A 230,686-nucleotide genomic window follows, 5' to 3' on the forward strand; every position below is an offset into this window, starting at 1 on the left:
TAGAATTAATTTTAAATTTTCTTTTTAAGAGGGTAATCCATAATGGGTTACCCTCTTTTTTTGGCGTTAAATTTGCTGCATTCATCTTCCCTGACCTTAAATTATTCTGATATGAGTATTAAAGAATTGTTATTGAATGGAACCAGCTTTTTATTGCTGATGAAAGAGTATGCAGTCGATATTGCAGACATTAAAATTAAGGACGAAGATGTGCTTAATGTACAGTTTTTGCAACACCCCCAGGTTACAAAGGAGAGTATTTGTATCGAAGGCAAAAATAAAGATGGGATCATTAATTTTTTTGGGACACTCCATTATAATCTGAGGAGTAAACTAGCTGTTTTTGAAATGCAGGGATTTGAGCGGTCTGCAGTGCAGGAACTTACTTAGGATGGTTTTAATATCTCTTTTATTTCATAATTAAACGCACCTTTAATGGGACGTATCGGAGTTTCTTTGGCATCACTTAATACTTTTACAAAACATGCTCCGAAATAAAATATGAAAGAGGAGTAAAAAACAAAAAGCATAATTAACACGATAGAACCTGATGCGCCGTAGATGTTGCCTATGTTGCTTAATGGCAAGGCTATACGTAGAATGTATTTGCCTAGAGTAAAAAGAATACCCGTCAGAATTCCCCCTCTGACAGAAGATTTCCAGGTAGGTCTTCCGCTGGTCAGAAACCTGAATAAAACACTGAACCAGGTAGTCACAATAGCAATAAATAAAAGTTGATTTAGTATACTGAGGAATACTCTCCCAAAGGTTGGTGAGGCTGTGTTAATATAGGTTCCTATGAATGCCTGGATACTATCGGTCAGTAAACCAACGAAAAATAAGATGCCGGCAAGCAGGATAATCCCCATTGATCTGCCCCTTATCTTTAATTTGAATAAAAAACTGGTGTGATCTTTCATTCCGATTGACCAGATCTGATCCATTGAGTTCTTAATTACAGAGAAGAGTGTCGTTGCCACAAAGAGGAAAAAGACAAAACTTAAAATGGTAGCGTACCATTTATGATCCATTCCACGGATATTTCTTAATGTCTGCCTGATTTGTTGTGTACTGCTATCGTCCAGAAGTGTACCCAGTCTCTCGAAAATTCTGTTTACCAACGTTTTCCTGTCTATGAAAAACCCAAATAATCTGATCAGGATTAATAGAATAGGAGGTAAAGCGAAATTGGCGAAAAATGCTGTTGCACCTGCCAACCTTAACGGATCATTTTTTTGAAACAGTTTAAATGCTTTCCGGAAATGCAGGGTGAAAATATGAACTCTCTGGATATTAATGTTAGACATGCCTTTCAATTGCCGGTAAATCCCGAAAGTAGTTAAATTTTCTCAATGAAGAAGAAAGGAAAAAAAATAGGGGTTATAAACAGGGAAGCTATAAGGCTTCCCTGAATTTTTTAAATACTTAGCTAAACACACCACATAATTAACTAAATAATACCTGATAGAGCAAATGGAATACCACAATATCAGCGAGGTGTCCGGTTTGTATTTAAAAAGAATGGGTACCGATGCGATGGCTTGACAATATTTACCCCCTCAGACAAAAATTGCAGCCAGAGCATCAGTACCCATTATAGGAAATTAAAGATTTCCTCTGAGCTGTTGTTCTCTTTCCAATGACTCAAATAAAGCTTTAAAGTTTCCTGCACCAAAAGATTGTGCACCTTTTCTTTGAATGATTTCAAAAAATAAGGTAGGACGATCCTGTACTGGTTTGGTAAAAATCTGTAGTAAATAACCTTCTTCATCATGGTCTACCAGAATTCCCAATTCCTGTAAAGGAGCTATATCCTCATCAATTTTTCCAACTCTTTCCAGTAAGGTTTCATAATAAGCTTTTGGAGGAGGACTTAAAAATTCTACCCCGCGTAACTTCATGGCTCTTACAGTTTCAATGATATCATGAGTGGCTACTGCGATATGCTGAACACCCTCACCTTCATAAAACTCTAAATACTCTTCAATTTGTGATTTCTTTTTACCTTCTGCCGGCTCATTGATCGGAAACTTCACATAACCGTTTTTGTTACTCATCACTTTACTCATCAGTGCTGAATATTCAGTATTGATCTGTTTGTCATCGAAGGAAAGAATGTTCTTAAAGCCCATTACATCTTCATACCATTTTACAGCTTCGTTCATCCTGTTCCAGCCTACATTTCCTACACAGTGGTCGATATAGAGTAGTCCTGTACTTCCCGGACGATAATCACTTTCGACAGCGACATAACCAGGCATAAATGCACCCTTGTAATTTTTACGTTCTACAAACAGATGGACAGTTTCTCCATAGGTGTAAATACCGGCTGTACGTACCTCACCAAATTCATCAGTTAATGTTTTAGGTTCCTGGTAGGATACTGCACCACGTTTTACTGTTTCTTCGTAAGATTTATAGGCATCGTCAACCCAAAGAGCAAGGATTTTAACACCATCGCCATGTTTCTTGATATGCTCAATGATCACTCCGTCTGAATTCAGGGGAGTAGTCAATACCAATCTTATTTTTCCCTGCTGTAATACATAGGAAGCTCTGTCTCTGAGACCGGTTTCTGGTCCTGCATAAGCCACAGTTTCAAAACCGAAGGCAGTTTTATAAAAATGTGCAGACTGTTTTGCATTACCAACGTATAACTCAACGTGATCTGTGCCGTTCAGCGGAAGGAAATCCTGTAATTCTGTGTCTTTCTCAACAACTAGTGTTTGCATGTTTTGTCTTTTTATTTATTAATAATTGGTCTTCTGGTTATTCTATATTGATCTGCCAGCTTTTGTGGTAGTTCTCATCTTCAATTTTTATTGCATCCTCTGTCAGCATTAAAGGACGGAAGGGGTCAATCATCACAGCCAGCTCTTCGGTACTCTCTTTACCTATAGATTTTTCTACAGTACCAGGGTGAGGACCATGTGGAATACCTCCGGGATGGAGTGTAATTTGTCCTTTAACCACACTTTTTCTGCTCATAAAATCACCATCAACATAATACAACACTTCGTCACTGTCTACATTACTGTGGTTATATGGAGCTGGGATAGAAAGAGGATGATAATCAAATTTGCGGGGTACAAAAGAACAGATCACAAAGTTATGTCCTTCAAATGTCTGATGTACGGGTGGTGGTTGGTGAAGACGACCCGTAATTGGTTCAAAATCATGGATAGAAAAGGCCCAGGGATAGTGAAAACCATCCCAGCCAACGAAATCGAAAGGATGCGTACCATAAGTATAAGGGTACATTAGACCCTGTTTTTTGATCAGTACTTTGAAATCGCCGAACTCATCAATAGTTTCCAGGTCAGCAGGTCTCCGGATATCACGCTCACAGTAAGGAGAGTGCTCCATCAGCTGGCCATATTCGTTTCTGTAACGTTTTGGAGAACGGATAGGACTGAAACTTTCTACAATGAAAAGCCTGTTTTTTTCATCATCAAATTCCAGCTGATAAATCGTGCCACGGGGTACAACAAGGTAATCACCATAGGAAAAACGGATTTTACCAAAGCCTGTTTTTAAAGTACCTGATCCCTGGTGGATGAAAATAACTTCATCTGCCTGGCTGTTTTTGTAAAAATAATCCGTCATGGACTTTCTTGGTGCAGCAAGGGAAATGTGCAGGTCACTGTTTACCAGGACTGGTTTTCTGCTTTTCAGGTAATCATCTTCGGGTGCAATGTTAAACCCAATCAGGGAAGTGTGTTTCAGATGTTTTTCCCTGGCAATTTTGGGTTCTACCGAATAAGGCTCACCAAGCGACTTGACGATGGTTGGAGGATGACAATGATAAACAAGCGAATACAGGCTCGAAAATCCTTCAGTGGAGACCAGTTCCTCTGCATAAAGCTCACCGTCTGGCTTTCTAAAAACGGTATGTCTTTTAGGTGGAATGGTTCCTAAGGTATGATAAATAGGCATATCTATAGGTTATAATTGGTTAAAATATAGGATGGATAGAAAACGCGAGAACGTTTAATATACTTGGCTTTAGGAAAAAGCTTAAATGGAGTATTGCGCAAAAATGAGTTTAGAAAGCATAGCATACCTGAATGCGGCCAGTACTTGGCTGGCAATGCGGTCCTGATATCTTAGTTTGCTCTTTGTCATTGTTGCGAAGGCTAAATTAAGAATTATATTATTAGGTATCAAATTTATACCATACATTCTATTGCAGTTTAAATTTGCTGGTTTAAAGTTCATCAGTTCAGGGGCCTCTGCTTAGAAATGGGCAGCAAACAATTTTAATTGACAAATTTAAACAGGCTTTTATTCATTGTGGCCTAAATTATCTAGCTTTGATGAGCTTTACATTACAATGTGCTACCAAACATAAAACTATATGAAATTAGTATCCTACAAAACAGAAGACAGAGAACATCTTGGTGTTTTCATCAACGGACATATCTATAATTTGAATTCCTGCGATAAGCAGATTCCAAATGATATGAACGGATTTCTAAAAGATTCAGAAGTACTGATGGAACGGGCTTTAGCAATTGATGCCAAAATTAAATCCGGCGAAATTGAACCTAAAGAAGAAGCGTTTTATGAGGTTGTAGCTCCGGTTCCACATCCAAGCTCCTGCAGGGACGGTTACGCTTTCCGCCAGCATGTAGCTGCGGCACGCAGAAACCGGAAGGTAGATATGATTGCCGAATTTGATCAGTACCCTATATTTTATTTTACTAACCATAACGCTATTCAGGGACCTGGTGAGATTGAATGTATGCCAGATCATTTCCAGAAACTTGATTTTGAGCTGGAAGTAGCGATTGTAATAGGTAAAAAAGGAAGAAATATTAAGGCCGCTGAAGCAGATGCCTATATCGCAGGTTATATGATCATGAATGACATGAGTGCGAGGACACTGCAGATGGAAGAAATGTTATTAAACCTGGGCCCGGCAAAAGGAAAAGATTTTTCTACTGTTATAGGTCCATGGCTGGTAACTCCTGATGAACTGGAAGAATATAAAACAGCACCTAAAGCAGGTCATACAGGAAATAGTTATAAACTGGAAATGAGCTGTACTGTAAATGGAAAACAGGTCTCATCGGGTAATATGGCGGATATGGACTGGACGTTTGCTGAAATTATTGAACGTTGTGCTTACGGAGTTGATATTTTACCAGGAGATGTCATTGGTTCCGGTACTGTCGGTACCGGCTGTTTCCTTGAACTGAATGGTACAGGACTATTAAACAATCCTGATTTTAAGCCACAATGGTTACAGGATGGAGATGTTGTTGAGATGGAGATTACAGGTCTTGGCCGTTTGAGTAATACTATCCGTAAAGTGGATACTGATTTTTCTATTTTAGCCTTGAAAAAATAATGCTGACAGTTAAAACTTCAGATTTGAGTCCGGCGCAACTGCAAAATTATTTGCAATATGCAGTTGCGCCAAGACCGATATGTTTTGCAACGACAATTGACAAAGAGGGGAATATTAATTTAAGCCCCTTTAGCTTTTTCAATATGTTCAGTACCAACCCTCCATTATGTATTTTTTCTCCTGCAAGAAGGGTACGTGACAATACGACAAAGCATACCCTTGAAAATATTCTGGAAGTCAAGGAATGTGTAATTAATATCGTAAACTATCCAATGGTTCAGCAGACCAGTCTGGCTAGTACTGAATATGCCAAAGGGGTAAATGAATTTGAAAAGGCTGGTTTTACCATGCTTCCTTCACAACTGGTTAAACCGCCACGTGTAGCAGAAGCTCCTGTACAGATGGAGTGTATAGTTACAGAAGTGATCCATCTGGGAAACAATCCCGGTGCAGGGAACCTGATCCTGGCAGAGATAAAACTGATCCATATTCAGGAAGAGATTCTGGATGAAGACGGGAAAATTGATCAGGCAAAGATTGATCTGGTTGCCCGGCTGGGAGGAGACTGGTACTGTCGTGTAACTGCTGATAATCTTTTTAAAGTAGCTAAGCCATTAACTACCCTGGGTATTGGAGTTGATGCCCTTCCTAAAGGAGTAAGGAATTCTTATGTATTGAGTGGTAATGATCTGGGGATGTTGGGAAATATAGAAAATGTTCCTTCTGAAGAAGAAATCGACCTGGTGAGAAATATGCCTGCTGTAAAGGAAGTGCTGGATGCAACTATTGGTGATGCCGTAAATCGTCAGCGTGAATTGCATGAACTGGCTAAAACTATGCTGGAACAGGGCGAGGTATCGGATGCCCTGAAAGTTGTATTGCTGGAAAGCTAGAGAATACTTACCGCTCTCATCAGACGGCTTTTGTAATAAGGATTAAGTGTAGTAATAGTTACACCATGTGCTTTACCGGAGGTAGAATGGATAAATTGTATCGTATCTCCGGTAATACTTGCTATAATTCCAACATGTCCTACCACCCGTCTTCTGGGATTGGTACCTGTGAATATAAGGACATCACCAACTTTTGCATTTTCCAGCTTTACAGGAGTGCCTGTCTGATTAAATTCTGTAGAAGAACGTGGTACGTTAACACCAAAATTGTGGAATACATAACTGACAAAACCCGAACAGTCAAATCCTATCGATGGATTGCTGCTTGCATATCTGTAAGGGATACCGATTAGAGTTTTTGCGAAATCTATTAATTGGTTGGAGGTCTTGTTTTGTGAAAAATGAACAAGCATTTTATTGAGCAGGTCCTGGTATTTGACAGGGACCGTCTGCGATTGACCAGTGCTGGCAAAAAGAACTACGAAGCAGAATGATAAAAATATTTTCTTCATATATCGGTCGCTAAGTTATTAAAATATTTTACAAAGCAATATAAAATTAAGTTGGTCGCTTTGAGATAAGACCCTATGGATATATCGGCCTGATAAAAAATTGAGGGATTTATAAATATTGAATTTGTATTGATGAAAAATTGCGATCTTGGCAGAATTAATCATCTTAAAGCTCATCAATTGAAGTATTCATTTATTTTTTTAACTGCCATTGTGTTTATGACCAATGTTTCTTATGGTCAAGACAATAATATTTTTCAGGCAGGTGGTAATGTTGGTATTGGAACGACAGGCCCAACAACAAGGTTACAGGTTAGCGGGACATTAAGTGCTGTTGATCTTGCGAATGCCCTGGGCACATCTACACCTGTTATTTTTGGAAGTGTCAGTAATGCATATCCTACATTTGGAGTTTCCATGAACCATGTGGTTGAAGATCCGGGTACAAACGTTTATGGAATGGCTCTGCTGTCTACTGACAGTTATTTAACGGGACGTACTGAGAAGGTGAGAATTACCGGTAGCGGAAATGTGGGGATAGGAACGAAGACACCAAATACAAAATTACAGGTTAGCGGGACATTAAGTGCTATTGATCTTGTAAGTACCCTTGGTGCATCAACGCCTGTTATTTATGGCAGTATTGGTGGGGCATATCCTGGCTGGGGAGTTTCTATTAATCATGTGGTTGAAGATGTTGGCTCTAATCACTATGGTATGGCCCTGCTTACAACGGATAATTTTCTGACAGGGCGTACAGAGAAAATGAGAATTGCTGCTAACGGAAATGTTGGGATCGGTACTGCGGCACCAGATTCAAAACTTTCTGTTAATGGAGTAATTCATTCAAAATCGGTTAAAGTTGATATGAACAACTGGCCTGATTATGTATTTAAACCAAAGTATGATTTGCTTACTTTAAATGAAGTTAAAAGTTACATTATAAAGAATCAGCATTTGCCAGAAATGCCTTCGGCTGTGGAAATTGAAACGAATGGTTTAAATCTGGGTGATATGAATAAGCTGTTGACGAAAAAGGTGGAAGAACTGACACTTTATCTGCTGGAAAAAGATACAGAAGTCAGTACATTAAAATCAGACCTCGGTTCATTGGAGAAAAGATATAGTGACCAGCAAAGTCAGCTCAATGCTATAAAAGATATGTTAGACCAACTCAAAAAAGCTAAATAACCAGTCAGTTCCGGCTATCAAAAATGTTACCGGTATGCGGGTTATATTCAGGTCTTTATATTTAAATTCATGTTTATGAAAACATATAAAAATTATCTGTTTATTATAACAATTTTTTGCTTTTTACTGGCCTCATGTGCGCTCCCTGTAACTTATTTGGGTGACCGGCTTACGCCGACATCATCTATTGATTTTTTCTATTCGGCCCACGATGTCAAAACTAATTATAAAGTTATTGGTCACCTGGTTTGCAATAACGTCAGAGAAAGTCAGGTGAAACAATCACTAATTGAATATGGAAAAAAAATAGGAGCAGATGCTATTGTTCTTCTCGGAACCAGCGCTAACGGAGATATCCAAGCTGGCATTGTTAATGCAGATGCACTGAAGTATATTAAAGAATAATCTTGTAAAGTTCTTCTACATTTATTATTTAATATAATTAAGGATAATATTAAATAATAGATCTTAGTGAAATTAACAATCATAAAGATCAGAAAATTGAAGAACCTATTTATTTTTTTAACAGCAGTAACCTTCACAATTAATACCTCTCATGCCCAGAATAATATTTTTTCTGTAAATGGTAATGTTGGTATTGGAACTACAACACCAGATGAAAAACTTGCAGTTAATGGAGTGATCCATTCCAAAGAAGTAAGAGTTGATCTAAAGGCCTGGCCTGATTATGTTTTTAAGCCGAGGTATAATCTCCTTACTTTGAATGAGGTTAAGACCTTTGTTGAACAGAATCATCATTTACCAGAGATGCCTTCGGCACAGGAGGTCGAAACCAAAGATTTGAAATTAGGTGAAATAAATACACTCCTGACTAAAAAAGTCGAGGAATTAACACTCTATTTATTTGAAAAGGATGCTGAGGTAACTACGCTGAAATCCAACTTTGATTCGTTGGAGAAAAAATATCAGGATCAGCAAAATCAGCTCCATGCTATAAAAGATATGTTGGACCAGCTCAAAAAAGGCAAGTAATTGCCTTTTAGGGTGTAGTCACCGCAACCGGAAGAATCTTCCCATTGAAGAATTTATGTCCTGTTTTTGCAAAGTCGGCAACGTATTTTCCCATTTCAAAAGCCATTACCGGAGATTGATACCCAGGGAATGCCTGTTCAAGCATTTCAGTTTGTGCCGAACCCAGGGCCAGGCAATTTACCTTTATGCCCAAATCTGCCAGCTCAAAAGCCAGGCATTCAGTTAAAGTATGCAATGCACCTTTACTGGAAGAATATGCAGCAAGTCCCGGGAATTTAATACTTCCCTGAAAGCCACCCATACTGCCTATATTTACAATATGACTTTCTTTGTGCATTAAAGGAACCAGGTTTTTAATCATATTAAAATGACCAGTTACATTACTCTGAAACATCTCATTTAAATCCGCAGCAGAGGTCTCTAAGAATGGCTTGTTGATTAAAGCACCTGCATTATTGATCAGGACGTCCACGGTACCCAGTCTCTCTCTTAGAAAAGGTACTAATGCTGCATAATCATCATTTACAATATCAAATTCGACAGGTAATAAGGTGCAGTCCGGGTTAATCCCCCGGGCAATTTCCAATAACTTTCTTAGTTTGTCTGCCGAGCGGGCAATACATACTACTTTATTCTCTGTCTGTAGCGTAAATTCTAAGGCAGCTTCAAAACCTATTCCGCTGCTTGCACCTGTTAATACAATATTCATGTTTAATCTTCTTCTGTAATCAACTGAGTAACTGGGTTCGCAATTACATGCAGCCCGTCATTAATCAGTTTTTGATGATGAGGTTCGGCCAGGGCCTTTGTTTCCAGGTAATTCCTGATCTCTTTTTCCAATTCGGGATGCGACCCTTTATAATGAGTTATTTCCAGGATTTCAAGTAAACTAAGCCAATCCTGTGGATAAGTTGTTTTTATAGTGCCGAATAAGGAGGGTAATTGCTCTTCACCATTTCCGCTTTCCCTGATCTGCCTTATATTTTTGTAGATATCATGCAATTGCGTAGTAGCTTCATCGTAAATAACCTTTTCTGTTTGTTTTTCGCTGATATAGGTGATTTCTTCATAAGCGTCTTTATCCGCTGCCCCGTTAAACACAGATACAATTTTCTCTCCGACAGCCATATCATAAGTTCCCCATTCCGGCTGGAAGAGTATATTTCCACTACTTTCTTTAACTGTACATTCTTCAAATGCAATCAGGATGATCTGATTATTATGCTTATAGATCTTTTTCACTAAACCACTAACATTTATACCACTCTCAAAAGTCAGTTCAGTGAGATTGTTTTCTTTAATGCCAATTGCATCCAGTTCTTCATCACTAAAGTTTTCAAGTGCTGTTACTGAGTTTTTTAACTTTCCTACCGGAGATGAAAAACCATCTTTATGGTATTGTTTACCATGACCTTCCAGTTGTTTATCAGCAACTGATAAGGCCGAAGGTCCCGAGGTTTTGATAAAGGTAAGCTCCCCAGATCCGTTCAATCCCATATCGCTGAATACACCAGTTACCTGCAAGCCTGAACTATATACCGCAGTCGCTGCATTTTTTGAATCTATAGCTTTATTTATGCTCTCGGTACCACCTTTCCTAAATGACATTGTATCAGCAAATTGTTCCAGTACATCTATCAGATTCTGAAAAGTTTCTGTAACAAAAAGCTGAGGTTGTGTTTTAGTGATGTCGTAGCTGTAATTAATAGTATCTATGGTGTAAGGAATCTTTTTTACATTCTCCTTCATACAGCTTGAGCTTTCCCCTATAGAGGAAAGAAGACCAGCACCATAGATCTTTGGATCAGAAAGTGTACCGATCAAACCATATTCTACTGTCCACCAATGTAATCTGCTCAGTAAAGCCATTTCCGAAGGTTCACCCATATTGGCCGATATATGTTGTAAGCGTTCTTCTGCTCTGGCGATCTCAAACTCAGGAATTTCGACAGCTTCTTTTAAAATAGAAAGTTCACGGATAGCCTCATATAGTTCGAAGTCTTTTGCCGAAAACATAGCTTTTGCACCTATAGAACCAAAATAACTCAGGTAATTATTGTAATCCGCATCCGCGATAATAGGAGCATGACCTGCCGATTCATGGATAATATCCGGTGCCGGCGTATATTCGATATGGTTAATCTGACGAATGTCTGCTGCAATTACCAATACCCGGTAAGCCTGGTATTCCATGAAAGCTGCGGGAGGGATAAATCCATCTACAGTTACTGCACCCCAGCCTAGTTTTGCAAGGTTGTTGTTCATGGTTTGCAGATCAGGGATATATTCGATGCTTAGTCCTGCACGTTGTAAACCCTTGATATACGGATAGTAAGCAACATCTTTTAAATAACTGTAATTCTGACGCATTACATAACGCCACACCGCCTGATCAACTGGCGTGTATTTAGCATAGTTCTGATCTACGATAAATTGCCTCAGATGTTTAGGTAATTTTGTTACCTGGGGGTTGTTAAAGTCATTAAAATCGCTCATTGCCTTTTATATTTGATATTTGCTAAGATAAGGTTGAAATACGATTTATCAAGAAAACCGTAATGCTTTTACTTCTGTGTGATTTATTTTTTAACCTTGAAAGAGAAGTGTTTTTGGGTGAAATAGCTGAATATAGCCAGAATAACTGTACATATAATTTTAGCCACGGTTGCATAAACATGGAAGGTTTCTACCAATACTTTCAGCATGGCAAAGTTAAGCAGAATGTTTGTAGCGAACACAGTACCATACCTGAATAATTGTATTCTTCCTTTGAGCTGCGACTGTGTAAATACAAGATACTTATTCAGTATAAAACCGATCAGAAAGCTAATAAAGGATTCTATAATCAGTGCTGCTACAGGAGCGGTAATCATTCCTGGAGGAAAAGGAAGATTGACGTGCTGCTGATGTAAAATGTAGTTATAGACAATATAATAAACAACAATACCTGCCGCAGCATTTGTACCACCTGAAATGATATATCTGAAAGTATGAACGGAGACCCAGCGCGAAAACGGGGGGTAGAAAAAATCTATAAATTTGAGTACGGCTTTACGCATGCAGGGTTAAAATCTGTAATAGCGGGCAATTTAGGGATTGATATTCAATATCGAAAATAACAGGTCATTTTAACGTGCCGGAGGAGCAGAAATAAAATCAATAACAGCACAGTATTTGTATCCCGGATGGGTACCGATATTTACACCGACCAGGCTTAAATTATAATTTGTACCGAGTATGGTTTTCCGGTGTCCAAGATCAGGAACATTTTTATCCAGCAGTAGCATACAGACATTAGCTAGTCCTTTAGAAAAGCCAAAGGCCAGATTTTCTGCCATTGCCCTTCGGGGATAAAATTTTGAAATCCGGTCTGATACCGTACGGCCATCACTCGAATTATGCCCTGCAAGATTATGCTTCTTCAGATCTTTGGCATGTTGCTGAGCCACCCAGGTAAGCGTTTCATCCGGGCTGAAAAGCGTCAGATCTTTAATATCTTTAAGATCCTTTTCCAACCCGCGGTAGTATTTATCTTTCCGGTTAATCTTCAGCTCATTATAATTACTGTATTGCTGCATATCGATATTATAGGCATCAGCAAACTCCTGGAAATAGGTGTTGAAAAATTTCTCTCCATCGGTGCGTGCCAGGTTCATATAGAAGATGATGCTTTTTTCTTCATCATTTAGATAGCTGATGTTTTTTGCTGTATTCGCATTTTCAAGTTCCTGTGCTGACCATGTCCTGCCTGACTGTGCTTTTGAGATACCTGAATTAAAAACGAAAAAAAGAATGACCAGAGGGATGAATTTCATGTTAGGATTAACGTCAGTAAATGTGTTTTAATATGATATAAAATCTAAATTTGGAAAGATTAAATCAGGTTATGAAAAAAGCATTTATTTTATCAGCATTACTATTTGCAGGTATTTCAGGTTATACACAAACCTATAAACCGGTTACAAGTACTAATAAATACTATTTACAGACTGTCAAAGGGATTACTTATACCTATAAAGACGGGGTCATTGAGGTGAAAAATAATGGACAGTACGCTATCGGTACCTTAAGTATTATAGCTTCTTCTAAGGTTGACAGTACCTTATTTGGAATAGCTTTATTCGAAGACACTACATTGGGGAAAGGTGAAACTGCCCGTCAGAGTGTTTGTTTTTCCCGTGGTCTTGGTAAAGATGAAAAGGAAATTCCATTGAAAGAGATTGATCCAAAGAGTTTAGTGTTTTCCTTTGATAAGGCTACCAGGGCAATTAAATAATAAAATCCGCTCCTTTTTTCAATGAGGAGCGGATTTTAGCTGTTTTAGCAATTATTAAATTTGTCTCAGCAGGTTTTTCCAGCTTACTTTATTAGAGATAATTTCTTCCAGATCTTTGATGTCAATTCTCTGTTGCTCCATGCTGTCGCGATGACGGATCGTAACCGTATCATCCTCCAGTGTCTGATGATCAATAGTGATACAGAAAGGAGTACCGATAGCGTCTTGTCTGCGGTAACGTTTTCCTATGGAATCTTTCTCCTCATAAACTACGTTATAGTCCAGTTTCAGATTATCCATAATTTTCTGCGCTTTCTCCGGCAGGCCATCTTTTTTGGTTAATGGTAAAATAGCTGCTTTTATCGGTGCAAGACAAGGATGCAGGTGAAGTACAATACGGCTGTCAGTTTTTTCTCCTTCGCTCAGATCCTGCTCTTCAAAAGCTCCGATCATAGTTAACAGGAACATACGATCCAGACCTATTGAAGTTTCAATAACATAAGGAATATAGTTACCATAAGGCTTGCCATCCTCATTCAGATCATTATCAAAATATTGCATTTTCTTACCAGAAAATTCCTGGTGCTGCGTCAGATCAAAATCTGTACGGCTATGAATACCTTCAACCTCTTTAAAGCCAAAAGGGAATTCAAATTCAATATCAACTGCAGCATTTGCATAGTGTGCGAGTTTTGCATGATCATGATATTTGTATTTTGCAGGGTCTGTACCTAAAGCAGTATGCCATTTCAGACGTGCTTCTTTCCAGTAAGCATACCATTTCATCTCTTCACCCGGGCGAACAAAGAACTGCATTTCCATTTGTTCAAATTCACGCATACGCATGATGAACTGACGGGCAATCACTTCATTTCTGAAAGCTTTACCAATTTGGGCAATACCGAAAGGGATTTTCATTCTTCCGGATTTTTGAACATTCAGGAAGTTTACAAAAATACCCTGTGCTGTTTCAGGACGTAAATATACTTCTTCAGCACCTTCAGCCATTGCGCCAAACTGGGTACTGAACATCAGGTTAAACTGACGTACATCCGTCCAGTTTTTGGTGCCGCTTACCGGGCATGCGATCTCATGCTCTTCGATCAGGACTTTCAGCTGAGGCAGGTTTTCAGCTTTCAGAGCTTCATCCATATCAGCCTGTAGCTTAGCTGCTTTATCTGTTTTACCGTCTTTTTCATAACGGGCGATTTTATCTTCTAATAACTGGTCTGCACGATAACGTTTTTTCGAATCTTTATTATCGATCATCGGATCACTGAACCCATCTACGTGTCCACTGGCTTTCCATACTTTGGGATGCATAAAAATTGCTGAATCTATCCCTACGATATTTTCATGCATTTGCACCATAGATTTCCACCAGTAAGTCTTGATGTTGTTTTTTAGCTCAGCACCTAACTGACCATAATCATAAACGGCACTTAAGCCATCATAAATTTCGCTGCTTTGAAATACGAAACCATATTCCTTGGCGTGGGAGATCACATTTTTAAATTGTTCGTCGTTATTCGTTTTGGCCATAATACTGCAAATATAGAATTTGGAGGGTAATTTTACTCTATATAGCGTACGAATTATTACTTTTGAAATTGATACGCAGGATACCATCATCCACAATTAAAATTTAGCACATTGAGCATTCAGGTAGAAGGACTGTCCAAAACATACGGTCGGCAAAAAGCAGTAGATAATATCAGTTTTCAGGCGGTACCAGGTAAAATTCTGGGTTTTCTGGGGCCAAACGGAGCGGGAAAGTCTACGACAATGCGGATGCTGACGGGGTATCTGCTTCCTACATCTGGAAAATCAAGTTTAGGCGGTTACGATACCAGCTCGCAGAGTCTGGAGATGCGTCGTATCATGGGCTATCTGCCTGAAAATACACCATTATATACAGATATGTATGTAAGAGAATTTCTGACTTTTGTAGCAGATACTTATCAGTTGTCGCAGCCCGGAATCAAAGTAAAGGATGTAATTGCAAGAGTGGGGCTGGGTGATGAGCAACATAAAAAAATTGCGATGTTAAGTAAAGGATATAAACAGCGTGTAGGACTGGCCCAGGCAATTATACACGATCCTGAGGTCCTGATTATGGATGAACCAACTACTGGTCTGGACCCTAATCAGTTGTCTGATATCCGGGAATTAATTAAGACTCTTGGTAAGAATAAAACTGTAGTTCTTTCCACACACATTATGCAGGAAGTTGAAGCTCTTTGTGAACAGGTCGTGATTATCAATAAAGGAAAAATTGTCGCCGATTCGTCATTAATTGAACTTAAAAAAATACATAAAACTGACTCTTTGGAGGATATGTTCAGGATGTTAACTGGTTGAAGGGTAGTTTATTGATTGCTTAATGGTAGGTTTGGCTAGCTTTTTGTTTATGTCTTGAAGGACTTTGTCCTTTAACTTAAATAAGAAATCATGAAAAGATTATTTTTACTAACAGCTATAGCTGGAATTTTCGCCTTCTCAAACGTTTCAGCTCAAACGAAAGATCCGGCCATGTCGGGTCAGAAATTAGGTATAGGATTAGATTTTGCTTTACCTACAGGTAATACTAATAACCTTTATAAATTAGGATTTGGTGGTTCATTGCAGTATCAGACACCGATTGCGCAGAGTTTAAACTTTACAGCTGATGCAGGTTTTTTAAGCTTCAGCGGCAAAGATTTTGGAGGGTTCAAATATCCTAAATATAGCGCTATCCCAGTAAAAGCAGGTTTGAGATACTTTTTAGTTGAAAATGTTTTTGTAGGTGGTGAAATTGGTGCCGCTTTTGGAACGAGTTCTGGTGCAAAAACTTCGTTTATCTATACACCGGGAGTAGGTGTTGAATTTCCTGTCGCTAACAAATCAACCATTGAGCTAGGTGCACGTTATGAAGGATGGACAGGTGGTAACAATAATATTATTGTACCTGTTAAGAATTTTATCGGTTTTAGATTGGCTTACAACTTTGGCATATAATAAGGTTATACTTAGCTATTAGACTTAATACTCAAAAGGCGCCTTAAATTAAAGGCGCCTTTTATGTTGGATTGTCCCAAATAAGTATTGAATATTTATCTGGTTTGCATTAAAAAACCTTTTTAGGTTGAACAGTTATGCTTAAAAGATTTCCGGTTGTTATTTCTCTGGTAGTATAACTACCACCTGAACTTCCAGTAATTATAGGTTGGTCGAAGGTCAAAATTGCCTCTCCTAAGAAATCAGAATTTAAGGTTGTCTTAACAGTATAACTGTTTTTAGTACTCGTAGTCGCACTTCCGCCAAACTTTAATCCTATTTTTTTAGATACACCGAGGTCGATTCCGAAATTTCCAGCATACGTGCTTGTATTTTCGTAAGATTTAGTGATTTCCTGAGCGTTATCTGTTTCATAAAATATGAATTTCCAAGCAGTACCGTAATTTTCCAGGTCCCATGGTACTAACTCTATATTTGGATGAAATTCTTTTGGTGTGACACTTTTGATTTGATATATTTTTATTGTCCCAAATGGACCGTGCGCATCTTGAATCAGATCATATTGAAGATCAAATAACTCTCCCGGGCTTACACTCATAACTTTAGTTAATTCACTTCCCGCTCCATTTTTTGCATTAATTAATATAGTAATCTTAATTTCGAAATTACCTTCTGTCCACATTGTTTTTGGAAGTGGGGGTTTAGTATTAGCTTGACCGTATAGATCATTTTTCTTTGGATCCTCATCTTGATCTGAAATTATGCCTAGAGCATTAGGAGTAAGGAATTTAAAGGAAGTAATGAATTCACTATAGTTATGCTTAAATTCTCCATTTGGGGTACTTGCAGTAAGTCCATAATATATGTAATCACGGTGCCATTCATTTCCTGAATTATAAGCTTCAATACTGATAGGGTCAATATCATTAACGATTGCTGCATTACTTTTAACAAAGTTAACTTGCTTGCTTTTATTAGTACCATCAAAAGCCTTATCAGCAAAACTTAGTGATAAATTGCTATTCTGATAAGCAATTGATGATCCATTTTTTATTGAATTAGACATTTTCGCAGTAGACTGTAATGAGTTTCTGTTTACAATTACTCTCTCATTTTGTTTAATAACAAGAACAGGGAATGCTGGTGTTTGGTTCGGTTTTAAAACCATTGAGTTTCCAGAACCGTCATATAGTGAAACATTACTTTCTCCAACATTTGAAGTTGCAATAAAAGGGACTTCACTAGCAGCATTCCATTTTTCTGGTGAAAAACTAGGTAAACTTGGGATAAAAATTGTTAATAGAGGTAGTTGAGTCTCAATTGAATCTAGCTCTTTATCAGAGACTTGGTAGCGAATTAATTTTTCATGGAGAGTCTCTGCTCCATTGATTTTTACATCTTTAACCATATGGTATAAAATATCATGGTCATTGTCAAATTGTTTTAAGCTTTCATTTTTAAGGAAGTTTCTTAAATCTGGATCTGATTTTACTGCCTTAGCTAACAGCACTGCGAATTTGGTTTGGGCTAGATTTGTTTCTGAGTTTTTTGAATCAATAGCAGTTGACCCAGTGTTTTGTCGATTCGAATCTTTTTTACAAGATTGATGGATGATTGAAATCGCAATACATGCAATTATTAAAATTTTTTTCATAAATATAGTTTTTCAATGATTAATTCAATAAATAACGCTTAGTATTGGTAATTGTTTTGATTATGGGTAAATTATTGTAAAATAATTTTCTCTTTTAAGGAAAGTTGATAAGATTTGTTAGAGTCGGATTTTATGTTTGTATCAATGATAGATCGCACTATAGGTAAGCTATTGATGCCATTAAACTAGCGAATGCTACTAGATACTTTTTGTTTGACTATAATGTTGCAGATAGATCTTTAGCACCACTATTATTGGTTGGGACCAGGTAATAATGTGAAAAACAGATAGTTAATATGACCCTGAGGAGGCAATTTATACTGTGTAATTTTTAAGACTATTCCATGTTTTTTTTGCAATGACTTAAGGTATTAACCAGATCAATTAGATTTGTTTTTAGTGACCTCAACTAGGATGAAGTTACCTGAGTGTTTTTGGTTAGTTCCTACTTATTTTTGATACTTCCAGTTCCTCCCTTTACCCTCTGCGATCCATTCCAATGCCGTATTTATTCGTTTATTCCTGGTCGCATCAGTTTTTGCCTCACTGAACCATTCCAGGTATTCTTTTTGTTGCGAATAACTAAATTTCTCGAAATGCGCTCTAGCCTCCGGGATTTTGATTAGTTCCTGTCTGAAGTCATCAGGAATCTGTAATTCCGCTTTAGGCGCAGCAGGTTTTTTAATCTTTTTTACACCTTCTTTATTCAGGATGACAGCATTTTGTATATAAGTAATCAGGACATCGTCACCAGGTAAATCTGTAACCGATTCAATCCGGCCTAAATGTCCCATAGAATGTGGTTTGTCTTCACCGGTCAGATGATGAAGGTCCGGGAGCAATGAGGCTTTCCAGAAATTAAAGGCACAGTGAGTTTTGAAACCAGCCATGCCACATACCGTACCCCTGTAATCAAAATGAGGAAATCCCCATTTAATAGTTTCAGAGATTTCAGGACACGCTTCATGTACCAGCATCCTGAGATGTTTTAATATCGGCTGTGCAAAAACAGCTGCCTGATCAATATATGCATCAATACGACTATCAAATTTTTCCATGATTCCTGCTTTATTACACTAAAATAAAGAAAAATTATGTGTTTCACAGGTATGTTCTGTTTTGTCTGGCTAATCAAATGGCACATTTTAAGATTAGCATATTTTCTCTAACTTCGGCATCATTATAATTTTTTCATGTACGCAGTATTTAAACGCGAATTATTCAGTTTATTAGACTCATTAATGGCTTACATCACTATAGGTGTATTCCTTTTAGTATCTGGCCTGCTTTTATGGTTTTTTCCGGATACTTCCATTCTGGAGTATGGCTATGCCGAACTGAATGGGTTTTTTAGCCTTACCCCATTTCTTTTTATGTTTCTTATTCCTGCAATTACGATGCGTTCCTTTGCAGAAGAACGCCGGGAAGGTACCTATATTCTGCTTGCCAGCAGGCCACTGACCGAGTGGCAGATTATATTAGCCAAGTATTTTGCCTGTTTGGTATTGGTGTTCTTTGCACTGGTACCTACCTTATTATATTATTACTCTATTGTTCAGCTGGGTTTGCCCAAAGGGAATATTGATGGAGGGGCAGTTGCTGGTTCTTATACGGGACTTTTGCTTTTGGGAGCAGCTTTTACTGCGATCGGTATTTTTTCTTCCTCCGTTACCAAAAATCAGGTGATTGCTTTTGCAGTGGCTGTCTTATTATCTTTTATTGCCTATAGTGGTTTTGATGCTTTGGGCAAAATTTTTACTGCGACTGTACTGGAAAATATATTTGTATGGCTGAGTATCAATGTACACTTCCAGTCTATGAGCAGGGGAGTATTAGATACCCGGGACCTGGTCTATTTTATAACTTTTATTTTATTGTTTCTGGGTATAACCCGATTAGTGATAGGAGGTAGGAAATGGTAAAAAGAAACTGGGGCAGAATACTTCTTTTTGCAATTCTGCTGATCTTATTGAATGTAGTTGCTAATTATTTTTATCACCGTTTCGACTTCACGAAGGATAAGCGGTTTACACTTAATCCCAAATCCAAAACAATTCTGGACAAAGCCAGCAGGCAGATTACTGTTACTGTATTTCTCGATGGAGACCTTCCTTCGGCATTTAAACGTTTACAGCATGCAACAGCAGATCTGTTAAACGACTATAAAGCAAACTCTTCTGTAAAAATTAAGGTTGTATTTACAGATCCGATCAGCGGAGTGGCCCAGCAGGAACAGGATACAGTTTTAAGTAACCTGTATCGTATTGGTATCGAACCTACCAATCTGAATATTAAAAACGATGCAGGGTTTACACAAAAGACCATTTTTCCGATGGCTATTGTACAGGCCGGTGATAGACAGATTGCCGTTAAACTTCTTCAGAATCTTGATGCAGGAGGCAATTATGAAGAAAATATTAATAATTCCATTCAGAACCTGGAATATGTATTTACCTCTGCGATTAAAAAGGTAAGTACCGGGATCAACCCACGGATAGGCTTTACTGAAGGGAATGGGGAGCCTGCTGATCCATATCTGAGTGATGCGATGAAATCATTGTCCGATAGTTATGAAGTAGGACGTGTGGATCTTAACCAGATCAGTAAACAAGGACTGGATAAGCTTAAAATACTTTTTATCACCAAACCCCAAAAGGAATTCTCAGAAGCTGTAAAATACAAAATCAATTATTTTGTGATGAACGGTGGAAGTGTAGTCTGGAGTATCGATCAGGTTAGCGCCAGTCTGGATAGTTTACAGGGAGCGGGTGAACAACTTGCATTTAACAATAAACTGAATCTTGATGATATGCTCTTTATGTATGGGGCAAGGGTGAATTATAACATCGTAGCAGATTTAAATTGTGCAGAAATTCCTATAGCTATGAATGGTGGTCAGCAGCGTGATATCCAGATGGCACCATGGATTTATTATCCTGTACTGATCCCTGATACCTCAAATAATATGGTCAGGAATATTGACGGTATAAAAACAGAATTTCTGAGTACTGTAGATACGATCGGCGTGAAGGGAGTACGCAAAACGACGATCCTGCGTACTTCTCCTTATAATATAGTATATAATACACCCAGGGTCTTATCACTGGAAAGTATAGCTGAAAGACCGGACCAGAAGTTATATTCAAACCCTCAGCGAAATGCAGCTGTCTTGCTGGAAGGAAGCTTTCCATCTGTGTTCTTAAACAGGGCAGTCCCGGCAGGTATCACTGAAAATTACGGTAGTGCAGCGCACAGTAAAACTACTAAGATGATAGTCATTGGAGACGGAGATATGTTCCTTAATCAGGTAAGTGGACGTGATGGTTCCGTTTTTCCGCTTGGTTTTGACCGGTATACTCAAAGGAATTTTGGAAATAAGGCTTTCCTGTTAAATATTGCAGATTATTTATCCAGTGATGATAATCTGATCGAATTAAGGAATAAAGAGGTTAAGGTCAGACTGCTGGATAAGCAGCTTTTAAGGCAATCAAAAACCAAATGGCAGTTTATTAATCTTATTTTACCATTATTACTGTTAATATTGTTCGCAATTTTTCAACATTATTACCGCAAGTATAAGTATGCAAGGTAATTTTTATATTTTTGAGAACTGACAAGATCATATTATGAGATTTATTGTATCCACATCAACGCTATTAAAACATTTACAAACGGTTAATGGTGCATCAAGCAGCAGCACTGTTTTGCCGATACTGGAAAATTTCCTTTTCGAGATTAAGGACGGAAGTTTAACTATTTCTGCTACAGATTTGCAGACAAGTATGACTACTTCACTGCCTGTAGAGTCTAAAGAGGGCGGAAAAGTTGCTGTACCTTCAAGAATCTTACTGGATACTTTGAAAACACTTCCGGATCAGCCCATCTCTTTCAATATTGACGATGCTACTTTTTCTATTGAGATTAGTGCAGGTGACGGAAAATATAAACTGAGTGGTGAAAACGGAGATGATTTTCCTAAAATCCCAGTTGTAGAGAATGCTTCTTCAGTAAATCTTCCGGCCTCTGTTTTAACTGAGGCGATTACCAAAACTATTTTCGCTGTAAGTAATGACGAGCTTCGTCCGGCAATGACTGGTGTTTTCTGTCAGTTATCTGATCAGTTTATCACTTTTGTGGCTACTGATGCACATAAACTGGTAAGATACAGACGTATGGACAGCAAAGCTGATAAAACAGCTTCATTCATTCTGCCTAAAAAAGCACTGACTTTATTAAAAGCAGCTTTACCTTCAACAGAGATCAATGTATCGGTAGATTACAATGCAACCAGTGCATTCTTTAAATTTGAGAATATCAATCTGGTATGTCGTTTAATTGATGAACGTTATCCTGATTATGAAGCAGTGATTCCTGCTAACAATCCTAACAAATTAATTATTGACAGGGCATTATTCCTGAATACTTTACGTCGTGTAGTTATTTTTGCAAATAAAACTACCCATCAGGTAAGATTGAAAATCAACGGAAGTGAATTGAATATTTCTTCTGAAGATCTTGATTTCGCTAATGAAGCTCATGAGCGTTTAAGCTGTCAATATGAAGGTGAGGATCTGGAAATAGGCTTCAATGCACGTTTTCTGATTGAAATGTTAAGTAATCTTTCAGGTGAAGAAGTAACACTGGAACTTTCGACACCAAACCGTGCAGGTTTATTGATTCCTCAAACCAACGACGAAAACGAAGATGTCCTGATGCTGGTTATGCCGGTTATGCTGAACAACTATAATTAATTTTATAAATATATATACCTGAGCGTCATTACATGCGAGAATAAACGTGTTGTAATGACGTTTGCTATAATACAATATGGACATCATCAATCAGTTGATACAATTTATTCTGCATACAGATGTAGAATTGGTTAAGCTGGTAAGTAATTATCAGACCTGGACCTATCTTATTTTATTCATTATCATTTTTGCCGAAACGGGATTCGTGGTTACTCCATTTTTACCTGGGGACTCTATGTTATTTGCAGTAGGAGCATTGATTGCAAAAGGTAATACAGGTCTGGAGATCTGGATTATGTTTTTCCTTTTATCTCTTGCGGCTATTCTGGGTAATAGTTTAAATTACCGTTTGGGCAGCTTTTTTGGAGTTAAGGTGTTTAAAGAAGGTAATAAAATTCTAAAACTTGAATATTATAACAAATCGCATATGTTTTTTGAGAAACATGGCGGAAAAGCGATCATATTCAGCCGTTTTTTGCCAATTTTCAGAACCATAGCACCCTTTGTTGCCGGAGTAGCAAAAATGCCATTTGGCAGATTTACCTATTACAATATCATTGGAGGATTAGGATGGATTGCCAGTTTATTGTTCGCAGGATTCTTATTGGGACAGATCCCTGTGGTAAGGGATAACTTCTCTATCGTAATTATATTTATTGCAGTGGTGACGTTTGCACCAGTAATCTTCGCAGCTATCAAATCAAGATTCAAACCTAAAGATGTTACCGGAGGTTAATTCTCCCTCCCTATAATTTTTTCGGAGCTGAACTTTCTGTTCAGCTCCTTCATCTCCTTTTCTTCTGTGGGGTCTGCAGAGACCTTAATCATATTTTCTAAAGTTGGCTGGCCCGCATCTACCCATGCCGAATACCACCAGGAGCCAATAGATAAAACAGAGGCCCGCATTTGTAGTTCTACCATACGATTCATTTTTGTATGATAGGCATCGGCATATTCAAATGAGTACTGTTTGGTGACCTGTTTATTCCGTTTAGTGTAACTGTATTTCCGATAAGACGGAAAGTTACGGTTTAACTCAGCTTCTATCTTTAAAACACTGTCTGCGAGTGTATGAGTATGACTGACTGTTTTCCATATTGCAGTCATAGGGTCATCTATATATATGGCTCTTCCTACCAGAAAATTATATTTTTCGGAGAATAATTCGGGCAGACGGCTTTCCCAGAAGGCATGAATGCCAACTTGATTACTGAGTTGCCCGTTGTGATTTTCTGTAGTGTGAAGGGGAACATGGGCGTCTGCAATATAATGCCCCAGGTAAGCAGAATGGATCAGGATTTTTATTGAATCATGTTGTTTAAATGCTTTAACCAACTGGTAATAGGTACGCTGGATCTGCCAGGGAAGTATGCCGTTTTTGGCTAATTTTTGCGACCCGTATCTTTGGACCGCATCATTCCATTTCCTGGGTATACTGTCTGTCTCTGTTTCATATAATTCGACATCTAAATAATGCCTTGCTGCTTCAGCAGTATCGGCATAACGTCTTTTATCAGGATCAATAGCATGATCTGTGAGGTATTGTATGTTGGATTTGTAAAATCTGCTCATCCCGGAAGGGAGTGTAAATACAGCAAGACGATTGATGCGCTTATGGGCGAAAAAGCCCCAGGAAGTAATAAGGAGCCAGGTAGTACAAACAATTACGGGGATGAAAAGTCTTTTCATCCCCGTAAACTAATTATAAGCTATAATATTCTGGTAATTAATCTATCGCTTTTCCCTTCATGGCTTTAGAAACAGCCATGTCCATTAGTCTTTCTGCAAACGGACGGGTAAATTCGTTCAGTTCATCTGCTTTTTTCAGAATGATGTCTTTATCTCCTTCGGCCAAAGCATTTTTCAGCGCAGTAATATAAGTTTTTGTGTCTGCCAGCTCCTCTGCTGTCAGTACGAAACCATTTTTATCGATAAATCTTTCTGCAGTATAAACCAGTTGCTCACCTTCGCCTTTTGCTTCAATCAGCATTCTCTGTGCTACATCACTTTTGGCATGTGTGATACTGTCAATCAGCATTTTCTCTACGGTATCATCTGTCAGACCGTAACTTGGTGTAATATCTATTTCCTGTTTTACACCAGAACGCAGTTCAATAGCCTGGACGGTTAATATTCCATCGGCATTCAGGATAAAATTGATATCAACTTTAGGCATACCTGCAGGCATTGAGGGGATCCCTTTTAAATCAAATTCTGCTAACTTTCTGTTTTCTTTAACCAAGTCACGTTCTCCCTGGAAAACAGAGATTTTCATATTGATCTGGCCATCTATAGAGGTTGTGTACTGACGACCTGCTTTGGTTGGTACTTTTGCATTTCTGGCGATGATAACATCCATTAATCCACCCATAGTTTCAATTCCAAGGGAGAGAGGTGTAACATCAAGCAATAAAATATCTGAACGGTTACCCGCAAGAATATCTGCCTGTATTGCTGCACCCAGGGCTACAACTTCATCCGGATTGATCTGATCATGCGGCTGACGGCCAAAGAACTCAGCTACTTTCGCTTTGACGTAAGGTGTACGTGTTGATCCGCCTACCATGACCACTTCGTCGATATCAGTAATGGTTAACTGCGCATCTTTTAATGCCTGCTGGCAGGAATTAAGTGTCTCCGTAACTTTAGCTTCAATTAACTGTTCGAAAGTTTGTTTGTCCAGTGTACACCAGATTTCATCTAATTTTTCATTGAACAGGTTCTGGGTACTTAATGCTTTTTTAGCTTCTTCAGCTTTTAAACGAAGTTTTTGCATCAGGCCCGAATCTGCCGTCAGCATAGTTGTATCCAGTTTGTTTTTGTCTATCCAGTAGTGAACAATTGCACGGTCAAAATCATCTCCGCCGAGGAAAGTATTTCCATTGGTGGAAAGGACTTCGAATATACCATTCTGAATTGCCAGAATAGAAACATCAAATGTTCCGCCACCTAGATCGTAAACGGCTATAGTTTTCTGTTCTGCAGGGTTAAGACCTATACCGTAAGCTAAACTTGCCGCAGTAGGTTCATTCACAATTCTCAGTACATCTAATCCCGCAAGACGACCTGCATCTCTTGTTGCCTGACGCTGACTATCATTAAAGTAGGCAGGGACAGTTATTACAGCACGGTTGACTGGTGTCTTTAAGGCATGTTCAGCTCTGGCTTTCAGTTCTTTTAAAATCTCAGCTGATAATTCAATAGGCGTATAGAATTTCTCACCGGCCTGTATTTTGACTAGGGAGTCATTGCCTTCATCAATTAGTTTATAAGAAAATGTATCCTGATGGCCGGCTATATCTTTATAAGAACGGCCCAGTAAACGTTTAACCGAAAATATAGTATTGGCAGGATCAGTAATCAGAAAATCTCTGGCCTCGTTACCTACCAAAGTATCACCAGCAGCATTAAAATGAACAATAGAAGGGACTAATAAACCCTTTCCTGTATCATTTATAACTTTAGGATTTTTGTCCGGGTCGATAAAAGCTACCAGGCTATTGGTTGTGCCTAAATCAATACCTACAATGATCTCTTCTTTTTGTAAAGAACCTGTCGCCAGGTTGATGGATATCTTTGCCATAATTACGGCAAATTTAGGAATGTTTTGTCCTTTTTATTGTATTAAGGTTGTAATGTTTTGTTTTGTGCCGGAATTAGTGGAGAATGTCCTGGCTGATTGTATAGGTTGAATACCCATAAAACAATATCCTGGTAACTATCTCTGCCTTTTGGCTGATTATTGATTTTTAGAAACTGATCAAATGCGCTGCCCATATAACCAGACATTTCGGAGTTGTATTTTTTCCAGAATTCCTGCTCCAGATGGAAATCAGCTAATGTGCCCTCATTGATCTTTTTGTAAAGTATGGCAAAGTCTTCCGGTGATTTTATTCGGATTTCTAAAAGAACACTTCTCAATATATTATAATATCCGGAATATTGAAAGTTAAGGTCCGGGCTGTTAATGCTGACCAGATAACCAACGAGGTTAGCCTCATCTTCTCTTGCTACTCCCAGTTCATGAGAAATTTCATGACAGGTTACAAAGGGAAGACCTACAGGCGGGAGTCTCATATTCACATTAGCTTCACCCGAAGGAGGACTATAGTAACCTTCTATTCCTGTTTTAGTAATTATCCAGTCAAGTAATACAGGTTTTACAGCTGGAACCCTGTACCTGAAAAAAGGATTGATCCGGGCCAGTTTGTCATAAGCATATTTAGATTTGCTCTCCAGTTCTGTAATTCCAGCCTCTTTTTTAGTACCGGCAGATTGGATCTGACCTTTAATATTATTGACTTTTCCAATGAGAAAATCACCTAATTGTACGAGATCTTTAGTGGTATATTTCTGATGACTGATACCCAGCTGTCCTGAAATGGATGGACGTGAATAGTTTAATCCCCAGAGAAGTTTAAAAACAATATATAAGATCAGTATAAAATTGATCAGTTGCAGCGGGATCAATATTCTCTGACCCGGTACTTTGAAATTTCTGATAGCTTTAAATACTGACCAGAGACAATAGCCGATGAGGAACAGATATAAAAAATCGCCTACTGCAAAAGGAAACAGTGAGCTGATAAAACGTTGTGCGACCGAGGTCAATGGATAAAGACCGCCTGAATAAACAGATTCTACAACATTGCTATTTAGCCCTAAGAGAAAAATAAATAAAGCAATGCTGCATAATATGATTAAGCGGCGGGTTTTTGTCTTGATCGCTGGATTCATCTACCTGTTGAAAGCTAATCTCTTCCCTGTTTCGTTAGTCATAAACTTACCCTTCTGATAAGCCAGGTTTCCGGAAATAAAAGTGTGGGTAATATCTGCCTTGAAAGTTTGTCCTTCGAAGGGTGACCATCCACATTTATACAGGATATTTGCTTTTGTCACTTTAACCGGATCATTCAGTGCTACAAGAACTAAATCTGCCCAGTAACCTTCTCTTATAAATCCGCGTCTGTCTATCTGGAAACAGGTCGCGACATTGTGTGCGGTTTTTTCTACTATTTTTTCGAGGGATATTTTTCCCTGGTGATACATTTCGAGCAGCGCAGAAAGTGCATGCTGTACCAGCGGGCCTCCTGCAGGGGCTTTCAGATAAGGCTGTGCTTTTTCTTCAATAGTATGCGGGGCATGGTCCGTAGCAATTACATCAATATGACCGTCAAGTACAGCTTTTAGAATGGCCTCTCTGTCAGCAGCCGTTTTAACCGCCGGGTTCCATTTAATCAGATTTCCTTTCTCAGCATAATCTTGAGCGTCAAACCACAGGTGATGAACACAGGCTTCGGCTGTAATTCTTTTATCTTTCAGTGGAGTGATGTTTTCAAATAAGGAGATCTCTTTCGCAGTTGAAATATGAAGGATATGTAAACGGGTATTATGTTTTTTAGCCAGAGAGACAGCCAGTGAAGAGGAAATATAACAGGCTTCTGCATTACGTATCAGCGGATGCATCTCTATAGTAATATCTTCTCCATATTTTTCTTTGAAAGCAGCCATGTTATTCCGGATGGTCATTTCATCCTCACAATGTGTTGCTACCAGTATCGGAGCTTCCCGGAAAATGTTTTCCAGTACGGTTTCGTTGTCTACCAGCATGTTTCCGGTAGAGGATCCCATGAAGACTTTTATGCCACATACTTGTGCCGGGTCTGTTTTCAGGACTTCTTCGATATTGTCATTCGAAGCGCCCATGAAAAAGGAGTAATTGGCAAGGGATAGTTCCGATGCGATCTTATATTTGTCAGCCAGTAAACTTTGTGTTAAAGTATTCGGGACAGTATTTGGCATTTCCATAAAGGATGTAATCCCACCAGCAACAGCTGCCATGCTTTCAGTGAAAATATCTGCTTTATGAGTCAAACCAGGTTCTCTGAAATGGACCTGATCGTCTATCATACCAGGCAATAGATGCAAACCTTCTGCATTGATTTCCTGATCGGCTGGTCTGTTGATCACTGGGCTTATTTCTTCAATAAATCCGTCTTTGATAAATACATCCGAGGTGTAAATTTTCCCTTCGTTGACTAAAGTTGCAGCTTTTATAAGAATGGTGTTCATATTGCCAAATCTAAGAAATTCGAAACAATATTTTAATCCTGATTTGGATCTTTAAGTTAAATCCAAAGTTAAATATACGGTTGTTTTTCTATATGTTACACGGTTAACTGATTTAAACCCAATTAATATGACTAATTTTGGAAATGACTATTAAACACTTACTAACCAAGACACAGGAAAGCTTTATTAAAAAACATAAAATCCCTATGGATTTGCTGTTTGACGCACAAGGAGAGGGGATGACAGAGGGGCTGAAGCAGCTTATGTCTGAAGCGAACACAGTTATTGCATACAATACTGTGGGGTGCAGTAAGGATGATAATCATAATTTTAAGACTATCGATGGTCATTGTCCGCAGTGTGAAACAGGTAGAATTGCCTTTCTTTTAAGAGAACGTCAGACGGGGTTTATTTATATTGCAGGATCGAGAAAAGGAAACCTGATTAAGATTGGTTCTACACAGAATGTAATAAACAGGATTAAAAGTTTAAATATGCCGAAGACAATGTATGCTGGCTTTGATGACTGGGTACTCTTATTTGATGCAAAAACAACTACACAAGGCAGGACAGAACGCAAAATCCAGGAGAAACTGATTGAGAATAAGGTAGTAAATCAATACGAAAAAAGTGGAAAACTACAGGATGCAGGTGAATTATACAGATGTTCCTATAATAAAGCTAAAGATGCAATCACAACTTTAGAGGGCGAAGAGCAATTCGAATTTACCCAGATACATGAAAAAAGGGATCTGATTCCTGATTATCAGTTCAAGAATTTAAAAGCAAGAATTAGTGTTGCTGCCTTTGAGGCATAGCTTTAAATAGTATTTTCTTTTGATCATTTTTTATAAGCTGCTTTGTTTTTAGCAGAGCATGTGTTCATGCGCCTCATAAAAAATGTAATTACTGGTCCTATTAATTATAGTATATTTGCAAAATGCCAAAAACATTCGAAGAGTTTAACCTAAACAGACAGATTTTAAACGCTGTTGCTGATGCTGGGTTTACGGTTGCTACCCCAATACAAGAAAAAGCGATAGCGCCGGTTTTATCGGGCCAGGATATTTTTGGTATCGCTGAAACAGGAACTGGTAAAACGGCAGCTTATGTGCTGCCTATATTAATGAAACTGAAATATGCTCAGGGCGATGCAGCACGTGCATTGATTCTTGCGCCAACACGTGAATTAGCTATGCAGATTGCTGAACATGTGAAAATATTTTCGAAATATACAGATTTACGTTCAGTTGTAGTTTTTGGAGGAATTGGTCCGAAAACGCAGATAGAACAAATTAAGGCTGGTGTTGATATTATTATCGCAACACCTGGTCGTTTCCTTGATATTTATCTTGCAGGCCATATTAATACACAATACCTGAAATTTTTGGTATTGGATGAGGCTGATAAGATGATGGATATGGGATTTATTGGATCTATCCACAGGATATTGGAAATAGTACCCCGTAAGAGACAGAATCTTCTTTTCTCGGCAACAATGAGTGACCTGGTACATAAAATAGCGGGTGATTTTCTGAAAAACCCAACTATTATCGAAGCAGGGCAACAGGCTACACCTGCACAGACTGTTACTCAGGGTTTATATGAGGTACCGAATTTTAAAACAAAAATCAACCTTTTACAACACTTACTGAAGAACGAGATCGACTTTAAACGTCTGATTATCTTTTGTAAAACAAAGACTGTGGCTGATAATATATTCAGCTTTATTGAACGCAGGTACGGTGCTGAAGAGGTGAGGGTTATCCATGCAAATAAAGGCCAGAATACACGGATTAATTCAATCAATAGTTTTAAGGAAGGAAATATTCGCGTACTGGTAGCTACAGATGTAGCTTCCCGGGGTATTGATGTGGCAGAAGTAAGTCATGTGATTAATTTTGATGTGCCGATTATTATTGAAGATTATGTACATCGTATCGGACGTACCGGAAGGGCATATGCTAAAGGAGATGCGCTTACTTTCTGTACTGAAGCCGAAAAGTATTATATCAAAAAGATTGAGAAACTGATGCGTCAGAGTATTCCGGTAATGGAACTTCCTTCCGAAGTTTTTGTAGAAGAAACTCCGTACGAAGAACGTCAGTATATTGCAAGGGAGATTGACAATCAGAAAAGAAAAGACGATCCTGATTTTAAAGGAGCTTTTCATGAGAAGAAACATGCAGCTGCTATTGCTGCTGCTGCGGTTGCTGCAGCAAAGAAAAAGATGGATAAGACCCCGGCCTGGAAGAAAAGAAAATTCAAAAAAACTTAGTCTTGAGATTAACCCCGTTAAATATTGTTACTTCAGGCTGCCTGGTATTGGCAATGCTAATGATTTTCGGTCCTGAACAACACGTTCCGGTACAGAAAGGTGTCAATATATTATTGACAGGACTTTGTGTTTTAACTGCAATTATTGCATTCATTTCAGATCTGATTTTCCGAAAGTTCATACCTTTGCTCCGTAACTTATGGATCATAGAGTGTGCGCTGATCGTATTTACTGTCGTTTTAATGTTTATTCTCAAGATAGTTTTAGGATAAAGATAAGGCGGTAACTAAAAATTATTTTGTTCCGGAAAGCAACGAAAAACAATACGAAAAACAATATATATATCAATGAAAACAGCAGAAATTAAAATAACGGTTGAGTTAGATGATAATAATGTCCCTGAAAATTTAATGTGGGAATCTACTGATGCTGAGACTCAGGAAAAGGTACCGGTAAAATCTATGATGCTGGCTTTATGGGATCATAATTATAAGAATACAATGCGTATTGATCTCTGGACTAAAGATATGCCTGTCGATGAGATGAAAAGGTTTTTTTATGAGACCTTACAGACCATGGGGGACAGTTTCCTGAAAGCAACTGGCGAGACCTTGATTATCGAAGATCTGAGAGATTATTGTGCGCATTTCGCCGATAAAATGGGGATAGATCCAGGGAAATAGATTTTCAGATATAAAAAAATGCCGTTTTTCTGCAGTCAAGTATCGGACTGCGGAAAAACGGCATTTTTTTTACACAATTCTATTGATTTCGGATGCGGGTGTCAGGGATGGCTTATACAAAATTGAAATGATTTCTGAGCGGGCTGAGAATTTGGTGTTTAATAACAGTTATGAATGTGTTTATTGAGTTAAATTATTTTGTAATGATTAAGTTAATTAATTTTACAGAACAATTTAAAAATATGGAACAGGTAAATGAACGGTTAACCGCTTTAGAAAAAGTTATACATGTTTTAGTAGGGCATGTTGAAGATTTACTTATCGGAATAGGTAAAATTAATGAAAGACTGGATCGCATAGAAATCAGACTGGATCGCATAGAAACCAGAATGGATAGCCTTGAAACCAGAATGGATAGTCTTGAAACCAGAATGGATAGTCTTGAAACCAGAATGGATAGTCTTGAAACCAGAATGAATAGTCTTGAAGCCAGAATGGACAGTCTTGAAGTCCGGATGGGCAGTCTTGAAATCAGGATGGATAGTCTTGAAATCAGGATGGATAGTCTTGAATCAAAAGTTGATAAACTTGAGGTCAGATTGGATAAAGTTGAGACAGAGCTAGGCGATTTAAGGAGGTTTACGATTGCAGGCTTTAAGTCGGTTGAGGGTAGGCTGGACAAAGTTGAAATGGAACTTAGTGATTTAACAAGATACACCATTGCTGGTTTTGGAGTAGTTGATGTCAGACTTGACCAGGTTCAGGTTAATTTTGATAATCTGGGTACGAAGTTGGATTTTGTTCTGGACGAAATCACAAAAATTAATGGAGTTACCCGTTATGAGGAAATTAATAAAAACCTGAAGACGATAAAACCTTAGCCCGCATTATGTTCTAATAGAGACACAAAGGTTCTTTTGAGGGCCTTTGTGTCTGAAGAGGCTAAATAAATTTAGAAGAATCTCTTATTTATAACAGATTGAATATTGTAAATAGATCATACTTTTGTCCCTGTTTATTAAAATATATTTTTTATGAAGATTCAGGGCGTTATCGGAGCCTTATTAATGGCAGTTGGAGGGATGTGTCCTCTGGTGCATGTACCTATTATTGGAAACTGGAACTATTTTGGGATTGATCAGTCTCTGGGGGTTATTTTCTATGTAATCATTGTGCTTGCTTTTGCCGGTGCTTTTCTGAACAAGATTGGCCTGATCAGGTTTTCTGGCTGGGCGGCTATTGCTATGGTTATACTAACACTGGCTGCGGTGTGGTTTAAGTCACATGATTACTTTAGTTTCATTCATTTTAAGAAATTAATCAATCTGGCTTCAGGAATGGTAAAGTATAAATGGGGCTGGTTTGTTATTCTGGCTGGAGTATTACCTCTGATTACGGTTAGGAGAGCAATTGGTGCAACTCAAGTATCAGAAATACCTGTCTCAGAAATTCAGCAGTAACTGGCCTTGTTGCGAGATCTCCCGTTCATGATTCAGGAGCCATTGTTTTCGCCAGAGTTCGCCTGCATAACCGACTAATTTTCCACTGCTGCCGATCACACGGTGGCAGGGAACTACAATGGCAAGATTGTTCTTTCCGTTTGCTGCAGCAATAGCGCGAATGGCTAATGGGTTCTCCAGCTGAGCTGAAAGCCCGGCATAAGATAGGGTTGTACCATAAGGAATTGTTTTTAAAGCTTGCCACACACCTTGTTGAAAAACTGTTCCTGGTTGTTTTTCAGAAAAAGTAAAAGCTTGTAATGAACCATCAAAATAGGCTGATAATTCGGCTGCGGCCTGGTAAGTGTGATCGTTTTCTTTCAGATCAGCTTTGGCGGATTGCAGGAAGGAAATTGTATTAACAGCTCTTTCGTCTGCAAAGATGCTGACATCTCCAATAGGGCTATGCACTATACTGCAGTATTCTTTTATCATAGAAGTACAATATAATCATTATTTAAGCCTGAAATATGCCTCTTTTAGTAAAAAAACGATCCATAAAATTATCTTTGTCCCGAAATGCAATTAATTAAGGAAGTTAAATATTTGATTGGGAAAGAGTTGCTACTGGAGTGGCGGTCAAAATATGCGTTAAATGGAGTTTTGCTTTATGTAGTATCTACCATATTTGTGTGTTTTCTCTCTTTCGTTTCTCTCAGAGGGGTTACCTGGAATGCATTGTTCTGGATTATTATGTTATTTGCTTCCATTAATGCTGTTTCCAAGAGTTTCCTTCAGGAAAGTAAAGGGAGGCAATTATATATATATACCATAGCAAGCCCTTTGGCACTGATTATCTCAAAGACAATTTACAACGTTTTTCTGATGCTGCTGCTTACACTGATTGCACTGGCATTTTATACACTTGTGTTTGATTATGTGCCAGAGGATATGGGATTATATATCCTGGCCACTATTCTGGGCAGTTTAAGTTTCTCAACTATATTCACTATGATTTCCGCGATTGCTTCAAAAGCAGGTAACGGAGGGATGCTGATGGCTATCCTGAGTTTTCCAGTTATCATTCCGGTTATTACCGTGCTGATTAAGCTCAGTAAGAATGCGATTGATGGTCTGGATAGAAGCGTAAGTCTTGATGAAATCGGAATTTTATTGATTATTAATGTACTGGTAGCCGTATTTGCATTACTGTTGTTTCCATACTTGTGGAGGGACTAATGGATTTACAATAATTAAAAAAATATATAAAGCTTTATTACCTTTGAACTCGCAAAATTAAACTGAGCCTGTCAAATATGATTTGTTTAACCTGCGACCTTAAATCTGAAATAAATGTATAAATCCTGGTGGAAAATTTTGGGAGCAGTGCTTGTAGTTTACTCTACAGTTTTTGGCTTCTTGTCTTCAGCTCCTGCTTTGCCTATATTGCATCAAAGTATTAGAAATCTATATTTCCACGTACCAATGTGGTTCAGTATGATTGTGCTTTTTAGTGTGTCGGTATTTCATAGTATAAAATATCTGAATGGCAATAATGAAACCGATGACAGAAAAGCGGTGCAGAGTGTAAACGCAGGTGTGGTTTTTGGGATACTTGGGATTATTACCGGTGCGGTCTGGGCAAAGTTTACCTGGGGACAAGCCTGGAGTTTTGACGTCAAACAAAATTTTGCAGCTATTGCGTTGCTCTTGTATTTTGCCTACCTGATTCTCCGTAATGCGATTGATGAAGAACAGAAAAGAGCTAAGATCTCAGCCATATATAATATTTTCGCTTTCCCAATGATGGTAGTGCTTCTTTTTGTGTTGCCAAGATTATCTGATTCACTGCATCCTGGTAACGGAGGTAATCCCGGATTTAATGCTTATGATCTGGACAGCCATATGAGAATGGTTTTTTATCCTGCTTGTATGGGTTGGATATTAATAGGTTACTGGATATACACTATCCTTTTTAGAGTATCATCTTTAGAAAAGAATAAAATATAAATCATTAAAATATAGCGATGAAAAGATTAATTACCACGGTCCTGATGTTAATGGTTACGATGCAGCTTTTTGCACAAAGTCAGGATTCTGCAGTTGTTCAAACTCTGGAAGGGTCAGAAAAGATATACGTAGTAGTTGTATGTGTGGGCATTATTTTGCTTGGACTACTGTTTTTCCTCTTCTCAATTGAACGAAGATTAAAAAAACTGGAAAAAAAATCTTGAGGTAAAAAATTATTTTAAAGCCTTTAACACAGGTTTTTGGCTGATTTAAAAGGATGTGTTTCTCTTACACTAAGCAATTATTTATTTGTATTAATCGTTTTTTTTAGTGCAATTTTGCAGTTATAAGAATAAGAACATAATTCAAATTCATAAAAATCAAATAATGGCTACTACAGCAAACGAGACAAATTTTTTTACTGACGTCTGTAAAAACTTTGATAACGCAGCACAATTCACCGGTCACCCAGAGGGTTTACTTTCCCAAATTAAAGCTTGTAACAGTGTTTATCGTTTCCAGTTTCCAATCCGCAGAGGAAATGGCTTCGAGGTAATTGATGCATGGCGTGTTGAACACTCTCACCACATGAGCCCTACAAAAGGAGGGATTCGTTACAGTGAAATGGTTAATGAAGATGAGGTAATGGCATTGGCGGCATTAATGACTTATAAATGCGCAATCGTGAATGTTCCTTTTGGTGGTGCAAAAGGTGGAATTAAAATTACGCCAAAAAACTATACAACAGGTGAATTAGAGAATATCACCCGTCGTTATACTACTGAATTGATTAAAAAGAATTTTATCGGTCCTGGTATTGACGTTCCTGCTCCTGATTACGGATCTGGAGAACGTGAAATGAGCTGGATTGCTGATACATATATGACTATGAATCCAGGTCAGCTGGATGCTTTAGGTTGTGTTACTGGTAAACCTATTGCTTTACATGGTATCCGCGGACGTAAGGAAGCTACCGGCCGTGGTGTTGCTTACGCTGTAAGAGAGTGTGTAAGAGTAACTGAAGATATGCAGAAAATTGGCCTTAAAGCTGGTTTGGATGACAAAAGAGTTATCGTTCAGGGGTTAGGAAACGTAGGGTACCACTCTGCAAAATTCCTTACTGAATTTGGAGCTACTATTGTTGGTCTTTGCGAATTTGAAGGCGCTATCTACAATGCAAACGGATTAAACGTAGATGAGGTATTTGCACACCGTAAATTAACAGGTTCAATCTTAGGTTTCCCTGGAGCTACAGAATTTAAAAATTCTATGGAAGGTTTAGAGCAACCATGCGATATCCTTGTTCCTGCAGCTTTAGAGAATCAGATTACAGTTGAAAATATCAGAAACATCAAAGCGAAAATTATCGCTGAAGGTGCAAACGGACCATGTACTCCTGAGGCTGAAGAAATCTTCACTGAAATGGGCGGTATTATTATCCCTGATATGTACTGTAATGCTGGTGGTGTAACTGTATCTTACTTTGAGTGGTTGAAAAACCTTTCTCACGTAGCTTTTGGCCGTATGGAAAAACGCTATGCTGAAAACTCAAATGCTAACCTGATCAACACACTGGAAAGCTTAACTGGTCAGAGTATCCCGGCTGAGCACCGCTTAATGATTGTTAAAGGTGCGTCTGAGTTAGAATTAGTAAACTCAGGATTAGAGGATACAATGATTCACTCTTACCATGAAATCAGAGAGACTTTGGTAACTAAACCTGGTATTCAGACTTTAAGAACTGCTGCTTTTGTTGGTTCAATCGACAAAATTGCCGTTTCTTACATGAACTTAGGTATCTGGCCATAGGCTGTTTCTAAATAAATAACTCATCCGCAACGTCTACACGTTGCGGATTTTTTTTTGGACTCAACTCTGGTACTGAAGGTCTCATTATGACATTAATCTTGAAATCCCTGCTGCAGCATTTTCGTATATTGGTATGGAGGAATGATTACGATGATCAACCAGTTTAAAAGAGGCAGCCTGTTTTTATTAATCACCGGCCTGCTGTTGACTGCCTGTTCGGGCAGGACCCAGGAAATTGCCAGTAATAATGGTTTTGCAGTTTTACCTGTACCAGATCCAAATGAAGCAGTGGCGACCTTTGCCGGCGGCTGTTTCTGGGCGTTGCAGGAAAGTATGATCCAGCTGAAGGGGGTAAATATCGTGATCAGTGGTTATGCCGGAGGAAGTACAGTAAATCCTACTTATGATGACGTATTAACTAAAAATACAGGCCACGCCGAATCTGTTCAGGTATATTATGACCCCACTAAGATTTCCTATGAGCAATTGGTGCGCGCTTTTTTCTTTGCACATAATCCAACAGAATTGAACAGACAGGGCCCAGATGAAGGTACTGACTACCGTTCAATTGCATTTTATCGTAGTCCTAAAGAATTTAATACGATTCATAAAGTTATGGCCGAAATGGAAGCCGCAAAATATTATGCCGGTAGTTTTGTTACAGAACTCGAGCCCTTTTCTGTGTTTTATCCGGCCGAAAGCTCCCATCAGGACTATTATGAACGTAATCTCTGGGATCCATATATCCGCAACGTATCCAGACCAAAAGTGATACATGTGAGAAAGGAGCTTCCTCAATTAATTAAAGCAGAGTATCTTAAGTGATATTTCTTCTTTCCTGTCAGTTCCCGCACCGGCGAAATGTAGTTTATTTGTCAGCCAACTATCAATATTTTGTCATCTAAAGTATTAGCCCGCTACTAAAATACATTAGGTACTTATATTTTTTATCTTTGTCTACTCTTTTAACAGGTTAGGTAAGCAAGGGGAGATGGATGTAGTGTATTACTATAAACATCAGCATTGATAAAAAACGATATATTCTCATGAAGAAAAGTGCAATTATTGGCTTAATTACTATAGCTATCTGTGTTTGTTTTCTGGTTAGCTTAAATGCTGATACCAGTAATTACTCAACTTTTACAGAAGCGGCTAAAGACTCCAGGGAGTTTCACGTAATGGGACATTGGGCAAAAGAAAAGGGAACTTATTACGATGCATTGAAAGATGCCAATCATTTTTCATTCTATATGAAAGATGAAAAAGGCGACGTGAAGAAAGTGATCTACAGTGGTACTAAGCCACAGGATTTTGAACGTTCAGAAAAACTGGTACTGATTGGTAAAATGAGCAGTGATACTTTCTACGCTTCCAAAATATTAATGAAGTGCCCTTCCAAATACAACAATGACCTGGTAGAGATTAATCAGGACGGACAGGTTAAAAAATACAAATAATTTTAATGGACATACAATTTACAGGAGAAACCCTCCTTCCCGGCAAAGTTGGGCAGTTTTTTATTGTTTTAGCGTTTGCCGCTTCACTACTTGCAACGATTTCTTACTTCTTTGCAACACGGAATAAAGACCTTGCTGATAAATCCTGGCAACGGTTAGGAAGAACCGCATTTCTGATTAACCTGTTTAGTGTTATTGGAATAGGGGTAACCTTATTTTATCTGATCCTGAATCATTATAACGAATACTATTACGTTTATTCTCACTCTTCAAAAACCCTTCCGGTATACTATATCGTTTCTGCATTCTGGGAAGGACAGGAAGGAAGTTTCTGGCTTTGGGCATTCTGGCAATCACTTTTAGGAACTATTCTGATCTGGAAAGCTAAATCATGGGAAAATGGGGTGCTTACAGTTATATCCTTCTCGCAGGTTTTCTTAACGTCTATGTTATTGGGTGTTCAGATATTTGGTGAGCGGATTGGAAGTTCTCCTTTTATCCTGTTAAGAGATGCTGTAAACCTGAAAGAAATGGCTCCGGTAGTATTTGCCGATCCTGAAAATTTTAAAAATTACCTGAAGTTTATTACTGACGGAAGAGGTTTAAATCCGCTTCTTCAGAATTACTGGATGGTTATTCACCCGCCGACATTGTTCCTGGGTTTTGCCAGTATGGTGGTACCTTTCGCTTATGTGATCACAGGTTTATGGCAAAAAAGATATAAAGAATGGGTAAAACCAGCTATGCCATGGGCTTTGTTTGCTGTAATGGTACTAGGAACTGGGATTATCATGGGCTCTTTCTGGGCATATGAGGCACTTAACTTTGGTGGCTTCTGGGCCTGGGATCCTGTAGAAAATGCCTCATTAATTCCATGGTTAACCCTGATTGGTGCTGTCCATGTGATGATTGCCTTTAAAAACACAGGACATGCTTTCTTTACCTCCATCGCATTAGTTCTGGTAAGTTTTGTCCTGGTATTATATGCATCCTTCTTAACCAGAAGTGGTATTCTTGGAGAAACTTCTGTACACTCATTTACCGATCTGGGAATGTTTGGACACCTGATTTTATACAATGTAGTTTTCCTGGCTATCCCGGTTGTTTTAATTGTGTTGCGTTGGAAAGAACTACCAATTACCAATAAAGACGAAGAAACTTACTCAAGAGAATTCTGGATGTTCATTGGTGCACTTGTTGTTACTGTGGCCTGTATCCAGGTTATTTTCTCAACTTCAGTTCCTGTATTCAACAAAGCATTCGGAACTAATTTTGCGCCTCCTATAGATGCGATCAAATATTATAATCAGTGGCAGGCACCTTTTGCTATCCTGATTACAATGATATCCGGTTTCTCACAGTTCTTAAAATACAAACGTACTGATACGCGTAAATTCTACAGTAGCCTGGTCGCTACCTTAGTGATCTCAATTGTGGTTACAGCGGGTTTTGTTTATGTGACTAATGTTTACAACAACCTGATTTATATTTTGTTGTCATTCAGTTGTATGTTTGCCATTCTTTCCAATGCACGTATTCTTTCGCAAGGATTTAGTGGTAAAGGTAAGCTGGTAGGAGCTGCTGTAGCACATATCGGATTTGCTTTGTTACTGGTAGGTGCATTGGTTGCTGCTGCAACAAGTAAGCCCGTTTCTATCAATGCAACCAATTTCATCCCTGTAAAAGACTTTGAAAAGGTAGAGAAACCTGGGGAGAATATGGTTCTGTATAAAAATGAGCCTAAGAAAATGGGACGTTTTACAGTTACCTATACCAACGATACAACTATTGCTCCCAATACCTACTATACGCTGAATTTTAAAGTTATTGAAGAGAAAACCGGTAAGGTTAAAGAAGACTTTAACCTGAATCCACGTGTTCAGATTAACGAAAAGATGGGGCTGATTGCTTCTCCCGATACTAAACACTATCTGACTTACGATGTCTATACACATATTACCAGTGCTCCTGACAAAAAGGAAACACACGGAGATATGGACGCACAAAGTGATGAGCAGAACTATAAAAAACCAAGAATTGTAAATGTGGCTGCGGGTGATACCCTGCATACAAGCAGTGGAATTATCACTGTAAAGAATCTTAACTTCAAACCTACAGCCAAAAGCCTTGCTTTAGCTGAGGGAGATATCGCAGTAGGACTTCCGCTGGAAATTGACCTGAACGGTAAGATTTATAAAACAGAGCCTATATTCTTAGTAAAAGGAAACAATACGTTCGATTTTGCACGTAATATTCCTGATTTAGGTTTAAGACTGAGATTTACCAAAATTCTTCCCGATCAGAAAAAAGTTGAGTTGCAGGTATTTGAAAAACCTCAGCAATCTAAAGACTGGGTAGTATTCAAGTCTATCGAATTCCCTTATATCAATTTATACTGGGTTGGTCTGATCGTTATGGTTATTGGATTCCTGATCTCTATTGTCAGAAGACAAAAGGAAATTAAGACTGTCTAAATGAACATTGTTTGTATAGGCTCCGGAAATGTAGCAACACATCTTGCAATTGCTTTTAAGGCGATAGGAGCTGACATTGTTCAGGTTTGGAGTCATGATAGCCGGAATGCAGAAATTTTGGCTGCTTTAACAAAGGCAGAACCTATCAGTAACTGGGACCATCTTGACCGTACCGCTGACTGTTATCTCATTGCTGTGAAGGACGATGCTATTGCTTCTGTTGCGGCCCATTTAACAGACGTTAAAGGAATAGTTGTTCATACTTCGGGAGCAACATCAATGAGTGTACTTTCTGGATCAAAAAACGGTTATGGGGTGCTTTATCCCTTACAGACTTTCTCCAAATCAAAGGCAGTTGATATGACACAGGTACCTTTGTGCATAGAGGCAGATCAGGAAGAAACACTGGAAAGAATTAAAGCCATTGCCCAGCTGTTAAGCGCTAAGGTTGCCGTTGTGACGACTTCGCAACGTAGTATTTTACATCTGGCAGCAGTTTTTGCCTGTAATTTCAGTAATCATCTTTATGAACTCAGCAGCCAGCTGCTGGAGCGACACCACCTTTCATTTGACCTGTTAAAGCCACTTATACTGGAAACTGCAGAAAAGGTACAGTCAGCTACACCAGCCGAAGCACAAACCGGACCTGCTATCCGAAACGATCAGGAGACTATAAAAAAACATCTGAATCTGCTTGAAGGGGCTCCGGCATTGCAGAAAATCTACGAAACGCTAAGTAATAGCATTAAAAAAACACATCTATAACAGGATTGCGGTTTTTGCTGCTTATTTTTGAGAACAATTATGAATATTTATCAATTAACAGTCAATTTTGAAGAGAAGGGTAAAGAACAGATTCAGTTGCCAATTGCAGGTGGAGAATCAGTACTTGATGTTTGCCTCGATAATGGAATAGATTTACAGCATAACTGCGGCGGTGTATGCGGTTGCAGTACCTGTCATGTATACGTGACTAAAGGAATGGATAACATCCAGGAAATATCTGATAAAGAAGAAGACTTTATCGATAGGGCGGTAAACCCAAAGATTTCTTCCCGATTAGGTTGTCAGTGTGTAGTTATTAACGGAAATATTGAAGTTACTATTCCGAACCAATCTGAGTTTTTAGGCCATTAATTAATAATAAAAGAAAATAAACATGCAGGATAAGTTTGCTTTACCGATTCACTGGCAGGATCATGAAGATATCGCCCAGGAATTATACGAGAAATTTGGTGATGATTTTAATGAATCTAAAATCTACCGTATCAGGTTTACTGAACTGGTAGACTGGGTATTGTCACTACCTAATTTTAAAGGTACAAGAGAAGAAAGCAACGAAGGTCACCTGGAGCAGATCCAGTCTGCCTGGGTTTATGAGTGGAGAGATAACCAGGACTAAATGTTACTGCAAAAGCTTAAAGGGATCACTACCTTCGTCTTTGATGTCGATGGAGTACTGACTGATGGTCATATTATTGCCACTGAGTCTGGAGAGCTTTTGCGTAGTTTCAATATTAAAGACGGCTATGCCTTACAGCTGGCCGTCAAAAAAGGATACCATGTATGTATCATCTCCGGTGGACGGGGCCAGGCGATGGAGAAGCGTTTTGAGGGCCTGGGTATACCAGATGTATTTTTAGGTATTTCTGATAAAGTCCAGGTTTTTAAAGAATACCTGGAAATTTATAATATCAACCAGCAGGAAGTATTATATATGGGAGATGATATTCCCGACCTTCAGGTCATGAAGTTGGTGGGACTTCCAACCTGTCCTGCAGATGCCTGTACGGATATAAAAGCAATCTCTGAGTATATTTCCCCATTTAACGGAGGTAAAACTGCTGTCAGAGATGTTATTGAAAAAGTTCTTCGTATTCAGGGTAAATGGTTCGATACCAACCCTTCAGCTGCTGATTCTAGCAAATAAGTTACAAAACCGGTTTAAACCTTCCTGGATTTTTCAGCTCTATCCCTGAAAACCAACAGATTATAAACAGATGAAAAAATTATTATTGATTTGCGGATTGTTATTCAGTGTAATAACATTTGCACAGGCACAAGGTGGTAATCGTATGGCAGGTACCCCTGAAGAACGGGCAACCAAAGCTACAGCTACATTGACAGAGAAATTAAGTCTGACAGCTGATCAGCAAACTAAAGTCCATGACATTCTTTTAGATCAGAACACACAAATGAACAAGGCCCGTGAAGACGCAGGTGATGACAGACAGGCAATGCGAACTAAAATGATGAGTCTGATGCAGGATAATAATAAAAAGATCAATGATTTATTAAACGATGATCAGAAAAAAACTTATGCAGCTTATCTGGAAGAAAGAAGAGGAGCGATGAAAAGCAGAGGAGCCGGACAAGGTACACAACCTTAAAAAGGGTAAATATTTAAATAACAGAAGCGGCTTTGAGCCGCTTTTGTTATTTTAGCGCAAAATATATCATATGTACAAGCAAACTACTCCTTTAATACTGGCTTCTAAATCGCCCCGTCGCCAGGAACTGATGCAACTGATGGGGCTTGATTTTAAAGTTCTGTTAAAGGATGTAGATGAAAGTTATCCGGAAAATCTTTCCCCTGCAGAGATAGCCTGTTATATCTCGGAAAAGAAGGCTGTGGCCTTTGCAGAAGAACGTTTCTCCAGCCTGGTAATCACCGCAGATACCATAGTCGCTTATCAGGGAGAGATTTTAGGTAAACCTGAAAATGCAGCACATGCCAAAGAAATGTTGCAGAAATTATCAGGTACGAGCCACCTAGTATATACAGGTGTAAGTCTGGCTTACAAAGACAAGCTTAAAACCTTTTTTGATCAGACAGAAGTTTGTTTCAGAGTACTAACCATAGAAGAAATCGAACATTATATCCAAAAATACAATCCGCTCGATAAAGCCGGTTCATATGGCATACAAGACTGGCTTGGATTTATTGCCGTCGAGCAGATTACGGGTTCTTACACGAATGTGATGGGGTTGCCAACCGAAAAACTCTATCTGGAGCTGTCAAATTTCTGATCTGCCTGGATAGCGTGCAGTACCCCCATTTTTAAATCATAAGTAGATAAACTGACCGATTTTAGCCCCATTTCTTCCAGGATATAACTGGTCAGAATTGCAGCAATGACTATCATGTCTACTCTTAGCGGAATCAGATTCGGCATAATTGCCCTTTCTGCATGTGTAGAAGCAATCAGCTTTTCGGAAAGTAACTGGTATGCATTTATGTCCAGTGCCGCAGAGCTGATTGTTTTGATATCCGTGTCTTTCAGCAACATGGCAGCGAAGGTCTCAAATGCTCCGGCCGAGCCAATCAGGACCTGTGGATGGTCAATTGAACAGGCTGTTTTTAATTCAGTCAGTTCCCGGTCAAGATGTTTCCTGATACTGGTTTTTTCCTCCGTACTGATCGGATCTGTATGAAAATAAGCCTGCAATAATCTTGCAGCACCTATATTATAACTTTTCTTCCATAAATAGCCATCGGGATTACAGATAATAAATTCTGTACTGCCCCCGCCAATATCCATAATCAGAGATGGTTGTTTGATTACACCCGTAGCTTTTACTCCATTAAATATAAAGGCAGCTTCCTGTTCACCAGTGATGACTTCAATGGTTATTCCAGCTCTCGAAAGTGCTTCATCTACAAATTCAGCACCGTTTGCAGCACTCCGTATGGCAGAGGTAGCTATCGCCCTGACAATTTGAACCTGTTGTCTGTCTAGTTCAGCCTTAAAACCTTTTAAGGCCTGTATACCCCGTTCAAAAGCTTCAGGAATGATTATGTTTTCATTAATACGTCCCTGGCCCAACTGTACCGGCAGATTAGTTTTATAGCAGACCTCAACTCCTGAAGAAGAGAGTTCCGCTATAATCAGATGAAAAGTATTTGTACCCAGGTCAATAACAGCAGCCTTCATCCGGGTTAATTTTTATAAGTAAACCATTTGATCATCTCTCTGAAGCTGGTCTTTTTTCCATACATCAGAATACCCACACGATATATCCTTGAAGCTACCCAGACGGTGCCTATAAAACCAACAATCAGTAAAGCCATAGATAAAGCCAGCTGCCAGTCAGGTACACCATATGGTAATCTGACCATCATAGCAATCGGAGAAGTAAAAGGAATCATCGATAACCAGAAAGCGAGCTGTCCATAAGGATCATTCGTAATCACACTCAACGATAGTGCATAACCGACAAACAAAGGCATCATGACGGGCATAATAAATTGCTGGGTTTCTGTTTCGCTGTCTACTGCCGAACCGATCGCTGCATAAAGTGCACTATAAAACAAGTAGCCACCGATAAAGAAGAAAAGGAAAACCAGTACAATCTTGGTCAGATCCAGACTAGCCAGGCTCTTTTGCACATAAGCAATGGGACCAGCTTCGGCTACATCTGCGGCTACTTTAGTTGGTTTCACCTGGGTATTGGATACGGTGACCTGTTTTAAGTCTTTTTTATCTGAGAAGATCTTCACCGCGACCGTTGAAATAGCTGTTGTTAATACAATCCAGAGGATAAACTGCGTGAGTCCTACTAAAGCGATCCCAATAATTTTACCCATCATCAGCTGAAAAGGTTTAACCGATGAAATCATGACTTCAATTATTCTGCTTGTTTTTTCCTCGATGACCCCACGCATCACCTGTATCCCATAAAGCAGGATAAACATAAACATGAGTATGCCCGAAGCAGAGCCGATGATTGTAATTGCCCCCGCACTGGAGTCTTCCTCATTACCCGTTTCGTTGATCGTTTTGTTATCTATATTGACTGATGACTGTAACTTGTCCAGGTCTTCCTGGGCAATGCCACTTTCTTTTAATTTTTGCGTTCTGATTGCATTTTCCAGTGCATCTGTCACTTTACTGTTGAGTGAAAGACTGGCTTGTTTAGTGCCAAATAACTGGATGCCATCCGGATGCCCCAGATTGAAATCCGGGAGATATAATACATAATCATAACCCGATTTTCCCATATTTGATTTCATCTCGGCAAGAGATTGACCCACATAGGTATAAGAAGCATTTTTTGAAGAAACCAGCTTCTCCGTTAATGACTTGTTTTCATTAACTACAGCTATTTTATTAAAGGTGCCCGAGGCACCCTGTATGGAAAAATAAATAATGATCCCATAGAAACCTGCGATAATTAAAGGAGTAAGTAAGGTCATCAGAATGAATGACTTTTTCCTTACCCTCGAAAGGTACTCTCTGCGTATAATGAGTAAAATCTTATTCATAGTTTAATTTTCTTGTTTAACCTGATCAATAAAAATGTCATTCATGGTTGGAATAACCTCATCCAGGCGATGTATATTGACTATTGGCAGTAATGCTGATAAAAGCTGATTGGCGGTCTTACCGGCCATTAATCTGACCTTTAGTATAGTTTTCCCCCTCAGGGTATCTTTCTGGAGAACTTCAAAAATATCAGCGGTCAGTTCAGGATTATAATCGCCGTCAAACTCAACCCAATAAGTGTTGTTTCTGTATTTTTCTTTAATATCCAGCACTGATCCGTCCAATATTTTTTTGGAACGATGAATTAAAGCAATATTATCACATAATTCTTCTACAGATTCCATGCGGTGTGTAGAAAATATAAATGTTGCTCCTTTTTTGTTCAGTTCGAGGATTTCATTTTTTATGATGTCTGCATTTACCGGGTCAAAACCAGAAAAAGGTTCGTCCAGGATAATCAGTTCCGGTTCATGCAATATCGTAGCTACAAACTGTACTTTCTGCTGCATACCTTTACTCAGGTCTTCGACCTTTTTGTGCCACCAGCTTTCCATTTCCAGTTTTTCAAACCAGTACCTGATTCTTTTGGTGGCTTCGGCGGTAGTCAGTCCTTTTAACCTGGCCAGGTATAAAACCTGTTCCCCTATTTCCATTTTCTTATATAAACCACGTTCTTCGGGGAGATAACCTATTTGTGCGATGTGATTGGCATTCAGGCGTTGACCATTAAAAATTACTTCACCACTATCAGGTGCAGTAATCTGTGTGATAATTCTGATCAGGGAGGTTTTCCCGGCACCATTAGGTCCGAGTAAGCCGAAAATCTTGCCTTGTTCTACTTCCAGACTTACGTCGTCCAGTGCAAGATGTGAGGCATATTGCTTGACAATATTGTTTACACGAAGCATTTATTATTCGATTTAGTTTTTTAGTTACCGTTTAGACGTAAAAAAGTGGTTTTGTTACAAAAACCGGTTCTGCCATTGAGCAATTCAATCAACTGTGCTGCATTGGTTAGTGCAGCTGTGCCCCAGGTATTGTTGAAATATACGAATACTTGTTTGTTTACCGGGACTATAACCGAAGCGAATTTACTAATTTCCTCTGCTGTATACAGAGATTTGTACAATACAGGTTTGCCATGAAAACGATAATAAACCGGGTTTGTAAATTGAATAACCTGATCTGGCAGTGCCGATGGATAACTGAGACCACTAAATGTGACATTTTTATTTTTGAATTCAGTGAATACGTCATTATTCCACCAGCTAATATGCCTGAATTCAACGACATTATGAAAGGCCTGACTTAAGTTTTTAAGAATCAGTGATAACCGATCTGCAGTATAGGTAAAAGAAGGAGGGAGCTGGAAGAGTACACAGCCCAGTTTTTCTTTTAACCCGCTGGCGATGGTCTGGTAAAAATTACTGATGAGTTCTTCTGTATCACTGAATTTAGCCTCGTGTGTAATTTTTGCGGGAGCTTTAATCGTAAACAGAAAGTCATCAGAACTGGTGTGGTACCAGTTGTCCATAGTTTTTACAGTAGGTAATCCATAAAATGAAGAGTTAATCTCGATGGTATTAAAATGCCTGCAATAATAACCAAACCAATCTTTTGATGGTAGGTCAGCAGGATAAAATACACCTTTCCATTCCTTGTAATGAAATCCTGAACAACCGATTCTTATCATAAACCATATAACAAGGATCCGGGATTAAAGTTTAGCGCATAAAAAAACAGGCTGTATCGTTTCCGTTACAGCCTGTTCGTTATATTAAGTTTCGGTATTATTCGAAATATTCTTTCATTTTCTCAAAGAAACTCTTGTCATTTTTACCTGGCTGAGGTTTGAAGTTTGGAGATTCACGTAATTTCTCCAGCATATTACGTTCCTCACTGCTCAGTGCTTTAGGCGTCCAGATATTCACATGAATGATCTGGTCTCCGCGATGATAAGAATTCACCTCAGGGATACCTTTCGCTTTCAGACGTAATAATTTTCCGCTTTGCGTACCCGGCTCGATTTTGATTTTTGCTTTACCATCAATGGTCGGTACTTCAGCGCTATAACCCAAAGCAGCATCAATGATACTTAAATGCAGGTCATAAACAATATTGTTTCCTTCACGTTTCAGTGTTTCATGAGGGATTTCTTCAATCAGTATGATCAGGTCACCTGGTATACCACCATTTGGGGCAGCATTACCTTTTCCGCTCATGCTTAACTGCATACCATCACTTACACCCGCAGGGATATTGATTGTAATTGTTTCTTCACCACGCACAGTTCCATCACCATGACATGAAGTACATTTAGAAGTAATCTGTGATCCGGCACCGTTACAGGTCGGACAGGTAGAAGTAGTTTGCATCTGTCCCAGGATGGTATTGGTTACCCTGCGAACAGAACCACTGCCACCACAGGTTTTACAAGTGCTGATTGAAGATTTGTCCTTAGCCCCTGAACCATCACAGGTTTTACATACAATCTGTTTGTTGACCTTTATTTTTTTCTCTGCGCCATGCGCAATCTCTTCAAGGGTAAGTTTAACTTTGATACGAAGATTAGAGCCTTTGGCTACACGTCTGCCGCTGCTGCGTTGCTGTTGTCCGCCAAAGAAACTATCGAAAGGGCTGCCACCGCCACCGCCGCCACCAAAGATATCCCCAAACTGGCTGAATATATCTTCCATGTTCATGCCGCCGCCGCCATAACCGCCACCGCCTGAAGCCCCTCCAACTCCTGCATGACCATAATGATCATACCTTTGTTTTTTCTCAGGGTTACTTAATATTTCATAAGCTTCAGCAGCTTCCTTAAATTTATCCTCAGCAGTATGGTCATTCGGATTTTTATCCGGATGGAACTTTATAGCCAGCTTTCTGTAAGCTTTTTTAATCTCTTCAGCTGAAGAATTTTTGGCTACACCAAGAATATCATAATAATCTCTCTTACTCATAATTAACTACCTACAACAACTTTTGCAAAGCGTATAACTTTATCATTTAAAGTATATCCCTTTTCTAATTCATCTATGACTTTTCCTTTCAGCTCTTCAGTCGCTGCCGGAACTTTAGTGATTGCTTCATGAAGGTCAGTGTCAAAAACAGTATTCACACTTTCCATTTCTTTTAATCCTTTTTGATTAAGGATGCTTTTAAGCTTGGTATGTACCAATTGAATTCCTTCACGGATCGCAGTGATATCAGTCGCGTTTTCAGTTGCTTTATTTGCACGGTCAAAATCATCCAGTACAGGAAGCATGGAAATGATTACATCTTTACCAGCAGTCTGTAAAAGTTCAACACGTTCTTTTTGCGTACGTCTTTTATAGTTATCAAATTCAGCAAAAAGGCGAAGATATTTATCATTCAATGCTGCATTATCGAGTTTTAATTGCTCTTCAGCAGAGATTTCCTCAACAGGTTCAGTGATAGTATCCGCATTCGCGTCATCAGTTTGCTCTTTGTTCAACTGCTCTTCAGCAATATTTTCCGTAATAGGATTTTCTGTATCGTTTGTTTTCTTCTTGCTAAACATGGTATAGTAGAATTTTAGGATGCAAACTCAAAAGGTTTGCCAATGAAGTATATCAGCCATGCTGTCAGTTTTGTTTGAACAAGACTGTACAGAATGGCTGAAAAAGAATTATTTTGTCAGGAATGATTAGTTAATTGTAGCATCATCATGCACGATACCAGCTTCACATTTGATAATACGTGAAGGCAGGGTACGGATGATATGATAGTCATGGGTAGCCATAAGTACGGCTGTACCATTCTGACTGATTTGTTTCAGTAACAGGACTATTTCCTCCGAAGTCTCAGGATCTAAGTTTCCGGTGGGTTCATCTGCCAGGATAATATCAGGATTATTCAACAGTGAACGGGCGATAACTACACGTTGCTGTTCTCCGCCAGAAAGTTCATGCGGCATTTTTTTGATCTTGGAACGTAAGCCTACTTTTTCAAGTACATCCTTAATCCGCTCCTGGATCAGATTTTTATCTTTCCAGCCGGTAGCCCTTAAAACAAAATCAAGATTTTTTTCAATGGTGCGGTCTGTCAGCAGCTGGAAATCCTGGAAAACAATTCCCAGTTTTCTGCGCAGATAGGGAACATCTCTTTCTGCCAGCTTTTTCAGGTCAAAACCTGCAATTTCTCCCTCACCATTACCGATATGAAGATCACCATAGATGATTTTCAGTAAACTGCTTTTACCCGAGCCGGTCTGTCCGATTAAAAATACAAATTCACCCTTGTCTATGTTAAGGTTAACATTAGAAAGTACGAGGTGTTTTTGCTGGAATACATCTACGTTTTTTAAATTTATAACTGCGTTTCCTGTCATGTCTTAAATATCTAATTTTGCAATCTGGCCAAAAGGTAAATTCTTTACCATATCCATAATATAAGGCAGTTTATCGCCAAGCCCTAGTTTGTCCAGTGATTTATCCGGACGGTCTACCCTGAAATAAGCCAGTAAGGTGAATTTATCATCCCTCAGTTGGACATAATCCGGGATCTTGGCAATACCTTTAACTTTGATTACATACATTTTGTTCAAAAATAGTGTTTCAAAATGAGAAAATAAGAGCCTGTTTAAATTTAGATGCTCAAATAGGCGGCTTATAAGCTGTTCAAAAAAGTAATCGTATCCACATTATCTGCATAATCCCATAAACGCGGATGCTGGCTTTGTCCAAATGTCACAACTTCGGCATCCAGCTGCAAATCAACATTAGATACCACACACTGTATATTTTCGCCGATAGCTTTAAGTTTTGTGGTCAGCTCTTCCAGAGATTGATACCTTTCAAAATACAATACAGCAAGAGGAGAGGAGAGCCCTTCATCTTCTTTGACCAGTAAAAAGCCGTTGTCAAAATGCTGAACGGTATTTACCAGGTAAATAGACTTATTATAATCGTAATTATTATTGTATTTGAAATGATTAATAATGGGCTGAAACTGTTCCAGGGGTTCAAAAAAGTTTTTGATTTCATAATCTTCAGGCAGATAGATTTTGGATACATTTCTGCAGCCCAGTCCGAAATAATCAAAAATATCATGACCAAGCAGAGCGATATCTTCTGTACTTTCCCGGCCATCCAGTACTGCGATGCTATTTCTGTTTTTCCTGATGATATTGGGCACTTTGCCAAAGTAATACTCAAAGTAACGGGACGTATTATTACTGCCAGTGGCGATGATCGCGTCAAAATCTTTCAGTCTTTCAGCATAAATGATTCTGTCAGACAGAAGCGGTTCAAATAAGACCAGTTGCTTAAGCAATGCAGGCAAAAGCTGACTGTCTGAAGATGACAGCTTAATAACCGCTATATTACCCGTGGCCAGTACCGACAGTATATCATGGAAACCAACCATTGGAATATTTCCGGCGAGGATCAGACCTACCTTTTTTGGGTTTTGACTAACATTAATCTGCTGAAACCATTTTTCCAGATCATTTAAATTCAGCATTTCCTGCAGAGAAGATAAAGATCTATTTACCTCATCCGTAGTGAACCAGGCATTATGGTTAGGAGCTGAACTAATCGTATTACTAAATTCATCTCCAGGGTGATTTAGAAAATCACTTAGTTTATGGAATGCAATAATTAACTTTTCAGCGGTTAGGATTGACATGCTTTGATTAATTTTAAAGTATAAATGTTATATTTGCAAGGCAAAGGTAACTTTAGCAAATAGATTTATACGAAGACATGGCTATTAAAATAACAGACGAATGTATTAATTGCGGAGCATGTGAGCCTGAATGCCCGAATAATGCAATTTATGATGCAGGCACAGCCTGGAGATTTTCTGATGGTACCAATCTAAATGGTATTATCGATTTTGGGGATCAGGAGATTGATGCAGGAGCAGCTCAGGAAGCAATATCTGACGAAGTGTATTATATCGTTTCAGATAAGTGTACCGAATGTAAAGGTTTTCATGATGAACCTCAGTGTGCGGCAGTGTGCCCGGTAGATTGTTGCGTGGATGATGAAGATATCCGTGAGACTGAAGAAGAATTATTAAAGAAGAAAGCCTGGTTACACCAGGAAGGTTAATTCTTCAATAAAAATATAAATGGAAACAGGCTATGCAGATAGCCTGTTTTTTTTTGTCCGGACATTTTTTGTGGCGTTAATTTAATATAAGCATAATATTATTGCTTAATACGGGTTGATTTATTGAGTAATTTCGCAATCAGAAAAATATATGCTCATCAATCCATAAAATAGTCATTTGAGTAGGACTGTTTTTATGCCCCCAGTTTTTTAGCCATGAATAAATTTAGCTCATCTTGTTATCTCTTTTTGTTTTTAATTTTCTCTGTTATAGTGGCTTTTGCCCAAAAGACAGATGAACCACAGAATAAAGCACCCGTAAATTTGCCCCAGGTTATACAGGCCTCACCAGAAGCTGCTGCATTAGGCAGATATGGGGATCAGCAAGTAGGACTGAATACGGGGACTGCCGCTGTTCAAATACCTTTATACGCTTTAAAGACTAAAAAACTTTCGTTAGCGATTGGTCTTAGTTATAGTTCCAATGGAGTAAAGGTGAATGAATATGCCTCAAAAGTTGGGATGAGCTGGGTTTTAAATGCTGGTGGAGCGATTACAAGGACAGTATATGATAAACCTGATTTAGCAGTACCAAGAACTATTTTACCCCCTAATCGTAATTTTCATAGTTACAATTCAGGTTTAAATAATTCAGGGAGCTCATTATATCAAACTAATCAGGAGTTATTATCCTGGCTGGAGTCGAACGGGAACAATTCGACCGATATGGAGATGGATGAGTTCAACTTCAATTTTAATGGTTATACAGGGAAATTTGTATTTGATAATAATAAAATCCCGGTCTTACTGCCTCAGTCAAATCTTAAAATTGAATATCAGGACCAACCAGATTCCAAATGGAATTTTAAAATTACAACTCCCGATGGTACCCGATATTACTTTGGTGGAGTGGCTTCTGAAATGACCCAAAGTTCTACTGGGTATAGTAATCACGATCGATATGCGAGTGCATGGTATTTAAACCGGATTGAAAGCGCTGGAGATCCTACTGATTACCTTACATTTAGTTATGGAGAAACATCTTATGGATTTTATCCTGGCGTTTCTCAGAATGTAACACTGGAAAATAAGCCGCCTACATTATATGGATCTCCAAGACCATATGGATATTCAAGTGAAGTAAATGCGAATATACCTGGTCTGGGGTTAATGAATTTTACAAAACAAAATATTGGTATTTCAGGTGTTTATCTGAAAAGTATCAACTCTTCTCATTATGGAATTGTAAAATTTTCTTATCAGAGTAAACCTGATGTTATTTCTAAAGCGGACTATCTTTTAGAAAAAATAGAAGTGGACTTTGGAGATGGGAAGGCAGCGCTATTGTATAGTTTTAATTATGATATAGTTAGTCCAGGTGGGCCTAAAAACGAGATAAGTGATTATTATGCCAGTGATTATTTTTCACTCCTGGAAAATTTGTCAAGGCCTTTTTTGAAAAGTGTAGTGCAGACAACAGCCAACGATTCCTCATTGAGTAAGAAATATAGTTTTGAATATCTTGATAAGGGTAATTTACCTCCTCATCTGGCATTTAACCAGGATCATTGGGGATATTATAATGGTAAAACTGGGTTGAACTCACTCATTGTTCCTGAAAGTAATTATATTTTACTTGGTAATACATTGATTAGCAGGTTGAAAGTAAATCGTGATGTAGATTATGATTATGCACAAAAGGGGATGCTTAGCAAAGTTATCTATCCAACTGGGGGCTCAACAGAATTTTTTTATGAGGGTAATTCTTCTAATGGGCAGACCCCTGTATTAACGTCAGGGGACTTCACGGCGAATAATCCTGATGTTGAAGTTCAGCGTATAGACCTTAGTACTGCAGGAAAACCAAGTGCAACCTTCAGAGTTACGGCCCCAATAACGGTAAACCTGACGATGAATATTAGTTGTAATTGTCCTAAAGGAGGGGGGTGCCCCATATTACCAGATGGGACGCTGGCGGGTGAATTGGTTTTTAATCAATTAACCAGCATAGCTAAACTGGATTTTGCTCCATTTAATGCAAGAGGGGATTGTTCAAGATCATCTGGAGGGAGTTATAAATTAGAGGCAGGAAGTTACGGTGTCGGCGTGTTAAACCGGGGACCTTATACGATTACAATTTCAGTGACAAGTCCTGATGGTAAAATATTTGTTCCCTATCAGTCTATACCTGGAAATCCTGCTATACCAGTTCATAAATCTCTTGATGGTACATTTTACGGTGGTGTCAGGGTAAGAAAAATGATTGATACCGATCCTGTAAGTAAGCAAGTGAAAACAACTAATTTTTTGTATAGTGGGATGTCGGGATCATATTTACCCTTATATCAGCTAAATATCTGCAGATACGGTTTGGGGACAATGCCTCTTTCTTCTCCTACTCAGTATTATACCAAACCAAGTATGCCATTGGACTATGCAGAATACTACCAGTACCTTGCTGGTACTTATTCAAATCTTGTAGGTAGAAACTCATATAATGTATCTTATAAAGCAGTTACAGAAAAATATGGTGATAACTATGAAAATGGGGGAATAGATCATATTTACTCCTATAATCAGAACAATAGTAGTTCAATTGCCAGATATGGAGGGCATATTGTTGAAAATGTAAGTCCGCCAGATCTTTCCTGGAGGAATGGACTTGAATTATCAAAATCTATCTATAAATATATTAATAACATTAAAGTGCCGGTTCAGGAAATTACAAATGTTTATACAGTAGATCCCCGTATCAGTAAATCCTTTGAACAGTTTATCATTAAAAATAATGGCAATGATATCTTTGTCTGTTCGCCTGGTATAACCTATTGTTTAGATAATTACTCAGTTGTTGGATGCGGACCATATTTATTTGCAAATGACTATGGTTATAATAAAAGAGAGAGTATTTATGATGTATATGCTGTGACCAGCAAGCAGGAATGGCAGTATTTATCACAAACCAAAACACTGAATTATGATGTTAACGGGCAGAATCCTGTAACCAATATTGAAAACTATTATTATGATAATTCTGCTCATACACAACTTAGCCGCAAAGCAGTGACTAACAGTAAAGGTAAAGTTCTGACTTCATTGCATACTTATGCAGATGATTATCCTGAAGGAGTGACATTTATAAATGATATGAAAACTAATCATTTGACTGGGGTACCAATTGAGGAGGTAAATTATCAGACTGAAGGGAATACTACAGAAATTACTTCAGGGAAAATGACAAGATATACAGTTGGTGGAACAGGTTTGATTGATACTGTGTTATTAACTGAAGCAACTGATCCGATACCGTTAGCTGGTTTTAAATTTTCTAACGCGATAAAGGGGCAATTACCTGCGGCAGGAGCAGGTAGTAGCTATAGTCTGGATGGCCGCTATGTTCCCAGATTATCTTACCGTTATAATCTGACAGGAGATCCTATAACAATCAACTTATTAAATGGAAGACCAGAAGCCTATCAGTGGGGTTATAACAATCAATATCCGGTAGCAGAAGTTAAAAATTCCAGATACAATAACATTTTCTATGATGGCTTTGAGGAAGGAAATGGTAATAGCAATTTAGATGACTCGAAGACGGGGCATTATAGCTATACTAGTAGTTCTGTTGGTTATTCGAAAAAAATTGACGGACTTGATGCTGGTCTGTACACGTTAAGCTACTGGAAAAAGAACGGTGCAAACTGGTCATGGGTTGTTAATACTGCTGTGTCGGTTACTGGAACCAGTTACACCATAAGTATTCCTGCAGGTAACCAGATAGATGATATTTGTTTTTATCCATCAAATGCCCAAATGGCTACTTATACTTACGATCCGTTAGTAGGTATCACAAGTATGACCGATGTCAAGGGAAATACGACATATTATGAGTATGACAGTTTTCAAAGGTTATTAAACATTAAAGATAAAGACCGAAATATTGTGAAAAGATATAGTTATCATTTTCAGGGACAATAGATTCTTGAAATCTTAGTATGAAATTTCCATAAAATCTTTGCCAAAAATATAAATGGAAACAGGCTATGCAAATAGCCTGTTTTTTTTTGCCTTTACCATTCTCTGTGTAGTTCGATTACCTTTTCGGCTTCCGCTTCATTCAAACCTCTGCCGGAAGCAATTTCAATTAATTTATCAATGATAGCTTCGGCCTCAATCGTTGAAATAAATGATTGTTTCCCGTCGATTTTATTAATAGCCAGAACACACTTTTTTAATTCTTTAGTTGCCCCTGTCTGATCCGTGCCCTGTTCAAACGTTGAGATTGTTTTTTCCGTTTTGACAATATTTTCTGGTTCAACATACTCCAGCCAGTCTTTGAAATAGATTGGTATCGTACTGCTTCTTTTTTTTGTTTTGCCTTTTTCTTCCTGTTCAAGTCCCCAGAGGATGACCTGCCAGGCTAAATGATTATAGGTAATATCAATTCCTTCATCATTTGTTCTACATTGAACGTTATAAGAGAAATCTTCAGAAATTTCAGGATTGAAGCTACTGCTGACTTTTAAATTATCAAAAAATATCAGTTTGTATTTACTCTTCATCTCCTGGTACATCAGGTCTGTTCTGAACTTTATATTCGGTTCTGAATTCCAGATCCCGGCAAAAAGAATTGTCTTTTTCCAGATATATTTTGGTTTGTAAATTCTTTGCAGGTCTAATTCTTTGGCGGATTCTGGTAATTTCCGGAATGTCTTTTCAAAAAAGACAACAAAGTAACCAAACCTGTTTAATTGGTCCTGCGTTTCCGCTGCATGGATTACCTGCAGGAAATAAAACGTTTTGTTAACTTTTACATAGAAGACGTCCCCTGGTTTGAGGTCTTCTGCAACTATATCGTCTATGGGTGTCATTTAAGAACTATACGTCTGCTTTATTTGGAATAATCAAGACAGGGCAGGCAGATTTACGCGCTACATGTTCTGCAACACTTCCCATCAAAAAATGATACAGGCCAGTCCGGCCGTAAGTACCGATTACAATCAGGTCAGAGCCCCATTCATCAGACTGCTGGATAATTCCGTGAGCCGCAGTATCAACCACACTTAAATAAGTGGTTTTGATACCATTTGAATAAGTATTTTCCATTTCTTTCAGTAACTGATGACTGTTCTCCTCACTATTATCATAACTCTCCAGAAATACCGGGGCGAGCGTGAGATCCTGGTTCATAGTAGCTGGCATAGGTTCAATAATATTGACCAGGGCAACCTCTGCACCAAAATTTTTAGCTAGTTCGTAACCTGTTTTTGCAGCTTTTTCCGAACAGGTACTATTATCGACTGCGATTAAAATTTTCTTGAGGTTCATAATTTGAAGCATTAATGAATATAATACAGATATAACAGTTTTGTGCCCCAAATGTTTACCATAGGCCCTGTCAACTGAAAATAAATAGAAAAAAATTGATAAATTTTAAACTGTTTCTTAGTTCTCTATCAGTACTTTTGAGTACTATATTTTATTATGGAACAGACATTCGCAATTTGCAGAGTAGCGGTTGCCCCTTTGAGGGCTTCCTCATCAGACAAAGCCGAGATTTCGACGCAGCTCTTATTCGGTGACCGGGTTGAAGTAATAGAAAAAGCCGAACCCTGGTGGTTTGTTCATAGTGCTTATGATGGTTATGAAGGCTGGATAGATTTTAAGCAGCTCGCCGAAATTACATCGGAAGAATATCATCAGCCTGCTACCGCTCTGGTACCTGCTGCGGTCAGTAATCAGCTTATCTGTGCTGATGGAAGCAAATATTATCTTGCTGCATCCAGCAGTTTGCCGGCTTATGCTGACGGGTACTGCGGATTCGGAAAAGAAAAATTCCAGGTCATGTTTCAGGCACATGAGATTTTAACCACACCCTCGGCTTCGGTATTGACTGAACTGGCGCTGTTTTTTCAGAATGCCCCCTATCTGTGGGGTGGACGTACAGTTTTTGGTATTGATTGTTCAGGTTATGTACAGGCAGTTTTTAAACTGGCTGGCATCAAAATCTACAGAGATGCCTCCCAACAGGCGGAACAGGGAAAAATAGTCAATTTTCTACCTGAAGCACAGGCCGGAGACCTGGCTTTTTTTGATAATAAAGATGGGAAAATTATTCATGTCGGCATGATGCTGAATGCAAACCAGATCATTCATGCTTCCGGTAAAGTAAGGATTGACTCTATTGACGATCAGGGAATCTATAACCCTGAACTGGGACGTTATAGTCATCAGCTCAGGATTATTAAAAGATTTATGTAGCCCATTCCCAGATCATCACCAGTTTGTCGTCACCGGTGGTTAGTAAATACTTTCCATCCTGGCTCCAGACCAGCTTGTTTATAGAATGAGTATGTCCGTGCGTGTTTTTCTCTATGCTCAGGATTTTGTAGAGTTTCAGATCATCGCTTCCCCATAATTTGATACTCTTATCCTGGCTGACTGTAGCGAAATAGGGTAGGTCCGGGTGGAATGCAATGCCATATATACTAAACAAGTGTGCAGGAATAGTATGCTGAAGCTGATAATCCGGAAGAGACCAGAAATTTAACTGTGCATCCCTTCCCCCCGAAATCAGATATTTACCATCAGGGGAATACTGGACCGAAGTAACTGGTAACGTATGGTGCTCCAGGATATGTAATAAACTATAATCAGTAAGATCGTAAATCCGGATTACTCCGTCTTTACAGCCAAAGGCTACGTGTTTACTTCCCGGACCAACAGCTATAGCCCTGACTGTATCTGCAGAAACCCTGATGCGGTAAAGCAGGGATAAATCTGACATAGACCATACACCAACCGTTCCATCTTCACTGGCTGTTAAAAACTCCTGTTTCTCAGGCACGGTGATGATATCAAAAATAGGTTTATCATGAGCCTGGAAACTCGCTGTAACCTCCTGTTTACCGAGATCAAAAATACTCAGCTCCCCGCTTCTCTGTCCGACATAGAGCAGGTCATTGTAACTATGAAGACTATAGACAGATGTTCTTACCGGCATCAGCACCTTGACAAATGACATTTTACTCAATGACCATTCCACTACCCCCTTATCATTTCCACCAGTAAAGAAGATTCCTGCTTTCCCTGAATTAGCCAGGGCATAAATCGGGTTCTGATGTCCGCTAAGTGATCTTAAATGTTTCAGCATATGGAATTAACGATGTCTGCTTTCCAGGTTTGTACCAATATCAGCAAGTGTTTTACCTTTTTCTCTCAGTAAAACCAGTAAGTGGAAGATCAGATCAGAACTTTCATTCACGAAATCAACATCTGTTTCATTCAGCGCAGCAATCACTGTTTCCACACCTTCTTCGCCTACTTTCTGTGCAATCTTGTTTAAACCCTTTTGACGTAGTTTATTGACATAAGATTCTTCTGTAGGATGATCATATCTGTCGCCGATAATTTTCTCCAGCTCAAAGATGAAGTTCTGATTAAAATTGGTTTTAAAGCAGCTTCTGCTACCTGTGTGACAAGTAGGCCCAACCGGAGTAACTTTAATCAGAATGGTGTCTTTGTCGCAATCGATATGCGTTTCCTTCACGTATAAAAAGTTGCCGCTTTCTTCTCCCTTGGTCCATAGCCGGCTTTTAGAGCGCGAGTAAAAAGTAACTTTACCTTCCTGCTGCGTTTTTGTCCAGGCCTCCTGGTTCATATAACCCAGCATTAACACTTCCAATGTCTGTATATCCTGAATGATTACAGGAACTAATCCATCGGTTTTCTCAAAATCTATATTCATAACCTTACTGGTATGTTGTGCTTATTTAATTCATTTTTCAATATAGGTATGGGTATCTCACCGAAATGAAAGACCGATGCGGCAAGGGCAGCATCAACACCTGTTGTGCTAAAAACTTCTGTAAAATGTTCAATTTTTCCGGCACCGCCCGAAGCAATCACGGGGATATTAATCAGTTTGCTGATTTTATCCAGTAAATTGCAGTCGAAGCCTTGTTTGGTACCATCGTGATCCATCGAAGTCAGTAATATTTCTCCCGCTCCGTATTCCTCTGCCTGTTTGATCCAGTGCTCTGTCTCAATTTCAGTAGTTAAGCGGCCACCATTCAGATGGACCATATTCCGGCCGGCAATCAACTTCGTATCTACAGCTACAACAACGAACTGTACGCCGAATACTTTGGCCAGGTCCGCAATTAACTGTGGGTTTTTAACAGCCGCAGAATTGATACTGATTTTATCTGCACCTGCATTCAGCAAAGCTTCAGCATCAGCGATTGCTGTAATTCCTCCACCTATGGTAAAAGGGATATTGAGTTGTCTGGCTACAGATTTCACCATTTCAATCATCGTTTTCCGACGTTCATTGGTCGCTGTAATATCCAGAAATACGAGTTCGTCGGCACCTTGCTGAGCATATTGCCAGGCCAGTTCAACCGGGTCCCCCGCATCTTTCAGATCTACAAAATTAACTCCTTTTACAGTCCGTCCGTCTTTGACGTCCAGACATGGGATGATACGTTTGCTTAACATCGTTTACAGGGAAGTCATTGCCTTGAGGTTCCATTCTTTGATTTCCTCAATAGAAATCCGGTTCTCATAAATAGCTTTTCCGACCACACATGACCTGATATCCAGTTTGGCCAGCTCCTCAATGTCAGCCATTGAACTAATACCACCAGAGGCAATTAGTTTAATAAACGGAGAGTGTTCCAGCAATTTTTTATACAGATCAACGGCTGCACCACCTAATTTACCATCCTTATTGATATCGGTACAAAGGAATCTGAAAAAGCCTAATTGTAAACATTTATCCACGTAATCCATTAACTTGATTGGTGAGCTTTCCATCCAGCCCGAGTATTTGATTACTTCATCCAGTACATCAATGGCAACCACGATGCGGTTTGCGTAATCGTACTTCTTGCCAACCTCTTTACTCAGGTCGGACAGGAAATCAGGATTTGTAATGGCCTGGGTGCCTACAATGACTCTATGGATACCTGCATCCAGTAAGTTGGTCACCTGCTCAATCGTACGGATACCACCTCCGTACTGTACACGCATATCTGTTTTTTTTATAATATCAAAAAGCTCAGTCTGATTACTGAAATCTCCTTTAGCACCATTTAAGTCAATAATATGTATGAATTCAGTACCGTTAGACTTATAGGTATTGATCATTTCGGCGATAGAAACATCATATACAGTCTTTTGGTTATAATCACCTTCTCTCAGACGGACAACTTTACCATCCAGAATATCTATAGCGGGAATAATGTACATTTTATTGTTTTAAGTTTGAAAAGTTCATTAATAATCGTTCACCGGCAGCACCAGATTTTTCAGGGTGAAACTGTACCCCGTAAAAGTTATCTTTCTGTATTGCCGCCGAAAATGGCAGACCATAATCTGCCGTGGCTATCTCAAAAATAGCGTTATATTCAATAAAGTACGAATGCACAAAGTAAAATTGTGTCTGATTTTCAACACCTTCGAATAGTAAATTGTTTTTAATTTCTATATTATTCCATCCCATGTGCGGGACTTTAATACCCAGGTTTCTGTCAAAAAGTTTCGTTTCCAGCGGCACAATATCTGTTAACCTGGCATCACCCTCTTCAGAATGTGAAGTGAGCAACTGCATCCCTACACAAATCCCCAGAACAGGTTTTTTAAGTTGTCTGATCGCTTCGACCAAACCGGTATTGTTCAGTTTTTCCATCGCAGCTCCGGCATGTCCTACACCAGGGATAATAATATGGGAGTATAAGTCAAAATCCTCCACAGTATTGATCATTCCATAACTGAGTCCAATCCTGGATAAGGCTGATTCCAGTGAAAAGATGTTTCCTGCACCGTAATTAACAATTCCTATCATGGTTACAATAAACCTTTAGTGCTTGGTAAAACTAATTTTTCTGCATCTCTTTTGATCGCCATTTTGATCGCCTTTGCAAAAGCTTTAAATATACATTCAATTTTGTGATGCTCATTATCTCCTTCAGCTTTGATATTCAGATTACATTTCGCGGCATCACTGAATGATTTGAAGAAGTGATAAAACATTTCTGTCGGAACATCACCCACTTTTTCACGTTTAAACTCTGCATCCCATACGATCCAGTTGCGGCCACCAAAATCAATAGCCACCTGTGCCAGACAATCATCCATTGGCAGGCAAAAACCATAACGTTCCAATCCGAGCTTGTTGCCTATAGCTTTGGCAAAAGCTTCACCCAGGGCGATTCCGGTATCCTCAACAGTATGATGCTCATCGATATGAAGATCTCCCTTAGCCAGGATGTTCAGATCTACTGAACCATGACGAGCAATCTGATCCAGCATATGGTTGAAAAAATTCAAACCAGTTTCTATCTGTGCTTTTCCGGTTCCATCCAGATCAATATCAATAACGATATCGGTCTCATTGGTTTTACGAACGTGATGAACCTGTCTGCTCCCTGCTTTGAGGAAGGTATAGATATCTACCCAGTTCTGGGTTTGCAGTGCAATTACTGAAGTTAAGGTCTCTGCTTTGTCTAGCATTTCTGCAGAACCCAGTAAATCATTGTTTCTTATCCAGATCGCTTTTGCACCCAGGTTTTTGGCCAGTACCACATCATTAATCCGGTCGCCAATCACAAAAGAGCCTGCCAGATCATATACTTCCGGATTGAAATAATGCTGTAACAAACCTGTATTTGGTTTACGTGTCGGTGCATTTTCATGAGCGAAAGTCTTGTCAATGATCACTTCAGCAAATACGACGCCTTCTCCTTCAAAAGTGTCAAGGATGAAATTATGTACAGGCCAGAAGGCAGGTTCTGGATGTGAATCTGTCCCTAACCCATCCTGATTAGTTACCATAACCAGTTCGTAATCCAGTTCTGCAGCTATCTTAGCCAAATAATAAATTGATTTGGGATAAAATTTAAGCTTTGCAAAGGAATCGATTTGTTCGTCTTCAGGTTCAACGACCAGTGTGCCGTCACGATCTATAAAAAGTATCTTCTTCATAGTTAAGGTTTTAACGATTTTAAAGCGGATAATAGTATGCTGTTTTCGGCTGGGGTTCCAACGGTAATCCTCAGGCAGCCTTCACATAAAGTTATTTTTGCACGGTTACGGACAATAATACCCTGTTCTACCAGTGCATCATAAGTTCCATTGGCATCATCTACCTCTGCAAGAATAAAGTTTGCATCCGAAGGATACACCTTTCTGATCATAGGTAGCTCCAGCAGCTGCTTACTCAGCAATTCTCTTTCGGCTACCGTAATTTTAATCCATTCATTGACCTGTCCGATATTTTGCAGGGCAGCCAGTGCGAGGTCCTGGGTAGACTGACTGATATTGTATGGTGCTTTAACTTTATTCAGGATGTCAATCGTGATACTGGAAGCAAAGGCCATACCCAGACGTAAACCTGCCAGGCCCCAGGCTTTAGAGAAAGTCTGTAAGACAACTAACTGGGGATATTCAGTCAATTCCTGGATGAACGTACGTTGTTTAGCGAAATTGATATAAGCCTCGTCAATAATGACCAATCCATTGAAATTAGCCAGAACAGTTTCTATATCCGTACGGATGATTGAATTTCCTGTCGGGTTATTCGGAGAACAGATAAAGATCAGTTTGGTATTGGCATCAATAGCTTCAGCTATCCCTTCCAGATCTAACTGAAAGTTGGGTAATAAATTAACTTTACGGATCTCCACATCATTAATATTTGCAGAAACCTCGTACATGCCATAGGTGGGCGGGAGGATGATCACGTTGTCTTTTCCAGGGTTACAAAAGGCACGGAACAAAAGATCGATGGCCTCATCACTTCCATTTCCTAAAAATGTATTTTCAATGGGCACACCTTTAATTTTGCTGATTGCATCTTTCAGATCCAGTTGTAAAGGATCAGGGTAACGGTTAAAATTCTCCGGTAAAGGAGAACCGAAACTATTTTCATTTGCATCTAAAAATACACTTGCCTGGCCTTTGTATTCATCTCTGGCGGTAGAGTAGGGGCGAAGGTTTTTGATGTTTTCGCGTTGTAGGTTTTTAATATCCATCTGATGATTTTAAACGAATAGTGATTGCATTTTTGTGTGCCTGAAGCCCTTCGGCGGCAGCGAGAATTTCGACAGTAGTGCCAATATTGGCCAGACCCTGAGGACTGATATGCTGAAAAGTGATCTTCTTCAGAAAAGAATCCATAGATACGCCCGAATAGGCTTTGGCAAAACCACTAGTCGGTAAGGTGTGGTTAGTACCTGAAGCATAGTCACCGGCACTTTCCGGGGTCAGATTACCCAGGAAAACAGAACCAGCATTGATAATTTGTTGAATAAGTTCCTGGAAATCAGTTGTAGCCAGGATCAGGTGTTCAGGGGCATAACTATTGCTGAATTCCATAGCTTGTTGCTTATTTTCTGTCAGTACAGCATATGAATTGGCAATGGCCTGAGCGGCTATGTCTTTTCTGGGTAAAGCATTAAGCTGGATCTCAATCTGTCTCTCCACTTCTTCAATAAGCGTGGCCGAAGTGGAAACCAGTATAGCCTGGCTGTCTGTTCCGTGTTCGGCCTGAGCCAGCAGATCAGAAGCTACAAAAGCAGGGTTAGCAGTTTCGTCTGCAATAACCAGTACTTCTGAGGGACCGGCGGGCATATCAATCGCTGTCATTCCCGAAGCCAGGACCTGTTGTTTGGCCTGGGTTACATAACGGTTTCCAGGGCCAAAGATCTTATAAACTTTAGGTACACTTTCTGTACCGAATGCCATGGCTGCAACAGCTTGTGCGCCACCAACCAGATAGATCTTTTCAATGCCCAAAAGTTGAGCGCAGTAAGCAAGAAAACAGTTTGTTTTCCCATCTTTCTGAGGAGGGGAGCAGACTACGATTTCCTTACATCCGGCCAGCACTGCGGGGATACCTAGCATTAAAAAAGTACTTGGTAAAACAGCAGTTCCACCAGGGATATAAAGTCCTACCCGTTCTATTGCCCTCGACTCGCGCCAGCAGGAAACACCCGGCATAGTCTCAACCGGAAGTTCTTTATATAACTGTGCAGCATGAAATTTTTTGATGTTCTCGTAAGCAGTATCGATAGCCTTTTTCGCCTCAGCCGGAATGGCCGAAGCAATCTTGCTGATCTCTTCTTTTCCGATGAAAAGCTGGTCGAGGCTAACCTTGTCAAAAGCTAAAGCGTAATCTCTTAATGCCTGATCACCTGCTACTTTGACCTGTGCAATAATCTCTTTTACACTTTCTGCGATGCTGGTATCATCAGCCAGCTGTCTCAAACAGATCTCTTCGATATTCTGTTTAGATAAGTTATTATACCTGTAGAGTTTCAATGTCTTATGTTTTTGTGTTAACTATAAGTTAATGGTGAAATGAAGCTTTTTTGGAAAAAAACAGCGCTTAAGAAATGATTTTTTCTATCGGCATGACTACAATTCCTTCTGCACCAGCAGCTTTCAGGCTGTTGATCTTTTCCCAGAAATCCTGTTCTGCAATCACAGAGTGAACTGCTACCCAGTCTTCTTCAAAAAGAGGAACTATTGTCGGACTTTTCACTCCCGGAAGTAAACTCACTACTTTTTCAAGATTTGATTTGGCCACGTTGAGCACTACATATTTTGTCTCTTTGGCACGGAGTACTGAACGGATCCTTTGCAATAATTCAATCACATCTTCGTTTAGTTCTGTTCCTTTACTGCCGATCAGGACAGCTTCGGATTTCATCACTTCAGCGAAAGGTTTCAGGCCATTACTTTTTAAAGTTCCGCCCGTCGAAACGATATCACATATAGCGTCACTCAGCCCCAGACCGGGACCAATTTCTACAGATCCTGAAATCGTACGGACTACTGCATTTACTTTATTTTCATCCAGATATTTTTGCAGGATAACAGGGTAAGAAGTCGCGATAGCTTTACCTTCCAGACCACTGATATCAGAGATTTCACTTTCGTTGGGAATAGCGATTTTGAGGGTGCATTTTCCGAAGCCTAATTTTTGAAGGTAAGTGACATCGGCGTTAACTTCAGTGATTACATTCTCCCCTACAATACCCAGGTCGGCAATACCATCCTGCACATATTCAGGGATATCATCATCTCTCAGAAATAAGATTTCCAACGGAAAATTTGTAACTGTTGTGATCAGGGAGCTTTTATAGTTTTCGAATGATAAACCACAATTTTTAAGAATCTCTACGGATTTTTCGTTTAGCCTTCCAGATTTCTGGATAGCAATTTTAAGTGTTTTCAATTGATTGAAATTATTGAATGAAACAGGAAAATAATTCGGAAACAAGTTTTGAAGTACAAAACATTACATATCTATCGCCACAACTGGCGATGGAAGAAATGAAAATGATGTTTCAAAATATTGTTCATAATATATGTCTCTATTCAATAATGCGTTGCACACTGAGTTTGACAAATATATAGATAGAATTGACAAAACAAAAATATATGGCATTTTATTTGATTAGGGTGGTTACAATGCATAGTAACAATCCCGTATTAATTAATTTACGCTCATTTTGAAGAAAATAATAACCCTTGTTTTGCCTATTTGTTTCCTAATATCTTCTTGTAACTGGTTTAAAACCCCACCAGAAGTAGGGATCCTGTTGTCAGAACATTTTAAAAACAAACTTTATAAAGATTTTGATACTGCTGCCTATCATGTAGTTTTTAACCGTCACCTTGACTCTTTACAGTCGAAACTAAGTAATCCTAAAGTAATTAAAAGCTATTATGCTGACGATGAGCATAAAAATTCAATGGTTACCCGCTTTTATGTTAATGGTGGATTGGATACCCTGAAAAAATATCTGGAAAACAGTGCTGTACATGGCTATAACCCTGAAATATTCGGATATAAAAAGCTGGGTGAATTATTAACAGAGCTGGGAGACAACAAATTTAAGTCTGTCGCTGAGGCTTACCCTGTCCTGGCAGATCTGGAGCTTTATACTGCCTCCTCATTGTTGAAGTATGACACTTTTGTGGCTTACGGAAGCATTAATCCGAAAAAGGTACTTAACCGTTACTATATCACAACCGCAAGACCTGATAGTAATACCATGAATAAAGTACTGGGTACTAAAGATCTGTCTGGTTTATTAAAGGATATCCAGCCCGCTACAGAAAACTATAAAGTCCTGCAGCAGACACTGGCAGAACTGCAAAAAGATCCTGTGCGTAATGCAGTAGCGATCCAGACAGTTGAGGTCAATATGGAGAGATCGAGATGGAAAATCCCTGGTTTGGAATCTGAATACGTAGAGGTCAATATTCCGGATTTTTCACTGACCTGGTTTAAAGGGCAGGATACAGTAACACATATGAAAGTTTGTGTGGGTGCCAGACGGGAAAAAACATACGAGGAGAAGATGAAGGTTTATGCTAAGACTCATTCTCTTGACGATAAGCCCAAAAATCACCAGACGCCTATTTTATTGAGTAAATTCAATGCGATACAGGTAAACCCGGTCTGGAATATCCCTGTCAGCATTGCCCAGAATGAGATTTACAATCAGGCCAGGAGAGATCCTTATTATTTATCAAACAATAACATGAAGGTTTACCACAAAGGACAACTGGTAAATGATCCTGATACTATACAATGGGATAAATATTCGCGTGAACATTTACCTTTCCAGTTCAAACAAGGTTCTGGAGCGGGAAATGCTTTGGGAAAATTCAAATTTATATTTGAGAACGGAGCCAGTATTTATCTGCATGATACCAATAATAAATCGGGATTTAATCTTTCGAGCAGGGCAATCAGCCATGGTTGTGTCAGGGTAGAAAAGCCATTGGAGTTTGCAGAAAAGATGGTGAATAACAAATACGAATATGACCAGCTGAGAATGGAGGTTAATTTACCGCCTGTTGATACCACTAAAATGGACGTCTACAGAAAGAAACTGGCTAAAAAGGCTGATACGCTGAACGTCTTCCAGTTAAAACCGAAATGGTTTGGAACAAGAAAGAACATTTCTGTGTTTATTAATTATAAGACTGCATGGGCTGAACATGGCAAAGTGCAGTATCGCAATGATGTTTATGGTCTGGACGATGCTTTGTTTACCGCAATGAAGAAGTACAGGGCAAACGTCAGGAATTAAAGTTAAGATATCTCTGGGTACTGTTCGATAAAAGGCCACCATGAGGCCACCATTACCCCACGTTCAGGCCACCTTTTGCCCTAGGGAAAAGGTGGCCTCAGCCTAGTTTTATGACAGTCTGCAAGTGGGGTTTCACAAACCAGTGCCCGACGGAAACCTTACCCGTAGTTTATTTATGGTAAGTTCAAAATTTTTGCTGCGATTTATGATCTTTTTTTGCTGCTGATTTGATAAAATTCATACCTTTGATTTTTAATGAATTTCCTCTACCCAGGTTTTCTTTTTTCACTGCTGGCGGTAGCCATTCCTATCCTCATTCATCTATTCAATTTCCGGAAATTTAAGACAGTGTACTTCAGTAATGTAAAGTTTTTAAAGACTGTTACTGCAGAACATGCTTCACAGGAAAAACTGCGTAACCTGCTGATTCTTTGTTGCAGGATACTGGCAATTGTATTTCTTGTGCTAGCTTTTGCACAACCTTACTGGTCTTCGGGAATCACCGGGAGCATTGAAAATGCTCGTCTGGTAAATATTTATATCGATAACTCTTACAGTATGGAGGCTGTCAATAAAGAAGGATCTTTACTGGATGAGGCCAAACGCAGAGCGAAGGAGCTGGCTAAACAATTTGGACTGAATGACAAATTTCAGTTAACAACAAATGATTTTGAAGGAAAAGATCAGCGTCCGGTAAGCCGGGAGGAATTATTCAATCTTATTGATGAAGTTAAGGTTTCTCCGGCCCAGAAGAGTTTACAACAGGTTCTTAATCGTCAAAACCTGACAGATGCTGGTAAAAGAAACCGTTATAATTATATTCTTTCTGATTTTCAGCAGCAGTTTGTTGGAAAAGGAGCTGTCAGTATTGCTGCGGATGCTGTGTTAAACCTGGTCAGGTTAAATGCCAATACCATACCGAATATTGCTGTAGACAGCATATGGGCGCTGTCTCCTGTGCATAAGCCTGGAGGTCAGGAAAAATTCGTTGTACAGCTGCGGAATTACTCGGCCGAGAAACGGACAGGAATTCCTTTAAAACTAGTTGTTAACAACCAGCAGCGGGCATTAGCAACGCTGGATATTCCTGCGGAGAAGTCGGTCAGGGATACAGTCACTTTTAGTGGTTTATCGGCCGGGTGGCAAAAAGGTCTGGTTAGTATTAAAGATTTTCCGGTCACCTTTGATGATGAATTAAAGTTTGCTTTTAAAGTCAGCAGTGGTTTATCAGTATTGCAGATTAGTGGCGGAACTCAGGAAAAATATATCAGTGCATTATTCGGGGCAGATCCTTATTTCAGGCTCCGCACCATGCCCGAATCGAATATTCTCTATGCTGATTTTCACAATTATAACCTGATTATACTCTCTGGTTTGAAAAATCCATCCAGTGGTTTGGCCCAGGAGTTGAAAACTTATCTTAAAAACGGGGGGACAGTTGTGGTTTTTCCTGATCCTGGTGTCAGTGCAACTATATATTCCTCTTTCTTAACAGGGATCGATCTCCCAAAAATCACTGCATTGGGTAAGGATACAGTGAGCGTGAGTTATATTGATCTGAAAAATAACATCTTTAATGATGTCTTTGAGGAGATCCCCTCAAAACTGGATTTGCCTAAAGTAAATCATTATTTTGTTTATGAGAACCAGACCAGAAGTAACAGGGAGGATCTGATGAAACTTCCGGGTGGACAATCTTTTTTCAGTCGTTACAGGCTCGGGAAAGGAAAGGTTTATTTATCAGCTGCTTCTTTGAACAGCAATGAAGGTAACCTGTCCCAGCATCCTGTATTTGTACCTTTAATGTACAAGATTGCCTTAACCAGCGTACCGGACCAGCCTTTGTATTATACGATTGGCAGTAGCAATTACCTGTCTGCTGCAACTGTTACTGTTAATCCTAATCAGTCATTGCGTCTGGTCTCTGGAAAACAGGAAGTTATTCCCGAAATCAGGCAGGTACCCGGACAGACGTTATTATATGTGGCTGACCAGATTAAAACATCAGGTATTTTTGAACTTCATAAAGCAGACTCCTTAATAGGCAGTTATGCTTTTAATGAAAGCAGGGCAGAATCAGATCTGCATTATGCTGATGATAAGACCCTTCAGTCGGTTTTTGGCCGCAAAAAAGTAAATATGATGAATGCCAGCGGCGATTTATTAGCTAAGGGTGTGGAAAATAACCGCACAGAGTTATGGAAACTTTGCCTAGTTTTGTGTGCTGTTTTTTTAGCCATTGAAGCCCTATTGATTCGATTTTTTAACAAATTAAAAATATAAAAAGACATGAACCTTCTACTCACAGGCGTAACCATTACCGATCCGAACAGCCAGTATAATCAGAAAATCTGTGATGTTCGTGTGGTACAGGGGGAAATCGTTGAGATTGAGCTTACTTTAAAAGCATTGGAAAATGAAAAAACAGTTAATGGTCAGGGTGCCTTTTTGTCTCCTGGATTTTTCGACCTGAACTGTGCTATCGGAGATCCGGGTTTTGAGACCAGAGAAGACATACAAACAGCAACTGCTGCGGCTCAGGCCGGCGGATTTACAGGACTGGCAGTTTTGCCACAGACCAAACCTGTGGTTCATTCCAAAGCAGAAGTAGAATACATTATCAATAAAGCCAAAAATAACCTGGTAGATATCTATCCGGTAGGGGCTATCAGTCAGGATCTGGAAGGCAAAGAGCTGGCAGAGCTTTATGATATGCAGAAAGCCGGTGCCGTAGCGTTTTCGGACGGAACTAAACCAGTAACTGATGATGGCTTTATGAGCCGTGCCCTGCAATATTGTAAAGGAATCAATGGTTTATTGATTGTTTATCCTGAAAATAAAGCAATAGCTGGTAAATCACAGATCAATGAAAGTAAGACAAGTGTCTTACTGGGAATGAAGGGAATGCCGGCATTAGCCGAAGAGATGCATATCTCCAGGGATATTTTCCTGGCTACTTATCATCAGGCACCCGTACACATCAGTAATATTTCAACCGCCGGTTCAGTAGCGCTGATTAAAAAAGCAAAGAAAGATGGCGTGCAGATTTCTTGTGATGTGGCTGCTCATCATCTGGTTTTCACAGAGGAATTATTGAATGATTTTGACAGCAACTATAAGGTTAAGCCACCTTTGCGTGGTAAATCAGATATTAAAGCATTAATTCATGGTTTAAAAGATGGTACTATCGATGCGGTATCTTCACAACATCGTCCGTATGAACCGGAGTTTAAGGATGTAGAGTTTGAAATTGCAGCCTATGGGATCATTGCCTTACAAACGGTTTTACCTTTGCTGGTTAAAGCAGGACTGGAAGCATCGCAGATTGCAGAAAAGCTTGCCATTAATCCACGTAAATTACTAAACCTGCCAGTACCTGCAATAGCAGTAGGGGAGAAAGCTAATTTTACACTGTTTAGTTTGACAGAGAAATGGGAATATAATGCACAGAATAATTTTTCGAAGTCGAGGAATACCCCCCTGTTAAATCAGACACTTACAGGAAAAGTTCAACTCGTTTATAATAATAATCAATTTCAAGTATATGGATAGTAAAGTACAAAGCGCTCTTGTAGCCTCATTAGATAAATTCGCAGCACTTTCTGGTAATGATTCTCTTAAATTACAGCAGGATTTACTGGATGTTTTTAATAAAGACCTGGGATTCCTGGAAAAAGTAGAGGAGTTTGATGGTGTGTTTGATGAATACCCGGCTTTTGATGAGCTGAGAGAAGTTTACTTTGATTTACTGATGATCAACTTCTTTGCGAGCGACATCAAGAAACTGGAAGAAGATTATCTGGATACAGATGAATGGGCAGATATCGAAGAAGATACTATTGACCGTGGAACAGAGTTGTTAAACCTGCTGTTATACATCAATGAATGTCACGATGAGCATATCAAACCTGAACTCGGAGATTTCTTAAGAGAATTCTTACTGGTAGAAGAAGATGAGTTCCAGGATGAGTTCCATATTTATGAAGACCTGATCAGCAATCAGCAGTTAGCTGAAAGTAGCATTGAAGATATTATCAGTCATAAAAGCATGATTGACCTTGGAGAAGAAATGGAAGAGCTGTTTGTTCCGTTTATGAGTTTCTTCAATCAGCCAAAAGCAAATGAGCAGGCATTTAAAGATCTGGAAGAATTCAGTGCAAATAAAGAATTCGATAGTTCTGTTTATGCTTTAATCACGGTTTTCAACGAAAAAAACTAAACGTGTTTTTATGGAACAAGAATTAAAAGAAGCTGAGATTAAACCAAATAAAGTTGCTTTCAGGGCAGCTATTACTTTCTCTTTGTATACGCTGGCGCTGATTTTTATATTTAAACTATTGCATATCGATTCGATGCAGGAGAATATGAATACGGGCACTAAAGTCATTACAACCATATTGTCTTATGTTCCGTTTATACTGGCGATAGTTTATGCACAAACCAAACACAGAACAGATCTGGGTGGTTATATGACTTTTGCAAGGGGCTTTTCTACCGGCTTTAAAGTAGCAGCCTATACTGGTCTTTTTGTTTCAGTATTACTGGTACTGTATTATAAAGTACTTGACCGTGGTGCAATGGACCATATTCTTGATGTCGCTATTGACAAGGCTAACGGAGACGAAAAACAGATTAAGGCTATAGAGATGACCAGACCCTACATGGCTATTATCTCTGCTTTCTTTGGAGCCATTACTTATACTATTTTCGGGATGATCCTCAGCCTGATTGGGGCTGTATTGTTCAAAAAAGAGAGACCACTTCCTCAAGGATAGGATTGGTCAACGCATAACATATTTGTAAGCGTGCAGGTTTTATCATTTTAATTGATAAAATTTGCACGTTCATTTTTATCACATTTTATACCTGCATGGATATTTCTGTTGTCATTCCCCTGTTTAACGAAGACGAATCATTGCCCGAACTTACTTCCTGGATTGCCAGGGTAATGACTGACAATAACTTTTCTTATGAAATCCTGTTTGTGGATGATGGAAGTACGGATACTTCGTGGCAGGTTATCGAGGAGCTGAAATTGAGCTACCCGGCTGTTAAGGCTATTAAATTCAGAAGGAATTACGGAAAGTCAGCAGCGCTCAATGTAGCCTTTGAGGCTTCACAGGGAGATGTCATCATTACGATGGATGCAGATTTGCAGGATAGTCCTGATGAGATTCCTGAGCTTTTCCGCAGATTAAAAGAGGAAAAGCTGGATATTATCTCCGGATGGAAAAAGAAAAGGTACGATCCGATTACGAAAACTATTCCGACCAAGTTATTTAATGCGGCTACGCGTAAAATGTCCGGGATACAGTTGAATGATTTTAACTGTGGTTTAAAGGCATACCGTTGCGACGTGGTGAAAACCATAGAGGTTTACGGAGAGATGCACCGTTATATTCCTGTGATTGCGAAATGGGCAGGGTTCAAAAATATCGGTGAACAAGTTGTAGAACACCGTGCACGTAAGTATGGAGTTACTAAATTTGGGATGAGCCGTTTTATCAATGGCTTCCTCGACTTACTGTCTATCTTTTTTGTCGGTAAGTTCGGTAAAAGACCAATGCACTTCTTTGGTTCAATGGGTGTGTTGAGTTTCCTGATCGGAACTGTGATGGCATTATGGATTATCGGTGAAAAATTATACCATATTGCGATGAACCTGCCGATTAAACGGGAGGTCACTGAGCAACCCGGATTTTATATTGCACTGGTAGCCATTATCGTCGGTTCACAGCTTTTCCTTACCGGATTTGTCGCTGAACTGGTTACACGTAATGCAACAGAACGCAATCAGTATCTGATCGAAAAAGAAATACTTTAAGCATGTTTTTTTCGATTATTATCCCCTTATATAACAGGCCACAGGAGATTGATGAACTGCTGGCCACACTTTGCCTGCAAACCTATACGCAATTTGAAGTACTGGTCATTGAAGACGGTTCTTCACTGGCTGCAAAAGATATTGTAACCGGATATGCAGACAAACTGGATGTAAAGTATTTTTACAAACCGAACGAAGGGCAGGGATTTGCCAGAAATTATGGTTTTGAAAGGGCAAAAGGTGACTATTTCGTTATTTTCGATTCTGACTGCCTGATCCCGCATGACTATCTGGAAATTGTTAAGGATTATTTATATAATCATCATCTGGATGCTTATGGTGGTCCTGATGCCGCTCATGAAAGCTTTACGCCTGTTCAGAAAGCAATCAGTTATGGAATGACTTCTGTTTTTACAACAGGAGGGATCAGAGGAAACAAAAAGCATGTGGGGCAGTTTCACCCGAGAAGCTTTAATATGGGGGTTTCCAGAGCAGCATGGGAAAAAGCCGGAGGATTTAAATTAACCCGTTTAGGGGAAGATATTGAATATAGTATCCGGATTCATCAGAACGGATTTAAGATCGGACTTATTCCTGGTGCACGTGTTTTTCACAAAAGAAGGACAAGTATGCTCCAGTTTTATAAACAAATTCATTTTTTTGGGCGGGCGAGGATTAATATCTACAAACATTTCCCTTCAGAACTGAAATTGGTGCATTTTTTCCCTGCAGTATTCACTTTAGGCATCATTTTTATCCTGTTGCTGAATATTTTTTATCCGCCACTGGCTTATTTTGGAAATATCGGAATTCTGGTGTACTTTATGCTGATATTTTTTCATTCCCTGTTGATCAATAAATCATTAAAAGTTGCATTTTTGAGTATTATTTCCTCATTCATACAATTAACGGCTTACGGCTTAGGATTTATACAAGATTTTTTCAAAAGAATAGTACTTAAAAAACAATGATAAACTTTTTAAAGGAGAGCACGTTTATAGTTAATGTAGTTATCCGCAGAGCCTGGGAGGTAACTAAACGGAATTATTTTTCCCTGGCTACCTTATGTTTCCTGATGTTCATTACTTCCAATGCATCGAGCTTAATGGCATTTTTCCTGAAAGATGTGAATAAGGGTTTAAGTGTGCTGATGGCATTCTTCTTTGCTTTATTATACTTTACGCTCAATCTTTCCCTGCTGAAGTATATTCTTCATCTGCTCGATAACGAGGAGGAAGATGTGAGTATCGTCAGTACATTGCCAACCCGTCAGCAGATTATCCGGTTTATAGTCGGTATGTTGTACTTTATGCTGGTCATTATAGGGGTTTATGCAGTGGTTATTCTGGTCGCATTCCCTTTTATCTATACCGGAATAAAAATGTCTGTGATCACCAATATTGCCATATCAGTTGGAATTGTAGCCATATTCATTACCTGGATCAGGATCTCATTTTTCCCGTTCTTTATCATTGATAAAAATCAGCCTTCTTTTGGTTCGTTAAAATTCAGTTTAGCCATAACCAGAGGAAACTTCACTAAAATATTAATGCTTTTACTGGTTCTGGGTGGGTTTCATGTGCTGTATCTGTTCCTGAATTATCTGCAATGGCCTGTTATTGCATTTTTTGTTAATATATTGAGTTCATTTTTGATTGTACCTTTATCTAGTGTAGCTTTAACTATTGCCTATAGAATGATGATGGGAGCTTATAAGGGTGACGAGAATGATATTATTCACAATATAGTTTAACCAGTTTATGGGATTAAAAGCGGCATTAAGTAAACCGTTTGCAGCCTTTATTGTCAAAGGGGTAAATAAATGGAAAAAAGATGCAGTGGCTGCGCAAAAGGAGACTTTTCTCGAACTGATTGATTCGGCTAAGGATACTGCTTTTGGCAGGGACCATCTATTTTCAACTATAAAAACTTATGAGGATTTCAGGAAACGTGTTCCGGTAAGGGACTACGAACAACTGAGACCTTATATAGACCGGGTAGTTGCAGGTGAAGAAAATGTAATGTGGAAGGGGAAACCTGCCTATTTTGCCAAGACTTCAGGAACTACCTCGGGTGCAAAATATATTCCTATTTCTAAAGAGTCAATGCCTGAGCATATCAAAGCAGCACGGAATGCCTTGCTGACTTATGTTCATGAAACAGGGAATGCCAGTTTTGTGAATGGGAAAATGATCTTTTTGCAGGGAAGTCCGGTAATGACCGAAAAGAACGGGATTAAAGTCGGCCGTTTATCTGGTATTGTAGCAAACCTGGTTCCTGCTTATCTGCAGAAAAACAGGTTGCCCTCTTATCAAACGAACTGCATCGAAGACTGGGAAGAGAAAGTAGATGCCATTGTGGAGGAAACTTTCCATCAGGATATGACCCTGATTTCGGGGATTCCACCCTGGGTACAGATGTATTTTGACAGGCTGATCGAGAAATCGGGCGGAAAACGGATTAAGGATATCTTTAAAAACTTCCAGCTGTTTGTTTACGGAGGGGTGAATTATGAACCTTACCGTGCAAAAATCGAAGCCAGTATAGGCAGGAAGATTGACGCTATTGAAACTTATCCGGCTTCAGAAGGATTTATTGCCTATCAGGACAGTCAGCAGGACAAAAGTTTACTGCTACTGGCCCGGGCAGGAATGTTTTATGAGTTTATCCCTGCCGATGAGTATTACGATGAAAGTCCGGCACGTTTGAGTCTGGAAGAAGTAGAATTGGGTAAAAATTATGCTTTGATCTTAAATACGAATGCTGGTCTCTGGGGGTATAGCATTGGTGATACTATCAAATTTGTTTCTAAAAACCCGTATAAGATCCTGGTCACCGGAAGAATTAAACATTTTATTTCTGCTTTTGGTGAACACGTTATCGGCGAAGAGGTAGAACAGGCTCTGCTGTCTGTGGCGAATCAGGAAGGGGTAGGAATTACAGAATTTACTGTGGCTCCGCAGGTCAATCCGGCAGCTGGTGAACTGCCTTATCATGAGTGGTTTATTGAATTTTCGAAAGCACCCGAAAATCTGGATGCTTTCAGTAAAAAAGTAGATAAAGCACTCCAGGAAAAAAATATTTATTACTTTGACCTCATTGAAGGTAAAATTTTGCAGCCACTGATCATACGGACTTTACAAAAAGATGCTTTTGTTACCTATATGCGTGGGGAAGGTAAGCTGGGCGGACAGAATAAAGTTCCCCGTTTGTCCAATGACAGAAAGATTGCAGACAGCCTCATTAATTTGATTCATAAGATTTGAAAAATATAGCTATACTGGGCTCTACCGGTTCTATTGGTACCCAGGCCCTTGACGTTATCCGTGCAAACCCTGAATTGTATAAGGTAAGTGCATTAACGGCAAATGCGAATGCGGAATTACTGATTCAGCAGGCGCTCGAATTTAAACCCGGACTGGTTGTCATCGGTGATGAAAATCAGTTCTCAGCAGTAAAAAATGCATTATCAGGAAAAGGAATTAAAGTCCTGGCTGGTGAAGATGCTTTATGTGAAGCTGCGGCAAGCCCGGAAGTTCACCTGGTATTAACTGCGATTATGGGATCCGTTGGTCTGAGACCAACTATTGCTGCAATTAAAGCTAAGAAAACTATAGGCCTGGCTAATAAAGAAACCCTTGTTGTAGCCGGAGAACTGATTATGCAGCTGGCCGCTGAGCATGGGGTGACGATTATACCTGTAGATTCAGAGCATTCTGCAATTTTCCAATGTCTGGTAGGAGAAGAGTTGGAGACTATTGAAAAAATATACATTACTGCCTCGGGCGGACCTTTCAGGGGAAAAGATCGTAGCTTCCTGGAAAAAGTAAAAAAAGAACAGGCTTTAAAACATCCCAACTGGGTGATGGGTGCAAAAATCACGATAGATTCTGCTTCTCTGATGAACAAAGGGCTGGAAGTGATTGAAGCGAAGTGGTTATTCGATCTGGATATCAGTCAGATAGATGTTATTGTCCATCCGCAGTCTATTATCCATTCTGTTGTGCAGTTTAACGATGGTTCCATGAAGGCACAAATGGGTGTTCCGGATATGAAACTTCCGATTCACTATGCAATGGCATATCCCGGGAGAATAGTAAGCGTATTTCCGCGTTTTAACTTCATGGATTATCCGGAACTGACTTTTTCAAAACCTGATCTGCATACTTTCCGCAATCTTGGATTGGCTTACGCTGCCCTGGAAAAGGGGGGGAATATGCCTTGTATTATCAATGCCGCGAATGAAGTCGTTGTAGATGCCTTCTTAAATGACCGGATTGGATTCCTGGAAATGAGTGATGTCATTGAGCAATGTATGACTGATTTGCCGTTTATTCAGGTACCTGGCCTGAATAATTATTTAGAAACTGACCTTCATACGCGTATATTTGCCCGTCAGTTAGTAACAAAAAAACATTTAGCTATCTAATATTCAAAGTAAATAACATTAAATTAAAATATGAACGGATTGATTATGGTTGCCCAGTTGTTACTGGGATTATCAATATTAGTAATCTTGCACGAATTAGGGCACTTTCTTGCGGCTCGTGCATTTGGTATTAAAGTTGAGAAATTTTATCTGTTCTTTGATGCGTGGGGAGTAAAGTTATTCAGTATCAAACGTGGGGATGTAGAGTATGGAATTGGCTGGCTGCCTTTAGGTGGTTATGTTAAAATTGCCGGAATGATTGATGAGTCTATGGATAAGGAGCAGATGGCATTGCCACCTCAGCCATGGGAGTTCAGATCAAAACCAGCCTGGCAAAGACTGATTGTAATGATGGCAGGTATTGTGGTCAACATTATAGTTGGTATTTTTATTTTCTGGATGCTTACCTTCAAGTTTGGCGAAACCTTTATTCCTAACAGTGCAGTAAAGAATGGTATAAACCCGGGAAGTATTGGCCGTAGCATAGGTTTACAACAAGGGGACCATGTGATTGCGGTAAACGGCAAAAAGGTGATCCGTTTTGATGAACTGACCAGCTCTAAAGTATTGTTGGATAATACGAATCTGACTGTAGTGCGTGGTGGTAAAACACTTGATGTTAAAGTACCTGACAATCTTTTAAATAAAGTTGCAGACCTGGGACTGGAAGAATTTATCAGCAGGGTACCTTTACTGAGCACAGTAGTGGATAGTGTGGTCACTGGCCGTTCTGCGGCTAAAGTGGGCATGAAAAAAGGAGACAGAATTGTAAGTGTTAACAATGTGCCTGTGAAGTTTGATGCGGATGTACGCAGAGAACTGAAAAGTCTGAAAAGCAGAAAATTCATTGTAGAAGCTTATCGTGGAAACGAGAAATTTAATTTTGAAGTGAATACAGATAGTCTTGGTACTATCGGGATCGCTTTCAATCCAAATGAAATCAAACTGGAGACTATTAAATATGGTTTCTTCGAATCTTTACCTATAGGGGTAAACCAGGCCTGGGTTACTTTTACAGATAATGGTAAGGGTATATGGAAAGTACTGACAGGTAAAATTAAAGCAAATAAAGCTTTTGCAGGCCCTGTCGCTTTAGCACAGAAGGTTTACGGAGGAGTTTGGGTATGGTCACATTTCTGGGCTTCTACGGCATTAATTTCGATTGCACTGGCATTCATGAACCTGTTGCCTATTCCTGCACTGGATGGTGGGCATATGGTCTTCCTGATTGTAGAAATGATCAAAGGTAAACCGGTAAGTGATAAGTTCCTGGAAGGGGCTCAGATGGTAGGTTTTGTCATCCTGTTGAGTTTAATGGTCTTTGTAATCGGTAACGATATCTTTAAGGCCTTTATTCAATAGTACTTGTGATGGATTATTTTGAGTTTTATAATCTTCCCGTATCCTTTAATCCGGATAATCAGCTGGTCAAACAGCAGTTTTATGCACTGAGTAAAAAGTATCATCCTGATTTTTATATCAATGATACTCCGGAAAAGCAGGATGAGGTACTGGAATTATCCACATTGAATAATAAGGCTTACCAGGTATTGAGTAATCCTCAGAAGCGTCTGCATTATGTTCTTGAATTAAAGGGATTGCTTACAGAAGGGGAGAATTATTCCCTTCCACAGGTTTTTCTGATGGAAATGATGGATGTGAATGAGGCTTTGATGGAATTGCAGTTTGAACCTGATACGGCTAAACTGGAATCAATCAAAAAAGAGGTTGCCGGAATTGCTGTAAATATGCAGCAGGAGATGGACAGGCTGATTACTTTGTTTGATACGCAGGATAAAGACGAGCAGGGAGCTACACTGGCTTCGATAAAGGATTTGTACTACAGAAAGAAATATTTGAACAGGATCAACGACAGTATCCTTAAACTGGAAACCGGGCAATAGGTGTTTGTTCAATGTAAAAAAGAAAGATAACCGGGCATAGCTGTCCCGGTTTTTCTATTTTTGGACAAATCTGAAATTATGAGCACTTTATCCCTTTTTAGAAAAATAGCTGTTGCTGAAGGTATTTCCTACATCGCACTGATTTGTATTGCTATGCCATTGAAGTATTTCGCAGATATGCCTCTGGCGGTTAAGTATACCGGCTGGGCACATGGTGTGTTGTTTATGCTTTATGCGGTTATGGTAATTATGTGTGCAATGGAGTATAAATGGAAAATCGGAAAGACGATTTTAGTGTTTATAGCCTCTTTATTGCCGTTTGCTCCGTTTTATGTGGATAAACGTTTAAAGGAAGAGTCTGTAGATCAGGTGAAAGCGTAGTATTTTTAAATTCTTTGAAATAAGGCTTGGATATATAAGCCTGAATATATAGATTTGCATCCCGCTAATAAGGGAACGCCCAGCTGGCGGAATTGGTAGACGCGCTGGTCTCAAACACCTGTGGGAAACCGTGCCGGTTCGACTCCGGCGCTGGGTACTAACCGGAATCGAATACATCGATTCCGGTTTTTTTATGACTTTAAAATGCTTCAAATTGTGTTCAAAGTATTTCTGCTGAACCTCATCTTATTTGGGCATTACAGGCGGGCTATCTTTGAACCGAATTCCTCTTTATATCGGAGAGACTGTTTTATAAGTTGTATAGAATATATGAGTGTTTCTATGTCAGCAATAAAAAAATAAGGGAATTTTGGTAATTCATATGTGAATCATAGGTGTAAATTTACATTTCATAGATTCACTAATGTTAAAAAGTTAAATTTGGTTATTGATCTTTATATCTATTAAGATACCTGATCCAGAAGTTTATGTTACCTAGAGAAAAACACCTTCCCACATTACAAAATACGAAAAGGAAGTCAAATATCATCCGGTATAATTCTGACATAGCCACGATTAATTCTAGGATTAAATTAGAGCAAAATTTATTTAGTTTTTTACTAGAGGGCAATAAGAGTGTTCAATATGCCGGAACAAAGATAACAATAAGCCCAAATCAATTTTTCCTTCTTTCTGCTGGCAATTGCTTAATGAGTGAAAAAATCGCTACTCCCGGTGGCCAGTACAGAAGTATTTTGTTCTTTTTCGACAATGACTTATTGACAGACTTTTTTATACGTCATCCTCTGCCAATGAAAAGCAAACATAAAGATGAGCCTTTTCTCGTTTTTGAGAAAGATCCCTTTCTTACAAACTTTGTAGACTCCTTAGGCCTAATATTGGCCTCTGGTCAATCATTATCTCAAGAACTGCAAAGTGTGAAACTTGAAGAACTGCTTATTTATATTAGCGGTTGCTATCCCGAAGCTCTTAAAGGGCTTCATTATTATAATTACAATTCAGATAAGGATTTTTTGATCCGCCAAGCCATTACAGCCAATATCTATAGTGTTATTACTGTGGAAGAGTTAGCATTTCTATGTTACATGACTCTATCAACATTTAAACGGCACTTTGCTAAACTTTATGGCACATCACCAAAAAAATGGTTTTTGGAGAAACGAATGCAAAAAGCAGCCCAAATGCTTAGAAAAGGTAACCTCAATTCAAGCGAAATATACCTGGAACTTGGTTATGAAAATGTGTCCAGTTTCATTCAATCCTTTAAGCAGGTTTACGGAACGACACCCAAGCAATATCAACTCAACAATTTGAACGTTTAGCTAAGCTTTTTGAACGTCAAGCCCTCCAGTGAGGCCTTTCTAACTCCTACTTTTGAGTCAAATTCAAAGGAACATGACAACATTATCAATACTCACAGAAAACGGCAATGACTGCCTTAAAGGTTATTTTATCGAATTGGCCGATTTCAACAACTGGGCAGACAATCGTGCTATTGACTGGCTTACTCAAATTACTGATGAACAATGGGACCAAGTTGCCATTAGCAGTTTTGGAAGCATTAGGGAAACCGCCGTACATATTGCCAGTGCCAAAAAAATATGGATAGACTTCTGGACAGATGTTCAGAATCCTGTATACCTTTCGTCAGAATTTAAGGGGACTAGAGAAGACCTGATAGACATCTGGAAGACGACTTCTGCTGAGCTCAAATCTTTCATTGAAAATTATCCTATAGAGAATTATACAAATGAGATATACGTAAAGAAACCAAATGGAGAACTGAGCACAATGGAATTTAGAAAAACATTTCCACATATGATCAATCATTCTACTTATCATCGAGGGCAACTGGTAACTCTATTACGCCAGTCAGGCTTTTTGAATTTATCAAATACTGACCTTTTTACCTACTATAATATTTAAAAAAATATAAGCTTTTTTTGATAAGATTTTAAAGAAATCCTTGCAATGAGGTTTGCTGGAAAATAGCATTAAAAAATGATATTTTAATAAATCAAAGAATTGTAGACAACTGAATCAGTATTTATTATAAACGGCGGTTTTCTGAAATGGTTGCTAAAGCTCTATTAAAATATCGAAATAATTTTTTTTATAAACCCCTTTCCTTTCAAATCATTAATAATAGGCTCTATAAGCCCTAGAAAGCGTTCTAAGTGTTCAAAGTATTCTTGCTCATGGGTACAAAAACCTCTTTACAAAAGTAGAGAGGTTTTTTTGTTTTTGTGAACTTTCAATGTTGACTTATTGCATTGAGACCCGCTTTTCAGTTCGGTCTCCGGCAGAGGTAAGCGGGCCTTCTTTGAACTAATTCAACCATCAGATAACGGGGAAATAATGATAATGTATACTCCGAAAAACTTGAAATAATTACATCATACAAATATAACTCCTACTCTTTATTTTTTATTTCCGTATTTGAATGCTCCGTAAAATTGAGTGTATTTTTATTAAATTAGTGCTGTGGATAAATGCTGAAAGCAAAATAAAAAATTCGCAAGGCCCAATATGTTGTGATTGGCATTTTAAATGACACATGAACAATATGCAAAGAATATTACTGACCTTTTTTATTTTTTTAAGTAGCTCCTCATTTGGGCAAAATAACCCATCATTTATAGATACCTTATTTTATGGAAAAAATGGATTAAAGAATAAAATACCTGGTATTGGTATCAGCATAGGGATCTTTAAGGAAGGTAAGACAAAATTTTATTCATTCGGAAATATAAGTCATATTAGCAAACAAAAAGTTGACAAGAATACAGTCTTTGAAATTGGCTCGAACACAAAATTATTTACAGCACTTTTGCTCGCAATTGAAATTAAAAAGGGCAAAATACCTGAGTCTGCATTTATTGACTCTTACTTGCCAAATGAAGTGATTTTACAACCAGATTTAAAAAACAAAATACGCTTTACAAATCTGGCTTCTTTTTCTTCTGGTTTACCGACTTTACATGATGACATGTACGATAGCTTACTTTTAGCCAAAGATGCTTTGCAACCTTACAAATTTGTTGACAAAGAATACCTTTATAATATTTTGAACAATACGTTAAAAGTACCTAACTATGGAAGATATGAATATTCAAACCTTAGCTACGGTTTAATTGGTGCTATTCTGGAAAATTTTACAAAGAAGAATTATGCAGACTTACTTCAAAATAATATTTTTAAACAGTTAGGATTAAGAAATACCTGGACAAGTATCGTAAAAGGCCAAAACAAAGCCGGTGGTTATTATGAAAGCAAAGAAGTTGAATATTTACAGTTAAATGCGTTGAGCCCTGCTGGTATAATAAAGTCTGATGCAGTAGATATGCTTAAGTTTATTAAGTACCAATTGCATCCACCTAATAATGCATTAGGAAAGGCTATAGTTTTAACGCAGCATATCTTTGCAAACGACATTGATATTAAAACTGGTTTAGGCTGGCATATTCTTAATAATGATATGCACGAAGCATTCTATGTGATGCAAGGAGATACAATTGGCAACTCTTCGCTTTTATACTTTGATCATAAATCAAATACTGGGATCGTTATTCTTATTAATCAAAGTAACCATGACTTAACAGGTGTCTTACTCGATTATTTAATAAAAGGTATTCACGTTGATAAATAGAAAGCGCGGTATACAATATGGGGTTTGTGCCATTCAGGTGAGATATAAGTCAACAATTGTGCTTACCCTTCTTTACGAAAGTAGAGGGGGACAGGAATCGCACATGTCGTAGGTACTTTAAGCAGGTTGTCTTTGAGCCAAATTTTTAGATATTTCATATAAATCAATTAGCAACATTACCACATTCGTTTGTAAGGAAGCTATTATATATGTTTCTTATACTAATAGATTAACTTTGAAAAATGAGCTCCAATCGTGTTATATTTTTCATATTTAATAGCGTTCACCTTCTGGATCTGGCTGGTGCAGTAACCGTTTTTTATGAATCCGGATGCTGCGGAAAGAATTATGATATGCATTATGTTTCGCCATATGACAATCCGGAAACCTCATCTGGTCTTGGATTTACAAATGTTGAGCCACTTAGCTCGGTAACAGTTAGTATGGATGACATTGTCATTGTAGCCGGAATGGAAATTGAAAAATGGAACAGAGCAGATGATCACCTCTGGATACCCTGGTTACAGTCTGCTGCTGCTACTGGCGCCACGATCTCTTCAATTTGTACGGCAGCTTTTGCTCTTGCTGCTGCAGGACTCTTAAACGGGCACAATTGCACTACGCATTGGGCTTGGACTACAGCTTTACAGCAAAAATATCCCCTACTTAAGGTGATAGAGAATAAACTATTTGTGCAAAGTGGCAGGATCTTTACCAGCGCGGGAATTGCTACAGGTATTGATCTTGCACTCTACCTTGTTGAAGAACAGCACGGAGCGGCTTTTGCATGTCTTGTCGCAAAAGATATGGTCGTTTACATACGCAGAGATGGAACGGAAGTACAAAATAGCATATATCTACAGAGCAGGCAGCATATTAACAATCATATACATCATATACAGGATTATATTACAAAGCATTTACACCATAAAATAACAATAGGAGGATTGGCTGAATTAGTCTTTATCAGTCCGAGAAATCTTACAAGGTTGTTCAAATCTGCCACAGGAATCACTATCGGGCAATATATTCAATCGTTAAGACAGGAAAAAGCAAAGCATCTGCTTAAAACCAAACAGAAGGTAGCCTGGGTAGCGAAAGAATGTGGCTATAACAGCACCGCTCAGCTGAGGAAGTTAGTTAAAGAAGCAAAAGATTGACCTATTGTTAGAGATAGAATGGCCGGATTGTTACTATGGCTGTCCTGATTTATTAGATGTATTCCATTAATTTTAGATTTAAATAATACATTTATGAAACAGTTATTACTCTTAATCTTTTTTATTCCGTGCTTTGCATTTGCGCAAGTCTATGCAACCACATATGTATGTCCGCCTTGTAACCATCCATGTGATACCACTACTTATCAGCAACCTGGTGTTTGTGCACACTGCGGGATGACATTAGTCGAGAAAAATCAGCGGATGTCAAAAGATCAAAAAATAACAGTTTGCTTTTACTTATATGATGGAGTAGAGGTACTTGACTTTGCAGGGCCGATGGAAGTCTTTTCCTATGCAGGATTCAAAATTATCACTGTTGCAAAAACTAAAGCTCCTCTTTTGTCACAGGGAATTTTAAAGATCACTCCGGATTACGGTATTAAAGACGCACCACAAACAGATATTTTTGCAGTATTTGGTGGATCAGACGAAGTGGCAGCAGATGATCCTGAAGTTATTTCCTGGATAAAATCCAGGGACAGTGCTACTAAAAGCTATTTTTCTGTTTGCACCGGAGCGTTTATTCTTGGGAAAGCGGGGTTGCTTGATCAGCTTACAGTTACCACCTTTCATAAAAGCATAACAAATCTTCAAAAGGCTGTACCGAAAGCTAAAGTACTTCAAAATGTTCGCTATGTTGATAATGGCAGAGTAATCACCACAGCAGGGATATCGGCTGGTATAGATGGTGCTTTACACCTGGTTTCAAAATTGAGAGGTAAAGAAGTAGCTGAAGCAATTGCAAAACAAATGGAATATGATAAATATGTGCCTGAACAAGGTATGGATCTATCGCACCAGGAGTTTTCGAATTAAATAGATTCAATAAATCAGAAAACTTCTTTTCCAATTTTAAGCGCAAAATCACCCAAATCGGTCAGGTTAGTATTTGACAATATAATAATACTGACATTACGATTTAAGTAGTGAAACCAAACACAGTTGGCACCCTGTATTCTTCCATATCTTTCCATTCTTTTGTATTTACTATTACTTCCTTTATGATCTCTTATCCAGACGCTATACCCATAATCATCTAATCCAGGTGTTAATAGCTGATTTAAAGCCTGCTCCTTAATCAGTTGTAAATTAAAAAGAGCGTCATTAAATTTAATTAAATCAGCTGTGCAGGAGTACATGGCGCCGGCAGCAGAAAAGTCTTCTACATACATGGGTAAATTTGGGATCAGTTCAAAATTTTTTCCTTTATAATAGGGTGTGGCAAGATTCGCTATTAATTTATAATGATTGATTATACCAGAATCATTCATGCCCAATGGAATTAGAATTTGTTCTTCTAAAATCTGTTCATAAGGTTTTTTATAGATTACTTCCAGAATCCTCCCTAAAATCATGTATTCGCCATTGTTATAATCAAATTTTTTTCCAGGCTCGTTGACAAGAGGATTTGAACAGAAATTATTCACAATCTCCTCTAAAGTATATGGCTTATGATAAAATCCGATCCCATACCTCATGAAATTTGCATCTGTAGCTGTATCTGTATTTTTCATCCCTGAGGTGTGATTTAACAATTGATGAATGGACACTTTTGAGCCACCTTCACCTTTGTAAGAGGGTAGATAAGTATTTATTTTATTATCCAGATTAATCTTTCCTTGTTCCATTAGTTGAAGAATCAAGACCGCTGTAAATGTTTTTGTGATTGAGCAAATCTGATATGCTGTGTTATTTTTAACTGGTGAATTAAACGAACGTTCTGCCACTCCGAAACTTTGATGATAAGTAACTTTTGAATCTTTTTTTATCAAAATAGTTCCATTGAACTCATGCTGGCTTGCATAGCTGGCGATGAAGTTTGTAAGGTCTTTAGATTGGGCAACCAGATTATAGTTGACAATAAAAAGGCAGGGAAATAGGAGTAGATATTTCATTAATTTATAGATTAGTTTCTGCTATAAGACCTGGGATATTGTTTAAAGTTACAGCTGGGGCAAAACAACTGACCAAGCCTTTTATTTCTCTCGTTATAATCCGATGTCTTTCTCTTATCTTTGCCGGTAATTCAATATTCCCATACTGTGATTAATGTAAATAACATCTCCGTTTCATTTGGCGGAACCACTCTGTTTAGCGATGTAACCTTTTCGATAAACGAGAACGATAAGATCGCCCTGATGGGTAAGAATGGCGCTGGTAAGTCGACTATTCTAAAGATCATTGCCGATGCGGCTAAACCTACTACTGGTAACGTAACCGGCCCAAAGGACGCGGTAATAGCGTATTTGCCACAGCATTTACTTACCCAGGATAAGCTTACCGTTTTTGAAGAAACGATGAAAGCTTTCGAAGAGGTAAACCAGATGCAAAAAGAGCTTGATGAGCTGAATGAGCAGTTGACTATTCGTACCGATTACGACAGTGATGACTACATGAAGCTGATCGAACGCGTGTCGGAACTGAGTGAGAAATTTTATTCGATCGAAGAAATCAATTATGATGCGGAGGTAGAAAAGGTGCTCAAAGGTTTAGGTTTCGAACGCAAGGACTTTACCCGCCAAACCTCTGAGTTTTCGGGCGGATGGCGCATGCGTATCGAGTTAGCTAAAATTTTGTTAAAGAAGCCCGATCTCATCTTACTAGATGAGCCTACCAACCATATGGATATCGAGAGTATACAATGGTTGGAAGACTTCCTGATTAACTCGGCAAAGGCTGTCATGGTGATCTCACACGACCGTGCCTTTGTAGATAACATTACCAATCGTACCATCGAGGTTACCATGGGTAAAATATACGATTACAAAGCTAAGTACAGTCATTATCTCCAGTTGCGTGCTGACCGCCGTGTACACCAGTTGAAAGCTTATGAGGAACAACAACGTTTTATTGCAGATAACCAGGAATTTATAGACCGGTTTAGAGGAACCTACTCCAAAACTTTGCAGGTGCAATCGCGTGTAAAGATGCTTGAAAAGCTCGAAGTTATTGAGATCGATGAAGTCGATACTTCGGCATTACGATTGAAATTTCCACCATCGCCACGTTCTGGTCAATATCCGTTGATTGTAGAAGAGCTGACTAAAACTTATGGTGACCATGTTGTGTTCAAAAAAGCGTCTATGGTGATCGAGAAGGGGGAAAAAGTGGCTTTTGTCGGTAAAAATGGTGAGGGTAAGTCGACCATGATCAAAGCTATCATGAACGAGATCGATTTTGAAGGAAGTTTAAAAGTAGGTCACAATGCCAAGATTGGATACTTCGCCCAAAACCAGGCCGCATTGCTTGACGAGAACTTAACGGTATTCAAAACCATTGACCAGATTCCATTAAGCGATGGTTCCATAAAAATTAAAGATCTTTTGGGTGCTTTTATGTTCAGTGGCGATGATACCACGAAAAAAGTTAAGGTGCTTTCTGGAGGAGAGAAAACCCGTTTAGCCATGATCAAGTTGCTGTTGGAACCTGTAAATGTGTTAATACTGGATGAGCCAACCAACCATTTAGACATGAAGACCAAAGACATTATCAAGGATGCCCTTAAAGATTTTGATGGCACTTTGATTCTGGTATCCCACGATCGGGATTTCCTGGATGGGCTGGCAGAAAAAGTATTCGAGTTTGGTAATAAGCGTGTTCGGGAACACTTTGAGGATATCAAAGGATTCCTGGCCTACAAGAAAATGGATAGCCTGAAAGAAATAGAACAAAGCAAATAAAGATATCTACGACTAAAAAGCCTCCGATTTTCATCGGAGGCTTTTTAGGTTTAAACATTGCCAGTTTTTTGTTTAGCAAGTCTTTGATTCCATTTATCACTTAAATATTTCCTTAATGGGATATCGTAAATGACCATGACCAGGTACGCTACCCCAACCAGCAGAATTAGTCCGGTTATGACGATGAAAGTCAATTGGATAGTGCCCGGTTTATGACTTGTGTAATAATTCCCGAACATCCATAACACGGCATAATGTGTCATGTACAACGGATAGGAGATCTTTCCCGAAAAGATGCATATCTTTTTAAAGCCAGAGGATAATATAGCGCCAGCACCCAAAGCGATCAGCAGAGGAAAATAAAACAGGACTACCAAAGGTTCGGATAACCAGTTCCATTTTGAGATTGGCATGATAAAGGCCAGGAGCAATAGTATAGTTAAACCGGTAAATCCAAGTTTGTTTTTGATGATCCAGTTGGAGCGGTAGATAAGCAATCCAACTGAAAAAGAATACGAAATACGGGCACATCCGTCCCAAAAAGTTGGGCCGCTCCAGCCACCCAATAAATTACCTGAACGGTAAGCTACAAAGCAAATAGCTATGGCCGAAAGTATAGTCAACAGCATTAGTAAACCTTTGTTAATCCGATAAAGCACAAATGCATAAACAACATTGGCACCATATTCCCAAAATAACGACCATGCGGGTGCATTGAAGCTGAACAGATTAAAACTTCGGTCTGCTATTACGGGCAGAGGAATAAGGAATATCGAGCAAAAGAAAGTTAACATGATTTTACCGGTACTGTACAGTTCGGGATGGCCGCCAAAGGGGTCAAACAAAAATGCCAGCAGGCCTAATACTGATCCTGCTACCACCAGGGGATGTAGTCTGATGATCCTCGCTGTAAAGAACTTGAGAATGCCCATTTTTGCGATACGATCGTCATAAGCATATCCGATCACAAATCCGGAAAGACAGAAGAAGAAATCGACAGCCAAAAAACCATGTCCGATAAAGTTCTTGCTGGCATCTGTATATACCCATTCCATAAAATGAAATGTTACAACGGCCAGGGCGGCAACTCCCCTTAATCCGTCGAGAATTTCGAAATGTTGTTTTGTTTGCAGAAGTGTAGCGGTGTTTTTGTTTGTATCCATTCTAATTTTTAGTGATGCTGCCCGATTGTTGTAGCTCTAAGTTATTAAAATCAATTACTAATCAAAACCTGGGGTACTACATTAGGTTTTAAACCTTTATTAACAAATCTAAACTTTGTATCTTCATGTAAATGGAATATATCGCCTACGCCATAATCTGTGTATTTCTGAGCTTAAATATGTCTGCCCAAGCTCAATCATCTTCTGATGCAGATCTTGCCAGAGCAAGCCTTTATCATTTACAGAAAGACTTTGGTAACGCTATACAATGCTTCGAGACAGCGTTTAAAGTTAAATCGCCAGATGCATTGAATGCCTATAAGGCAGCAGCTGTATATTCGCTTGACAGCAATGCTAAAATGTCTGCTTATTATCTACAAAAAGCAATACAAGCAGGTTGGGCAGAAGCCTCCTGGTTAGTGGCCGACCCTTATTTCGAATACTTTAAACAAGCAGATCCAATTACCTGGAATCAATTGATAACACAGGCCAAAGAAAAGGAACTGGTCTATGAAAAAAAACTGACGCAACCTACCTTACGAACAAAAATAAATTTGATGGTGCTTTCGGATCAGCAATTGCGTTATAAAAAGATTCAAACGAAAGATAAGGAAGAACTGCAGGACATCGATCTGGCAATTGCTGAAGCAGACAAAAAGAACTTAGCTGAAGCGAAGAACATTTTGGCAACATATGGTTGGCCAAAACTTTCTGAAATCGGCAAAGATGGGCAAAACAATCTTTGGCTGATTGTCCAGCATGCTGATCATGATATTCTATTTCAACAACAAGTTTTAAAAAAAATGAAACGGCTTTTGAAAAGCAAGGAAGTAAATTTAGAAAACTATGCTTTTCTTACTGACCGGGTATTGTGTAATCTAAATTATTTGCAGGAATATGGTACTCAGGTTAACTGGACAATAAACGGTATGGCCAATAGTTTTCGTCCCATCCGGAATGAGTGGGATATTGATCAACGGAGAAAAAAGCTGGGAATGACAGGTTTAGATATCTATTCACTTGCCTATGGGTTTACCTATGAGAAACCAAAGAAAGTCACCTGTACACGTACTCAACAGGAGGTCATAAAAAAAGTGAAATTGCTGATTGATACTGCATCCGAAGCATTTTATAGAGGTGATTTTCAGCTTACGTATGATAGTTATAATTCTGCCTCTGTATTTAGTGAGGGAATGAGTGATCGTGAAAATTTCAAAGCAGCTGTCATTTTTGCAACGATTGCTGCCAGAGACAGAGATCCTAAATACAGAGATATTTCTTTTGATTTTTTAAACTTACTTTATCTCAGGGGCAAACTTAAAGAATCCTCTCTAAGACGAACATATCAATTTGAAACACTGCATGATGATCCAAGATGGATTAAACTTTTTTATCCTGGAACTTAATAAACGTAGTTTAATAGTTAAAGAAGGATTTTGTAGTTTTACAGTGTGAAAACCAAAGAGAATATACCTATCCTTGGGATTGATGAATTTCAGCTTAATAACTTAGGATCAGATAACGGTTTTCAGTATCATGAAATTTGTGGTGCACGGTTTATTGATAAACCACACAAACACGATTTTTTTCTTTTTCTTTTATTTGAAAAAGGAAGCGGGACACATACCATCGATTTTATTGAACACAGCGTTACAGGAAACCAGTTACATTTACTGTTTCCCGATCAGGTACACTCCTGGAATCTGGGTGAGGAGACTACTGCATTTCAGATTATGGTAAGCAGGCGAATTTTTGAAACATTTGCCAACTCGTTAAAGTTTGATTTTGTGATGTATCAAAAGCATCCTGTATTGAACCTGGATGCCGGAGTTTTTCATAGGTTGTTATATGAATTTCAGGCTATCCAGTCAGAACTCTTTTTAAAACCGGTACTTTGGGATATCATCAATTCAAGGTGTCAGATCATTGCTCAAATGGTAAGCCGGGAAGCTGAACGGATATTTGAAGACCTGAAAATTTATCATACGAAGCCCGTATTATTCAAATATCAGTCTCTGATTGACACTTATTATAAAGAAGAAAAGTCTGTTGCCTTCTATGCTGAAAAATTGAATATTTCCCCTAATTATTTAAATATACTTTGTAGAAAGCATTTAAATAGATCTGCAACCTCCCTAATACATAACAGGCTAATTCTGGAAGCCAAAAGACTTTTGTTTATATCAAAAAAATCGATAAAAGAGATTGCTTATGAACTTGGTTTTTATGATCTGGCTTATTTTTCCAAGTTCTTCAAGAACCAAACCGGGATGCCCCCACGGGATTTTAAGGAGCTGTTATAAATGATACAAGTTATGGTATAAATCTTACGAACCCTTTGTATGCTTGCTATATAACTTTGTATAAAAAGTATAAGTTATGACAGCAGATTCAATTTCACGAAAGAACTTTATCAAGAATACGTCTATTCTACTTGTTGCAGGTACAAGTACGCTTACATCCATGGCAACAGCTGCGGATGCGGCAGAAAAGCCCAGATCTACAAACGCCGGTAAATCCTTCACCCTAAAGAATGTAAGGTTGGAAACAGGTTTTGAATATGAAGATGATGAAGTTAGTCGTACAAAAACGGAACTATTTACCATTGAAATCAATGATGGAAAAATAAAAGCTATTCTGCCCAACAAGCCAGGTGCAGATGCCATTGATGCTAAAGGATTGCTGATGCTCCCAGCTTTCAGGGATATGCATATTCACCTGGATAAAACTCACTATGGCTTACCCTGGAAAGCAAATCCCAGTAAGCGTAAAACAGTAAAGGACATGATTGCCTACGAGCAGCAAATTATCCCTGAACTACTAAAAACGTCTGTGCCCCGCGCTGAAAAGCTGATTGAGTTGATGCAAAGTTATGGAACAAACTATGCAAGAAGCCACGTTAATATTGACCCTACCTCTGGACTTGAATCACTAAGGCATTTGGAAAGGGCTCTTGAAAACAAGAAAAATTCCTTCCAGGCAGAACTGGTTGTATTTCCTCAGCATGGTATTTATTATACAAAATCAGAACAGCTGATGAAAGAAGCTGCTAAAATGGATATAGATTTCATTGGTGGGCTGGATCCTTACACCATAGATGGGGCTATAGAAAAACATATGGATTTTGTGGTTCAGCTTGCCTTAGATAATGACAAAGGTATTGATATACACCTTCATGAAGCTGGCGAGTCAGGGATGAAAACCATAAATTATTTGATTGACAAAGTGAATGAAAATCCGGTGTTAAAAGGGAAGACCTTTATAAGTCATGGCTTTGCACTTGCTCAACTGGATAAAGCTAAAACAGAGGAAATAGCTGAGAAACTTGCTAATGCCAGGGTGGGGGTCGCTTCTACTGTTCCATTTGGCCGTACCATCATGCCAATCCCAACGCTTTATAAGTACGGTGTAGATGTGATGGCGGGCAATGACTGTATTATTGACTGGTGGAGTACTTTTGGTAGCGGCAGCATTCTGCAAAAGACGAACCTTGCAGCTCAACTTTATGGATACCGTACAGAATTTGATCTTTCAAGAAGTCTGAGGCTGGCTACTCATAATATTCTGCCACTAGATGACAAAGGAAAGCAAATTTGGCCAAAAGTTGATGATATTGCCGATTTGGTACTTGTTGACGCAAGTTGTTCGGCCGAGGCAGTTTCCAGGATATCACCGGTAAAATCATTGATCCATCGGGGAAATATAGTGTTTTAAGCATCGTTTATATTCCATTCGTTGCTGTCAGAATTATTGGTTTGTCGGATGTTATCAATATCGTGTGCTCATGCTGGGCTACAAACCCACCTTTATTACCTGTAAAAGCCCAGCCATCCGATGCTTTTTCAATAAATGCAGACCTGGTGGAGATAAATGTTTCAATAGCAACAACAGAATCCTTTCTGTACCGTCTGATTTTATCATAACGGTCGTAATAATTCATTATCCCATCAGGTTCTTCATGTAAACTTCGGCCAACTCCATGGCCACCTAAATCCCGGATAACAGTATATCCGGCTTTTTTGGCTTTGGTTTCTATCAGTTTTCCAGTATCAGAAATTCTTACTCCCCCGCTGATCTTGGAAATCGCCTCAAGTAATATTTCTTTTGAAGTATCTATCAAATGTTGTACACCCTGTATATCTTCTCCAATGAGAAATGAGCATCCGTTATCAGACCAAAAGCCATCTAATTCTGCGGATACATCTATGTTAATGATATCTCCATTTTTAAGAATGACTTTATCTGAAGGAATACCATGAGCAAATTCTTTGTTGACGCTGATGCAGCTATAACCAGGGAAACCATAGGTTTCGAATGGGGCAGACTTTGCGCCAAGAGACTCCAATAGTTGTCTTCCGTATTCATCTATTTCTTTTGTGGACATGCCTATCTGGGTATATGTTCTCATTTTTTGTAAGGTAAGTGCAACAGCCTCACTTACGTTCTTTATGCCCTGCAGTTCTTCTTCCGTTTTTATAATCATAGATTAATTTCATTCAGCTTTATGCAAAGCTAGAGGTATTTAAACTGTGCCCATAGTAAATATTAGACATGGTATTATGCGCTGGTCAAAGACATTTCCCGTAAATTTGTGATATGCCAATAAATTATCTGAAGAAGATTCAATTAGGTGAATTTAATGAGGACGGTTATAGAATCAACCCTTCAAAAGAGGTCGGATCTGTTATCGAGGGATTTTATGTTTTCTCCAGAGATCCGAAAGATAAGTCACATCTTATTTTCAATGATGGGTTTCCAGTGCTTGTGTTTTTACAAAGTAGCGAAGATACAGTAGCGGTAATAGGGAAAAACGGTGCATCCGAAATTAAGGGTGTATGGGCAAGCGCGGGGGCAATTAAAAATGTTTATGTAAAATACAATAGTAATACAGACCGGGTTTTTATAGTCCGTTTTTATCCAGGTGCTTTCTATCAGTTGTTTGGTTTAGATGCTCTGCATTTTAGATATCATCCAGTTACTCCATTTGAATCTATTGCTAATAACAATAACTTCAGTATAGAAGAATTTTTCGGATACAATTCTATTGAAGAAAAGACAGCATTTGTCGAAACATATGTCCAGAATTCTTTTAGGGGGGCAGACGCCTCTGAAATTTTACATAAAACGTTGGATTATATCCATAACACAAAAGGGAACAGCACTGTGCGAAATGTGACTAATGATGCTGGTGTAAACTACAAGTGGCTGGAAAGGAGTTTTGTAAAGAATATTGGGCTCTTGCCCAAAGAATACATTCAGCTTCAGCGTTTTATTCATGCGTACGTTGAATTAGTAGGCAACGAGAATGTCGATCTGATGCGGATTGCAATATCAAATGGGTATTACGATTCAAATCACTTTCTAAAAGATTTTAAAGCTTATACCGGAAAAACACCACTAGGATACCTGAAATTTCAATTACAGCCTGATCTTTATCAGATCAGTTGACACAGGTTGGTGTTAGTGATGATTCAACGATCTAGATGCTATTATCAGGCCGGCAACTTTGTAGCATACTTGCCTTGTTCCTTCAATAGTTTGTCAATAATATTTAAAGATTTATTAAACTCCGGCTCCTTAAATCTATAAGAGGGCCCTGATACGCAAAGTACTGCTATAGGTTTGTTTTTAAAAAAAATCGGCAGGGCTACGCAATTCAAATCGGGGTCATATGCTTGTATATCTAGTGCATACCCACTATTCTTTATGTCTTTTATTTCCTTTTCAAGTATTGATGGCTCCCCTGAATCGCTTGTTTTTACTATTGAATGTTGTAGATGTTCTGAATAGGCAAGGAAAGCTTTACCTATAGCGGTAGTAGCCATTTCATAATCTTTTCCCATGTTTAAGGTTATTTTGACTGCTCTGTTAGGTTCGCATTTTAATTCATGCCTATAGTAAGAACCCATCTGTACGGCAAGGTAGGAAGATTCCTGGGTCATCTCAGTAATCTTCTCCAAAATAGGACGGAGTTCATGTTTAAGTTCAAAGACTGAAAAAGAAGGGGCATACAGGCATTCCAGTTTTGGTGTAATCCGATACCTTGGACTAATCTCATCCTGTTCGAGATAACCCAGTTGTTTAAGGCTATTGATAAAGCCGTAAACAGTGGTCTTCTCTAATTCAAGCGCTTTGGCCACGTCATTTACTCTTACAAAATTGCCATTAGCTGCAATATACTCCAGAATCTGGAACGTTCTTTTAACAGATTGAATCATAAATTCATTATTGATGAACAAATTTACATTAAATTATTTATTGTTATGTTAAAGTTCGGATATGATTTACATTTGTCTCACTAGAAAAAAGAAAATGATACAAAAAAGAAAATTGGGCTCATCTGATATTATGATTGCGCCTTTGGTATTTGGAACAAATGTTTTTGGTTGGACAACTAACAATGCAATGACCTTCAAATTGCTGGATGCCTTCACCGAGCAGGGCTTTAATACAATTGATACTGCCGATGTATACTCAAAATGGGTTGATGGTCATGTCGGTGGAGAATCTGAGCTTGCAATTGGTAAGTGGCTAAAGCATTCAGGTAAAAGGGAACAAATTATATTAGCGACTAAGGTAGGGGCAGAGATAGCCGATAATAAAAAAGGGCTGAGTAAAAAATATATCATTTCAGCAGCCGAAGCTTCATTAAGGCGACTTCAGACGGATTATATAGATCTTTATCAATCTCATTATGATGATATTGAAACACCTGCTACAGAGACTTTGGAAGCTTATGATATTTTGATAAAAGCAGGAAAGGTTCGTGCCATAGGAGCATCCAACTTTACGCCAGAGCGTCTTCTGGAATCTTTAAAAACGGCTAAAGCAAATAACCTCCCAATCTATCAGACCTTTCAACCTGAATATAATCTGTATGACCGTAAAGACTTTGAGCAGCATATTCTACCTGTTGCATTAGAGAACGAGTTAAGTATTATCAGTTATTTTTCGTTGGCAAGTGGCTTTTTGACCGGTAAATACAGAAGTGAAACAGATTTGTTAAATAGTAAAAGGAGTGCTTTCGTGGGAAAATATCTTAACAGTAGAGGATTTGGTATCTTGGATGCGCTTGACAAAGTGGCTGCTAAACACAATACTGTTCCGGGAACAATTGCAATCGCATGGGTGCTGGCTCAGCCGGCAATTACTGCTCCAATTGCCAGTGCAACTAATTTAGATCAATTGGAAGGGCTAATCGCTGCGGTCAGTATTAAATTGGATCAGGAAGATCTGTCTTTGCTTGAAACGGCAAGCCTAATCTAAATCATAATCAGCAAGGCATTCTGTTTTTTCATATTGTCCGGCTCTCACATTGATAAGCAAATATACATTACTTAATCTGCCTATTCTGACCAGGGGGAGTGTAAAATACAATCGCAGAAATTTTTATGGTGGAAGTTGGGCAACATGAAGGCGCATACATCAGCTTTAATATTGCCGAAAGTAGTTTCTGTCTTATGTTCAAAGCCACCGAAAAACGTTGGAATGATTTTTTTCTTAAAACCATCCCTCGGAAAAGCTTTTATGATCTCCTCTCTGTGTCCGGGACTTAAATTCTCATAACCTTCACCCATTACATCCAATCCTACACCACTATACATGAGTGCTACTTCATTTTCTTTATGTTCTGCGATACCAATCGTTGTGTGCAGGGCAATAGTATCCCAGACTAACTGTAGTTTATCTTCTGCTATGCCATGACCTTTTAGGAAATTGCGCGCAGCATTTGCCCCATCTACTTCAAATCTAAGATCTGGGCTACTGTAATGTGGGACAAGCCCGAGATCGTGGAATACAGAAGCCACATACAGTAGTTCCGAATCATGCGGCAAACTATTACGTTGTGCATTTAATGATGAAAACAGGAAAACACGCAGAGAGTGGTTGTAAATAAATTCAGTACCATGTTCCAATAAAAGTGCTGTGGCCTGCGTTGCAATTTTACTGTCCGGAATGGTAATGCCGGCTATTTTTTTATAATGATTTATTGACATAACTTCAAATTTTTTGATTCAATTCAAAGGTATGGTGATAGTGTGTCTATGGGAATATCAATAGATACGTTTGACATGTCAAAATTTTCGGCATTTTTCTTTACATCCCAATGCTAATAAACTGGTTCCGATAATCGGCGGGAGATATTTTTGTATTCTTCTTAAAGAAATGGCTGAACTGCTCAGGGGTGCTGAAACTAAGCTGGCAGGCAATTTCCTTCACAGGGCTGGAACTAAATTGCAGGGATCTTTTGGCTTCGGCTACAATCTGTCCGTTAATAATCTCTTTTGCACTCTTGTGACTACATCGCCTGCAAAGTTCGCTTAACCGCCGGGCTGTAACGTTCAGCATCCGGGCATAATCACTTACCGCATGATAATTTTGATATTCGCTGCTAAGCAGTTCCATAAATTTACGGTATAACAGATAATCCTGACTGTCAAAGGTGCTTTCTTCTGTGATTTTTACATTAGCGAGCTTAATCATAATGATCTTCAGATAGGCTGCCATTGTATCGATATGATTAGTATATGGAGGTATGTTATATTCATTAAGCAAGGCTTTGAACAGAAAGTTGAGCTCATCCATTTCTGAACCGTTTAGCTGTAACCGTTGATTTGCAGCTGCATTATTAAATAGTACTGCCTTGCAGTTGCTTGCGCTCTTTGGGGTCTTCTCCCAAAAACAATCACCAAAAGAGACTATATAACCTGAGACCACTGAAGGAGTTTCAAATTGATAAACCTGACCTTTGGAAAGTAAAAAGACCTCATGCATCTTTATTTCAAAAGAATTATCATCTACAGTTAATATCCCTGTACCATTTTCTATAAATAGTATGCGATGATAACTAAGTCTGTTGGAAAACCCAGTATTGACAATCCGCTTCTCTAACCTCTCTATAGAAAATGAGTCGGTAACAGGTTGCTCTATCAGAATTTTTAATGCAGGTTTCACCAGATTGAATTTTGTGTAAAGATAGAAGGTCTTGCCCATTAATAGGAAGGATAATCAATATAGCCTTTGTCTCCACCCTGGTAAAAGGTTTCTTCATCCCAATCTGCCAATGGGCTGTCATTTTTTATACGTTCTACCAAATCGGGGTTTGAAATGTATAGTTTACCAAAAGCTACTAAATTTACAAACTGGGTCTGCAAAATTTCTTCGGCAGTTTTTACAGTAAAACCACCAGCGATCATAATGATGTTTTTAAAGCGTTGTCTTGCGCTTCGTAGAAAATTTAGCGGAATTGAAGGTCTTCCATTTGTAATTGCGTTAGAAAAGTGGATGTATAAAATATCTAATTTCTGTAACTCTTCAAGAATATACTGGTGTGTTGCCAACTCTTCAGGATAAGATTTTAAATCGTAGATTTCACGAAAAGGCGAAAGCCTGATTCCTACTTTATTCTTTCCAGCCACAGCAACAACTTCTTGCATTATTTCAAGCAAGAACCGGGTTCTGTTGCCAATACTTCCCCCGTATTCATCTGTTCTGATGTTACTCAATGGATTTATAAACTGGTCAATCAGAAAACCATGTGCTGCATGAATTTCAACACCATCAAATCCTGCTTCCAATGCATTTATTGCTGCCTGTCTGAAGGCTTGTACCCAAAATGGAATTTCTTCAAGATCTATGGAAATGGGCATTGTCATGGGTTGATGAGTATCATCAGGAATACGAATGGTTTCATTAACTTGTATTGCAGATGAAGATATCAAAGGTTCGTTGTTTTGTATTGCGGGATGCCCGATACGACCTGCTTGTACTAGTTGGGCAAATATTTTTCCTCCCTCAGCGTGGACAGCTTCTACAACTTTTTTCCAGGCTGTTTTTTGTTCTTCATTGTATATTCCCGGGGTATTCATATAGGCACCACCATTAGAAGAAATAGCAATATTATCCGAGATCAATAATCCGGCACCAGCTCTCTGCTGATAATAAGTAATCATAGAAGGGTGAGGTATTCCTTTTACTGCTCTGCGACGGTTCATAGGGGCCATTACAATCCTGTTGGAAAGAGAAATGTTTTCACTAATAAATGGCGTAACTAATTTTTTCTGTGACATGTTATTTTTTTTATCAAAATTAGTATCCAGCAATACTCCAAAACAGGGATAAAGAGTGGTTTTTTTTGTACTTTTCGAGTAATGAAAAGCAAACATCTACATAAACCTTTTGATATTTTTGTTTCGGATATGGAACACTGGAATGAGCGTCCGCTGATCTACCAGTTCTTCGAAATTGTACAGATAATGGATGGAGAAGGTATCAGGATTGTAAATGAAAACAAATTTCCATACAGCAAAGGGAGTATTTTTTTATTTACACCCTTAGATTGCAGAGGTTTTGAAAGTAGGACAAACACACGTTATTGTTCTATCCGGTTTTCTGAAGTTTTTCTTGAACAATACAAAACCAAACAGGAAAAAGAGAAAGTAATACAATGGCTGAAACAGTTAGAAACTATCTTTACTTACCATAATCGCTTTGAGCAGGTATTGATTAAAGAGAGCAGAGATTGTGATATGATTACGGCGTTAATTGAAAATATGCTGGTAGAATATGACAACAAGCCTTCTTATTATGATGAAAATTTACAGCATTTGGTGGTTCTTATTTTAAATATTATCTCCCGTAATGTTAACCCTCAGCAGATAACAGCTCACGCAAAAATGGATGAACCTCTGATTAATAAGATGCTGGTTTATCTGCATCAACATATTCATTGCCCGAAGAATTTAAGAATAAAGCATCTTGCAGAACAGTTTAACTTGTCTGCAAATTATATTGGTGAATATTTTAAAAATCTAACAGGAGATAGTTTGCATTGTTATCTGACTCAATATAAAATGAATATCGTCGAACAGCGGTTAATCTATAGTGAACACACAATAGGGCAAATTGCCGATGATTTAGGCTTCTCTGATGAAAGTCATTTAAGCCGGCAATTCAAAAAACATAAAGGAATAACAGCAGTTGCCTACAGAAAGCAATTTAAGCAATAAGTTGAAATCTTCATCAGGAATGGTTGACATCCTGTTCTTCTATAATAAATGAGTCACGTACAATTTTAGCTGTCTTATGTTCTCCTGTATGGCTCCAGCCTGGGGGCATAATGATGTATAGCAGCTTATTTTTGAATCCGGGAGCAGCAACAATATCTTTTCCCAAACAAATAAATTCGCCAAAATAGACATCCCATAAACTATTGGGATCCATTTCCCGACTAATACCATACTCGATTTTGATATCCGTTCTTTCATCCTGGTAAGTTCTGAAAACCCGGTCCCATATATTCAAAAGGTTGCAGAAATTGGTGTCCAGATACAATGGATTTCTGGCGTGATGCACCCGGTGATGTGAGGGGGTAAGCAAAATGTTGTTTAAGAATCCCAGACGTCCATCTTTAATAACGTTTTCACCTATATGGATAAATGAACCCCATAAACCATCGATGAACATGATGAAAAATAATAAAGCGGGATTAACCCCCAAGAGTATGCAGATAGAGGTCCGCACCACATCAGCATACGGCGCTTCTAAAAAGAAATGGGCGAAATTAACGGAGAGGTTCATCTGCTGTGGTGCATGGTGTGTGGAATGGAGACACCATAAAATCCTGACTTTATGTGCTAAACTATGATAAACAAAATGAGAGAATTCCCAGATAATATAGCCGTAAATCAGCCAGTACCAGGTAAATGTTGTCGTGAAAATGGCCCATTTTTCAAGTAATCCGATGCAGAATGCAACAGCAGCAATGGATATAAACCTTGAGATAAACCGATTTAACACAAATACCAGAAAAGGCATCTTGTATTCATCTATTTTAAATCGCTTATAGAAAAATGCCCGTATGAGTTCCAGTATGAGTAACAGGGGGATAATAGGACCCATCAGATTTTGTATGCCTTCTAATGTCGTTAGTGATCCGTAATTATTGGATTGCACCATTTTTATAATACCACCGATACCGAAGAAACCAGTGAGTTCATCGTATAATGTTTGCAATAGGTTCATTAGCTGATATAGTTGTTTTTAATTTATAAATTAATACTGATTGTTATAAGTACCTTTTCTTCCAGGCCTGCATCATATATACATTTATTGCCCACTGATCGGCAACAGGCTGATTGGTAAAAGGAATTGTCGGCATATAAGAAGGAGGTCCAAATTCAGTGAGCATAGTAAGTATTTGTCCCTGTTCTTTTTTTAAGGCAACTACCTTGTCCCACCAGGCGAAATGAGCATCTACTGCTGCTTTCCACTCGGGGGCACGTGGGTCACCAACCTGTGGACCTTCAGCATGGCCAACGCGGGAGTGGATATGATCTGTACGGGAAATGGCCAGATCAACAGTAGAAGGCTGATCTTCCAGTAAACTTTCGCTGACATTACACCAGTGGGAAATATCCAAAGTGATTCTCAGGTCTTTGTTTTCCTGTAAATAACGCAAGGATGCAGGAGCTGAATAGAGCATTCTTGATCTATGAGTTTCATGATAAATAGGGATACCTGTTTTTTTTGAATAATTAACCGTAAAATCAATAAACCGTTTGTTTTCTTCGTACGTGAAAAAATCCTTCCCGGAATGTACATTTATATACAGGGGTTGCTGGTGTTTGTTTCCGGTTGCATCTGCGAGTACCTTTTTAAAAGTTGCAAAATGAACATCTGGAGCTGGTTCGTCTCCCCGGCAAAGAAACCCTACAACTAACTGGTGTTCTTTTAACGCAATGAACAATTCTTTTTGCTGGTCAGGATCAGAAGGCCATAAAATTTCTATGCCATCGTATCCATCTTGTTTTGCCTTTCTGCAAAAATCGGTTACAGATCCATTGAAGCCCCAGTATGGTGCCATGATCTTTAACGCAAAGCCTTTTGCTGTTTTTACTGAGGTGGGATGGGGGGATCCGAATATTTCCAGTGAAGTTAAAAATAACGCCGTTGTTGCTACAAGGCTATTCTCTATGAAATTTCGTCGGTTGTACCCCATAATAAGTCTTTGGTTAGAAAATTCAAATTACATATTTTAACAATCTGTAGTATGTATTTTATTTGATATCTTAATTCGGTCGTGAAAATAAATACCCTTTTAAAACCTGAACAGAAGAATTTATTATTTTAACAGTGCGGCAGTTTACCCCTCTTTGATGTATGCGGGTATTTTCTTGTGGGGGCTATCATTTGGTGGTGTGCGAGAAAGTAGCCACTGCAATTAATGATTTATGTTATGAAAAAAGGACGCATAATACGCGTCTTTTTTTCATAACATTTATTAGAGCTTTTCTATTAATCCGATCGTGATTCCCTCAAAACAATCATCCTGACAACCATCTACTACATAACCGCAGGAAGAGATCATTCCGTTGTTCTTTGTTTCAAAGTAGGTTTTTGCATCTTTTCTTTTTAGCAGCCATACTGTTTTCGCTTTCTGATATACTTCTTCCAAAGTTACGGGATCAGAACCCTTCGGATGAGTTTTGAGATTGTTTTCATTTTCAATCCACTCTTCATATACCGTAACTTTTTTGGTTGGCTGATTCATTTTACTGGCTGTATACGAACGTTGTATCACCCGGCCATCTTTTACAGTTATTGTGGTTTCTGAACTCGTACCGGTCCAGGAAGCGGACGTACTGGTGTAGCGATAAGAGTTGTTTGATGATGCCTTGAAGTTTGTCCAGGTCTTATGGCTGGTATCATAATCATTTTCATGAACGATATCGCTTTTCTTACAGGAAGAAAGGAGGGTTCCTGTAAGCAGTACGATTAAGCAGAAGTAGTTTTTTTTCATGTTTGGGTTTTTATATAAAAACGAACGGCAGGTGCTTTTCGCTACAATTTATTTATTTTATTCAGTTTATTTTTAACTTCTGATTATTTGTTACGGGGTAATGCATAACTGGTCGGTGGGGCCTGGTCATGATGCGTATTTATCATTTTGCGAATTGTTCATGTGACAGGCAAACAAACAAAATATGACTTTTGTTGTTCTCTGTTTTAACACATTGATTTTCAGTTGTGAATGTTAGGTGAGGGTGCTTTATTCAATGTGCCGGATTTAAATTTCTAACCTAAAAACCATAAACATGAATTTAATTGAAATGTTAAAGGGCGAGTTAAGTGAACCACTAATCTCGTCCCTGAGTCAGAAAGCAGGAGTAAGTGAAGATCAGGTTAAAACTGGTTTTGCTGCTGGTATCCCTGCCGTTTTAGCCGGGATACTGAAAAACGGGGCTGCTCCTGGTGTATTGGATAAAATACTTCCTGGTGCCGGGAGTAAAACCGAAGATGTATTAAACAGTGACGGGGATTCCCTGCTGGAGAAAGGAAAATCCATGCTGGGTGGTTTATTAGGCAGCCACGCAAGTGACTTAACTGATTCTGTCTCTGCATCAAGTGGGTTGAGTACTGATAAGGCTGCTGGTTTAATGGCTATGATTGTCCCGGTAATTACCGGATTTGTTGCTAAGATCATGTCTGGCAATGGATGGAGTATCTCCGACTTATTAGGTAAGATTTTCGCAAATAAAGCTGATATCAGCGCTTCGTTGCCGCAAGGTTTGGGAGACTCTTTAGGTTTAGCTAATTTAAAACTTCCTGATGTGAATATCCCTAAAGTGGAAGTCCCAAAAGTAGAGATACCTAAAGTAGAAGTGCCAAAAGTACCTCCTGTAAGTTATGGAACTGTTCAGGAACCTAAATCAGGTGGTGGCTCTTTAAAATGGATCATTATTGTACTTGTCATTCTGGCGGCTATCTGGTGGCTTTTAGGTAGAACAGGTTGTAACAAAACAAATGGAACTCATATGACAGATAGTTTATCTTCTAAAGTTGATTCATTGGGTGGTAAGGTAGACTCTGCTACGGGGGCTGTGAAAGCTGCTGCTGGTGTTGTAGCCGGTAAATTAAATGAAGCCGGAGATTTTGTCCGGGATTTAGGTGCCAGTCAGGTTAAAAAGTTACCGGATGGTACCGAAATCAATATAGGTGAGAATTCCGTAGAGAGCAGGTTAATCTCATTTATTGAAGATAAAAATAAACCCGTTGATAAGACAACCTGGTTTACATTTGACAGGTTATATTTTGAAACCGGAAAAAGCATATTAAAAGCAGAGTCCCAGGAACAGCTAAAAAATATAGCTGCAATTTTAAAAGCTTATCCAAATGTACATCTGAAACTGGGAGGTTATACAGATAATACAGGAGATGCTGCGGTGAATAAGAAGATTTCGAATGAAAGAGCAAATTCTGCTATGCAGGAGCTATTGAAATTGAATGTGGATGCCAAACGTCTGGAAGCTGAAGGTTATGGTCAGGATCATCCTATTGCAAGTAATGATACGCCCGAAGGCAGAGCTCAGAATCGTCGTATTGATATACGCGTGACTCAAAAATAGGTATCCGTTAATATTTTCAGGAATAAACGCCCGGTCTGAACCAGATCGGGCGTTTTGATTTTAAGATTTCTCTTGTTTTTAGTACATCGCCATATTATTCTCTACGCTTATTCTGTACACCTGAGTTACTGACTAAAGCGTGTTTTGCTTTTATTTTATTAAATTTTTTTCTATAAAAAACATGTAATTTCATTGCTTTTATAGCCTGTTTTAATTGGGGTTAATCATGTGTTTTTAATCGTTTTTTAATTCTATGTTACTGTTGTATAATGAAATGTGTGTTTTTTTGAGATGGGGTGTTAACATATCCGTCTCTTCTTTTAGAAGCAATGAACCTAAAATATGGACGATTTATGATGATGTTATTTTACAAATACTCAATCGTACATCAAATGAAGAAAATATTTATATCATTTGTCTTTGCAATTGCATTGTTCACGTAGAGTATGGCTCTATTGGCGTAATAAAAAATATGTTTATTTTAAATTAATTAATTTTATGGTGTCCAATTTTTTGGAGAATTAATTAATGCTTTTAGCTAATCCGTGTTGTTCAAGCGAATTTTATGAATAAGACTTACCTGGTTTCTCTTTTTTTTGTGCTGTTGTTACCTCATTTGATTTTTGTAAAGCTAAATACAGATGAGGAGATAAAGAATATGAAATGTGATTTTCATCATAAAATAACATGTTGTCGTGTTGTAACACCCTTATATACTGGTAAAGTAGCGCCATTCCGTGTTTTAAAAGGGATGTTGTCTACTTCTGTTCGATGTTCCAAGTTCAGAAATGTGAAGTTTGTATTAACTAATTTGAATCAGTTGGTTATTTCTCTGAATAATCTGAAAACTGCCGGCCCCAGACCACAGGCCATGTCAGCCCTCATGTACCGTAGTGTCTCTGATTATAATGATGGTTAATTGTCAGATAGTCAGCTGTTAATTGCGTTTGTTTTGGTGTCTGATGGCTGTTGAGGCAGCGATGTTTTCTCTTTTCCTTCTTTAAACACCTTCTGGGAATAAATTGGTAATAATTTTAACTTCTTATGCCTTTAATGATAACTCTTTCTTAATATATAGTCTATTGAAATCGTATAATTTTATATTGTTTATTGTTGTAGGATTTATATCTATTCTTTTGATTAATCTTATGATGATTTTACACTTTTATTCTTGATTATGGTTAAAATAATAACGAAATGTTAAACAATTAAATAACTAAACTATAGAAAAAACGCCTTTGTACCTCGAATAATATGTTTTAAACTCACATTTATCTAATTTCAAATAACACTACCTATGTTAAACGAACTTGAAAAACTGGCCGCATTTATCGGCAACACCCCGCTAATAGAATTGAAGAATAATGATGCCAATCTATTTGCCAAACTAGAGTATAATAATTTCACTGGCAGCTCAAAAGACCGTGCCTCTTTCAGTATTATTTATAACGGAATCAGGGATGGGAAAATCAATGAAGATACGACCATCATTGCTTCAAGCTCAGGTAATCTGGCGATTTCGGTTGCCTCTATCTGTAAGCGGCTGAAGCTGAAATTTATTCCGGTTATTGACCCGAATATCAATTCAGCGTATGAAACGCTGTTAAACCTGATTTCTTATGAGGTGGTTAAGGTTACCGAACGGGATTATACCGGTGGTTACCTGTTAACCAGGATAGAGACAGTAGACAGACTACAGGCAGAAACCCCGAATTCTTTTATTGCTGACCAATATGGTGACCCGAATAATTATAAAGGTTATGCTGGTCTGGGTGAAGAGATCCTGAGTTCATTCAAAGATCTGGACTATATTTTCACGGCAGTGAGTTCCAGTGGAGCGATTACTGGTATCTCTTCTTATATCAAACAAAGACGCCCTGAGATCAAAATCATTGGTGTAGATGTGGAAGGGTCTGTGATTTTTAATGCAAAACCTGTAAAACGTTATATTTCTGGTATAGGTGCCAGCCGTATTCCTCCGATCATTGAAAACGCAATTATTGATGATGTGGTAATTGTATCCCAGCTGGATATTATCCGTGGCTGTTTTGAGCTGCTGAACGAGCAGGCAATTTTTGCCGGAGCTTCCTCAGGAGCTGTTTACCTGGCGGCCAAGAATCACGCAAAAGCGAATACCGTTAAAGCCACTTCTCTGATGATTTTTCCAGATAAAGGTCATACTTATCTGGATACGATCTACAACAAAGAATGGGGAGCGGAATTGGCTGTGAAACTTAAGGAAACAGAGCTCGTCTGATTAAAATCCAAACGCAACCACTCTAAAACACACCAGTTTTCTGGTACCTGACAGTCAGAATTTTCTGACTGTATGGGATTACTATATGAAAAATATATAATACCGACTGTGACAGCTATAAAATCTGGACAGCCGGCGATCAAAACAATTTAAAAATTATGCCAATTAACAAATCTCCACTTCACCCTGCGCAAAAAGATATCTATCTGGACCAACTGATCAATGTTGGCAGTCCTTACTATAATATTGGAGGGTATACAAGAATCATAGGCCCGCTTGTAAAGGCGAAATTTATTGCTGCTGTCAACTCGGTACCGGAAGTATTTGATGCTTACCAGATGAGATTTGATATTGATGAACATACACCGCATATTCATTTTGATGATACCTGCAGGCAGCTGGAAATTATAGAATTCGATTACAGTCAGCAAGATAATGGAGAAGAAGCATTGCTGAAGTGGATGAACGAAGAGTTTAGCAAACCTTTTGAAATTAAAAAAGATAATGTTCTTTTTGAGCATTATCTGATCAAATTAAATGAGGAAGATCACTTATATTTCTATAAGTTTCATCATTTGATTTCAGATGGATTCGGGTTTTCTTCACAAATACGTTATGTGGCCAAAAAGTATAATACGCTGATCGATAATAATGATGACGTAGAGTTTTTATATCTACCCTATAAGGATGAGGCGATAAAGGCCGACGCTTATTACCATTCACAGGAATATGCGGACGAAGGGCAATACTGGAAGGATAAAATTGAGCAAAAACCGCAGCAGTTATTGCAACGGAGATTTTTGGATAGCAGCCATGATCAGCAACGATGTGAAAACTTTCTGATCGATTTGTCACCTGAGGATTTTAAACTACTGGAAGATTTACAAAAAAACACAAAGTCCAGTATTCAGCAACTGACCATTGCTGCAATGATGATTTATTTCGGCAAGACCTCTGATCGTAAAGACTTCATTTTTGGAACTCCGTTACATAAAAGAAAGAATAAAAAGGTACGTGAAATTGTAGGTATGTTTACTGGTATTCTGCCTTATAAAGGTACATATCAGCCTGAACTTACGGTAGATGAGTTAATCAGGGCTGTTACTTTAACTCAGCGGGAAGATTATCGTTACAGCAATTATCAGATAGGAGATCTCAGTCGTTACTTTAAGATTAATGCGGCAGAAGAATATCTGATAGAGATCGTTATTAATTATGCTATACTCGATTTTGAACTTGATTTTGGTGAAGGAATACAGGCTAATACTTATTCACTGCCAAGTGGTTATGGCAGATATCCGATTGAAATCTATTGGAAAGATTATGGAAAGCAACAGCCATTACAGTTAAGTATAGATTATAAACTGCAGTATTTCTCTGCTGCAGAAATGGAACTGATAGCACACCGGTTACTATTTATTTTACGTCAGTTTAGCGATAATCCCAATGCAAAATCGGGTGACATTGAAATCATCCCTCCTTCAGAATTGCAGTTGTTGGAGCAGTTTAATGATGTGACTGTTCCTTACCCCGATACAAAGACGCTAACAGTGATTTTCGAGGAACGGGTATTTGCTTCTCCTGATGCTGTTGCGGTTAAATTTGAAGATAAACAATATACTTATCATGAACTGAATGTGCAGGCAAACCAGCTGGCACATTATCTCAGATCAAAAGGGGTGACTAAGGATACACTGGTTCCGGTATGTTTTGATCGTTCACTGGAAATGGTTGTGGGTATTCTAGCGATTATGAAAGCGGGGGGAGCCTATGTTCCTGTTGATCCGCAATATCCTGAAGACAGGATTAATTATATGCTGGAAGATACAGGCGCACGCGTAGTTGTTACAACTGCGGCTATAGCCGGTAAATTCATAACGGCTAAAGGGATAGAACTTCTCTTAATGGATGCAGAGGCCGATATTATAGGCATGCAACCTGTTACCGGGGTGGAGCATGTTGTTAATCCGGATGATTTATCTTATGTGATTTATACCTCTGGTTCGACCGGAAGACCTAAAGGGGTAATGGTAGAACATGCTGGGATGCTTAATCACCTTTATGCAAAGGTGAATGATCTGGAATTATCAGATAGCTCCATTGTCGCATTTACCGCTTCCTATACTTTTGATATATCTGTGTGGCAATTATTTTCTGCGCTGCTGTGTGGGGGAACGACCATTATTTATTCTTCCGCACTTATTCTGGAGCCGGCTACCCTGATCCGTACAGTGGATAAAGATAAGGTTACCATATGGGAACTGGTGCCTTCTTACCTGGCTGCTGTTTTACAGGAACAATTTGTGGCCTCGCTGGTCTCTCTCAAATATTTACTTGTTACCGGAGAAGCGGTGAGCCAACCTGTACTGGCACAATGGTTTGCGCATCCTTTTTATGGTGGTATTCCTGTGGTGAATGCTTATGGGCCTACAGAGGCTTCTGATGATATTTGTCATTATGTGATGTACAATACGCCTGAAAGTACGAACGTACCTCTGGGTTCACCGGTTCAGAATACACAGTTGTATGTGATGAATAATCAGCTGCAGTTGTGTCCTATAGGTGTTGCCGGAGAAATTGCGGTTTCAGGTGTTTGTGTGTCAAGAGGTTATCTGAACAGGGATGATCTAACAGCCGAAAAATTTATCACTAATCCTTTTGATCCTGCCTCTACTTACCGTATGTATCGTACAGGCGATTTGGGACGCTGGCTACCCGATGGGAATATAGAATACCTGGGCCGGATTGATGATCAGGTGAAAATACGTGGTTTCCGTATTGAATTGGGTGAAATAGAAGCTGCACTACAGTTATGCGAAGGTGTCAGCCAGGCGGTAGTAGCAGTAAAAACAGATGATCATGGCAATAAACGACTGGTAGGGTATGTCGTTTCTGACGGAGATTTTGACAAAGAGCTTGTCGTATTAAAACTGAAAGAGAAATTACCGGAGTATATGATTCCGGCTTTCTTTATCACGATTGATACAGTACCACTGACGGCTAATGGAAAAGTTGATAAAAAATCATTACCTGACCCCGATGCAGGTGCGCTGCAGACTACGACTTATGTGGCACCAAGAAACGAAACTGAAGAAATACTTGTTAATATCTGGCAGGAATTACTGGGGGTGCTGAAAGTAGGGATTTATGATAATTTCTTTGAACTGGGTGGAGATTCGATTACGACCATACAGGTAGCAAGCCGGGCGAAAAGGGCGGGTATAAGTCTGCAACCAAGAGATCTGTTTACAAATTACACAATCTCGTCATTGTCTACACTATTATCCCTGCGGGTTGTTACGACTACACAGGCAGCTCAGGGATTGTTGACTGGTGCGAGTGGTTTACTACCAATACAGCAGCATTTTTTTGAGGCAGAAACCCAAAATGTATCACACTATAATCAGCATCTTTTATTAAAAACAGATAAACGTAGTGATCAGAAAATTTTATTAGCTGCAATCAGAGAATTAGTTCGTTATCATGATGCACTTCGTTTTTCATATACTTTTCAGGAAGGACAGGTAAAGCAGGTTTACGGAAATTATGAAGGTTCGCTGGAAACGGCAGAGTTTTGTAAAGATGCTACCGCTTTAACAACGCTGATCGAAAGTTATCAGGATAGCCTGGATATAGAAAAAGGGATTTTAATGCGGTCAGTACTTTTACTGGACCCTGAGAGTGAATCGCATAATTATTTATTAATCGTCATTCATCACCTGGCTGTAGATGGTGTATCATGGCGTATCCTGCTGGATGATCTTACCTTGTTATTGCAATCCGGTGGAACTCAAAGTCTGCAAGAATTAATCGGAGATAAAAGTAGTGCCTATGAGCAATGGCATCAGGCATTAACTGCATATAGCCAGGAACAAAGGCTGTTAAGTCAATTGCCTTACTGGGAAAATAGTGTAAAAGGTTATGTACCTGTAAGAACCAGTCAGGACCAGCCTTCATCTGCTCGTATAGCAGATATGGGTACTATTAAGGCACATCTTAACCAGCAAAATACACAGCTGTTACTTCAGGAGGTTTCAAGGGCTTACAATACGGAGATAAACGATATATTATTGAGTGCTCTTGCACTTACACTCTCAGAGTGGAATGGCACAACTACTGTATCTATCGGACTGGAAGGACATGGACGTGAAAATATTTCGGCGCATATTGACAGTAGCCATACTATAGGCTGGTTTACCAGTTTATATCCTGTTTTACTAGAAGTAAAGAAAGGTAAGGATATAGGTTTTGTACTGAAAAATGTGAAGGAGCAGTTAAGACTGGTACCTGAAAAGGGAATTGGTTTTGGTGTATTGAAATATCTTAACAAAGTCGATTCTTTACAGACATCAGATCCATGGGATATTGTATTTAACTATTTGGGTAAACTGGATCATACTATAGTTGAAGATGCTGCGGTTATACCGTTGTGGGAAACCTTCGGGCTTTCCGTTGCAAAGGATTATCCTTTACGTGATAAAATAGCTGTTAATAGTATTATCAGACAAGGTGTACTGGAATTCCACTGGGATTACAGTACACTGCATTTTAGTCAGGAAGACATGGAGCAGCTGACTGTCAGGTATATTTCTTGTCTGGAAGAACTAATTGCACACTGTGTTTCCCGTCTGGAAGTTTCACCAACCCCATCAGATTATGAACTGGGTGGGTTGATCAGTAGTGTTGAACTGGATGAGTTCCTGACAGAAGATTATCAGGGGGCCCCACGTAAAGACCAGATAGAAGGTCTGGCGAGATTAAGTGGTTTACAGGAAGGAATGCTTTTTTATGGTCTTTACGACAGACATGCAGGAACTTATGTGCAACAGTTTTATTGTAGCCTGGAAGATCTGAATGAAGATGTATTTATCCAAAGCTGGAAACAGCTGATTCATCAGCATAGTATTTTAAGAAGCGGATTTTATCATCAGGTTTTTGGTGTGCCGGTACAATGTGCTTACCGGGAAGTAGAATTGCCTGTAACGATATTGGATTACAGGCAGTTAAATAATGAACAGCAGCAGGCCGCTATCCGCGAATATGAGGCCGCTGATCGTTTAAAAGGTTTTGATTTTACGGCAGTTCCTCTAATGAGAATATGCCTGATCCGTTTACAGGATAACTATTACCAGTTTTTATGGACTTATCATCATATCCTGCTGGATGGCTGGTCGCTTCCGGTTATACTGGAAGAGCTGATGCGCGCTTATGAGGCACAGGTAACAGGTACTTCTGTCTCTGTTTTGCCAAATACCAGGTACGATGATTATATCCGTTATATATATCGTAAGGATAAAGAGGCTGCTAATCAGTACTGGCGTAAATATCTGGAAGGGGTTGAAGAAGGCAGTCTGCTGAGTTTTATCAATACCAGTGCAGACCGTAATAAGGGGGCAGGTGTTTACAGGAAGGAGAAACTGAGTCTGAGCCATAGTTTTACAAACTCATTAGCACAATATGCACATCGTCATCATATTACCCTGAATACTTTAATGCAGGGTGTCTGGGCGTATTTGTTATATCGTTATACGGGCAAAGCCGATGTAATCTATGGGGTAATCGTTTCGGGGCGTCCGGAAGATCTTCCAGGTGTTGAAAGAGGAGTGGGGATGTATATTAATACTTTACCACTGCACACCACTGTCGATGAAAAACAAACTTTAACAAATTGGTTACAGGTATTGCAGACCAGTCAGCTGGAAAGCAGGGAATATCAATATACTACACTCAATGAGATACAACGGTTATCGGGTATTTCGGGTGACATCTTTGATAGTTTACTGGTATTTGAGAACTATCCGGTCAGTAAAGTTTTAAATGAGCATCCATGGCAGCTCAAATTGGAGAATATTGGATTGCATGAGCATACAAATTATCCATTTAATATTATTATTCAGGCTACAGATACCATCCAGATTGATTTTAATTATAACTCCAGTTTATTACCTCCTGCTTATGCGTCGGCTATAGCCGGTCATTTTGAGCAGGCATTACAGCAATTTATTACACTGGGGGAAGGAGCTTTGGAAGGCATTGAAATTCTGAAAGTTGCTGAATGTGCCCTGTTGCTGGAAACATTTAATGATACCAGGAGTCATTATCCTGAACAATATAACGTAATTGATGCCTTCTGGGAGCAGGTAATCCTTAACCCTGAGGACACGGCTATTGTATATGAATCAGTTTCTTTAAGTTATCGTGAACTGGATGAACGTTCAGAGCAATTGGCCTTTGAGTTGATTAGCAGGGGCGTGAAACCAGAATCGCTGGTACCTGTGGGTATGAAACGTAGTCTGGATATGATGATTGGTATCCTGGCGATCTTAAAAGCAGGGGCTGCTTATGTACCCATAGATCCGGATTACCCATTGGAACGTATTGCGTTTATGCTGGAAGATACTGCCGGAAAAGTGGCCTTGACCAATAGTGAATGGGTGTCCCTTTTTAAGGGTATGGCTCCTGATCTGGAATTGATTAGTCTGGATCAACTCGAATTATCTCCTGTTGATCACTTATTACCGGTTTCAGCAATTACTCCTGACAGTCCTGCTTATGTAATTTATACTTCAGGTTCTACTGGTCAGCCTAAAGGAGTGGTGGTTACCCATCGCAATGTGGTGAGTCTGGTAAAGGAAGTAAGTTACGTGGCACTAGGTAAGGAAGATGTATTGCTATCTACGGGATCTCCATCTTTTGATGCAACCACTTTTGAGTATTGGGGTATGCTATTGAACGGTGGGCGCCTGATCCTTTGTGCTGATGATAAACTACTTGACAGCAGCCAGTTGAAAGGGGAGGTCCGTTTACATGGGGTAACCAAAATGTGGTTTACCTCGAGCTGGTTCAATCAGCTGATCGATACTGATATTACGGTATTTGAAGGGTTACAGGCCATATTGGCCGGTGGAGAAAAACTATCGGATGAACATGTAGGCAGAATCAGGAAAACTTATCCGGAAATAGAAATCATCAACGGATACGGACCAACTGAAAATACGACATTCTCTCTTACTTTTTCAATTGATGATAGTGGACTTATCCCAATCGGACGTCCACTGGATAATCGTACAGCTTATGTACTGGATGCCCAGTTGAGATTGTTACCGGTTGGTGTTCCAGGTGAAATCTATCTTGGGGGAGCAGGTTTGTCGTTGGGTTATCTGAACCGTCCCGATCTAACTGCAGAGCGCTTTATTAATCATCCTTTCAAACCGGATGAGAAGATATATAAAACGGGTGATATTGGTCGCTGGCTTCCGGAAGGCAATATTGAGTACCTGGGCCGTATGGATGATCAGGTGAAAATCCGTGGTTACCGTATTGAACTGGGCGAAATAGAAAATGTATTACAACAGAGTGAACTGATCAGTCAGGCAGTTGTACTGGTAAAAATAGATGGTGCTTCCAAACGTCTGGTAGGTTATGTAGTTCCTGAAGGTGATTTCGATAAAGACGGGATTGTCGCATTCCTGAAAATCCGTTTACCTGAATATATGATTCCAATGGTATGGATACCGTTGGAAAAACTGCCACTGACCAAAAATGGAAAAGTAGATAAAAAGGCACTGCCTGAGGTTGGTGCTCTGCATACTAATAATTATATAGCTCCGCGTAATACGATGGAGCAGGATCTGGCCAATATCTGGCAGGATCTTTTGCGTGTACCTCAGGTTGGTATAAATGATAATTTCTTTGAACTGGGTGGAGATTCAATCATCACCATTCAAGTGGTCAGCAGGGCTAAACGGATGGGGTATGATTTGCATCCCCGTGATTTATTTACCTGCCAGACTATCGCGCTTTTAGCTGTTGTCCTGTTAAAAGGAAAAGAGACTGAAGCGGTAGCCGAACAAGGGTTGTTATCTGGTGAAAGTGGTTTATTGCCAATTCAGCAATGGTTTTTTGAGATGGCAGATGAAGAACGTTCTCATTTTAATCAGCATGTGCTGTTAACCATAGACAAAGGAATAGCTATCAAAAAACTGGCTGATGCAATCGGTACGCTGGTTCAATATCATGATGCACTTCGTTTTACCTATAGTGCAGATGGACTCATCCAACAATACGGAAATTATGCCGGACAGCTGGAAATAGAAGATTTGCAGTCTGTGAGTCCTGATGAGCTGGAAGAAGCCATCAACAAGGCTGCTGAACAATATCAGCGCAGTCTGGATATTGGAAACGGAATATTGATCAGAGCAGTACTAATGCTTACCCCTGAGGCGGTTCCTCAACATCGTTTATTGGTAATTGTGCATCACCTGTCAGTTGATGGGGTATCCTGGAGGATCTTGGTAGAAGATCTGCAGTTACTCCTTGAAGACAACGCGGGTAAACAGGCAGGGGAGGTTCTGGGTAAAAAAAGTAGCTCCATCCGTCAGTGGTCCGATGCACTGACCAGGTTTGCAGGAAATAATTTATTGACAACACAACTGGATTACTGGGAGCGGGTTGTACAGCAGGCAGGGCAACTCAAGACAAATAAGCAATATAATGGCATAGTTACTTTTGCGGATACCGAAAACCAAGTAGTCAGACTCAATGCTTTACAGACACGTCGACTTTTGCAGGACGCATCAAAAGCCTATCATACTGAAATCAATGATATACTTCTGGCGGCACTGGCAATTACTCTTTCCGACTGGAATGATCATGCCGTAATCACCCTTAAAATGGAAGGACATGGCCGTGAGGATATTGAAGCTGGTCTGGATACCAGCCGTTCTGTTGGCTGGTTTACTAGTCTTTATCCGATTTCACTCGAAGTATTGCCTCATCAGCTGCCAGGTGATATCTTGAAAAGTGTAAAAGAACAGCTGCGTCTGATACCCGGTAAAGGTTTAGGTTATGGCATATTAAAATATATCAGTAAAGTTTCGTCATTACAGCAAAACTGTGGTGAGGTTACTTTCAATTATCTCGGCCAGATGAATAATATGCTTGGGGATGATGGAATCCTTGGCATAGCAGGTGAAGAGGCAGGAACTTCTGTCGGAGGTAAATTAAGGGTACCTGATAAACTTTATATCAATAGCATTATCAAAGGAGATGAATTGGAAATTGACTGGAGATACAGCCATTATCATTTTTCTCCGGATAGTATAGCAGGTTTATCAGCGCAGTATCTAGCTAACCTGGAAATGTTGGTTGATCATTGCGTTTCTTGTAAAGAGACCAACTATACCCCAGCTGATTATGGTCTGGGTGGGGTAATCAGCTACCGTGAAATGGATGCTTTCCTGGATGGTGGTGATGGAAATATTTCACGCAGACATCTGGTGGAGAGTATTTATCCGCTTAGTGGCTTGCAGGCGGGTATGCTCTTCCATGGATTGTATGATGCACAGGCAGGTACTTACGTAGAGCAACTTTCGAGTAGTATCTCCAGTCTGGATGAACAATTATTTATTCAGAGTTGGGAATACTTGTTAAAACAGCACACGATTTTACGTAGTGCTTTTTATTATGATATTTTTAATGTTCCGGTGCAATGTGTCCTGAGGGAAGTGAAATTGCCAATCGAAATCCTGGATTACAGAAAGGTTACAGATCAGGAACAGGCAATACAGGATTTTGCTGCGGCAGATCGCCTGCAAGGTTTTGATTTTGCAGCTGCACCGCTGATGCGGATTTGCTTATTTCGTGTGACAGCTAATGAATATCGTTTGTTATGGAGTTTCCATCATATCCTGCTGGATGGATGGTCATTACCCGTGTTACTGGAGGAACTATTGCAGACTTATGAATCGCTCTCAAATAGCGGACAGGTTGCTGCTACCGAAGAAGATCGTTACGAAGATTATATCCGGTATATAAACCGCCGGAATCAGTTTGAAGAAGCTGATTATTGGAGGAATTACCTGGCTCCACTTACTGAGAGTACTTTGCTACCATTCATTCGTACAGGTGCAGGACATACTAAAGGTATCGGACAATTTAAAGTCGAGTCTCTTCAGTTAGATACAAATAGGACTGCGGAACTTTCTGCTTATGCACAACGCAACCGCATCACGCTGAATACCTTGATACAAGGTGCCTGGGCTTATCTTCTATCGCGTTATACCGGTCGTGCAGATATTGTCTATGGAGTGACTGTTTCTGGTCGCCCTGAAGAATTATCAGGGGTGGAACGTGCAGTGGGAATGTATATCAATACACTTCCGCTTTGTACACAGATAGATCCGGCGCAGGATATCGCTTTATGGCTACAGGATTTACAGGCTACTCAGCTGCGTAACCGCGAATTCCAATATTCTGCACTCAATGATATACAACGTCAGAGTCCTGTGTCAGGTGAATTATTTGATAGTATCCTGGTATTTGAAAATTATCCTGTGGATGAGTTATTATTAGCTCAGCCCTGGAAATTACAGCTGTCTGGTGTGGAAGTCAAAGAGCAAACAAATTATCCGCTTAGTATTACGGCTGCCGCCGGATCAGAAATTGACATCCGGTTCGAATATAATTCAGATTTATTAACCAGTGCTGACGTATGTCGCATAGCAGGACATTTTGAGAATACTTTAGCCCAGATAATTGCTAAAGAGGTAGTAACATTGGATGCGATCGATATTCTGACAGCAGATGAGAAACAAGGTTTATTGATTGATTTAAATGATAATTTATTTGCTTATCCTTCTTCTAAAACGCTGACAGATCTTTTTCAGGAGCAGGTACGTGCTTCAGCCGGATCTGCAGCTCTGGTTTTTGGAGGAGATCAGCTGAGTTATGCAGAACTGGATGAACGTTCCAATAAACTGGCCCGTCATCTGATCGCTCTTGGCGTTGGCCGGAATACATTGATTCCTTTGTTTATAGATCGTTCTTTTGAAATGATCATTGGTATATTGGGTATCCTGAAAGCAGGTGCTGCTTATGTTCCTGTTCATCCGGATTATCCAGCTGAACGCACCGCTTATATTCTGTCAGATATTAATGCATCGCTGATACTGACTAATACAAACAGTGCTGATTTATTACCGGATACGGATTTAGCTATAATCCTGCTGGACAATCTTGAATTATTTGATGTTTATCCTGAGACGGCACCACTGAATGAAGTTCTTCCAGCCGATCTGGCTTATGTGATTTATACTTCAGGTTCTACCGGTCAGCCAAAAGGAGTACTGATTGAGCATGGCAGTGTCGTGAACCTGATAGCCTATCAGGGAATGAAATTCGGAATAGATAACAGTGAAAAGATTCTGCAGTTCTCGAATTACAATTTTGATGCTTCAGTAGAGCAGATTTTCCTGGCCTTGTTAAACGGTGCAACACTGGTTTTACTGGATGAGGCGAGCCGCCTTGATCCATCTGTGTTGGAACAGCTGTTAATTACCGAGGGGATTACCCATTTACATGCTACCCCTGGATTCCTGGAAACACTGAGTGCAGGCCGCTATGGTGGATTGAAACGGGTTATTTCAGGTGGTGAATATTGCCGTGCTTCATTAGCTGAAGCCTGGAACCCTTATGTTGCTTTTTACAATGAATATGGACCAACCGAAACTACAGTTACGGCACTGGAATATCGTTATCCTGTAACGGGTATAGGAACAGATGAAGGAGTTCCAATTGGTAAAGGACTGGGTAATACGCGAACTTATCTTTTGGATAGTCAGTTAAGACCAGTTCCTGCGGGGGTAACCGGCGAGTTATATATTGCTGGTGTACAGGTAGCCCGTGGTTATCTGAACCGTGCGGATCAAACGGCTTCGAGTTTCTTTGCCGATCCATTTTTGAGTGGTGAACGGATGTATAAAACAGGCGATTTATGTCGTCTGCTGGCAGATGGTAACCTGACTTATGTCGGGCGTAATGATGAACAGGTAAAAATCCGTGGTTACCGTATCGAATTGGGGGAAATTGAACATGTGCTGGCACAGCATGATCAGGTTGATCAGTGTGTGGTGCTGGCCAGGACAGATGCTCAGGGGAATAAACGTCTGGTAGGTTATGTCGTAGCTGAAGCTGAGTTTGATAAAGATGCTGTTGTATCGTTCCTGAAAAGCCGTTTACCAGAATATATGGTTCCTGGATTCTGGGTTGTTCTCGACAAACTGCCGCTGACTGGAAATGGTAAACTGGATAAAAAAGCTTTACCTGAACCTGATACGGACGGATTGACAGCCAATGAATATATCGCTCCGCGTAATGAAATGGAACAGAACCTGGCGGTGATCTGGCAGGAGTTGCTGGGGGTAAACCGGGTAGGTATTCACGATAATTTCTTTGAACTGGGTGGAGATTCTATTATTACTATCCAGGTCGTAAGTAGAGCCAGACGTTCAGGATATGCACTAAATCCGCGTGATTTATTTACCTGTCAGACAATTGCCAGACTCAGTGCGTTACTGAATTTACAGCAGGACTGGACAGTAACTGCTGAACAAGGATACTTAACTGGGAAAAGTGGATTATTGCCTGTACAGGATTGGTTCCTGCATACAGCCGCAGCTGATAAATCACATTATAATCAGCATATTGTTTTAACGGTTGATAAACGGATCAGTTCAGAACAACTGGAAACAGCATTGAATAAACTGATTAATCATCATGATGCACTTCGTTTTGCGTATCAGTTATCAGAAGGAGTTTGGCAGCAGCAGTATACCGACAGCCGCCTTGAAATGACATTGGCAGATTACCAGAATTCTGCATCAGACTGGTCTGATGCCCGGGAGAAACAACTGGATATGCTGCAGATTCAGATGGATCTGGCTGCAGGAAGGCTGTTCCAGGCTGCTTTATTACTTTCTCCAGATACAGAACCATTTAATCAGTTAATCCTGGTTATACATCATCTTGCTGTAGATGGGGTGTCATGGCGTATCCTGACCGATGATCTCGAATTATTGTTACAACAGGAAGATAAACCGGTTACAACAGTATTAGGTAATAAAACCACCTCAGTCCGTCAGTGGTATAAAACACTGAAAAATTATAGTCAAGGTCAGCGTTTACTGAAACAAGAAGCTTACTGGAAAAAAACCAAACAACAGCTGGTATCATTGCATACTGATCATTCTTTTGACGGAGAGGTAAATGGATCAGCTATCGTACAACATATTGTGAAATTAGGTAATAGTGCTACTTCGCAACTCCTGAAGGAAGCGCCAAAAGCTTATCATACAGAAATCAATGATATTCTGCTGCATGCTTTGACGCTTACACTTGCCGCTCACAATAATGCCAGTACAATCCTGGTAGGTATGGAAGGACATGGTCGTGAAGATATAGCAGCAGATGCTGATACCAGCCGTACGATTGGCTGGTTTACCAGTTTATACCCTGTTTTACTGGAAATAGAAAATGAAGCAGATATAGCGGACCAGCTGAAATATATCAAGGAACAATTACGTCAGGTACCGGATAAGGGTCTGGGTTACGGAGTGTTGAAATATATTAATCAGGCCGAATCTTTACAGGGTAATGACCCATGGGAAGTGATCTTTAATTACCTGGGACAATCGGGCCAGACTGACGGAGAAGGTTTATTTACCAAACCACAATGGTCATTATTTGGGTCATCAGCAGGAAGCGACTTCACAGTAGAAGGAAAACTGGCTGTTAACAGTATGGTCATCGACGGCGAACTAGTGTTATATTGGAGCTATAGTAATCTGCATTTTGAAACAGACAGTATTACCAGATTGGCTGCCGAATATTTAAAGAATCTGGAGCAGATTATACAGCATTGTATTTCAAAAGAAACGACTTCTTCTACCCCCGCTGATTATGGGCTGGGCGATATCATCAGTTATATTGAACTGGATCAGTTCCTGGATGCTGATTATAAGGGTAGTCCAAGAAGATCTCAGCTGGAAAGTATTTCAAGACTGAGTGGTTTACAGGAGGGGATGCTTTTCCATAGTCTGTATGATCAGCAGGGTGGTACCTACATCCAGCAGTTTTCCGCTGAACTGAAGGACACCGATATAAATATATTCCTCGATAGTTGGCAACATTTGATGAAACAGCACAGTATTCTGCGCAGTGCATTTTATTATGATGTATTCGAGGTACCGGTACAATGTGTTTACCGTCAGGTAGAAATACCTGTTCAGATCCTGGATTACAGAATGATGAGCGGGGAGGAACAGGAGCTGGCTATTGCTCAATATAAACAGGAAGACCGGCTGAAAGGGTTTGATTTTACAACCGCACCATTGATGCGGATCTGTCTGATACAATTGGAAGATCAGCGTTATACGTTCTGTTTGACGCATCATCATATTTTACTGGACGGCTGGTCTATGCCAATATTCCTGGAAGAGCTGCTCACTAATTATGAGCAACTGGTGAATGGAAAAACGCTACCTGTAATTACAGAGGACCGTTATGAAGATTATATCCGCTATATAGAAAGACAAGATAAGGAAGAGGCTGCTGCATATTGGCACAATTACCTGTCGGGACTGGAAGAGGCCAGTCTGCTACCTTTCATTAATACGGTTTCAGACCGTACCAAAGGTCATGGAGAATACGGCGATGAAATACTCCTGCTTGATACAGCTTTTTCAGCTCGTTTATCAGGGTATGCCCAGAAAAACCGGATTACACTGAATACCCTGATGCAGGGAGTCTGGTCATACCTTTTATATAATTATACCGGGCGTCAGGATGTGGCTTTTGGTGTTGTCGTATCAGGGCGGCCTGAGAATCTGCCGGGTGTAGAAAAGGCGGTTGGTATGTATATCAATACGCTGCCATTACATAGCAGAGTAGACTTGTCGCAGGATATAGCGTCATATTTACAAAATATCCAGACCGAACAACTGGAAAGCAGAGCTTATCAATATACCAGCCTGAGTGAAATACAGAAATTATCAGGTACAACCGGCGAACTGTTTGATACCCTGATGGTATTTGAAAATTATCCGGTAAGTCAGGCGCTGGAAGCACAGCCATGGAGTTTACAGCTGACCAACACAGATATCGGTCAGCAGCATACAAATTATCCTTTAAGTATTATTGTCATAGCCGGAAAAGAAATCAGTATAGATTTTAATTACAACAGCTTGCTGAATCTGGGTTATGTCAAAAAAATAGCAGGCCATTTTAAAACTGTGCTCGAGCAGCTGGTGTCTGCAAAAGAACTAAAATTTGAAGGAATAAATATACTGACTGCTGCTGAACAGCAAGAATTGCTGTATGATTTTAATGCAAAAAGTATCTCTCCTTTACCATCACAGACTGTGATTACCAGTTTTGCTGCCCAGGCAGTATTATATGGGGATAATCCTGCAATTATAGAAGGCACTGAATCTTTGAGTTACCGTGAACTGGATGAAGAATCGTCACGTTTTGCCCATTATCTGCGTGCTAAAGGGGTGACAGCAGGTGTGTTGGTGCCAGTTTGCCAGGAAAGATCGGTAAAACTGATTATAACTATGCTGGCTATTTTAAAAGCTGGGGGAGCTTATGTGCCTATTGACCCTGGTTATCCCGCAGAACGTATTTTATACATGCTGTCGGACATAGCTGCTGGTCTGCTGATCAGTAATGATAAGGTATTGTCAGGGCTGCCTGCTCTACCGGACCTGGAGGTGATTAACCTTGATAATCTGGTAGGAGAATTGAATGAGTATCCTTTGACAGCACCTGTTTGCAATGTTGGTCTGACAGATCTGGTTTATGTAATTTATACTTCTGGTTCTACAGGTCAGCCGAAGGGTGTGCAGATTACTCATGCCGGGCTTTCTAACCTGGTTAGCTGGCATCTGGAACGTTATGAATTGAGAGCCGATAGTAAAACGACTACTGCAGCAGGTGTAGGCTTTGATGCCTTTGGCTGGGAAGTATGGCCTGCATTGTGTGCCGGAGCTGCGCTTTATATAGTGGATGATGAACAAAGATTGTCTCCATCCGACCTGGTTGATTATTACAGACAAGAGGGGATTACGCATAGTTTTCTTTCTACTATTCTGATCCCTGAATTTATAGCAGCGAGCAGAGAGGGTGTATTGGCACTGAAATATTTGCTTGCCGGTGGTGATAAACTCTCAGCTATTGACCTTACAGGTTTAACTTATCAGATCGTTAACAATTACGGACCAACAGAAAATAGTGTGGTGACGACCAGTTACATACTCGAGGCGAAAGATGCTCAAACAGCTCCTCCGATTGGAATTCCGGTTAGTCATACTCAGTTATACATATTAAATCCGGCAGGTAAACTCAGTCCTGCAGGTGTTCCGGGAGAGTTATGTATCAGTGGGGTTGGTGTCGCAGCAGGTTACCTGAACCGGGCATCACTGACTGCGGAGAAATTTGTGCATAACCCATTTCAAGAAGATTGGGGTGGAAGAATGTACCGGAGCGGTGATCTTGCACGCTGGTTACCGGATGGTAATATTGAATACCTGGGCCGTATAGATGACCAGGTAAAGATCCGTGGCTATCGTATAGAACTCGGCGAAATTGAAAATGTATTGCAGCAAAGTTCGCTGATCAGACAAGTTGTAGTGCTGGCGAAAACAGATGACAGGGGTAACAAGCAACTAGTCGGATATGTTGTGCCGGAAGGTGAATTTAACCGGGAGGATGTGATGACTTATCTGAAAGATCGTCTTCCTGATTATATGATCCCTGCGCTATGGGTATCGCTTGAAAAATTGCCTTTGACCAGTAATGGAAAGGTAGATAAGAAAATGCTGCCCGAGGTAGTTCATCATAGCCTATTGACTAACAGCTATACGGCACCAGGAAATGCTACAGAAATGGCTTTGGCTATCATATGGCAGGATTTACTGCGTGTAGAACAAGTCGGTATACATGATAATTTCTTTGAGCTTGGAGGTGATTCCATTATTACAATACAGGCGGTAAGCCGTGCTAAAAGGGCTGGCTATGAGTTTCAGCCAAGAGATTTATTTATCAATCAGACTATAGCAAGGTTAGCCGCATCGCTGCAATTATCTAAAACACGGGTGGTTGCCGGCGAACAGGGAATACTTACAGGTAATAGTGAATTATTACCTATACAACAATGGTTCTTTGAAGAAGGAGGTACTGTTACTTCGCATTTTAATCAACAGACTTTATTAAATATTGATAAGTCGGTAGATAGTGGAACCATTTCTGCAGCGATCAGTCAGCTGGTTTCATACCATGATGCCCTGCGTTTTACTTATCGTCAGACAGCCGGTGGCTGGGAGCAATCTTATGGAGAAAATACCGGAGATCTTGAAATCAAGGATCTGCAGCAGCTATCTGATCATTTAGTCGCTGAAGCGATTACACTGGAAAGTAACCGTGTGCAGGGTAGTCTTGACATCGGACAGGGAATACTGATCCGGGCGGTACTGATGCTGACACCAGAAAACGATATTTATAACCGTTTACTAATTGTAGTACACCATCTTGCCATAGACGGGGTATCATGGCGGATTCTAGTGGAAGATCTGGCCTTCCTGCTTAAAACGCCGGGATCTGTCCTAAGTTCAGCCAAAAGCTATTCTTACAGGCAATGGTACCAGGCATTGAACACCTATGGAAAGAGCCGGAACCTGTCTGAACAGGAAGGTTACTGGAAGTCGGCAGCTCAGCAGTATATTCCGCTCAGAACAGAAAAAAATGAATCTGGTGAAATTAGTACTGCGGATACAGCAACTTATATAGTTACGCTGGATGGGCTGCAGACACAACGATTGTTGCAGGATGTTCCCAAGGCTTATCATACAGAAATAAATGATATCCTGTTAAGTGCACTGGCACTGACATTGTCAGACTGGAATAATAACAGTAAAGTATCAATAGGACTGGAAGGACACGGACGTGAAGATATTGCAGCTGATTGCGATATCAGTCATACAGTGGGCTGGTTCACTAGTCTATACCCGGTATTACTGGATACCACGACTGGAAAAGAGCCAGGTGATGTGCTTAAGAATATTAAAGAACAGCTACGCCGGATACCTGCAAAGGGGATTGGTTATGGGGTGATGAAATATATCAACCGGGCTCCTTTCCTGCAAGGGAAAGATCCATGGGATGTTGTATTTAATTACCTGGGACAATGGGATAATACAGCAACAGCGCAGGGACACCTGTCAACTGCTAAAGAAGATACGGGGGCATCGGCAAGTGCTGATTTTATCTTCCGTGATAAACTAGCAATTAACAGCGTTATCCGTAATGGCGAACTGGTAATTGACTTAGGTTATAGTACCAAACATTTTACCGCTGATGGGGTTCAGAAACTTGCAGCAGCATATCTGTCCCATTTACAAACACTGATTGATCACTGTGCAACGCGGAAGGTTACTGCTTATACACCTTCAGATTATGGATTAGGTCAGGAAATCACTTATCAGGAGATGGATGATTTTCTGGAGGAAACTTATTTGCATGCTCCGCGCAGAAACCAGGTGGAACGAATCTATCAGCTGAGCGGTCTTCAGTCGGGTATGTTATTTCACGGACTGTATGATGGTGAAGCAGGTAATTATGTAGAACAATTTACTACGGTTCTGAATGCTGTTGATGAATCATTATTCATGAAGAGCTGGGAATGGGTTATGCAAAAGCATACCATCCTGAGAAGTGCTTTTTACTATGACACTTTTAATATCCCAGTGCAGTGTGTTTACAAACAGGTACAGTTGCCACTGACGGTTTTTGATTACCGTCACCTGAATTCTGCTATGCAGGAGAAGGCTATTATGGAGTATTCATCGGCTGACCGCCTGGAAGGTTTTGATTTTACGGCTGCTCCGCTGATGCGTATCTGTCTTTCCCGTCTGGATAATAACCGTACTCACCTGATCTGGAGTTTCCATCATATTTTACTGGATGGATGGTCGGTACCACTGGTATTACAGGAATTGCTGGAAGCTTATGAGCAATTGGCTACGGGTAAACCTTTGCCGGTTATAGTAGTAGACCGTTATGAAGATTATATCCATTATATCCAGCAGGATGATAACGGTAAGGCAGAAACGCACTGGCGGAATTATCTGCAACATATTACAGAAGGTAGCCTGCTACCATTTGTCGGTACTTCGGCCGACCGGACAAAAGGTGTGGGTGATTACAGTCTGAAACATTTAACTGTAAACCCTGAAATAACGGCCCTGCTGGCAGGTTATGCGCAGCGTAACCATATTACAATGAATACCTTAATGCAGGGGGTCTGGGCTTGTTTGTTAGCGCAGTATACCGGTCGTCCTGAGGTTACTTATGGAGTGACTGTATCAGGCCGTCCGGAAGCATTACCTGGAATTGAACAGGCAGTGGGTATGTATATTAATACTTTATTACTGGCAACAACAGTGAAGGATGAACCATTATCTGACTGGCTAAAACAAATCCAGGCCGATCAGTTGCATAACCGTGAATATCAGTATACACCGTTGAATGAGCTGAAACGCTGGGCAGCTGTAGAAGGAGAGCTGTTTGATACTTTACTGGTCTTTGAAAACTATCCTGTCAGCGAAGTACTGGAAGCTCAGACATGGCAATTGAAGATGGAAGATGCTTCAATTACTTCACAGACCAACTATCCATTATGGCTGGTGATTATGGCCGGAGCAGAAATTAATATCCGTTTTGAATATAATACTGCATTACTGGATGAAAGATATGTAAATAGTATAGCGGGGCATTTTGAACAAGTCTTGTTACAGCTGGCTGCAGAAGATGCTGTAGTGCCGTCAGATCTTGTTTTATTAACTAAACAAGAACGTCTTGAATTGGATGGGTTTAATCACCAGATTGTTCCATATGATCAGGAGATCACTTTTGTTGATCAGTTTATAGCACAGGCCTCCCTTACTCCTCATGCAACCGCACTAGTCTTTGAAAATGATAAATTCAGTTACCAGGAGTTAGATGAGCGAAGTAATCAGCTTGCTCATTACCTGCTTAGCAAGGGGGTAAAGAAAGGAATGCTGGTTCCTTTGTGTATTGAGCGTTCACTGGATATGATTACTGGTATTATTGGTATCTTAAAAACAGGTGCGGCTTATGTTCCTGTTGACCCTGAATTCCCTCAGGACAGAATCAATTATATGTTAACTGATACTGCTGCTACCGTTATTGTGACTGGCAGTACCTGCAGATCTTTGCTTTTTGTGACAGATGACCAGGTTATCACAATGGACACTGCTGATGAAATTCTGAAAGCTTATCCTGTTACTGCACCGGATGTATCTGTTGCAGCTTCTGACCTGGTTTATGTAATTTATACTTCAGGTAGTACTGGCAGGTCAAAAGGAGTTATGCTGACGCACCGGAACCTGTCAGATTATCTGGCTGGTTTACAATATACTTTACCTGTTAAGGACTGCAGTTCATTTGGTTTAATGTCAAGTATTGCAACTGACCTGGGTAATACAGTATTGTTTACCGCATTCCTGAATGGTGGTTGTCTGCATGTTTTCTCTAAGGCTGCTATCAGTGACCCTTTTGCACTCAGAAATTATCTTTCGGAGCATCCTGTAGATTGTATTAAAATTGTTCCGTCTCACTGGAAGGCGCTTTCTATGCCTGATTACTTGCTGCTGCCTGAAAAACTGCTTGTCTTTGGAGGAGAAGCACTTTCAGCAGAACTGGTTAACAGGATCAGGGTTCAGGGAGGACGTTGTATGGTTGTCAACCACTACGGGCCTACAGAAACGACTATTGGTAAATTACTACATATCGTGAAGGATGGATATGCTTACCAGGAAAATATTCCGGTCGGCAAACCATTCTCTAATACGAAGGTATATGTGGTTAATGCCAGTGGACAGTTGTGCCCTGTTGGTGTACCAGGTGAATTACTGATAGGAGGTGATGGGGTAGCTGCCGGGTATCTGAACAATGAAGAACTATCAGCTGAGAAATTTGTGGATGATCCTTTTTCAGCAGAAAGTGGTATACGTTTTTACCGCACTGGTGATACTGTGAAATATTTACCAGATGGAGATATCCTGTTTATCGGTCGCGGTGATGACCAGGTTAAAATCAGAGGTTACCGTATTGAACTAGGTGAGATAGAAAGTGCTTTATCTGCTTGTGAATTAGTGTATCAGGCTGTAGTACTGGCAAGACCAGATGAAGCGGGTAATAAACGTTTGGTCGGATATATCGTACCTGAAGGTGACTTTAATAAAGAAGCCATTGTCGCTTATCTGAAAAACAGGCTGCCGGATTATATGATTCCACTGCTTTTCGTATCCCTGGAAAAATTACCGCTTACAGCGAATGGAAAAGTAGATAAGCGTGCTTTACCAGAGCCTGATATCAGCACATTGCTGACCCAGGATTATGTGGCTCCGCGTAATGAAACTGAAAATCACCTGGTAACTATCTGGCAGGATGTATTGCGACTGGATAAAATAGGTGTTCACGATAATTTCTTTGAACTGGGCGGTGATTCTATTATTACGATTCAGGTGGTCAGCCGTGCCAGAAGAAGTGGTTATGAAATTTCACCGAAAGATGTATTTACTTGTCAGACCGTTGCACGTTTATCAGCACAGCTTGCTGTAGCGCAAAACAATAAAGTAAATGCTGAGCAAGAAACACTGACTGGAATCAGCGGGTTATTACCTGTTCAGCAGAAATTTCTGAATATTACCGGTCAGACCAAATCTTATTATAATCATCACCTTACTTTCTCGGTTGTTAAGCACATTGATTCCGGAATATTAGCTGCAGCGGTTGCTGATTTGGTTAATTATCATGATGCGATCCGTTTTGCTTATCAACACGAAGAAGCAGGCTGGAAGCAGGTTTACACGAATGAACTGGTCAATCTCGAAGTGATTGATCTGCAATATAGCAATGAGGAGGATTTCAGTGCAGAAGTAGCCGTTCATACAGCTCATTACCAGGAAAGTCTGGATATAGAAAAAGGTATTTTATGTCGTGCCGTACTCTTCCTTAGCCCATCGGATCAGGAAGAGAACCAGTTACTCTTTATCATCCATCACCTGGCTGTGGACGGAGTTTCGTGGCGTATTCTGGCCGAGGATCTGGAATTATTGGTTCAACATGCCGGACAGCCTGTAATTACAGTATTAGGAGCGAAAACAAGTTCTTACAGACAATGGTACCAGGCTCTGGCTGACTATGGTAACAGCCCTGGATTGCTGCGTCAGTTAAATTATTGGGAGAGAATTACTGATCGATATGTGCCATTACGCACAGATCGCAAAACTGAAGATCTGATTCGCATTGCGGATATGGATACGCATAGTGTTCAGTTGGACAGCATAGTTACAGGTAAATTATTACATGAAGTTTCGCAGGCATATCATACCGAAATCAATGATGTACTGCTAAGTGCACTTGTACTTACACTGGCCAGCTGGAATAAAACAGCTCAGATTTCTATAGGACTGGAAGGTCATGGACGTGAGGATATTACAGATGAAACTGATACAAGCCGTACGGTGGGTTGGTTTACTACAGTATATCCTGTACTGCTTCAGACTGCGGAAGATCCTGGGTCTTTATTGAAGCAGGTGAAAGAGACACTGAGACAGGTACCTGATAAGGGACTGGGATATGGTGTACTGAAGTATATTAATCAGATTGCTGGTCTTCAGGGTAATGAACCCTGGGATGTACAGTTTAATTATCTGGGACAAGCTGGTACAAATGCTGATACAGGTAAGTTTACCCGTCCGAGATGGGAGCTGTTCGGGTCTTCGCTAAGTGAACAGACTCCGGTTTCTCAGCCTTTGTCGGTTGCAGGTATTATCCAGGATGATAAACTGGTACTTTACTGGAGTTATAGCAATAAACACTTCGCCAGTGAAAGTGTAGCACAGCTTGCTGCTGCGTACCTGGAAAATCTAAATTCATTGATCAGTCATTGTGCAGCACAGACCGTGTCTTGTTCTACACCTGCTGATTTTGGATTGGGTGATGTGGTGAGTATTCAGGAACTGGATAAATTCCTGGATGATGAATTTGATGGCAAGTCAAGAAGGAGTCAGGTGGAGAGCCTGTACAGGTTAAGTGGTTTGCAGGAAGGTTTGTTATTCCATGGAATATTCGATAACAATGCCAGCGCTTATATAGAGCAATTTTCCGGAGAGTTAACAGACCTGGATACGGCTGCATTTATCGGTAGCTGGAATTATCTGTTAAAACAACATAGTATCCTCAGAAGTGCATTTTATGCAGATAGTTTTGCTGTCCCTGTTCAATGTGTTTATAAGGAAGCAGAGATACCAGTTGTTGTTCTTGATTATAGCGATAAACAAACTGATGAACAGGATCTGGCTATCAAAGCATATGAAAAAGCAGATCTTGAAAAAGGTTTTGACTTTACCAATGCCCCGCTGATGCGTATTTTCCTGGTGAAGCTAAATGCACATAAATATCATCTCTGCTGGACTTATCACCACATTTTACTGGACGGATGGTCTATGCCTGTGCTGATGGGAGAGCTGTTGAAAGTTTATGAATTGCTTGTTGCCGGGCAGGAACTGCCAAAACCGGTCGAAGATCGTTACGAGGATTATATCCGTTATATAGCGCAGCGTGATCAGGATAAAGGAGAGGCTTACTGGCGTAATTATTTAGCTGGTGTAAGTGAAGGTAGTTTACTGCCATTTATCAGCTCTGCTGCCGACCGGAATAAGGGAATTGGTGTATATGGAACATATCACATCCAGCTGAATGCCGAAACTACGGCACGGTTGTCCAGGTATGCGCAACGTCACCGTATTACCATGAATACATTGGTGCAGGGGGTATGGGCATATCTGTTATACAGATATACTGGCCGTGAAGAAGTCACCTATGGAATTACAGTATCTGGCAGACCTGATAATCTGCCGGGCGTAGAGCGTGCTGTCGGGATGTATATCAATACCTTACCATTCCATATTAGGGTAGATGAATCACAGGTTATTTCAACCTGGTTACAGACTATTCAGTCAGAACAATTGGAGAGCCGTGAATATCAACATCTTCCGCTTACCGAAGTTCAACGCTGGACTGGTGTTCAGGGTGAACTGTTTGATAGTTTACTGGTTTATGAAAATTATCCGAGTAATCCTATTCAGAGCTCTTCACTGAGTCTGCAAGCTGAGCATGTACGAAAAGAAGAACATACCAATTATCCGCTTGGTGTTGCTGTAATGGTTGCTGAAGAAATAACTGTCTATTTCAGTTATAATACTTCCCTGCTTGCGAAAGGATACATGGAGACTATAGCCGGACATTTCGAACAGGCAATGCTTGGCATGATGGTCGCAGATCATCATACACTGAAAGATATTGAAATACTATCGGTTAATGAGCAGCAGCAGCTGGTATATGAATTCAATGATACTTCATCGGCTTTGCCTGAATCTGAGACTATTTTAGCTCAGTTTAATTTACAAGTAGGCCGGACGCCGGATGCTACTGCGTTTGTAACTGATCAGGTGGAAATGACCTATTGGGAGTTGGATCAGCATGCCGGCCGCCTGGCAAATTACCTGAATGATCTTGGTGTTGGTAAAGGAACACTGGTACCATTATGTCTGGAAAGATCTCCGGAAATGATTATCAGTATTATGGCTATCCTGAAAGTGGGAGCTGCGTATGTTCCTATTGATCCTGATTATCCACAGGACAGAATTAGTTTTATTCTGGAAGACATAGCTGCAACTGTTTTGATCAGCAGCAGTAAATGTGTGGATGTCTTACCCGTAAACGGGATTCAGGTTATTCTGCCAGATACTGAATGGAAAAAGATCAGCACCTACGCTGTGTTAAGTGATGTTTCAGTTCTGGGAAGCGATCTGGCTTATGTAATCTATACCTCAGGGTCTACAGGAAAACCTAAGGGAGTACTGATAGAACATAGTGGGGTAGTGAATCTGGCAATGAGTCAGAAAAATGCGCTCCGTCTAACAGAAGGTACAAGATTCCTGCAGTTCGCTTCTTTTGGTTTTGATGCTTCCTGTTATGAAGTGTTTAACACTTTATTGAGTGGAGGGGTATTAGTATTACCTCAAAAAGAAGATTTGCTTTCGGAGGAAAGTTTCGGTGCTTTTGTTCAAAAACATAAAGTGGAGGTGGTTACTTTACCGCCATCTTACCAGCACATTGTAAAAGATGTCCTGGGACCTGTCACTACGGTTGTCTCAGCCGGAGAACCATTAAACAGGGAAGATGCGCGTTATATGATGTCAAAGGGTATCCGCGTAATTAATGCCTATGGTCCTACAGAAAATACGGTATGTACCAGTCTGACCGATCAGCCTATTCAGGAAGATAATATGGTCACTATTGGTCAGCCAATAGAAAATGTACAGGTATATATTCTGACTGAACAGGGTAAACTCTGTCCTGCAGGAGTTGCCGGTGAGCTTTGTGTAGGTGGTGCAGGAGTTGCCCGTGGTTATCTGAACCGTCCTGAACTGAGTGCAGAGAAATTTATAACTGATACTTTTAGTAGTAAACCGGGTGCTCGCTTATACCGCACCGGAGATCTTGGCCGCTGGTTACCTAATGGGCATATCGAATATCTGGGTCGTATAGATGACCAGGTTAAAATCCGTGGATTCCGTATTGAACCAGGAGAAATCGAGGCAGAGTTACAATTATGTGAACTGGTCAATACAGCAGTTGTTGCGGTTAAACCAGATCCGTATGGAAATAACAGACTAATTGGTTACGTCATTCCGGAAGGGGCTTTTGACAGGGAGGGTATATTGGCTTATCTGAAAGAAAAGCTACCTGAATATATGATCCCTGCTTTGTTGGTTGAGCTGGAAAAAATACCACTGACCCCAAATGGAAAGATAGACAGGAAAGCTTTACCTGTACCAGATAACCAGGCATTGACAGCGGGTAATTATGTTGCTCCCCGAAATGTTCTGGAAGAAAAACTGGTTACCATCTGGCAGGATCTGCTTCAGCTCTCAGGGGTTGGGGTATATGATAACTTCTTTGAACTGGGAGGTCACTCTTTACTGGCTATGCGTGTCATTGCTGCATTGCGTAAAACGCTACAGGCCGAAGTGACCGTAAAAGTTCTTTTCAATCATCCGACTATTGCAGAACTGTCCGCTTATATGGAACATCAGGCTCCGCATATGGTCAGAATGGCTATTGAAAAAAGGTCTGGAGAGGTATTGATTCCTTTATCCTTTAACCAGGAGCGTCTGTGGTTTATTGATCAGCTGGAAGGAAGTATACATTATCATATTCCGACTGCATTAAGATTAAAAGGAAGAGTGGATCAGAAAGCATTGGAAAATGCTATCCGTTATATTATGAACCGTCATGAGGTATTACGTACAGTAATATTGGAGGAAGACGGAAAAGCCAGACAGCATATTCTAGCAAGAGATTTATGGAAGTTGCAGGTTACGCAGCAGTTTGATACAGAAAAAGATTCATTGCATCAGCGGATCAATGAATTAGTATCTGCTCCATTTAACCTGGCTACAGATCATCTATTACGTGCCGATCTGATCATACTGGATCAGGAAGAGGCTGTTTTGGTACTGACCATGCATCATATCGCTTCTGATGGTTGGTCGGTGAGTATCCTGATCAGGGAACTCGCAGCATTGTACGAAGCTTTTGCATCAGGAGAAGAATTACAAATACCTGAACTGGCCATTCAATATGCCGATTTTGCAATCTGGCAGAGAGAACAGCTTACAACAGTAGTACTGGATCAGCAAATGGGCTACTGGAAAAAGCAGCTTAGTGGCACAGAAACATTGCAGTTACCGACTGATTTTCAGCGTGCGGGTCTTCAAAGTAAAAATGGGGCTGTGCATTCGTTTGTCCTGAAACAGGATGTATTGGAACAACTTCGGTTGCTTTCCCGTCAACAGGATTCAACCTTGTTTATGACCTTACTGGCAACTTTCAAGGTGTTGTTGTCACGTTACAGCGGACAAGAGGATATTTGTGTGGGTAGTTCTATAGCAGGCAGAGTGCAGCAGGAAACTGAAAATCTGATCGGATTTTTTGTGAATACCCTTGCTTTACGCAGTCATGCAGATCTGAGTCTACCTTTTACTACTTTCCTGAAGCAGGTTAAGGAAACTACCTTAAATGCTTATGAACATCAGGAACTTCCATTTGAAAAGATAGTGGAAGCAGTAGTGAAAGAAAGAGATCTGAGTCGTACTCCTTTATTCCAGGTGATGTTTGAATTACATAACACACCTGAAATGCCTGAGTTAAGTCTGGGTGAGCTTGTCCTTACGCAGGAAGAAATAGGTGCTATCACCTCTCAGTTTGATTTCACGGTTAACATGCTTGAAAGTAATGGAGAGTTAAACGGATACATCACTTATTGTACCGGTTTATATACTGCTGAAACTATAGCGAGACTGAGCAAACATTTTGAACAGTTGTTACAGGCTGTGGTTACTGCACCGGATGTTTTGATCGGTGAGCTGAAATTGCTGACTGATGCAGAGCAGCAGCAGCTGGAAGTATTCAATGATACAACGACATTCTATCCACATGAAGAAACTGCTGTGAGTCTTTTTGAAGCTCAGGTTTCACATCATCCTTTAGCACCAGCTATCGTTTTTGAGGACAAGATTTATACTTATCAGGAACTGGATGAACGGTCAAATCAGTTGGGGCGCTATCTGCGCAGCAAAGGAGTGACGACCGATACCCTGGTTCCGGTTTGCCTGGAACGTTCGGCAGAAATGGCAGTGGCGATCCTTGGAATTATGAAAGCAGGAGGGGCTTATGTTCCGGTTGATCCGGGTTATCCTGAAGATAGAATTAGCTTTATGCTTGAAGATACCCAGGCAACAGTAGTGGTGACTACACAGGATTTGAAAGCTCATATTGCTGCTTTTGCTGCAGTAGATACTGTGCTGCTGGATACCGACTGGAAGAAAATTAATAACCGTGCAGTGACTGCACCGGCTAATCCATCCGGTCCTTCCGATCTGGCTTATGTGATTTATACCTCAGGTTCTACAGGTAAACCTAAAGGAGTAATGATCGAACATGCGGGTATGCTGAACCATTTGTATGCGAAGATCAATGATTTACAGTTAAACGCAGAATCTGTGGTTGCCTTTACTGCTTCTTACACCTTTGATATTTCGGTATGGCAGTTGTTTTCGGCCTTACTTTGTGGTGGAAAGACGGTGATCTATTCTTCCGGACAGATCCTGGAGCCATCTTCACTGATGGCTGCTGTGGAAGCAGACGGGATTACGATCCTGGAGCTAGTACCATCTTATCTGAATGCTGTTTTACAGGAAAATATAGCGGTATCTCTGCATGCTTTACGTTATCTGTTGGTGACAGGAGAAGCGGTAAGTCAGCCGCTACTGGCTCAGTGGTTTGGTCATGCGGGTTATGGAAGTATTCCGGTGGTGAATGCTTATGGACCGACTGAGGCCTCAGATGATATTTGTCATTATATCATGCACCAGACCCCATCTCGGATCAATGTACCTATCGGTTATCCGGTTCAGAATATGCGTATTTATGTATTGTCTGCCGGAGATCAGCTATGTCCAGTTGGTGTTCCCGGAGAGATTTGTGTTTCTGGAATTGGTGTGGCGCGTGGTTATCTGAACCGCGGCGAGCTGAGTGCTTCCCGTTTCGTGCTTTGTCCATTTGAACAGGGCGGCAAACGGATGTACCGGACAGGTGATCTGGGGCGCTGGTTACCAGATGGCACGATAGAATATTTAGGACGTATCGATGATCAGGTTAAGATCCGTGGTTTCCGGATTGAGCTGGGCGAGATAGAGACTATTTTACAGCAGGCTGCTGGTATTTTACAGGCCGCAGTAGTGGTGAAAACAGATGCAGTTGGGAATAAACGTCTGGTAGCTTATGTGGTTTCAGAAGGAGAATTTGATCGGGAGGAAACGGTCAGCTGGCTGAAGAACCGTTTACCAGAGTATATGGTTCCGGGCTTGTTTGTTTCCCTGTCTGCATTGCCACTGACCGGTAACGGGAAGATTGACCGTAAAGGTTTACCTGATCCTGATATGGACAGTTTGCAGAGCCATCATTATGTTGCACCACGTAATGCACAGGAAAGTTTACTGGCTAAAATCTGGGAAGAGTTATTGCATGTTTCTCAGGTAGGTATTTATGATAATTTCTTTGAACTGGGTGGTGATTCGATTATCACGATTCAGGTGGTGAGCCGCGCACGTCGTGCAGGCTTCAGTCTTCATCCGCGGGACTTATTCGTCCATCAGACCATTGCAGGACTTTCTGCTTGTCTGTCAGTTGAAGGCGCTGGTGTAGCCGCAGGAGAACAGGGTTTACTGGAAGGGTTAAGTGGTTTACTGCCGATCCAGCAGCATTACCTGGAATCGGGTAGTGAGACCCTATCTCATTATAACCAGGGCGTTTTCCTGAGTGTCTCTAAAAGTGTGGATAGTGCTGTTTTAGCCGGAGCGATCACTCAGCTGGTTAGTGCTCATGATGCCTTGCGTTTTAGGTATCAACAGGGAGAGAATGGCTGGGAGCAGTATTATGGTCATACCTCTGCCGTACTGGAAATCAGTGATTTGCGCGAGGTGTTGTCTTCAGATCTGTCATCAGCCCTTGAAGCACATAATGACCGTTATCAGTCAAGTCTGGATTTGACAGCAGGAATTGTATTCCGTGCCGTGTTGATCTTAACGCCGGAAGCTGAACAGGCTAACCGTTTGTTGCTGGTTGTTCATCATTTGGCCGTGGATGGTGTTTCCTGGCGTATTATACTGGAAGAGCTGGAACAGTTACTGCAGGGGGGGCCACTTCCTTCGGTTAAAACGGCCTCTTATCGCCAATGGCATCAGTCATTGGTGGACTATGGATCAAAATCCCGTGTACAGGCACAACTGGGTTACTGGGCAAAAGCAGCAGCCGAGCCTTCTCCTTTGCGCCGTGTTCAGCAATGGTCAGGGACACTGAGCAGTGAGGATATGCATCAGTATAGTGCAGCACTGGATGCAGCCCGTACCCGTCAGTTATTACAGGATGTTCCGCGTGCTTACCATACAGTGATCAATGATTTGTTGTTATCGGCCCTGGCGCTGACTTTATCTGCCTGGAATGGTTCAGCTCGTGTCGTGATCGGACTGGAAGGTCATGGCCGGGAGGATCTGATCGGTGGAATTGATATCAGCCGTACGGTAGGCTGGTTTACCAGTTTATATCCTGTGGTACTGGAAGTTGCCTCAGGGAAAGATACTGGTTCACAGTTGAAAGACCTGAAAGAGCAATTGCGTCAGGTACCTGATAAAGGCCTGGGTTATGGGGTATTGAAATACCTGGATAAAGCTGCAGCCTTACAGGTTTCAGATCCTTGGGAAGTAGAGTTTAACTACCTGGGACAGTTGGATAATCTGGTGAGTGATTCAAAAGACACGGTATTATCAGGTGCAGGTGAGTCATCAGGCCGTTCGGTTGGAACAGGACATCCGGTGAGAGAATTGTTATCGATAAACAGTTCGATCCAGGGTGGAACTTTACAATTGAACTGGAGTTACAGTAGCCGTCATTTTACGGAAGAAGCGATTGCAGGTCTGGCTTCGGTTTACCTGGTGGAGCTGGAGAAGCTGATCGCACATTGTGTGGAGGTGGAGACCCCTGTATTTACGCCATCAGATTATAACCTGGGAGAGGAGATCAGCAATGAAGAACTGGATGTTTTCCTGGATGCTGAATATAACGGAGCTACAAGAAGGACACAGCTGGAAAGTATGTCCAGATTGAGTGGTTTACAGGAAGGAATGCTGTTTCATAGTTTATATGATGATCAGGCAGGTGCCTATATCGAACAGTTCAGTACTGTACTGACAGGATTGGTACCCGAAATTTTTGTCCGGAGTTGGGAAGAGCTGTTGCAGCGTCACAGTATCCTGCGCAGCGGATTTTATTATAATGAGTTTAAAGTACCGGTACAATGTGTTTATGCAGGGGTGAAAATTCCAATAAACATACTGGACTGTAGTACGATGAATATAGAAGAGCAAAAACAATATATCCTCGATTATGAACAGTCAGATCGTTTAGAAGCTTTTGACTTAAAGGCTGCTCCTTTAATGCGGATAACTTTAATCCGCATGGATGAGAAGCGTTACCAGTTTTTCTGGACTTATCATCACGTATTGCTGGATGGCTGGTCATTGGCAGTATTGCTTGGTGAGCTGATGCAGGTATATGAAATGCTATTCAGTAAACAGCCGGTATTACCTGTTGCTGAGGATCGTTATGAGGATTATATCCGTTATATCGAAAGACAGGATGCAGAAGAAGCCAGAACTTACTGGAGTAAATATCTGGAAGGTCTGGAAGAAGCTAGTCTGCTGCCTTTCATCAGCACAACCATTGACCGTACCAAAGGTATAGGGGTATATCAGGACGAAGAATTGCATCTGGATAAAGAAATTACATCCAGACTTAGCCTTTATGCACAGCGTAATCATATTACATTAAACACACTGATGCAAGGGGCCTGGGCTTATCTGTTGACACGTTATACAGGTCAGGAAGATGTGGTCTATGGAGTGATTGTTTCTGGTCGTCCTGATGATCTGACAGGAGTAGAGCAAAGAGTGGGTATGTATATCAATACACTTCCACTACGTGCTACAGCTGTTCCTGCGCAGCTTATTGCTACCTGGTTGCAAGCTATTCAGAAAGATCAGATCAGCAGCCGTGATTATCAATATACTACACTAAATGATATCCGCAGATGGTCTGAGGTCTCAGGTGAATTATTTGATAGTTTACTGGTGTTTGAAAATTATCCGGTAGATAAAGTGCTGTCTGCACAACCCTGGACTTTGCAGTCCGAAAGTGTAAGTATGCACGAACAGGGTAATTATCCACTGAGTCTGATTATAGGAACTGGTGAAGAAACTAATATCACTTTTAATTATAACAGCAGTTTACTGGATATAAATTATATCAGGGCTATAGCAGGTCACTTTAAATCGACATTACTACAAATCATAACACTTGAAAAAGGAATGCTGGATGCGATTGATATCCTGACAGCAGATGAGAAACAAGGTTTACTGACTGATTTGAATGATAATTCATTTACTTATCCTTCTTCTAAAACGCTGACGGATCTTTTTCAGGAACAGGTACGTGCTTCGGCTGGATCTGCAGCATTGATTTTTGGAAGAGATCAGCTGAGTTATGCAGAACTGGATAAACGATCCAATAAACTTGCTCATCATTTGATTAGTCTTGGTGCTGGCCGGGATACATTGATTCCTTTGTTTATAGATCGTTCTTTCGAAATGATCATTGGTATACTGGGTATCCTGAAAGCAGGTGCTGCTTATGTTCCTGTTCATCCGGATTATCCAACCGAACGTATAGCTTATATACTGGCGGATATTAATGCATCGCTGGTATTGAGTAATACAAGCATCGCTGGTTTATTACCGGCTACGGATTTACCTGTAATCCTGCTGGACAATACTGAACTGTTCGCGGTCTATCCTGAAAAAGCACCACTGAATGGAGCTTTTGCTTCTGACCTGGCTTATGTGATTTATACTTCAGGTTCCACCGGTCAGCCAAAAGGAGTACTGATTGAGCATGGCAGTGTTGTGAATCTGATTGCCTATCAGGGGATGAAATTCGGAATAGATAACAGTGAAAAGATTCTGCAGTTCTCGAATTACAATTTTGATGCTTCTGTAGAGCAGATTTTCCTGGCCCTGTTAAATGGTGCAACACTGGTTTTACTGGATGAGGCGAGCCGTCTTGATCCAACAGTGCTGGAACAGCTGTTAATTACCGAGGGGATTACCCATTTACATGCTACCCCTGGATTCCTGGAAACACTAAGTGCAGGCCGCTATGGCGGATTGAAACGGGTTATTTCAGGTGGTGAATACTGCCGTGCCTCATTGGCCGAAGCCTGGAAGCCTTATGTCGATTTTTACAATGAATATGGACCAACTGAAACTACAGTTACAGCCCTGGAATATCGTTATGAAGGTCTGGGAACAGATGAAGGAGTCCCAATTGGTAAAGGACTGGGTAATACGCGGACTTATCTTTTGGATAGTCAGTTAAGACCAGTTCCTGCGGGGGTAACCGGCGAATTATATATCGCTGGAGTACAGGTAGCCCGTGGTTATCTGAACCGTGCGGATCAAACGGCTTCTAGTTTCTTTGCCGATCCATTTTTAAATGGTGAGCGAATGTATAAAACCGGCGATTTATGTCGTCTGCTGCCGGATGGTAACCTGACTTATATCGGACGTAATGATGAACAGGTGAAAATCCGCGGTTACCGTATCGAACTCGGGGAGATTGAACATGTGCTGGCACAGCATGATCAGGTTGATCAGTGTGTGGTGCTGGCCAGGACAGATGCTCAGGGGAATAAACGTCTGGTAGGTTATGTCGTAACTGAGATTGAGTTTGATAAAGATGCCGTTGTATCGTTCCTGAAAAGCCGTTTACCAGAATATATGGTTCCTGGATTCTGGGTTGTTCTCGACAAACTGCCGCTGACTGGAAATGGTAAACTGGATAAAAAAGCTTTACCTGAACCTGATACGGACGGATTGACAGCCAATGAATATATCGCTCCGCGTAATGAAATGGAACAGAACCTGGCGGTGATCTGGCAGGAGTTGCTGGGGGTAAACCGGGTAGGTATCCACGATAATTTCTTTGAACTGGGCGGACATTCACTGCAGGTGATGCGGATGATTTCGGCCATTCGGAAAGTACTCGGAGTGGAAGTAGCCGTACGGACAGTATTTGAACTCAGTACGATTGACTCACTGGCCAAATATATTCATATACAGCATGATGACCTGGAAGAAGAAGACTCCAAAACAATAGACCTATAAATAAGAATCCTCATATAATAAAACATAAAGTATGTCCAATTTTGATTTGATTGATGTAGTAGAGTTATTAAATAAAGCAAATAATTTAGGGATCAAAATATCTTTAGATGATGAAAAGCTAAAGATTAAGATGCATAAGGATCAGGAGATAGATAGTGGTCTTCTGGCCGAACTGAAGCTCAGAAAGGAACATCTTATTTCTTACTTCAAAAAACACAGTGCAGCCACAGTCACAGAAAATAAAATTCTACCTTTCTCCAGAGATGCGGTAACACATATTCCGCTTTCATCAAGCCAGGAGCGTCTCTGGTTTCTGGATCAGCTGGAAGGAAGTACTGCTTATCATATTCCTACAGTATTGAGGATGCGCGGTAAACTTGATCGTGGGGCTCTGGAATTTGCTTTACAGGGGGTTGTGAACCGTCATGAAGTATTACGTACAGTAATAGTAGGAGAGGATGGTAAAGCTTATCAGCATATTCGGCCTGAGGATCGCTGGAAACTGATAGTTATTGATGATCTGATATACAAAAAAGACGCGAATGCACTGCGCAATGGAATCAAAGAATTAACAGATGCGCCATTTGATTTGTCTTCAGATCATATGTTGCGCGCTTACCTGATTGTCCTTGGAGAAGAAGAATATGTATTATCAGTTGTCATGCACCATATTGCATCGGACGGATGGTCAACGGGTATTATTGTAAAAGAACTGATTGAATTTTATAATGCCAGTATAGAACAAAGACCAGTCGAATTACCTCCACTTGAAATACAGTACGCAGATTATGCTGTGTGGCAGCGTGAACAGTTTTCTGTGCCTGTGCAGCAACAACATCTGGATTACTGGAAAGGAAAACTAGGAGGAGTATCTACTTTATATTTACCTGCTGATTATCAGCGGCCTGCTATACAAAGTTCAAGAGGAGCCTTGAGTCAATTTACACTGAACCGTTCTCTTTCTGAAAATCTGCAGGTATTAGCACGTCAATATGATGCTACTTTGTTCATGACTTTACTGACTGCATTTAAGGTATTGTTATATCGGTATACAGGACAGGATGATATCTGTGTAGGTACACCTACAGCAGGGAGAACACAGCAGGAGGTAGAAGGGCTTGTAGGTTTTTTTGTAAATACACTGGCTCTGCGCAGTGATCTTGCTAATAACCCTTCTTTCGAAACATTACTGGAACAAGTAAAGGATACCACCCTGAGCGCTTATCAGCATCAGGACCTGCCACTGGAAAAAATAGTGGATGCAGTAGTCAAAGAGCGTGATCTGAGCCGTAATCCTTTGTTCCAGGTTTCTTTTGCTTTGTTGAATATTCCCGAAGCTCCCGATTTGAAATTGCAGGATGTGGTACTTTCGGCCGAACCTCTTGAGCATACAAAAATACAATTTGATTTTACCCTTACTTTAAGGGAAGGGGCAGATGGCCTTTCGGGTGCCATTGAATATAGTACAGATTTATACCGGGAAGAGACCATCTCCCGTATGATTATGCATTTTGAACAATTGCTTTTTGCAATTGTTGCGGATCCGACTGCCAGGATTAGTGAGCTACAATTATTGAGTGCGGCAGAGGAAGAACAACTTTTAGTTGCTTTCAATACTACTGAAGCAAGTCATTTGCATGAGAAAGGAACAACAATACTTGATTTATTTGCAACCAGGGTAAGCCAAACGCCGGATGCCATAGCTATTGTTTTTGAAGATCAGTCACTGACTTATAAAGCGCTGGATGAAAAAGCGAATCAGCTGGCGCATTATTTAGCGATTAAAGGAGTGACTCTCGAAACTATGGTTCCGATCTGTCTGAACAGATCTCTGGAGATGATGGTAGGTATTCTCGGGATTATGAAAGCAGGTGGTGCTTATGTACCCATTGATCCGGAATATCCGGCAAGCAGGATCAGTTACATTTTATCTGACACTGCTGCCAGGGTAATTATTACAGATGCTTACAGTAAACCGAAATTACCTCAGCTGGCAGACCATATAGAAGTCATTGTAATAGATACGGACTGGGATGAGATCGGGGCACATGCGAAAGGAGCACTGAGCACCATGCTGACGGATGAAAACCTGGCTTATGTGATTTATACTTCTGGTTCAACAGGTATTCCAAAAGGGGTAATGAATCAGCATAACGGAATTGTGAACAGACTGGAATGGGGACAGGATTATCTCCGGCTGGACAGCAGTGATGTTTTATTGCAAAAAACGACTTTCTGTTTTGATGTTTCCATATGGGAATTATTTGGCCCACTCATTGCCGGTGCAAGACTTGTATTTGCCAAGCCTGAAGGACAGAAAGATACCGGATATCTTAAAAATGCTATTGCACAATATGGTATTACCACTATACACTTTGTTCCCCTGATGCTGGATGCATTTCTGGAGAACGCAACTGGATGGGATGGAAGTACTTTACGCCGCGTGGTATGTAGTGGTGAAGCACTAGGCCCTAACCAGGTAATAGCTTTCCGCAAATGTTTCCCTGATTTACAGTTATATAATTTTTACGGACCTACGGAGGCGGCTATTGAGGTGAGTTACTGGCAGGCCCCTATGGATACTACTGGGCTGGAAATTGTACCAATAGGTAAACCGGTGACTAATGCCAGACTCTATATACTGGATAATCATGGAAACGTAGTGCCGCTGGGTGTGAATGGCGAATTGCATATTGGTGGAATACAGGTGGCGCGTGGTTACCTGAACCGCCCTGATCTGACCGCAGAAAAATTTATTACTGACCCGTTCAGTCATCAGCCTGGAGACAGGTTGTATAAAACGGGTGACCTGGCAAGGTGGCTTCCGGATGGTAGCATAGAGTATCTGGGGCGTATGGATGACCAGGTTAAGATCCGGGGTTATCGTATTGAATTAGGAGAAATTGAAAATGTACTGGAACAGAGTGAACTGATTAACCAGGCCGTTGTGCTGGCTAAACCAGACGTGTCTGGAAATAAACGCCTGGTGGGTTACGTTGTACCTGCCGGTGATTTTGACAGAGAAGGCATTATCTTGTTCCTTAAAAACAGATTACCCGAATATATGGTCCCTGCATTATGGGTAGCGCTTGAAGAAATGCCGCTTACGCCTAATGGAAAAACTGATAAGAAAGCATTACCGGAACCTGGCGATGCTGTGATTTCTGCCAGCGCTTATGTTCCGCCGCGTAATGAGATGGAGCAGACATTAACAGCTATCTGGCAGGATTTACTAGGAGTGTCAAGAGTAGGTATACACGATAATTTCTTTGAATTAGGTGGTGATTCTATTGTTACGATTCAGGTAGTAAGCAGGGCTAAACGTGCAGGTTATGAATTGCAACCAAAAGATTTATTTATCTATCAGACTGTAGAAAAGTTATCTGCGCTGTTACTGGCAAAGAAAAGCAGTGAGCTTACTGCAGAACAGGGCCAGCTTGTTGGTGTGGCGGGCTTATTACCTATACAACAATGGTTTTTTGAAGCTACAGGTCCGAATCCATCTCATTTTAATCAGCAGGTATTATTAAACATTGATAAAGACACTGAACCTGCATTGATGGCAGAAGCTATAGCTCAGCTAGTAGCATATCATGATGCCCTTCGCTTTACTTACGTACATGGACATCAGGGCTGGGAACAGACATATGGTACTGCCCAGACTGAACTGGAGATTGTCGATTTGCAGCAAATACCGGTTAAACGGCTGAATGCGGAAATAGAAAGAAATAGTGACCGGGTACAACGTAGTCTGGATATTGAACGGGGTATACTTTTCCGCGCTGTTTTACTTCAGACCCCTGCCATTGAAACACATAACCGTCTTTTATTAGTCTGTCACCATTTGGCTATAGACGGTGTGTCATGGCGTATCATACTGGAAGATATGGGACTACTGTTGCAGCATCCTGATCAGCCGGCATCAGTGGTGCTACGTCATAAAAGTAGTTCTTACCGGCAGTGGCTGGCTGCTCTGGGAAGTTACGGGCAGCGTCGCCGCCTGCTTGATCAGCTGGAACATTGGGAAAAAACGGTTGTAGAATATTATCCTTTAAGAACAGAAAAAGAGGAAGAAGGAATCGTAACTATTGCAGATACAGTCAGTCATGTGACCAAACTGGACCGAGTCTTTACCCGCCGGTTATTGCAGGATAGTTCACGTGCTTATCATACAGAAATTAATGATCTGCTGCTTTGTGCACTGGCACTTACTTTAGCTAAATGGAATGGTAGTGATAAGGTTTCTATCGGACTGGAAGGGCACGGACGTGAAGATATTTTAAAAGGAATAGATACCAGCCGTACTGTCGGATGGTTTACAAGCTTGTATCCGGTATTACTGGAAGTAAAAGAAGGTCAGGACACGGGTGCATTGATAAAATCTGTAAAAGAACAGCTGAGACAGGTTCCTGATAAAGGTATCGGTTATGGTGTGTTGAAATATATCAACAAAATCCCTTCTCTGCAGGGATCAGAGCTCTGGGATATTATTTTTAATTACCTGGGACAGGTAGATCATGCAACTGATGAGGATAGCACAGCTGAAAAATCAGGTGCGGCTATTCATGAAGATTATCCGGTACGGGAGAATTTATCTGTAAACAGTATTGTTCAGGGAGGTTCGCTGGTTATGACCTGGACCTATAGTAATAAACATTTTACTTCAAAAGGAATAACAGAACTGGCGGATTTATATCTGTCGAACCTGGAAACGCTGATAGATCATTGTAGCAACCGGACAGCTGTTTGTCTGACACCATCAGATTATAAACTGAATCATTTCGTGTCTGGTGCAGAGCTGGATAAGTTCATGGATGAAAACTTTAATGGTTCTCCACGCCGGACACAGGTGGAAAGTATGTACCGTCTGAGTGGTTTACAAGAGGGAATGTTATTCCACAGTATATACGATGGGCAGGCAGGGGCTTATGTAGAACAGTTTACAGGTGAATTAACAGATCTGGATGTACCTGCATTTCTCCAGAGCTGGGAATATCTGCTCCAGCATCACAGCATTCTGAGAAGTGGGTTTTATTATGATGTCTTTGCCGTTCCGGTACAGTGTGTCTATCGTGAGGTAGAGTTACCTGTTACGATGCTTGATTACCGCCATTTGAATGAAGCCAGGCAGGCTGAGGCTATCAGTGAGTTTGAAGCTAAAGCTAAACTGGAAGGATTTGATTTTACAGTAGCTCCGCTGATGCGTATTACGCTTACACGTCTGTCGGCTAACCGTTATCGTTTGCTTTGGAGTTTTCATCATATGTTACTCGATGGCTGGTCTACTCCGGTATTGCTGGAAAAATTATTATTAACCTATGAGGCTATTGTAGCTGGTCATCCGGTACCAGTAATAGCCAAAGATAATTACGAAGATTATATCCGTTATACAGAAAGGAGAGATAAGGAAGAAGAAGAATTATACTGGCGCGGTTATCTGAAAGGAATCAGTGAAGGATGTTTACTTCCTTTTGTCAATACTACTGCCGACCGTAATAAAGGCGTTGGTTTATACCGCCAGTTCCCTTTGCGGGTAAATGCAGTGCTTTCTGCACAGCTTTCCCGTTTTGCACAAAGACATCGCGTGACTGTAAATACATTGATGCAAGGTGTCTGGGCATATCTTTTATCCCGTTATACAGGACGTCCGGATGTGGTTTACGGGGTTACCGTTTCAGGTCGCCCTGAAGATCTTCCTGGTGTGGAGCGTGCGATTGGTATGTATATCAATACTTTACCTTTATATACCGCTGTAGATGGTACAGCGGGGATTGTACAATGGTTACAGGAATTGCAGATGAGCCAGCTTCAGAGCAGGGAATATCAGCATACTCCTTTAAATATTACCCAGCGGTGGGCGACAGTAGAAGGCGATCTTTTTGATAGTCTGCTGGTCTTTGAAAATTATCCTGTCAGTAAAGTATTGTCCGGCCCGACAGAGAATCTTCAGCTGGAAAATGCAGTAATGCGTGAACAGACTAATTATCCGCTTAGTCTGATAGTTTCTGCTGGAGAAGAGATTGGTGTACTTTTTAGTTATAACAGTAGTTTACTGGATGAAACGTATGTGGCTGCTATTGCTGCTCATCTGGAACAGGTACTACAAGAATTACTAGCTCATGAAACAGGTAAACTGGCAGATATTGAATTGCTGACAGCTTCGGAAAAGGAACAGTTACTGGAAGTCTTTAATCATACTGAGACTGTTTATCCACATGAAGAAACTGCGGTGAGTCTTTTTGAAGTCCAGGTTTCTCATCATCCTTTAGCACCAGCTATTGTTTTTGAGGATAAGGTTTATACTTATCAGGAACTCGATGAACGGTCTAATCAGCTGGGGCGTTACCTGCGCAGCAAAGGAGTGACGACCGATACCCTGGTTCCGGTTTGTCTGGAACGTTCGGCAGAAATGGCGGTAGCGATCCTTGGGATTATGAAAGCAGGAGGAGCTTATGTTCCGGTTGACCCGGGATATCCTGAAGACAGGATTAGTTTTATGCTTGAAGATACCCAGGCAACAGTAGTGGTGACTACACAGGAATTGAAAGATAGTATTGCTGCTTTTGCAGCTGTAGATACTGTACTGCTGGATACCGACTGGAAGGTGATTGAAAAATGGGAGATAACAGCACCGTTAAAGCCTGCGGTACCTGGTGATCTGGCGTATGTGATTTATACCTCAGGTTCTACAGGCAAACCTAAAGGGGTGATGATCGAACATGCAGGTATGCTAAACCATTTGTATGCGAAGATCAATGATTTACAGTTAAGTGCAGAATCGGTGGTTGCCTTTACTGCTTCCTATACTTTTGATATTTCGGTATGGCAATTGTTTTCGGCCTTGCTTTGTGGTGGAAAGACGGTGATCTATTCTTCCGGACAGATCCTGGAGCCATCTTCACTGATGGCTGCTGTGGAAGCAGACGGGATTACGATCCTGGAGCTGGTACCTTCTTATCTGAATGCTGTTTTACAGGAAAATATAGCGGTATCCTTGCAGGCTTTACGTTATCTGTTGGTGACAGGAGAAGCGGTAAGTCAGCCGCTACTGGCCCAGTGGTTTGGCCATGCCAGTTACGGAAGTATTCCGGTGGTGAATGCTTATGGACCGACTGAGGCTTCAGATGATATTTGTCATTATATCATGCATCAGACCCCATCTCGGATCAATGTACCTATCGGATATCCGGTTCAGAATATGCGTATTTATGTGTTGTCTGCCGGAGATCAGTTATGTCCTGTAGGCGTTCCGGGAGAGATTTGTGTTTCTGGAATTGGTGTGGCGCGTGGTTATCTGAACCGAGCCGAGCTGAGTGCTTCCCGTTTTGTACTTTGTCCATTTGAACAGGATGGCAAACGGATGTACCGGACGGGGGATCTGGGGCGCTGGTTACCAGATGGCACGATAGAATATTTAGGTCGTATCGATGACCAGGTGAAGATCCGTGGTTTCCGGATCGAACTGGGTGAGATAGAGACTATTTTACAGCAGGCTGCAGGTGTTTTGCAGGCAGCTGTTGTGGTTAAAACAGATGAGAGCGGGAATAAACGCCTGGTTGCCTATGTGGTTAGTGAAGGAGAGTTTGAGCGGGAACAGACCGTCAGCTGGCTGAAGAACCGTTTACCAGAGTATATGGTTCCTGGTTTGTTTGTTTCCCTGTCCGCATTACCACTGACCGGTAACGGGAAGATTGACCGAAAAGGTTTACCTGATCCTGATATGGACAGTTTGCAGAGCCATAGTTATGTTGCTCCGCGTAATGCAGAGGAAAGTTTACTGGCTAAGATCTGGGAAGAGTTATTGCATGTTTCCCAGGTGGGTATTTATGATAATTTCTTTGAACTGGGAGGTGATTCAATTATCACGATTCAGGTGGTGAGCCGTGCCCGCCGTGCGGGCTTTAGTCTTCATCCACGGGACTTGTTTGTCCATCAGACCATTGCAGGGCTTTCTGCATGTTTGTCGGTTGAAGGGGCTGGGGCAGCCGCTGGTGAACAGGGCTTGCTGGAAGGGATCAGTGGTTTATTACCAATCCAGCAGCATTACCTGGAATCGGGTAGCAAGACACTTTCTCATTATAACCAGGGTGTTTTCCTGAGTATCGCTAAAAGTGTGGATAGGGATGTTTTAGGGGGAGCGATCGCTCAGCTGGTTAGTGCCCATGATGCTTTACGTTTTACTTATCAGCAGGGTGCTGATGGCTGGGAACAGCATTATGGCGATACTGCAGTAGCACTGGAGATCAGTGATTTGCGCGAGGTATTGCCATCGGAACTGTCATCCGCCCTTGAAACCCATAATGACCGTTATCAGGGAAGTCTGGATCTGACAGGTGGAATTGTATTCCGTGCGGTACTGATCCTGACCCCAGAAGCTGAACAGGCTAACCGCTTGTTACTGGTGGTTCATCATTTGGCCGTGGATGGCGTTTCCTGGCGTATTTTACTGGAAGAGCTGGAACAGTTACTGAACGGGGTTCCACTTCCTCCGGTTAAAACAGCCTCATATCGTCAGTGGCATCAGTCATTGGTGGACTATGGATCAAAATCCCATGTACAGGGGCAACTGGGTTACTGGAAGAAAGCTGTAGGCCAGCCTTCACCTTTACGCCGTGTTCAGGAGTGGTCAGGGACATTGAGCAGTGAGGATATGCATCAGTATAGTGCAGCACTGGATGCAGCCCGTACCCGTGAGTTGTTACAGGATGTTCCGCGAGCTTACCATACCGTGATCAATGATCTGTTGTTATCCGCTCTGGCTTTGACATTGTCAAGCTGGAATGGTTCAGCTCGTGTCGTGATCGGACTGGAAGGTCATGGCCGGGAGGATCTGATCGGTGGAATTGACATCAGTCGAACGGTAGGCTGGTTTACCAGTTTATACCCTGTGGTGCTGGAAGTTGAATCAGGCAAGGATACCGGTGCTCAGTTGAAGGATCTGAAAGAACAATTGCATCAGGTACCTGATAAGGGACTGGGTTATGGGGTCTTGAAATACCTGGATAAAGCTGCAGCCTTACAGGTTTCTGACCCTTGGGAAGTAGAGTTTAACTACCTGGGACAGTTGGATAATCTGGTGAGTGATTCAAAAGATACTGTATTATCCGGAGCGGCAGAGTCCTCAGGCCGTTCAGTTGGAGAAGGACATCCGGTGAGAGAGTTGTTATCGATCAACAGTTTGATCCAGGGCGGCACTTTACAGTTGACCTGGAGCTATAGCAGTCGTCATTTTACAGTGGAAGCGATTGCAGGTCTGGCTTCGGTTTATCTGGTGGAGCTTGAAAAGCTGATAGCGCATTGTGTGGAGGTGGAGACCCCTGTATTTACACCATCGGATTATAACCTGGGTGAGGAGATCAGCAATGAAGAACTGGATGTTTTCCTGGATGCTGAATACAACGGAGCGGTAAGAAGGACACAGCTGGAAAGTATGTCGCGATTGAGTGGTTTACAGGAAGGAATGCTGTTCCATAGTTTATATGATGATCAGGCAGGTGCCTACAGCAAACAATTTTCATGTGAACTTGTCGCACCTGATGTAGACGCTTATCTGAACAGCTGGAATTATTTATTAAAGCGTCACAGTATCCTGCGCAGCGGATTCTACCATGACGTATTTAAAATACCGGTACAATGTGTTTATCGTGAGGTGAAAATACCGGTAACAATATTAGATTATCGTGGATTAACCAAAGAAGAACAAAAAGAGCAAATCCGTATTTACGAAGAAGCAGATAGTAAAAAAGGTTTTGATTTTACGGCTGCCCCACTGATGCGTATCTGTCTGATACAACTGGATAACGAACGTTATTATATGTTGTGGAGTCATCATCATATTTTGCTGGATGGTTGGTCTATGCCAGTTTTAATGGAAGAATTGCTGGTTACCTATGAACAGCTGATTAGTGGAAAACCATATCCGGTACTTATAGAAGATCGTTATGAGGATTACATCCGTTATATAGAAAGACAGAATAAGGGAGAGGCCTCAGCTTACTGGAGCAAATATCTGGATGGACTGGAAGAGGCCAGTTTACTGCCTTTCATCAGCGCTGCATCAGACCGTACAAAAGGACAGGTAGATTATGCTGACGAAATAATTCGTTTTGACGCAGCCTTTATGACACGTTTATCAGGTTATGTACAGCAAAATCGTATTACAGTAAATACGTTGATGCAGGGTGTGTGGTCTTATTTGTTATCCTGTTATACGGGACGCCAGGATGTAGCATTCGGCATCGTCGTATCTGGTCGTCCGGAGAATTTACCAGGTATAGAAAATGCGGTAGGTATGTATATTAATACTTTGCCATTGCATGGGAAAATTAATAACTCTGGAGATATCAAAACGGGATTACAGCAGATTCAGCTGGATCAGTTACAAAGCAGGGATTATCAATATACCGGTTTAAATGAAATACAGCGTCTTTCGGGTATAGGCAGTGAGCTGTTTGATACCTTGATGGTATTTGAGAATTATCCGGTTAGTGAAACACTCGAAGCGCAGCCATGGAAATTACAGGTGGAAAATGTACAGGCAGAAGAACATAGTAATTATCCGTTAACAATTATTATTGTTGCAGGTGAGCAGATCGCTATCAATTTCAATTATAGCAGTTTACTTGGAAAGGATTATGTAAAAATGATATCAGGCCATTTTGGTTTGGTACTTGAACAGGTTATTTCATCCATTCCGTCGAAATTCGGAGAAATAGAGCTGTTATCAGCAGCTGAGCGCCATCAGTTACTGAATGTCTTTAATGATACAATTACCTCTTACCCTGATGAACAAACAATTATCGGAGCCTTCAGGGAGCAAGTAATCCTTAACCCTGAGGACACGGCTATTGTATATGAATCAGTTTCTTTAAGTTACCGTGAACTGGATGAACGTTCAGAGCAATTGGCCTTTGAGTTGATTAGCAGGGGTGTGAAACCAGAATCGCTGGTACCTGTGGGTATGAAACGTAGTCTGGATATGATGATTGGTATCCTGGCGATCTTAAAAGCAGGGGCTGCTTATGTACCCATAGATCCGGATTACCCATTGGAACGTATTGCGTTTATGCTGGAAGATACTGCCGGAAAAGTGGCCTTGACCAAGTTTGAATGGGTGTCCCTGTTTAAGGGTCTGGCTCCTGATCTGGAATTGATTAATCTGGATCAGCTCGAATTATCTCCTGTTGATCACTTATTACCGGTTTCAGCAATTACTCCTGACAGCCCTGCTTATGTAATTTATACTTCAGGTTCTACCGGTCAGCCTAAAGGAGTAGTGGTTACCCATCGCAACGTGGTGAGTCTGGTAAAAGAAGTAAGTTACGTGGCACTAGGTAAGGAAGATGTATTGCTATCTACGGGATCTCCATCTTTTGATGCAACCACTTTTGAGTATTGGGGTATGCTATTGAACGGTGGGCGCCTGATTCTTTGTGCTGATGATAAATTGCTTGACAGCAGTCAGCTGAAAGGGGAGATCCGTTCACATGGGGTAACAAAAATGTGGTTTACCTCGAGCTGGTTCAATCAGCTGATAGATACTGATATTACGGTGTTTGAAGGGTTACAGGTTATACTGGCCGGTGGAGAAAAACTATCGGATGAACATGTAGGCAGAATCAGGAAAACTTATCCGGAAATAGAAATCATCAACGGATACGGACCAACTGAAAATACGACATTCTCTCTTACTTTTTCAATTGATGATAGTGGACTTATCCCAATCGGACGTCCACTGGATAACCGTACAGCTTATGTACTGGATGCCCAGTTGAGATTGTTACCGGTTGGTGTTCCAGGTGAAATTTATCTTGGGGGAGCAGGTTTGTCGTTGGGTTATCTGAACCGTCCCGATCTTACCGCGGAGCGCTTTATCAATCATCCTTTCAAACCGGATGAGAAGATATATAAAACGGGTGATATTGGTCGCTGGCTTCCGGATGGCAATATTGAGTACCTGGGCCGTATGGATGATCAGGTGAAAATCCGTGGTTACCGTATTGAACTGGGAGAAATAGAAAATGTATTACAGAAAAGTCCGTTGGTGCGCCAGGCTGTTGTGATGGCCAGAGCAAATGCTTATGGAAGTAAACAGCTGGTGGGTTATATCGTGCCTGCCGATGCATTTGACAGAGAGGGTATCGTTGCTTATCTGAAGGGACATCTTCCTGAATATATGATACCAGTTCTTTGGATGTCACTGGATACTTTACCCTTAACCAAAAATGGAAAAGTAAATAAGAAGGCGTTGCCTGAAGTAGAGGCAGGTGCTTTACAAACAAATAGCTACGAAGCACCACGTAATAGTACTGAACAGGCACTTGTAGAAATATGGCAGGAGCTTCTGCGCATAGAAAAGGTTGGAATACACGATAATTTCTTTGAACTGGGTGGAGATTCCATTATTACAATACAAGCGGTAAGCCGTGCTAAAAGAGCTGGTTTCCAGTTTCAGCCCAAAGATTTATTTGTATATCAGACGATTGCAAAACTGACAATCTTATTAAATGAAAGAAAAAATGCAGTGTCTTACGCTGAAGAAGGATTTCTAACCGGTGAAAGTGGTTTATTGCCTATACAACAGTGGTTTTTTGATATGGGAACACCATCCGTATCACACTTTAATCAGCATTTACTATTAACGGTTCCAAAGAACATAGCTTCATCTGTAATCTCTGATGCTATTCTTCAGCTGGTGAATTATCATGATGCTTTGCGCTTTACTTACGCAAAAAAGGCAGATGGAAACTGGGAACAGCATTATGGAAATCACAAAGGTGAACTGGAAATAGTGAATCTGAAGGATATCCAGATAACAAATCTGGCTGCTGCTGTGAAAGATTATGGTCAAAGCAAGCAAAGTAGTCTGGATATTGAGCAGGGGATTATATTCCGTGCTGTATTATTCCTGACGCCAACTGAAGAACAGGAAAATCGTTTGTTGCTCCTGGTTCATCATCTTGCAGTAGATGGTGTTTCGTGGCGCATTCTGCTGGAAGATCTGAGTTTGCTGATCAAACAACCCGGACAACCTGTTTTGACGGTTCTTGGCAGCAAGACTGCTTCCTACAGACAATGGTATAATGCACTGAAACAATATGGACAGCAATATGCAGTACGTAATCAACAGACATACTGGACAGATGTTGTAAAACACTATATACCATTACCGACAGATCATGTTTATACCGAACGTCTGGCACTTACGGATACCGGGACAAAGGTAGCTAAACTGAATAGCCGCGATACGCAACGGTTATTACAGGAAGTTCCAAAGGCATATCATACAGAAATTAATGATGTACTGTTATGTGCACTGGCAATGGCTTTATCAGAATGGAGTGGTATTCATTTTATCTCTGTTGGACTGGAAGGTCATGGACGGGAAGATATGATGCCGGGGCTAGATACCAGTCGTACTGTTGGCTGGTTTACTAACCTTTATCCTGTTTCGCTCGAAATACAGGAAGGTAAAGACAGTGGTTATCAACTGAAATCAATTAAAGAACAATTGAGAAAAATACCTGAAAAGGGTATGAGTTATGGTATACTGAAATATCTGGACAAGTTAGATACCCTGCAAAAGGAAGATCCCTGGAATGTAGTGTTCAACTATCTGGGACAACTGGATAATATGGTCAGCCAGTCAAGCGAACTAGGAATGGCTACCGAGCAGGCAGGTAATAGTTTAGCTGAAGATTATCCGATTTCTGACAAGTTATCTGTGAATACAATGATACAGGGTGGGGAATTGTTCCTCGACTGGAGCTACAGCAGTAAACATTACGAGGCTGATAGTATCGAAAGACTATGCGGTTTGTATATGGAACATCTGCAGAATCTGATTGAACATTGCGCTGCACAGGAGCAGGTATCGTTTACACCATCTGATTATGGATTAAATGATCTGGTTACAGTAGCAGAACTGGACAGGTTCCTGGATGAAGATTATCTTGGAAAACCAAGAAGAGCTCAGATTGAAAGTATCTACCGGCTGGGAGGATTACAGGAAGGCATGTTATTCCATGACCTGTATAATGAGAAGGGAGCTTTTACAGAACAACTTTCCTGTGACCTGATGTCATTACAAACAGCTGCGTTTATTCAAAGCTGGGAGTCACTGGTTGAGCAGCATAGTATTCTGAGGACTGGCTTTAATCATGATGTATTCTCTTTACCTGTGCAATGTGTATATAAAGAGGTTTCATTACCGGTAACCTTACTGGATTACCGTAATATGAGTTCCGATGAACAGGAAGAGGCCATCCGGGAGTATGAACAAACTGACCGTCGTAAAGGATTTAATCTGGAAAGCGCACCCTTGATACGGATCTGCCTGATACAGCTTTCGGATGATAAATATCGGTTGATCTGGAGTTTCCATCATATATTACTTGATGGCTGGTCAATCCCTGTCTTGTTAGGTGAGCTGCTTTCTAATTATGAATTGCTGGAAACGGGTAAAGCACTAACGCAACAGCCTGTAGATCGTTATGAAGATTATATCCGCTATATCGAGAAAAAAGATAAGGAACATACTGCCGGCTACTGGCGTAATTATCTGGCTCAGGTAGAGGAAGGTTGTCTTTTACCTTTTGTGGGGGCAACGGTCGACCGGACAAGAGGTATTGGTATGAAAGAGGGTATCATGGAGCTTGATGCTGTGACGACTGACCGGATTAATAATTATGCAAAACAAAACCACCTTACAGTTAACTCTGTAATGCAGGGCGTATGGGCATATTTATTATACAGATATACTGGTCGTCAGGATGTGATTTATGGTGTTACGGTATCTGGCCGCCCTGAAGATTTACCAGGTATTGAAGCAAAAGTAGGGTTGTTTATCAATACACTTCCATTGTATATCAGGCTAGACCATTCGGATGACATAACTCAATGGTTCCAGACCCTGCAACAGGGGCAGCTGGAAAACAGGGAATATCAATATACTACCTTGAATGATATTCAACGCTGGACAAACATAAAAGGGGATCTTTTTGATACCTCCATCGTTTTTCAGAATTACCCGATCAGTGAATCGGATATGCAGAAAGGTGTGGCCCTGGAAGTAAGTGATGTAGTTGTGCATCCGCAGACGAATTATCCTTTAACTATCAATGTAATTACAGGAAGAGAGACCAGTCTGCTGTTCGTTTATAACGATGAATTACTGGATGAACCAAGCGTTGAGATGATGATGGGACATTTCAGACAGGTATTACTGCAACTGGTAGAGAAAGAAATAAAGAGCTGGAGCGAAGTCGAATTACTGACACCGTCAGAGAAAGAACTGCTACTATATACTTTTAACAATAAGGTTGTTGCTTATCCACATACACAGACATTAGTCGATCTGTTTGTACAGCAGGCAGCACTAAGGCCAGAATCACCGGCACTGGTTTTTGAGAACAGGATATGGTCTTATGGCGAACTGAATGAGCGTTCCGGCAGACTGGCCAGTTATCTGCGTACTAAAGGCGTAAAAGCTGATGTTCTGGTGCCTGTTTATCTGGAGAGATCTGCTGAGATGGTAGTCGCTATTCTGGGAATTATGAAGGCGGGTGGTGCTTATGTACCACTGGATACGGAATATCCGGCTGAAAGGATTAGTTATATTCTTAAAGATACTGCTGCTTCAATAGTGGTGACAACAGCAGACAAAGTGCAGCATTTGAGTATAATAACTGATGTATCTCTGGTATCAATTGACGGGGATGCCGAGCTGATTGGTGCTTATCCTTTCAGCATACCTCAGGGTGAAGTGAAGCCTGAAGACCTGGCTTATGTAATTTACACTTCAGGTTCTACGGGGCAGCCGAAAGGAGTAATGGTAGAACATGCCGGGATGCTGAATCACCTTTATGCAAAAATTAATGACCTGCATCTGAACAGCAGTAGTGTGGTTGCTTTTACTGCTTCTTATACATTTGATATCTCAGTCTGGCAGTTGTTCTCTGCCTTATTATGCGGAGGAGTAACCATTATTTATCCTTCGCAGCTGATACTGGAGCCTGTTGCCTTAATGGAAAAGATAGATCAGAACGGTGTAACCATACTCGAACTGGTTCCATCTTATCTGACTGCTGTGCTGCGCGAAAATATTGCTGTTAAACTGGAGAAACTGGAATATCTGCTGGTTACAGGAGAGGCTGTCAGCCAGCCTTTACTGGCACAATGGTTTGAACACCCGGATTATGCCCGTATCCCGGTAATCAATGCTTACGGTCCTACAGAAGCTTCGGATGATATTTGTCATTATGTGATGGAGAAAACACCTGAACAGATTAATATTCCGTTGGGCAGCCCAATTCAGAACTTGCAGTTATATGTGTTCAATAATGAGTTGAACCTTTGTCCGGTAGGGGTTACGGGTGAGATTTGTGTAGCAGGTATAGGTGTTTCAAGAGGGTATTTAAATCGCCCTGACCTTACTGCAGCGAAATTTATTACCGATCCTTTCCATCCTGAAAACAGGATGTACCGTACAGGGGACCTTGGTCGCTGGCTGCCTGATGGTAATATAGAATATCTTGGGCGTATAGATGACCAGGTAAAAGTAAGAGGTTTCCGGATAGAGCTGGGAGAAATTGAGAATGTATTGCAGCAATACGAGAGTATCAGTCAGGCAGTAGTTATTGTGAAAGCTGATGCCAATGGAAATAAGCGCCTGGTTGCTTATCTGTCTGCAGAGGCAGGTTATGATAAAGAAATTATGCTTAACTGGTTAAAAGGACTCCTGCCTGATTATATGGTGCCATCATTCTTTATCAAGCTCGCTGCTCTGCCTTTAACAGCGAATGGCAAGATTGATAAGAAAGCTTTACCAGATCCTGATACCAATGAATTGCTGGCCACGGCTTATGCTGCACCACGTAATCCATTGGAAGAGGCTCTTGCGGTTATCTGGCAGGACATGCTGGGTATAACAAGGGTCGGAATATATGACAACTTCTTTGAATTGGGCGGACTTTCCCTGCTGGTTATCGGATTGGTATCGGTAATCAAGAAGGAATTGAAAGTGAAATTACAGGTCAGGGATATTTTCAATTACCCTACAATTGATTCACTGGCAGCAATCATGAACACACGTAAGGAAACTGGTGATGATCATTTGTTACTGCTGAACTATGGGCCTGTTTCATTCCCGGTATTTATGTTGCCTGGAGCAGCTGGTATTTGCGAGGTATACAGCGCATTGGGACATGAGCTAAATGAAACTTGCGCCCTGTATGGATTGCAGATGCCAGGTGTGTTTGAAGGAGAAGTTCCACTGAATGATCTTCCAGCCATAGCTGCTCTTAATATAGAATGGATCAAACAGGTGCAGCCTGTTGGCCCGTACCGGTTTATCGGACACTCGCTTGGAGGGATTATGCTGTATGAAATGACCAAACAGCTGGAGGCAGCCGGTGAAGAGGTACAAACAGGAATTATCCTGGATAAGGACACGACTACCGACAGCTCTTTCCATAACAATGAGAATAATGGGGAAGTGCTCTTTAAGCTGGCGATGCTGGTCTTTGAACTCGGAAGTATAGTCACAAAACCTTATCCGCAGTGGATAGAAAAGCTGAAAGCCGGTTTATCACTATCTGACAGGGAAAGTATCATGCCGGTCATTACTTCGGTGGTGATGGATAACATCGGTAATAAAAAGCACTATGCAGCCTTTATTCTTCGGATTCTGAACCTGGTAATCAGTAATGCATTCCTTGAATATCCGGTTGCCGGAAAGGTTAATGCCAGTCTGCTGATTGTAAAAGCTACAGAAACCGCATGGGAAGAAAAAAGCGGGAATCTTGGCTGGGATGAATTTGCTTCAGATGTGCAGCGGATTGTAGTTCCCGGAGATCATGATTCAATCCTTGGAAAAGATCATGTACAGGTACTGGCAGCACAGCTGATCACTTATTTTCAACAATTCAAAGGATAAAAATAAATTACACCCCGCTAAATGTGGGGTGCAAATAACCAATTAATTTAAAGCTATTTAAATGCAAAAATCATCATCTGTTAAAGTAAAAAATATCCGGGTTAATTCTTTGAAACCGCTCTTCCGTTTATTCCAATATGCAAAACCTTACTGGCCGGAGTTTACAATAGGATTGTTATTTCTGATGGTATCCAGTTTATCGGGACTCGCATTGCCAAAGCTGTTGGGCGAATTAATTGACGGAGGTAAGAACGGGGGGAACGTTAGCCGGATCGGCTGGACATTGTTAACTATTCTTATTGTTCAGGCAGTATTTTCTTTTTTCAGGGTTGTCATGTTCGTGAATGTGACTGAAAAGACATTATCCGGCCTGAGGCAAACCATTTACAATCACTTGATAAAAATGCCGATGAGTGTTTTCCTTTACAGAAGAGTGGGAGAACTGAGCAGCAGGATTTCGGCGGATATTACCTTACTCCAGGAAGTATTTAATACGACTCTGGCCGAGTTGATCAGACAATTGATAACCGTAGTAGGCGGCCTGGTTTTGCTGATGATGACTTCTCTTCAACTCACTGTTTTTATGCTGTTGCTATTACCTGTTATGATGGTTATGGCAAGTGTACTGGGGCAGTTCATTAACAAATATAGTGCACAGGTACAGGACAAGGTCGCAGCATCGAATACCATTGTGGAAGAAACTTTACAGGGGATTTTTAGTGTGAAGGCGTTTGTAGGTGAGTTTTTCGAAATCGGACGTTACCGTGAACAGACTAATGAGATGGCGAGGTTGGGGATGAAGGGGGGGAAATACAGGGGTATATTTAACTCATTTGTGATCCTGGGAATCTTTGGTACGCTGGTCGCAGTCATATGGCGGGGAGCGACAACCGGTGTAGGAACGGGAGAGCTTTTTTCTTTCCTGTTGTATTCGGTGTTTATTGCAAATTCAATTACAGGACTGGCCGAGGTATATACCTCTTTACAGAAATGTATTGGTGCAACAAATCATCTTTTCGAATTACTGGAAGAACCGGTTGAACCACTGACAGAAATCAGCGCGGTTGCACCCGAAAATCTGTTAGAAGGAAAAATTAATTTCCGGGATATTCATTTTCATTATCCTTCAAGGACAGATATCAATGTATTGCAGGGTGTATCTTTCCAGGTTGAACCTAATCAGAAAATTGCAATTGTGGGTTCAAGCGGTGCGGGCAAAAGCACGATTGTGTCTTTATTGCTGCGCCTCTATGATCCTGTAAAAGGAGGGGTCTTTTTTGACGGAAGAAATGGTTCCACTATCCCATTGTCAGAACTGAGATTGCAGATTGCAGTAGTACCGCAGGATGTTTTTCTTTTTGGAGGGACTATCGGAGAGAATATTGGTTACGGAAGAAAAGGAGCTACTGTGAATGAGATTATTGCAGCAGCAGAGAAGGCGAATGCCTGGGAATTTATCCAGAGGTTTCCGCTTGGATTGGATACTATAGTTGGTGAACGTGGTATACAGCTTTCAGGTGGTCAAAGACAACGTATTGCTATTGCACGTGCTGTGTTGAAAGCGCCGCGTATTCTTATACTGGATGAAGCTACTTCAGCCCTGGATGCCGAATCTGAAAGACTGGTTCAGGATGCACTGGATAAACTGATGGAGGGGCGGACTTCTATCGTGATCGCACATCGTCTGGCAACGGTAAGACAGGCAGATAAAATTATTGTGCTGGACAAAGGTTGTATCGTAGAAGAGGGGACTCACTATGAACTGATTGGGGTAAATGGCGGGTTATACAAGAATCTGAGTGAAATGCAGTTCACGAATTAATTAAAAAACAATCAAATCTATATATAAATACAGGTTACCATTTAATATGCTTTAAGACTCACACTCTCTTAATCTTAATTTATTAATGTTATGTTAAACGAACTTGAAAAACTGGCCGCATTTATCGGCAACACTCCGCTAATAGAATTGAAGAATAATGATGCCAATCTATTTGCCAAATTAGAGTATAATAATTTCACTGGCAGCTCAAAAGACCGTGCCTCTTTCAGTATTATTTATAACGGAATCAGGGATGGGAAAATCAATGAAGATACGACCATCATTGCTTCAAGCTCAGGTAATCTGGCGATTTCGGTTGCCTCTATCTGTAAGCGGCTGAAGCTGAAATTTATTCCGGTTATTGACCCGAATATCAATTCAGCGTATGAAACGCTGTTAAACCTGATTGCTTATGAGGTGGTTAAGGTCACCGAACGGGATTATACTGGCGGTTATCTGTTAACCAGAATAGAGACAGTAGATAGGCTGCATGCTGAAACCCCGAACTCTTTCGTCGCTGACCAGTATGGTGACCCGAATAATTATAAAGGTTATGCTGGTCTGGGTGAAGAGATTCTGAGCTCATTCAAAGAGCTGGACTACATTTTCACAGCAGTAAGTTCTAGCGGAGCGATTACGGGCATCTCTTCCTATATCAAACAAAGACGTCCTGAGATCAAAATCATTGGTGTAGATGTGGAAGGGTCTGTGATTTTTAATGCAAAACCTGTAAAACGTTATATTTCTGGTATAGGTGCCAGCCGTATTCCTCCGATCATTGAAAACGCAATTATTGATGATGTGGTAATTGTATCCCAGCTGGATATTATCCGTGGCTGTTTTGAGCTGCTGAACGAGCAGGCAATTTTTGCCGGAGCTTCCTCAGGAGCTGTTTACCTGGCGGCCAAGAATCACGCAAAAGCGAATACCGTTAAAGCCACTTCTCTGATGATTTTTCCAGATAAAGGTCATACTTATCTGGATACGATCTACAACAAAGAATGGGGAGCGGAATTGGCTGTAAAATTAAATAGTGCTGTGCTTGTCTAATTAAATTTCAAACTGTAAACAAAAAATAACCTTTAAAATAAAAATTATGTTGTATCTAAATGCAGACAGTATCAAAGAAGTAGGTGTAGACTGGAATCAGGTCATAACCGTAATTAAGGACTCCGTAGAGCAGCTTCACAAGAATGACTACTCACAACCGGTTAAACCTTATTTAAGATATGGAGATGCTAAAAACAGGATCATTGCTATGCCAGCGTATATTGGTGGTGATAAGCCATGGGCAGGTATTAAATGGATTGCCAGTTTCCCCGATAATATTCACAAAGGGAAATTAAGAGCAAATTCGGTGACGATCTTAAATGAACATGATTCAGGAATACCACGTTGTATGATTAATACCGCTGCTATAAGTGCGATCAGAACTGCCGCTGTTTCCGGTTTGATGGTAAAGGAGTTTATGAAAGGAAGAGAGAGCGGGGGAAAACTGAATATTGGTATTAATGGTTTTGGTCCTATCGGGCAAATGCACCTGAGAATGATTACTTCAATTCTGGGTACTGCGATTGGCAAGGTATTGATATTTGATATTAATCCGATCGATAAGGCTATCATTGACAATGAAATTAAAGGCAAAGTAACTATTGCTTCTAGCTGGGAGGAATGTTATATGGATGCTGATATTTTCATTACCTGTACAGTATCTGCAGCTCCTTATATCAGTATTTCGCCTAAAAAAGGGTCATTACAACTGAATGTTTCGCTGAGGGACTATACCGTTGATATGAAAGATTTTATGGACGTGATCATTGTAGATAACTGGGAAGAGGTTTGCAGACAGAACACTGATATTGAAAATATGCATAAAGAAAAAGGACTCCTTGAAAGTGATACGCTTTCTATTGCTGATGTGGTGAGCGCGGGTGGACTAAATAAACGGGAGACATCAGATGTAGTAATGTTTAATCCAATGGGAATGGCAATTTTTGATATTGCAGTTGGAGGACATTATTATGAGGAAGCCCTGAGCAGAAATATCGGGTTCTCTTTACCTGATTAATCTATATTTAATTATTTCAGCAATGCCGTGCAATCAGGATGATGATTCGCACGGCATTGTTTTTTTATTTTAAATGTGTGTCTGCTGGTTTGATCCTAAAGTTGTAAATTGTCAATGATATGGAAGATTTAAATGAACCAAGCAGTAACCCTTCGAATTATAAATTTGGAATATTCTATTATAATCCGAAGGATTCAAGATCAGTTGTTCCGAAACTACATCCGATGATGGGATGGACACTTAACTTTGCCAGGCCATGGACTTATATTTTCCTGTTTTTAATTTTTGGATTTGTTGGCTATAAGTTATGTAAAGCCTGGAAAGTTTTCTAAATCAAAAATCTAATACTTGATCGCCCCAGTATCAGGATTTCCACTTGCTGCAAGAGCATTATTGAAAAAATCAACCCCTCCGTTACTGGCAATGGCCAACCCACCTGCAATACAAGGTGAAGTACCCGCTAAACTAAATGCAGTTGCTGTAGCTCTTCCGGTCGTATAGCTTCCTGGATTAGAAAACTGCGGACTAAAGAAGATGTTGTTGCTATGGTAACAACCGTCCCAGTTACTGGCAAGGATAACTGCATTTGGATAGATGCAATTATTTAAAAACCGGGCATCGGTAGTCATGGCATTCTGAGAAAATTTACCAACCGTCCCTGTGCTGTTGATAATATTATTCGTAAATGAACCTGTAAACTTACTCTGGAAAATATAACTTACGTTGTTGGTCAGGTAAAAAACGTTGTTATAAATCTGATTTGAAGCGTTTGTAGCTGTGAAATTAAATAGCTTACTGCCTCCTAGAACATCATTTGCGCTGATGTTATATCTGACAATGATATTTTTTGCATCTGGCATGAACAGCATAAATCCCCTGTAGTTATCATGGGAATAATTATATTCAAAAATATCACCATCTGTACTGATATCAGCATCAAAAGCCTGTCCGTCATTGTATCCACCTACCAGTCCATATACTTCATTATTGGAAATCGTGGTCTGATAACTATTGTATGTCCAGGCACCAGCATAATTGGCTGCATTACTGATACATGCATTTCGTATCGTATTATTGGTAATCATTGAGCCCCCGGTCACCCCGTTTAAAACAATGCCATCGCCATAAATATTTTCAATTAAATTATGATCAAATACAACATGTGATGCCCTGACACTGCTTGATGTTCTGATTCCTTCTATCTGACAGTTGGCAACATGGCAATTCTGAACCAATACTTCATTAATCAAACCAGTGAAGATGATACCACCAGAGCCTTTGTTATAATTTGAATTTCCTACCCCGGTCGAATTTACATCGTGTACATAACAATTTTTAATATAGATATGTGTATTGGCGGTAGTTGTCGGATTATTTACTTTAATTCCTGTAACTGAATAATGCAGACCTGAGGTAATTGTATTCGTAATTTCGAGATTGTTGATCTCCCAGTAAGACTGGTTACTGAGCGAAAGGGTTACAGAAGCATTGGTTAAACCTCCTCCATTAATGACAGGAGCCCCACCTGTTCCATATTGATCAACAACAATAGGGGCATCTGCAGTTCCCGAACCGAGTAGCTGAAGATTACCTGACCAGCTGCCACCGGATTTAAATAAAAGTAAGTCACCAGGTGAAAAAGTTTGTGTGTTTACCTTACTGATTGTTTGCCAGGCAGTAGCCGGACTTGTGCCATTATTGTTGTCATTGCCGGCAGGATCGACATAATAGGTTGTTCCGGAAATTCCGTTTGTTTTGGGGCGGACTGAGCTTTGACTGTCAACGGTACCTGCATTTGAGTTCTTCTTACATCCCGTAAATAATAAAATGGCTAATAGTGGAGCAATTAATACATTTTTCATTTTTTAATAGATTTAGGTTTATAATTGGTTAAGTAAAAATAAAATCAGGACGCCAGCATGAAGGGGTAAAATCCTGATTAAATAGGGGGGATTTTAGACAAGCGTTTTTTTTGTTAGATTCGTAATAAACAAAATCAGAAAATATTCATGATCAGGTATATATCAGGTTTCCGGGTAATATTACTCACTATAGCAGTCTGTTTATTTCTGAATGGGACGAGCTTTGCAAAAGACCTCTATGTTTCCATTAAAGGAAATGATACTTACCAGGGAACTAAGGAAAAGCCTTTTGCAACATTAAAAAAGGCTCAGCTGGTTATCAGATCTATCAAAGGACCCGTCGTCGTTTATATCCGGGGTGGTACGTATTACCTGAATGCACCAATAATTTTTACTGAGAAGGATTCAAGGGATGAAGGTTCACCAGTTACCTATAAAGCTTACCAGCATGAAAAGGTTATCATCAGTGGTGCAGTACCGGTTAAGTTAAAATGGGAAAATTATCGTAATGGAATTCAAAGGACCAGGGTAGACCAGAATCTGTTGTTTGATCAGTTATTTATCAGTGGATCACAGCAAAGGATGGCCCGGTATCCCAATTATAATCCTGAGATCAGATTTTTTGGAGGGTATGCTGCAGATGCGATCAGCCCCGAAAGAGTTAAAAGCTGGAAACATCCTGAAGGAGGTTTTGTGCATGCATTGCATAAACATGAGTGGGGTGGGTATCAATATCAGATTCTTGGAAAGGATGATCAGGGCATTTTAAAGCTGGAGGGGGGATTTCAGAATAACAGACAAATGGGAATGCATGACCGGTACCGGTTTGTAGAAAATATCTTTGAAGAACTGGATACTGTCGGGGAATGGTATTTTAATAAAAATGAAAAGATGCTCTATTATTATCCCCATCCGGATGATAAGCTGGAATCAGCGCTGGTAGAAGTACCTCAGCTGAAAAGCATTTTTGAATTCAGGGGGACAAGTACAAAACCTGTCAGATATATCAATATTGAGGGTATACAGTTGACGCATACTTTGAGAACCTTTATGGAAACGAAGGAACCTTTGTTGCGTAGTGACTGGACAATATACCGTGGCGGGGCAGTGGTCATGGAAGGAGCTGAAAATTGCACAATAGAGGACTGTTTCTTTAATACTGTTGGTGGAAATGCAGTATTTATGAGCAATTACAACAGATATAATGCTGTTTCGGGTTGTCATATTGCTAATGCAGGAGCGAGTGGCGTTTGTTTTGTCGGAGACCCGAAAGCTGTACGTTCTCCTGTCTTTGAATACAATCAGTTTACCCCATTGGATAAAATGGATACGATCAGAGGGCCAAAAACCACAAATTATCCAGCCGAATGTAAGGTTGAGAATACATTGATGTATGGTTTAGGACAGGTGGAAAAGCAGGTAGCGGGTGTGGAGATTTCTATGGCCATGGACATTACTGTAAGTCACAATACCATTTATGATGTTCCAAGAGCTGGGATAAACATCAGTGAAGGTACCTGGGGTGGACATAATATTGAGTATAACGATGTGTTTAATACCGTGCTGGAGTCAGGTGATCACGGTGCATTTAACTCATGGGGCAGAGACCGCTACTGGCACCCTGACTATGAGATCATGTCGGGGATCGTTAAAAATAATCCGCGATTAATCACAGCTGATGTAATTAAAACCATTAAACTTCACGATAATCGGTTCCGTTGTGATCACGGTTGGGATATTGATCTGGACGATGGCTCAGGCAATTATTACATCTATAATAATGTTTGTCTGAATGGCGGATTGAAACTGAGGGAAGGATTTTATAGAAGGGTGGAGAATAATGTGATCATTAACAATTCTTTTCATCCCCATGTCTGGTTTAAAAATAGTGGAGACGTCTTTAAAAACAATATAGTAACCCGTAAATATTTTCCGATCAGGATCATCGACTGGGGAAAGGAAGTTGATTTTAATTTTTTTCCTGATCAGGAATCTTTGGAAGAGGCGCAGAAAGCAGGGACAGACCAGCATTCTTTATCTGGTCCGGCAGAGTTTATCAACCCTTTGACTGGTGATTATCGTGTCGGAGCAGGTTCAGGAGCACTCAAAGTTGGATTTAAAAATTTTCCAATGAATGAGTTTGGTGTAATTTCGCCTTCGCTGAAAGCTATAGCACACAAGGTCTCCATACCCGTTTTTATAACCGGGACTAAAAAACAAGGGCAGGAGATCATCGGATTTCTGGGAACAAGGGTTAAGGATTTAAACACTTTAGGAGAACGTTCTGCCACTGGTATGGCCGATGAAACTGGCGTGCTTGTTCTGGAGGTTCCGGCAACAAGTATATTATCTGGGAAGATCCAACCTAACGACGTGGTTCTTAGATTCAATGGGCTGCCCGTAAAGAATATAAAGGACTTACTTAAAATACAGACCGACCTGAAGTTAAAGCAAGCGGTTAGTGTGGATGTTTTCAGGAATCAGTCTATGAAAAAAATAACAATCCCTCTAAAATAATTGGTGGAAAATTAATATGGAATTTGAAATATTGACAACAGAAAGGCTGAAGCTAAGAAAGTTAACTCCCGAGGTTTTTGCCTATGTTTTCAAAAATTATACCGACAAGGAACTGATGGAGTTTTTTGGAATAGCTACAGCAACTGAGTTAGAAGATGAAAAAATAAAATTTGAAAAAGGGATTTCGACCTATGACAAGTCATTTGTTTATTTTCAGCTGATAGATAAACTTTCTCATCAGATCATCGGCTCGTGTGGATACTTTACCTGGTACCTTAGGCATAATCGTGCGGAAATTGGCTACTTCTTACTGGATGCAGCATCTATGCAGCACGGCTTGATGTACGAAGCAATTACAGAAATTATCAGATATGGATTTACAAAGATGAATTTACATCGGATTGAAGCCTTTATTGAACCCAGTAATGAGCCTTCCTTAAAGCTGATCCGGAAGATGAGTTTTAAACAGGAAGGACATTTAAAAGAGCATTATTTTTGTAACAATACGATGGAGGACTCGCTTGTTTTCTCGTTGTTAAAAAAAGATTCTGCGATTAACTAAAGCAGGAGAGCGTAAAATCATTACGCTCTCCTACTTTAGTTAATAAGTAATTGTTAATCCACCTCCATATCCCATATCACTGTCATAGTGTGTAGACAGAGAGAAGTATTTTGTGACTGCATATCTTAAACCAGCCATATACTCGCGGTCAGTATTTCCCGACAGGTTTAGTCTTAGTCTGTTGGTGATTGGAATATCTTCACGTTTTAACTGGAAACGCAGTTTACCTTTGCTGTCAATCCTTGCCTCAGCAGTAACCAGCATAGGCAGCAGATATTGTATACCCGCAACAAATGCCTTTCTGTTATTCTGATTGGTCTGCTGCCCGAACATGTTTTTTTCATTATGATTTACCCTGCTGTTGTAATGATAATCGAAACCGACAAAGGGCATTAACCATTGCATTTTGTCAATATATTTTCCAAAATAAGTTTCACTTTCATAACCATGAAGAGCTTTAAAGCCTAATCTCCATTCTGAAGAAAGACTGTAACGGGTATTCGCTAATCTAACTGTACCATCACTACCATTGCTTTCCAAACCTATATTTGCCATAAGATGCGCTTTCCGGTCATCACTATATAGTTTCTGAAGGGCAGCTTTAGGGTCTGGGATCTGGGTGTTAACCGGTGAATTTTCATAGCTGAATATCCTGCCCATGCCGCTCATCATGTGATATAATATATGGCAATGGAAAAACCAGTCTCCACTTTCTGTAGCTGCAAATTCTATAGTATCGGTTTCCATGGGCATAATGTCAAGCACATTTTTTAATGGAGCATATTCTCCCTGGCCGTTCAATACGCGGAAGTCATGTCCGTGAAGGTGCATCGGATGACGCATCATGGAATTGTTGTACAGGATAATTTTTACATTTTCTCCTTTTTTAATGAGGATCTTATCAGACTCAGAAACTGTTTTATTGTCAATAGTCCAGACATACCGGTTCATATTTCCAGTCAGTTCAAAACGTAATAGTTTTTCCGGTCCCTTTCTTAGAGTCGTTTTTTCAGTAGCCTTTAACATTCCGTAATTCAATGTGACCAGATCGCCACTTCCAGTCATGTCCATGTCTTTCATATCCATGTCCATTTTCTTTGCTATCTGTGGTTTTTTCTTTCCATAGTCATCACCAGTGATTTCCGGGTACATGACGTTGTTCATGTCCATCTGCTGATTACTCATTTCCATGCCCATAGGTTTCATATCCCCATTCATCTTCATCATCGCATTCATCATTTTCATGCCTTCAAAGTATTTCAGTTTACCTAATGGTTTGGCCGGGACCTTTGTTCCACTGCCCAGCCATAAAGAAGTAGAACCCGTACGGTCTTCAGCAGTAGATAAAAATTCATAACTCTTATTTTCAGGGATACTGACTATAACATCATAGGTTTCTGATGGTGCAATGATTAAACGATCTACTTCGACTGGCTGCACATCATTACCGTCATTGCCGACAACCGTAATTTTGCCACCGGAGTAAGTCAGCCAGAAATAGGTCGAAGATCCTCCGCCAACGATACGGAGCTTTACCTTATCTCCAGCTTTAAATTGTGGTTGCTCAGCCTGGTGTTTTCCGTTAGTTAGAAATTTCTCATAATATACATCGCTAACATCCATTGCATTCATGCGTTTCCATTCATTGGCGATCTTTGTTTTGAAGTACCCTTTTTGTATGGCTTCAGCATAACCTTGTGTTGTTTTTTTTTGAATGGCAAACCAGTCATTGGCATTATGTAGTGAACGGTCTACTTCTTCGGGTTTCATATCTGTCCAGTCGCTTAATACGACAGAAATAGATGGGATAGAAGGTTCATTTTTTTTGTTAAAGATCAATGCTCCATACATCCCGCTTTGCTCCTGGAACATAGTATGACTGTGATACCAGTAAGTACCATTCTGGATAACCGGAAATTTATACAAATAGGTGGAGTGTGGTTTAATGGGCATTTGTGTCAGGAAAGGAACACCATCCATGTTGTTGGGTAGGAATACGCCATGCCAGTGAATGGAGGTTTCCATATTCATCAGATTATGAACATAAATTTCGGCAGTATCACCTTCAGTAAAAATCAAGGCAGGACCAGGAATACTTCCATTAACGGACATGGCCATAGCTGGTTTACCGGAGTAGTTGACAGTGGTGTCCTTGATATAAAGGTCGTACCGGACAACTTTGGGTGAGGTTTTTACAGGTTGCTGCGCAGATGTAAATCCGTACAGGCTCATGAATAGTAGATAAAGGAATAATTTTTTCATTATTTGTTGGTGAATGAAAGACTGTCTTTCGTTTTTTCAATCCAGTTATTTAACAGAATCCTGTCGGCTTCAATAAGACGTGCCTTCTGATGAATCAGTGTATAGGCCCCAATGGGCATTACCCCATCATTGATACTGTTTGCCATAGCTTCTAACTTGCTATGCTGTCTCCGGTTGGAATAGCTTCCAAAATCACTGAAATTCAGTTTCTCTTTGCCTTTTATAATATGCGAAGCTATCCACCAGGAAACCGGTTGTAAGGACGCATACCAGGGATAGAAAGTACGGTTACTATGGCAATCATAACAGGTATTTTTTAACACAGCCTGTATCTTTACAGGTACAGGGTAGATCTTGCTGATATCCGTAACCAGGATTCTGTTGTCAGTGTTTTTGGTAACGGGAATAAACTGAATGGCTGCTATAAATAACAGGGAGATAATCAGTGTAATTTTAACCCGGCTCATTTTTTTAATTTAATTCTTCTTTGACATTACCACAGGTAGGCATTTCCTTCCCCAGGTAAGGATTTGCGATGGTTTTGGTTTCACTGATCCAGTTTCCACCCTTTTTATTATTATACATCGGACAATGATCATAATATAGCTTTTGGCGAGAATTGTCATCGGTCTTAACCAGGTCATAAATCTCCTGGCTTAACATTTCGAAATGTTCCCGCTGATGTTTAAGGTTTCCGGCATTCGACCCGATATGTTCTCCGTGTTCTTTAATGTCATCAGCGATTTCATTAAAAACTTTAGCCTGTCCGGCTGTCAGCGTAGCCTTATTTAATCCCTCTGCTGCCAATTTTAGTTCATTACCAGCAATAGCAGCAGCTTGGCCATTGTCATTGACTAAAGCATTTTTTAGTTGCAGATATGCGTTAATAATCCCTTCAGTAGAAGTTGTCTTTTTTGCTGCGGTTTGATTTGAACTGTTGTTGCAGGCTCCGAGAAAAAGAGCGGAAACAGCTATAGTGAACAAGATAGCTTTCATGTTTTTGGAATAATGTCCTGACCTGCACAGCAGATCAGGACTATTAAAGATAGTTATTTTATAGTTTCAGTGACTTTACCACAAGTCAGCATAGCACTACCGTAATAGGGGTTTTTTACGGCTTTTTCATTACTTAACCAGTTGCTCTTTTTCATTGGGCAATAAAGTTCATAAATAGGCTCTGCGGATAATTTAGAGGTCTTAACCAGCATAATCATATTTGCTGACAAATCGGCGAAATGGTCACGCTGACTTTTCAGCTCTTTATTTGCTGTTATTTGTCTGGCATCATCAGTTAGTAACTTTTTTTTAGTGACATCAACTAATTGAGGATCTGTATTGTTTAATACTTTAATAAAATCTTCGGCCTTGACTGAAGCGAGTTTAGAATCACCTGCTACTAATGCATCTTTAATACCGTAGTAATATGAGATTAAAGAATTTGATGGGGTATTATTGTTCTGTTGTGCAAATCCTGGTTGCACAATAACTGTTGCTATAAAAGCAATTATAAAAAATATGCGTTTCATTGTATCTAATTTAATGGTGAATGTAATCAACGCAGGATAACTGTTAATTCCTGCAAAACTGACCCATTAAATCAAATTTGAAAACTCTGGATAGCAATTCGTATATCCGTGACCGGAGCACGACATTGCCGGGCAATATAATTTGTGTGTGTATTTACAAAAATTGAACTCAGACTGATCTGAGTATAAAAGAAGTCCGGTACAATTGCAGAGTGGACGGGCTGAAAATTAAAGGATGAAATTACCTCAGATTGTTTATCTGATTTTGTCAGTTTCGAAACCTCATCTTTACAGCAGTTATTTTTAGTTTCTTTGGTCTGATGATGATCGTGGATAGTAGAAACAGAATGATGATGCTTACTGTTGAATTTCATATCAATTCCAAGGGTACAAGCAAAACCTACCACTGTATTCAATAAGAATATAACGATCAGTAAGGTTGCTTTAAGCTGTATGGAAATATACGTTTTCATAATGATAAGCTTTCAACAGCAAATTTAACTGAACCTCAGATCCCTGATTTACATAATTTTGATAAAAAGATTCAAAATTCGGTGTTCTAATCAGGATTTAATTACTAATATGCCTTATGTTATCAGCTAATCTAAATGATGGATTAATCTATTTAACCGGGCTACCGGTATTATCACTATGGCTGATTTTTCTGGCTGAAAATGTAATAATTACTGTTCTGGTTTTGTTGATTGGCAGACAACTGCAGCAGAAGTTTTCGGTTGATACTTTGATCAATTATTCTTATACACGGAGGGAGTGGCAATTATGTGGACTGACCAATATTTTAAATACGCTGATTACTTATGCTGGGTTCTGGCTTTGGAAATCAGGATTTATTAAAATTGAAACAGATGTTTCGCTGGCCATTTTCCTGGATTTTTTATTCCTGTTTTTTGGTATGGATATCCTGATGTTTGTATTCCATTACATGATACATCAAACATTTTTATATCAATCTGTGCACAGATTACATCATCTGGCAGTTCATCCGAAACCCATAGATCTGTTTATACTTCATCCTTTAGAAACGCTTTCTTTTGGTGGCTTATGGCTGTTCATGTTATGGTTATATCCGTTTAACATTTGTGCAGTTGTAATCTATCTGATGATCAATATTATATTTGGATTGACCGGGCATCTGGGGATAGAACCCCTACCGGCAAATATCCGCAATTTACCTTTCATAAAATATCTGGGAACCTCAACGTTTCATCACAACCATCACCAGCAGGAACGATATAATTTCGGTTTTTATACCAGTTTATGGGATAGATTATTTGGCACATATAAGGCTTGAAACGGGATTACATTTATCCCCGGATTTCCTCGTTCCTGTACTTTATCTGATATTAAAATATATTTTTCGTTGTTTTGATTGATACTTATCTGAAAATCCAAACTCATGCGTAAATTATCAGTTCCGGTCTATTGGAAATGTCAGCTTATCGGCTGGTCTGTAGCTTCTCTATACTGGGGGTATACAGGTTATACCAGTGGTGAATTTAATTTGATGATTGGGTTGTTTCAATTCTTATCTGACATATTCCTATATATTCTGATAACACATTTATATCATTTATATGCTTTAAAACATAATTTCAGAGATTTGTCTTTCAATCACTTATTGAAAAGACTTATTCCTGCGGTTATTGTATTGGGGCTGGCTTATACGATTCTTACTTTATTAAAAACCTATATCATCCGTATCTGGTTCTGGCCGGATTCAACCGAAGATTTTGTTGTATTTGTACGAGGTATCTGGGTGGTAGTTCTTGTCGCTGGTATCAGACTAATGTCAATCTGGTTATTGGCTTATCACTTCTATTATTATGCGCAAAAAGAGATCAGGACGAGTCAGGAAAATGCGAGACTGGCCATTATGAACAGGGATGCACAATTAGATAATTTATCTGCACAGCTTAACCCTCATTTTTTATTTAACTCATTAAATAATATAAAATCATTGATATTGGAGAATCCGCATTCCGCAAGAAGGGGAATAGATCTTTTAGCTGAACTATTGAGAAGCGGACTTTACGAACAGCATTTAACATTAACTACAGTCGGAGAGGAAATAGATTTAGTAAAGGATTATCTTGAACTGGAGAAATTACGTTTTGAAGAACGGTTACAGTATAATATTTTAGTAGCTGATAAAACAGCTCCGGTGGAGATACTCCGGTTAAGTATACAGACTTTGGTTGAAAATGCAATTAAGCATGGTATTAACCAGTTAAACCAGGGTGGAATTATTGATGTGAAAGTGCTCAGGGAAGATGATTTTATCAGATTTACAGTTCAGAATCCGGGGAAGATGATTGAGGCCGGATCAGCAACAGGGGTGGGGCTCAAAAATCTGAAAGAACGCTTGAAGCTGCAATATAATGATAAAGCGAGATTTGATATTAAGGCTCAACAAGATGAAACTGTCCTGGCAACTATTTTGATTCCTCTATGATGAAAAAAATAAGAGTAATTATTATTGATGATGAACGTAGTGCCCGTGAAGAGCTTAAACGACTTATTCTTAATTTTCCAGAACTGGAGATTGTAGGAGAAGCTAAAAATGCTGACGATGCACAAATGGAAATTGAGCTGAAGCATCCGGACCTGCTATTTCTAGACATACAAATGCCAGGGAAAACAGGATTTGACCTGCTGGAATCATTAAATGATGTGCCAGCTATAATATTTACTACTGCCTTTGATCAATATGCCGTAAAAGCTTTTGAGGTGGGGGCAATGGATTATCTGATGAAACCAATCAGAGAGGAACGATTTTCATTAGCTATTGAAAAAATAAAGATGAAAATAGGTCAGGTCAATGATAGTCATCAGATCTTTGTTAAAGACAGGGATGAATACCATCTGGTCAGATGGAAACAGGTTCATCTGATAGAATCGATGGATAATTATGCCAGGATATATTTTGGTGATAAGAAAGTATTTCTGAAAAGCTCATTGAATCAACTGGAGCAAAAACTGGATGGAACTCTGTTTTTCAGAATCAACAGGGCACAGATCATCAATACACTATTTATAAATAAAATCAGCACAACGAGTTCGGGCCGTCTTGAGATCCGGCTGAGTTCAGGCGAAATACTCGAAGTTTCTGAACGGCAATCTGTAAAGCTCAAAAAAATGGGTAAGGTTTAATCCGATTTAATATTGAAAAAATTATGAACAAAAGATTTTGTATGACATTGCTATGCCTTATCTGGGCGAATTATAGTAAAGCCCAGCAATCCAGCTTCCCTAAATTAGCAGGTACAGATAGTATCAGTTTGGCTAAACAGATACCTGTTCTCGCCTCTGAAGTCTTGTTGAAATACAAAACGGGAGCGAATCAGGGAAATTATCCAGACAGTTTATTTAAACTGCAAATGCTCGCTGATCAGCCAGAGGGTGCATTAGCAGGTATAAATTCATTAAGGAAACTTTCCGGTAATTATAATCCAAAATATGCAGCATTATTAAATGTGCAATATGAATTGTTCTTACGGACCAATATGATGGTTGCTGGTTCTGGTAAAAGCTTCAATCAGGAGTTTACAAGATTATTCCGTGATTATCTAAGACAACTGGATGATTTGGACGCACTATATATAAATCCTCTTTTTGTGCCCCGGAACGGACTTGACAATTTGAAGAAAGATTTCATGTTGTTATTGGCTCAAACTAAACTGACTGACCGGATAGATATGAACGAGGCTGTGAAAATTTGTAATGCCTATCAGACTTTGTGTGTTTATCAGAAAACTGAGAAACTGGCAAAAAACATATTAAAACAGGACGATAACAGACGTTACCTGATACAAGACAGTGTATTGATCAGAACAAATGACGGGGCAACAGTTTCAGCAGTAGTTGTTCGTAGAAGGGAGATGAACTTCCCTGCTCCGGCTGCCCTGATGTTCTCTGTTTATTCAAACCTGGAGCGAAGTCTTTCTGAAGCAAAATATTCAGCGGCAAGAGGTTATGTAGGGGTGTTTGCAGACACCCGTGGTAAAAGGCTGAGCTCTGACCCGATTGAGCCCTATGAACATGAAGGTAATGATGTGAATGCAGTTATTGACTGGATTAGTAAACAATCATGGAGCAATGGCAAAGTTGGAATGTATGGTGGGAGTTATTCTGGTTTTGCACAATGGGCAGCAACTAAACATATTCATCCGGCATTAAAAACTATAGTACCCTATGTAGCAGCAATTCCTGGTCAGGGTTTACCAATGGAAAACAATGTATTTCTGAATGCAAATTATCAATGGAGTTTTTATGTGACTAATAATAAGTATGTAGATGATGCAGTCAATAACGATAGACAACGCTGGGCTGCTATGCGTAACAACTGGTATAAGAGCGGTGAATCTTATCGTAAAATTGATAGTATCGATGGTACACCTAATCGTTTATTACAGAAATGGCTGATGCATCCCTCTTATGATAGCTACTGGCAGGATATGGTTCCTTATCAAAAGGATTTTTCCAGAATTAATATACCGGTATTAAGTATTACGGGTTATTATGACGACGGGCAGATCTCTGCTTTGGATTATTTAAATGAACATTATAAATATAATCCAAAAGCTAAACACTATCTGATCATAGGACCTTATGATCATTTTGGTGCTCAGATGGGTGGTGTTCCGTTTTTGAGGGGATACCAGGTCGATCCCACAGCATTGATTAATACCAAGGAGATTACTTTTGAATGGCTGGATTATGTACTCAAAGGTGGACGGAAACCAGGGATTTTAAAAGATAAAATCAACTTTGAAGTGATGGGTTCGAACAGGTGGGGACATGCCGCTTCAATAGAAAAGATGAGTAATAAAAAATTACAGTTTTATCTTAGTGAGATACATTCGGGAAATGATTTTCAGCTGTCTCTGAAAAGACCCTTTAAACCTGCAGACATTAAACAGGAGGTTGATTTGGCAGACCGTGAAAGTTTCAATAATGACTATTATCCTGATCCGATTATGAAGAAGGAACTGGACCGTAGCAATGGTCTTTTCTTTATCAGTGAACCATTCCGTAAAGAAGTCATCGTCAATGGAAGTTTTTCCGGGATATTAAAGGCAATAATTAATAAAAAGGATATGGATATTGGAGTTGTGCTTTATGAGGTGAAGCCAAATGGTGAGTTTTTTCAATTATCCTATTTTCTGGGAAGAGCAAGTTACGCTAAAAACAGAAGTGTGAGAAAACTTCTTCATCCGGGTAAACTGGAATCCATTCCATTTTCAAAAACAAGATTGGTAAGCAGACAGCTGAAAAAGGGAAGCAGGTTACTGGTCGTATTGAACATTGATAAAAATCCATTTGCCCAGATTAATTATGGAACAGGGAAGGATGTGAGTGATGAAACCATTAGAGACGCAAAGGTTCCTTTGAAAATCAGGTGGTCTAATGATAGTTTTATAGAAGTGCCATTATTGGAGTAATCCTATTTTTAGTCATTTAATTAAATAAGGGGAAATTAAAGTAGATGTTATTGGAAATAAGAGTGATAGTAGGGATACATTATATTTGAATGAGACTTTTGTAACTATTTTGTTATTAAGTATTTGAATGAAGGATCGTACGATATTAATTTTAGTGGTTACATCGTTTTTGCAGAATATATTATGTTGTTTGTAAGTTATTGATTTATAGTATTTTATAAGTTTTTTTTACGGATTTTTCTAAAGATGAATGAAGTGAATGTCTTTGTTATGGTTAGGTTTGTGTTAATTTACAGTTAATAATAGTCGTGATTTATTTCACAAACCTTGTTAAACCTTAGGTAAAAGAAGGTGTCTCAAAAACAACTAGACCTTATAATAACCCTATGATTAGATATTTGTTGTACATCGACCCTGGAACTGGCAGCTTGTTATATCAGGCAATTTTATCTGCTGTCCTTACATTATCAGTTTTTGGAAGTAAATTGAAAATGTTGTTTGTTCATATTTTCAGAAGTATTAAAGCCAAGAAGGGTAATAAAGAAGAATGAGTTTACAACAGGCAATTTCCTATAAAGATCCTGCTGGGTTTGTTGTGAAATTAGAAGATGGCTATTACAGGTTCATTTCTCCCAGTTATGCTGCCGAATTTGATTATTTGATGAAATCAGGACTTTATCAAACATTGATTGATGAGGGACTGATGATACCACATAACGAAGTTGCAGTAAATACTGAGTTCCCTGATTGCTACAAAAAGATTTTTCCTCAGCAACTAGCTTTTATATCTTATCCTTATGAGTGGTCATATTCCCAGTGGAAACAAATGTTACTGGCTTATGTCAGGATCAATAAGATTTCATTAAAATATGGGATGATATTAAAAGATGCTTCTCCTTATAATTTTACTTTTTATAATGATCAATGTATTTTGATTGACACATTATCATTTGCTTTTTACAAGGATGGTGATCCATGGGTAGCATACAGGCAGTTCTGTGAGGAGAGTTTATCCCCATTTCTACTAATGCACTATAAAGACCCAATCTGGGCAAAATTATATAGAGCAAGTATAAATGGTATACCTCTTCAATTTGTCAGTAAACATTTACCTTTTAAAACCAGGTTCAATGCATTCTGTTTAATGCATATTCATCTCCATTCCCGTTTCCAGAATGGGAAGGGGGGAAAGTCTTCTTCTAATACCGGATTGAACAAAGCGAAATTAGAGGTTCTTTTTACATCGATCGGAAAGAATATATCCACAAAAAAACAACCTCTTTTTAAAAATAGTATTTGGGAAGACTATTATGAAAATAATATTGAAAGTGAACTGTATTTAGAGGATAAGATAAATGTAGTTACGAAATGGCTTAGCGAAGCCGGTCCGGATGTAACGATTGACTTAGGGGCAAATACAGGAAAGTTTTCTAGTCTGGCATCATCTTTATCAGGGATGGTTTATGCTGTAGAAAGTGATATGTTCTGTGTTGATGATATCCATACAGGTAATAGTCAGGTGAAGGGGAATAATATAACTACAATTGTGGCTGATCTGGCGGATCCTTCTCCTGGTTTAGGATGGGATAATAAGGAAAAGTCCCCTCTCTTGCAGAGATTGAAAGGTGATATGGTTATGGCCCTGGCGATTATTCACCATTTATGTCTGAGCAGAAACCTTCCAATACCTTTTATAGCCCAGGTTTTTGCTGCTATGACATCACGTTATGCCATTGTTGAATTTGTACCAAAAGAAGATCCGAAGTCGGTTATATTACTTCAACATAAAGGGGATATTTTTGAAAACTATACAGAAGAAAATTTTATCAGTTCATTTGAAGAACACTTCAGGTTGGTAGCGTCACATACTTTTGAAAAATCATTAAGAAAATTATTTCTATGGGAAAGGTTATAATGGAATGGTTTAAAAGGCCGATTTACATATATAGTTTTGGACTGTTTTTTCTGATCTATAAAAGTGCTCAATACATTTATTCATTTCAACCGCTTGTGTTTTTTTGTTTTTTTTTAGGCTATTGTTTTATTAATTACACTATAGTCTTTGTACAAAAACGCTTAGATCTCTACAAATATGGTATAGGCTGGCTTATTCTGGGCTGGATATTAGTTTTATTTACTGATCAATTTCTTGCCCCAATTATTCACATATGTAAATTAAGATATATATTGTTAATGTTAATAATCATATGTATTGTGATGTGTTTAGTTAGGAGACTCATGAGCGATAATAAGATATATACACTGAATAAAGGGATTAATGTTTTTATTTTTATTTTTATGGGGATGACCATAATATCAGGAGTTCAGACTTATCGTTATGAAGATAAACGTAGTAAATCTGTAAACAGTAAAACATTACCATTTTTTAATTATAGAAACAATATTGTTTGGATATTACTAGATGAATATGCCAGTCCTGCCAGTTTACAAAGTCAGTTTAACTTTCACACTTCTTTGGTAGATTCTTTAAATTCAAAAGGTTTTTTTGTTTATAATGCTCTTAAATCCAGAAGTGATCTAACTATTTATTCGATCAATTCTCTTTTTAATCAGGATGATAGGGGTCCGGTTTCAAATTCTATGTATGCCGCTGATAATTTATATAATAGCAGTTGGATTAAACAGCTCAAAAAAAATGGGTATGAATTTGTAAGTTTAGACTTTTTTAATGTTGGAGGGGTGCCTAAATTATCCTATTTGAGAACATATCCGGATGTATATATTGATCAGGTTCTCTGTGGCTCTGTTATCCCTGTTGTTCTAGATGAAATTTGTGAAAAAGGATTGCCATATGATGAATATAATCAAAAGGCAATTAAGAAATTTAAAGTGGAAATTCATAAGAAAAGAGCTAAACCTACATTTATATGGGTTCATTTATTAATTCCCCATAATCCGTTTTATAGAGATGCTAAAGGAAAATTAAATAAAAATGTAATTAATATAGGGAAAGCTTCTCGTCAAGAGATAGTTAAACAATATACAGATTATCTGTCTTATGGTAATACAGTAACTCTTAAAATGCTAGAGGAAATTCCTGATTGGAAAGACAAAACTATTATTATCTCAGGTGACCATGGTGCAAGAATGCTTCTTCCTGACAATGATCCAAGGAGAAAAGAAACGTTTGGTGCCATCTATTATCCTGGTATGGATAGAAAAGAACTCGATACTATTAAATATATGCAACAGATCCCTTTTCACCTACATTAAGATAGTTGTTGCTTTATCGGGTATTTGTTATATAGTATTTATACCCTTTCATGTATGTTCGAATGCTGTGTTTTTTTTTGGACAAAATCTACTATGGAGGATGAAAAATATATTTAATCAGTTGACTTTATTGTCTTGTCCATGTTGAAGTGATGAAGATAGCACATGGCTAAATGATATTCTACTTAGGTAACAGTTATGTTTTGGAAATCTGTAAGTGGGCTGACATAAAGAAGGAATGGGAAACCGATATTTGCAGTTCGTATAAAATAAATTATCAGATGAAATTATTACTTACTTGTTTGACTGCCGTCTTTTTATCCTTATCTGTGGCTGCTCAAGACCCTGGTTCTGCAATGCCGAATGCCATTTTTTACAACAGAGACAATTCTCCTTTTTCTACTTATAATATTCCTAAGGGAAAGAAATCGCTGATCATATTTTTTGATGCGACTTGTGAACACTGCCAGAAAGTTGTTGCACAAATAAGTAAAAGAACTAAAGAACTGAAGAATGTAAATATTTACATGATTTCTCAGGATGAGTACAGGTCAATAGATTATTTTATGACCAATTTTGGGAAACCCCTGTTGCAACAGAAAAATGTTAAGGTAGTTCAGGATCGTGATCATGTTTTTATTATGGCCTTTCATCCAAAACAATATCCCGCAATTTATTTATATGGTCAGGATAAAAACCTGGTGTTCACCTCAAGTAATCAAAATGATGTGCCGAAATTTTTTAAACTGATTAATCCTTAAGTCTTTTTATTGCTATTTGACAATAGGTAATCTCAACCCAAGTTTATATGTTTACCGTATGGAAGTTAAATTAGATAAAACTACATTACCACAGCATCAGCAACAAGTCGTATTTCAAACGGTTGTTGATGAAGAATATGGAACCTGGCAGGAAGGTATTTACAATTCAAGAGATGAATATATCCGTATTGCAAAAGGTGATATTTACGATATGTGGGGAGATGTCGTGAGATGGGAACCGGCTGTTTAATGGTTTCGGTCCGAAAGTTTGTTCATTTTTACCAATTGTACATTAACCTGAGTTAAATTTAATATTGTACTGGAAATCCTTAACTTCTAATGAAGTTATAAGGCCTTGGTCATCATAGTCCGGACAATACCCTTTGTCGAAAAAGAAGGCTCCTCATTCGCCTCCCTTCTGAAAATATTTGCACCTTTTTAAAGAAGCAGTTTTATCATCAAACTGCTTCTACCTTTATGCTGAGTTTTACAAAGGATATGTAGTGGCATGCAAGCCCCAAATACCATATTCTATGTCCGGCTGATTATCTCCACTGGATCTGTTCAAAGATTCAATTAAACTCTGGGAGTACCCTGACAGGTAAATGATTCTGATGTTGTTCAGACTTTTTCCAGTAGCGTTCGAAGAATCTTCGAATCAAGTTCGAACAATCTCCGAACAATCTCCGAACGAAGTCCGAACAAAACAGTATCCAGACCCATTCGACAGGCCTTCATTTCAGTACCTGATAAAAAAGAGATTTTATAAATATTATGGTATCTGTTTTTGGAGTTAAAGTGTTGTTGGATAGTTGTTTGTTTCGTTTTGTGATTGTGGTTTCTAGGCTTCGGCCATACGCTACAGCTATAAAAAGACAGGTTATTTATGCGTTCGTATGGCTATTTCAGCCGATTTCATTTTATTATGGTTTCTCTTTTTTTTTAGTTTTTATTTCTTTCGTGTTATTTTTTTGTGAAATAATTACGCCTGTTTTATTCTTTTTGTTCATTCCTATTGCCGGGATAGAAAGCTCTGGATAGAGTTGTAATTTTGTTTTTAAGGAAGAATTAAAGTCTGTATTGATTGATATTTTTCGATTTAGCTAAAATAATAGCATAGTACTCATTTTTTTGAGTTTTGATAAAAAGTTTTTTTTGACGTGCTGTTCTATTTTGTAATTGATGATTTTGACAGAGTAATATCTATAAAGTTTAATATTTTATCTACCTAATAATATGGAAAATCTTAAGATAATTGGAATCACCCCATTCGAGAAACCAGATGCTGCACTTGCAATTGCCTTAAATCATGCAGGTTTTTTTTCTGTATTAAATGCCGGATATCTAGAGCCTGAGGCTCTGAGCGCTATTAATAAATTAGTACAAAGTGATGTCGCAGATTTTGGAATTTGTTTTCCTACTGATAATTTTACAGCAATTGCTCTTCCTGAACAGGTGAGTTTAGTGATCATACCATATGGTATGAAATTTAAATGTAAACCAAAGGTTAAAATGATTTATCAGGTCTATGACCTGCAATCTGCAAAGAAGGCAAAGGCTGAAGGAGCTGATGGTATCATTGTTAAAGGGAATGAAGGAGCCGGTAAGGTGGCACAAGAATCTTCTTTTGTTTTATTTCAACGAATTATACAGGAAGTTAAAGATATCCCGGTCTGGGTACAGGGTGGAATTGGTATACATACAGCAGCAGCAGTATTAGCGCAGGGAGCAGCTGGAATAATATTGGATAGTCAACTGGCTTTATTCCCAGAATGTAGTGCGCCTAAGTCAATTAAAGAGATGTGCTCCAGATTGAGTGGAACGGAGACAAAGCTGATTGACAACTGCCGGATTTTATCAAGACCAAATTCGCCGGTAATTGCACATGCTATTACTTATTCAACACTTACCTCGTATTTCACTGATTTTGATCTGGAAACGAGTTATTTGCCTTTAGGTCAGGATATCACTTTATCCTCAGACCTTTATAACAGATATAAGAAGTTAGATAAATTAGTATTTGGGCTTGAAGAAGCTATCTACGGGCACCTTAATCAGGCAAAGTCTTTAAATGTGATCAGCCCGAAAAATCCTTTGGCTAAAGAGCTGAACCTGGTTTACCCTATTGCACAGGGCCCGATGACCAGGGTAAGTGATGTTGCCCGGTTCGCTGATGCAGTATCCGGAGCAGGTGGCTTATCTTTTATTGCATTATCTTTATTAAAAGGAGATACAGCAAAAGAACTGATCAAAGAAACAAAACGACTGGCAGGAACCAAAACCTGGGGGGTAGGAATTCTTGGTTTTGCTCCGCAGGAGCTGCGGGATGAGCAGATGCAGTATATTCTGGAGGAAAAACCTCCGGTAGTGCTGATTGCAGGTGGTCGCCCTTCACAGGCTAAACCTCTGGAAAAGGTTGGGATAAAAACATTCCTTCATGTACCTTCTGCGTCTCTTTTAGATATGTTCCTGAAAGAAGGAGCGAAAAGATTTGTATTTGAAGGGAGGGAATGTGGAGGACACGTTGGTCCGTTATCCAGTTTGGTCCTTTGGGAGAAACAGATTGAACGTTTATTAAAAGAAGATAATCCGGAGCAGATCAGTGTGTTTTTTGCAGGAGGTATCCACGATGCCTTTTCATCTGCTTTTATTGCAGTGATGGCAGCACCATTGGCTGCAAAGGGAATGAAAGTAGGTGTATTGATGGGAACTGCCTATTTATACACAACCGAAGCGGTAACTACAGGAGCTATTCAGGATAAGTTCCAGGAACAGGCTCTGAAGGCTAGTGACACGATCTTACTGGAAACGGCTCCGGGACATGAAACCAGATGCCTTAAATCTCAGTTTTCTGACTTCTTTACAGAAGAGAAAGAAAAACTTCAGCAGTCAGGAATTGATAAAAAAGAAATATGGGCAAAACTGGAAACACTTAATGTCGGTCGTTTACGTATTGCTGCAAAAGGTATAGAACGCAGAGGAGATAAGCTGGTCACCATAAACGAAGAGGAACAGCTCACGCTGGGCATGTATATGATTGGCCAGGTGGCTGCTATGCGTCATCAGGTAGTCTCAGTACTCGAGTTGCACCAGGATGTCGCAGAAGGTAACTTCCGGTATATCCGGGATGCAGTACTTTCGACGCCACCACAGAAAGTGGGAAAACCACTTGATGTTGCTATTGTGGGGATGGCATGTATTTTTCCGGGGGCTAAGAATATTGAAGAATACTGGCGTAATATTATTCTGGGAAAAGATTCTGTTACAGAAGTTCCGGACGAACGCTGGAATAAAGAGTTATATTATGACCCGGCTTCTACAGCAGGGGATATGTCCCATTCTAAATGGGGTGGATTTATTCCAAGAATAGATTTTGATCCGCTTGAGTTTGGTATACCTCCTCAGTCATTGGCAGCTATAGAACCTACGCAGTTATTGACGCTGATGGTAGCTAAACAGGCAATGGAAAATGCGGGTTATCAGGATGGCGGTTTTGATCAGGAAAATGTATCTGTAATTATCGGTGCCGAAGGTGGTAATGACCTGGCAAATAGTTATGGATTCAGATGTTTTTATAAACAGGTATTTGGAGAAATGCCCGAGGAGATAGATCAGGCTTTGCCAAAAATGACTGAAGACTCTTTCCCAGGTATCCTTGCCAACGTAATTTCAGGAAGAGTAGCTAACAGACTGAATCTGGGTGGGCGAAACTTTACTGTAGATGCGGCCTGTGCTTCGTCACTGGCAGCTGTTGATCTGGCTTGTCAGGAATTATTCCTGGGAAAATCAGATATGGTGCTTGCTGGTGGTGCTGATTTGCATAACGGAATCAATGACTATCTGATGTTTTCAAGTACTCATGCCTTGTCACGTAAAGGCAGATGTGCAACTTTTGATGGTGATGCAGATGGGATTGCCCTGGGTGAAGGCATAGCTATGATTGTCCTAAAAAGATATGATGATGCTCTTAGAGACGGAGACCGGATTTATTCAGTCATTAAAGGCGTTGGTGGTTCTAGTGATGGTAAAAGTTTAGGTTTGACTGCACCACGTAAAAATGGACAGGTTCAGGCACTGGAACGCGCTTATGATCAGGCGGGTATCACACCATCTGTAGTTGGACTTGTTGAAGCACACGGAACAGGAACAGTGGTTGGTGATAAAACAGAACTGAGTGCTTTAACAGACAAGTTTATACAAGCTGGTGCTATCGCCGGACAAGCTCATCTGGGTTCAGTAAAAACACAGATAGGACATACAAAATGTGCTGCAGGTTTAGCAGGCTTGATTAAGGCTTCACTGGCTGTTTATCATGGTGTCAAACCACCAACTATACATTTGAAAAATCCAAATAGTTATTATAATTCGGCAACAAGTCCTTTCGCATTTCATACTGAAGCAGGATTATGGATGGACGAAAAACGTTATGCCGGTGTCAGTGCATTTGGTTTTGGCGGAACTAACTTTCATGCTGTAATTGAAAGTGATCATACAGCAAACCCTTCTTTTTCGGCTTTGAGATCATGGCCTTCAGAACTCTTTGTATTCAGAGGGGATAATTATGAAGAAGCTAAATCTAAATTAACAGCAGTAAAAACATTATTAGATAGTAATGCACAGATAGATTTAAAAGATATAGCCTATAGTCTGGCCATGGTCAACGATAAGCCAATACAGTTATGTATCGTTGCCGACAGGCCTGAAGACTTGATTATGAAGGTTGAACTTACACTTTCCGGTATAGAAAGTAAAGATACCTATGCACTTAAGAAAAGAGAGGGTAAAGTAGCCTTTATGTTTCCCGGACAAGGTAGTCAGCGCATTAATATGGCAAGAGATCTTTTTGTCATCTTCCCTGAAATGCGTGATTTATTAAAGGATTTACCACATTACGAAAAGGTGTTATTCCCAAATGCAGTTTTTAATGCTGCATCACTAAACAAGCAAAAAGAGAATATTAAAGATACCCGTATGGCCCAGCCTTTACTGGGAATTGTGGACCTGGCAATAGCTAATTTTTTGAGAACATTAGGGATTGTTCCAGATATGGTAGCCGGGCATAGTTATGGAGAGTTACCAGCGCTGTGTTTTGCCGGTGCATTTGCAGAAGATCAGCTTGTTGCTCTGAGTGCGGCAAGAGCAATTGCTATTCTGGAAGCTGTTGAAGATGGGGATACTGGTGCTATGGTAGCTGTAAATGCAAAACAGGAAGATTTACTTAAAGTTATAGCAGATTTAAATGATGTCTATATCGTAAATTATAATTCACCTATGCAAAGTGTGCTGGCAGGTTCAACTCCTGCCATTCAACACTTGACTGAAGTACTCAGGGAAGCCAGGATCTCTTTCAGACAACTGGAGGTTGCCTGCGCATTTCATAGTCCACTTGTTGCTAAGTCCAAAGGGCTTTATCAACAAGTGCTGGAGAATGTTACGTTTAATGATCTGGAATTGCCGGTATGGTCAAATACCACTGCACAGGAGTACCCGGTCGGGGCCAGAGAAATTAAAGAAAGACTGACAGACCATTTAATCAAGCCAGTTAAGTTCGTGGATCAGGTGCAACAGATGTATGCAGATGGGGCCAGAATATTTATTGAAGTAGGACCAGGTAAAGTTTTATCCGGTTTGACGAAAGCCTGTCTAGGTAAGGATGAATTGATATTACATGCAGAAGATAATGGTCAGAACAAGCTTACTCATCTTTTGTGTATGCTGGCTACCTATGTGTCTACCGGAAACACGATCCATATAGAAAAATTATTTGAAGGCCGTGGTGCAAGGTTATTAAATCTTGATGAACCCTCCTTGTATAAAAAAAGCCCCGCAGTCTGGTTTGTGAATGGCCAGCATGCAATTCCTTCAAATGGGAAACTACCTTCAAACGGGGCATTACCTATTATAGAACCTATACAAATGAAAAATAAAGAATTACGCTCAGAATCAGTGCAGCCCGTACAATCTGCAAATGAGCAGATGATGCAGGAATATTTGAATAGTATGAAGTTGTTAATACAGGCACAACGCGATGTGATGCTGACCTTTTTAGGACAAAACATTCCTTTTAATAATCAGATCACTAATCCATTGCCGGTACCACAACCAGTTTTAGCACAACCATCAGTTCAGGCTGATCATTTTATACCGGCTGTCCAGCAGGTTATTTCAGAACCGGCTGCGGTTAAAGCGATACCTGTGCAAAAAGATGTTAAACTGACTTTATTACAGATTGTAAGTGATAAAACCGGATACCCGCAAGATATGCTGGGTATGGAGATGGATCTGGAAGCTGATCTGAGTATAGATTCTATTAAACGCCTTGAAATTATAGGTGCACTGCGCACAGAATTAGGTGGTTTTAGCAGCGATAAAAGTGAGGATACGGTGATGGAACAACTGGCAGGTATCAAGACATTAAATGGTCTGGTGAACTGGATCAGTGAAAATGCAATACCGGAAAGTAATAATGTATCTGCCACCATTAATATAGAGGTTACAGTAAAAAATAACCAGCCTAAGTTTTCTTCAGAAGAGCTGAAGGCAGCAATTCTTTCTGTAGTTAGTGAAAAAACGGGTTATCCAGAAGAAATGCTGGGTATGGATCTTGACCTGGAAGCAGATCTGAGTATTGATTCTATCAAAAGGATGGAGATCATCGGGGAACTGAAACTAAAAATTGGCTTTAGTCAGGCACAGGATCAGCAAGACGATCTGATGGAAAAGCTGGCTGCAATTAAGACATTGAATGGCCTGGTGAACTGGATTGCTGATATCGAGTCAGAAACTGATGAGGTATTGACTGAAGCTAAAAAAATAATAGAAGAAAGTGTTACAGATAACACTGTACTGGAAAAGCTGTCAAGACTCCGGTTTGAACTCACTCCTGCTGCATTGTCAGATATTGAGGCTGCAATTCTTAAAGGACAACGTTTTGCAGTTACTGATGATGGTAATGGGCAGGCGCAGAAGATTAAGAGCCTGTTTAAAAAACACGGTGCTGCGGTAAATATAGTCTCGGCTGGTGATGATTTGCAGAATTATGAGGGCCTTATCATATTGAACATGTTCGCCAGTGAGAAAAAACCTGGTATTATAGATCATTTTGAGATGATTAAACAGCTGGATTTTGAAAAGATCAAATGGGTATATCTGATTTCAGATACCAAATGTTACTTGAATGAGGATGCTGATATTGAGCTTTTAAGACATTATCAAGGATATTCAGGCTTTTTCAAAAGCCTGGACAGGGAGTACGATAATACAAAATGTAGGATTGTGAGCCTGGAGACTAAAATGTCGGCCGAAGCTATCGCTGACATCACTCTAAATGAAATATTAAATCCTGATAAACCTTCTGAAATCATTTATCACGGTAATCAGAGACAGATTATGGAGCTGATCCCAGCTGAACTGATTACTGGATTGGAAGATTCTCATATTCAGCTGGATAAAGATGCAGTTGTACTGGTGTTGGGAGGAGCACAGGGAATTACTGCTGAACTGATGATTCATTTTGCGAAAGATTATCCTTGTACCTATATTCTTGTTGGCCGGTCGGCTGATCCAAAATCTGAGATCCATGGAACTGCCTCATCTTTAAAAACGAAAGATGAGATCAGAAGCTATCTGATTAAACAGGGAGGATTTAAAAAACCTGCAGAATTAGAAAAAGAAACAGCCCGGATTTACAAGAATAATCAGATTCTGAATAGTATCGCCATGCTTGAAAATGGTGGTTCCAAAGTAGTTTATGAATCTCTGGACTTAAGAGATGAAGAAGGTTTGAGTCAGTTTGTTGATCGTGTATATAAGGATTACGGACGTATTGACGGAGTGGTGCATGGAGCTGGTTTATTAGAAGATAAATTATTCCATAGTAAGACTTCAGCATCTTTTGAAAGGGTATTTGATACTAAAGTTACTCCATTAAGAGTACTTGCTGAAAAGCTGAAACCAGAGACCCAGTTTGTGATTCTTTTTTCAAGTATTGCCTCAGTTTATGGCAATCGTGGACAAACAGATTATGCAGCAGCAAATAGTGTAATGGACAGGTATGCATGGGCTTTGAAAGAGAAAATCAATGGAAAGGTAATGTCGATCAACTGGGGGCCATGGAAGGGCGCTGGTATGGTTTCTCCCACACTTGAAAAAGAGTACGAAAGAAGAGGAATTGCATTGATCCCTTTGCAGGACGGTATGGAGACTTTCTTAAACGAACTTAAATATGGTAAAGAGAGCCAGGTACTGATTATGGCTGGGAATAACTGGTAGGCTATATAAATATTAGGTTCTATGAAGAAAACAGATGTAGCTGTAATTGGAATGTCCTGTGTCTTCCCTGGTGCGGGAGACCTGGATACGTTCTGGAAAAATATAATCAATAAGGTTGATTCCACGCAGGTTGTACCTGTAGACCGTATCGATCCTGTTCATTTTGATAAAAATACTACAGGCGTAGATCGTTTCTATTGTAACAGAGGCGGGTTCATCCCTGATTATAATTTTGATCCTCAACGTTTCGGTATACTTCCGGTAGCGGTAGAAGGGACAGAACCTGATCATCTGCTTACGCTCGATTTAGTTTATAAAGCGCTCGAAGATGCCGGTGTATTTGATAAGGGTACCTCACTGGAAAAGACAGGTATCATTATTGGAAAAGGTAATTATGCCGGTCCGGGAGCAACCAGGGCAATTGAGATTGTAAGAACCGGAGAACAGATCGCTGCTGTATTGAAAGATCTGCTGCCTGATCTGGGAACTGAAGATATAGAAAAAGTAAAACATGAATTCCAGAAGCGTAAAGGGCGTTTTGGCCCCGATACAGCTATGGGACTAATACCAAACCTGGTAGCTTCACTGGTCGCAAACCGCTTGAACCTGGGTGGAGTCGCTTTTACACTTGATGCTGCCTGTGCCAGTTCGTTGATAGCTATTGATCATGCAGTACAGGAGCTGAATAGCGGACGTTGCAATATGGTTATTGCCGGAGGCGTACATGTTGGTCAGAATGCAGCCTTTTGGAGTATATTCTCCAATTTAGGTGCTTTATCAAAGCAGGAAAGGATAAAACCATTTGATAACCAGGCAGACGGCCTGATTATCGGAGAGGGCTGCGGTTTTGTAGTTTTAAAACGGCTGGAAGATGCTATTCAGGATAAAGACCGGATTTATGCAGTAGTTAAAGGAGTAGGGGTCAGCAGTGATGGTAGCGGAACAAGTGTGATGAGCCCGTCTGTAAAAGGTCAGCTCAGAGCGATTGAACAGGCCTGGGAAAATGCTGATGTTTCTCCGGGAACTATCGGTTACGTGGAAGCACATGGTACAGGTACACCATTAGGAGATAAGACAGAAATTGAAACACTTACCCGGTTTTTTGGCTATAACGCGGATCTCCCTAAAGCGGGTATCGGAAGCGTAAAATCGAATATAGGGCATGCTATGCCTGCTGCGGGAATTGCCGGGTTGATTAAAACCTGTCTGGCGTTGTACCATGACATATTACCTCCAACTTTACATTGTGATAATCCATTAGCTCAACTCGAAAAAACACGGTTTGCTGCAGTACAGGAATCCTCGGGATGGACAGCGTCAGGTTTACCGAAAATTGCAGGGGTAAATGCTTTTGGCTTTGGGGGGATCAATGCACACGTAGTTCTGGAAGGGTTTAATACGCCAAAGAGGGATGAGGTTTTATTGCTTGCGCGTGCAACTCATGAAGAACTGTTAGCTGCTCTGGAAAATCATGACTATAACCCGGGCAACGGAAATTATCGCATTGCGTTATTTGATCCTACACCTGAAAGAATAAAAAAGGCTATTAAAATTGCTGCCAAAAATACACCATGGCGTAATAAACAAGATATCTGGTATACAAATACCCCTCTGATCAGTAATGGTGGGAAAGTAGCATTTGTGTTTCCCGGGCTCGACGGACTGGCTGGTGGTGAGGTTTTAAGTGTAGCTGATTATTTTAAGCTGGAAGACGATCATCAGGTTGAAGCTGATGGATTGTTAAATGAAGCCTTAAAAACACTGAATAAAAGTAGTGTACTGGATAAGGCACTTAAACAATTGGGAATCTGGCCTGATATGAATGCCGGACATAGTCTGGGAGAATGGCTTGCCGCAAGATCTTCTGAACTTGCAGAAGAGAGTTCAGTATTACAATTACTTAAAGTCCTGAATCCTGAGACATTTGAACTGAAAGATTCCAGGTTTATCGCTGTTGGCTGCGGTATTGAACAGCTTTTGCCAGTTATTGCCGATATTAATAATCTCTACCTGTCTAATGATAACTGCCCTCAGCAGGTAATCCTTTGTGGAAGTAAGGCTGCTCTGGAGGAGCTGACTCCTATTTTAAAGGCCAGGCAGATTTTTCATCAGATCCTTCCTTTTCAATCTGGATTTCACTCTCCTTTTATTGCTGATAAACTGGAAGTTATCCTGGAGGGTATGCGTGATATGCAATTCCGTAAAACAACTATTCCACTTTGGTCGGCTACAACTCTAGCGCTTTATCCTGAAGGTTTTGAGGCGATCAGACAATTGAGTGCAGAGCATTTGATTAAACCTGTACGTTTCAGGGAGCTGACAGAGAAGTTATATGAGGAAGGAGCAAGGGTATTTATACAAATAGGATCCGGAGGTTTGATCGGCTTTATTGATGATACTCTTAAAGGAAAAACCTTTAGTACGATTTCTTCAAATGTACCAATCAGGTCGGGAATAACTCAGTTACAGCGAGTAATTGCTGCTTTGTTCATTGAAGGGAAGGAAACAGGAATGGCCTTTATGGGAAGTAAGAGAACCAGTCAGATCATCGAAGGTAAAGGGATTAAACTTCAGCTTGGTCTGCCTGTGATTACCCAGCTGGATACGCTTAAAGAACTGGCTGGCAAATCGCAACCAGCTGTATATACTGAGAATTTACTGCAGGATGTGGCTGATCCTGTGATGAGAGCATTTAATGAAAATATGCTGGAAATGAATGCAATCCAGACCGAGATACAAAATTTGTTTAAAACAAGAGTTTTAAGACCACAGAATTATCCCATAATCCCAGCAGTTTCAACTCCGGTTAAACGTTTTCCATTTTCAAAACAGCTGGATATTACATTAGAAAACTGTCCCTATTTAAGGGATCATGCACTGTTAAGACAACCCAAAGACTGGCATTGTGTGGATGATATGGATCCGGTAATTCCGATGACAATGATTTTTGAATTGTTTGGAGAGATTGCTGCAGAACAGTCATCTGGAGAGCAGGTGCAGAAAATATTAAATATCAAAGTATTTCAATGGATGAATGTAATCAAGCCTTTCCGTGAAACCATAACAGGTGAATGGAAAGACCAGCAAAGGGTATATCTTAATCTGGAGCGTTATGCAAATGCTGAAGTTATTTTATCAGAAAAATTGGCAGTTCCATCTCAAAGACTGTTTGATATAGGTGAAATTCTGAATATAGACCGGAGTCCGGAACAGATTTATGAGAATCATATGTTCCATGGGCCAGGTTATCAGGGAATAAAGTCATTGAAAGCTGTGGGCAAAAATGGGATCACCGGTGTTATTACTGGGGCTGCCGGAAAAGGTTCGCTCCTGGATAATGCAGGGCAGCTTTTTGGACTGTGGCTGCAACTGATTCTAACTAAGGATCGAATTGCTTTTCCAGTGAAAATACAGGAAATAGAGTTTTTTGAAGATATGAATGATCAGCATGGGGAGTTTGAATGTACCTGTATGCTGACAGATATGAACGAAGAATTTGCTACTGGTGATTTTATCATTAAACGTGATAACCGTATCTGGGCAATTATTTCTGGCTGGCAAAACAGAAGGCTTGAAATAGATGATGCATTGTGGAGTGTATCGATGTCGCCTTTACACAACCGTCTGTCAAAAGAAATCGCTCCTGGTATTTTTATGTTTCACAATGCCTATTCAAGGGTTGTTTCCTGGGATTTTATTCTGAAACGATATTTTGACCAGGAGGAGAAAAAACATCATAATTCATTGTTGCCAAATAAGCGTAAAACCTGGATTATCAGTCGGGTGGCTGTAAAAGATGCGGTAAGAAACCTGCTTCACAATGAAAAACAACATGCCTGTTATCCGATCACTTTTGGGGTGAAATCGGATGAATTGCAAAAACCCTATCTCTACGGAAGTCAGACAGCAGATATCCATATATCTATTGCACATAAAGGAACTGATGCCGTAGGGATCGCCCAGTTTTACAGACCTGTTGGAATTGATATTGAGATTATCGAAGAACGGAGCGCAGGCTTTTTTGAACTGGCATTTGCAGATACAGAGATGGCCTTATTAGAGGGACTGGATAAAGCTGAATGGGCTACCAGATTCTGGACAGCGAAAGAAGCTTATGGTAAATACCTGGGAAAGGGTTTACAGGGTAATCCTAAGGCTTATGTTGTAGAAGAGATCAGGGGTGAAGAATTACGAATCAAAGACATATTTATAAAAACCATTAAACACCATAATTATATAATCGGATGGACGCAATAGTAAAAACTTCAAAATTGAATAACGACGAGATCTTTGGTTTGATGAAACAATTCATTACTGAAGTAATAGGGGAAGAATTTGTGGAAGAAATGGATATTACACCTCAAAGTTCTTTTACTAAAGACCTTGAAATGGATAGTATAGAAATTGTTTCCTTCTCTGAAAAGATAAAAGCACACTTTGGTGAGCAGATAGATTTTACAGGATGGTTATCTGCTATGGATCTTGATCAGCTGATTAATTTAAATCTGGAAATGATCATCAATTATATACAGGAATGCCAGTCATCAAAGTAAATAACAGGGATGTACATATTCAGGAATTGAATAAGGGTGCAGCAGAAACTGTACTGCTTGTTCATGGGATGTTCAGTAACCTGTCTGTTTATTATTTCAATATTGCACCAGTACTGGCAGAACATTTTCATGTCGTGATGTACGATCTGAAAAGCCATGGGATGAGTGAACGTGTACTGGATGGGTATGATCTCGACAGCATGACCGATGATCTTTATGCTTTGATGGATGTTCTTAATTTAGATAAAGTGCATCTGGCCGGCTATAGTTTCGGTGGCCTGATAGCCTTGAAAATGGCGATGCGTTTTCCTCAGAAACTCAGGAAACTGGTTATTATAGAAGCCCCAGACCCAAGTGATGCCCGTACCCGTGGTATTATTGAAGAATACAGTCGTGAATTCCTGGAACATTATGTAGCCAATTTTACGGATACAACTAAAGTGAAGATGGGTAAAAGACAGATGGAACGTAACCACCGGATGTATGAATACCTGTTTTATCAGACTAGTATCAAACAGGATATGATCCGTGAGAGTGGTTTTTTTAAGGAGACTGAAATTAATGCGGTCAAGAAGGATACGTTATTGTTGTACGGGGCATCCTCTAATTGCCTGCAAGCTGGTAAACAGTTGAATAAAATGATCCATAGATCAGATTTAATCCCTCTGGAAGGAGACCACAACATCCCGATTCAGGAACCTGTGATGATAGCGGAGATTGTCTCCAGTTTTTTTAAGAATTAAATAAATCGCAATGGCAAAGTTTGTATTTATAGTGCCTCCTTTAACCGGTCATATTAACCCCACTTTAAGTATGGGAGCCGTTTTGATTCATCGTGGTCATCAGGTGGGCTGGATTACACTTGACCCTGATTTAGGAGCTAAATTGCCCGAAGGTGGAGAATTGCTGCTTATCAGATATAACGAAAGTGATCAGCAGAAACAGGATAGTGAGCAATATCTTGACATCATTACCAAAAAGATTGTTTATGGTATTGACAGTATCAAATTTTTATATGAAGAGGTCCTGATCCCTTTAAACCGTCATAGTTACGAAGGTATTGCAGGCTGGCTGGAAAAGTATAAACCTGATCTGGTAATTACAGATCATCAGATGTTTGCAGGTGCTATAGCTGCGGTAAATCAAAAACTGCCTTATGTAACTTCAGTAACTGCACCGGCAGCTATAAAAATAATGGATGAATTACCCAAAGTGCATGAGTGGGAGGTCAATCAGATTATTGCTTTACAGGAGGAATTCGGAGTTACTAAATCAACTTCGATAGCCTGTTCAGGTTTACTGACTATGGTATTGACTTCAAAGGAGTTTTTTGGAGAACTTGAATTAGCCCCAAATTATCATTTTGTTGGACCTGTAATTAACCGAAGGGTTATAAAAACTGAATTTAACTGGGATTTATTACATAAAAATAACAGACCAAAAATATTGGTCAGTATCGGAACTACTTTCGATCATGAGCATAAGAAGAACTTTTTTGCAAAGGTAATAGCAGCTTTTGGTCAGCAAAACATGACTGTAGTAGTGGTTTCAGATCCTTCTCTTTTCGACGTCTGGCCTGATAATTTTATAGTGCAGCGTATGGTTCCTCAACTGGAATTGTTGCCCAGCCTGGACGCAGTAGTTTGTCATGGAGGTCATAATACAGTTTGTGAAACTTTGATCAATGGCCTACCGATGGTCGTGATTCCAATTGCCTATGATCAGTCACATGTAGCTGGCCGGGTAGTACGGGTTGGTGCAGGGTTAAGATTGAATTTTAACCGTTTCAAAGCTAACCATCTTCTGGAGGCTGTTCTGCAAATTCTGGAAGACCCTGTTTTTAAAGCTTCGGCAATGAAGATTAAACAATCTTTTCTGGATGCAGGCGGTACAGAAATGGCTGCCACTTTGCTGGAAAAGTTTAGTGTCAATGAACCTTTAGAATTATCAAATAGCTAAAACAGGAATTATGTCAAGATTTTTATTCGTTGTACCACCTTTTTTTGGTCATATCAGTCCTACATTGAGTATAGGATCCAGTTTAATCGCCCGGGGGCATCAAGTAAAATGGTTGGGAATCACACCGCTTGACAGCAAACATATACCAGAGGGAGGGGAGTTTATTTATCCTGAGGCCGATCTAGTGGAATACCAGGAAGAAATCAGCCGTATATTAAAACGTCAGGATGATGGTCCTTCATGTTCCGGCCCTGAAGTCATGAAACTGGCACTGGAAGAGACCTATGTGCCTTTTGCACGCATCATGATGAAGGGACTGAGTAATTTTGTAGATGACTGGAAACCTGATGTTATAGTCAATGACTGTATCACTTTTGCAGGGGCTCTTTGTGCTAAGCTAAAGGGAATCCCTTCGGTAACAACTACGCCGGTACCTCCGGATGTAATGGGAGATACAGCGAATAGTGCACCTAAGATTTTTGAATGGCAGCAGCAACTGATTAAAGCTTTGCAGGAAGAACTAGGCCTGTACGAAGAGGAAATATATATCCATTCCAATAAGCTTAATCTGGTTTTTACCTCTCAGGCTTTTGCAGGGTTTGAAGAAACTCCTGCGCATATGAAATTTGTCGGGCCAGTGAAAGGTAGACCTAACCATGCTGCTTTTGACTGGGAGAGGCTGGCAGCAGCTAAGACACCTAAAGTATTTGTTTCCTTAGGGACTTTACTGGTAGATATAAGAAAAGCATTTTTTCAGAAACTGATCGATGCATTTGCAGAGGAACCGGTTACTATTATTGCGGCTACAAATCCGGATATTTTTGAGCAATGGCCAGATAATTTTATTGTCAATGGTTTTGTTCCCCAATCAGAATTGATGCCGCATATGGATGCTGTAATTTGTCATGGCGGTTTTAATACAGTTAATGACACGTTTACAAATGGCCTGCCGATGTTGATTACACCGATTGCTTATGATCATTTTCATACGGCAAAACTGATTGTAAGTGCGGGTTGTGGGATTAGCATCCGTTATAAAAGGCTGAAAATTGAGGACTTAAAAAACAGCGTTTTTGAATTGCTGGAGAATCCAGTGTATCGTCATGCCGCATTAAAAATAAAAGAAACTTTTATTGCTGCCGGAGGAAATGATAAGGCGGTGCAGTTACTGGAAGATTTTGCTGAAGCTGAACAATTGCTGGAGAAACAGAATTAAGACCGGCGGATTATGAAAAGAAAATTACTATTTGGGGAAAGAATGCTGCATGGCGACGGGAATACGCCTTTCAATAGCGTAATCCCGGTCAGGATCCGTGGCGATTTTTCAGCTGCGGCATTAAATCATGCCCTGGTCAGATTGCAGCAAAAGCATCCTTTATTGAATGCATTTATCGAAAATGACGAGACGAACCGTCCCTGGTTTGCTGTCGATAAAGACCGTCCGGTCAGGATCCCTGTAAGAGTAATTCCAAGGTATAGTGATTCTGACCAGGAAGTAGAAACAGTTAGAGAATGGTTAACCCCTTTTGATACTGCTAAGGGGCCTATGTTGCGTATCGTATGGATTAAAGGAGGTGGGGTTTCTGATTTGCTGATGGTCATTCATCACTGTCTTTGTGATGGTGGTTCTGCGATGTCTATTTTAGCGGCATTGTTGGAATTGCTGGATGATGGTGATGCTAATATTGGTCAGGAGACCCCTATTAAAGGGATGACCGATATTGTTCCTGTTGATATTCTCGAAGATAAGAGGAAAGTTTTGAAAGCCAGGTTTATCGGTTATGTTGCAACCCTGGCATTATGGATCATTCCTGTTAACAAAAAGGCTGTAGACAGGCAGAACGATTATCTTATTCAGTGGTCTGTTGACTCAGATAAGCTGGCAGCCCTTTCCAGATTTTGTAAAAATTCGGGTGTCACTATAAACACGTTTTTTTGTACAGCATTATTACAGGCTTTCAAGGAAGTCAGAAAGGATAAAGCGCATAATAAAGTTTCCTGCCCGGTTGATATCCGCAGGTTTAATCCAAAAATAAAGAGGGACCATATTTTTGCTTTTGGTTTAATGTTCGTAGTCAGTGCCTATCCTAAACTTGATTTTATCAGTAATGTAAAGGCTATACAGAAAGACATTAAAGAGAAAATGAAGAAACTAAATCCTTATCTGCTGATGATGGTGCTGGAAAATGCCCATCCGGTACTGGAGAAGTTCACCCGTTTTCTGAAGTATGGAAAATCAAGTAATGACTGCATGTTTTCTAATCTGGGTAATCTGACCATTCCTTACCAGTATAATACGTTCGAACTGGAAATGATCAATAGTCCTTCTGTTATTGGTCCATTGGGTAATACAACCTCCTTAGTTATTTCGACTTACCGTGGCCAGATGAGTTTATCTCTGGTAGGCAGCGAAGGTTATTTACCTTATGCAGATGCTCAGGCAATACAACATAAATTAATGTCAATCCTTGAAGAACAATTAATCACCAGATTAGAACCAGCTTAGTATCATGAAAAGAAAGTTGATTATTGGAGAACGAATAATGTATGTAGATGCATTAACACCTGTCAATGTTGTTTTTACTGCAAAAATCAGTGGAACCATTGATCCGGATATTTTACGCGCCGCACTTTTGAAAATACAAAAAAAACATCCGTTGTTACGGATGAGTATTGATGATCAACAAAAGGGAGGACCTTATTTTCTTTTAAATGAAAACATAAGAGAGATTCCGGTACGTATGGTCGGGCGTGAAAGTGATGAAGACTGGCTAACCGAAGCCAGATCAGAATTGGATCAACTTTTTGACGGGAAAGATGAACCGCTGGCCAGAATAGTCTGGTTGAAATCAGCTGGAGTATCCGAATTATTATGGGTACTCCCACATTGTATCTGCGATGGCTCTACTTTAGTAGCATTGATGCAGGAAATGTTATTGCTGCTTGATGAACCGGATACTGAACTTGTTCCTTATGCAACCTTCAATTCTGTCAAAGAACTGCTGCCTTCTTCTTTTTCTGCCTCATCGGCTAAAATTTTTAAGGCGCGTATGTTCTCCCTGCTGGGGAATGTGTTTTTTTATTTTAAACCCAGTCGGCGGAAGGTGGCAGCAGGTAATAATTATTTCCTGCACTGGAGACTCAATCAGGAAGAAACGGCTAAACTTATTGAACTCAGCAAAGCGGAAAAAACTACAGTGCATGCTACATTGTGTATTGCGTTTATGAATGCCTTTCAGCAAGTGATGGGCGCGCGCGCGCATGGAAAAGTAATTTGTCCGGTCGATATCAGGCGGTTCATCCCTGAAATTAAAAATGATACGATGTTTGCTTTTGCACCGATAGTAGAACTGGATACTGATATGAAAGCCGATATAGATTTCTGGACAAGAGCAAGGACATTAAAAACCGAGCTGACGACTAAAGTAGAGGCCTTGAAAGTAGAAGAATTATTGTGGATGAGTGAATATTTTCATGCGGTGGCCAATAAAATGATCCGGTTTTTAAAAGCGACTGATGGTACACATGATGTGACACTTTCCAATATGGGTAAACTCAGAATCCCGGAGACTTACAAGTCGTTTGTGGTGGATCATATCTGTAGTCCGACTGTAGCTTTTCCATGGCGTAATCCAAATACACTGGTTACCAGTACTTTTAAAGATCAGATGGATTTTACTTTACAGTCTAACGATACCTTTATGACAGAAGAGGAAGCCGCCCTGATTAAAACAAAAGCAATGAACTTAATATTTGATGATTTAAAACAATTATCCGTTGCCTGATATGCTGACCACGACACTGAAAGAAAAGGAAGTTACATTAAAACGTTTTCTACGTAAAAACTTATTGTATTATATCGTCCCGAATGTTGTATTCAATACCATTATTCCTTATTTCAGTTTTACAGACCGGAATGCTGTCCATTTGTTTGCAGGTGAACAAAATCTGGCGAGGTTTATTTTGCCGATGGCATTTTTCCTGCCCTTTATAATCACTTTTGATATTTTAAAAAAAACAATAACCTTATCAGAAAAGGGACATTCAGAAATCATTCTGGCAGAGGATGTGAAAAAGAATAAATTTATTTTTAAAATGGCTGCGATCAATGGTTTTTGTACAGTTTTATTTGTCTTTTTAGTGATGCTGGGTTTACACTTTGGTTTGCCGCAGCTGTATAATTATAACGGAACTTTACTGGCGGTACTGTTGGGGCTGACCGCCGGAATATTTTCAGTTCTGTTCACTTATATGCCAATCAGAAAACTAAAAAAATATCATCTGACATACAGAGATTAATATGAGATCATATCCATATCAAATATTTTCTGCTCTTTGGTCTGAATAAAACCTGCTTTCAAATAAAACTGGTGTGACCCTGTTCTTTTAGTCTGGCATCTTACCCTTAGTTTACCAACCTTTTTGGCTATTGCCCATTCTTTGACCAGTTCAATTAATTTCTTTCCGGTTTGCAGGTTACGATAGTTCTCATCCACAACCAGTCCTCCGATTTCTACAAAAGGAAGGGATTCTAATCTTAAAGCATAGAAACCATGAATCCAGCCAATAATTGTCTCTTCTGTGATAGCAACAAAAGCACAATGATCAGTATGCGCTATCATGTCCTTAATTCTGGTTTCCGTCTCTGAAAGGGAAGAAGAGTAACCCAGCTGCCCGGATAATCTGTTTATATCCGCTGCATCCTCAGTCTCTAAAATTCTAAAATGCATGTTATGATTGTTTTTAAATGATGTCTATAGTGGATAAGCTGTTTCACTTTTGGTTTCTGATAAAACGAAAAAGCTCTGTACAGTACTGATATTTGGGAGGGTTGCTAGTTTATTTCTTAAAAATAAGTGGTAGGTATCCATATCACTGGTCGCAATACGAAGGATAAAATCAAAAGCCCCGGTCATTTGAAAACACTCCATGACTTCGTTGAATTTTGCTACTTCACGCTCGAATTCATTTAATGAATCGGCTGTATGTTCTTTTAACAATACCTGCGAAAAAGCAATCAGGCTTCTATTGATCTTTTGTCTGTCCAGAATTGCCACAACCCGTTTAATATACCCTCTTTCTTTCAGTTTTCTGATTCTGTCATGGACTGTTGCAATTGATTTACGCAATTTAAAAGCCAGTTCTTTATTCGTTAACGTGGCATCTCTCTGTAAGATCCGTAAAATTTCCAGATCAATGGGGTCTAATTCTTCACTCATCTTAAATGGGGTAATTGGGTTATGAAAAAACGCTTGTTGTATTACTGTATGTGCCTCTTGAAATGAAAATAAATAAACTTATTCATGACTTTTCTGTAAAATTTCCGGAATTAAAGATATGTATTGTTATTATAAATCACAGTATGGAGTTTTACCGAAATATAGGGTAAAATAAATAACATAAATTATGATCTTGAGTACGAAAGAAGTAAATGGTCTGACCACAGATCTTGAAAAGAAATTCGAGCATTTATGGCATCTGGTAGGTAATACGCCAATGCTGGAATTACATTATACTTATAAGGGCAAAACGGGAAAAATATATGTTAAATGCGAACACTATAATCTTACCGGAAGTATAAAAGACCGGATCGCATTATTCACGCTATATCATGCCTATAAAAACTGTATGATTAAACCTGGTGATGAGATTATCGAAGCAACCAGTGGTAATACTGGAATTGCTTTCGCTGCTATCGGTAAAGCCATGGGGCATCCTGTTAAGATTATTATGCCCAATTGGCTGAGTAAAGAGCGGATTGATATTATTAAGAGTCTGGGTGCAGAAGTTATACTGATCAGTAAAGAACAGGGGGGATTTCTGGGGAGTATTAAGCTGGCTGAATCCATGGCTCTGGAAAATGAAAATATATTTTTGCCCCGTCAGTTTGAAAATGTAGATAATCCGGGAGCACATCAGGAAACTACTGGTGTTGAAATCTGGGAGCAACTCAGACTGAATAATTTAATTCCCGATGCTTTTGTGGCCGGGGTAGGGACCGGAGGAACAATTATGGGGGTAGGCCGTTATTTACGGAGTCAGAATCCGTCTATTAAGATCCATCCACTGGAACCTGCGGAATCGCCAACATTAACAACAGGATACAAGGTCGGGAGTCATAGGATACAGGGTATTTCTGATGAATTTATTCCTGAAATTGTTAAACTCAATGAAATGGACCAGGTTCTTCAGGCAAATGATGGTGATTCAATTTTAATGGCGCAGAAATTAGGTCGTCAGTTAGGACTGGCTGTAGGAATATCATCAGGAGCAAATGTGATTGGTGCGATTAAATTACAACAGGAACTGGGAATGGACAGCTGTGTAGTAACCATATTCTCTGATAGTAATAAAAAGTACCTGAGTACTGATCTGATGCGGGAAGAACCTGTTAAGGATGGTTATTTAACACCAGATACTGAATTCATTGACTACCATCCGATATGCCGTCTGAAATAAGATTATCCTTATGCTAAGAAAAATCAACCAAACCACTTATAAATTCAATTCATGAGAAAACTAATTTTATTAACCACAGTAATTCTATTTACCCTGGCAGCGAAAAGTCAGATCTTAAAACCAGTGACCTGGAGTTATGCCGCAAAGCGGACCAGTAAAACCGAAGGTGTAATTTTTATTAAAGCAACCATCGAAAGTGGCTGGCATATTTATTCGCAAAACATAAAAGAAGGCGGACCGGTTAAAACTACCTTCATCTTTCCAGCTGCCAAAGATTATACTTTAAACGGGAAGACTATTGAACCTAAAGCTGTCCACCGCTTTGAGGATACTTTTAAAATGGATGTCAGTTTTTTTGAAGGCAGTGTAATCTTTCAGCAAAAAATAACTTTAAAAGGGTCAAAGGCACTGGTTAAAGGAACAGTCGAATTTATGACCTGTAATGACAGGCAATGCCTTCCACCAGAACAGGTAGAATTTAGTGTTTTAGTAAAATAGAGGGATAATGTACTTGAAAATATTTAAGCTTAGCCTCAAAATATTTGTTTTCGGCTTACTGACACTTTTATGGACTCAACAATATACTTTTGCACAGCAAAAAACAGATACTTCGGGGGCTGATGGGTTAGTGTTTACTGCGGTTAGTGACACACCAGTCAATCCGGTTGTTAAGGAAAAAACAGCTTTAGTTAAGACATTGAAATCTAAAGACCCGGTACAGAAACCGGTTCCGGTTAAAGAACAACAATCATTGTGGGGTGTTTTTATTGCAGGTTTTGTCGGTGGACTCGCTGCGTTACTGATGCCCTGTATCTTTCCTATGCTCCCATTGACGGTAAGTTTTTTTACTAAAGGCTCAGAAAAAGGGAAAGCATTCAGAAGAGCAGCACTCTATGGGGCTTTTATTATTCTGATTTATGTATTACTGGGGCTGCTGGTTACTATTTTATTCGGTGCAGATGCATTAAACAGCTTGTCAACCAATGGCCTGTTCAATCTGCTGTTTTTCTTACTGCTAATAGTCTTTGGGATTTCTTTTCTGGGTGCGTTTGAAATTACACTCCCTTCTTCCTGGGTAAATAAGATGGATGCAAACTCTGATAAAGGAGGAATTGCAGGGCTCTTTTTTATGGCTGGTACGCTTGCCCTGGTTTCTTTTTCCTGTACCGGGCCGATTATAGGAACATTATTAGTACAGGCTGCAACCAGTGGGGCACTTTTGGGGCCTGCTGTAGGCATGTTTGGTTTTTCTTTTGCGCTGGCAATTCCTTTTGCTTTGTTTGCACTTTTTCCATCAGCTTTAAATGCACTTCCTAAATCAGGAGGCTGGTTGAACAGTGTAAAAGTAGTCCTGGGTTTCCTGGAACTGGCTTTTGCTTTGAAGTTTCTGAGTAATGTAGATCTGGCCTATCATTGGGAGTGGTTCGACAGAGAGATCTTTCTGGTGTTATGGATTGTGATTTTCGGTCTGATGGGGCTGTATCTTTTAGGTAAACTGAAATTCTCACATGACAGCGAGCTAAAGTATATCTCTGTTCCAAGATTGTTAATGGCAGTTATTGTTTTGTCATTTACGATTTATATGATCCCAGGTTTATGGGGGGCGCCACTTAAATCAGTTTCTGCTTTTCTACCTCCTCAGCAAACCCAGGATTTTGACCTGTATACGCCAACTTTAGGTACTGGTCATTCAAATACTGTAAAACCATCACCTGGAGCACACAAATATGCCGCGTTATTTCATGCACCTTTGAATCTGGATGTGTTTTTTGATTATAATGAAGGAGTAGCTTATGCTAAACAAGTCAATAAACCAGTAATGATCGATTTTACTGGTCATGCCTGTGTGAATTGCAGAAAGATGGAAGCGAATGTCTGGTCGGATAAAGAAGTCTATAAAATGATCAGCGAAGATTATGTACTGATCCAACTTTATGTAGATGATAAAACTGAACTCGCTGACAAGGATATAGTCACTACTCCGGAAGGAAAATTACTGAATACGATTGGCAAAAAGTGGAGCTATTTACAAGCTTCAAAGTTTCAGGCTAACTCCCAGCCATTTTATGTATTGCTTAATCCTGCATCAGAAGAACAGTTAGTCGCACCGGGGGGAGCAGATTATGAAGTATCTCACTACCTGGATTTTCTAAAAAAGGGATTGAAATCCTATCATAAATAAGAAGTTTTATTATAAAAGGCCGGCATTTTGCCGGCCTTTTTAGTCTTCCATTTAAAACATCCAAATTTGTTTATAAATGTGGGTTCATGATTTGAATAGCTTGACGGGAACTGTTAAAAACAGGTGTGTGGTTATAATCCCTGCTCATTCTGTAAGCACCCACACCACCAGTTTTATTAGTTTTAGCCCATCCGGCAATATTCCATAACCACTTCGTTGCTTTTGCATCTCCGCCTGGTGTATCTTCAGATCCGTTTGGATATTTAAATTCATCTCCATTCGTGAGCACAATCAATTTGGTTTTATCAAACATATTCAGCAAGGGGGTAAGGTCTGCTGTAGTACTTCCTCCCCAGCGACGGCTTCCGCCTACATAAGATTGAAAATTAACATAAGTGTAGTTACTTTTAAATGGAGTATAAATCGTATTGTAACCTAAACTGCCACCAGCAACATCGACATCTGTGTCGTAGATAAATATTGGTTTCTGTCCTGCTTTGGTCAGATTACCTGTAAGTGCGTTCGGGCCAAAATATTTTGCAACTGATTGAAGTACTGCTTTGGCATTACTTGCTGGTGCATCACCACCAAAAGTACCGGTTTCAATATCTACATCAATTCCGTCCCAGCCCATACCCGTGATAAACTTATCATACATAGCTTTAGCCCAGTGGTCGTAGGTACTTGCCGATGACAGGCTGGTTTTTTGTGTAGTTGTGGTATCTTTCGCGGAGCCGTCATAGAAAGCATCGTTTCCGGGAAATGTACAGGTCAGAATTTTTGTTCCCTTAGCCTGAAGTGTTTTCCAGTGTGAAGCATCCTTGTCCCATCCGGCAAAGGCGATAACAATATCTACGCTATCTGGTACATTCAGCATAGAAGTGGCTGCAGCGGGGTCATTACCATCTGCTACCAGGTAACCAAGATAGATCTGGTGAGCACTGCTTTTATAGGCAAGAAGGTTTTTAAGATAATCTGCATCTGATTTAGTACCACCGCCGGAGCCAGTCCCATCAGTTATTTTTTTACAGGAAGAGAAGAAAATGGTGGAGATGACAAGGATAAGTAATCCCTTGCCCAGGTTGATAAAAGGTTTTGTTTTCATAGTTGATCATTAAGTTTATATTGGTTGCTTTGTCAGGAAGACTTTGAGCTAAAACAATTTAGTATTGTAATTGTTTTTGATACAAATATTTGATCTTTAATGTGTTAAGGTGCTATGAAATTAATTTGGCAATAGTGAATGCGGCGGCAGCGGCAATAAGTCCGATAGCGGTGACTTTAATGGCTCCTTTGAAAGGGGGCTGACCAGTGACTTTGCTCTTAAAATAGCCGAAAATAAACAAACAGAAAGTAGTGATTATTGCCGATAGTAATAAACCATTATGTGGTTCTGAAGTTATAAAATAGGCTGATAAGGGGAGTAGCCCACCAATACAATAAGCAATACCAATTGTCAGGGCACTATTTCTTGCCCTGTTGCTGTCAGGCTCTTCCAGGCCTAATTCAAATTTCATCATGAAATCTACCCATTTGGTTTTGTCCTTAGCTAGTTGATTTGCCAGTATCGTTTGCCCCTGTTCGTCAATTCCATAATCAGCGAAGATCTCTTTGACTTCCCTGATTTCTTCCTCTCTGAAATTTTCAACTTCATTGTACTCTCTGATTTTTTCACTTTGATAATGTTCCTGTTCAGTTTTACCAGCTAAATAGCCGCCCAGTCCCATCGCAATACAACCAGCCACAATTTCAGCCAAACCTGCAGTAATAATTATAGAATTATGCTGTACAGCGCCGCTCAGGCCCGCTGCAAGTGCAAATGGAACAGTCAAGCCATCACTCATTCCAATAACAATATCAGAAATGAATGCCGAACTTTTCAGATGTTTTTCTTGATGTGTATGATTCAAAATCCTGAGCTTTTAGTATTGATTAGATTGCTAATTCAAAGCTCGTTATTTTTTTTTCTAAACCATTGAGAATAACAGATATTTGATGCTGTCCCGGGTAAAATTTTCTGGTTGTAATGATTTTGAAACTTTGTTTTCTGTGGATGACAACGCTTTCATTTGCCTGATAATCACGTTCACTGATTTTGAAAACTTTTTTGGAAGACTGACCGTTTAGCCGTTTATAGTAAATAGCATATTCCATGCGTATTTTTTGTATGGAAGGAGAGGTGTTTTTTACAGTCAGTGTAAATTCTATGCTGTTTCCGATGGTCACGGTCGGAGTTAGTATTTCAAAATTATTCAGTTCAATCTGTGTACTTTCCAGTCCATAATAGGCCAGGATCTCCGGATGGCCTTGTTTTAACAGGCTGCGGCAGCCATGTTTAATAATTGCATCCGTTTCTTTGCTAAGTCCTTTCCAGCTGGTGGCGATAGTTATGACAATTTCAGGATAATCTTTTGAAATATCATTCAGGTGATTAGCTACGCTTTTGCGAACCCATTCTGAAGGATCATTTTTTAAGTTTTCCAGAATAGCGAGTGTTGTGCCGGGAACTTTTTTTAGTGTAGGGACAGCCATTGCCCAGGGTAATCTTGGTCTGCTGCCTTCGCTGGCAAGGCGTCTTACCTGATAACTTTCATGAGTTGACCATTTTCCCATCTGCATCATCATCTGGTTATGGTACTTAGCCAAAAAAGGCCTGACAGCGAATTCACAGGTTATAAATTGAGTGATATATTCAATTGCCTTTACTGAAGTCTCGTAATCCTCAAGACCAAAGGTTTCGATATAATCAGGGAAAAATATATAAGCCAGTTTATCATCTCCTGCATCATTCTTTCTGAGCTGGTCAATCAGCAGGAACAAATAGCGAACAGCCTCGGGGTAGTCAGAAGGAAGAAACTCATGCAAAACCAGTGTCGTATGATGCATCCTTTGTTTGAGCTCCATCTGCTGGAATTCCTCAACATAGATTTGACTGATAAATTGATTTTTGTTGAACGAAGCATCGAGTTGATGCATACTGTCAGTCAGGCTTTCATAAAAATTTGGGGAATATATATCTTTCAGCAGGCTCATTAACAATTGCGGATTTTTGGTGTATCCGGTAAATATAATAAAAACGGCCCTGTTTAACCGGCCGTTTTCTGAGTGCTTAATTAACTGCTTTGATTGCCTGATGAATAATATCCAATTCGTTTGCACTGATTGAAATATCCATAGATTTAGCATTGTCAATGGCCTGGGCTGCATTCCTTGAACCTGCCAGTACAATTGTAATACCCTTTTGCAAGGTAGTCCAGCGTAAGACCAGTTGTGCAACCGTTGTATTTTTACTTTCAGCAAGCGGTTCAAGGATACTGATTAAAGCTTTTACTTTCTCCGGATCAAACTGGCCAAAATAGCCATTGCGGTGATCGTTTGATTTAAGCCTGACATCCTTAAAATACTTACCGGTAAGCAGTCCTCTTTCCAATGGACTGTATGCAATAATCCCTATGTTGTTTTCTAGTGTGTAAGGAATGATTGTTTCTTCAATAGCTCTGTTGAGCATACTATAAGATACCTGGTTGGATGCGAGAATGATGGTTTGTTTCGCTTCTTTCAGCTGCGCCAGATTATAATTACTTACACCTGCAGCCAGAATTTTACCCTGCTGCACTAATAAATTAAGCGCTTCCATAGTTTCATCAATAGCAGTAGTTTCATCTGGCCAGTGTAACTGTAAAAGGTCAATATAGTCAGTTCCAAGACGTTTTAAACCTTCCTCTACTTCCTTGATTACATTTGCTTTTGAGGCATATTTATATACAGGGATGCTTTTTCCATCTGCGCCTGCATCGAAGAAAAATTCTCCTTTTCCATTATTGCTACCATCCCATACGAGCCCGAATTTATTGAGCAACTGAATTTTTGTGCGGTCTTTTCCTTTGATAGCTTCGCCGATTAATTCTTCACTTAATCCAAAACCATAAAATGGGGCAGTGTCAATAGTCGTAACTCCGTGATCGATTGAGGCATGTATAGCACCAATTGAATCTTGTTTTTCATTACCACCCCACATGGTACCACCTATAGCAAATGCACCATGCGTAATCGCTGACAGGTTTAATGCTGTATTTCCTAATTTTCTATATTCCATAATTTGCTCTATTCTACTCTTTCCGTAATATATATGATGGGATTTCCATCCATGACCGTTGCAGATTCCGCTGCGAATTTTTTAATATGAGGTGTCTGGTTATGTAAGTCCCAGTCTTCGTGGCTTTTCCATTCTTCATGGAAAATAAACAGATCTGGGTTTTGCTGAGACTGATGTAAGTCATACTGCAGACACGCAGCTTCACTTTTTGATCCAACGACCAGGGTTTTCAGCAGGGTTTTCATCTGCTCAGCATTACCAGGGATACTTTTAATTATAGCAGTTAGATAGATGCTCATTGTTTTGTGTTTTTTTAATGAAAATTTTATTTAAATGATTACGATATAATTTTATGTCATTGACAATGTCAGCATTCTTTTCTACGTCATGAAAGTGAATACCATCTAATGGTTTCATACCCGTAAAGGCATTCATACGGTGAAGGCCAAATAATACGCCATCATCTACACTGCGTTCGTTAAAAAACTCACCCGGCATAGTAAATGCTGTAGCAGGGGCATTCCAGGAAGAGGTAATCATGTATTGTTTGCCATGTAATAAACCGCCCGTGCCATAATTGATAGCGGGATTGTCAGCAGAACGGCCATCACTTTTGTATATACCATTTTGATGACCCTGAGTAAATACCAGGTCAATGTATTTTTTTAGTCCATGTGGGACCTGGAACCACCATATTGGTGTATGATATATAATTACATCAGCCCAGATATATTTCTCTACTTCTTGTCCGGGGTCATAATCTTCATTGATATCAGTCGATCTGATTTCAAATCCGGGTTGATTAGCAAAGAAGTCTATTGTTGCATTGAAAATTGTGTTATTAAAACGACCACCAGAGTGCCCGAATATCTGGCCTCCGTTAATCACAAATATTTTTTTAGTTTCCATGTTGCAGATCTTTTAATTTCTACTGCAAAACTAAACCTTCTTATGTCACCATTAAAATAATATAAATCATAGGTATCTATTATAATTGTGATGGTAAGTTCTGATAATTTTTAAACCAGCAAATAGAGGGATTTGTGAAAGGTATAAAGCTATTCTTTACATTATTGTATTAAAACTGACGCTGGCTTTAATCAATGCCATGGTCTTAATGTATTTCAGGTTGACATCTTTTGAAGCATGATTTGTATTATAACTGGTTAGGTTAATATATTGATCACCCTTGTCTGATTTATGAACGTATTTAACAATTGTAGCTTCATCTCCATCGATGTCAATTGACAAAAGATACATTTCCCCGTAATAAATCCCATCTTCCAAATTACTTACCTTTTTATAGATGGCAATATCGCCACTCTTTAAAAGTGGGTACATGCCATCCCCTCTGATATGCAGTGCGCCGTCACTTTTAGGCAGATTAGGTATTGTTATATAATCGATAATGGGCCGGTTTTTATCAAAAAGCTGAGTCAGACTTGTTTGGGTATTCATTTCATAAAGTGGGATTCTCTGACTTTTCAGGTTATCTTCTGTAATTGATAAAGTCTTGTTTGCTGGGGAAGGTAAATCCGGATTTTTAGAGGCGATCATTTCCCCCGAATTATTAAACATCCACTCAAAACTAATTTTGAGATTATTACAAAGTTTAACAATGAACTCTATTTTGGGGCTGGTTTTACTTCTGTAGTTTCTGATGTTTGCTTCGCTGGTTCCCATTGCGGCAGCAAATTTTGAATTATTATCATCAAAAAAGGATACTGCTATATCATTGATTTTTTTGGTTATGTCCATTTTTATAAATCAAAAAATACCTCCTGATCAAATTTATATCGGGATGTTTTTGCGAATATATAAACATTATAGAACCCAAAGAAACGATCTGGTATTAAAAGAATGTCCTGAATCCCCCCTGAGATTGACGTCTTAGGCAAGCATTGATCAACATTTTAATAATTAACTTAGAATCAGGTTAATGTATTTAAAAAGACAGCCATATGGAGACAATTCTTACTGATATAGATCAGACATTTGTTAATCTTCATCAATTGATCTTATCATTTGATGAAACACAGTTAAATGATATCCCATTTGCCGGAAGCTGGACTGCCGGACAAGTTGCCCAACATCTTATTCTGGCTAACTCAGGCTTTATAGAAATTATGCAGGGCCCGGTAAAAGATACGGAACGAAGGCCGGATCAACAGATTGAGCAGATCAAAAAGGATTTCTTAAACTTTGGGCTAAAGATGGAGTCTCCCGAATTTATTCTGCCACTGCCTATGAGTTATAATAAGTATCGCCAGCTGGGTACGCTCGAAAACATCAGGAGCGAACTGTTTAATCTGATCAGAACTAATGATCTGAGTAAAACCTGTCTGACCTTTGAGCTCCCCGTGTATGGATTTTTAACGCGGCTTGAAGCTGTCTATTTTGTAAACTATCATACACAGAGACATACGCACCAGTTAAAAAATATTTATCATCATTTGACATTAAAAAACTAAAATTTTAACCATTTTTTCTAACAAAATAATCATATGAAACACATTGATGTTTACCTAACCTTCGGTGGCAATTGTGCTGAAGCGATGACCTTCTACCAGAAATGTTTAGGAGGAGAATTATATATGCAGACAGTTGGAGAGTCACCAATTGCAGCACAATGTCCGGCTGGGATGAAAGATCAGATTATGCATTCTTCTTTAACAAAAGATGGACTGTTATTGTTGATGGCTTCAGATATGATCGGGCCGGGAGGCTTAGTTAATGGAAATTCGGTGACCCTTTCTATAAGCTGTAAAAGTGAAGAAGAAATCAATCATTTATTTTCAGTACTCTCGGCCGGAGGGAAAATTATTGACCCGCTGAAACTTCAGTTCTGGGGAGCATTATTCGGTGTACTGAATGATCGGTTTGGTGTGAAATGGATGCTGCTTTTTGATAAAACCCAGCAGAATTAAGCTGAATGTCAAATAGTAATGGTCTCTCTTTAAAGAGACCATTACTTAATTATTGTTTTTTATATACTGTTTGTGCCATATGTCTGATCCCGTCAGCATAAGAAGTTGGTTTTAAGTTAAATGCCAGCTCAAATTTAGAAGAATCAAAGTGATAAGGGTGGTTATACTGATAATACATCTCGACCGACTCACGAATATTTTTACTAAACGGACCAATGACCTGCAGTATAAACTTGTTGATGTGCATGAATTTAGGTTTAACCTGGTAGATCTTTGCAGCCAATTCAATGAATTCTTTGCCGGGTATTGGTGCAGCAGTAGGTATATGCCATATCTGGTTATCGTTTTCGGGGTGTTGCCCTAACAAATAAAGTCCCTTACCGGCATCAGGGATATAAGTGAAATTATGAATCGTATCTGAGCTGCCAACCCAGGATGCGCTTTGCCCTTTTGCATATTTGGAAAGAACCATAGTATCGGGAAGACTATTGCCAGAATCTGTACCATAAAAATCTGCGGAACGCGCTATACTGGCATTTATATTTCCTGCTTTCGCTTCTTCCATCAATTGAGTAGCAATACGTGCCCTGACCTCACCTTTGACACTGCAGGGGTTATAAGAGGTAGATTCCAGCATAGGACCATCAACTAATCCATACATATATACATTATCAAAAAATATTAACCTGGCCTGTGTTTCTTTAGCCACATTGATTACATTTTCCATAATTACAGGCCATTGCTGCTTCCAGATATTTTTATCATATGGTAATCCGGCACAGAGGTAAATCACTTTTGAGCCCCGTGATGCAGCAAGGACTTCGTGATAGTTCTGTAAATCTGCTTTCTCCCAGCTTATATTTTGATCTGTTATTCTGGAAGGTCTGCGGCTGACTAGTCGGATGGTTTGTTTAGCATTCAACAATTCTTGGGTAAGCGCATTGGCTGTGGGCCCCCCGGCACCTAATATAGTATGCATGTTTGTTTGTTTTAAATCTGATTCAAAGATAGACTGCAACTGTGAATGAAAACGTTAACAAAAGATAAGGATTTATAAAAGATGTTTTGTCATTTGATATTTATCTTTGATTAAACTGATTTTAAAAAGTCATTGTGATGAGTAAAACTGAAAACTTATTAAAGTTATTGAAGATTAGCTACCCTGTAGTCCAGGGAGCGATGTTAGGTGTTTCCACACCAAAAATGACTGCCGGAGTATCCAATGCAGGTGGGTTGGGAACTCTGGCTGCAGGGGGTCTTTCTCCTGAAAAGACAAGGCAACTTATTCGCGAAACCAAACAATATACAGACAAACCTTTTGCTGTTAATCTTTTTGCACATGATGTACCTGTGAAATTTGATATCCCGCAAATCAGTAAGATGCAGGATTTTCTGCTGTCATTTTGCAAAGCACATCAGATCCCATTTGAAATCAGGAATGCAGAGGAACTGAAGTTCTACGGTTACGAAGATCAGCTTGATGTATTGATTGAGGAGAGCATAGAAATTATCAGTTTTACTTTTGGTATGCTCAGGGAATCAGTAGTTAAGGTACTTAAAGAAAATAACTGTTTACTGGTGGGGACAGCAACTTCTGTAGAGGAAGCTGTGGCATTGGAAAATAGTGGCGTTGATTTGATTACGGCGCAGGGAACCGAAGCCGGCGGGCACAGAGGATCCTTTTTATGCCGGGATCAACTACCTCAGATAGGTTTAATGTCTCTGATACCGGCGATAGCAGATGCAGTTCATCTGCCTGTACTTGCTGCCGGAGGAATTTCAGATAACAGAGGATTAAAAGCAGCTATTGCCTTTGGGGCATCGGGTATACAGGTAGGAAGTATTTTTATTCCAACCGATGAGAGCGCAGCCGTCGAAAGTTATAAGAATGCAGTTTTAACAGCTGCAGATGTAGATACGACTCTTACTCGTGTCTTTTCAGGACGCTGGGCAAGGGGAATTAAAAATGCTTTTATGGAAGCTGTAGAAAACTCAGGACTTGAAATCCCAACCTATGTGATACAGAATAATCTTACTTCAGTGATACGTACTTATGCGCAGCAAAATGATCAGAAGGATTTTATCTCTATGTGGGCCGGACAATCATCCTCAAGAGGTAAGAGGGGAAGCACAGCTGATATCTTTGCCAGTCTGGTTAAAGATGGCTGGTAAGAAGTAATACTCTTTTTCTGATCCTGGAAAGTGAAACGGGAGTAATTCCAAGGGAATTAGCTATGTAACGCTGAGGGATGCGTAATAAAATCTCACGGTCAGTTTTCATCATTTCAAGATAGCGCTCTTCGGGAGTTTTAGTGATAAATGAATTTATCCTGTCTTCATAACAGCATAAATAATATTCTGCAGTAAGCCGGCCAAAACGTTCCATTTTATAGGCCAGCACAGGATGGTTCAGCATTAGTTGCATATTCTGATAAGAAATCAGGATCAGTTCTGTTGGTTCCATCGCCTGTATATAATTAAAAGCTGGCAGCCTGGTTATAAAACTTTTATAGGAGCATATAAATTCCTTTTCAAAACTGAAATAGCCAGAAATCTCTTCGCCGTCTTTGATATTGTAATAACGTGCAGATCCTTTGACAATAAAGCCGATATGATCACAGACTTTGTCTTCCACACAGAAATGGGATTTCTTTTTTAAGGAAGTGAAATCCAGGTGTTGTGTAAACAGAAGCCATTCCTGCTCATTAAAAAGGATGAATCTTTCCAGTTCTTTGCGAAATATATCAAGTGGTGTCAGTGCATCCATGTGATTGAGCTAAAGCTGGTAAGTTAGAAAATATTTAGCTGATCCAGTACCTGGAAATTGTGTCGCGGGTGCCCCTGTAAATTGCCGCATTCAGCCCCCCTGAAATCCAGTTGAATACTGCAGCTTTGTGTTATGAATTACGTATAAATTTCAATGAGTTTAAAAAACACAAGAAGATGACGATGTTCAAAGAAATTAAAGCCTTTAGTGGTTTCTCCGTTGATGAAATTCCACTATCAAGAGAATTTTACAGCCAGACTCTGGGCCTGAAGGTCTCAGAAACTATGGGGCAGATAGTGCTGCATCTGGCAGGCGGTGGGATTGTATTTGTCTATGCTAAGCCAAATCATGTCCCCGCAACTTTTACTGTTCTTAATTTTCCTGTTAAAAATCTGGAACAGGCGATGATTGAATTGCGTAAACGCGGTATACAATTCATTATTTATAAGGAGAAGGATTTTGAGACTGATGAGTTTGGCGTTTTCCACGGTGGTGGACCTAAAATTGCCTGGTTCAAAGATCCATCAGGTAATATCCTGTCAGTATTGGAAGAAGAGTAATATAGTTTCAAAACAATGGTTTTGCTAAGCACAAAGCCATTGTTTTGTATTAACGCGAACAATTTTATGCCGCATCGTAAATAACAACTTTTTCAAATAAACTGCGGAATTCATCGAGAAAAGCTACGTGAAGTGCATGTCCCTGATAGATATCATGTCCGGCAAGGTCTTCGAAAAATAGTACTAATGAAAAACTATAGGTAGTATCAACCACAGCGCGCTCGATAGGAGCTGGAACACCCACATGAATAGTCGTTACAGATTCTATTTTTTCTAAGGATTGAAGACCTTTTTTAAATGCATTTTTTTGATCATCAGTGGTATCGGCTTTTAACCAGAATAAAACATGGTGTGCTATCATAATATCTTTTTTATGCAAATGTAGCAACCAGTATCGTTTTACCAAGAAAAAGGTCAATGATGGATTGATGGTATATTTTTAAAAAAGGGTATATTTAATAAAAAAAAATAAGAAAATGATAAAACTTGGTCTTCTGCTTACTAATCAATACAGGTTATTGAGTGTAGCGGCAATATTAGATGTTTTTGAAACTGTAAATAAACTTTATACCGGTGAAGGTCACCCGGCCCCCTTTCAGATTGACCTGTTTTGCAGTGATGACAGTCTGTTGAGTAATCCAGGAACTTATTTTTATGGATATCAGCCCAAATCTATTGAGCTTCCTTCCAAACAGGATCTCGTACTGATTCCATCCTTTATTAATGAAGACATTAAAAATGCGATTGAAGAAAATTACTCCGCAATTACCTGGCTGAATAAACAATATCAGGAAGGTGCCGAGTTAGCAAGTTTCTGTACCGGAGCTTTTCTCCTAGGCGCTACAGGACTGCTGAATGGAAAAATAGCAACTACCCATGTGGATGCCTGTTCTGAATTTGCATCTGCTTTCCCTCAGGTTAGTCTTCAACCTGACAAAACCGTAACACAGGATGGCAGATTATATACAAGTGGGGGAGCTACTTCAAGTTTTCATTTAATGCTTCACCTGTTACAGATACATTGCGGTAATTTAATGGCAATTAAAATCGCTAAATTATTTGCCATTGACATGGACAGGCATACACAGTCTTACTTTAATACTTTCCAGATTTCAAGAAAACATAATGACGATCTGGTTGCCATGGCCCAGCAGAAAATAGAAACGGCTTATCATAATACCGGTACAATTGAGGAAATGATTAAGGATATTCCTGCAAGCAGAAGAAACATAGTCCGTCGTTTCAAACAGGTGACAGGGATAACCCTCATTGAATATTTGCAGCAGACCCGTATCGAAGCAGCGAAGAAATTACTGGAGCAAACCGTAGAACAGATGACGGAAGTCATTTATAAATCCGGATATAATGATCCAAAAGCTTTCCGGAAAGTTTTCAGGAAAACAGTAGGAATGACACCCAGTGAATACCGGGATAAATTCTATTTAGGAACAAGAGCCTGAAGATAAATATGAACTGGAACAAAAATCAGGTTATCGCACATCGTGGTGCCTTTAGAAAGAACAACTTCCCCGAGAACTCAATTGCCTCTTTAAAAGAGGCAATCAGACTGAAATGTTACGGGTCTGAGTTTGATGTGCACCTGACAAAAGACAAAATCATTGTTGTTAACCACGATGATGATTTTCTGGGGATGCCCATTGCGCTGACTGCTTATTCAGAATTGATGCAAAAAACGCTACATAATGGGGAACACCTTCCAACTCTTGAGAATTATCTGCAGGAGGGAATTAAACAGGATCACACAAAAATGATCCTGGAAATAAAAATTGCACCCAGTCTTCAGGAGACTTTAGAACTTACCGATGCGGTATTGAATCTGGTCAAAAAATTAAATGCAGGTGAATGGATTGAATATATCAGTTTCAGTTATGAGGCATTATTGAGAGTTCTGCAAATTGATCCTGAGGCGAAAACAGCTTTTCTCGCTGAGGTTAATGATGAAAAATCACTGGAAAAATTGAAAAGTGACCGTATTACCCAGGCTGATTATGATTATACGATTTATCAGACCGGGAATTGGTTTAATCAGGCCCGTCAGCAGGAGATAACACTTAATGCGTGGACAGTAGACCAGGAGAGTGATATGAAGAAACTGCTTGCAAACCATATTGATTTTATTACCACCAATGAACCAGAACTACTTTTCGATTTATTGAGAAACAGCTAGAAAACCGGGGGTGTTTCTTTCACATACAGCGGAAAATATTCAGCGGTTAAATAATTTCCACAAAAATTGGTGTTTCTGTTATACGTAGTTTTATTTTTCCTGAGGGGGTAGAAACGATTATTGTTTTCATTTGATTGGCACCAGGAACTAAAAGGTGAACCTTCACCGCTTTTGCTCCTTTTAAATTCAGTTTGAAAAGTTTCTCCCTCCCGCGCTCATCAGGAATGTACAGGACATACATCCTTTTTTTATCCTTTCTGTAAACATCTATTAAAGGGTCCTTGTTGATTGTTTGTTCATAGTGATAGGGTCCAATCAGGTTTTTAACCTGGTAAAAATAGTCAGCAACAGGCCTGCGTTTGTTCTGATCGGCGAAACCAGCTGAAGCATAGGGTGTAGCGTCGTTTACATTAACGTCATCAAGCATATAAAAAAACGATCTTTCTAAGCCATGTCTTGCATATAATAATGCAGAACGGAGCATCCAGTCGGCCTGTGTAATCAATGCAGTCTTATGTTTGATTGGGATGGCTCTCTGAGGGCTTTCAGGGTTAATGTCATAACCAGATTCAGTTACCCAGACTTCCAGCTGACCTGCGTGTTTTTTAGACACGGCCATAAAATCATCGGCCACTTTTCCGGCTTCTGACAGCTCAGGAGCTTTGCCAACAGTACGCTGATCATGAGCAGGGGTGGCATCATTTGCATAGAAGTGATAATTAATTACATCAAAACACAGATTAATCTTCCCATCTGGCAGATATCCTCTGTTTTTTTTGCACCACTGAATCATTCTGATCACATAATCCGGGTTGGGAAAGGCCAGACCAGCCATCACTACCTTCATCGTTGGATCAGCACTTTTAACACCAACATCCTTTCCTAACGAACCTTTATGACCATCATAGAAGGCAGATAAATTAGCTGCATATTCTTCTGGACTCTGATGTCCTTTTGCACCTTTCCAGTCTTTATCTCTTTCGTTGTCGCATTCTATATAATGCACCAGGCCCAGTCCTGTTTTTATCGTATTAACAGGGTCATCTTTCCATCTCGGCTGCTGATATACGCTGATCAGCTTCCGGTCAATCTTTTTATTGTTTCCATACCTTGCTGCAAACTGAAATGCTGCCTTTGCCTGTAGAATATAAGATGCTGGAACGTAGTGGTTTGATCCGAAAGGTGCAGGTACATTATCTACATCCCTGAGTTCATGTGGATAGGTGCTAATCAACCAGGGAGGGCAGTTTTTCAGGCAGCTTAATACATCTATATGATTAGCTGCGCAGATCTCATATACCTTGTCATAGTTGAAACCTCCTGAATGTGTGGGGTTGAAGGTGTACCTCCCTTTTTCAGGTTCTATTCTTTCCCAATCCATGTAATGACGGAAGCCACCAAAAGACTGCATAACTTTCACTTTTTGTGGATTAATACGGTCACTTTTATCATCGAAAAAATCCCATTCAAAGCCATTGATCCCCAAAAAATTTTTGAAGATGGCACCACTTTGTTGCCGAGTCTTTAATTTGATCGTTTCTGATGGTATCGTTTGCTGAACACAAGTTAAAGGACTAAATAAAAGATAGGAGAAAGCAACGGAAAGAAAGATTAGTTTCAACATATGGAACAGTTATTGATTATTGGGTATATATCATGATATAAGATTGACAATTTTTTGATTACCAGAACCGATTGTGAAGCGATTACGTAATTGAGAAAAAACATTTATAACTTGTATGTTTAATGACATATCTTTGATATATAAACAAGAGTTTAAAATTTTTTTTTGTTGAATAAATCATTTTGTAAAACAGAATTCATCTCATAAATATCAGTCAAAAAAAAATGGATAGTGTCTCTTTTGAAAAAAAACAAATCTTAATAGTTGATGATGAACCTAGTATTTTAAAACTGCTTCATTTCATTTTATCTAAGGAATATCGTATTCATGCTGTAGAAAGTGGCTATAAGGCGCATTTATGGTTGGAGGATGGTAATTTTCCCGATATTATTATTCTTGATTTGCATATGCCTCATTTTGATGGAACGTCATTTTTGAAGAGCATCAAAATAAGTGGTTTTTACAGAGAAATCCCTGTTATCATTCTTTCAGCCGCTGAAGATCTGGATCAAATTGTATTAAATATACCTTTTAAAGTAGAAGGTTATTTCCCAAAACCTTTTAACCCTGAAATTCTGAAAAATAAGATTTCAAGCGTACTCGCAGAACAACAAACCTCCCTTGCCAAATAGATAATGGATTACAATTATAAAGGACTAAGATTAGTTTATTCAGGTACTCAGCTTACTGAGGCATCAGCTGCCGAGTTGAGTCAGGAATATAATGTCGTTAATGTAGACGACGAGTCTAAACTCGAAGCTTATCTGAATACACAGTCTCTTTTTTCAACACCTGATGTAATCATGATTGAAGTGAAGGATGAAGAACGTGTTTTTTCAATTGTAGAGAAAATTAAAAACAACCCGCTGACTAGTGGACTGATTATTGTTTTACTTGGGAATGCGCCGGACGTTAAACTAAGACAAAGGGCAATTAAGGCAAAAATACATGATTTGTATTTTGCGCCTTACCAGATGGAAGATCTGAAAGACCGGTTAAATTTTTTAATTAAATTCAAACTGATCAAACCAAATATCGAGCAGCTTTCTGTGATTAAGAAAGAAAGGGCAGAATATAAAATCCCTACTCCGAAAAGAGTATTTGATGTGGTTTCTTCGGGTGGCATACTTTTAGTATTATCACCTGTGCTGTTGATTATTGCTGCTCTGATCCGTTTAGACTCGAAAGGACCGGTGATCTATAAAAGTAAACGCGTAGGGACAGGGTATAAGATTTTTGATTTTTATAAGTTCCGGTCCATGAAAGCAGGGGCAGATAAAGAACTTAAAAATTTGTCCGCACTCAACCAGTATTCGGATGACGGAAGTGGTGCAAATGCATTTGTTAAAATCAAGAATGATCCCAGAGTAACTAAACTGGGTAATTTTCTGAGGAATTCAAGTTTAGATGAATTGCCACAATTGTTTAATGTACTGAAAGGTGATATGTCATTAGTAGGCAACAGGCCATTGCCCTTGTATGAAGCAGAGATGCTGACTTCAAATGAATGGTCTATGCGTTTTCTGGGTCCTTCAGGATTAACTGGTTTGTGGCAGATCAGTAAACGCGGAAAAGGGGAGATGTCAGACACTGAGCGTAAGAAGCTGGATAATTTTTATGCCAGGAATTACTCGGTATGGTTTGATATCAAAATTATCCTTGGAACTTTTCCAGCCCTTTTCCAGAAAGAAAAGGTCTGATTATTGTATAAATGCAACCAAATCAATTAAATTAATAAACGACATGAAACCATCATGATTTTTCAGATCACACAAAGAAATGAACATAAAATCATAATAGCTTCATAACCATTAAAAAATAAATATAAACGACATGAAAAAAATAGCCCCGCTCTCTCTCTTATTTCTTGCCTTTTTCGGTTTCCAGGCTTCTGCCCAGGAAACAATAATCGGTGAGGTTAATTATCAACTTTTACAGAAATATATAGAAGCAGCCAAAGAATACTTTCCCAGAAAAAAGATATTTGATCAGAAAGTGATCAGTGCTCAGACGGCCATTCCGATCAATACGGTTTCCTATCTGGACATTCTGAATGCTTCATATTTCTACAGACCAGATAATTCTACAGTAATTACGACCCCTGGGAGCGGTAACCTTGCCAATCCATACTCTGTAAATGGTTTCCAGTTTGGTGTGAATATCAACATTGGTAACTTCCTGCAGAAACCTTATATGGGTAAAAAAGCCAGAGCTGAATATAAAGTTGCTAAATTAGAGGCTCAGGAATACGATAACACATTGGCTATTGAAGTTAAAAAAAGATATTATAATTACGTACAGCAGATTGCACAGTTGAAAATCAATACACAAAGTGTACAGGACAATAAAAACGTAGCTGACAATCTGAAGTATAAATTTGAGAAGGGTGAGATTTCACTGGATACTTACAATCAGTCAAGAATCAACCTGGCTTCAGCAACAACTGGGAAAATACAATCTGAAGTAAATCTTCTGGTAGCCAAAGATGCATTAGAAGAAATTATCGGTAAACCACTTTCAGAGATTAAATAAATTATTTAGAATAAATGGATTTTAAGGCTTTTTTAAGGCATATCAACAGATACAAATGGATCATTATAATTGTTCCTCTGGTTACGGTATGTATTACTTTTTTTATGGTGAAGAATCTGCCTAAGCAGTATAATTCACAGGCGCAGATCTCAACCGGGCTCGTAGACCAGTCTAAACAACTATCTGCAAACCAGAATATGGATTATTTCAAGACAAGCCAGCAGTTTTCCAATATTATTGAAAAACTGAAGATGAAAAAGATCATGAGTATTCTTTCTTATAATCTGATGCTGCATGATTTAGAAAATCCTAAAAATCCATTTAAAAAATACAGTGAAAAGGTTGAGGCACTCACACCGGCGAAAAGAACCGAGCTTATCGCTCAACTGCAGGAAAGGCTAATTAAGAAAGAGACGCTTGCTCTTTCTGATAAAGGAAACAATGAATTGTATGATCTGGTAGCTTCAATGGGCTACGATGAAGAGACCATTAATAAGAACCTGACGGTTAACCGTACTGATGGAAGTGATTTCATCAATGTTAGTTATATTTCTGCAAATCCGGCGCTTTCTGCATTTTTAGTCAATACACTGACTACCGAGTTCATTCAGAATTATGGTCAGGATGTTAATTTTAACCAGAATAACTCCCTAGCCCTGTTAGATTCATTGCTTAAGAAAAAAGAAGCAGTAATGAATGCCAAGAATGCAGCCCTGAAGAACTTTAAAATGGCTAATGGCGTGTTAAACCTGGATAAACAATCTGAGATTGCTTACTCACAGATTTCACAGAACGAAGACCGGAAGGCGCAGGCTTTAAGAGATATACAGGCCAACCAGGGTGCTATTGCATCAATAGAGGCCAAACTCCGTGGTAAGGATGCTTATACAGGTGGTAATGTAGTCTCAGATAACAGGGATATCGTTGATATTAAAAATCAACTGAAGGTTGCAAATGACCGTTATATCGATGGGAATTTTAAGGTGGGTGATAAGAAATCAATAGATTCACTGAACAGGATACTGAGCGCGAAAACCTTAAGAAATTCGGATAATAACATAGTTGACCCCACAGTAAATAAACAAAATCTGATTCAGCAGAGATCCGCATTGGATGTATCCATGAACCAGGCTAAAAGCAGTATTGCTTCAATTGATAAGGAATTAGCTCAGCTGAAGTCAAAATATAATACAATGGTTCCGTTTGATGCAGGTATTCAGAATTATGAAAGAGATGCAGATCTGGCTACTAAAGATTATATGGATGCATTGAACAGATATAATCAGACCCGTACCGAACAAAATATCGGGCTGAAACTTAATATTGCGCAGGTTGGTCTGATCGGAACACCAGAACCCTCCAAAAGATTAATCTACATTGCCCTTTCAGGCATATCTAGTTTCTCTATTTGTTTTATGGCAGTGGTTGCCTTATTCTTCCTGGATAACACGATCAATAATTCAAAACAAATGATCAGTGCAACTAATATGCCGGTCCTAGGGAACCTGAGTTATGTGAATATACAGGGTAAGTCACTCAAGAGCATTTGGAATGATGCAGAAACACCCAATTTTATTGCATTTAAGAACCTGCTCCGCTCGCTGAGACTCGAGTTAACCAATAAATTGGATGCAGACGAAAGTCAGATCCTGGGCGTGACCAGTCTGGCTTCGGGAGAAGGTAAATCTTTTATCGCTTCAAGTTTAGCACATGCTTTTGCGATGACAGGGAAAAAAGTATTGCTGATAGGTGGCGAAACGCAACGCATAGAGAGTGCAAATACAAAAGAACTTGCCATCAGGGATAATTTTGAAACCTTCCTGATCAAACGTGAAATTCAGACACAGGATCTCATTACAGTACTGAATAAAAACAATGATAACACTTCCCTGCTGGAAATTCAGAGCTCCAAAAATCTCAGAGCTGGATTTGATGTGCTGAGAAAAGAATTTGATTTGATTATCATTGATATTAATAGTTTGCGTGATATCAACGTAGCTAAAGAATGGCTGATGTTTACTGAAAAAAATATAGCTGTTTTTGAAGTTGGAAAGGCATTATCCGATACAGATAAAGATTTGTTGGTATATTTAAGAGAACAACCTGGATTTATAGGATGGGTTTTAAATAAAATTAAACTCAACGGAGAATCTAAATCGTAATTTTACCTGATAGAGTTAGCTGTCACTTAAAATTTGGTTTTCTTATTTTATAAATAAAGAATGGATAAAGCGGCTTCGTTTTATAAAAGCAATAAATTAAGCATCATTATATTATCAATTGTAATATTAATCTGTTTAGGTATTTGTTTATTTGTTGTTGATTTTGGTATTCTGCTGCCCGTTGCTGTAATTGCTGTTTCATGTTTGATCGCTGTGCAGATTTCCTTTATCCGGCAGCCCCGAATGATCATATGGCTGCTGGTCTTTTACAGTTTCACCTTTGGGATCCTGGGTAGAGAGATTGGACATTTCCCTTTTGGGACTTTACAGGAAGGAATTCTTTTATTAGGCTGGTTAACACTTGTTTTTACAGCAGATCAATACAACTGGAAGCTATTGAATACCGATCTGGTTTACCTGTTACTGTTCTGGTTTATGATCAGTGTTTTTCAGGTGGCTAACCCTGCCGGAGCTAGTGTACAAGGCTGGTTGCAGGAGATCAGGGCGGCAGCATTATATCCTTTTGTCCTTGTTCCGATGGGGTTTCTACTTTTAAAGAGGAACCGCGACCTGAATGTGTTTTTATATCTTATTCTCGGTTTATCCCTACTGGCTTCCCTTAATGGGATTAAGCAGCTCTATATTGGCCCTTCGCCCGGAGAACAGCGTTTTCTGGATGAAGGTGGTAATATAACCCATATTCTCTGGGGCAGACTAAGGGTTTTCTCTTTCTATAGTGATGCAGGTCAGTTTGGCGCTTCCCAGGCACATATCGCGCTGATTGCTTTAATCCTGTGTTTGGGCCCTTTCAAAATATGGAAACGGGTAATTTTATTTGGCCTGGCAATGATTATGGTTTATGGTATGCTTATTTCAGGTACCAGAGGTGCACTCTTTGCCCTGATCGTGGGGATATTTTTAGCCATCCTGTTGAGTAAAAAGTTTAAAGTCATCATTATTGGCGGGATCATTGCTTTGTCCTTCCTGTTTATGCTGAAGTATACCTCCATAGGAAATAATAACTATCAGATATTCAGACTCCGTTCTGCACTTGATCCAAAAGAAGCCTCTTTAAATGTTCGTCTGACCAATCAGAAAATCCTGAGAGAATATTTAAGCAGCCGGCCTTTTGGTGGTGGTTTAGGCGTAATCGGAGTTTGGGGTGAAGCCTTTAATAAGGACAAATTTCTCTCCACTATACAACCAGATAGCTATTGGGTAAAAGTGTGGGCAATGTATGGAATTGTAGGTTTCACCATTTGGTTTGGGATTATGATGTATATTCTGGGTAAGTGCTGTGGAATAGTCTGGAATATAAAGAATGAAAAGCTCAGGATAAAAATGATAGCTTTAACTGCCGGCTATGCCGGTATATTGTTTTGTAGTTATGGAAATGAAGTAATTAATACTGCTCCATCCTCCTTTGTTGTCTATGTATCATGGGTGTTTATATTTATCAGCCCGGCTTTAGAGAAAGAATTGAAAGAACAGGAAAATAAAAATCTAAATACAGCTTAATATGCCATACGAAATATTTGCTATACCTGCATTGATCTGTTTCTTTTACGGATTTTTCAAAGGATTTAAAATCATGAAATAAGCATATGTCATTTGTATCCAGGATAAAATCCAGCCCCGCTTTAAAACAGCTTGCGCTCCGGTTAATGATACCGGCAAATGAGCATCGTCCACGATTATGGGTACGATGGTTTGTGAATCCATTTGTTCATAAAAAGGGTAAACATGCTATTATAAGAAGCAGGACAAGAATGGATGTATTTCCTTATAACCAATTTAATCTTGGGACAAAATCGGTAATTGAGGATTTTGCTACTATCAATAATGGGGTAGGGAATGTGATCATTGGGGACCAGACCATTGTCGGAATGGGAAATGTAATTATTGGACCGGTTACTATAGGTAATGAAGTCATGCTTGCACAGAATATAGTTATTTCGGCTTTGAATCATGGTTTCGAAGATGTCACTATATCCCCGCGGAGACAGAAAGAGACGGTTAAACCTATTCTGATTGGAGATGATGTATGGGTAGGGGCCAATGTAGTAATTACTGCGGGTGTTACCCTTGGTAAACATTGTATTATTGGTGCGGGAAGTGTAGTTACTAAGGACGTTCCCGAATTTTCAGTTGCTGTAGGTAATCCGGCAAAAGTAATCAAACAGTATAATCCGGTTTCCGGGGTCTGGGAGAAAGTAAGTTCTCCTGTTACATAATTAAAAAAATATGATAGAAACAGCTGGACGTTTTGAAGAGGTAACGCTAATGATTACACATTATAACCGGAGTAAATCTCTGGAGCGGTTGCTGGGCGAAATAAAAGCAGCTGGTTGTTCTTTCAGTGCTATTGTTGTGGCAGATGACTGTAGTACAGCAGAGCATCTGGAGTATATTAAAGGACTACATCAGGATTACGATTTTGAATTGGTTAGCGGCCCTGTCAATAAAGGTTTGGGTAACAACCTGAATAAGGGGCAGGACGCAGTGAAGACGCCTTATACTTTGTATATCCAGGAGGATTTTACTCCTCTGGAAGGCTTTCGTACACATCTTGAAAATGGTCTTTCCCTCTTAAAGGAAAGAGCCGATTTCGATATGGTCAGATTTTATGCCTATAATAAATATCCCTATCTGAAACCCTATCAATTTGGGTTTTCAGAAATGCTTTTTAAATGGTGGTATCCCGGACTGGATAAATTTGCCTATTACAGCGATCACCCACATTTGAGGCGTAGCACGTTCTTTCAAAAGTTTGGGCGTTACCTCGAAGGTGTGTCTGGTGATAAAACTGAATTTAGCATGATGATGTCTTTTCTGAGAAATGGGGGGAAAGCATTTTTTTACGAGCAACATAAATCTATACTTGATCAGGTAAATTCTGCTGATGAGCCAAGTACAATGACCAGAAACAGATGGAGAAATTCTGAGAACTTTTTTGTACGCCAGATCAGGACTGTCTACCGATATGTAAACTGTTATACAGGACTTTGGTTTGGGAAATCTTAATGATATTTTAAATGGAAAACAAAATAACCGGAAGAGATATCATTGTCGTTGGTCAGCAGCCATGGGACACAGAGATAGGGAGTAACTGTAAGAATATTGCGCTCGAATTCAGTAAACACAATCGTGTGTTATACGTAAACTCTCCATTGGACAGGATTACGCTATGGAGAAATAAACAGGATATTAAAACCAGAAAAAGACTAGAGATTATTCAGGGAAAGGCTGATGGACTGGTACCGATTCAACCAGGTCTCTGGAATTTTTATCCGGATTGTATGGTGGAGTCTATTAACTGGATTAATCATACCGGGCTATTCAGTTTTTTTAACCGGATTAATAACAGAAAACTAGCAAAATCTATCTTTAAGGCTGTTGAAAAACTTGGGTTTAAAGATTTTATCCTGTTCAATGACAATGAAATGTTCAAGGGATTCTATTTAAATGATTTCCTGAAACCAGCACTGAGTATTTATTACTCCAGGGACTACATGATAGCTGTCGATTACTGGAAGAAACACGGTGAAAAACTAGAGCCTTTGCTGATTGCAAATAATGATCTCTGTGTGGCTAATTCAACTTTTCTGGCAGAGTACTGTGCACAGTTTAATCCGGCTTCTTTTGATGTTGGACAAGGTTGTGATCTGGATATATTTGTGGAGGATAAAGTTAAACCAGCTCCTGCTGATGTCGCTTCGGTAAAAAGACCAGTTATTGGTTATGTAGGAGCCTTACAAAGTATCAGGCTGGATAAAGAGATTATAGCCCATATTGCAGCATCAAAACCAGAATGGTCTGTGGTGCTGGTAGGACCGGAGGACGATTTATTTAAGGATAGTAATTTGCATTCTTTTGATAATGTAACCTTTACCGGTATTAAGCCTATTAGTCAGCTGCCCGATTATATCAATTTTTTTGATGTATGTATTAACCCACAACTGGTTAATGAGGTGACTATTGGCAATTACCCCCGTAAGATCGATGAGTACCTGGCTATTGGCAAACCTGTCGTTGCAACGAATACCAAAACAATGGAAACCTTTAAAGATTTTGTTTACCTCGCAGAGACTAAAGAAGATTACGTTTTATTAATTGAAAAAGCACTGGAAGAGAATTCAGCAATGCTACAGCAGCAGCGCAGGGATTTTGCTTTACAACATACCTGGGAGAATAGCGTAGCCAGGATTTACAACGCGATAAATAAGGTGCAGAAAACGTAACCTGTTTAAATTTATTTTGTCACAATTGATGTATATGGAAGTTTTATTGGCGCTTTGGGTTGTTTTTCAGATTTTAACGGGGTTCAATTTAGTTCTGCCGCTGCTATTGTATATCCTTCGCTTTTTTCAGCAAAAGGATTTTACAGAAACCGTCATTCCAAAAGCATACGATTATGCAATTATTGTAACAGCGTATGAACAAACAACGTTGCTGCCATCTGTCGTAGATTCTATTTTAAAACTGAATTATAAAAACTATCTGGTTTATGTAGTGGCCGACAAATGTGATATTTCCAATCTTCATTTCAATGATGAGCGGGTAGTTTTACTCCGGCCTGAAGAAACACTGGCCAGTAACACCAAATCTCATTTTTATGCGATTAACCGCTTCGAAAGACCACATGATTACCTGACTATTATTGATAGCGATAACCTGGTAGATCCTGAATATCTGAATGAACTGAACCAGTTCTTTGCCAGAGGATTTATAGCTGTGCAGGGTGTAAGAGCGGCAAAAAATTTAAATACCAGTTATGCCTGTCTGGATGAGGCAGGAGATATGTATTACCGTTATATAGACAGGAAATTATTATTTGATAATGGATCTTCTGCTTCTCTGGCCGGATCAGGGATGGCATTCAGTACACCTTTTTACAGAGAGTGCCTCGAACTACTACATATTGAGGGAGCCGGATTTGATAAGGTGCTTCAAATGGAGATCCTTAACAGGGGTCAGCGTATTGCATTTGCAGAAAAAGCTATTGTATATGATGAGAAAACCTCCAAATCAGGTCAGCTGGTGAATCAGCGGGCAAGATGGATTAATACCTGGTTTAAATATGCCGGTAAAGGGCTTAAACTGGCCGGCAGTGGATTGAAGGACTTTAATAAAAATCAGTTTCTATGCGGACTGGTTTTCTCAAGACCTCCACTATTTATCGTTGTCGGACTGTCTGGATTTTGCATGATGGTTGATTTATTTGTATTTCCCTATCAGCTTTTCTACTGGCTGTTCGCGGTATTGGCTTTCTTTTTTATCTTCTTTATTGCCCTTCGTCATTTCAAGGCGCCAAAGATTATTTATCAGTCACTGGTCCGTATTCCAGTATTTATCTTTTACCAGATTTTATCCCTTTTAAAGGCCAAAAAAGCCAATCAGATATCAACCGCCACACAACATTACTATGAAAGTAAGATTGATGATGTGGAAACACCAGGAAATTAAAGCTATGTCAGTAAAAAAAATAAAGGTATTACAAGCGATCAGACAAGGTAAGGTTGGTGGGGGGGAAACTCACGTACTTGACCTGGTTAAAGAACTCGATAAAGATCGGTTTGAATCTGTCATTCTATCTTTTACAGATGGCCCTATGGTTGATAAATTAAAGGCAGATGGGTTTAAGACCTATGTGGTACATACAGAGAAACCTTTTAATTATAAAGTCTGGGGCCAGGTTAGAAAAATCATTACCGAAGAAAATATTGATCTGATACATGCCCATGGGACCAGGGCAAATTCAAATACTTTTTACGCTGCAAAAAAGAATGGGATACCGTTAATATATACAGTTCATGGCTGGTCATTCCATCCGGATCAGCAGCCAGTGGTAAAGTTAATCCGCTCTTTAAGTGAAAGATTTCTGGTTAACAAAGCTGATCAGACCATTTGTGTTTCCCAAAGTAACCTAAGAGAAGGGAAAGGTAAATTCCCAATGCCCGGTGCTATGGTTATTGTCAATGGAATTAACCAGGTTAAGTTTGATCCTGATCAGGAATACAAAGATGTAAGAGCCGAATTTGGAATAGCTCAGCATGAGATACTGGTTGGTTATATTGCCAGGATTACGGCGCAAAAAGAGCCGCTGAATTTCCTGAGGGCTATTGCAAAAGTACCAGCGACTGAAAAGATTAAATTCCTGATTGTCGGGGATGGCGATCTCAAGGTTCAGATGCTGGAACTGGCAGAAAGTCTGAATCTCGGACAACGCGTTATTTTTGAGAATTTCAGAGATGATATTCCGGCGATTCTGCATGCTATAGATATCTTTTGCCTGCCATCACTTTGGGAAGGTCTACCGATTGCCTTACTCGAAGCTATGGCGATGCGGAAAGCTATCATTGCTACGGCAATTGACGGAACAAAAGACCTGG

172 protein-coding genes and 1 tRNA gene (2 of these 173 only partly in view) are annotated in these 230,686 nt (G+C 39.7%); 108 read left to right on the top strand and 65 right to left on the bottom strand.

Annotation, left to right across the window (positions count from 1 at the left end):
* A protein-coding gene (locus HDF25_RS00255) for a porin family protein (protein WP_184621569.1) crosses the window boundary here: on the top strand, window positions 1-3 show its final stretch. The gene continues 588 nt to the left of window position 1, outside the view; the window shows 3 of its 591 coding nt (coding positions 589-591); its start codon lies off the left edge, out of view; the stop codon is at window positions 1-3.
* Between the two features lie 108 nt (window positions 4-111).
* Entirely contained in the window at window positions 112-390 is a 279-nt protein-coding gene (locus HDF25_RS00260; protein ID WP_184621571.1) for a hypothetical protein, read from the top strand.
* Here HDF25_RS00260 and HDF25_RS00265 read toward each other — a convergent pair.
* From HDF25_RS00265 to HDF25_RS00275, 3 genes are all read right to left on the bottom strand, one after another.
* Window positions 387-1,307 carry a YihY/virulence factor BrkB family protein gene (locus HDF25_RS00265; RefSeq protein ID WP_184621573.1) on the bottom strand — a complete coding sequence of 307 codons (921 nt, stop codon included), beginning with the start codon at window positions 1,305-1,307 and terminating at the stop codon, window positions 387-389. The two genes, HDF25_RS00260 and HDF25_RS00265, sit on opposite strands and share 4 nt — an antisense overlap.
* A 297-nt stretch (window positions 1,308-1,604) precedes the next feature.
* Window positions 1,605-2,732, bottom strand: a complete 1,128-nt coding sequence (gene hppD, locus HDF25_RS00270) for a 4-hydroxyphenylpyruvate dioxygenase (protein ID WP_184621575.1) — start codon at window positions 2,730-2,732, stop codon at window positions 1,605-1,607.
* Window positions 2,733-2,769: 37 nt separating this feature from the next.
* Window positions 2,770-3,936 carry a homogentisate 1,2-dioxygenase gene (locus HDF25_RS00275; protein ID WP_184621577.1) on the bottom strand — a complete coding sequence of 389 codons (1,167 nt, stop codon included), beginning with the start codon at window positions 3,934-3,936 and terminating at the stop codon, window positions 2,770-2,772.
* Between the two features lie 421 nt (window positions 3,937-4,357).
* Here HDF25_RS00275 and HDF25_RS00280 point away from each other — a divergent pair, with 421 nt between their 5' ends.
* Both HDF25_RS00280 and HDF25_RS00285 read left to right on the top strand, forming a co-directional pair.
* Entirely contained in the window at window positions 4,358-5,353 is a 996-nt protein-coding gene (locus HDF25_RS00280) for a fumarylacetoacetate hydrolase family protein (RefSeq protein ID WP_184621579.1), read from the top strand.
* The gene (locus HDF25_RS00285) at window positions 5,353-6,246 is read left to right on the top strand and encodes a flavin reductase family protein (protein ID WP_184621582.1); all 894 of its coding nucleotides are present in this window, start codon (window positions 5,353-5,355) and stop codon (window positions 6,244-6,246) included. Before HDF25_RS00280 ends, HDF25_RS00285 begins: the two co-directional genes overlap by 1 nt.
* Here the strand turns inward: HDF25_RS00285 and HDF25_RS00290 are convergent.
* Window positions 6,243-6,758 (bottom strand): C40 family peptidase, encoded by a 516-nt coding sequence (locus HDF25_RS00290; RefSeq protein WP_184621584.1) that lies wholly within the window; start codon window positions 6,756-6,758, stop codon window positions 6,243-6,245. The genes HDF25_RS00285 and HDF25_RS00290 overlap by 4 nt on opposite strands.
* Window positions 6,759-6,890: 132 nt before the next feature.
* Here HDF25_RS00290 and HDF25_RS00295 point away from each other — a divergent pair, with 132 nt between their 5' ends.
* The 3 genes from HDF25_RS00295 (at window position 6,891) to HDF25_RS00305 (ending at window position 8,942) form a co-directional block, all read left to right on the top strand.
* A complete protein-coding gene (locus HDF25_RS00295) occupies window positions 6,891-7,949 on the top strand; it encodes a hypothetical protein (protein WP_184621586.1) in 1,059 nt (352 codons plus the stop codon).
* Between the two features lie 75 nt (window positions 7,950-8,024).
* A complete protein-coding gene (locus HDF25_RS00300; RefSeq protein ID WP_184621588.1) occupies window positions 8,025-8,354 on the top strand; it encodes a hypothetical protein in 330 nt (109 codons plus the stop codon).
* Window positions 8,355-8,450: 96 nt separating this feature from the next.
* Window positions 8,451-8,942: a hypothetical protein gene (locus HDF25_RS00305; RefSeq protein ID WP_184621590.1), complete on the top strand. Its 492-nt coding sequence runs from the start codon at window positions 8,451-8,453 to the stop codon at window positions 8,940-8,942.
* Window positions 8,943-8,949: 7 nt separating this feature from the next.
* Here HDF25_RS00305 and HDF25_RS00310 read toward each other — a convergent pair whose 3' ends face one another.
* From HDF25_RS00310 to HDF25_RS00325, 4 genes are all read right to left on the bottom strand, one after another.
* On the bottom strand, window positions 8,950-9,651 hold the full coding sequence (locus HDF25_RS00310) for an SDR family NAD(P)-dependent oxidoreductase (protein WP_184621592.1): 702 nt from the start codon (window positions 9,649-9,651) through the stop codon (window positions 8,950-8,952).
* A gap of 2 nt (window positions 9,652-9,653) precedes the next feature.
* Window positions 9,654-11,438, bottom strand: a complete 1,785-nt coding sequence (locus tag HDF25_RS00315) for an aromatic amino acid hydroxylase (RefSeq protein ID WP_184621594.1) — start codon at window positions 11,436-11,438, stop codon at window positions 9,654-9,656.
* 83 nt (window positions 11,439-11,521) lie between these two features.
* Window positions 11,522-12,001 carry a GtrA family protein gene (locus HDF25_RS00320; RefSeq protein WP_184621596.1) on the bottom strand — a complete coding sequence of 160 codons (480 nt, stop codon included), beginning with the start codon at window positions 11,999-12,001 and terminating at the stop codon, window positions 11,522-11,524.
* A gap of 69 nt (window positions 12,002-12,070) precedes the next feature.
* On the bottom strand, window positions 12,071-12,757 hold the full coding sequence (locus HDF25_RS00325; protein WP_184621599.1) for a CAP domain-containing protein: 687 nt from the start codon (window positions 12,755-12,757) through the stop codon (window positions 12,071-12,073).
* 71 nt (window positions 12,758-12,828) lie between these two features.
* Between HDF25_RS00325 and HDF25_RS00330 the strand changes: the two genes are divergently transcribed.
* A complete protein-coding gene (locus tag HDF25_RS00330; protein ID WP_184621601.1) occupies window positions 12,829-13,218 on the top strand; it encodes a hypothetical protein in 390 nt (129 codons plus the stop codon).
* 54 nt (window positions 13,219-13,272) lie between these two features.
* Here HDF25_RS00330 and HDF25_RS00335 read toward each other — a convergent pair whose 3' ends face one another.
* On the bottom strand, window positions 13,273-14,760 hold the full coding sequence (locus tag HDF25_RS00335; RefSeq protein ID WP_184621603.1) for a glycine--tRNA ligase: 1,488 nt from the start codon (window positions 14,758-14,760) through the stop codon (window positions 13,273-13,275).
* A gap of 111 nt (window positions 14,761-14,871) precedes the next feature.
* On the opposite strand from HDF25_RS00335, the gene HDF25_RS00340 reads away from it, so the two are divergent.
* On the top strand, window positions 14,872-15,579 hold the full coding sequence (locus HDF25_RS00340) for an ATP-binding cassette domain-containing protein (protein WP_184621605.1): 708 nt from the start codon (window positions 14,872-14,874) through the stop codon (window positions 15,577-15,579).
* Between the two features lie 90 nt (window positions 15,580-15,669).
* Window positions 15,670-16,215: an outer membrane beta-barrel protein gene (locus HDF25_RS00345; protein WP_184621607.1), complete on the top strand. Its 546-nt coding sequence runs from the start codon at window positions 15,670-15,672 to the stop codon at window positions 16,213-16,215.
* Window positions 16,216-16,324: 109 nt separating this feature from the next.
* Here HDF25_RS00345 and HDF25_RS00350 read toward each other — a convergent pair whose 3' ends face one another.
* Window positions 16,325-17,869, bottom strand: coding sequence for a hypothetical protein (locus tag HDF25_RS00350; protein ID WP_184621609.1), 1,545 nt, complete (start codon window positions 17,867-17,869; stop codon window positions 16,325-16,327).
* A gap of 449 nt (window positions 17,870-18,318) precedes the next feature.
* Window positions 18,319-18,927 carry a YdeI/OmpD-associated family protein gene (locus tag HDF25_RS00355; protein ID WP_184621611.1) on the bottom strand — a complete coding sequence of 203 codons (609 nt, stop codon included), beginning with the start codon at window positions 18,925-18,927 and terminating at the stop codon, window positions 18,319-18,321.
* 135 nt (window positions 18,928-19,062) lie between these two features.
* On the opposite strand from HDF25_RS00355, the gene gldF reads away from it, so the two are divergent.
* The 4 genes from gldF (at window position 19,063) to HDF25_RS00375 (ending at window position 23,356) form a co-directional block, all read left to right on the top strand.
* Complete coding sequence (gene gldF / locus HDF25_RS00360) at window positions 19,063-19,791, top strand: gliding motility-associated ABC transporter permease subunit GldF (RefSeq protein ID WP_184621613.1); 729 nt, start codon at window positions 19,063-19,065, stop codon at window positions 19,789-19,791.
* Entirely contained in the window at window positions 19,785-21,461 is a 1,677-nt protein-coding gene (gene gldG / locus HDF25_RS00365) for a gliding motility-associated ABC transporter substrate-binding protein GldG (protein WP_184621615.1), read from the top strand. The genes gldF and gldG overlap by 7 nt, the downstream gene beginning before the upstream one ends.
* Window positions 21,462-21,495: 34 nt before the next feature.
* Window positions 21,496-22,620, top strand: a complete 1,125-nt coding sequence (gene dnaN, locus HDF25_RS00370; protein ID WP_184621617.1) for a DNA polymerase III subunit beta — start codon at window positions 21,496-21,498, stop codon at window positions 22,618-22,620.
* A 76-nt stretch (window positions 22,621-22,696) separates the two neighbouring features.
* Complete coding sequence (locus tag HDF25_RS00375) at window positions 22,697-23,356, top strand: VTT domain-containing protein (RefSeq protein WP_184621619.1); 660 nt, start codon at window positions 22,697-22,699, stop codon at window positions 23,354-23,356.
* Here HDF25_RS00375 and HDF25_RS00380 read toward each other — a convergent pair.
* The 4 genes from HDF25_RS00380 to HDF25_RS00395 are packed head-to-tail and all read right to left on the bottom strand — an operon-like array spanning window position 23,353 to window position 28,692.
* Window positions 23,353-24,309: a zinc dependent phospholipase C family protein gene (locus tag HDF25_RS00380; RefSeq protein ID WP_184621621.1), complete on the bottom strand. Its 957-nt coding sequence runs from the start codon at window positions 24,307-24,309 to the stop codon at window positions 23,353-23,355. The two genes, HDF25_RS00375 and HDF25_RS00380, sit on opposite strands and share 4 nt — an antisense overlap.
* Before the next feature lie 37 nt (window positions 24,310-24,346).
* Window positions 24,347-26,203 carry a Fe-S protein assembly chaperone HscA gene (gene hscA, locus HDF25_RS00385; protein WP_184621623.1) on the bottom strand — a complete coding sequence of 619 codons (1,857 nt, stop codon included), beginning with the start codon at window positions 26,201-26,203 and terminating at the stop codon, window positions 24,347-24,349.
* 41 nt (window positions 26,204-26,244) lie between these two features.
* Entirely contained in the window at window positions 26,245-27,357 is a 1,113-nt protein-coding gene (locus HDF25_RS00390; RefSeq protein WP_184621625.1) for a DUF3810 domain-containing protein, read from the bottom strand.
* A complete protein-coding gene (locus HDF25_RS00395) occupies window positions 27,358-28,692 on the bottom strand; it encodes a dihydroorotase (protein WP_184621627.1) in 1,335 nt (444 codons plus the stop codon).
* 143 nt (window positions 28,693-28,835) lie between these two features.
* Between HDF25_RS00395 and HDF25_RS00400 the strand changes: the two genes are divergently transcribed.
* The 5 genes from HDF25_RS00400 (at window position 28,836) to HDF25_RS00420 (ending at window position 33,113) form a co-directional block, all read left to right on the top strand.
* Complete coding sequence (locus tag HDF25_RS00400; protein WP_184621629.1) at window positions 28,836-29,510, top strand: GIY-YIG nuclease family protein; 675 nt, start codon at window positions 28,836-28,838, stop codon at window positions 29,508-29,510.
* Window positions 29,511-29,632: 122 nt separating this feature from the next.
* Window positions 29,633-30,970, top strand: coding sequence for a DEAD/DEAH box helicase (locus tag HDF25_RS00405; protein WP_184621631.1), 1,338 nt, complete (start codon window positions 29,633-29,635; stop codon window positions 30,968-30,970).
* Between the two features lie 347 nt (window positions 30,971-31,317).
* Window positions 31,318-31,653, top strand: coding sequence for a gliding motility protein GldC (gene gldC, locus HDF25_RS00410; protein ID WP_184621632.1), 336 nt, complete (start codon window positions 31,318-31,320; stop codon window positions 31,651-31,653).
* Between the two features lie 203 nt (window positions 31,654-31,856).
* On the top strand, window positions 31,857-32,534 hold the full coding sequence (locus tag HDF25_RS00415) for a hypothetical protein (RefSeq protein ID WP_184621634.1): 678 nt from the start codon (window positions 31,857-31,859) through the stop codon (window positions 32,532-32,534).
* Window positions 32,535-32,687: 153 nt separating this feature from the next.
* A complete protein-coding gene (locus HDF25_RS00420; protein ID WP_184621636.1) occupies window positions 32,688-33,113 on the top strand; it encodes a hypothetical protein in 426 nt (141 codons plus the stop codon).
* Here HDF25_RS00420 and HDF25_RS00425 read toward each other — a convergent pair.
* Window positions 33,096-33,587, bottom strand: a complete 492-nt coding sequence (locus HDF25_RS00425; RefSeq protein WP_184621638.1) for a methylated-DNA--[protein]-cysteine S-methyltransferase — start codon at window positions 33,585-33,587, stop codon at window positions 33,096-33,098. The two genes, HDF25_RS00420 and HDF25_RS00425, sit on opposite strands and share 18 nt — an antisense overlap.
* Window positions 33,588-33,671: 84 nt before the next feature.
* On the opposite strand from HDF25_RS00425, the gene HDF25_RS00430 reads away from it, so the two are divergent.
* The 13 genes from HDF25_RS00430 to HDF25_RS00490 all read left to right on the top strand — a co-directional run bounded on the left by HDF25_RS00430 (window position 33,672) and on the right by HDF25_RS00490 (window position 43,872).
* Window positions 33,672-34,331, top strand: a complete 660-nt coding sequence (locus HDF25_RS00430) for a heme exporter protein CcmB (RefSeq protein WP_184621640.1) — start codon at window positions 33,672-33,674, stop codon at window positions 34,329-34,331.
* Window positions 34,332-34,445: 114 nt separating this feature from the next.
* Window positions 34,446-35,102 (top strand): cytochrome c biogenesis protein CcsA, encoded by a 657-nt coding sequence (gene ccsA, locus HDF25_RS00435; RefSeq protein WP_184621652.1) that lies wholly within the window; start codon window positions 34,446-34,448, stop codon window positions 35,100-35,102.
* A 17-nt stretch (window positions 35,103-35,119) separates the two neighbouring features.
* Window positions 35,120-35,326, top strand: a complete 207-nt coding sequence (locus tag HDF25_RS00440; RefSeq protein WP_184621653.1) for a CcmD family protein — start codon at window positions 35,120-35,122, stop codon at window positions 35,324-35,326.
* Between the two features lie 163 nt (window positions 35,327-35,489).
* Window positions 35,490-36,911, top strand: coding sequence for a Glu/Leu/Phe/Val family dehydrogenase (locus tag HDF25_RS00445; protein WP_184621655.1), 1,422 nt, complete (start codon window positions 35,490-35,492; stop codon window positions 36,909-36,911).
* Window positions 36,912-37,052: 141 nt separating this feature from the next.
* A complete protein-coding gene (gene msrA / locus HDF25_RS00450) occupies window positions 37,053-37,736 on the top strand; it encodes a peptide-methionine (S)-S-oxide reductase MsrA (protein ID WP_221450821.1) in 684 nt (227 codons plus the stop codon).
* Window positions 37,737-37,957: 221 nt separating this feature from the next.
* Window positions 37,958-38,368, top strand: coding sequence for a cytochrome c maturation protein CcmE (locus HDF25_RS00455; RefSeq protein ID WP_184621657.1), 411 nt, complete (start codon window positions 37,958-37,960; stop codon window positions 38,366-38,368).
* Window positions 38,369-38,373: 5 nt separating this feature from the next.
* Window positions 38,374-40,842: a cytochrome c biogenesis protein CcsA gene (gene ccsA / locus HDF25_RS00460; RefSeq protein WP_184621666.1), complete on the top strand. Its 2,469-nt coding sequence runs from the start codon at window positions 38,374-38,376 to the stop codon at window positions 40,840-40,842.
* Complete coding sequence (locus tag HDF25_RS00465) at window positions 40,843-41,607, top strand: Rossmann-like and DUF2520 domain-containing protein (protein WP_184621668.1); 765 nt, start codon at window positions 40,843-40,845, stop codon at window positions 41,605-41,607. It abuts the gene before it with no gap.
* Between the two features lie 39 nt (window positions 41,608-41,646).
* On the top strand, window positions 41,647-41,979 hold the full coding sequence (locus HDF25_RS00470) for a 2Fe-2S iron-sulfur cluster-binding protein (RefSeq protein ID WP_184621670.1): 333 nt from the start codon (window positions 41,647-41,649) through the stop codon (window positions 41,977-41,979).
* Between the two features lie 22 nt (window positions 41,980-42,001).
* The gene (gene iscX, locus HDF25_RS00475) at window positions 42,002-42,244 is read left to right on the top strand and encodes a Fe-S cluster assembly protein IscX (protein WP_183869483.1); all 243 of its coding nucleotides are present in this window, start codon (window positions 42,002-42,004) and stop codon (window positions 42,242-42,244) included.
* A complete protein-coding gene (locus HDF25_RS00480) occupies window positions 42,245-42,772 on the top strand; it encodes a KdsC family phosphatase (RefSeq protein WP_184621672.1) in 528 nt (175 codons plus the stop codon). It begins immediately after the preceding gene.
* Between the two features lie 70 nt (window positions 42,773-42,842).
* Window positions 42,843-43,232, top strand: coding sequence for a hypothetical protein (locus tag HDF25_RS00485; RefSeq protein WP_184621674.1), 390 nt, complete (start codon window positions 42,843-42,845; stop codon window positions 43,230-43,232).
* A gap of 70 nt (window positions 43,233-43,302) precedes the next feature.
* Window positions 43,303-43,872, top strand: coding sequence for a Maf family protein (locus tag HDF25_RS00490; protein ID WP_184621677.1), 570 nt, complete (start codon window positions 43,303-43,305; stop codon window positions 43,870-43,872).
* On the opposite strand, the gene HDF25_RS00495 is transcribed toward HDF25_RS00490, so the two are convergent.
* The 9 genes from HDF25_RS00495 to HDF25_RS00535 form a co-directional block, all read right to left on the bottom strand.
* Window positions 43,848-44,777 carry an exopolyphosphatase gene (locus HDF25_RS00495; RefSeq protein ID WP_184621679.1) on the bottom strand — a complete coding sequence of 310 codons (930 nt, stop codon included), beginning with the start codon at window positions 44,775-44,777 and terminating at the stop codon, window positions 43,848-43,850. The two genes, HDF25_RS00490 and HDF25_RS00495, sit on opposite strands and share 25 nt — an antisense overlap.
* Window positions 44,778-44,782: 5 nt before the next feature.
* Window positions 44,783-46,108 (bottom strand): ABC transporter permease, encoded by a 1,326-nt coding sequence (locus HDF25_RS00500; protein WP_184621681.1) that lies wholly within the window; start codon window positions 46,106-46,108, stop codon window positions 44,783-44,785.
* A gap of 3 nt (window positions 46,109-46,111) precedes the next feature.
* Window positions 46,112-47,017: an ABC transporter ATP-binding protein gene (locus HDF25_RS00505; RefSeq protein WP_184621683.1), complete on the bottom strand. Its 906-nt coding sequence runs from the start codon at window positions 47,015-47,017 to the stop codon at window positions 46,112-46,114.
* Between the two features lie 20 nt (window positions 47,018-47,037).
* Window positions 47,038-47,802 carry a DUF72 domain-containing protein gene (locus tag HDF25_RS00510; protein ID WP_184621685.1) on the bottom strand — a complete coding sequence of 255 codons (765 nt, stop codon included), beginning with the start codon at window positions 47,800-47,802 and terminating at the stop codon, window positions 47,038-47,040.
* A 97-nt stretch (window positions 47,803-47,899) separates the two neighbouring features.
* Window positions 47,900-49,072, bottom strand: coding sequence for a molecular chaperone DnaJ (dnaJ, locus tag HDF25_RS00515; protein WP_184621687.1), 1,173 nt, complete (start codon window positions 49,070-49,072; stop codon window positions 47,900-47,902).
* A gap of 2 nt (window positions 49,073-49,074) precedes the next feature.
* The gene (locus HDF25_RS00520; RefSeq protein ID WP_184621689.1) at window positions 49,075-49,653 is read right to left on the bottom strand and encodes a nucleotide exchange factor GrpE; all 579 of its coding nucleotides are present in this window, start codon (window positions 49,651-49,653) and stop codon (window positions 49,075-49,077) included.
* A 126-nt stretch (window positions 49,654-49,779) separates the two neighbouring features.
* Window positions 49,780-50,463, bottom strand: a complete 684-nt coding sequence (locus HDF25_RS00525) for a cell division ATP-binding protein FtsE (RefSeq protein ID WP_184621691.1) — start codon at window positions 50,461-50,463, stop codon at window positions 49,780-49,782.
* Window positions 50,464-50,466: 3 nt separating this feature from the next.
* Entirely contained in the window at window positions 50,467-50,670 is a 204-nt protein-coding gene (locus HDF25_RS00530; RefSeq protein WP_184621693.1) for a fructose-6-phosphate aldolase, read from the bottom strand.
* A 71-nt stretch (window positions 50,671-50,741) separates the two neighbouring features.
* Window positions 50,742-51,761 (bottom strand): acyl-CoA reductase, encoded by a 1,020-nt coding sequence (locus HDF25_RS00535; protein ID WP_184621695.1) that lies wholly within the window; start codon window positions 51,759-51,761, stop codon window positions 50,742-50,744.
* Window positions 51,762-51,838: 77 nt separating this feature from the next.
* Between HDF25_RS00535 and HDF25_RS00540 the strand changes: the two genes are divergently transcribed.
* Both HDF25_RS00540 and HDF25_RS00545 read left to right on the top strand, forming a co-directional pair.
* Window positions 51,839-52,189, top strand: coding sequence for a 4Fe-4S dicluster domain-containing protein (locus HDF25_RS00540; RefSeq protein ID WP_184621696.1), 351 nt, complete (start codon window positions 51,839-51,841; stop codon window positions 52,187-52,189).
* 216 nt (window positions 52,190-52,405) lie between these two features.
* Window positions 52,406-56,167, top strand: coding sequence for a hypothetical protein (locus HDF25_RS00545; protein ID WP_184621698.1), 3,762 nt, complete (start codon window positions 52,406-52,408; stop codon window positions 56,165-56,167).
* Window positions 56,168-56,259: 92 nt separating this feature from the next.
* On the opposite strand, the gene HDF25_RS00550 is transcribed toward HDF25_RS00545, so the two are convergent.
* Together HDF25_RS00550 and HDF25_RS00555 are read right to left on the bottom strand one after the other, a co-directional pair.
* On the bottom strand, window positions 56,260-57,060 hold the full coding sequence (locus HDF25_RS00550) for a hypothetical protein (protein ID WP_184621700.1): 801 nt from the start codon (window positions 57,058-57,060) through the stop codon (window positions 56,260-56,262).
* A 7-nt stretch (window positions 57,061-57,067) separates the two neighbouring features.
* The gene (locus tag HDF25_RS00555) at window positions 57,068-57,517 is read right to left on the bottom strand and encodes a universal stress protein (RefSeq protein ID WP_184621702.1); all 450 of its coding nucleotides are present in this window, start codon (window positions 57,515-57,517) and stop codon (window positions 57,068-57,070) included.
* 156 nt (window positions 57,518-57,673) lie between these two features.
* Between HDF25_RS00555 and HDF25_RS00560 the strand changes: the two genes are divergently transcribed.
* Window positions 57,674-58,450, top strand: a complete 777-nt coding sequence (locus HDF25_RS00560) for a C40 family peptidase (RefSeq protein WP_184621704.1) — start codon at window positions 57,674-57,676, stop codon at window positions 58,448-58,450.
* On the opposite strand, the gene HDF25_RS00565 is transcribed toward HDF25_RS00560, so the two are convergent.
* The 9 genes from HDF25_RS00565 to hisG form a co-directional block, all read right to left on the bottom strand.
* Complete coding sequence (locus HDF25_RS00565) at window positions 58,443-59,342, bottom strand: WD40 repeat domain-containing protein (RefSeq protein WP_184621706.1); 900 nt, start codon at window positions 59,340-59,342, stop codon at window positions 58,443-58,445. The two genes, HDF25_RS00560 and HDF25_RS00565, sit on opposite strands and share 8 nt — an antisense overlap.
* 6 nt (window positions 59,343-59,348) lie before the next feature.
* Window positions 59,349-59,936, bottom strand: coding sequence for a bifunctional phosphoribosyl-AMP cyclohydrolase/phosphoribosyl-ATP diphosphatase HisIE (hisIE, locus tag HDF25_RS00570; RefSeq protein ID WP_184621708.1), 588 nt, complete (start codon window positions 59,934-59,936; stop codon window positions 59,349-59,351).
* Entirely contained in the window at window positions 59,933-60,688 is a 756-nt protein-coding gene (gene hisF / locus HDF25_RS00575; protein WP_184621710.1) for an imidazole glycerol phosphate synthase subunit HisF, read from the bottom strand. Before hisF ends, hisIE begins: the two co-directional genes overlap by 4 nt.
* Before the next feature lie 3 nt (window positions 60,689-60,691).
* Window positions 60,692-61,441 (bottom strand): 1-(5-phosphoribosyl)-5-[(5-phosphoribosylamino)methylideneamino]imidazole-4-carboxamide isomerase, encoded by a 750-nt coding sequence (gene hisA / locus HDF25_RS00580; RefSeq protein WP_184621712.1) that lies wholly within the window; start codon window positions 61,439-61,441, stop codon window positions 60,692-60,694.
* Window position 61,442: 1 nt separating this feature from the next.
* Window positions 61,443-62,036 carry an imidazole glycerol phosphate synthase subunit HisH gene (hisH, locus tag HDF25_RS00585; RefSeq protein WP_184621714.1) on the bottom strand — a complete coding sequence of 198 codons (594 nt, stop codon included), beginning with the start codon at window positions 62,034-62,036 and terminating at the stop codon, window positions 61,443-61,445.
* 2 nt (window positions 62,037-62,038) lie between these two features.
* Window positions 62,039-63,175: a bifunctional histidinol-phosphatase/imidazoleglycerol-phosphate dehydratase HisB gene (gene hisB, locus HDF25_RS00590; protein WP_184621716.1), complete on the bottom strand. Its 1,137-nt coding sequence runs from the start codon at window positions 63,173-63,175 to the stop codon at window positions 62,039-62,041.
* Between the two features lie 2 nt (window positions 63,176-63,177).
* Window positions 63,178-64,224 carry a histidinol-phosphate transaminase gene (gene hisC, locus HDF25_RS00595; RefSeq protein WP_184621718.1) on the bottom strand — a complete coding sequence of 349 codons (1,047 nt, stop codon included), beginning with the start codon at window positions 64,222-64,224 and terminating at the stop codon, window positions 63,178-63,180.
* Window positions 64,214-65,512 carry a histidinol dehydrogenase gene (gene hisD, locus HDF25_RS00600; RefSeq protein WP_184621720.1) on the bottom strand — a complete coding sequence of 433 codons (1,299 nt, stop codon included), beginning with the start codon at window positions 65,510-65,512 and terminating at the stop codon, window positions 64,214-64,216. Before hisD ends, hisC begins: the two co-directional genes overlap by 11 nt.
* A gap of 67 nt (window positions 65,513-65,579) precedes the next feature.
* Entirely contained in the window at window positions 65,580-66,431 is an 852-nt protein-coding gene (hisG, locus tag HDF25_RS00605) for an ATP phosphoribosyltransferase (protein WP_184621721.1), read from the bottom strand.
* Between the two features lie 277 nt (window positions 66,432-66,708).
* On the opposite strand from hisG, the gene HDF25_RS00610 reads away from it, so the two are divergent.
* The 19 genes from HDF25_RS00610 (at window position 66,709) to HDF25_RS00700 (ending at window position 86,548) form a co-directional block, all read left to right on the top strand.
* A complete protein-coding gene (locus tag HDF25_RS00610; RefSeq protein WP_184621723.1) occupies window positions 66,709-68,301 on the top strand; it encodes a L,D-transpeptidase family protein in 1,593 nt (530 codons plus the stop codon).
* 255 nt (window positions 68,302-68,556) lie between these two features.
* Window positions 68,557-70,584 (top strand): BatA domain-containing protein, encoded by a 2,028-nt coding sequence (locus tag HDF25_RS00615; protein WP_184621725.1) that lies wholly within the window; start codon window positions 68,557-68,559, stop codon window positions 70,582-70,584.
* 6 nt (window positions 70,585-70,590) lie between these two features.
* Window positions 70,591-71,853: a dihydroorotase gene (locus HDF25_RS00620; RefSeq protein ID WP_184621727.1), complete on the top strand. Its 1,263-nt coding sequence runs from the start codon at window positions 70,591-70,593 to the stop codon at window positions 71,851-71,853.
* Window positions 71,846-72,520: a hypothetical protein gene (locus HDF25_RS00625; RefSeq protein WP_184621729.1), complete on the top strand. Its 675-nt coding sequence runs from the start codon at window positions 71,846-71,848 to the stop codon at window positions 72,518-72,520. The genes HDF25_RS00620 and HDF25_RS00625 overlap by 8 nt, the downstream gene beginning before the upstream one ends.
* 10 nt (window positions 72,521-72,530) lie before the next feature.
* Window positions 72,531-73,076: a DUF4199 domain-containing protein gene (locus HDF25_RS00630; RefSeq protein ID WP_184621731.1), complete on the top strand. Its 546-nt coding sequence runs from the start codon at window positions 72,531-72,533 to the stop codon at window positions 73,074-73,076.
* Between the two features lie 95 nt (window positions 73,077-73,171).
* Window positions 73,172-74,125 carry a glycosyltransferase family 2 protein gene (locus HDF25_RS00635; RefSeq protein ID WP_184621733.1) on the top strand — a complete coding sequence of 318 codons (954 nt, stop codon included), beginning with the start codon at window positions 73,172-73,174 and terminating at the stop codon, window positions 74,123-74,125.
* Between the two features lie 2 nt (window positions 74,126-74,127).
* Window positions 74,128-75,096, top strand: coding sequence for a glycosyltransferase (locus HDF25_RS00640; RefSeq protein WP_184621735.1), 969 nt, complete (start codon window positions 74,128-74,130; stop codon window positions 75,094-75,096).
* A complete protein-coding gene (locus HDF25_RS00645; protein WP_184621737.1) occupies window positions 75,093-75,878 on the top strand; it encodes a hypothetical protein in 786 nt (261 codons plus the stop codon). The genes HDF25_RS00640 and HDF25_RS00645 overlap by 4 nt, the downstream gene beginning before the upstream one ends.
* Window positions 75,879-75,885: 7 nt before the next feature.
* On the top strand, window positions 75,886-77,391 hold the full coding sequence (locus HDF25_RS00650) for a GH3 auxin-responsive promoter family protein (protein ID WP_184621739.1): 1,506 nt from the start codon (window positions 75,886-75,888) through the stop codon (window positions 77,389-77,391).
* A complete protein-coding gene (locus HDF25_RS00655) occupies window positions 77,388-78,554 on the top strand; it encodes a 1-deoxy-D-xylulose-5-phosphate reductoisomerase (protein ID WP_184621741.1) in 1,167 nt (388 codons plus the stop codon). The genes HDF25_RS00650 and HDF25_RS00655 overlap by 4 nt, the downstream gene beginning before the upstream one ends.
* Before the next feature lie 30 nt (window positions 78,555-78,584).
* Entirely contained in the window at window positions 78,585-79,916 is a 1,332-nt protein-coding gene (gene rseP / locus HDF25_RS00660; protein WP_184621743.1) for an RIP metalloprotease RseP, read from the top strand.
* Between the two features lie 8 nt (window positions 79,917-79,924).
* On the top strand, window positions 79,925-80,458 hold the full coding sequence (hscB, locus tag HDF25_RS00665; RefSeq protein WP_184621745.1) for a Fe-S protein assembly co-chaperone HscB: 534 nt from the start codon (window positions 79,925-79,927) through the stop codon (window positions 80,456-80,458).
* 78 nt (window positions 80,459-80,536) lie between these two features.
* Window positions 80,537-80,839: a DUF3817 domain-containing protein gene (locus HDF25_RS00670; RefSeq protein WP_184621747.1), complete on the top strand. Its 303-nt coding sequence runs from the start codon at window positions 80,537-80,539 to the stop codon at window positions 80,837-80,839.
* Between the two features lie 77 nt (window positions 80,840-80,916).
* Window positions 80,917-80,996: transfer RNA gene (locus tag HDF25_RS00675), tRNA-Leu, on the top strand.
* 331 nt (window positions 80,997-81,327) lie between these two features.
* Window positions 81,328-82,182, top strand: coding sequence for a helix-turn-helix domain-containing protein (locus tag HDF25_RS00680; protein ID WP_184621749.1), 855 nt, complete (start codon window positions 81,328-81,330; stop codon window positions 82,180-82,182).
* A 73-nt stretch (window positions 82,183-82,255) separates the two neighbouring features.
* Window positions 82,256-82,786 carry a DinB family protein gene (locus HDF25_RS00685; protein WP_184621751.1) on the top strand — a complete coding sequence of 177 codons (531 nt, stop codon included), beginning with the start codon at window positions 82,256-82,258 and terminating at the stop codon, window positions 82,784-82,786.
* A 640-nt stretch (window positions 82,787-83,426) separates the two neighbouring features.
* Entirely contained in the window at window positions 83,427-84,509 is a 1,083-nt protein-coding gene (locus HDF25_RS00690) for a serine hydrolase domain-containing protein (protein WP_184621753.1), read from the top strand.
* 242 nt (window positions 84,510-84,751) lie between these two features.
* Window positions 84,752-85,669 (top strand): GlxA family transcriptional regulator, encoded by a 918-nt coding sequence (locus tag HDF25_RS00695; RefSeq protein WP_184621755.1) that lies wholly within the window; start codon window positions 84,752-84,754, stop codon window positions 85,667-85,669.
* A gap of 93 nt (window positions 85,670-85,762) precedes the next feature.
* The gene (locus HDF25_RS00700) at window positions 85,763-86,548 is read left to right on the top strand and encodes a DJ-1/PfpI family protein (protein ID WP_184621757.1); all 786 of its coding nucleotides are present in this window, start codon (window positions 85,763-85,765) and stop codon (window positions 86,546-86,548) included.
* A gap of 14 nt (window positions 86,549-86,562) precedes the next feature.
* Here HDF25_RS00700 and HDF25_RS00705 read toward each other — a convergent pair whose 3' ends face one another.
* Window positions 86,563-87,627, bottom strand: a complete 1,065-nt coding sequence (locus HDF25_RS00705) for a serine hydrolase domain-containing protein (RefSeq protein WP_184621759.1) — start codon at window positions 87,625-87,627, stop codon at window positions 86,563-86,565.
* Window positions 87,628-87,774: 147 nt separating this feature from the next.
* Here HDF25_RS00705 and HDF25_RS00710 point away from each other — a divergent pair, with 147 nt between their 5' ends.
* Complete coding sequence (locus HDF25_RS00710; RefSeq protein ID WP_184621761.1) at window positions 87,775-89,412, top strand: ABC-F family ATP-binding cassette domain-containing protein; 1,638 nt, start codon at window positions 87,775-87,777, stop codon at window positions 89,410-89,412.
* A 50-nt stretch (window positions 89,413-89,462) separates the two neighbouring features.
* Here the strand turns inward: HDF25_RS00710 and HDF25_RS00715 are convergent, their stop codons facing one another.
* Window positions 89,463-90,575, bottom strand: a complete 1,113-nt coding sequence (locus HDF25_RS00715; protein ID WP_184621763.1) for an acyltransferase family protein — start codon at window positions 90,573-90,575, stop codon at window positions 89,463-89,465.
* Window positions 90,576-90,754: 179 nt separating this feature from the next.
* On the opposite strand from HDF25_RS00715, the gene HDF25_RS00720 reads away from it, so the two are divergent.
* The 3 genes from HDF25_RS00720 to HDF25_RS00730 all read left to right on the top strand — a co-directional run bounded on the left by HDF25_RS00720 (window position 90,755) and on the right by HDF25_RS00730 (window position 94,289).
* Complete coding sequence (locus HDF25_RS00720; RefSeq protein ID WP_221450823.1) at window positions 90,755-91,981, top strand: DUF6624 domain-containing protein; 1,227 nt, start codon at window positions 90,755-90,757, stop codon at window positions 91,979-91,981.
* Between the two features lie 45 nt (window positions 91,982-92,026).
* Entirely contained in the window at window positions 92,027-92,878 is an 852-nt protein-coding gene (locus tag HDF25_RS25920) for a helix-turn-helix domain-containing protein (RefSeq protein WP_184621767.1), read from the top strand.
* Window positions 92,879-92,954: 76 nt separating this feature from the next.
* Window positions 92,955-94,289: an amidohydrolase gene (locus HDF25_RS00730; RefSeq protein ID WP_184621769.1), complete on the top strand. Its 1,335-nt coding sequence runs from the start codon at window positions 92,955-92,957 to the stop codon at window positions 94,287-94,289.
* Window positions 94,290-94,296: 7 nt separating this feature from the next.
* Here HDF25_RS00730 and map read toward each other — a convergent pair whose 3' ends face one another.
* Window positions 94,297-95,058 (bottom strand): type I methionyl aminopeptidase, encoded by a 762-nt coding sequence (gene map / locus HDF25_RS00735; RefSeq protein WP_184621771.1) that lies wholly within the window; start codon window positions 95,056-95,058, stop codon window positions 94,297-94,299.
* A 113-nt stretch (window positions 95,059-95,171) separates the two neighbouring features.
* Between map and HDF25_RS00740 the strand changes: the two genes are divergently transcribed.
* The gene (locus tag HDF25_RS00740; protein WP_184621773.1) at window positions 95,172-96,023 is read left to right on the top strand and encodes a helix-turn-helix domain-containing protein; all 852 of its coding nucleotides are present in this window, start codon (window positions 95,172-95,174) and stop codon (window positions 96,021-96,023) included.
* 44 nt (window positions 96,024-96,067) lie between these two features.
* On the opposite strand, the gene HDF25_RS00745 is transcribed toward HDF25_RS00740, so the two are convergent.
* Window positions 96,068-96,793 (bottom strand): IclR family transcriptional regulator, encoded by a 726-nt coding sequence (locus HDF25_RS00745; protein ID WP_184621775.1) that lies wholly within the window; start codon window positions 96,791-96,793, stop codon window positions 96,068-96,070.
* A 94-nt stretch (window positions 96,794-96,887) separates the two neighbouring features.
* Between HDF25_RS00745 and HDF25_RS00750 the strand changes: the two genes are divergently transcribed.
* Window positions 96,888-97,841 (top strand): aldo/keto reductase, encoded by a 954-nt coding sequence (locus HDF25_RS00750; protein WP_221450824.1) that lies wholly within the window; start codon window positions 96,888-96,890, stop codon window positions 97,839-97,841.
* Window positions 97,842-97,921: 80 nt separating this feature from the next.
* Here the strand turns inward: HDF25_RS00750 and HDF25_RS00755 are convergent, their stop codons facing one another.
* The 3 genes from HDF25_RS00755 to HDF25_RS00765 all read right to left on the bottom strand — a co-directional run bounded on the left by HDF25_RS00755 (window position 97,922) and on the right by HDF25_RS00765 (window position 100,645).
* Window positions 97,922-98,572, bottom strand: a complete 651-nt coding sequence (locus HDF25_RS00755) for an HD domain-containing protein (RefSeq protein WP_184621777.1) — start codon at window positions 98,570-98,572, stop codon at window positions 97,922-97,924.
* Between the two features lie 100 nt (window positions 98,573-98,672).
* Window positions 98,673-99,569 carry a helix-turn-helix domain-containing protein gene (locus HDF25_RS00760; protein ID WP_184621779.1) on the bottom strand — a complete coding sequence of 299 codons (897 nt, stop codon included), beginning with the start codon at window positions 99,567-99,569 and terminating at the stop codon, window positions 98,673-98,675.
* Window positions 99,569-100,645, bottom strand: a complete 1,077-nt coding sequence (locus HDF25_RS00765; RefSeq protein WP_184621781.1) for an alkene reductase — start codon at window positions 100,643-100,645, stop codon at window positions 99,569-99,571. Before HDF25_RS00765 ends, HDF25_RS00760 begins: the two co-directional genes overlap by 1 nt.
* An 81-nt stretch (window positions 100,646-100,726) precedes the next feature.
* Between HDF25_RS00765 and HDF25_RS00770 the strand changes: the two genes are divergently transcribed.
* Entirely contained in the window at window positions 100,727-101,584 is an 858-nt protein-coding gene (locus tag HDF25_RS00770; protein WP_184621783.1) for an AraC family transcriptional regulator, read from the top strand.
* A 13-nt stretch (window positions 101,585-101,597) separates the two neighbouring features.
* Here the strand turns inward: HDF25_RS00770 and HDF25_RS00775 are convergent, their stop codons facing one another.
* The 3 genes from HDF25_RS00775 to HDF25_RS00785 all read right to left on the bottom strand — a co-directional run bounded on the left by HDF25_RS00775 (window position 101,598) and on the right by HDF25_RS00785 (window position 104,376).
* Window positions 101,598-102,599 (bottom strand): sterol desaturase family protein, encoded by a 1,002-nt coding sequence (locus HDF25_RS00775; RefSeq protein WP_184621785.1) that lies wholly within the window; start codon window positions 102,597-102,599, stop codon window positions 101,598-101,600.
* 43 nt (window positions 102,600-102,642) lie between these two features.
* Window positions 102,643-103,575 carry a sugar phosphate isomerase/epimerase family protein gene (locus HDF25_RS00780; protein WP_184621787.1) on the bottom strand — a complete coding sequence of 311 codons (933 nt, stop codon included), beginning with the start codon at window positions 103,573-103,575 and terminating at the stop codon, window positions 102,643-102,645.
* Window positions 103,576-103,857: 282 nt separating this feature from the next.
* On the bottom strand, window positions 103,858-104,376 hold the full coding sequence (locus HDF25_RS00785) for a hypothetical protein (RefSeq protein ID WP_184621789.1): 519 nt from the start codon (window positions 104,374-104,376) through the stop codon (window positions 103,858-103,860).
* 295 nt (window positions 104,377-104,671) lie between these two features.
* Here HDF25_RS00785 and HDF25_RS00790 point away from each other — a divergent pair, with 295 nt between their 5' ends.
* The 9 genes from HDF25_RS00790 to HDF25_RS00830 all read left to right on the top strand — a co-directional run bounded on the left by HDF25_RS00790 (window position 104,672) and on the right by HDF25_RS00830 (window position 164,160).
* A complete protein-coding gene (locus tag HDF25_RS00790) occupies window positions 104,672-105,982 on the top strand; it encodes an OmpA family protein (RefSeq protein ID WP_221450825.1) in 1,311 nt (436 codons plus the stop codon).
* Between the two features lie 565 nt (window positions 105,983-106,547).
* Complete coding sequence (locus HDF25_RS00795; protein ID WP_184621792.1) at window positions 106,548-106,901, top strand: hypothetical protein; 354 nt, start codon at window positions 106,548-106,550, stop codon at window positions 106,899-106,901.
* A 378-nt stretch (window positions 106,902-107,279) separates the two neighbouring features.
* Window positions 107,280-108,239: a pyridoxal-phosphate dependent enzyme gene (locus HDF25_RS00800; RefSeq protein ID WP_184621794.1), complete on the top strand. Its 960-nt coding sequence runs from the start codon at window positions 107,280-107,282 to the stop codon at window positions 108,237-108,239.
* A 158-nt stretch (window positions 108,240-108,397) separates the two neighbouring features.
* Window positions 108,398-142,003, top strand: a complete 33,606-nt coding sequence (locus tag HDF25_RS00805) for a non-ribosomal peptide synthase/polyketide synthase (RefSeq protein ID WP_184621796.1) — start codon at window positions 108,398-108,400, stop codon at window positions 142,001-142,003.
* 31 nt (window positions 142,004-142,034) lie between these two features.
* A complete protein-coding gene (locus HDF25_RS00810) occupies window positions 142,035-159,938 on the top strand; it encodes a non-ribosomal peptide synthase/polyketide synthase (protein WP_184621798.1) in 17,904 nt (5,967 codons plus the stop codon).
* A 61-nt stretch (window positions 159,939-159,999) separates the two neighbouring features.
* Window positions 160,000-161,760 carry an ABC transporter ATP-binding protein gene (locus HDF25_RS00815; protein ID WP_184621801.1) on the top strand — a complete coding sequence of 587 codons (1,761 nt, stop codon included), beginning with the start codon at window positions 160,000-160,002 and terminating at the stop codon, window positions 161,758-161,760.
* A 90-nt stretch (window positions 161,761-161,850) separates the two neighbouring features.
* A complete protein-coding gene (locus HDF25_RS00820; protein WP_184621803.1) occupies window positions 161,851-162,810 on the top strand; it encodes a pyridoxal-phosphate dependent enzyme in 960 nt (319 codons plus the stop codon).
* A 46-nt stretch (window positions 162,811-162,856) separates the two neighbouring features.
* Window positions 162,857-163,828, top strand: coding sequence for a 2,3-diaminopropionate biosynthesis protein SbnB (locus HDF25_RS00825; protein WP_184621804.1), 972 nt, complete (start codon window positions 162,857-162,859; stop codon window positions 163,826-163,828).
* A gap of 119 nt (window positions 163,829-163,947) precedes the next feature.
* On the top strand, window positions 163,948-164,160 hold the full coding sequence (locus tag HDF25_RS00830) for a DUF5808 domain-containing protein (RefSeq protein ID WP_184621805.1): 213 nt from the start codon (window positions 163,948-163,950) through the stop codon (window positions 164,158-164,160).
* 9 nt (window positions 164,161-164,169) lie between these two features.
* Here the strand turns inward: HDF25_RS00830 and HDF25_RS00835 are convergent, their stop codons facing one another.
* A complete protein-coding gene (locus HDF25_RS00835) occupies window positions 164,170-165,690 on the bottom strand; it encodes a right-handed parallel beta-helix repeat-containing protein (protein ID WP_184621806.1) in 1,521 nt (506 codons plus the stop codon).
* A 147-nt stretch (window positions 165,691-165,837) separates the two neighbouring features.
* Between HDF25_RS00835 and HDF25_RS00840 the strand changes: the two genes are divergently transcribed.
* Together HDF25_RS00840 and HDF25_RS00845 are read left to right on the top strand one after the other, a co-directional pair.
* The gene (locus HDF25_RS00840) at window positions 165,838-168,207 is read left to right on the top strand and encodes a PDZ domain-containing protein (RefSeq protein ID WP_184621807.1); all 2,370 of its coding nucleotides are present in this window, start codon (window positions 165,838-165,840) and stop codon (window positions 168,205-168,207) included.
* Window positions 168,208-168,223: 16 nt separating this feature from the next.
* Window positions 168,224-168,769: a GNAT family N-acetyltransferase gene (locus tag HDF25_RS00845; protein ID WP_184621808.1), complete on the top strand. Its 546-nt coding sequence runs from the start codon at window positions 168,224-168,226 to the stop codon at window positions 168,767-168,769.
* 39 nt (window positions 168,770-168,808) lie between these two features.
* Here the strand turns inward: HDF25_RS00845 and HDF25_RS00850 are convergent, their stop codons facing one another.
* The 5 genes from HDF25_RS00850 to HDF25_RS00870 form a co-directional block, all read right to left on the bottom strand.
* Window positions 168,809-171,031 carry a multicopper oxidase domain-containing protein gene (locus HDF25_RS00850; protein ID WP_184621809.1) on the bottom strand — a complete coding sequence of 741 codons (2,223 nt, stop codon included), beginning with the start codon at window positions 171,029-171,031 and terminating at the stop codon, window positions 168,809-168,811.
* The gene (locus tag HDF25_RS00855; protein WP_184621810.1) at window positions 171,031-171,498 is read right to left on the bottom strand and encodes a heme-binding domain-containing protein; all 468 of its coding nucleotides are present in this window, start codon (window positions 171,496-171,498) and stop codon (window positions 171,031-171,033) included. The genes HDF25_RS00850 and HDF25_RS00855 overlap by 1 nt, the downstream gene beginning before the upstream one ends.
* A 4-nt stretch (window positions 171,499-171,502) precedes the next feature.
* Window positions 171,503-172,027 (bottom strand): DUF3347 domain-containing protein, encoded by a 525-nt coding sequence (locus HDF25_RS00860; protein WP_184621811.1) that lies wholly within the window; start codon window positions 172,025-172,027, stop codon window positions 171,503-171,505.
* 53 nt (window positions 172,028-172,080) lie between these two features.
* Window positions 172,081-172,557: a DUF3347 domain-containing protein gene (locus HDF25_RS00865; protein ID WP_184621812.1), complete on the bottom strand. Its 477-nt coding sequence runs from the start codon at window positions 172,555-172,557 to the stop codon at window positions 172,081-172,083.
* 71 nt (window positions 172,558-172,628) lie between these two features.
* Complete coding sequence (locus HDF25_RS00870) at window positions 172,629-173,030, bottom strand: HYC_CC_PP family protein (protein WP_184621813.1); 402 nt, start codon at window positions 173,028-173,030, stop codon at window positions 172,629-172,631.
* A gap of 116 nt (window positions 173,031-173,146) precedes the next feature.
* Between HDF25_RS00870 and HDF25_RS00875 the strand changes: the two genes are divergently transcribed.
* From HDF25_RS00875 to HDF25_RS00955, 17 genes are all read left to right on the top strand, one after another.
* Entirely contained in the window at window positions 173,147-173,869 is a 723-nt protein-coding gene (locus HDF25_RS00875; protein ID WP_184621815.1) for a sterol desaturase family protein, read from the top strand.
* Between the two features lie 105 nt (window positions 173,870-173,974).
* Window positions 173,975-175,030, top strand: coding sequence for a sensor histidine kinase (locus HDF25_RS00880; protein WP_184621817.1), 1,056 nt, complete (start codon window positions 173,975-173,977; stop codon window positions 175,028-175,030).
* Window positions 175,027-175,728, top strand: a complete 702-nt coding sequence (locus tag HDF25_RS00885) for a LytR/AlgR family response regulator transcription factor (RefSeq protein ID WP_221450826.1) — start codon at window positions 175,027-175,029, stop codon at window positions 175,726-175,728. Before HDF25_RS00880 ends, HDF25_RS00885 begins: the two co-directional genes overlap by 4 nt.
* Before the next feature lie 23 nt (window positions 175,729-175,751).
* Window positions 175,752-178,019: a CocE/NonD family hydrolase gene (locus HDF25_RS00890; protein WP_221450827.1), complete on the top strand. Its 2,268-nt coding sequence runs from the start codon at window positions 175,752-175,754 to the stop codon at window positions 178,017-178,019.
* 547 nt (window positions 178,020-178,566) lie between these two features.
* On the top strand, window positions 178,567-179,934 hold the full coding sequence (locus tag HDF25_RS00895) for an SAM-dependent methyltransferase (RefSeq protein ID WP_184621819.1): 1,368 nt from the start codon (window positions 178,567-178,569) through the stop codon (window positions 179,932-179,934).
* Between the two features lie 323 nt (window positions 179,935-180,257).
* Window positions 180,258-181,253: a sulfatase-like hydrolase/transferase gene (locus HDF25_RS00900; RefSeq protein ID WP_184621821.1), complete on the top strand. Its 996-nt coding sequence runs from the start codon at window positions 180,258-180,260 to the stop codon at window positions 181,251-181,253.
* A gap of 281 nt (window positions 181,254-181,534) precedes the next feature.
* On the top strand, window positions 181,535-182,014 hold the full coding sequence (locus HDF25_RS00905) for a peroxiredoxin family protein (protein ID WP_184621823.1): 480 nt from the start codon (window positions 181,535-181,537) through the stop codon (window positions 182,012-182,014).
* Between the two features lie 58 nt (window positions 182,015-182,072).
* A complete protein-coding gene (locus tag HDF25_RS00910; RefSeq protein ID WP_184621825.1) occupies window positions 182,073-182,264 on the top strand; it encodes a hypothetical protein in 192 nt (63 codons plus the stop codon).
* 986 nt (window positions 182,265-183,250) lie between these two features.
* Window positions 183,251-190,285, top strand: coding sequence for a type I polyketide synthase (locus HDF25_RS00915; RefSeq protein ID WP_184621827.1), 7,035 nt, complete (start codon window positions 183,251-183,253; stop codon window positions 190,283-190,285).
* 21 nt (window positions 190,286-190,306) lie between these two features.
* Entirely contained in the window at window positions 190,307-194,542 is a 4,236-nt protein-coding gene (locus tag HDF25_RS00920; RefSeq protein ID WP_184621829.1) for a type I polyketide synthase, read from the top strand.
* Complete coding sequence (locus tag HDF25_RS00925; protein ID WP_184621831.1) at window positions 194,530-194,838, top strand: acyl carrier protein; 309 nt, start codon at window positions 194,530-194,532, stop codon at window positions 194,836-194,838. The genes HDF25_RS00920 and HDF25_RS00925 overlap by 13 nt, the downstream gene beginning before the upstream one ends.
* On the top strand, window positions 194,820-195,581 hold the full coding sequence (locus HDF25_RS00930; RefSeq protein ID WP_184621833.1) for an alpha/beta fold hydrolase: 762 nt from the start codon (window positions 194,820-194,822) through the stop codon (window positions 195,579-195,581). Before HDF25_RS00925 ends, HDF25_RS00930 begins: the two co-directional genes overlap by 19 nt.
* 10 nt (window positions 195,582-195,591) lie before the next feature.
* Window positions 195,592-196,797, top strand: a complete 1,206-nt coding sequence (locus HDF25_RS00935; RefSeq protein ID WP_184621834.1) for a nucleotide disphospho-sugar-binding domain-containing protein — start codon at window positions 195,592-195,594, stop codon at window positions 196,795-196,797.
* A gap of 10 nt (window positions 196,798-196,807) precedes the next feature.
* Complete coding sequence (locus tag HDF25_RS00940) at window positions 196,808-198,013, top strand: glycosyltransferase (protein ID WP_184621836.1); 1,206 nt, start codon at window positions 196,808-196,810, stop codon at window positions 198,011-198,013.
* 12 nt (window positions 198,014-198,025) lie between these two features.
* Complete coding sequence (locus tag HDF25_RS00945) at window positions 198,026-199,303, top strand: condensation domain-containing protein (protein ID WP_184621838.1); 1,278 nt, start codon at window positions 198,026-198,028, stop codon at window positions 199,301-199,303.
* Window positions 199,304-199,307: 4 nt separating this feature from the next.
* Entirely contained in the window at window positions 199,308-200,582 is a 1,275-nt protein-coding gene (locus tag HDF25_RS00950; RefSeq protein WP_184621840.1) for a phthiocerol/phthiodiolone dimycocerosyl transferase family protein, read from the top strand.
* A gap of 1 nt (window position 200,583) precedes the next feature.
* On the top strand, window positions 200,584-201,096 hold the full coding sequence (locus tag HDF25_RS00955) for a hypothetical protein (protein ID WP_184621842.1): 513 nt from the start codon (window positions 200,584-200,586) through the stop codon (window positions 201,094-201,096).
* On the opposite strand, the gene HDF25_RS00960 is transcribed toward HDF25_RS00955, so the two are convergent.
* Together HDF25_RS00960 and HDF25_RS00965 are read right to left on the bottom strand one after the other, a co-directional pair.
* On the bottom strand, window positions 201,093-201,527 hold the full coding sequence (locus tag HDF25_RS00960) for a GNAT family N-acetyltransferase (protein WP_184621844.1): 435 nt from the start codon (window positions 201,525-201,527) through the stop codon (window positions 201,093-201,095). The genes HDF25_RS00955 and HDF25_RS00960 overlap by 4 nt on opposite strands.
* Window positions 201,528-201,551: 24 nt before the next feature.
* A complete protein-coding gene (locus HDF25_RS00965; RefSeq protein WP_184621846.1) occupies window positions 201,552-202,016 on the bottom strand; it encodes an Lrp/AsnC family transcriptional regulator in 465 nt (154 codons plus the stop codon).
* A 187-nt stretch (window positions 202,017-202,203) separates the two neighbouring features.
* On the opposite strand from HDF25_RS00965, the gene HDF25_RS00970 reads away from it, so the two are divergent.
* Genes HDF25_RS00970 through HDF25_RS00980 form a run of 3 tightly spaced genes read left to right on the top strand, consistent with a single transcriptional unit; the run spans window position 202,204 to window position 205,438 of the window.
* Window positions 202,204-203,256, top strand: a complete 1,053-nt coding sequence (locus tag HDF25_RS00970) for a PLP-dependent cysteine synthase family protein (RefSeq protein WP_184621848.1) — start codon at window positions 202,204-202,206, stop codon at window positions 203,254-203,256.
* Between the two features lie 51 nt (window positions 203,257-203,307).
* On the top strand, window positions 203,308-203,754 hold the full coding sequence (locus tag HDF25_RS00975) for a protein-disulfide reductase DsbD domain-containing protein (protein ID WP_184621850.1): 447 nt from the start codon (window positions 203,308-203,310) through the stop codon (window positions 203,752-203,754).
* A 7-nt stretch (window positions 203,755-203,761) separates the two neighbouring features.
* Window positions 203,762-205,438 (top strand): protein-disulfide reductase DsbD family protein, encoded by a 1,677-nt coding sequence (locus HDF25_RS00980; protein ID WP_184621852.1) that lies wholly within the window; start codon window positions 203,762-203,764, stop codon window positions 205,436-205,438.
* A gap of 70 nt (window positions 205,439-205,508) precedes the next feature.
* On the opposite strand, the gene HDF25_RS00985 is transcribed toward HDF25_RS00980, so the two are convergent.
* From HDF25_RS00985 to HDF25_RS01015, 7 genes are all read right to left on the bottom strand, one after another.
* Window positions 205,509-206,543, bottom strand: coding sequence for a glycoside hydrolase family 18 (locus tag HDF25_RS00985; protein WP_184621855.1), 1,035 nt, complete (start codon window positions 206,541-206,543; stop codon window positions 205,509-205,511).
* Window positions 206,544-206,655: 112 nt separating this feature from the next.
* Window positions 206,656-207,348: a VIT1/CCC1 transporter family protein gene (locus HDF25_RS00990; protein WP_184621857.1), complete on the bottom strand. Its 693-nt coding sequence runs from the start codon at window positions 207,346-207,348 to the stop codon at window positions 206,656-206,658.
* A 22-nt stretch (window positions 207,349-207,370) separates the two neighbouring features.
* The gene (locus HDF25_RS00995; protein ID WP_184621859.1) at window positions 207,371-208,471 is read right to left on the bottom strand and encodes a DNA alkylation repair protein; all 1,101 of its coding nucleotides are present in this window, start codon (window positions 208,469-208,471) and stop codon (window positions 207,371-207,373) included.
* Window positions 208,472-208,547: 76 nt separating this feature from the next.
* Window positions 208,548-209,534: an aldo/keto reductase gene (locus HDF25_RS01000; protein ID WP_184621861.1), complete on the bottom strand. Its 987-nt coding sequence runs from the start codon at window positions 209,532-209,534 to the stop codon at window positions 208,548-208,550.
* A gap of 8 nt (window positions 209,535-209,542) precedes the next feature.
* On the bottom strand, window positions 209,543-209,833 hold the full coding sequence (locus HDF25_RS01005; protein WP_184621863.1) for a putative quinol monooxygenase: 291 nt from the start codon (window positions 209,831-209,833) through the stop codon (window positions 209,543-209,545).
* Entirely contained in the window at window positions 209,805-210,443 is a 639-nt protein-coding gene (locus HDF25_RS01010) for an NAD(P)H-dependent oxidoreductase (protein ID WP_184621865.1), read from the bottom strand. Before HDF25_RS01010 ends, HDF25_RS01005 begins: the two co-directional genes overlap by 29 nt.
* A 156-nt stretch (window positions 210,444-210,599) precedes the next feature.
* A complete protein-coding gene (locus HDF25_RS01015; RefSeq protein WP_184621867.1) occupies window positions 210,600-211,292 on the bottom strand; it encodes a helix-turn-helix transcriptional regulator in 693 nt (230 codons plus the stop codon).
* Between the two features lie 203 nt (window positions 211,293-211,495).
* Here HDF25_RS01015 and HDF25_RS01020 point away from each other — a divergent pair, with 203 nt between their 5' ends.
* Window positions 211,496-212,005 (top strand): DinB family protein, encoded by a 510-nt coding sequence (locus tag HDF25_RS01020; RefSeq protein WP_184621869.1) that lies wholly within the window; start codon window positions 211,496-211,498, stop codon window positions 212,003-212,005.
* 33 nt (window positions 212,006-212,038) lie between these two features.
* The gene (locus HDF25_RS01025) at window positions 212,039-212,461 is read left to right on the top strand and encodes a VOC family protein (protein WP_184621871.1); all 423 of its coding nucleotides are present in this window, start codon (window positions 212,039-212,041) and stop codon (window positions 212,459-212,461) included.
* Between the two features lie 49 nt (window positions 212,462-212,510).
* Here the strand turns inward: HDF25_RS01025 and HDF25_RS01030 are convergent, their stop codons facing one another.
* Entirely contained in the window at window positions 212,511-213,440 is a 930-nt protein-coding gene (locus HDF25_RS01030) for an NAD-dependent epimerase/dehydratase family protein (RefSeq protein ID WP_184621873.1), read from the bottom strand.
* A gap of 137 nt (window positions 213,441-213,577) precedes the next feature.
* On the opposite strand from HDF25_RS01030, the gene HDF25_RS01035 reads away from it, so the two are divergent.
* On the top strand, window positions 213,578-214,633 hold the full coding sequence (locus HDF25_RS01035) for an NAD(P)H-dependent flavin oxidoreductase (RefSeq protein WP_184621875.1): 1,056 nt from the start codon (window positions 213,578-213,580) through the stop codon (window positions 214,631-214,633).
* On the opposite strand, the gene HDF25_RS01040 is transcribed toward HDF25_RS01035, so the two are convergent.
* Window positions 214,617-215,228: a Crp/Fnr family transcriptional regulator gene (locus HDF25_RS01040; protein WP_184621877.1), complete on the bottom strand. Its 612-nt coding sequence runs from the start codon at window positions 215,226-215,228 to the stop codon at window positions 214,617-214,619. The genes HDF25_RS01035 and HDF25_RS01040 overlap by 17 nt on opposite strands.
* 182 nt (window positions 215,229-215,410) lie before the next feature.
* Between HDF25_RS01040 and HDF25_RS01045 the strand changes: the two genes are divergently transcribed.
* Entirely contained in the window at window positions 215,411-215,788 is a 378-nt protein-coding gene (locus tag HDF25_RS01045; protein ID WP_184621880.1) for a VOC family protein, read from the top strand.
* Between the two features lie 64 nt (window positions 215,789-215,852).
* Here HDF25_RS01045 and HDF25_RS01050 read toward each other — a convergent pair whose 3' ends face one another.
* Window positions 215,853-216,149: a Dabb family protein gene (locus tag HDF25_RS01050; protein WP_184621882.1), complete on the bottom strand. Its 297-nt coding sequence runs from the start codon at window positions 216,147-216,149 to the stop codon at window positions 215,853-215,855.
* Between the two features lie 115 nt (window positions 216,150-216,264).
* On the opposite strand from HDF25_RS01050, the gene HDF25_RS01055 reads away from it, so the two are divergent.
* Together HDF25_RS01055 and HDF25_RS01060 are read left to right on the top strand one after the other, a co-directional pair.
* Window positions 216,265-217,248, top strand: a complete 984-nt coding sequence (locus HDF25_RS01055; RefSeq protein WP_184621884.1) for a GlxA family transcriptional regulator — start codon at window positions 216,265-216,267, stop codon at window positions 217,246-217,248.
* 8 nt (window positions 217,249-217,256) lie between these two features.
* Window positions 217,257-217,976, top strand: a complete 720-nt coding sequence (locus HDF25_RS01060) for a glycerophosphodiester phosphodiesterase (protein ID WP_184621886.1) — start codon at window positions 217,257-217,259, stop codon at window positions 217,974-217,976.
* Window positions 217,977-218,022: 46 nt separating this feature from the next.
* Here HDF25_RS01060 and HDF25_RS01065 read toward each other — a convergent pair whose 3' ends face one another.
* The gene (locus HDF25_RS01065; protein ID WP_184621888.1) at window positions 218,023-219,600 is read right to left on the bottom strand and encodes a beta-galactosidase; all 1,578 of its coding nucleotides are present in this window, start codon (window positions 219,598-219,600) and stop codon (window positions 218,023-218,025) included.
* A 224-nt stretch (window positions 219,601-219,824) separates the two neighbouring features.
* On the opposite strand from HDF25_RS01065, the gene HDF25_RS01070 reads away from it, so the two are divergent.
* The 10 genes from HDF25_RS01070 to HDF25_RS01115 form a co-directional block, all read left to right on the top strand.
* Window positions 219,825-220,232 (top strand): response regulator transcription factor, encoded by a 408-nt coding sequence (locus HDF25_RS01070; protein WP_184621890.1) that lies wholly within the window; start codon window positions 219,825-219,827, stop codon window positions 220,230-220,232.
* A gap of 3 nt (window positions 220,233-220,235) precedes the next feature.
* Window positions 220,236-221,300 (top strand): sugar transferase, encoded by a 1,065-nt coding sequence (locus HDF25_RS01075; protein WP_184621892.1) that lies wholly within the window; start codon window positions 220,236-220,238, stop codon window positions 221,298-221,300.
* Window positions 221,301-221,433: 133 nt separating this feature from the next.
* Window positions 221,434-222,132, top strand: coding sequence for a TolC family protein (locus tag HDF25_RS01080; RefSeq protein WP_184621894.1), 699 nt, complete (start codon window positions 221,434-221,436; stop codon window positions 222,130-222,132).
* Between the two features lie 14 nt (window positions 222,133-222,146).
* A complete protein-coding gene (locus tag HDF25_RS01085) occupies window positions 222,147-224,294 on the top strand; it encodes a GumC family protein (protein ID WP_184621896.1) in 2,148 nt (715 codons plus the stop codon).
* 243 nt (window positions 224,295-224,537) lie between these two features.
* Window positions 224,538-225,812: an O-antigen ligase family protein gene (locus tag HDF25_RS01090; RefSeq protein ID WP_184621898.1), complete on the top strand. Its 1,275-nt coding sequence runs from the start codon at window positions 224,538-224,540 to the stop codon at window positions 225,810-225,812.
* Window positions 225,813-225,898: 86 nt separating this feature from the next.
* Window positions 225,899-226,528, top strand: a complete 630-nt coding sequence (locus tag HDF25_RS01095; protein WP_184621900.1) for an acyltransferase — start codon at window positions 225,899-225,901, stop codon at window positions 226,526-226,528.
* Window positions 226,529-226,538: 10 nt separating this feature from the next.
* Window positions 226,539-227,318, top strand: coding sequence for a glycosyltransferase (locus HDF25_RS01100; RefSeq protein ID WP_184621902.1), 780 nt, complete (start codon window positions 226,539-226,541; stop codon window positions 227,316-227,318).
* An 11-nt stretch (window positions 227,319-227,329) separates the two neighbouring features.
* Complete coding sequence (locus HDF25_RS01105) at window positions 227,330-228,535, top strand: glycosyltransferase (RefSeq protein WP_184621904.1); 1,206 nt, start codon at window positions 227,330-227,332, stop codon at window positions 228,533-228,535.
* Window positions 228,536-228,569: 34 nt separating this feature from the next.
* Entirely contained in the window at window positions 228,570-229,760 is a 1,191-nt protein-coding gene (locus tag HDF25_RS01110) for a glycosyltransferase (protein ID WP_184621906.1), read from the top strand.
* A protein-coding gene (locus tag HDF25_RS01115) for a glycosyltransferase family 4 protein (protein ID WP_184621908.1) crosses the window boundary here: on the top strand, window positions 229,720-230,686 show its 5' portion. The gene runs 200 nt beyond the window's last position; the window shows 967 of its 1,167 coding nt (coding positions 1-967); it begins with the start codon at window positions 229,720-229,722; the stop codon falls past the right edge of the window. Before HDF25_RS01110 ends, HDF25_RS01115 begins: the two co-directional genes overlap by 41 nt.

This window comes from Pedobacter cryoconitis (assembly GCF_014207135.1).
GTDB lineage: Bacteria > Bacteroidota > Bacteroidia > Sphingobacteriales > Sphingobacteriaceae > Pedobacter > Pedobacter cryoconitis_D.

Excerpts from the sequence above, each read along its gene's own strand:
- gldG (WP_184621615.1), top strand. The coding sequence starts at position 19,785 with ATGGTAAAAAGAAACTGGGGCAGAATACTTCTTTTTGCAATTCTGCTG.
- HDF25_RS00815 (WP_184621801.1), top strand. The coding sequence starts at position 160,000 with ATGCAAAAATCATCATCTGTTAAAGTAAAAAATATCCGGGTTAATTCT.
- HDF25_RS00395 (WP_184621627.1), bottom strand. The coding sequence starts at position 28,692 with ATGAACACCATTCTTATAAAAGCTGCAACTTTAGTCAACGAAGGGAAA.
- HDF25_RS00295 (WP_184621586.1), top strand. The coding sequence starts at position 6,891 with ATGAAAAATTGCGATCTTGGCAGAATTAATCATCTTAAAGCTCATCAA.
- HDF25_RS00870 (WP_184621813.1), bottom strand. The coding sequence starts at position 173,030 with ATGAAAACGTATATTTCCATACAGCTTAAAGCAACCTTACTGATCGTT.
- HDF25_RS00935 (WP_184621834.1), top strand. The coding sequence starts at position 195,592 with ATGGCAAAGTTTGTATTTATAGTGCCTCCTTTAACCGGTCATATTAAC.
- HDF25_RS01010 (WP_184621865.1), bottom strand. The coding sequence starts at position 210,443 with ATGGAAACTAAAAAAATATTTGTGATTAACGGAGGCCAGATATTCGGG.
- HDF25_RS00995 (WP_184621859.1), bottom strand. The coding sequence starts at position 208,471 with ATGAGCCTGCTGAAAGATATATATTCCCCAAATTTTTATGAAAGCCTG.
- HDF25_RS00880 (WP_184621817.1), top strand. The coding sequence starts at position 173,975 with ATGCGTAAATTATCAGTTCCGGTCTATTGGAAATGTCAGCTTATCGGC.
- HDF25_RS01105 (WP_184621904.1), top strand. The coding sequence starts at position 227,330 with ATGGAAAACAAAATAACCGGAAGAGATATCATTGTCGTTGGTCAGCAG.
- HDF25_RS00310 (WP_184621592.1), bottom strand. The coding sequence starts at position 9,651 with ATGAATATTGTATTAACAGGTGCAAGCAGCGGAATAGGTTTTGAAGCT.
- HDF25_RS01035 (WP_184621875.1), top strand. The coding sequence starts at position 213,578 with ATGAGTAAAACTGAAAACTTATTAAAGTTATTGAAGATTAGCTACCCT.
- HDF25_RS00980 (WP_184621852.1), top strand. The coding sequence starts at position 203,762 with ATGTACTTGAAAATATTTAAGCTTAGCCTCAAAATATTTGTTTTCGGC.
- hppD (WP_184621575.1), bottom strand. The coding sequence starts at position 2,732 with ATGCAAACACTAGTTGTTGAGAAAGACACAGAATTACAGGATTTCCTT.
- HDF25_RS00430 (WP_184621640.1), top strand. The coding sequence starts at position 33,672 with ATGCAATTAATTAAGGAAGTTAAATATTTGATTGGGAAAGAGTTGCTA.
- HDF25_RS00790 (WP_221450825.1), top strand. The coding sequence starts at position 104,672 with ATGAATTTAATTGAAATGTTAAAGGGCGAGTTAAGTGAACCACTAATC.
- HDF25_RS01045 (WP_184621880.1), top strand. The coding sequence starts at position 215,411 with ATGTTCAAAGAAATTAAAGCCTTTAGTGGTTTCTCCGTTGATGAAATT.
- gldC (WP_184621632.1), top strand. The coding sequence starts at position 31,318 with ATGAAAACAGCAGAAATTAAAATAACGGTTGAGTTAGATGATAATAAT.
- HDF25_RS00740 (WP_184621773.1), top strand. The coding sequence starts at position 95,172 with ATGCCAATAAATTATCTGAAGAAGATTCAATTAGGTGAATTTAATGAG.
- HDF25_RS00765 (WP_184621781.1), bottom strand. The coding sequence starts at position 100,645 with ATGTCACAGAAAAAATTAGTTACGCCATTTATTAGTGAAAACATTTCT.
- HDF25_RS01040 (WP_184621877.1), bottom strand. The coding sequence starts at position 215,228 with ATGGATGCACTGACACCACTTGATATATTTCGCAAAGAACTGGAAAGA.
- HDF25_RS00825 (WP_184621804.1), top strand. The coding sequence starts at position 162,857 with ATGTTGTATCTAAATGCAGACAGTATCAAAGAAGTAGGTGTAGACTGG.
- HDF25_RS00335 (WP_184621603.1), bottom strand. The coding sequence starts at position 14,760 with ATGGCCAAAACGAATAACGACGAACAATTTAAAAATGTGATCTCCCAC.
- dnaJ (WP_184621687.1), bottom strand. The coding sequence starts at position 49,072 with ATGAGTAAGAGAGATTATTATGATATTCTTGGTGTAGCCAAAAATTCT.
- HDF25_RS00440 (WP_184621653.1), top strand. The coding sequence starts at position 35,120 with ATGAAAAGATTAATTACCACGGTCCTGATGTTAATGGTTACGATGCAG.
- HDF25_RS00415 (WP_184621634.1), top strand. The coding sequence starts at position 31,857 with ATGATTAAGTTAATTAATTTTACAGAACAATTTAAAAATATGGAACAG.
- HDF25_RS00390 (WP_184621625.1), bottom strand. The coding sequence starts at position 27,357 with ATGAATCCAGCGATCAAGACAAAAACCCGCCGCTTAATCATATTATGC.
- HDF25_RS00910 (WP_184621825.1), top strand. The coding sequence starts at position 182,073 with ATGGAAGTTAAATTAGATAAAACTACATTACCACAGCATCAGCAACAA.
- gldF (WP_184621613.1), top strand. The coding sequence starts at position 19,063 with ATGTACGCAGTATTTAAACGCGAATTATTCAGTTTATTAGACTCATTA.
- ccsA (WP_184621666.1), top strand. The coding sequence starts at position 38,374 with ATGGACATACAATTTACAGGAGAAACCCTCCTTCCCGGCAAAGTTGGG.
- HDF25_RS00890 (WP_221450827.1), top strand. The coding sequence starts at position 175,752 with ATGAACAAAAGATTTTGTATGACATTGCTATGCCTTATCTGGGCGAAT.
- hisIE (WP_184621708.1), bottom strand. The coding sequence starts at position 59,936 with ATGAATATAGATTTTGAGAAAACCGATGGATTAGTTCCTGTAATCATT.
- HDF25_RS00265 (WP_184621573.1), bottom strand. The coding sequence starts at position 1,307 with ATGTCTAACATTAATATCCAGAGAGTTCATATTTTCACCCTGCATTTC.
- HDF25_RS00455 (WP_184621657.1), top strand. The coding sequence starts at position 37,958 with ATGAAGAAAAGTGCAATTATTGGCTTAATTACTATAGCTATCTGTGTT.
- HDF25_RS00730 (WP_184621769.1), top strand. The coding sequence starts at position 92,955 with ATGACAGCAGATTCAATTTCACGAAAGAACTTTATCAAGAATACGTCT.
- HDF25_RS00280 (WP_184621579.1), top strand. The coding sequence starts at position 4,358 with ATGAAATTAGTATCCTACAAAACAGAAGACAGAGAACATCTTGGTGTT.
- HDF25_RS00500 (WP_184621681.1), bottom strand. The coding sequence starts at position 46,108 with ATGAATAAGATTTTACTCATTATACGCAGAGAGTACCTTTCGAGGGTA.
- HDF25_RS00520 (WP_184621689.1), bottom strand. The coding sequence starts at position 49,653 with ATGTTTAGCAAGAAGAAAACAAACGATACAGAAAATCCTATTACGGAA.
- HDF25_RS00635 (WP_184621733.1), top strand. The coding sequence starts at position 73,172 with ATGGATATTTCTGTTGTCATTCCCCTGTTTAACGAAGACGAATCATTG.
- HDF25_RS00945 (WP_184621838.1), top strand. The coding sequence starts at position 198,026 with ATGAAAAGAAAATTACTATTTGGGGAAAGAATGCTGCATGGCGACGGG.
- HDF25_RS01000 (WP_184621861.1), bottom strand. The coding sequence starts at position 209,534 with ATGGAATATAGAAAATTAGGAAATACAGCATTAAACCTGTCAGCGATT.
- rseP (WP_184621743.1), top strand. The coding sequence starts at position 78,585 with ATGAACGGATTGATTATGGTTGCCCAGTTGTTACTGGGATTATCAATA.
- HDF25_RS00505 (WP_184621683.1), bottom strand. The coding sequence starts at position 47,017 with ATGCTTCGTGTAAACAATATTGTCAAGCAATATGCCTCACATCTTGCA.
- HDF25_RS00805 (WP_184621796.1), top strand. The coding sequence starts at position 108,398 with ATGCCAATTAACAAATCTCCACTTCACCCTGCGCAAAAAGATATCTAT.
- HDF25_RS00685 (WP_184621751.1), top strand. The coding sequence starts at position 82,256 with ATGACAACATTATCAATACTCACAGAAAACGGCAATGACTGCCTTAAA.
- HDF25_RS00540 (WP_184621696.1), top strand. The coding sequence starts at position 51,839 with ATGGCTATTAAAATAACAGACGAATGTATTAATTGCGGAGCATGTGAG.
- HDF25_RS00835 (WP_184621806.1), bottom strand. The coding sequence starts at position 165,690 with ATGAAAAATGTATTAATTGCTCCACTATTAGCCATTTTATTATTTACG.
- HDF25_RS00760 (WP_184621779.1), bottom strand. The coding sequence starts at position 99,569 with ATGGGCAAGACCTTCTATCTTTACACAAAATTCAATCTGGTGAAACCT.
- HDF25_RS00285 (WP_184621582.1), top strand. The coding sequence starts at position 5,353 with ATGCTGACAGTTAAAACTTCAGATTTGAGTCCGGCGCAACTGCAAAAT.
- HDF25_RS00405 (WP_184621631.1), top strand. The coding sequence starts at position 29,633 with ATGCCAAAAACATTCGAAGAGTTTAACCTAAACAGACAGATTTTAAAC.
- HDF25_RS00705 (WP_184621759.1), bottom strand. The coding sequence starts at position 87,627 with ATGAAATATCTACTCCTATTTCCCTGCCTTTTTATTGTCAACTATAAT.
- HDF25_RS01070 (WP_184621890.1), top strand. The coding sequence starts at position 219,825 with ATGGATAGTGTCTCTTTTGAAAAAAAACAAATCTTAATAGTTGATGAT.
- HDF25_RS00700 (WP_184621757.1), top strand. The coding sequence starts at position 85,763 with ATGAAACAGTTATTACTCTTAATCTTTTTTATTCCGTGCTTTGCATTT.
- HDF25_RS00650 (WP_184621739.1), top strand. The coding sequence starts at position 75,886 with ATGGGATTAAAAGCGGCATTAAGTAAACCGTTTGCAGCCTTTATTGTC.
- HDF25_RS00775 (WP_184621785.1), bottom strand. The coding sequence starts at position 102,599 with ATGAACCTATTGCAAACATTATACGATGAACTCACTGGTTTCTTCGGT.
- HDF25_RS00810 (WP_184621798.1), top strand. The coding sequence starts at position 142,035 with ATGTCCAATTTTGATTTGATTGATGTAGTAGAGTTATTAAATAAAGCA.
- HDF25_RS01050 (WP_184621882.1), bottom strand. The coding sequence starts at position 216,149 with ATGATAGCACACCATGTTTTATTCTGGTTAAAAGCCGATACCACTGAT.
- HDF25_RS01075 (WP_184621892.1), top strand. The coding sequence starts at position 220,236 with ATGGATTACAATTATAAAGGACTAAGATTAGTTTATTCAGGTACTCAG.
- HDF25_RS00680 (WP_184621749.1), top strand. The coding sequence starts at position 81,328 with ATGTTACCTAGAGAAAAACACCTTCCCACATTACAAAATACGAAAAGG.
- HDF25_RS00535 (WP_184621695.1), bottom strand. The coding sequence starts at position 51,761 with ATGTCAATCCTAACCGCTGAAAAGTTAATTATTGCATTCCATAAACTA.
- iscX (WP_183869483.1), top strand. The coding sequence starts at position 42,002 with ATGCAGGATAAGTTTGCTTTACCGATTCACTGGCAGGATCATGAAGAT.
- HDF25_RS00965 (WP_184621846.1), bottom strand. The coding sequence starts at position 202,016 with ATGAGTGAAGAATTAGACCCCATTGATCTGGAAATTTTACGGATCTTA.
- HDF25_RS00350 (WP_184621609.1), bottom strand. The coding sequence starts at position 17,869 with ATGAAAAAAATTTTAATAATTGCATGTATTGCGATTTCAATCATCCAT.
- HDF25_RS00300 (WP_184621588.1), top strand. The coding sequence starts at position 8,025 with ATGAAAACATATAAAAATTATCTGTTTATTATAACAATTTTTTGCTTT.
- HDF25_RS00375 (WP_184621619.1), top strand. The coding sequence starts at position 22,697 with ATGGACATCATCAATCAGTTGATACAATTTATTCTGCATACAGATGTA.
- HDF25_RS00380 (WP_184621621.1), bottom strand. The coding sequence starts at position 24,309 with ATGAAAAGACTTTTCATCCCCGTAATTGTTTGTACTACCTGGCTCCTT.
- HDF25_RS00930 (WP_184621833.1), top strand. The coding sequence starts at position 194,820 with ATGCCAGTCATCAAAGTAAATAACAGGGATGTACATATTCAGGAATTG.
- HDF25_RS01080 (WP_184621894.1), top strand. The coding sequence starts at position 221,434 with ATGAAAAAAATAGCCCCGCTCTCTCTCTTATTTCTTGCCTTTTTCGGT.
- HDF25_RS00820 (WP_184621803.1), top strand. The coding sequence starts at position 161,851 with ATGTTAAACGAACTTGAAAAACTGGCCGCATTTATCGGCAACACTCCG.
- HDF25_RS00640 (WP_184621735.1), top strand. The coding sequence starts at position 74,128 with ATGTTTTTTTCGATTATTATCCCCTTATATAACAGGCCACAGGAGATT.
- HDF25_RS01085 (WP_184621896.1), top strand. The coding sequence starts at position 222,147 with ATGGATTTTAAGGCTTTTTTAAGGCATATCAACAGATACAAATGGATC.
- HDF25_RS00845 (WP_184621808.1), top strand. The coding sequence starts at position 168,224 with ATGGAATTTGAAATATTGACAACAGAAAGGCTGAAGCTAAGAAAGTTA.
- HDF25_RS00785 (WP_184621789.1), bottom strand. The coding sequence starts at position 104,376 with ATGAAAAAAAACTACTTCTGCTTAATCGTACTGCTTACAGGAACCCTC.
- HDF25_RS00490 (WP_184621677.1), top strand. The coding sequence starts at position 43,303 with ATGTACAAGCAAACTACTCCTTTAATACTGGCTTCTAAATCGCCCCGT.
- HDF25_RS00985 (WP_184621855.1), bottom strand. The coding sequence starts at position 206,543 with ATGAAAACAAAACCTTTTATCAACCTGGGCAAGGGATTACTTATCCTT.
- HDF25_RS00315 (WP_184621594.1), bottom strand. The coding sequence starts at position 11,438 with ATGAGCGATTTTAATGACTTTAACAACCCCCAGGTAACAAAATTACCT.
- HDF25_RS00555 (WP_184621702.1), bottom strand. The coding sequence starts at position 57,517 with ATGAACCTCAAGAAAATTTTAATCGCAGTCGATAATAGTACCTGTTCG.
- HDF25_RS00800 (WP_184621794.1), top strand. The coding sequence starts at position 107,280 with ATGTTAAACGAACTTGAAAAACTGGCCGCATTTATCGGCAACACCCCG.
- HDF25_RS00530 (WP_184621693.1), bottom strand. The coding sequence starts at position 50,670 with ATGTATGTAATCAAAGTTAAAGGTATTGCCAAGATCCCGGATTATGTC.
- HDF25_RS00750 (WP_221450824.1), top strand. The coding sequence starts at position 96,888 with ATGATACAAAAAAGAAAATTGGGCTCATCTGATATTATGATTGCGCCT.
- HDF25_RS00860 (WP_184621811.1), bottom strand. The coding sequence starts at position 172,027 with ATGAAAGCTATCTTGTTCACTATAGCTGTTTCCGCTCTTTTTCTCGGA.
- HDF25_RS00485 (WP_184621674.1), top strand. The coding sequence starts at position 42,843 with ATGAAAAAATTATTATTGATTTGCGGATTGTTATTCAGTGTAATAACA.
- HDF25_RS00290 (WP_184621584.1), bottom strand. The coding sequence starts at position 6,758 with ATGAAGAAAATATTTTTATCATTCTGCTTCGTAGTTCTTTTTGCCAGC.
- HDF25_RS00720 (WP_221450823.1), top strand. The coding sequence starts at position 90,755 with ATGTCTGCCCAAGCTCAATCATCTTCTGATGCAGATCTTGCCAGAGCA.
- HDF25_RS00885 (WP_221450826.1), top strand. The coding sequence starts at position 175,027 with ATGATGAAAAAAATAAGAGTAATTATTATTGATGATGAACGTAGTGCC.
- HDF25_RS00795 (WP_184621792.1), top strand. The coding sequence starts at position 106,548 with ATGAATAAGACTTACCTGGTTTCTCTTTTTTTTGTGCTGTTGTTACCT.
- HDF25_RS00355 (WP_184621611.1), bottom strand. The coding sequence starts at position 18,927 with ATGGAAAAATTTGATAGTCGTATTGATGCATATATTGATCAGGCAGCT.
- HDF25_RS01030 (WP_184621873.1), bottom strand. The coding sequence starts at position 213,440 with ATGCATACTATATTAGGTGCCGGGGGGCCCACAGCCAATGCGCTTACC.
- HDF25_RS00645 (WP_184621737.1), top strand. The coding sequence starts at position 75,093 with ATGATAAACTTTTTAAAGGAGAGCACGTTTATAGTTAATGTAGTTATC.
- HDF25_RS00690 (WP_184621753.1), top strand. The coding sequence starts at position 83,427 with ATGCAAAGAATATTACTGACCTTTTTTATTTTTTTAAGTAGCTCCTCA.
- HDF25_RS00525 (WP_184621691.1), bottom strand. The coding sequence starts at position 50,463 with ATGACAGGAAACGCAGTTATAAATTTAAAAAACGTAGATGTATTCCAG.
- map (WP_184621771.1), bottom strand. The coding sequence starts at position 95,058 with ATGATTATAAAAACGGAAGAAGAACTGCAGGGCATAAAGAACGTAAGT.
- HDF25_RS00470 (WP_184621670.1), top strand. The coding sequence starts at position 41,647 with ATGAATATTTATCAATTAACAGTCAATTTTGAAGAGAAGGGTAAAGAA.
- HDF25_RS00780 (WP_184621787.1), bottom strand. The coding sequence starts at position 103,575 with ATGGGGTACAACCGACGAAATTTCATAGAGAATAGCCTTGTAGCAACA.
- hisA (WP_184621712.1), bottom strand. The coding sequence starts at position 61,441 with ATGTACATTATTCCCGCTATAGATATTCTGGATGGTAAAGTTGTCCGT.
- HDF25_RS01090 (WP_184621898.1), top strand. The coding sequence starts at position 224,538 with ATGATCATATGGCTGCTGGTCTTTTACAGTTTCACCTTTGGGATCCTG.
- HDF25_RS00875 (WP_184621815.1), top strand. The coding sequence starts at position 173,147 with ATGTTATCAGCTAATCTAAATGATGGATTAATCTATTTAACCGGGCTA.
- HDF25_RS00900 (WP_184621821.1), top strand. The coding sequence starts at position 180,258 with ATGAGCGATAATAAGATATATACACTGAATAAAGGGATTAATGTTTTT.
- HDF25_RS00325 (WP_184621599.1), bottom strand. The coding sequence starts at position 12,757 with ATGAAATTCATCCCTCTGGTCATTCTTTTTTTCGTTTTTAATTCAGGT.
- hscA (WP_184621623.1), bottom strand. The coding sequence starts at position 26,203 with ATGGCAAAGATATCCATCAACCTGGCGACAGGTTCTTTACAAAAAGAA.
- HDF25_RS00960 (WP_184621844.1), bottom strand. The coding sequence starts at position 201,527 with ATGCATTTTAGAATTTTAGAGACTGAGGATGCAGCGGATATAAACAGA.
- HDF25_RS00420 (WP_184621636.1), top strand. The coding sequence starts at position 32,688 with ATGAAGATTCAGGGCGTTATCGGAGCCTTATTAATGGCAGTTGGAGGG.
- HDF25_RS00625 (WP_184621729.1), top strand. The coding sequence starts at position 71,846 with ATGGATAGTAAAGTACAAAGCGCTCTTGTAGCCTCATTAGATAAATTC.
- HDF25_RS00850 (WP_184621809.1), bottom strand. The coding sequence starts at position 171,031 with ATGAAAAAATTATTCCTTTATCTACTATTCATGAGCCTGTACGGATTT.
- msrA (WP_221450821.1), top strand. The coding sequence starts at position 37,053 with ATGATTACGATGATCAACCAGTTTAAAAGAGGCAGCCTGTTTTTATTA.
- HDF25_RS01095 (WP_184621900.1), top strand. The coding sequence starts at position 225,899 with ATGTCATTTGTATCCAGGATAAAATCCAGCCCCGCTTTAAAACAGCTT.
- HDF25_RS00345 (WP_184621607.1), top strand. The coding sequence starts at position 15,670 with ATGAAAAGATTATTTTTACTAACAGCTATAGCTGGAATTTTCGCCTTC.
- HDF25_RS00260 (WP_184621571.1), top strand. The coding sequence starts at position 112 with ATGAGTATTAAAGAATTGTTATTGAATGGAACCAGCTTTTTATTGCTG.
- HDF25_RS01025 (WP_184621871.1), top strand. The coding sequence starts at position 212,039 with ATGAAACACATTGATGTTTACCTAACCTTCGGTGGCAATTGTGCTGAA.
- HDF25_RS00320 (WP_184621596.1), bottom strand. The coding sequence starts at position 12,001 with ATGCGTAAAGCCGTACTCAAATTTATAGATTTTTTCTACCCCCCGTTT.
- HDF25_RS00695 (WP_184621755.1), top strand. The coding sequence starts at position 84,752 with ATGAGCTCCAATCGTGTTATATTTTTCATATTTAATAGCGTTCACCTT.
- HDF25_RS00925 (WP_184621831.1), top strand. The coding sequence starts at position 194,530 with ATGGACGCAATAGTAAAAACTTCAAAATTGAATAACGACGAGATCTTT.
- HDF25_RS00465 (WP_184621668.1), top strand. The coding sequence starts at position 40,843 with ATGAACATTGTTTGTATAGGCTCCGGAAATGTAGCAACACATCTTGCA.
- HDF25_RS00565 (WP_184621706.1), bottom strand. The coding sequence starts at position 59,342 with ATGCTGAAACATTTAAGATCACTTAGCGGACATCAGAACCCGATTTAT.
- ccsA (WP_184621652.1), top strand. The coding sequence starts at position 34,446 with ATGTATAAATCCTGGTGGAAAATTTTGGGAGCAGTGCTTGTAGTTTAC.
- hisH (WP_184621714.1), bottom strand. The coding sequence starts at position 62,036 with ATGATAGGAATTGTTAATTACGGTGCAGGAAACATCTTTTCACTGGAA.
- HDF25_RS01100 (WP_184621902.1), top strand. The coding sequence starts at position 226,539 with ATGATAGAAACAGCTGGACGTTTTGAAGAGGTAACGCTAATGATTACA.
- HDF25_RS00940 (WP_184621836.1), top strand. The coding sequence starts at position 196,808 with ATGTCAAGATTTTTATTCGTTGTACCACCTTTTTTTGGTCATATCAGT.
- HDF25_RS00630 (WP_184621731.1), top strand. The coding sequence starts at position 72,531 with ATGGAACAAGAATTAAAAGAAGCTGAGATTAAACCAAATAAAGTTGCT.
- HDF25_RS00330 (WP_184621601.1), top strand. The coding sequence starts at position 12,829 with ATGAAAAAAGCATTTATTTTATCAGCATTACTATTTGCAGGTATTTCA.
- HDF25_RS00480 (WP_184621672.1), top strand. The coding sequence starts at position 42,245 with ATGTTACTGCAAAAGCTTAAAGGGATCACTACCTTCGTCTTTGATGTC.
- HDF25_RS00550 (WP_184621700.1), bottom strand. The coding sequence starts at position 57,060 with ATGACACCCATAGACGATATAGTTGCAGAAGACCTCAAACCAGGGGAC.
- HDF25_RS00830 (WP_184621805.1), top strand. The coding sequence starts at position 163,948 with ATGGAAGATTTAAATGAACCAAGCAGTAACCCTTCGAATTATAAATTT.
- HDF25_RS00615 (WP_184621725.1), top strand. The coding sequence starts at position 68,557 with ATGAATTTCCTCTACCCAGGTTTTCTTTTTTCACTGCTGGCGGTAGCC.
- HDF25_RS00560 (WP_184621704.1), top strand. The coding sequence starts at position 57,674 with ATGGAACAGACATTCGCAATTTGCAGAGTAGCGGTTGCCCCTTTGAGG.
- HDF25_RS00895 (WP_184621819.1), top strand. The coding sequence starts at position 178,567 with ATGAGTTTACAACAGGCAATTTCCTATAAAGATCCTGCTGGGTTTGTT.
- HDF25_RS00915 (WP_184621827.1), top strand. The coding sequence starts at position 183,251 with ATGGAAAATCTTAAGATAATTGGAATCACCCCATTCGAGAAACCAGAT.
- HDF25_RS00425 (WP_184621638.1), bottom strand. The coding sequence starts at position 33,587 with ATGATAAAAGAATACTGCAGTATAGTGCATAGCCCTATTGGAGATGTC.
- dnaN (WP_184621617.1), top strand. The coding sequence starts at position 21,496 with ATGAGATTTATTGTATCCACATCAACGCTATTAAAACATTTACAAACG.
- HDF25_RS01005 (WP_184621863.1), bottom strand. The coding sequence starts at position 209,833 with ATGAGCATCTATCTAACTGCTATAATTAAAAGTATCCCTGGTAATGCT.
- HDF25_RS00920 (WP_184621829.1), top strand. The coding sequence starts at position 190,307 with ATGAAGAAAACAGATGTAGCTGTAATTGGAATGTCCTGTGTCTTCCCT.
- HDF25_RS00745 (WP_184621775.1), bottom strand. The coding sequence starts at position 96,793 with ATGATTCAATCTGTTAAAAGAACGTTCCAGATTCTGGAGTATATTGCA.
- HDF25_RS01065 (WP_184621888.1), bottom strand. The coding sequence starts at position 219,600 with ATGTTGAAACTAATCTTTCTTTCCGTTGCTTTCTCCTATCTTTTATTT.
- HDF25_RS00955 (WP_184621842.1), top strand. The coding sequence starts at position 200,584 with ATGCTGACCACGACACTGAAAGAAAAGGAAGTTACATTAAAACGTTTT.
- hisC (WP_184621718.1), bottom strand. The coding sequence starts at position 64,224 with ATGGATATTAAAAACCTACAACGCGAAAACATCAAAAACCTTCGCCCC.
- HDF25_RS00975 (WP_184621850.1), top strand. The coding sequence starts at position 203,308 with ATGAGAAAACTAATTTTATTAACCACAGTAATTCTATTTACCCTGGCA.
- hisF (WP_184621710.1), bottom strand. The coding sequence starts at position 60,688 with ATGTTAAGCAAACGTATCATCCCATGTCTGGACGTCAAAGACGGACGG.
- HDF25_RS00510 (WP_184621685.1), bottom strand. The coding sequence starts at position 47,802 with ATGATAAGAATCGGTTGTTCAGGATTTCATTACAAGGAATGGAAAGGT.
- HDF25_RS01015 (WP_184621867.1), bottom strand. The coding sequence starts at position 211,292 with ATGGACATAACCAAAAAAATCAATGATATAGCAGTATCCTTTTTTGAT.
- HDF25_RS01020 (WP_184621869.1), top strand. The coding sequence starts at position 211,496 with ATGGAGACAATTCTTACTGATATAGATCAGACATTTGTTAATCTTCAT.
- hisB (WP_184621716.1), bottom strand. The coding sequence starts at position 63,175 with ATGAAGAAGATACTTTTTATAGATCGTGACGGCACACTGGTCGTTGAA.
- HDF25_RS01110 (WP_184621906.1), top strand. The coding sequence starts at position 228,570 with ATGGAAGTTTTATTGGCGCTTTGGGTTGTTTTTCAGATTTTAACGGGG.
- HDF25_RS00840 (WP_184621807.1), top strand. The coding sequence starts at position 165,838 with ATGATCAGGTATATATCAGGTTTCCGGGTAATATTACTCACTATAGCA.
- HDF25_RS00445 (WP_184621655.1), top strand. The coding sequence starts at position 35,490 with ATGGCTACTACAGCAAACGAGACAAATTTTTTTACTGACGTCTGTAAA.
- HDF25_RS00950 (WP_184621840.1), top strand. The coding sequence starts at position 199,308 with ATGAAAAGAAAGTTGATTATTGGAGAACGAATAATGTATGTAGATGCA.
- HDF25_RS00670 (WP_184621747.1), top strand. The coding sequence starts at position 80,537 with ATGAGCACTTTATCCCTTTTTAGAAAAATAGCTGTTGCTGAAGGTATT.
- HDF25_RS00400 (WP_184621629.1), top strand. The coding sequence starts at position 28,836 with ATGACTATTAAACACTTACTAACCAAGACACAGGAAAGCTTTATTAAA.
- HDF25_RS01055 (WP_184621884.1), top strand. The coding sequence starts at position 216,265 with ATGATAAAACTTGGTCTTCTGCTTACTAATCAATACAGGTTATTGAGT.
- HDF25_RS00970 (WP_184621848.1), top strand. The coding sequence starts at position 202,204 with ATGATCTTGAGTACGAAAGAAGTAAATGGTCTGACCACAGATCTTGAA.
- HDF25_RS00865 (WP_184621812.1), bottom strand. The coding sequence starts at position 172,557 with ATGAAACGCATATTTTTTATAATTGCTTTTATAGCAACAGTTATTGTG.
- HDF25_RS00620 (WP_184621727.1), top strand. The coding sequence starts at position 70,591 with ATGAACCTTCTACTCACAGGCGTAACCATTACCGATCCGAACAGCCAG.
- HDF25_RS00770 (WP_184621783.1), top strand. The coding sequence starts at position 100,727 with ATGAAAAGCAAACATCTACATAAACCTTTTGATATTTTTGTTTCGGAT.
- HDF25_RS00545 (WP_184621698.1), top strand. The coding sequence starts at position 52,406 with ATGAATAAATTTAGCTCATCTTGTTATCTCTTTTTGTTTTTAATTTTC.
- HDF25_RS01060 (WP_184621886.1), top strand. The coding sequence starts at position 217,257 with ATGAACTGGAACAAAAATCAGGTTATCGCACATCGTGGTGCCTTTAGA.
- HDF25_RS00855 (WP_184621810.1), bottom strand. The coding sequence starts at position 171,498 with ATGAGCCGGGTTAAAATTACACTGATTATCTCCCTGTTATTTATAGCA.
- HDF25_RS00275 (WP_184621577.1), bottom strand. The coding sequence starts at position 3,936 with ATGCCTATTTATCATACCTTAGGAACCATTCCACCTAAAAGACATACC.
- HDF25_RS00905 (WP_184621823.1), top strand. The coding sequence starts at position 181,535 with ATGAAATTATTACTTACTTGTTTGACTGCCGTCTTTTTATCCTTATCT.
- HDF25_RS00715 (WP_184621763.1), bottom strand. The coding sequence starts at position 90,575 with ATGGATACAAACAAAAACACCGCTACACTTCTGCAAACAAAACAACAT.
- HDF25_RS00495 (WP_184621679.1), bottom strand. The coding sequence starts at position 44,777 with ATGAAGGCTGCTGTTATTGACCTGGGTACAAATACTTTTCATCTGATT.
- HDF25_RS00755 (WP_184621777.1), bottom strand. The coding sequence starts at position 98,572 with ATGTCAATAAATCATTATAAAAAAATAGCCGGCATTACCATTCCGGAC.
- hscB (WP_184621745.1), top strand. The coding sequence starts at position 79,925 with ATGGATTATTTTGAGTTTTATAATCTTCCCGTATCCTTTAATCCGGAT.